At 42.0% G+C, this 230,686-nt stretch carries 216 protein-coding genes, 1 tRNA gene, 1 other RNA gene, 1 riboswitch and 5 other annotated features (2 of these 224 cut by a window edge); of the genes, 194 read left to right on the forward strand and 24 right to left on the reverse strand.

The features are described 5' to 3' along the window. From MKY20_RS08535 to MKY20_RS08565, 7 genes are all read left to right on the forward strand, one after another. On the forward strand, positions 1-515 hold the 3' portion of the coding sequence (locus tag MKY20_RS08535; protein ID WP_009333286.1) for a DUF2953 domain-containing protein. It extends 181 nt beyond the left edge of the window; the window shows 515 of its 696 coding nt (coding positions 182-696); its start codon lies off the left edge, out of view; it ends in the stop codon at positions 513-515. Positions 516-532: 17 nt separating this feature from the next. Next, positions 533-997 carry a GerW family sporulation protein gene (gene ytfJ / locus MKY20_RS08540; protein ID WP_009333284.1) on the forward strand — a complete coding sequence of 155 codons (465 nt, stop codon included), beginning with the start codon at positions 533-535 and terminating at the stop codon, positions 995-997. Positions 998-1,124: 127 nt separating this feature from the next. Next, entirely contained in the window at positions 1,125-1,625 is a 501-nt protein-coding gene (gene tpx, locus MKY20_RS08545; RefSeq protein ID WP_341000871.1) for a thiol peroxidase, read from the forward strand. Positions 1,626-1,754: 129 nt separating this feature from the next. Then, positions 1,755-2,738, forward strand: a complete 984-nt coding sequence (locus MKY20_RS08550) for a class I SAM-dependent methyltransferase (RefSeq protein WP_341000872.1) — start codon at positions 1,755-1,757, stop codon at positions 2,736-2,738. A gap of 530 nt (positions 2,739-3,268) precedes the next feature. Beyond that, the gene (locus tag MKY20_RS08555; protein ID WP_251266954.1) at positions 3,269-4,456 is read left to right on the forward strand and encodes an acetate kinase; all 1,188 of its coding nucleotides are present in this window, start codon (positions 3,269-3,271) and stop codon (positions 4,454-4,456) included. Positions 4,457-4,594: 138 nt separating this feature from the next. Further along, the gene (locus tag MKY20_RS08560) at positions 4,595-5,434 is read left to right on the forward strand and encodes an EcsC family protein (protein WP_009333276.1); all 840 of its coding nucleotides are present in this window, start codon (positions 4,595-4,597) and stop codon (positions 5,432-5,434) included. Between the two features lie 41 nt (positions 5,435-5,475). Then, positions 5,476-5,988 (forward strand): MogA/MoaB family molybdenum cofactor biosynthesis protein, encoded by a 513-nt coding sequence (locus tag MKY20_RS08565; protein WP_019383064.1) that lies wholly within the window; start codon positions 5,476-5,478, stop codon positions 5,986-5,988. A 237-nt stretch (positions 5,989-6,225) separates the two neighbouring features. Here the strand turns inward: MKY20_RS08565 and MKY20_RS08570 are convergent, their stop codons facing one another. Continuing rightward, on the reverse strand, positions 6,226-6,540 hold the full coding sequence (locus MKY20_RS08570; RefSeq protein WP_009333272.1) for a hypothetical protein: 315 nt from the start codon (positions 6,538-6,540) through the stop codon (positions 6,226-6,228). Between the two features lie 240 nt (positions 6,541-6,780). Here MKY20_RS08570 and pbp4b point away from each other — a divergent pair, with 240 nt between their 5' ends. The 3 genes from pbp4b (at position 6,781) to argH (ending at position 10,961) form a co-directional block, all read left to right on the forward strand. After that, a complete protein-coding gene (pbp4b, locus tag MKY20_RS08575) occupies positions 6,781-8,172 on the forward strand; it encodes a penicillin binding protein PBP4B (protein WP_071156152.1) in 1,392 nt (463 codons plus the stop codon). 189 nt (positions 8,173-8,361) lie between these two features. Next, positions 8,362-9,570, forward strand: a complete 1,209-nt coding sequence (locus MKY20_RS08580; protein ID WP_009333268.1) for an argininosuccinate synthase — start codon at positions 8,362-8,364, stop codon at positions 9,568-9,570. Next, entirely contained in the window at positions 9,567-10,961 is a 1,395-nt protein-coding gene (gene argH / locus MKY20_RS08585) for an argininosuccinate lyase (protein ID WP_009333266.1), read from the forward strand. Before MKY20_RS08580 ends, argH begins: the two co-directional genes overlap by 4 nt. A 39-nt stretch (positions 10,962-11,000) precedes the next feature. Here the strand turns inward: argH and MKY20_RS08590 are convergent, their stop codons facing one another. Beyond that, positions 11,001-11,456, reverse strand: a complete 456-nt coding sequence (locus MKY20_RS08590; protein ID WP_009333264.1) for a universal stress protein — start codon at positions 11,454-11,456, stop codon at positions 11,001-11,003. Between the two features lie 109 nt (positions 11,457-11,565). Between MKY20_RS08590 and MKY20_RS08595 the strand changes: the two genes are divergently transcribed. Together MKY20_RS08595 and ald are read left to right on the forward strand one after the other, a co-directional pair. Then, positions 11,566-11,733, forward strand: coding sequence for a hypothetical protein (locus MKY20_RS08595; protein WP_009333262.1), 168 nt, complete (start codon positions 11,566-11,568; stop codon positions 11,731-11,733). A gap of 157 nt (positions 11,734-11,890) precedes the next feature. Beyond that, positions 11,891-13,012: an alanine dehydrogenase gene (ald, locus tag MKY20_RS08600; protein ID WP_251266953.1), complete on the forward strand. Its 1,122-nt coding sequence runs from the start codon at positions 11,891-11,893 to the stop codon at positions 13,010-13,012. A 132-nt stretch (positions 13,013-13,144) separates the two neighbouring features. Here the strand turns inward: ald and MKY20_RS08605 are convergent, their stop codons facing one another. Beyond that, positions 13,145-14,242 carry a M24 family metallopeptidase gene (locus MKY20_RS08605; RefSeq protein ID WP_251266952.1) on the reverse strand — a complete coding sequence of 366 codons (1,098 nt, stop codon included), beginning with the start codon at positions 14,240-14,242 and terminating at the stop codon, positions 13,145-13,147. 161 nt (positions 14,243-14,403) lie between these two features. On the opposite strand from MKY20_RS08605, the gene MKY20_RS08610 reads away from it, so the two are divergent. From MKY20_RS08610 to MKY20_RS08620, 3 genes are all read left to right on the forward strand, one after another. Further along, a complete protein-coding gene (locus MKY20_RS08610) occupies positions 14,404-15,084 on the forward strand; it encodes a metal-dependent hydrolase (protein ID WP_009333256.1) in 681 nt (226 codons plus the stop codon). A gap of 301 nt (positions 15,085-15,385) precedes the next feature. Beyond that, complete coding sequence (locus MKY20_RS08615) at positions 15,386-15,634, forward strand: hypothetical protein (RefSeq protein ID WP_251266951.1); 249 nt, start codon at positions 15,386-15,388, stop codon at positions 15,632-15,634. Positions 15,635-15,947: 313 nt separating this feature from the next. After that, complete coding sequence (locus MKY20_RS08620) at positions 15,948-17,267, forward strand: CBS domain-containing protein (protein ID WP_009333252.1); 1,320 nt, start codon at positions 15,948-15,950, stop codon at positions 17,265-17,267. Between the two features lie 260 nt (positions 17,268-17,527). Here MKY20_RS08620 and MKY20_RS08625 read toward each other — a convergent pair whose 3' ends face one another. Beyond that, a complete protein-coding gene (locus tag MKY20_RS08625) occupies positions 17,528-17,833 on the reverse strand; it encodes a YtpI family protein (RefSeq protein ID WP_019383070.1) in 306 nt (101 codons plus the stop codon). A 140-nt stretch (positions 17,834-17,973) separates the two neighbouring features. Between MKY20_RS08625 and MKY20_RS08630 the strand changes: the two genes are divergently transcribed. Then, a complete protein-coding gene (locus MKY20_RS08630) occupies positions 17,974-18,912 on the forward strand; it encodes a DHH family phosphoesterase (protein WP_019383071.1) in 939 nt (312 codons plus the stop codon). A 27-nt stretch (positions 18,913-18,939) separates the two neighbouring features. Here MKY20_RS08630 and ytrI read toward each other — a convergent pair whose 3' ends face one another. Together ytrI and MKY20_RS08640 are read right to left on the reverse strand one after the other, a co-directional pair. Continuing rightward, positions 18,940-19,440 carry a sporulation membrane protein YtrI gene (gene ytrI / locus MKY20_RS08635; protein WP_009333249.1) on the reverse strand — a complete coding sequence of 167 codons (501 nt, stop codon included), beginning with the start codon at positions 19,438-19,440 and terminating at the stop codon, positions 18,940-18,942. Further along, positions 19,437-19,832: a YtrH family sporulation protein gene (locus MKY20_RS08640; RefSeq protein ID WP_019383072.1), complete on the reverse strand. Its 396-nt coding sequence runs from the start codon at positions 19,830-19,832 to the stop codon at positions 19,437-19,439. The genes ytrI and MKY20_RS08640 overlap by 4 nt, the downstream gene beginning before the upstream one ends. A 115-nt stretch (positions 19,833-19,947) precedes the next feature. On the opposite strand from MKY20_RS08640, the gene dnaE reads away from it, so the two are divergent. The 8 genes from dnaE to MKY20_RS08680 all read left to right on the forward strand — a co-directional run bounded on the left by dnaE (position 19,948) and on the right by MKY20_RS08680 (position 31,071). Beyond that, entirely contained in the window at positions 19,948-23,307 is a 3,360-nt protein-coding gene (gene dnaE, locus MKY20_RS08645; RefSeq protein WP_251266950.1) for a DNA polymerase III subunit alpha, read from the forward strand. A 180-nt stretch (positions 23,308-23,487) separates the two neighbouring features. Continuing rightward, positions 23,488-24,726, forward strand: coding sequence for an NAD(P)-dependent malic enzyme (locus MKY20_RS08650; RefSeq protein WP_071156162.1), 1,239 nt, complete (start codon positions 23,488-23,490; stop codon positions 24,724-24,726). Positions 24,727-24,794: 68 nt separating this feature from the next. After that, a complete protein-coding gene (locus tag MKY20_RS08655; RefSeq protein WP_050807810.1) occupies positions 24,795-25,358 on the forward strand; it encodes a FadR/GntR family transcriptional regulator in 564 nt (187 codons plus the stop codon). A gap of 162 nt (positions 25,359-25,520) precedes the next feature. Beyond that, entirely contained in the window at positions 25,521-26,399 is an 879-nt protein-coding gene (gene accD / locus MKY20_RS08660) for an acetyl-CoA carboxylase, carboxyltransferase subunit beta (protein WP_009333243.1), read from the forward strand. Beyond that, entirely contained in the window at positions 26,384-27,361 is a 978-nt protein-coding gene (gene accA / locus MKY20_RS08665; RefSeq protein ID WP_009333242.1) for an acetyl-CoA carboxylase carboxyl transferase subunit alpha, read from the forward strand. The genes accD and accA overlap by 16 nt, the downstream gene beginning before the upstream one ends. Before the next feature lie 392 nt (positions 27,362-27,753). After that, positions 27,754-28,713, forward strand: coding sequence for a 6-phosphofructokinase (pfkA, locus tag MKY20_RS08670; protein WP_009333241.1), 960 nt, complete (start codon positions 27,754-27,756; stop codon positions 28,711-28,713). Positions 28,714-28,797: 84 nt separating this feature from the next. Then, on the forward strand, positions 28,798-30,558 hold the full coding sequence (gene pyk, locus MKY20_RS08675) for a pyruvate kinase (protein WP_009333240.1): 1,761 nt from the start codon (positions 28,798-28,800) through the stop codon (positions 30,556-30,558). 126 nt (positions 30,559-30,684) lie between these two features. After that, on the forward strand, positions 30,685-31,071 hold the full coding sequence (locus tag MKY20_RS08680) for an FxsA family protein (protein ID WP_009333239.1): 387 nt from the start codon (positions 30,685-30,687) through the stop codon (positions 31,069-31,071). Between the two features lie 166 nt (positions 31,072-31,237). Here the strand turns inward: MKY20_RS08680 and ytvI are convergent, their stop codons facing one another. Beyond that, positions 31,238-32,359: a sporulation integral membrane protein YtvI gene (gene ytvI, locus MKY20_RS08685; RefSeq protein ID WP_009333238.1), complete on the reverse strand. Its 1,122-nt coding sequence runs from the start codon at positions 32,357-32,359 to the stop codon at positions 31,238-31,240. Between the two features lie 225 nt (positions 32,360-32,584). Here ytvI and MKY20_RS08690 point away from each other — a divergent pair, with 225 nt between their 5' ends. The 26 genes from MKY20_RS08690 to MKY20_RS08815 all read left to right on the forward strand — a co-directional run bounded on the left by MKY20_RS08690 (position 32,585) and on the right by MKY20_RS08815 (position 60,656). Beyond that, positions 32,585-33,046 carry a DUF441 domain-containing protein gene (locus MKY20_RS08690; protein WP_009333237.1) on the forward strand — a complete coding sequence of 154 codons (462 nt, stop codon included), beginning with the start codon at positions 32,585-32,587 and terminating at the stop codon, positions 33,044-33,046. A gap of 555 nt (positions 33,047-33,601) precedes the next feature. Continuing rightward, positions 33,602-34,723 (forward strand): citrate synthase, encoded by a 1,122-nt coding sequence (citZ, locus tag MKY20_RS08695; RefSeq protein ID WP_251156454.1) that lies wholly within the window; start codon positions 33,602-33,604, stop codon positions 34,721-34,723. 205 nt (positions 34,724-34,928) lie between these two features. Further along, positions 34,929-36,197 (forward strand): NADP-dependent isocitrate dehydrogenase, encoded by a 1,269-nt coding sequence (icd, locus tag MKY20_RS08700; RefSeq protein ID WP_009333235.1) that lies wholly within the window; start codon positions 34,929-34,931, stop codon positions 36,195-36,197. 220 nt (positions 36,198-36,417) lie between these two features. Beyond that, the gene (gene mdh, locus MKY20_RS08705) at positions 36,418-37,359 is read left to right on the forward strand and encodes a malate dehydrogenase (protein WP_341000873.1); all 942 of its coding nucleotides are present in this window, start codon (positions 36,418-36,420) and stop codon (positions 37,357-37,359) included. Positions 37,360-37,738: 379 nt separating this feature from the next. Next, positions 37,739-38,215 (forward strand): MaoC/PaaZ C-terminal domain-containing protein, encoded by a 477-nt coding sequence (locus MKY20_RS08710; RefSeq protein WP_009333233.1) that lies wholly within the window; start codon positions 37,739-37,741, stop codon positions 38,213-38,215. 226 nt (positions 38,216-38,441) lie between these two features. After that, complete coding sequence (locus tag MKY20_RS08715) at positions 38,442-39,158, forward strand: response regulator transcription factor (protein ID WP_009333232.1); 717 nt, start codon at positions 38,442-38,444, stop codon at positions 39,156-39,158. Next, on the forward strand, positions 39,155-40,930 hold the full coding sequence (gene pnpS / locus MKY20_RS08720) for a two-component system histidine kinase PnpS (RefSeq protein WP_009333231.1): 1,776 nt from the start codon (positions 39,155-39,157) through the stop codon (positions 40,928-40,930). The genes MKY20_RS08715 and pnpS overlap by 4 nt, the downstream gene beginning before the upstream one ends. Positions 40,931-41,182: 252 nt before the next feature. After that, a complete protein-coding gene (gene hflK, locus MKY20_RS08725) occupies positions 41,183-42,148 on the forward strand; it encodes an FtsH protease activity modulator HflK (protein WP_009333230.1) in 966 nt (321 codons plus the stop codon). Continuing rightward, complete coding sequence (hflC, locus tag MKY20_RS08730; RefSeq protein WP_251266948.1) at positions 42,141-43,073, forward strand: protease modulator HflC; 933 nt, start codon at positions 42,141-42,143, stop codon at positions 43,071-43,073. The genes hflK and hflC overlap by 8 nt, the downstream gene beginning before the upstream one ends. Before the next feature lie 377 nt (positions 43,074-43,450). Continuing rightward, positions 43,451-46,084 carry a DNA polymerase I gene (polA, locus tag MKY20_RS08735; RefSeq protein ID WP_251266947.1) on the forward strand — a complete coding sequence of 878 codons (2,634 nt, stop codon included), beginning with the start codon at positions 43,451-43,453 and terminating at the stop codon, positions 46,082-46,084. Positions 46,085-46,378: 294 nt separating this feature from the next. Then, complete coding sequence (gene mutM, locus MKY20_RS08740; RefSeq protein ID WP_009333227.1) at positions 46,379-47,206, forward strand: DNA-formamidopyrimidine glycosylase; 828 nt, start codon at positions 46,379-46,381, stop codon at positions 47,204-47,206. 94 nt (positions 47,207-47,300) lie between these two features. After that, positions 47,301-47,936: a sporulation membrane protein YtaF gene (ytaF, locus tag MKY20_RS08745; RefSeq protein ID WP_009333226.1), complete on the forward strand. Its 636-nt coding sequence runs from the start codon at positions 47,301-47,303 to the stop codon at positions 47,934-47,936. Positions 47,937-47,960: 24 nt separating this feature from the next. Beyond that, positions 47,961-48,560 (forward strand): dephospho-CoA kinase, encoded by a 600-nt coding sequence (coaE, locus tag MKY20_RS08750; RefSeq protein WP_009333225.1) that lies wholly within the window; start codon positions 47,961-47,963, stop codon positions 48,558-48,560. 245 nt (positions 48,561-48,805) lie between these two features. Further along, positions 48,806-49,837 carry a glyceraldehyde-3-phosphate dehydrogenase gene (locus tag MKY20_RS08755; RefSeq protein ID WP_009333224.1) on the forward strand — a complete coding sequence of 344 codons (1,032 nt, stop codon included), beginning with the start codon at positions 48,806-48,808 and terminating at the stop codon, positions 49,835-49,837. A gap of 324 nt (positions 49,838-50,161) precedes the next feature. Next, positions 50,162-50,536, forward strand: coding sequence for an adenosylmethionine decarboxylase (speD, locus tag MKY20_RS08760; RefSeq protein ID WP_009333223.1), 375 nt, complete (start codon positions 50,162-50,164; stop codon positions 50,534-50,536). Between the two features lie 138 nt (positions 50,537-50,674). Continuing rightward, positions 50,675-51,115: a hypothetical protein gene (locus MKY20_RS08765; RefSeq protein WP_341000874.1), complete on the forward strand. Its 441-nt coding sequence runs from the start codon at positions 50,675-50,677 to the stop codon at positions 51,113-51,115. A 77-nt stretch (positions 51,116-51,192) separates the two neighbouring features. Next, positions 51,193-51,654, forward strand: a complete 462-nt coding sequence (gene nrdR, locus MKY20_RS08770) for a transcriptional regulator NrdR (protein WP_217025958.1) — start codon at positions 51,193-51,195, stop codon at positions 51,652-51,654. Between the two features lie 141 nt (positions 51,655-51,795). After that, positions 51,796-53,232 (forward strand): replication initiation and membrane attachment family protein, encoded by a 1,437-nt coding sequence (locus tag MKY20_RS08775; RefSeq protein ID WP_009333220.1) that lies wholly within the window; start codon positions 51,796-51,798, stop codon positions 53,230-53,232. Beyond that, entirely contained in the window at positions 53,232-54,161 is a 930-nt protein-coding gene (dnaI, locus tag MKY20_RS08780) for a primosomal protein DnaI (RefSeq protein ID WP_217025984.1), read from the forward strand. The genes MKY20_RS08775 and dnaI overlap by 1 nt, the downstream gene beginning before the upstream one ends. 276 nt (positions 54,162-54,437) lie before the next feature. Next, positions 54,438-55,322 (forward strand): putative sporulation protein YtxC, encoded by an 885-nt coding sequence (gene ytxC / locus MKY20_RS08785; RefSeq protein ID WP_019383088.1) that lies wholly within the window; start codon positions 54,438-54,440, stop codon positions 55,320-55,322. 715 nt (positions 55,323-56,037) lie between these two features. Then, complete coding sequence (thrS, locus tag MKY20_RS08790) at positions 56,038-57,969, forward strand: threonine--tRNA ligase (RefSeq protein ID WP_009333217.1); 1,932 nt, start codon at positions 56,038-56,040, stop codon at positions 57,967-57,969. Positions 57,970-58,219: 250 nt separating this feature from the next. Next, positions 58,220-58,343: a sequence feature (ribosomal protein L20 leader region), on the forward strand. A 177-nt stretch (positions 58,344-58,520) separates the two neighbouring features. Then, positions 58,521-59,024, forward strand: a complete 504-nt coding sequence (infC, locus tag MKY20_RS08795; RefSeq protein ID WP_009333216.1) for a translation initiation factor IF-3 — start codon at positions 58,521-58,523, stop codon at positions 59,022-59,024. Positions 59,025-59,039: 15 nt separating this feature from the next. After that, positions 59,040-59,240 carry a 50S ribosomal protein L35 gene (gene rpmI / locus MKY20_RS08800; protein WP_009333215.1) on the forward strand — a complete coding sequence of 67 codons (201 nt, stop codon included), beginning with the start codon at positions 59,040-59,042 and terminating at the stop codon, positions 59,238-59,240. Between the two features lie 26 nt (positions 59,241-59,266). Next, positions 59,267-59,626: a 50S ribosomal protein L20 gene (rplT, locus tag MKY20_RS08805; protein ID WP_009333214.1), complete on the forward strand. Its 360-nt coding sequence runs from the start codon at positions 59,267-59,269 to the stop codon at positions 59,624-59,626. Positions 59,627-59,750: 124 nt separating this feature from the next. Next, positions 59,751-60,023 carry a DUF1294 domain-containing protein gene (locus tag MKY20_RS08810; protein WP_019383089.1) on the forward strand — a complete coding sequence of 91 codons (273 nt, stop codon included), beginning with the start codon at positions 59,751-59,753 and terminating at the stop codon, positions 60,021-60,023. Positions 60,024-60,086: 63 nt separating this feature from the next. Continuing rightward, positions 60,087-60,656 (forward strand): TVP38/TMEM64 family protein, encoded by a 570-nt coding sequence (locus MKY20_RS08815; RefSeq protein ID WP_019383090.1) that lies wholly within the window; start codon positions 60,087-60,089, stop codon positions 60,654-60,656. A 31-nt stretch (positions 60,657-60,687) separates the two neighbouring features. On the opposite strand, the gene MKY20_RS08820 is transcribed toward MKY20_RS08815, so the two are convergent. Further along, on the reverse strand, positions 60,688-61,101 hold the full coding sequence (locus MKY20_RS08820) for a hypothetical protein (protein ID WP_009333211.1): 414 nt from the start codon (positions 61,099-61,101) through the stop codon (positions 60,688-60,690). Positions 61,102-61,242: 141 nt separating this feature from the next. Between MKY20_RS08820 and MKY20_RS08825 the strand changes: the two genes are divergently transcribed. Together MKY20_RS08825 and MKY20_RS08830 are read left to right on the forward strand one after the other, a co-directional pair. Beyond that, positions 61,243-61,734: a dUTP diphosphatase gene (locus tag MKY20_RS08825; RefSeq protein WP_009333210.1), complete on the forward strand. Its 492-nt coding sequence runs from the start codon at positions 61,243-61,245 to the stop codon at positions 61,732-61,734. Between the two features lie 108 nt (positions 61,735-61,842). Then, complete coding sequence (locus MKY20_RS08830) at positions 61,843-62,928, forward strand: M42 family metallopeptidase (RefSeq protein WP_019383092.1); 1,086 nt, start codon at positions 61,843-61,845, stop codon at positions 62,926-62,928. Between the two features lie 123 nt (positions 62,929-63,051). Here the strand turns inward: MKY20_RS08830 and sspI are convergent, their stop codons facing one another. After that, the gene (sspI, locus tag MKY20_RS08835) at positions 63,052-63,258 is read right to left on the reverse strand and encodes a small acid-soluble spore protein SspI (protein WP_009333207.1); all 207 of its coding nucleotides are present in this window, start codon (positions 63,256-63,258) and stop codon (positions 63,052-63,054) included. A 141-nt stretch (positions 63,259-63,399) separates the two neighbouring features. Here sspI and MKY20_RS08840 point away from each other — a divergent pair, with 141 nt between their 5' ends. The 3 genes from MKY20_RS08840 (at position 63,400) to pheT (ending at position 68,254) form a co-directional block, all read left to right on the forward strand. Then, positions 63,400-64,149 carry a TrmH family RNA methyltransferase gene (locus MKY20_RS08840; protein ID WP_019383093.1) on the forward strand — a complete coding sequence of 250 codons (750 nt, stop codon included), beginning with the start codon at positions 63,400-63,402 and terminating at the stop codon, positions 64,147-64,149. Positions 64,150-64,657: 508 nt separating this feature from the next. Next, positions 64,658-65,695, forward strand: coding sequence for a phenylalanine--tRNA ligase subunit alpha (gene pheS, locus MKY20_RS08845; protein ID WP_009333205.1), 1,038 nt, complete (start codon positions 64,658-64,660; stop codon positions 65,693-65,695). Between the two features lie 144 nt (positions 65,696-65,839). Continuing rightward, entirely contained in the window at positions 65,840-68,254 is a 2,415-nt protein-coding gene (pheT, locus tag MKY20_RS08850) for a phenylalanine--tRNA ligase subunit beta (protein ID WP_217025952.1), read from the forward strand. 189 nt (positions 68,255-68,443) lie between these two features. On the opposite strand, the gene rnhC is transcribed toward pheT, so the two are convergent. Further along, entirely contained in the window at positions 68,444-69,382 is a 939-nt protein-coding gene (rnhC, locus tag MKY20_RS08855; RefSeq protein ID WP_217032730.1) for a ribonuclease HIII, read from the reverse strand. A gap of 159 nt (positions 69,383-69,541) precedes the next feature. On the opposite strand from rnhC, the gene zapA reads away from it, so the two are divergent. The 13 genes from zapA (at position 69,542) to MKY20_RS08920 (ending at position 85,681) form a co-directional block, all read left to right on the forward strand. Beyond that, positions 69,542-69,808, forward strand: coding sequence for a cell division protein ZapA (gene zapA / locus MKY20_RS08860; protein ID WP_009333202.1), 267 nt, complete (start codon positions 69,542-69,544; stop codon positions 69,806-69,808). Between the two features lie 2 nt (positions 69,809-69,810). After that, positions 69,811-70,353 carry a CvpA family protein gene (locus MKY20_RS08865; protein WP_217025951.1) on the forward strand — a complete coding sequence of 181 codons (543 nt, stop codon included), beginning with the start codon at positions 69,811-69,813 and terminating at the stop codon, positions 70,351-70,353. A 393-nt stretch (positions 70,354-70,746) separates the two neighbouring features. Next, positions 70,747-72,465 carry a DNA polymerase/3'-5' exonuclease PolX gene (polX, locus tag MKY20_RS08870; protein ID WP_217025950.1) on the forward strand — a complete coding sequence of 573 codons (1,719 nt, stop codon included), beginning with the start codon at positions 70,747-70,749 and terminating at the stop codon, positions 72,463-72,465. 29 nt (positions 72,466-72,494) lie between these two features. After that, the gene (locus tag MKY20_RS08875) at positions 72,495-74,852 is read left to right on the forward strand and encodes an endonuclease MutS2 (RefSeq protein ID WP_009333199.1); all 2,358 of its coding nucleotides are present in this window, start codon (positions 72,495-72,497) and stop codon (positions 74,850-74,852) included. Positions 74,853-74,924: 72 nt separating this feature from the next. Continuing rightward, positions 74,925-75,332: a DUF350 domain-containing protein gene (locus tag MKY20_RS08880; RefSeq protein WP_009333198.1), complete on the forward strand. Its 408-nt coding sequence runs from the start codon at positions 74,925-74,927 to the stop codon at positions 75,330-75,332. Positions 75,333-75,962: 630 nt separating this feature from the next. Continuing rightward, complete coding sequence (locus MKY20_RS08885; RefSeq protein WP_251266945.1) at positions 75,963-77,666, forward strand: long-chain-fatty-acid--CoA ligase; 1,704 nt, start codon at positions 75,963-75,965, stop codon at positions 77,664-77,666. Positions 77,667-77,954: 288 nt separating this feature from the next. Beyond that, positions 77,955-78,539 carry a TetR/AcrR family transcriptional regulator gene (locus MKY20_RS08890; RefSeq protein ID WP_009333196.1) on the forward strand — a complete coding sequence of 195 codons (585 nt, stop codon included), beginning with the start codon at positions 77,955-77,957 and terminating at the stop codon, positions 78,537-78,539. A 40-nt stretch (positions 78,540-78,579) separates the two neighbouring features. Then, positions 78,580-79,353 (forward strand): enoyl-CoA hydratase, encoded by a 774-nt coding sequence (locus MKY20_RS08895; RefSeq protein ID WP_009333195.1) that lies wholly within the window; start codon positions 78,580-78,582, stop codon positions 79,351-79,353. A 263-nt stretch (positions 79,354-79,616) separates the two neighbouring features. Next, positions 79,617-80,390, forward strand: a complete 774-nt coding sequence (locus MKY20_RS08900; RefSeq protein WP_009333194.1) for an electron transfer flavoprotein subunit beta/FixA family protein — start codon at positions 79,617-79,619, stop codon at positions 80,388-80,390. Between the two features lie 40 nt (positions 80,391-80,430). Beyond that, positions 80,431-81,408, forward strand: a complete 978-nt coding sequence (locus MKY20_RS08905) for an electron transfer flavoprotein subunit alpha/FixB family protein (RefSeq protein WP_009333193.1) — start codon at positions 80,431-80,433, stop codon at positions 81,406-81,408. A gap of 178 nt (positions 81,409-81,586) precedes the next feature. Beyond that, a complete protein-coding gene (gene trxA / locus MKY20_RS08910; RefSeq protein WP_009333192.1) occupies positions 81,587-81,901 on the forward strand; it encodes a thioredoxin in 315 nt (104 codons plus the stop codon). 258 nt (positions 81,902-82,159) lie between these two features. After that, the gene (gene uvrC / locus MKY20_RS08915; RefSeq protein ID WP_009333191.1) at positions 82,160-83,953 is read left to right on the forward strand and encodes an excinuclease ABC subunit UvrC; all 1,794 of its coding nucleotides are present in this window, start codon (positions 82,160-82,162) and stop codon (positions 83,951-83,953) included. A gap of 128 nt (positions 83,954-84,081) precedes the next feature. Then, positions 84,082-84,261: riboswitch (Lysine riboswitch) on the forward strand. Positions 84,262-84,451: 190 nt separating this feature from the next. Then, positions 84,452-85,681 carry an aspartate kinase gene (locus MKY20_RS08920; RefSeq protein WP_251174730.1) on the forward strand — a complete coding sequence of 410 codons (1,230 nt, stop codon included), beginning with the start codon at positions 84,452-84,454 and terminating at the stop codon, positions 85,679-85,681. Between the two features lie 61 nt (positions 85,682-85,742). Here MKY20_RS08920 and MKY20_RS08925 read toward each other — a convergent pair whose 3' ends face one another. Then, positions 85,743-86,195 (reverse strand): YslB family protein, encoded by a 453-nt coding sequence (locus tag MKY20_RS08925; protein WP_009333189.1) that lies wholly within the window; start codon positions 86,193-86,195, stop codon positions 85,743-85,745. 349 nt (positions 86,196-86,544) lie between these two features. On the opposite strand from MKY20_RS08925, the gene MKY20_RS08930 reads away from it, so the two are divergent. The 29 genes from MKY20_RS08930 to MKY20_RS09070 all read left to right on the forward strand — a co-directional run bounded on the left by MKY20_RS08930 (position 86,545) and on the right by MKY20_RS09070 (position 119,734). Then, complete coding sequence (locus MKY20_RS08930; protein WP_009333188.1) at positions 86,545-87,153, forward strand: succinate dehydrogenase cytochrome b558 subunit; 609 nt, start codon at positions 86,545-86,547, stop codon at positions 87,151-87,153. Between the two features lie 141 nt (positions 87,154-87,294). Beyond that, positions 87,295-89,055 (forward strand): succinate dehydrogenase flavoprotein subunit, encoded by a 1,761-nt coding sequence (gene sdhA, locus MKY20_RS08935; protein ID WP_009333187.1) that lies wholly within the window; start codon positions 87,295-87,297, stop codon positions 89,053-89,055. Between the two features lie 3 nt (positions 89,056-89,058). Then, entirely contained in the window at positions 89,059-89,826 is a 768-nt protein-coding gene (sdhB, locus tag MKY20_RS08940) for a succinate dehydrogenase iron-sulfur subunit (RefSeq protein WP_009333186.1), read from the forward strand. Positions 89,827-90,222: 396 nt separating this feature from the next. Then, on the forward strand, positions 90,223-90,687 hold the full coding sequence (locus MKY20_RS08945; protein WP_251266944.1) for an acyl-CoA thioesterase: 465 nt from the start codon (positions 90,223-90,225) through the stop codon (positions 90,685-90,687). Positions 90,688-90,834: 147 nt separating this feature from the next. Further along, the gene (locus MKY20_RS08950; RefSeq protein WP_009333184.1) at positions 90,835-91,059 is read left to right on the forward strand and encodes a helix-turn-helix domain-containing protein; all 225 of its coding nucleotides are present in this window, start codon (positions 90,835-90,837) and stop codon (positions 91,057-91,059) included. Between the two features lie 158 nt (positions 91,060-91,217). After that, the gene (locus MKY20_RS08955; RefSeq protein WP_009333183.1) at positions 91,218-91,676 is read left to right on the forward strand and encodes a MarR family winged helix-turn-helix transcriptional regulator; all 459 of its coding nucleotides are present in this window, start codon (positions 91,218-91,220) and stop codon (positions 91,674-91,676) included. A 10-nt stretch (positions 91,677-91,686) separates the two neighbouring features. Beyond that, positions 91,687-92,481 (forward strand): glutamate racemase, encoded by a 795-nt coding sequence (gene racE / locus MKY20_RS08960; protein ID WP_019383254.1) that lies wholly within the window; start codon positions 91,687-91,689, stop codon positions 92,479-92,481. A 281-nt stretch (positions 92,482-92,762) separates the two neighbouring features. Then, positions 92,763-94,904 carry a DNA helicase RecQ gene (recQ, locus tag MKY20_RS08965; protein WP_251174731.1) on the forward strand — a complete coding sequence of 714 codons (2,142 nt, stop codon included), beginning with the start codon at positions 92,763-92,765 and terminating at the stop codon, positions 94,902-94,904. 170 nt (positions 94,905-95,074) lie between these two features. After that, positions 95,075-96,142 (forward strand): GerMN domain-containing protein, encoded by a 1,068-nt coding sequence (locus tag MKY20_RS08970; RefSeq protein WP_009333180.1) that lies wholly within the window; start codon positions 95,075-95,077, stop codon positions 96,140-96,142. A 175-nt stretch (positions 96,143-96,317) separates the two neighbouring features. Further along, a complete protein-coding gene (rph, locus tag MKY20_RS08975) occupies positions 96,318-97,088 on the forward strand; it encodes a ribonuclease PH (protein ID WP_009333179.1) in 771 nt (256 codons plus the stop codon). A gap of 1 nt (position 97,089) precedes the next feature. Beyond that, entirely contained in the window at positions 97,090-97,701 is a 612-nt protein-coding gene (locus MKY20_RS08980; protein ID WP_019383251.1) for an XTP/dITP diphosphatase, read from the forward strand. Further along, positions 97,698-98,216 (forward strand): metallophosphoesterase, encoded by a 519-nt coding sequence (locus MKY20_RS08985; RefSeq protein ID WP_019383250.1) that lies wholly within the window; start codon positions 97,698-97,700, stop codon positions 98,214-98,216. The genes MKY20_RS08980 and MKY20_RS08985 overlap by 4 nt, the downstream gene beginning before the upstream one ends. A 144-nt stretch (positions 98,217-98,360) precedes the next feature. Further along, positions 98,361-98,437, forward strand: a tRNA-Arg gene (locus MKY20_RS08990). A gap of 467 nt (positions 98,438-98,904) precedes the next feature. Beyond that, positions 98,905-99,160: a binding site (T-box leader), on the forward strand. A gap of 80 nt (positions 99,161-99,240) precedes the next feature. Then, positions 99,241-100,962 (forward strand): acetolactate synthase large subunit, encoded by a 1,722-nt coding sequence (ilvB, locus tag MKY20_RS08995; protein ID WP_217032755.1) that lies wholly within the window; start codon positions 99,241-99,243, stop codon positions 100,960-100,962. Further along, on the forward strand, positions 100,959-101,477 hold the full coding sequence (gene ilvN / locus MKY20_RS09000) for an acetolactate synthase small subunit (RefSeq protein WP_009333175.1): 519 nt from the start codon (positions 100,959-100,961) through the stop codon (positions 101,475-101,477). Before ilvB ends, ilvN begins: the two co-directional genes overlap by 4 nt. Before the next feature lie 204 nt (positions 101,478-101,681). Continuing rightward, complete coding sequence (gene ilvC, locus MKY20_RS09005; protein WP_009333174.1) at positions 101,682-102,704, forward strand: ketol-acid reductoisomerase; 1,023 nt, start codon at positions 101,682-101,684, stop codon at positions 102,702-102,704. Beyond that, positions 102,691-104,235 (forward strand): 2-isopropylmalate synthase, encoded by a 1,545-nt coding sequence (locus MKY20_RS09010; RefSeq protein ID WP_009333173.1) that lies wholly within the window; start codon positions 102,691-102,693, stop codon positions 104,233-104,235. The genes ilvC and MKY20_RS09010 overlap by 14 nt, the downstream gene beginning before the upstream one ends. A 110-nt stretch (positions 104,236-104,345) precedes the next feature. Then, positions 104,346-105,458, forward strand: a complete 1,113-nt coding sequence (leuB, locus tag MKY20_RS09015; protein WP_251266942.1) for a 3-isopropylmalate dehydrogenase — start codon at positions 104,346-104,348, stop codon at positions 105,456-105,458. 96 nt (positions 105,459-105,554) lie between these two features. Next, complete coding sequence (leuC, locus tag MKY20_RS09020; RefSeq protein ID WP_009333171.1) at positions 105,555-106,970, forward strand: 3-isopropylmalate dehydratase large subunit; 1,416 nt, start codon at positions 105,555-105,557, stop codon at positions 106,968-106,970. A 16-nt stretch (positions 106,971-106,986) separates the two neighbouring features. After that, complete coding sequence (gene leuD / locus MKY20_RS09025) at positions 106,987-107,580, forward strand: 3-isopropylmalate dehydratase small subunit (protein ID WP_251156184.1); 594 nt, start codon at positions 106,987-106,989, stop codon at positions 107,578-107,580. Positions 107,581-107,681: 101 nt separating this feature from the next. Next, on the forward strand, positions 107,682-108,710 hold the full coding sequence (locus tag MKY20_RS09030) for a tetratricopeptide repeat protein (RefSeq protein WP_251174732.1): 1,029 nt from the start codon (positions 107,682-107,684) through the stop codon (positions 108,708-108,710). A gap of 161 nt (positions 108,711-108,871) precedes the next feature. Next, positions 108,872-110,158 carry a trigger factor gene (tig, locus tag MKY20_RS09035; RefSeq protein ID WP_009333168.1) on the forward strand — a complete coding sequence of 429 codons (1,287 nt, stop codon included), beginning with the start codon at positions 108,872-108,874 and terminating at the stop codon, positions 110,156-110,158. Positions 110,159-110,732: 574 nt separating this feature from the next. Continuing rightward, the gene (gene clpX, locus MKY20_RS09040; protein ID WP_009333167.1) at positions 110,733-111,998 is read left to right on the forward strand and encodes an ATP-dependent protease ATP-binding subunit ClpX; all 1,266 of its coding nucleotides are present in this window, start codon (positions 110,733-110,735) and stop codon (positions 111,996-111,998) included. Between the two features lie 281 nt (positions 111,999-112,279). Further along, positions 112,280-113,947, forward strand: a complete 1,668-nt coding sequence (lonB, locus tag MKY20_RS09045; RefSeq protein WP_251174733.1) for an ATP-dependent protease LonB — start codon at positions 112,280-112,282, stop codon at positions 113,945-113,947. A 285-nt stretch (positions 113,948-114,232) separates the two neighbouring features. Then, a complete protein-coding gene (lon, locus tag MKY20_RS09050; RefSeq protein ID WP_009333165.1) occupies positions 114,233-116,560 on the forward strand; it encodes an endopeptidase La in 2,328 nt (775 codons plus the stop codon). Next, the gene (gene yihA, locus MKY20_RS09055; protein WP_009333164.1) at positions 116,557-117,138 is read left to right on the forward strand and encodes a ribosome biogenesis GTP-binding protein YihA/YsxC; all 582 of its coding nucleotides are present in this window, start codon (positions 116,557-116,559) and stop codon (positions 117,136-117,138) included. The genes lon and yihA overlap by 4 nt, the downstream gene beginning before the upstream one ends. A 329-nt stretch (positions 117,139-117,467) precedes the next feature. Next, on the forward strand, positions 117,468-118,253 hold the full coding sequence (locus MKY20_RS09060; protein ID WP_009333163.1) for a transporter substrate-binding domain-containing protein: 786 nt from the start codon (positions 117,468-117,470) through the stop codon (positions 118,251-118,253). 102 nt (positions 118,254-118,355) lie between these two features. Beyond that, positions 118,356-118,982 (forward strand): amino acid ABC transporter permease, encoded by a 627-nt coding sequence (locus MKY20_RS09065; protein ID WP_175502145.1) that lies wholly within the window; start codon positions 118,356-118,358, stop codon positions 118,980-118,982. A 14-nt stretch (positions 118,983-118,996) separates the two neighbouring features. Further along, on the forward strand, positions 118,997-119,734 hold the full coding sequence (locus tag MKY20_RS09070; RefSeq protein ID WP_284521627.1) for an amino acid ABC transporter ATP-binding protein: 738 nt from the start codon (positions 118,997-118,999) through the stop codon (positions 119,732-119,734). A gap of 472 nt (positions 119,735-120,206) precedes the next feature. Here MKY20_RS09070 and MKY20_RS09075 read toward each other — a convergent pair whose 3' ends face one another. Next, complete coding sequence (locus MKY20_RS09075; protein ID WP_009333160.1) at positions 120,207-120,692, reverse strand: LiaI-LiaF-like domain-containing protein; 486 nt, start codon at positions 120,690-120,692, stop codon at positions 120,207-120,209. A 228-nt stretch (positions 120,693-120,920) separates the two neighbouring features. On the opposite strand from MKY20_RS09075, the gene hemA reads away from it, so the two are divergent. From hemA to ysxE, 8 genes are all read left to right on the forward strand, one after another. Further along, positions 120,921-122,270, forward strand: coding sequence for a glutamyl-tRNA reductase (gene hemA / locus MKY20_RS09080; protein WP_009333158.1), 1,350 nt, complete (start codon positions 120,921-120,923; stop codon positions 122,268-122,270). A 14-nt stretch (positions 122,271-122,284) separates the two neighbouring features. Continuing rightward, positions 122,285-123,118, forward strand: a complete 834-nt coding sequence (locus tag MKY20_RS09085) for a cytochrome c biogenesis protein (RefSeq protein ID WP_009333156.1) — start codon at positions 122,285-122,287, stop codon at positions 123,116-123,118. Between the two features lie 183 nt (positions 123,119-123,301). Then, complete coding sequence (hemC, locus tag MKY20_RS09090; protein WP_251175111.1) at positions 123,302-124,237, forward strand: hydroxymethylbilane synthase; 936 nt, start codon at positions 123,302-123,304, stop codon at positions 124,235-124,237. Continuing rightward, on the forward strand, positions 124,234-125,016 hold the full coding sequence (locus MKY20_RS09095) for a uroporphyrinogen-III synthase (RefSeq protein ID WP_251175112.1): 783 nt from the start codon (positions 124,234-124,236) through the stop codon (positions 125,014-125,016). Before hemC ends, MKY20_RS09095 begins: the two co-directional genes overlap by 4 nt. Continuing rightward, positions 125,016-125,996: a porphobilinogen synthase gene (gene hemB, locus MKY20_RS09100; protein ID WP_009333151.1), complete on the forward strand. Its 981-nt coding sequence runs from the start codon at positions 125,016-125,018 to the stop codon at positions 125,994-125,996. The genes MKY20_RS09095 and hemB overlap by 1 nt, the downstream gene beginning before the upstream one ends. Positions 125,997-126,060: 64 nt before the next feature. Next, positions 126,061-127,347: a glutamate-1-semialdehyde 2,1-aminomutase gene (gene hemL, locus MKY20_RS09105; protein ID WP_251175113.1), complete on the forward strand. Its 1,287-nt coding sequence runs from the start codon at positions 126,061-126,063 to the stop codon at positions 127,345-127,347. A gap of 504 nt (positions 127,348-127,851) precedes the next feature. Beyond that, entirely contained in the window at positions 127,852-129,123 is a 1,272-nt protein-coding gene (gene spoVID / locus MKY20_RS09110; RefSeq protein ID WP_251266941.1) for a stage VI sporulation protein D, read from the forward strand. Positions 129,124-129,232: 109 nt separating this feature from the next. Beyond that, the gene (ysxE, locus tag MKY20_RS09115) at positions 129,233-130,291 is read left to right on the forward strand and encodes a spore coat protein YsxE (protein WP_009333146.1); all 1,059 of its coding nucleotides are present in this window, start codon (positions 129,233-129,235) and stop codon (positions 130,289-130,291) included. A gap of 13 nt (positions 130,292-130,304) precedes the next feature. Here ysxE and MKY20_RS09120 read toward each other — a convergent pair whose 3' ends face one another. Further along, positions 130,305-130,496, reverse strand: a complete 192-nt coding sequence (locus tag MKY20_RS09120) for a hypothetical protein (protein WP_019380294.1) — start codon at positions 130,494-130,496, stop codon at positions 130,305-130,307. A gap of 239 nt (positions 130,497-130,735) precedes the next feature. After that, positions 130,736-130,992 (forward strand) — a binding site (T-box leader). A 55-nt stretch (positions 130,993-131,047) separates the two neighbouring features. Between MKY20_RS09120 and MKY20_RS09125 the strand changes: the two genes are divergently transcribed. The 22 genes from MKY20_RS09125 (at position 131,048) to pheA (ending at position 153,482) form a co-directional block, all read left to right on the forward strand. Beyond that, a complete protein-coding gene (locus MKY20_RS09125) occupies positions 131,048-133,693 on the forward strand; it encodes a valine--tRNA ligase (RefSeq protein WP_019380296.1) in 2,646 nt (881 codons plus the stop codon). Positions 133,694-133,765: 72 nt separating this feature from the next. Next, positions 133,766-135,085 (forward strand): bifunctional folylpolyglutamate synthase/dihydrofolate synthase, encoded by a 1,320-nt coding sequence (locus tag MKY20_RS09130; protein ID WP_251175114.1) that lies wholly within the window; start codon positions 133,766-133,768, stop codon positions 135,083-135,085. Between the two features lie 141 nt (positions 135,086-135,226). Beyond that, positions 135,227-136,876 (forward strand): sensor domain-containing diguanylate cyclase, encoded by a 1,650-nt coding sequence (locus MKY20_RS09135; RefSeq protein WP_251175115.1) that lies wholly within the window; start codon positions 135,227-135,229, stop codon positions 136,874-136,876. Positions 136,877-137,157: 281 nt separating this feature from the next. Then, positions 137,158-137,910, forward strand: coding sequence for a prepilin peptidase (locus MKY20_RS09140; RefSeq protein WP_251266940.1), 753 nt, complete (start codon positions 137,158-137,160; stop codon positions 137,908-137,910). Positions 137,911-138,103: 193 nt separating this feature from the next. Continuing rightward, complete coding sequence (locus tag MKY20_RS09145) at positions 138,104-139,183, forward strand: SPOR domain-containing protein (RefSeq protein ID WP_251266939.1); 1,080 nt, start codon at positions 138,104-138,106, stop codon at positions 139,181-139,183. Positions 139,184-139,415: 232 nt separating this feature from the next. Further along, positions 139,416-139,985, forward strand: a complete 570-nt coding sequence (locus MKY20_RS09150) for a Maf family protein (protein WP_019380302.1) — start codon at positions 139,416-139,418, stop codon at positions 139,983-139,985. A gap of 51 nt (positions 139,986-140,036) precedes the next feature. Next, entirely contained in the window at positions 140,037-140,726 is a 690-nt protein-coding gene (gene radC / locus MKY20_RS09155; RefSeq protein WP_009333132.1) for a RadC family protein, read from the forward strand. 160 nt (positions 140,727-140,886) lie between these two features. Further along, positions 140,887-141,909, forward strand: coding sequence for a rod shape-determining protein (locus tag MKY20_RS09160; RefSeq protein WP_009333129.1), 1,023 nt, complete (start codon positions 140,887-140,889; stop codon positions 141,907-141,909). A 178-nt stretch (positions 141,910-142,087) separates the two neighbouring features. Beyond that, complete coding sequence (gene mreC, locus MKY20_RS09165; protein ID WP_019380303.1) at positions 142,088-142,972, forward strand: rod shape-determining protein MreC; 885 nt, start codon at positions 142,088-142,090, stop codon at positions 142,970-142,972. Beyond that, positions 142,969-143,484 (forward strand): rod shape-determining protein MreD, encoded by a 516-nt coding sequence (gene mreD / locus MKY20_RS09170; RefSeq protein WP_019380304.1) that lies wholly within the window; start codon positions 142,969-142,971, stop codon positions 143,482-143,484. The genes mreC and mreD overlap by 4 nt, the downstream gene beginning before the upstream one ends. A 273-nt stretch (positions 143,485-143,757) precedes the next feature. Next, entirely contained in the window at positions 143,758-144,435 is a 678-nt protein-coding gene (gene minC, locus MKY20_RS09175) for a septum site-determining protein MinC (RefSeq protein ID WP_009333124.1), read from the forward strand. Between the two features lies 1 nt (position 144,436). Then, the gene (gene minD / locus MKY20_RS09180; protein WP_019380305.1) at positions 144,437-145,240 is read left to right on the forward strand and encodes a septum site-determining protein MinD; all 804 of its coding nucleotides are present in this window, start codon (positions 144,437-144,439) and stop codon (positions 145,238-145,240) included. A 137-nt stretch (positions 145,241-145,377) separates the two neighbouring features. Beyond that, a complete protein-coding gene (locus MKY20_RS09185) occupies positions 145,378-146,154 on the forward strand; it encodes a M23 family metallopeptidase (RefSeq protein ID WP_009333122.1) in 777 nt (258 codons plus the stop codon). Then, positions 146,147-147,013, forward strand: coding sequence for a M50 family metallopeptidase (locus tag MKY20_RS09190; RefSeq protein WP_009333121.1), 867 nt, complete (start codon positions 146,147-146,149; stop codon positions 147,011-147,013). Before MKY20_RS09185 ends, MKY20_RS09190 begins: the two co-directional genes overlap by 8 nt. Positions 147,014-147,073: 60 nt before the next feature. Then, positions 147,074-148,522: an Rne/Rng family ribonuclease gene (locus tag MKY20_RS09195; RefSeq protein WP_217033304.1), complete on the forward strand. Its 1,449-nt coding sequence runs from the start codon at positions 147,074-147,076 to the stop codon at positions 148,520-148,522. Positions 148,523-148,720: 198 nt separating this feature from the next. After that, positions 148,721-148,799, forward strand: a sequence feature (ribosomal protein L21 leader region). 13 nt (positions 148,800-148,812) lie between these two features. Continuing rightward, positions 148,813-149,121: a 50S ribosomal protein L21 gene (gene rplU / locus MKY20_RS09200; RefSeq protein WP_009333117.1), complete on the forward strand. Its 309-nt coding sequence runs from the start codon at positions 148,813-148,815 to the stop codon at positions 149,119-149,121. Between the two features lie 13 nt (positions 149,122-149,134). Next, positions 149,135-149,473, forward strand: a complete 339-nt coding sequence (locus tag MKY20_RS09205) for a ribosomal-processing cysteine protease Prp (protein WP_217032807.1) — start codon at positions 149,135-149,137, stop codon at positions 149,471-149,473. Then, entirely contained in the window at positions 149,474-149,767 is a 294-nt protein-coding gene (gene rpmA / locus MKY20_RS09210) for a 50S ribosomal protein L27 (RefSeq protein WP_009333115.1), read from the forward strand. A gap of 238 nt (positions 149,768-150,005) precedes the next feature. Continuing rightward, positions 150,006-150,557: a sporulation initiation phosphotransferase B gene (locus MKY20_RS09215; RefSeq protein ID WP_009333114.1), complete on the forward strand. Its 552-nt coding sequence runs from the start codon at positions 150,006-150,008 to the stop codon at positions 150,555-150,557. Between the two features lie 141 nt (positions 150,558-150,698). Beyond that, positions 150,699-151,991 (forward strand): GTPase ObgE, encoded by a 1,293-nt coding sequence (gene obgE / locus MKY20_RS09220; protein ID WP_009333113.1) that lies wholly within the window; start codon positions 150,699-150,701, stop codon positions 151,989-151,991. A gap of 25 nt (positions 151,992-152,016) precedes the next feature. Further along, a complete protein-coding gene (locus tag MKY20_RS09225) occupies positions 152,017-152,472 on the forward strand; it encodes an ACT domain-containing protein (protein WP_009333112.1) in 456 nt (151 codons plus the stop codon). A 131-nt stretch (positions 152,473-152,603) separates the two neighbouring features. Then, positions 152,604-153,482 carry a prephenate dehydratase gene (gene pheA, locus MKY20_RS09230; protein ID WP_071156202.1) on the forward strand — a complete coding sequence of 293 codons (879 nt, stop codon included), beginning with the start codon at positions 152,604-152,606 and terminating at the stop codon, positions 153,480-153,482. 67 nt (positions 153,483-153,549) lie between these two features. Here pheA and MKY20_RS09235 read toward each other — a convergent pair whose 3' ends face one another. Both MKY20_RS09235 and MKY20_RS09240 read right to left on the reverse strand, forming a co-directional pair. Continuing rightward, positions 153,550-154,092 (reverse strand): transcription repressor NadR, encoded by a 543-nt coding sequence (locus tag MKY20_RS09235; RefSeq protein WP_009333110.1) that lies wholly within the window; start codon positions 154,090-154,092, stop codon positions 153,550-153,552. 65 nt (positions 154,093-154,157) lie between these two features. After that, positions 154,158-155,300, reverse strand: coding sequence for an IscS subfamily cysteine desulfurase (locus MKY20_RS09240; protein WP_019380308.1), 1,143 nt, complete (start codon positions 155,298-155,300; stop codon positions 154,158-154,160). 141 nt (positions 155,301-155,441) lie between these two features. Here MKY20_RS09240 and nadB point away from each other — a divergent pair, with 141 nt between their 5' ends. The 14 genes from nadB (at position 155,442) to yajC (ending at position 169,703) form a co-directional block, all read left to right on the forward strand. Further along, on the forward strand, positions 155,442-157,025 hold the full coding sequence (gene nadB, locus MKY20_RS09245; RefSeq protein WP_251266938.1) for an L-aspartate oxidase: 1,584 nt from the start codon (positions 155,442-155,444) through the stop codon (positions 157,023-157,025). Beyond that, positions 156,994-157,830 (forward strand): carboxylating nicotinate-nucleotide diphosphorylase, encoded by an 837-nt coding sequence (gene nadC, locus MKY20_RS09250; protein WP_217025910.1) that lies wholly within the window; start codon positions 156,994-156,996, stop codon positions 157,828-157,830. Before nadB ends, nadC begins: the two co-directional genes overlap by 32 nt. A gap of 310 nt (positions 157,831-158,140) precedes the next feature. Continuing rightward, entirely contained in the window at positions 158,141-159,247 is a 1,107-nt protein-coding gene (gene nadA, locus MKY20_RS09255; RefSeq protein ID WP_009333106.1) for a quinolinate synthase NadA, read from the forward strand. A gap of 420 nt (positions 159,248-159,667) precedes the next feature. After that, a complete protein-coding gene (safA, locus tag MKY20_RS09260; RefSeq protein ID WP_341000875.1) occupies positions 159,668-161,680 on the forward strand; it encodes a SafA/ExsA family spore coat assembly protein in 2,013 nt (670 codons plus the stop codon). Beyond that, positions 161,634-162,656 carry a phosphotransferase gene (locus MKY20_RS09265; protein WP_341000876.1) on the forward strand — a complete coding sequence of 341 codons (1,023 nt, stop codon included), beginning with the start codon at positions 161,634-161,636 and terminating at the stop codon, positions 162,654-162,656. Before safA ends, MKY20_RS09265 begins: the two co-directional genes overlap by 47 nt. Before the next feature lie 110 nt (positions 162,657-162,766). Beyond that, entirely contained in the window at positions 162,767-163,510 is a 744-nt protein-coding gene (locus MKY20_RS09270) for a YhcN/YlaJ family sporulation lipoprotein (RefSeq protein ID WP_009333102.1), read from the forward strand. Positions 163,511-163,673: 163 nt separating this feature from the next. Next, positions 163,674-164,222, forward strand: a complete 549-nt coding sequence (locus MKY20_RS09275) for an intercompartmental signaling factor BofC (RefSeq protein ID WP_019382921.1) — start codon at positions 163,674-163,676, stop codon at positions 164,220-164,222. A gap of 239 nt (positions 164,223-164,461) precedes the next feature. Continuing rightward, positions 164,462-165,025, forward strand: a complete 564-nt coding sequence (locus MKY20_RS09280; protein ID WP_251266936.1) for a tyrosine-type recombinase/integrase — start codon at positions 164,462-164,464, stop codon at positions 165,023-165,025. A 162-nt stretch (positions 165,026-165,187) separates the two neighbouring features. Beyond that, positions 165,188-165,799: a Holliday junction branch migration protein RuvA gene (gene ruvA, locus MKY20_RS09285; RefSeq protein ID WP_019382919.1), complete on the forward strand. Its 612-nt coding sequence runs from the start codon at positions 165,188-165,190 to the stop codon at positions 165,797-165,799. Positions 165,800-165,852: 53 nt separating this feature from the next. Beyond that, positions 165,853-166,854, forward strand: coding sequence for a Holliday junction branch migration DNA helicase RuvB (gene ruvB, locus MKY20_RS09290; RefSeq protein ID WP_019382918.1), 1,002 nt, complete (start codon positions 165,853-165,855; stop codon positions 166,852-166,854). Then, a complete protein-coding gene (locus MKY20_RS09295) occupies positions 166,851-167,057 on the forward strand; it encodes a DUF2905 domain-containing protein (RefSeq protein ID WP_009333097.1) in 207 nt (68 codons plus the stop codon). The genes ruvB and MKY20_RS09295 overlap by 4 nt, the downstream gene beginning before the upstream one ends. Positions 167,058-167,084: 27 nt before the next feature. Beyond that, positions 167,085-168,113 carry a tRNA preQ1(34) S-adenosylmethionine ribosyltransferase-isomerase QueA gene (queA, locus tag MKY20_RS09300; protein WP_251266935.1) on the forward strand — a complete coding sequence of 343 codons (1,029 nt, stop codon included), beginning with the start codon at positions 167,085-167,087 and terminating at the stop codon, positions 168,111-168,113. Positions 168,114-168,204: 91 nt separating this feature from the next. After that, a complete protein-coding gene (gene tgt, locus MKY20_RS09305) occupies positions 168,205-169,344 on the forward strand; it encodes a tRNA guanosine(34) transglycosylase Tgt (protein WP_009333094.1) in 1,140 nt (379 codons plus the stop codon). A gap of 74 nt (positions 169,345-169,418) precedes the next feature. Then, the gene (yajC, locus tag MKY20_RS09310) at positions 169,419-169,703 is read left to right on the forward strand and encodes a preprotein translocase subunit YajC (protein ID WP_009333093.1); all 285 of its coding nucleotides are present in this window, start codon (positions 169,419-169,421) and stop codon (positions 169,701-169,703) included. A gap of 40 nt (positions 169,704-169,743) precedes the next feature. Here the strand turns inward: yajC and MKY20_RS09315 are convergent, their stop codons facing one another. Then, a complete protein-coding gene (locus MKY20_RS09315) occupies positions 169,744-170,130 on the reverse strand; it encodes a TIGR04086 family membrane protein (protein WP_251266974.1) in 387 nt (128 codons plus the stop codon). A gap of 198 nt (positions 170,131-170,328) precedes the next feature. On the opposite strand from MKY20_RS09315, the gene MKY20_RS09320 reads away from it, so the two are divergent. After that, positions 170,329-170,979, forward strand: a complete 651-nt coding sequence (locus tag MKY20_RS09320; RefSeq protein ID WP_251266934.1) for a DUF421 domain-containing protein — start codon at positions 170,329-170,331, stop codon at positions 170,977-170,979. A gap of 56 nt (positions 170,980-171,035) precedes the next feature. On the opposite strand, the gene spoVB is transcribed toward MKY20_RS09320, so the two are convergent. Beyond that, positions 171,036-172,601, reverse strand: coding sequence for a stage V sporulation protein B (gene spoVB / locus MKY20_RS09325; RefSeq protein WP_251266933.1), 1,566 nt, complete (start codon positions 172,599-172,601; stop codon positions 171,036-171,038). 122 nt (positions 172,602-172,723) lie between these two features. Between spoVB and MKY20_RS09330 the strand changes: the two genes are divergently transcribed. From MKY20_RS09330 to dtd, 8 genes are all read left to right on the forward strand, one after another. Further along, positions 172,724-173,020 carry a post-transcriptional regulator gene (locus tag MKY20_RS09330; RefSeq protein ID WP_019382914.1) on the forward strand — a complete coding sequence of 99 codons (297 nt, stop codon included), beginning with the start codon at positions 172,724-172,726 and terminating at the stop codon, positions 173,018-173,020. 305 nt (positions 173,021-173,325) lie between these two features. Then, complete coding sequence (gene secDF / locus MKY20_RS09335; RefSeq protein ID WP_251263979.1) at positions 173,326-175,590, forward strand: protein translocase subunit SecDF; 2,265 nt, start codon at positions 173,326-173,328, stop codon at positions 175,588-175,590. Between the two features lie 140 nt (positions 175,591-175,730). Continuing rightward, positions 175,731-176,633 (forward strand): cation diffusion facilitator family transporter, encoded by a 903-nt coding sequence (locus MKY20_RS09340; RefSeq protein WP_341000878.1) that lies wholly within the window; start codon positions 175,731-175,733, stop codon positions 176,631-176,633. Positions 176,634-176,657: 24 nt separating this feature from the next. Continuing rightward, positions 176,658-176,975: a LapA family protein gene (locus tag MKY20_RS09345; RefSeq protein ID WP_019382912.1), complete on the forward strand. Its 318-nt coding sequence runs from the start codon at positions 176,658-176,660 to the stop codon at positions 176,973-176,975. A 162-nt stretch (positions 176,976-177,137) separates the two neighbouring features. After that, a complete protein-coding gene (recJ, locus tag MKY20_RS09350; protein WP_251266932.1) occupies positions 177,138-179,507 on the forward strand; it encodes a single-stranded-DNA-specific exonuclease RecJ in 2,370 nt (789 codons plus the stop codon). Next, entirely contained in the window at positions 179,498-180,010 is a 513-nt protein-coding gene (locus tag MKY20_RS09355) for an adenine phosphoribosyltransferase (protein ID WP_009333085.1), read from the forward strand. The genes recJ and MKY20_RS09355 overlap by 10 nt, the downstream gene beginning before the upstream one ends. 294 nt (positions 180,011-180,304) lie before the next feature. Then, positions 180,305-182,500 carry a RelA/SpoT family protein gene (locus MKY20_RS09360; protein ID WP_019382910.1) on the forward strand — a complete coding sequence of 732 codons (2,196 nt, stop codon included), beginning with the start codon at positions 180,305-180,307 and terminating at the stop codon, positions 182,498-182,500. 14 nt (positions 182,501-182,514) lie between these two features. After that, complete coding sequence (dtd, locus tag MKY20_RS09365; protein ID WP_251175124.1) at positions 182,515-182,955, forward strand: D-aminoacyl-tRNA deacylase; 441 nt, start codon at positions 182,515-182,517, stop codon at positions 182,953-182,955. 63 nt (positions 182,956-183,018) lie between these two features. On the opposite strand, the gene MKY20_RS09370 is transcribed toward dtd, so the two are convergent. Continuing rightward, positions 183,019-184,761, reverse strand: coding sequence for an SH3 domain-containing protein (locus tag MKY20_RS09370; RefSeq protein ID WP_251175125.1), 1,743 nt, complete (start codon positions 184,759-184,761; stop codon positions 183,019-183,021). Positions 184,762-184,990: 229 nt separating this feature from the next. Here MKY20_RS09370 and MKY20_RS09375 point away from each other — a divergent pair, with 229 nt between their 5' ends. From MKY20_RS09375 to MKY20_RS09395, 5 genes are all read left to right on the forward strand, one after another. Further along, positions 184,991-185,167: a hypothetical protein gene (locus tag MKY20_RS09375; protein WP_026041802.1), complete on the forward strand. Its 177-nt coding sequence runs from the start codon at positions 184,991-184,993 to the stop codon at positions 185,165-185,167. 112 nt (positions 185,168-185,279) lie between these two features. Beyond that, positions 185,280-185,519 (forward strand) — a binding site (T-box leader). Between the two features lie 131 nt (positions 185,520-185,650). Further along, a complete protein-coding gene (gene hisS / locus MKY20_RS09380) occupies positions 185,651-186,925 on the forward strand; it encodes a histidine--tRNA ligase (protein WP_071156908.1) in 1,275 nt (424 codons plus the stop codon). Between the two features lie 28 nt (positions 186,926-186,953). Continuing rightward, on the forward strand, positions 186,954-188,729 hold the full coding sequence (gene aspS, locus MKY20_RS09385; protein WP_071156910.1) for an aspartate--tRNA ligase: 1,776 nt from the start codon (positions 186,954-186,956) through the stop codon (positions 188,727-188,729). 187 nt (positions 188,730-188,916) lie between these two features. Further along, positions 188,917-189,104: non-coding RNA, 6S RNA (gene ssrS, locus MKY20_RS09390), on the forward strand. A gap of 288 nt (positions 189,105-189,392) precedes the next feature. After that, positions 189,393-190,154: a tRNA threonylcarbamoyladenosine dehydratase gene (locus MKY20_RS09395; RefSeq protein ID WP_009333078.1), complete on the forward strand. Its 762-nt coding sequence runs from the start codon at positions 189,393-189,395 to the stop codon at positions 190,152-190,154. A gap of 60 nt (positions 190,155-190,214) precedes the next feature. On the opposite strand, the gene MKY20_RS09400 is transcribed toward MKY20_RS09395, so the two are convergent. Continuing rightward, entirely contained in the window at positions 190,215-190,733 is a 519-nt protein-coding gene (locus tag MKY20_RS09400) for a Myb-like DNA-binding domain-containing protein (RefSeq protein ID WP_251175126.1), read from the reverse strand. A gap of 171 nt (positions 190,734-190,904) precedes the next feature. Between MKY20_RS09400 and MKY20_RS09405 the strand changes: the two genes are divergently transcribed. Then, entirely contained in the window at positions 190,905-191,846 is a 942-nt protein-coding gene (locus MKY20_RS09405) for an ABC transporter ATP-binding protein (protein WP_019382904.1), read from the forward strand. Continuing rightward, positions 191,824-192,783 (forward strand): ABC transporter permease, encoded by a 960-nt coding sequence (locus MKY20_RS09410; protein ID WP_019382903.1) that lies wholly within the window; start codon positions 191,824-191,826, stop codon positions 192,781-192,783. Before MKY20_RS09405 ends, MKY20_RS09410 begins: the two co-directional genes overlap by 23 nt. Before the next feature lie 44 nt (positions 192,784-192,827). Here MKY20_RS09410 and MKY20_RS09415 read toward each other — a convergent pair whose 3' ends face one another. Next, positions 192,828-194,093, reverse strand: coding sequence for a replication-associated recombination protein A (locus MKY20_RS09415; protein WP_251175127.1), 1,266 nt, complete (start codon positions 194,091-194,093; stop codon positions 192,828-192,830). A gap of 254 nt (positions 194,094-194,347) precedes the next feature. On the opposite strand from MKY20_RS09415, the gene MKY20_RS09420 reads away from it, so the two are divergent. The 24 genes from MKY20_RS09420 (at position 194,348) to MKY20_RS09535 (ending at position 216,982) form a co-directional block, all read left to right on the forward strand. Further along, entirely contained in the window at positions 194,348-195,034 is a 687-nt protein-coding gene (locus MKY20_RS09420) for a YczE/YyaS/YitT family protein (protein WP_009333073.1), read from the forward strand. Then, on the forward strand, positions 195,034-195,453 hold the full coding sequence (gene cymR, locus MKY20_RS09425; RefSeq protein WP_009333072.1) for a cysteine metabolism transcriptional regulator CymR: 420 nt from the start codon (positions 195,034-195,036) through the stop codon (positions 195,451-195,453). The genes MKY20_RS09420 and cymR overlap by 1 nt, the downstream gene beginning before the upstream one ends. Positions 195,454-195,521: 68 nt before the next feature. Then, a complete protein-coding gene (locus MKY20_RS09430; protein WP_009333071.1) occupies positions 195,522-196,664 on the forward strand; it encodes a cysteine desulfurase family protein in 1,143 nt (380 codons plus the stop codon). Between the two features lie 56 nt (positions 196,665-196,720). Then, positions 196,721-197,836, forward strand: a complete 1,116-nt coding sequence (mnmA, locus tag MKY20_RS09435) for a tRNA 2-thiouridine(34) synthase MnmA (protein ID WP_009333070.1) — start codon at positions 196,721-196,723, stop codon at positions 197,834-197,836. Positions 197,837-197,951: 115 nt separating this feature from the next. Continuing rightward, on the forward strand, positions 197,952-198,617 hold the full coding sequence (locus tag MKY20_RS09440) for a tetratricopeptide repeat protein (RefSeq protein WP_019382898.1): 666 nt from the start codon (positions 197,952-197,954) through the stop codon (positions 198,615-198,617). Between the two features lie 24 nt (positions 198,618-198,641). Then, complete coding sequence (recD2, locus tag MKY20_RS09445; protein ID WP_251266931.1) at positions 198,642-201,068, forward strand: SF1B family DNA helicase RecD2; 2,427 nt, start codon at positions 198,642-198,644, stop codon at positions 201,066-201,068. 63 nt (positions 201,069-201,131) lie between these two features. Then, on the forward strand, positions 201,132-201,293 hold the full coding sequence (locus tag MKY20_RS09450; RefSeq protein ID WP_251266930.1) for a hypothetical protein: 162 nt from the start codon (positions 201,132-201,134) through the stop codon (positions 201,291-201,293). A 37-nt stretch (positions 201,294-201,330) separates the two neighbouring features. Further along, the gene (locus tag MKY20_RS09455) at positions 201,331-201,483 is read left to right on the forward strand and encodes a hypothetical protein (RefSeq protein WP_009333066.1); all 153 of its coding nucleotides are present in this window, start codon (positions 201,331-201,333) and stop codon (positions 201,481-201,483) included. A gap of 101 nt (positions 201,484-201,584) precedes the next feature. Next, complete coding sequence (locus MKY20_RS09460; protein WP_009333065.1) at positions 201,585-202,055, forward strand: PRC-barrel domain-containing protein; 471 nt, start codon at positions 201,585-201,587, stop codon at positions 202,053-202,055. A gap of 15 nt (positions 202,056-202,070) precedes the next feature. Then, positions 202,071-202,262 carry a hypothetical protein gene (locus MKY20_RS09465; RefSeq protein ID WP_009333064.1) on the forward strand — a complete coding sequence of 64 codons (192 nt, stop codon included), beginning with the start codon at positions 202,071-202,073 and terminating at the stop codon, positions 202,260-202,262. 15 nt (positions 202,263-202,277) lie between these two features. Continuing rightward, entirely contained in the window at positions 202,278-202,421 is a 144-nt protein-coding gene (locus tag MKY20_RS09470; RefSeq protein ID WP_251175128.1) for a YrzQ family protein, read from the forward strand. Positions 202,422-202,577: 156 nt separating this feature from the next. Continuing rightward, entirely contained in the window at positions 202,578-203,666 is a 1,089-nt protein-coding gene (locus MKY20_RS09475) for an AI-2E family transporter (protein WP_251266929.1), read from the forward strand. Positions 203,667-204,049: 383 nt separating this feature from the next. Continuing rightward, positions 204,050-206,683: an alanine--tRNA ligase gene (gene alaS, locus MKY20_RS09480; protein ID WP_251266928.1), complete on the forward strand. Its 2,634-nt coding sequence runs from the start codon at positions 204,050-204,052 to the stop codon at positions 206,681-206,683. Between the two features lie 242 nt (positions 206,684-206,925). Then, complete coding sequence (locus MKY20_RS09485; RefSeq protein WP_009333061.1) at positions 206,926-207,192, forward strand: IreB family regulatory phosphoprotein; 267 nt, start codon at positions 206,926-206,928, stop codon at positions 207,190-207,192. 2 nt (positions 207,193-207,194) lie between these two features. Next, a complete protein-coding gene (ruvX, locus tag MKY20_RS09490; protein WP_026041800.1) occupies positions 207,195-207,611 on the forward strand; it encodes a Holliday junction resolvase RuvX in 417 nt (138 codons plus the stop codon). A gap of 14 nt (positions 207,612-207,625) precedes the next feature. Beyond that, the gene (locus tag MKY20_RS09495; RefSeq protein WP_009333059.1) at positions 207,626-207,910 is read left to right on the forward strand and encodes a DUF1292 domain-containing protein; all 285 of its coding nucleotides are present in this window, start codon (positions 207,626-207,628) and stop codon (positions 207,908-207,910) included. Positions 207,911-208,208: 298 nt separating this feature from the next. Beyond that, entirely contained in the window at positions 208,209-209,342 is a 1,134-nt protein-coding gene (mltG, locus tag MKY20_RS09500; RefSeq protein ID WP_019382891.1) for an endolytic transglycosylase MltG, read from the forward strand. 537 nt (positions 209,343-209,879) lie between these two features. After that, a complete protein-coding gene (locus MKY20_RS09505) occupies positions 209,880-210,515 on the forward strand; it encodes an O-methyltransferase (protein WP_009333057.1) in 636 nt (211 codons plus the stop codon). A 5-nt stretch (positions 210,516-210,520) separates the two neighbouring features. Then, entirely contained in the window at positions 210,521-211,450 is a 930-nt protein-coding gene (locus tag MKY20_RS09510; protein WP_019382889.1) for a peptidase U32 family protein, read from the forward strand. Positions 211,451-211,485: 35 nt separating this feature from the next. Beyond that, positions 211,486-212,754, forward strand: coding sequence for a peptidase U32 family protein (locus tag MKY20_RS09515; protein ID WP_009333055.1), 1,269 nt, complete (start codon positions 211,486-211,488; stop codon positions 212,752-212,754). Between the two features lie 3 nt (positions 212,755-212,757). Further along, positions 212,758-213,393 (forward strand): uridine kinase, encoded by a 636-nt coding sequence (gene udk / locus MKY20_RS09520; RefSeq protein WP_009333054.1) that lies wholly within the window; start codon positions 212,758-212,760, stop codon positions 213,391-213,393. Positions 213,394-213,622: 229 nt separating this feature from the next. After that, positions 213,623-214,099 carry a transcription elongation factor GreA gene (greA, locus tag MKY20_RS09525; protein ID WP_009333053.1) on the forward strand — a complete coding sequence of 159 codons (477 nt, stop codon included), beginning with the start codon at positions 213,623-213,625 and terminating at the stop codon, positions 214,097-214,099. Positions 214,100-214,155: 56 nt separating this feature from the next. Continuing rightward, positions 214,156-215,949, forward strand: coding sequence for a peptidoglycan D,D-transpeptidase FtsI family protein (locus MKY20_RS09530; RefSeq protein ID WP_019382888.1), 1,794 nt, complete (start codon positions 214,156-214,158; stop codon positions 215,947-215,949). Positions 215,950-216,313: 364 nt separating this feature from the next. Then, positions 216,314-216,982, forward strand: a complete 669-nt coding sequence (locus tag MKY20_RS09535; RefSeq protein WP_251266927.1) for a YrrS family protein — start codon at positions 216,314-216,316, stop codon at positions 216,980-216,982. A 28-nt stretch (positions 216,983-217,010) separates the two neighbouring features. Here MKY20_RS09535 and MKY20_RS09540 read toward each other — a convergent pair whose 3' ends face one another. Next, on the reverse strand, positions 217,011-217,217 hold the full coding sequence (locus MKY20_RS09540) for a YrzA family protein (protein ID WP_009333050.1): 207 nt from the start codon (positions 217,215-217,217) through the stop codon (positions 217,011-217,013). Between the two features lie 223 nt (positions 217,218-217,440). On the opposite strand from MKY20_RS09540, the gene mtnN reads away from it, so the two are divergent. From mtnN to sigK, 4 genes are all read left to right on the forward strand, one after another. Next, positions 217,441-218,139, forward strand: a complete 699-nt coding sequence (gene mtnN, locus MKY20_RS09545) for a 5'-methylthioadenosine/S-adenosylhomocysteine nucleosidase (RefSeq protein WP_009333049.1) — start codon at positions 217,441-217,443, stop codon at positions 218,137-218,139. 231 nt (positions 218,140-218,370) lie between these two features. After that, complete coding sequence (locus MKY20_RS09550) at positions 218,371-218,631, forward strand: YrhC family protein (RefSeq protein ID WP_009333048.1); 261 nt, start codon at positions 218,371-218,373, stop codon at positions 218,629-218,631. 375 nt (positions 218,632-219,006) lie between these two features. Beyond that, on the forward strand, positions 219,007-219,147 hold the full coding sequence (locus MKY20_RS09555; RefSeq protein ID WP_019382886.1) for a YrzI family small protein: 141 nt from the start codon (positions 219,007-219,009) through the stop codon (positions 219,145-219,147). A gap of 806 nt (positions 219,148-219,953) precedes the next feature. Then, the gene (sigK, locus tag MKY20_RS09560; RefSeq protein WP_009333047.1) at positions 219,954-220,673 is read left to right on the forward strand and encodes an RNA polymerase sporulation sigma factor SigK; all 720 of its coding nucleotides are present in this window, start codon (positions 219,954-219,956) and stop codon (positions 220,671-220,673) included. A gap of 304 nt (positions 220,674-220,977) precedes the next feature. Here sigK and MKY20_RS09565 read toward each other — a convergent pair whose 3' ends face one another. After that, the gene (locus tag MKY20_RS09565; RefSeq protein WP_251266926.1) at positions 220,978-221,943 is read right to left on the reverse strand and encodes a F510_1955 family glycosylhydrolase; all 966 of its coding nucleotides are present in this window, start codon (positions 221,941-221,943) and stop codon (positions 220,978-220,980) included. A 448-nt stretch (positions 221,944-222,391) separates the two neighbouring features. Here MKY20_RS09565 and MKY20_RS09570 point away from each other — a divergent pair, with 448 nt between their 5' ends. Both MKY20_RS09570 and MKY20_RS09575 read left to right on the forward strand, forming a co-directional pair. Further along, positions 222,392-222,547 (forward strand): hypothetical protein, encoded by a 156-nt coding sequence (locus MKY20_RS09570; RefSeq protein ID WP_009333045.1) that lies wholly within the window; start codon positions 222,392-222,394, stop codon positions 222,545-222,547. A 125-nt stretch (positions 222,548-222,672) separates the two neighbouring features. After that, entirely contained in the window at positions 222,673-224,469 is a 1,797-nt protein-coding gene (locus tag MKY20_RS09575) for a M3 family oligoendopeptidase (RefSeq protein ID WP_251175131.1), read from the forward strand. A gap of 41 nt (positions 224,470-224,510) precedes the next feature. On the opposite strand, the gene pssA is transcribed toward MKY20_RS09575, so the two are convergent. After that, positions 224,511-225,050: a CDP-diacylglycerol--serine O-phosphatidyltransferase gene (gene pssA / locus MKY20_RS09580; protein ID WP_019382881.1), complete on the reverse strand. Its 540-nt coding sequence runs from the start codon at positions 225,048-225,050 to the stop codon at positions 224,511-224,513. A gap of 271 nt (positions 225,051-225,321) precedes the next feature. Between pssA and MKY20_RS09585 the strand changes: the two genes are divergently transcribed. After that, positions 225,322-226,098, forward strand: coding sequence for a phosphatidylserine decarboxylase (locus MKY20_RS09585; RefSeq protein ID WP_009333042.1), 777 nt, complete (start codon positions 225,322-225,324; stop codon positions 226,096-226,098). Positions 226,099-226,172: 74 nt separating this feature from the next. Here the strand turns inward: MKY20_RS09585 and MKY20_RS09590 are convergent, their stop codons facing one another. Further along, positions 226,173-226,313 (reverse strand): sporulation histidine kinase inhibitor Sda, encoded by a 141-nt coding sequence (locus MKY20_RS09590; protein WP_009333041.1) that lies wholly within the window; start codon positions 226,311-226,313, stop codon positions 226,173-226,175. 529 nt (positions 226,314-226,842) lie between these two features. Between MKY20_RS09590 and MKY20_RS09595 the strand changes: the two genes are divergently transcribed. The 6 genes in view from MKY20_RS09595 to yqeK are tightly spaced (at most 47 nt apart) and all read left to right on the forward strand, a layout consistent with a single transcriptional unit that may run on beyond the window. Then, the gene (locus tag MKY20_RS09595; protein WP_009333040.1) at positions 226,843-227,358 is read left to right on the forward strand and encodes a YqeG family HAD IIIA-type phosphatase; all 516 of its coding nucleotides are present in this window, start codon (positions 226,843-226,845) and stop codon (positions 227,356-227,358) included. A gap of 3 nt (positions 227,359-227,361) precedes the next feature. After that, a complete protein-coding gene (gene yqeH, locus MKY20_RS09600; protein ID WP_251266925.1) occupies positions 227,362-228,468 on the forward strand; it encodes a ribosome biogenesis GTPase YqeH in 1,107 nt (368 codons plus the stop codon). A gap of 47 nt (positions 228,469-228,515) precedes the next feature. Beyond that, positions 228,516-229,355 carry a shikimate dehydrogenase gene (aroE, locus tag MKY20_RS09605; RefSeq protein ID WP_009333038.1) on the forward strand — a complete coding sequence of 280 codons (840 nt, stop codon included), beginning with the start codon at positions 228,516-228,518 and terminating at the stop codon, positions 229,353-229,355. After that, complete coding sequence (gene yhbY / locus MKY20_RS09610; protein ID WP_009333037.1) at positions 229,349-229,639, forward strand: ribosome assembly RNA-binding protein YhbY; 291 nt, start codon at positions 229,349-229,351, stop codon at positions 229,637-229,639. The genes aroE and yhbY overlap by 7 nt, the downstream gene beginning before the upstream one ends. A 40-nt stretch (positions 229,640-229,679) precedes the next feature. After that, a complete protein-coding gene (locus tag MKY20_RS09615) occupies positions 229,680-230,249 on the forward strand; it encodes a nicotinate-nucleotide adenylyltransferase (RefSeq protein ID WP_217033030.1) in 570 nt (189 codons plus the stop codon). Beyond that, positions 230,239-230,686: the 5' portion of a bis(5'-nucleosyl)-tetraphosphatase (symmetrical) YqeK gene (gene yqeK, locus MKY20_RS09620; protein WP_009333034.1), read on the forward strand. The gene runs 119 nt beyond the window's last position; the window shows 448 of its 567 coding nt (coding positions 1-448); it begins with the start codon at positions 230,239-230,241; the stop codon falls past the right edge of the window. The genes MKY20_RS09615 and yqeK overlap by 11 nt, the downstream gene beginning before the upstream one ends.

The following is a 230,686-nucleotide window of genomic DNA, read 5'->3' on the forward strand; positions in this document are numbered from 1 at the left end:
ATGATAACTCGCCAACTCTTGTTGTTAATGAAAAGACAGCTGCTGGACCACAGGAGGATGCTCCTAAACAGGATACAAAGCAATTCTCCGCAAAAGATCTTATTAATAGTTTGCATGATACGAAATCAATAATAAATCATATCGTGTCTATTCACAAAATAATACGGAAATTTCTAAAGCGTGTGACTATCCGGAATCTTGAATGGCATACATTTGCTGGCCTTGGGGATGCAGCCCATACGGGAATGCTAACTGGAGCTCTCTGGGCGATAAAAGGGAGCATTCTTGGATTAATAAGTCATTATATGAAGCTGAAAACGCCTCCCAGCATCACTGTAACTCCCCATTTCCAATTTTCCGTTTCACAAACAGCCATTTCATGTATGATTCATTTTCGTGTCGGGCATGCTATGTTAGCAGGAATTAAACTGATCAAATATTGGAAAGGCGGACGGCCCGACTTCAGGACAAAGCCGCTTTCTGCCTTATCTGATGATGGTACTAAAACTGTCTAAAAAAGGAGGAGCAATGAATGTCTGACCATCCTATTCAAGGTCTTATGACTACTGCCATGGAAAACCTGAAAGAGATGATTGATGTTAACACCATAATTGGGGATCCAGTAGAAACCCCTGATGGAAGTGTAATTTTAACCGTTTCAAAGGTCGGCTTTGGTTTTGCCGCAGGAGGAAGCGAATTCATGCTTGATGGACAATCAGGCGAGGAAAAGGGCCACCCGTTTGGCGGCGGAAGCGGCGGCGGTGTCTCCATCACTCCAATCGCCTTTTTGATTGTCAATTCTCAAGGGGTGAAAATGGTTCATCTGGATGAAAGCACTCATTTATATGAGAAAATTCTTGACCTTGCTCCACAGGCCGTCGATAAAATTCAGCAAATGTTCAACAAGAAAGACGGAGGAACCGGCAATCAGCAAAGCCAGCCTCAGAGTCAAAACAATGATGAGTACAGCGGCAAGAAACAAGACCTTGATATTTAAGAGAAGGAAGTTAACTTTCCCAGGGAGAGTTAACTTTTTTCTTGGAATGTATCCTTAATAATTGCAAAAAAGATTCTGAAAAGATATGATTTACACTGTACATAAGTGATTAAGGAGGACGATTTAAATGGCATCTATTACGTTCAAAGGAAATCCTGTAACATTGCTGGGCAATGAAGTAAAAGTTGGAGATAAAGCTCCTGAATTCAAGGTGCTGGCAAATGATCTTTCTGAAGTAACACTTGCTGATTCAAAAGGGCAGGTGCGTCTAATCAGCGTAGTTCCTTCTATTGACACGGGAGTTTGTGATGCACAGACACGCCGTTTTAACGAAGAAGCTTCCAAGCTTGACAATGTTAAGATTCTTACTGTAAGTGTGGATCTTCCATTTGCTCAAAAACGCTGGTGTGCAGCAGCAGGCATTGAAAATGTTCAAACCGTTTCTGATTACCGTGACCTTTCTTTCGGAGAAGCTTATGGGGTTGCCATCCAGGAACTTCGCCTATTGGCTCGTGCCGTTTTTGTTGTCGATTCAAATGACACAGTTACATATGCGGAATATGTAAGTGAAGCAACAGATCATCCAAACTATGAAGCGGCCGTGGAAGCTGCTAAGCAGGCGAAATAATCATAGAATATTGAAAGCCCCGGATTTGGTCCGGGGCTTTATTTTTTTACTTCCCTTCAGCACCAAACTTGTGAATGAAACAAAAGCCCGTTAAAATAGGAAAAAGAATAAGGACGGGAGGAATAAGCTGTGAAAATAACTCCGGTTGAGGATTTATTTACCATGTTAAATGAAACGGCTACGATTATGCAGGAAGAACTGCATTCTACATACCTTGAAGCTCTTGCAGAAACAGGAGAGAATTTATTCCATGAAAGCATTCTTCAGGATGAGCTAAGCGAATTAACAGTAAAAAGGCTTAGGAAGAGTTATGAATCAATTAACTTAAGCAGCTACTCAAAAGAAGAGATTAGAAAATCCTTTCAGCTTGCCATATTAAAAGGCATGAAAGAAAATGTACAGCCTAATCATCAAATGACTCCTGATGCAGTGGGCATGCTAATGGGGTATCTAGTCGAAAAATTCATTCAGGAAAAAAGTTTCCGCCTGCTGGATCCTGCAGTAGGAACAGGAAATTTATTGACAACTGTAATGAATCACCAAAAGGATAAAACGGTTGAGGCAACTGGGATTGAGATTGACGACTTATTAATTAAGCTTGCTTATATAAATGCCAATTTACAGGAGCATCCCATTCAATTTTTTAACCAGGATAGCCTTGAGCCCCTGTTTATAGAAGCTGCTGATGCTGTAGTGAGTGATCTGCCTATTGGCTATTATCCGAATGATGTCCGTTCAGCTGAGTATAAGTTAAAAGCAGATGAGGGACATTCCTATTCCCATCACTTATTTATTGAGCAGAGCATGAATCATGTGAAATCTGGAGGTTATTTATTTTTCATCATTCCAAATGGGCTGTTTGAAAGTGAACAGGCACCAAAGCTGCATGAATTCATTAAGGAAACTGCCTATATTCAAGGTTTGGTCCAGCTGCCGCTTACCATGTTCAAAAATGAAAAAGCTGCCAAAAGCATATTTATCCTTCAGAAAAAAGGGGATGGAGTCACTCCACCTAAGCAGGCTCTGCTGGTCAACTTGCCCAGCTTGTCCAAAACAGCAGAAGCTGAAAAAATTCTCAAGAAAATTGATGTCTGGTTTAAAGAAAGCAAATAAGGATAAACGAAAAGAAGCCGTGCATTTGCCGGCTTCTTTTTAAATGTATGGAAAGTATAATTTTTACACATTGATAACTGTCTAGCGCAAGCAGCCTACCCCTCGAGGTCACAAGCCGTTTCCTTTCAGAAGGAAGAGCGCCTTTCTTACAGCAACCGTCATATGCCTATCGTCCCTGGGCAGTTTCCTCCACATTTCGGGGGAATCCTCACAAAAAGGCAAAGGACGCCTTTCCGAGAGGCACGTTTTGTGCATGTCCGGGGTGGGCAAGGCGCTGCCGCTTTTTCTTTAAATATAGGGAAGTATCAGAAAATATTTAATTTATCATGAAAACGATACCATTGCAAGGTGCTTCTTGAAATGTATTGCTTACAGTGTTTAAATGGGAAATTGAGAGATATTAATTGTGGCCGATGCACAGAATAAAGTTGTATTACTTTTAGTGTCGTATCACACATTGTTATATAAAAGTATGGGTTTGGAGAGACAATGAAGTCCCTTTGAACATCTTCTAAAGGAGCGGTAGCTTTATGGCAAAAATCATAGCAATCAATGCCGGCAGTTCTTCGTTAAAATTTCAATTATTTGACATGCCGAGTGAAGAGGTTATTACCAAAGGATTAATCGAGCGTATTGGGCTGGATAATGCAGTCTTCAATATCTCTGTAAATGGAGAAAAAATCAAGGAAGTAACGGATATACCTGATCATGCAGTTGCGGTTAAAATCCTGCTAGATAAATTAACAAATCTTGAGATTATTAAATCTCTTGATGAGATCGAAGGAATTGGCCATCGTGTAGTACACGGCGGTGAGGCATTCAACGATTCTGTAGTCATTACGGATGAAGTGCTTGCGAAAATAGATGAACTTTCTGAACTTGCACCCCTTCATAACCCGGCTAATATTACGGGAATTAAGGCATTCCAGCAGGTTCTTCCAAATGTGCCTGCAGTGGCGGTATTTGATACAGCATTTCATCAGACGATGCCTGAAAGCTCATTCCTATATAGTCTGCCATATGAGTATTATGAAAAGTATGGCATCCGCAAGTATGGATTCCATGGCACTTCACATAAATATGTATCAGAGCGTGCTGCAGAAATGCTTGGCCGACCGCTTGAACAGCTTCGCCTCATCTCCTGCCATTTAGGGAATGGAGCGAGTATTACAGCTATTGAAGGCGGAAAGTCAATCGATACCTCCATGGGGTTCACTCCGTTAGCGGGTGTTACAATGGGTACGCGCTCAGGTAACATTGACCCTGCACTTATTCCATTCATTATGGAAAAGACGGGTAAGAATGCAGATGAAGTTCTTGACGTTCTAAATAAAAAGAGCGGTATGCTGGGTGTTTCCGGATTCTCCAGTGATCTTCGCGATATTGAAGTTCAAGCTGTTGAAGGAAATGAAAGAGCAGAATTGGCTCTTGAAGTATTCGCAAACAGAATCCATAAATATATCGGATCCTATGCATCCCGCATGTATGGCGTAGATGCGATCATCTTCACAGCCGGAATCGGTGAGAATAGTGATGTCATCCGTGATCGTGTTCTTCAGGGGCTGGAATTCATGGGCGTATACTGGGATCCTGCATTAAATAAAGTACGCGGTGAAGAAGCATTCATTAACTACCCTCATTCACCAGTTAAAGTCATGATTATCCCGACAAATGAGGAAGTCATGATTGCACGTGATGTTTTGAGATTGTCTAAATAACATTCATAACAAGGCAAGGGCTAACGCTCTTGTCTTTTTGTTTTTATCGAGATTTAGTCCCCGCCAGGCGGAAGGAGAATTCATCATCTGCTTATGCTATACTGAGTCCAAGAAAAAAATGTTTTGGGAGGAATTGCGATGCCATTGAACGAACGGGAAGAAAGTGTTTTGACCGGTATTCAGGAGTGGGAGAACAAGCTGTTAAATTATGAGCCCAATGATTTGGAAATGGTTTATGATAAATCATTGGAAAGGTCTTTCTCACTACTGCCTGAAGAAGTTCAGCAGCAATTTTTTTCAGCAATGGATAGCTGGCTGTTTCATCTTCATGCGCTTATTCAAGGCTCACAGCTTCAAATGGATGCGAAAGAGCGCATTTTGACAGCAGGCCGTGTTTTTCATTCTGATATTGAAACGATTGAAGACCTTAAGCAATTGACTATCGACCAGCTTCAATACATAGCTCAGCAGCAGATTGCCCGGCATCGCCTTTATTCTTTTGCGCAAGGCGGCATTGCAGGTTCAGGCAGCTCACTCATGCTGGGTACAGATATTCCTGCTATGGCGGTTATTAATCTTCGTGCCGTCCAGCTGATTGCCATGACCTATGGTTTTGAAGTCAATACTCCATTCGAAATGATGAGCTCTCTTAAGGTTTTTCACGCAGCCACACTGCCGCCGCGCATGCAGGGCAGTGCTTGGGAAGAATTAAAGAACGAGCTGAAGAATCAGGAAGAATTCTATTTTTATGAGGGAAAAGAAGAATTGACTGATATAACCTGGGTTGAGCAGCCAATGAAGCAGCTTTTTAAAGCGATGGCTATTTACTTTTTTCGGAGAAAATCCGTTCAAGGAATTCCTTTCATCAGCATGGCCATTGGAGCCGGGACCAATTATCAGCTGACAAGAAAAGTAACAGATTTCGCTCATAAATATTATCAAATGAGATATTTGCATAGAAAAAACAATCAGCAGTAAACTCCCGGATAACTATGATTTATAAGCAAAGGTGATGCCAAATGAGTACATTCGAGCATAAAAAAGAAGCGCCAAAAGAAGTTAGATGCAAAGTGGTCACCGTGAGTGATACGAGAGATAAAGAAACTGATAAAAGCGGAAAGCTGATGATCCGCCTGCTGGAAGAGGCAGGACATGTCATATCTGACTATGAAATCGTCAAGGATGAAGGAAGTCTCATTCGCCAGGCCGTATTAAAAGGTTGTGAAAACCCCGGCATTGATGCTGTACTTACAAATGGAGGCACTGGAATTGCGTTAAGGGACGTGACTATTGAGACAGTAAGACAATTATTTGATAAAGAAATGGACGGATTCGGCGAATTGTTCAGAATGCTAAGCTATACGGAAGATATCGGGTCTGCGGCCATTCTTTCACGAGCTGCTGCAGGCACAGTTCAAAATAAAGCAGTTTTCTCAACACCAGGATCATCAGGGGCAGTTCGCCTTGCGATGAATAAGCTGATTTTGCCTGAACTCGGGCATATCGTCAGGGAACTAAGGAAAGATTTATAAAGGGCAAAAAAACCTTTCCTCCGCGGAAAGGTTTTTTTGAAAAGAGAAGGAAGTATCATTTTGAACTTTGAGAACCGTCTAGCGTAAGCAGCCCTCCCCCCTCGAGTTGACGCAGGACAAGGAAGGCTTCGAAAGGCTTCGGCAGCAAAAACATCGCGACCGAAAGCGGCGGCTTTTGAGAGGACGTGGCGTTCTTAGTCTGCATTTCTTCCTGGGCAAGGCGCTTCCGCTTTTCTATTATGAATGCATTTTCCCTGTAATATCCTGATTCGTTCGATACCATAGCCACAGATCATTTATGACTGATGCCAGTTCTGAAATTTCACTGTTAAGTCTGCATGATCTTTCGAAATTGCCCTCATCTGATAGCTCAGCCTGTTTCCTGTTGATATCCGCTTCAAGCTCTGCGATGCGGTCAGGAATCCTGCCTCTTATTTTTTCCCACTGAAACAGGATCATCTGCTGTGTTTTTGGTGAATATTCATCCCAATCCCGGTCAAAGGCCGGTATAGGAATGCCAAGACGACGATTATGTGAAAAATGCTCTTCCATTATGAATCCCCCAAACGATAATCTTGTTTTTATTTTACTATAAAGGTGTTTATGGTGCATGGATGTTTTAGTATTCAATCTTTTTTGCAGATACTATTATGGGACTAATGTGAAAATAAATGAACTTGGTTCACAAGTACTGATTTAATAGAAAGGCTATGGGATTGGTTTGCAGATTTAATAGAAATCGAATAGTATATTTACTATTAAGAATATTTAATTATTTTAAAGGGGGAGAATATGAAAAGGTTTATAACACGCTTAACAGTTTTAGGCCTGGTGTTGAGTTTGCTTTTGCCTTATCCCATTGCAGCCTTAGGAGTGGAATTGGGCACAACAGATAGCAGCAGTTCAGAAGAGCAAGTCTTTAAACATAAAAAACCATTAGAATATCCAACCTTGTCAAAAGCAAAGCGCCCCGAGGATGCAGGCTTTTCTTCCAAAAGGCTCAAAGAGGTTGATAAGCTGATCGAGGGAGAAATAGAAAATGGTTTTCCAGGAGCAGCTTTAGTCGTAATTAAAGATGGAAAGATTGTTAAAAACTCCGCATATGGTTCAGCCAAAATATTTGATAAAACTGATCCATTAACTCACCCGCAGAAAATGAAGACAAAAACCATGTTTGACTTAGCATCAAACACGAAAATGTATGCCGTTAACTTTTCACTGCAGCATCTTGTCAGTGAAGGTAAGATCAATCTTGAAGAAAAAATTCAGCATTATTTTCCTGCATTTAAAGATTCAGCGGACGATGAAATAAAAGGGAAAGGTGAACTCCGGATAATCGACTTGCTTCATCATACTGCCGGATTTCCTTCAAGCATCCATTATCATAATCCTGAAAGGGCGGGAGAATTGTATTCCCAGGAACGCAGTAAAACGCTTTCCATGATTTTAAAAACTCCCCTTCAGTATGAACCTGGCACCAAACAGGTTTACAGTGACATTGACTATATGCTGCTGGGATTTATTATTGAAAAAATAACGGGAATGCAGCTGGACCATTATACTGAGAATCATATCTATAAGCCCTTAGGGTTAAAGCATACTTTATTTAATCCGCTCCGCAAGGGTTTCAAAGAAAAGGATTTCGCTGCAACTGAATTACACGGCAACACCAGGGATGGGGTCATTTCCTTCCCTAATATCCGGACCTATACTCTCCAGGGAGAGGTTCATGATGAGAAGTCTTTTTATTCAATGGATGGAATATCCGGGCATGCTGGCCTCTTTTCCACAACTTCAGATCTTGCTGTCCTGATGCAGGTGATGCTTAATGATGGAGGCTATGGAAATGTAAAGTTATTTGATAAACGCACAATTGATGAGTTTGTAGAACCATATGATATGAACCCTACATATGGGTTAGGATGGCGTTTGAACGGAGATTCAAGTATGGAGTGGATGTTCAGCCAGTATGCCGGGAAAAAAGTTTTTGGACATACTGGCTGGACAGGAACGGTAACGGTGATAGACAGGGAAAATAATTTAGCTATCGCTCTCCTGACAAATAAAAAACATTCTCCAGTCATCGATCCATTAAAAGATCCGCATAAGTTTCAAGGTGACACATACAGCATCAGTCAATATGGAAGTGTAATTTCAGCGGTTTATGAAGCATTAAATGACTAAACTATTACAGGGCAAAAGCCAAAACGGGGCTTTTGCCTTTTTTGTTGGGAAAATTTTATTTATTTTTATACATTTTTTAGAATAAGTATTGATTTTTAAAAAAAAGGTTGTTAAAGTAAGAGAATAATAAATGAATAAAAACATAATTTAGTTGTATATTTATACGAACAATCTAAGGAGGAAATATAAATGTCACAAAATAAAGTTGTTCTTGCATACTCAGGCGGATTGGATACATCAGTTGCGGTTAAATGGCTGCAGGATCAAGGTTATGCTGTTGTTGCCTGCTGCCTAGACGTTGGTGAAGGGAAAGATCTGAACTTTATCCAGAAAAAAGCTTTAACTGTGGGAGCTGTCCAATCTTATGTGATTGATGCAAAAGAGGAATTTGCTAATGAATATGCATTAATAGCGCTGCAGGCACATGCCTTATATGAAAATAAGTATCCATTAGTCTCTGCACTTTCACGCCCGCTGATCGCCAAAAAGCTTGTTGAAGTAGCAGAAAAAGAAGGTGCAGTAGCAGTCGCGCATGGATGTACCGGCAAAGGAAATGACCAGGTTCGTTTTGAAGTGGCAATTCAGGCCCTTAACCCTGATCTTCAAGTGCTGGCTCCGGTTCGTGAGTGGAGCTGGTCACGTGAGGAAGAAATTGAATATGCAAAACAAAACAATATCCCCATCCCAATTAATCTGGATTCTCCGTACAGCATTGATCAAAACTTATGGGGCAGAAGCAATGAGTGCGGAGTCTTGGAAGATCCATGGGCAGCTCCTCCGGAAGATGCATACGATCTTACTGTTTCTCTTGAAAAAGCACCTGATACACCTGATACGGTTGAAATCGGTTTTGAAAAGGGTGTTCCAGTCAGCTTGAATGGCAAAAGTATGAAGCTTTCCGAGCTTATTGCCGAACTGAATGAGGTTGCAGGCAAGCATGGAGTTGGGCGTATCGATCATGTTGAAAATCGTCTTGTCGGAATCAAATCCCGTGAAGTTTACGAGTGTCCGGGAGCAATGACACTCCTTAAAGCACATAAAGAGCTTGAGGATTTAACGATGGTAAAAGAATTGGCCCACTTTAAACCGGTTATTGAGAAAAAAGTGGCTGAGCTTATATACGAGGGATTGTGGTTCTCGCAGCTTAACAATGCTTTAACGGCTTTCCTGAAAGAGACACAAACCTTTGTTACAGGAACAGTGAGAGTGAAGCTGTTTAAAGGCCATGCGATTGTTGAAGGAAGAAAATCTCCTTATTCCCTATACGATGAAAAGTTAGCAACTTATACTTCTGATGATGAATTTGACCATAATGCGGCAGTAGGCTTTATTAAGCTTTGGGGATTGCCGACAAAGGTGCAGAGCATTGTTCAAAACAGCAAGAAGGTGACAGTGTGAAAAAGTTATGGGGAGGCAGATTCACAAAATCTGCTGAAGAATGGGTAGATGAGTTCGGAGCGTCAATTTCATTTGACCAGGAATTGGTTATGGAAGATATCGAAGGGAGCATGGCCCATGTTGCCATGCTTTCTAAAACAGGAATCATCACAGAGGACGAAGCTCAAAAAATCAAAACAGGCCTTCAGCAGCTTAAAGAGAAAGCTGCTAAGGGTGAACTGGCTTACTCAGTAAAGCTTGAAGATATCCATTTAAATCTTGAGAGTCATTTGACCGAACTGTCTGGGCCTGTCGGAGGTAAACTTCATACCGCAAGAAGCCGAAATGACCAGGTGGCAACAGATATGCATTTATACTTGCGAAAGCAGGTGGAGCAGATTGTTGAATTGATTCAGGAAATGCAGGAAGAGTTAATCATCCAGGCTGAAAATAATGTGGAAACTATCATGCCGGGCTATACTCATCTGCAGCGGGCACAGCCGATCTCTTTCGGCCACCATTTAATGGCCTATTTCTGGATGCTTGAGAGGGACAAAGAGCGTTTTTCTGAAAGCTTAAAGAGAATAAACTTATCTCCTCTTGGAGCAGGGGCTCTGGCTGGCACCACTTTCCCGATTGACCGTGAGTATACAGCTGAACTTCTGGGCTTTGAAGGCATCTATGAGAACAGCCTGGATGCGGTCAGTGACAGAGACTTTATTCTTGAGTTTTTATCCTCAAGCTCAATCCTGATGATGCATCTGTCTCGTTTAAGTGAAGAATTCATCCTTTGGTCAAGCCAGGAGTTTCAATTCATTGAACTGGACGACAGCTTCGCAACTGGCAGCAGTATTATGCCGCAGAAGAAGAATCCGGATATGGCGGAACTCATCCGCGGTAAAACCGGACGTGTATACGGTAACCTTATGGGGCTGCTGACAGTACTGAAGGGCCTGCCGCTAGCCTATAATAAAGATATGCAGGAAGATAAGGAAGGGATGTTTGACACTGTAAAGACAGTCACAGGTTCACTGAAAATCTTTGCAGGGATGATCCGCACCATGAAGGTTAAAACAGAGCAAATGGAAAAAGCGACTAAAAATGATTTTTCCAACGCTACTGAATTGGCGGATTATCTATCTGATAAAGGCATTCCATTCAGAGAAGCACATGAAATTGTCGGGAAACTTGTTCTTGTCTGTGTACAAAAGGGATGCTTCCTTGGAGATTTGCCGCTTGTTGATTTCAAGAACGCCCATTCATTGTTCGATGAAGATATTTATGAAGTGCTGAATCCTTATACAGCTGTCAAAAGAAGAAATAGTGCAGGCGGAACAGGATTCAAACAAGTAAGCATCGCAATTGATAAAGCGAAGGAATCTCTCGGCATTAAAGAGTTTGTCAATAAATAAATGAAAAAATGGCGCTGCGGAAGGCAGCGCCATTTTTTTCTATTCTTCATCTTCTTTATCCGTTCTGACAACGAGGACATCACAGCGGGCATAGCGGGTAATATGTTCAGATACACTGCCGATGATGAAACGTTCAACTGCGTTCATGCCTGTTGCACCGCAAATGATCAGGTCGACGCTGTGCTTTCTGGCAATATCCTTTGGAATTTTCACTTTTGGGGAACCATAATCGACTTCATATGTTACATTATCGATGCCTGCATCCATTGCTGTTCTTTTGTATTTTTCCATTAATTCAGTTGCGAAAAGGTCAGCCCTTTCAGCTATTGTGCGGTCATAGGCTTCAACAGTAGCAAAAGTGCGGGTATCAATGATATGTGCCAAGACAAGAGAAGCATTATTGCGCTTCGCAATTTCAATTGCTTTTTTAAAAGCCCATTCTGCTTCCGTTGAACCATCTACAGCGACTAATATGTTTTTATACTTCATGCCCATTTGTATCTCCTCCTTTACCTATATTATACAGCTGTAAAATCTGAATATCTGTAACAAAAAATCGAACAATAGTAAGGCTGATAAAAATATATTAAAGGAGCAGATGAGGATGGAAAAGCGAGAACCACAAGCAGGATCCGCATATTTTTTTGATGAGCAGGGGACAAATGAAGTTAGCGAACAAATTATGAATGCCTATAACAGCGGTGTTATTGATCAGCCGAATGCCGAGTTTGACATGAAAGCTCACGAACGGAATGAAGGCCATCTCCGATAAGAAAAAGAAGCAAAGCTCTCATTAATCATGAGAGCTTTTTAGCTGAGAATTAAGAATGCCGGAAAAAGTAAAAATGGGCAAAGGTTTTGTATACTTTTCCGTCAAATAGCCATATAAAGTTAATAGGTATTTCACTTAAACTACGGAGGTATGCAGCATGCGTATCGGAGTTCCAAAGGAAGTAAAAAACAATGAAAACAGGGTTGCGATGACCCCTGCTGGGGTTATGAATCTCATTCAATTTGGACATGAAGTCTATATCCAAGCGGATGCCGGGACAGGTTCCGGTTTTTCGGATAACGACTATATAGGTGCTGGTGCACATATTGTTCAAACTGCAGAAGAGGCATGGTCAATGGATATGGTCATGAAGGTTAAAGAGCCGATACAAGGCGAATATGTATATTTTCGGGAAGGGTTAATTCTCTTTACATATCTGCATTTGGCTGCTGAACCTGATTTGACAAGTGCTTTAATTGATAAGAAAGTAGCTGGCATTGCTTATGAAACAGTCCAGCTTCCCAACCGGACTTTGCCTCTATTGACTCCAATGAGTGAAGTTGCCGGAAGAATGGCAGCTCAGGTAGGAGCCCAATTTTTAGAAAAAATACATGGAGGGAAAGGAATCCTGCTATCGGGGGTACCAGGTGTACAGCGTGGAAATGTTACCATAATCGGCGGCGGGGTTGCTGGAACCAATGCGGCAAAAATGGCAATAGGCCTTGGGGCAAAGGTAACAATGATTGACTTGAATCCCGACCGCCTTCGGCAGCTGGATGATATCTTCGGAAAAGAAGTAACAACGCTTATCTCTAACCCTTACAATATCGCTGAAGCTGTTAAGGATTCAGATCTCGTAATTGGAGCCGTACTTATTCCGGGAGCAAAAGCACCGAAGCTTGTCACAGAGGATATGATTAAAACGATGAACCCGGGCTCTGTAATTGTGGACATTGCGATCGATCAGGGTGGAATATTCGAAACAACTGATCGAATTACGACCCATGATAATCCCACATATGAAAAGCATGGCGTAGTTCATTATGCGGTAGCTAATATGCCTGGAGCAGTTCCCAGAACATCCACTCTTGCACTGACCAACGTGACGGTGCCTTATGCAGTTCAAATTGCGAATAAAGGCTACAAGCAGGCATGTCTGGATAATGAGGCTTTATTAAAGGGAGTTAATACGTTAAATGGCTATGTGACTTACAAAGCGGTAGCAGAGGCCCATAGCCTTGACTATTCAGATACGAGTACGCAATTGGAACAGCAATAGGAAAAGCTCCAGGTATCCGCTTATCGGCGCCTGGAGCTTGACACTTATCTCAATTCAGAATTTAAACCCTTATTTCAAAAAAAATCCGGAGCTGAATAGCTCCGGATTTTTTTGTGGAATTTTTTCTAATGTCTATTTAATAACCTGAAGCTCTTTCGGGAACTTGGTTAAAATTTCAACTCCGTCTGCTGTTACAGCAAGGTCATCTTCAATCCGCACTCCGGCAACGCCTGGGACATAGATTCCCGGCTCGATGGTGAAAACCATACCTTCTTCAAGCAAAAGTGAGTTTGTTTCTGTTAGTGAAGGATATTCATGAACGCTCACACCTAGTCCGTGGCCCAATCGATGCGGGAAATATTCGCCGTAGCCGGCTTCTGCTATCAGGTTTCTAGCTGTCAGGTCAATATCTGCGCAAGTGACTCCCGGCTTGCTCGCTTCAACAGCTGCAAGCTGAGCTTTTAAGACGGTATCATAAATTTCTTTTTGTTTATCATTAATATCACCGTAAGCTACAGTTCTAGTAATATCTGAGCAGTAGCCATTCCAGACAACTCCGAGGTCAAATAGGACTAAATCCCCTTTTTGAATCTTCGTCATTCCTGGTGTGCCATGAGGAGAAGCCCCGTTAGCCCCCGTCAGGACCATGGTAGAGAAAGACATTTCGTTAACGCCTTTTTTCTTTAACGCATATTCTACAGCAGCTAGAACATCCAGTTCAGTTTTTCCTTCCTGGATCTCGGCACAGCCTGTTTCAATCGCAAAATCGGCCAGTGCACATGCTTCGCGAATGATTTCCAATTCTTTTTCATCTTTAACCATCCGAAGCTGGCGAAGCTTTTCTTCTGCCGAAGCGAATGAAGCGCCGCTTAACAGAGCAGAGATGGCTTCATACCGCTCTACATTCATATGCTCTTTTTCGATTGCTGCTTTATTTACCTTCCCAATTCTCTTATGTATGGATGTCTGGATGAATTCCCAAGGGTTCTGAATATCGCTGTAGCCAATAAGTTCATGGCTCCAGCCTGCTTTCTTGGCATCTTCTTTTTCCATGGCCGGACATACGAGGAAAGGCTCTTCTTCCTGGAAAACAGCCAGCCCAAGCAAGCGTTCATGTGGGTCGCTTAAAAAGCCGCTTAAATAATAAACATTATCCGGTGATGTTACAAAGGTGACCTGGATATCATTTTCCTTCATCCACTGAGATAGTTTCTGCAATCTATTATTCATAGTGAACCTCCTTATTTACTTATACTTTGAGAGTAGCAACTAAATAAGAAAATGTAAACTTTTTAAAGATTGCCAATCGGGTATATATTAAAAGAAAGCAGGAATAACTTGTTTTTCGTTGAAGTAACTTACATAACCTAAAATTAGAGAGGAGCATAAAATTGAAAGTATCATTTCATGGCCATGCCATAGTGAAGATCGAATCACAGGGAAAAACCATCTTAATAGATCCTTTTATTACCGGGAATGATTTGACAGACTTAAAAGCTGAGGACCAGAAGCCAGACGTCATCATTGTCACCCATGGACATGGTGACCATCTTGGGGACACGATTGAACTGGCAAAGCGCAATGACTCTCTTGTCATTGCCAACTTTGAGCTTGCCACCTATCTGGGCTGGCAGGGAGTTAACGCGCATGGAATGTCGATCGGAGGCGGATATGATTTTGACTTCGGAAGAGTGAAGCTGACACAAGCCTTTCATGGAACTGGCCTCGAGACAGAGAATCAGGAAATCATCTATTTGGGAATGCCAGCCGGTGTTCTCATCACTTTAGAAGGAAAAACGATTTACCATGCAGGGGATACAGGGCTTTTCTCTGACATGAAGTTAATTGGCGACCGGCATCCGATAGATTTGGCATTTCTGCCGATCGGGGACAATTTCACTATGGGTCCGGATGATGCAGCATACGCAGCAGAACTTCTTGGCGCCAAAAAGGTGGTTCCGATTCACTTCAACACGTTCCCGCCAATCAGGCAGGATCCGCATAAATTCATCAGCATGCTGGAAACAGGAGTCGGGCAGGTGCTGGAAGCAGGAGAATCAATCGAATTATAATATGAAAACGCAGCTTCCGATGGAGGCTGCGTTTGTTAATGAGGAATGTATAAATCCTGAAGTTAGATAACTGTCTAGCGCAAGCAGCCTATCCCCTCGAGGTCACAAGCCTGTCTAGTTGCGACTCCTGGGGACAAAAGACTAGTCAATCCCTTCCAGAAGGAAAGAACCCCTTCTTGCAGGGCTCGTCTTATGCTTGTCGGGGGTGGGCAAGGCGCTTACGCTTTTCTTTAAAAACCAATCATTTTCCCAGCCTGTCCGCATACATTTTAGGGAGGATAGGATAAAGGAGGAAGCTAAATTGAATAAAAATCGATATTTGCTATGTTTGCTGCTGTGCGGATTGCTGCTTTATTATGCCGCTCCTAGAATGGGTGTGTTTAATGGAGGGACTGAAGGGATCTTTGCCATCAGCTGGCTGGCCCTTGCCCTTTTTGTCATTGCCGGAAACCTGACTGCATTGTTGTTTGCCCCGAAAAAAGCGGCTGCTTCGGGGAAGCGGGTGCGCAAAATGGCAGTAAGGAAGCGGGTGCGTTCCTTCGGCAGATAAAGTGAAACTTCAATCAGTGTCCCTCATTGTTGTTAGTTGAGGCCCACAGGACAAGGAGGCATCGTCAGCATGAGCATCGCACGACCGAAAGCGGCAGCTTTTGGGAGGACGTGGCGTTCTTAGTCTTTGTTCTTCTATCGGGCCTTTATGGGCAGTTTGACCCCTACCTATCTTCTTGATTGCTCTGAGTCTTGAAGTGGGGGTTATACTGCCCGTTAGCCTGCGATAATTTAAGATTGCCGAAGTCAATTGTATCAAGGTCTCTTTACCCTTATAATGAAAAATAAGGAATAATTTGTAGAGGGTGAAAGTCTTGGCTACTAAGCATGAGCAAATATTACATTACATTGATGAACTGCCAATTGGAGAAAAAATATCGGTCAGACAGATCGCCAAGGCGCTCGCTGTGAGTGAAGGGACTGCTTACAGAGCAATTAAGGATGCTGAAAATAAGGGATATGTCAGTACAATAGAACGTGTTGGGACAATAAGAATCGAGCGGAAAAAGAAAGAAAATATTGAGAAGCTTACTTTTGCCGAAGTTGTTAATATCGTTGACGGCCAGGTACTCGGAGGAAGAGCTGGTCTTCATAAAACACTGAACAAGTTTGTTATTGGAGCGATGAAGCTTGAAGCGATGATGAGATACACGGATGCCGGAAACCTGCTGATTGTCGGAAACCGGACCCAGGCACACGAATTGGCATTGAAGGCTGGGGCTGCTGTGTTAATTACTGGGGGCTTTGATACAGAAGACCATGTCAAAAAACTTGCTGACGATCTGCAGCTTCCTGTGATCTCAAGCAGCTATGACACCTTCACAGTTGCAACTATGATCAATCGGGCTATCTATGACCAGCTTATCAAAAAGGAGATTGTACTTGTTGAAGATATCCTGACTCCTCTGAAAGAAGCGATTTTCCTGAAAACAACCGATACAATTGCAGATTGGCTAACGTACAATCGTGAAACCGGCCATAGCCGATTCCCGGTTGTCGACAGTAATCTAAAAGTGCAGGGAGTTGTCACTTCCAAGGATATTATGGGACATGATAAAGAAACGCTTATTGAAAAAATTATGACCAAAAACCCTATGACGGTTGGCGGAAAAACGAGCGTTGCCTCTTCCTCGCATATGATGGTATGGGAAGGGATTGAATTGCTTCCTGTGGTAGATGAAGCCAATAAACTTGAAGGGATTGTTAGCCGTCAGGATGTGCTGAAGGCGCTGCAGATGATCCAAAGGCAGCCGCAGGTAGGTGAAACAATTGACGATATAGTCACCAACCAGCTGGTTATGACTAGGGGAAAAACCAAAGGGGATGACGTTTATCGCTGTGAGGTTACTCCGCAGATGACCAACCACCTTGGAACGATATCCTATGGGGTCTTTACAACCATTGTTTCGGAAGCTGCAAACAGAGTGTTAAGAAGCTATAAAAAAGGTGATCTCGTAGTTGAAAATATGACGGTCTACTTTATTAAGCCTGTTCAAATCGACAGTATGCTTGAAATCTATCCAAAAGTATTGGAAGTAGGACGGAAGTTCGGAAAAGTGGATGTGGAAGTTTTTAACGAAGGCGTCCTTGTAGGCAAGGCAATGATGATGTGCCAGCTAATTGACAGACATTAATACAAGAAAAGCAGAAGCACCTTGCCCACAAAGGAACGCAGACCAAGAACGCCACGTCCTCCCAAAAGCTGCCGCTTTCGGTCGTGCGATGTTTATGATGACGAAGACTCCCTTGTCCTGAGGGCCTCATCTCGAGGGGGCCGGCTGTTTGCGTTAGACAGTAATAAGTGTTCAAGGATATATTTTCCATCTGATGAAGAAAAAGCCGCTCACATTTTGAACGGCTTTTTTTGCAGGCACTTACGGAAATCCGGTTAAATTTAACTCTTCCTTGCTTCCTCAGCTTCTTTTGCAGCGTGAGGCATGTAAAACTTATATGCTTTCATGCCGCCCCATATGCTTAATACCCCAACAAGGATAAACACAATTCCCACAATAAGAGCTGTTGTTGTATTGTATAAAAACAGCTGATTAAGGCCAAATATGGCGACGAATGATCCAAGCGCAATCCTGGACTTGGCTGATATCCATTGTCTTTCAGCCGGCTGTCTGCTTCTGAAGAATTTCACTTTGTAGAAAATATAGAAAGAAAAAGAGAGAATAATCAGGATAACAAAGATAGGCATTTCATAACCTCCAAGTTTCGACAATCTCTTATTATTTTACCTTCATTAATAAAAAATTGCCATAAGCGTGCTGTGTTTTCTTTTTCTTTTCACGATGATATGGTAAAAATAAAGTAGTATTCAGAAAAAAGGAGCGCGCCATGAAACAAAAGATACTTGATGAAATTAAAAAATATGAAACAATCATTATTCATAGGCATGTCCGTCCTGATCCGGATGCATATGGTTCACAGGGAGGCCTTGCTGAAATCCTGAAGGCTTCATTCCCTGAAAAATCAATCTTCACTGTCGGGAAGGAAGAAGAAACACTTCATTATATGAGAAGGCTGGATGAAGTATCTGATGATGCATATAATGGGGCGCTGGTCATTGTTTGTGATACAGCAAATGCGGAACGGATATGTGATGATAGATATGGAACGGGTAATAAACTGATCAAAATTGACCATCACCCGAATATGGATCCATATGGAGATATGATGTGGGTTGATACGGATGCAAGCTCTACCAGTGAAATGATTTATGAGTTTTATCTTTTCGGCAAAGATCAGGGTCTGAAAATGTCTGATGAAGCTGCTAGATTGTTATTTGCCGGAATAGTAGGGGACACCGGCCGTTTCCTCTATCCAAGCACGACAGAAAAGACGTTTGCATATGCAGGTGAACTGATTCACTATAATTTTTCGCGGCCGGAACTGTTTGATAAGATGTATGAGCTGGACGCAAATATTGTTAAATTGAAAGGCTATGTACTGCAGAACTTTGAAATGAGAGGCAGCGGTGCAGCTGTCATGATCCTGAAAAAAGAACTGCTCGAAGAATTTCAGGCAGTACCTTCTAAAGCTTCCCTGCTTGTAAGTGTTCTAGGCGATGTGAAGGGAATAAAAGCTTGGGTTTTCTTTATCGAGGAGAGCGATCAAATCCGTGTGCGGTTCCGTTCGAAGGGTCCAATTATTAATGAAGTTGCAAGAAAGTATAATGGCGGAGGACATCCTCTTGCTGCCGGAGCTTCCATTTATTCATGGGAAGAGATGGAATCGGTTGTAAGAGATTTGGAGGATGTCTGCAAAGCTAACTAAAATATAATGCCCGGCAAAAGCCGGGCATTAATCCAGCATGATATTTAATTCAATTGAGACGGTTGTATAGATGACCAGTTCTTTAACTTCGACCCGGTATCTCTTTTCATTTACCCGATGTGTTTTATTTTCTATTATTTTCTTGATCAGTTCGCTGCTTTTGTAAACAGTATCGATGTCTTTGGCAACCATCATGCTAATATCCTCTTTTATTTCATCTTCCAGCTGAAAAACACTGAAGGAATCCAATTTATATTTTTCGCTGTTGACAATTTTAATGGATATATCCTGGACAGTCAGTTTTTTCTGGTTTTCTTTATTTAGTTTTTTGAATTCCTCCTGCCAGATTTCCTTATCTTTTTCCAATTCAAAGATAGCATCCTTTTGAAGCTTGATTTCTTTGCTGTATCTCTCCTGCCATTGTCCAAAAACAAATAAAAAAATAAACCAGCTGATGATGCCCCCTAGGGCCATTCCTGCTAAAAAGCGCTGCCAGGATGGCAATCGGTAGTAAGGCGGTATCCTCATGCTGAAATGTTCTCCTGAGTCAGCCAGTTAATAAGCATGGCGCCTGTCTGGGCCCCTCCGAGAGCAGAAAGAATCAGCATGAATTGCTTAAATATATCCTTTGTCTGTCCGTCCATGACACCTCTTTCAAAGCTGTAAACTGTATCAAAGGTTCCTCCGATTGCTGCAATGATAGCCCAGATGCGTATCATATTTGAAATCTGGAAGATTTGATTTAAAGGAGGCTTTCCTGTCAGAAAAGCAGCCATGCCTCCAATGATTGAACCTCCTATCAAAACACCGAAAGCAATAAAATAACTATCAATTAAAGTGGAAAAAAAGGGCTGGGTATTCATATCATCCATCCTCGCTGCAGGAATGGCCCTGCCAGAATTATCTTGATACTTCATCATATGGACAAACTTAGAAAAATATGTTTTTTAGCTGCCATTAAAAAGAGAACATATTTTCTTTTTGGAAACGGGCGTTCTATAATGAAAATACAGAGAAATTAAGGGTGTGAGAAACGTGTCATTTATTCACCTTCATGTATATAGCGCTTATAGCCTGCTATCGAGCACGGCAAGAATAGAACAGCTAGTGTCAGGCGCCAGGGAAAACAGGTTTCCTGCCCTGGCTTTAACGGACCGGAATGTCATGTACGGAGCTGTTGCCTTTTATAAAGAATGTCTTAAGCAGTCCATAAAGCCAATCCTGGGCCTCTCTGTGGATGTATTAAGCGAGATATCCGAAGGGGAAGCTTATCCGATGGTCCTTTTGGCTAAAGACAGGCAGGGTTTTCAGAATCTATTAAAAATCACAAGCACAGTCCAGACAAAATCACCTGAAGGCATCCCTGTTAAATGGCTTAAGCACTATGCAGGAGGATTGTTTGCTTTAACTCCCGGCCTTGACGGGGAAATAGAACACTATCTTGAGGCGGGTGAATACGGCCAGGCAAAAAGAACAGCTGAACTTTTCAGCAGTCTTTTCGAGCCGCATTCATTCTTTTTCGCTATACAGGATCATGGGCTGCGTGAAGAGAAAAAAAACCATGAACTTCTGGTTCAGCTTTCCGGGGAAACCGGGATTGGCCTGGCGGCTTCAAATGGTGTTTGTTACATAAAAAAAGAAGATGCTTTTGCCCATGAGTGCCTGCTGGCCATTAAAAATGGAGAAAAGCTTCAGGATGAAGCGAGAGAGCGGCTGAAGAGCGATGAGTATTATTTAAAGTCATCCGGGGAAATGGCAGAATTGTTATCGGGTTATCCGGATGCTTTGGAGAATACGATTAAGATAGCAGAGCAATGCAATGTTATGCTTGAGCTGGATAAACAGAACCTCCCTAAATACCCTGCTGTAAAAGGGATGAGTGCCGATGAGCTATTGGCAGAAGTTTGCTGGAAGGGTTTTGCTGACAGATATCCGGATGCAGATGGTGAGCATAGGGAGCGTTTGCAGTATGAGCTGAATATAATTAAGAATATGAAATTCAGCGATTATTTTCTAATCGTTTGGGATTTTATGAAGTTTTCGAGAGAAAATGGAATTTTAACCGGTCCGGGGCGGGGATCTGCTGCCGGTTCAATGGTTGCTTATGTCTTATATATTACAGATGTGGATCCAATTGAGCATCAGCTATTATTTGAGCGGTTCCTTAATCCAGAAAGAATTTCCATGCCTGATATTGATATCGATTTCCCGGATCACAGAAGGGATGAGGTGATTCGGTATGTGTCCAGGAAATATGGAGAGTTGCATGTTGCTCAAATTCTTACGTTTGGAACATTGGCAGCTAAGGCGGCACTACGGGATGTCGGCAGGGCATTTGGGCTTAATCCGAAAGAGCTGGACATGCTTTCAAGAAAAGTACCTTCCAAATTGGGCATCAGTCTCAAAGAGGCTTACAAAGAATCAGAGCCTTTAAGAAGATTCACCGAGGAATCCGATTTAAATCGCAGACTTTTTGAAACGGCTATCAAACTGGAAGGTCTCCCAAGGCACACATCCACTCATGCTGCCGGCGTTGTAATCAGCGAGCACCCGCTGGTTGAGGCCATTCCCATTCAAAAGGGACATGAGAATGTTTATTTGACCCAATACTCGATGGAGCATCTTGAGGATGTCGGCCTATTAAAAATGGATTTTCTCGGTCTTAGGAACCTGACACTAATCGAGAATATCTTAAGCTCTATACAGAGAAAGACAGGCACACAGATTGATATAAAAAACATTCCCCTGGATGATGAGGCAGTATACAGTCTTTTGGGAAGAGGAGATACTACAGGCATTTTCCAGCTTGAGTCTGAGGGGATGCGAAGTGTGCTGACAAGGCTCCAGCCAACGCGCTTTGAAGATATTGTGGCTGTCAATGCCCTTTACCGCCCCGGCCCTATGGAAAATATCCCGCTGTTTATTGACAGAAAGCACGGAAGGAAGCCGATTATATTTCCGCATCCTGATTTGAAGCCTATTCTTGAAAATACGTATGGTGTCATCGTGTATCAGGAACAAATTATGCAAATCGCTGCAAAAATGGCAGGATTTTCACTGGGTGAAGCCGATTTGCTTCGGAGAGCGGTCAGCAAGAAGCAAAAAGAAGTGCTTGACCGTGAGCGTGTCCATTTTGTAGGGGGAGCAGTAAAGAAAGGCTATAATGAACAAGCTGCTCATGATATATATGATCTAATTGTCCGGTTTGCAAACTATGGATTTAACCGGAGCCATGCGGTTGCATACAGTTTCATAGCTTATCAGCTGGCATATTTAAAAACTCATTATCCGCTTTACTTCATGGCTTCACTGCTGACTTCAGCAGTAGGCAATGAAGGCAGGATTGCCCAGTATATCGGAGAACTGAGACAGATGGGTTTGGCGCTCAGCCCGCCATCCATAAATAAAAGCGGCTATTCGTTTCTGGTAGAGAAAGATTCAATCAGGTATAGTCTTGCAGCCATAAAAGGCGTAGGTGCTGCAGCTTTAAGGGATATTTTTCAGGCTAGGAAAAATAAGCGCTTTGAAGATCTGTTTGATTTTTGCATAAGGGTTTCAACAAAAGCTGTTAATCGCAAGGTCCTCGAGTCCCTGGTTCATTCAGGAAGCTTTGATGAATTTGGGGAAGATAGAGCAGTTCTGCTTGCCAGCCTGGATGTGGCTGCGGAACATGCCCAGCTTGTTATGCCGGAAGACGATCAAGCTGATTTCTTTGAGGATGATGAATTTTTTCCTAAGCCTAAATATACCGAAGTAGATCCGATCCGTTCCGAGGACAAGCTGAGATTTGAAAAAGATGTGCTGGGCCTGTATTTATCAGATCATCCGGTTTCAATCTACGAATCATCTTTTCACCTGCTGGATGCCAGTCCGCTGATTGAACTCGAAAGAAATGCAAATAAGGCAAAAACAGTTGCATATTTATCCGAAGTGAAAAAGATCCGTACGAAAAAAGGAGAGCCAATGGCATTTCTATCCTTGAGCGATCAGACAGGGGATATGGAGGCAGTTGTTTTTCCAAAGGTGTTTAACCGATTTTCAATGCTGTGCTCCCAGGGAAGCATCGTCTTTGCGGAAGGAAGGATTGAGGAACGGGACGGAAAGAAGCAGCTGATTGTCCAGCATCTGGATGATGTGAAGGAAGCAATTGAAAAACTGCAAAACAAAGATCCAGTTTTATATTTAAGGATTACCGAGGATCGGGAAACATCCGAAAATCTTCGTTTGCTTAAAGAGTTATTTAAGAAAAATGAAGGCCGGGTTCAGGTGGTTTTATATTATGAAAGCTCCCGAAAAACCATTCGCCTGGGTGAAGAAGACCTGATCTCGCCATCAGAAGATTTCCTTCAATTGCTTATGAAAGTGCTTGGGCAGAATAACGTCATTTTAAAGTAATTACCCTTTACAACAATAACAATTATGGTATATTTGTAAGAAGAAAAATAAACTGGTCTGACCACTGAAGCGAAGGATAAGCCCTGCGCCATCTGATAATCAAGCAGAAAGGCAGCAGGTATTTCTTCGTCGATCTATGTTTATATATAAATCCTATCCGGAATATGAGGAGTGAAAATTTTGACCTTACGCGAAGAAGCACTGCATATGCATAGAGCTAATAAAGGGAAATTGGAATCTAAATCAAAAGTACAGGTGCGAAATGCCAAAGACTTAAGCCTTGCTTATTCCCCAGGGGTTGCTGAGCCCTGCAAGGAGATTTATGATAAGCCGGAAACTGTCTATGAATATACGATGAAAGGTAATATGGTTGCGGTTGTTTCCGATGGAACAGCTGTGCTGGGATTAGGAAATATCGGGCCGGAAGCCGCCCTGCCTGTAATGGAAGGTAAAGCTGTACTATTCAAAAGTTTTGCAGGAGTGGATGCATTTCCGATTTGCCTCAATACGACCGATGTTGATAAAATTGTTGAGACTGTAAAACTTCTTGAACCTACATTTGGAGGCGTAAACCTTGAAGATATTGCTGCTCCAAATTGCTTTTATGTAGAAGAGCGACTAAAAAAGGAAACAAATATTCCTGTTTTCCATGATGACCAGCATGGCACTGCCATTGTGACTGTTGCAGGTCTTGTGAATGCCTTGAAGCTTTCAGGAAAGAAAATGAATGAAATTAAGGTTGTGGCAAACGGTGCCGGTGCGGCCGGAATTGCCATCATTAAACTTCTATACAGCTATGGTGTTCGCGATATTATTATGTGTGACACCAAGGGTGCCATCTATGAAGGCCGCCCACAGGGAATGAATGAGATAAAAAATGAAGTAGCGAAGTATACGAATCGTGAAAATGCCAATGGAAGCCTAGCTGATGTTATTAAAGGTGCAGATGTATTCATCGGGGTTTCTGCGGCTGGAGCGTTAACGGCAGAGATGATTGGTGCCATGAATCAGGACCCGATTATTTTCGCTATGGCTAATCCAACTCCTGAAATTATGCCTGAAGAAGCGAAAGCAGCTGGAGCGATGGTAGTTGGAACAGGAAGATCCGATTTTCCAAACCAGGTCAATAATGTGCTGGCTTTCCCGGGAATTTTCAGAGGGGCTCTGGATGTCCGTGCAACTCATATCAATGAGAAAATGAAAGTAGCTGCTGTAGAAGCCATTGCCAATTTGGTTCATCAGGATGAGCTGAATGCGGATTATGTCATCCCTGGGCCATTCGATCCCCGTGTCGCACCTGCAGTTGCGGCTGCAGTGGCAAAGGCAGCAATGGAAACCGGTGTTGCCCGCATTAAAGTGGATCCTGAAGAAGTAAAGGAAAAAACGAAGCAACTTGCTGTCATTGGAAAAGGTGAGTGACTCCATACGTGAATTCACCTCAAAATAACACGAAGGTTTATATCGGCATTGTCAAACAGCTTAGGTCCATGATTGAACATGACGGACTTAAGCCTGGAGATCGATTGCCTTCCGAAAGAGAGCTGTCAGAGCGCCTGGGTGTCGGGCGCTCTTCCGTTCGGGAAGCATTAAGAGCCCTTGAACTTCTTGGTTTAATAGAGACAAGGAGGGGCGAGGGGACTTTTATGAGGGATTTTAGAGGTCATCAGCTCGTACAGCTGCTTAGCACGTTTATTCTTCAGGATAAGAAATCCATCAGAGATGTTAAAGAAACCAAGTTCTTGATCGAACTTGATTGTTTATGGCTAATCATTCAAAAGGCTGGAGAAGATCAGCTTCTTAGGTTCAAAAAGTGGTCTCTTGAAGCAGACTATTCAGATGATGACTTTTTTCTGGAAATCGTCACACTTGCAGATAATCATCTATTCCTCCGCATCTGGATTATCCTTAAAGATTATTATAATTCTTTGGATCTGGAGACAATGATGGTAACCAAGGAACAATATGCAAAGCTGATTGAGACATTGATTTCCAGAAATGAATCCGAAGTTATTCGTGTATATAGAAATCTGAGAAAATTGTCGAAAGGCTAACGACAATTTTTTGCAAATTTTATAGCTGATATCCTCTATATTTAAATAATCAGACAAGCATTAATGGAGCCTAGGAGAGTTAGGCATTCATTTTTAAATCGGTGGTCTGACCACTGTTGAAATTAATGGAATTGATTCAGCGATTATCAGGGAGGTTTCATCTTGCTTAAAGATATTTTCACTAAGACGAAGAAGAAGAAATATGCAACCATTCCATCGGAAACGGCAAAGCAGGATGTGCCGGAAGGAATCATGACAAAGTGTCCGAACTGCAAGAAGATCATGTATACAAAAGAATTGGTTAAGAACCTTAAAGTGTGTTTCCACTGTCAATACCACCACACCATGAATTCAAAAGAGCGTTTGGAAAGCTTTTTGGATGCCAATAGCTTTGATGAAATTAACGCAAACATGATATCTGAAAATCCTCTTAATTTCCCGGATTATATTGAAAAGCTAGAAAAGGATCGGGAAAAAACAAAGATTAATGAAGCGGTAGTGACTGGGACAGGCACTGTAAATGGCCAAAAAATAGCAGTGGCCGTTATGGATTCCACATTCAGAATGGGAAGCATGGGCTCAGTAGTCGGAGAAAAAATTACCCGTGCCATTGAAAAAGCTGATGAACTTGGAGTTCCTTTTATTATATTTACCGCATCAGGCGGAGCAAGAATGCAGGAAGGCGTATTAAGCCTGATGCAAATGGCTAAGACAAGTGTAGCCTTAAAAAGATTCAGTGATAATGGAGGCCTGATTATCTCCATCATGACTCACCCGACAACAGGCGGTGTGTCTGCAAGCTTTGCTTCACTGGGAGATTACAATTTGGCGGAACCAGGTGCATTGATTGGCTTTGCGGGGCGCAGAATCATAGAACAAACGATCCGTGAAGAACTGCCGGAAGACTTCCAGACAGCAGAATTCTTATTAAAACACGGTCAATTGGATGCAGTCATCCCCAGAACAGAGTTAAAGGACAAGATATCAGCCATTTTATCAATACATCAACCAGGAGGTGACTTCCAATGGCAGGAGAATTAGAATTTGAACGTCCGGTTATGGAGCTGAAAAAAAAGATTGCTGAATTAAAAGAGTTCACAAAAACAGCCGATGTAGACCTATCCTCTGAGATAGAGAAGCTGGAAGCGCGCTTGGAGAAATTAGAAGCCGATATATATGAAAATATGAAACCGTGGGATCGTGTGCAGATTGCAAGACATCCCGCAAGGCCTACCACCCAGGACTATATTTCCTTTCTTTTTGAGGATTTTTTCGAGTGTCATGGAGATCGTGCTTTTGGGGATGACGAAGCCATTGTTGGAGGCATTGCAAAGTTTAGGGGCCTTCCGGTTACCGTCATCGGGCATCAGCGCGGAAAAGACACAAAAGAGAATATCCGCAGAAATTTTGGAATGCCGCATCCCGAAGGTTACCGAAAAGCATTAAGACTAATGAAGCAAGCAGATAAATTCCGAAGGCCGATTATTTGTTTCATTGATACAAAGGGCGCCTATCCTGGGAAAGCCGCAGAGGAACGCGGACAGAGTGAGGCGATCGCAAAAAACCTGTTTGAAATGGCCAGTCTTAGGGTGCCTGTTATCTGTATCGTCATCGGTGAAGGCGGAAGCGGCGGAGCGCTGGCTCTCGGTGTGGGAAACCATATTCATATGCTTGAGAACTCCACTTATTCGGTTATTTCTCCAGAAGGAGCTGCTGCTATTCTCTGGAAAGATGCCACGCAGGCCAAAAAGGCTGCAGAATCCATGAGAATTACTGCTCCGGATTTAAAAGAATTAGGTGTTGTGGATGAGATTATCGAAGAGGTAAAGGGCGGAGCCCACAAAGATGTAAAGGTACAGGCTGCAGAAATCGGAGAGGTCCTTTATCGATCATTGAAGGATTTGTTGGATCTTTCTGAAGATCAGCTGATCGATCACCGGTACAACAAGTTCAAATCCATTGGTGAATATTCGTTTTTAAAGGAATTTATTGGGGTAAAATAAAAGCGTGCTTTCGGGCACGCTTTTATTTTTTGCCTATTTCAGTGCACAAGCCATCTACGTCAGCGGGAGGCTTATACAAATACCACTTTCAAAGTAAAAAATGCAGGTTTTTCTATTTAAACCGCTTTCAGTTACCCGACAATTCTGTATTTCCTTGAATTTGCCTGATAAAGTTGAGATGCTCCCTTCTTCATGGTATTTTAGAAATATTCAATAGCGTTTTGTTAAATAATAAGATAAGCAGACTATGCTCTGCTTTACATAAAGAAGAGCCTATATTACATACAAAATTCCTGGGCAGGCGGTGTCCATGATTTATAGGCTGTGAATAAACAGCTCAGCAGACAACACGCTTTCTTATTTTATATAAATATACATTCGGGGTGATTATTGTGAAGAAAATAGGAGTATTAACAAGCGGCGGCGATTCTCCTGGCATGAATGCAGCTGTACGTGCAGTTGTCCGTAAAGCGATTTATCATAATATTGAAGTGTATGGTGTTTATGGCGGATATTCCGGCTTAATGTCAGGGAATATTAAGAAGCTTGACCTTGGTTCGGTTGGTGATATCATCCATCGCGGCGGCACAGTCCTGCATTCGGCAAGAAGCGAAGAGTTCAAAACAAAAGAAGGCCAGCAAAAAGGCATTGAACAGATGAATAAGCACGGTATTGAAGGTCTTGTGGTAATTGGCGGGGACGGTTCATACCGTGGAGCAAAAGCTTTGACAGAGCAGGGATTTCCTTGTGTGGGCGTACCTGGCACCATCGATAATGATATTCCGGGAACCCAATATACTATTGGCTTTGACACAGCTTTAAATACGGTTATTGATGCAATTGATAAAATCCGTGATACGGCTACTTCCCATGAAAGAACATTTATCATTGAAGTAATGGGAAGAGATGCAGGAGACATCGCTTTATGTGCAGGATTAGCAGGCGGTGCGGAAACAATCCTCATTCCTGAAGCAGGCTATAGTATGGATGAAATTGCAGAGAGACTTAAAAAGGGACATGAACGGGGCAAGAAACATAGTATCATTGTGGTTGCAGAAGGAGTCTGCAGCGGAGTGGAATTTGCCAAGCAGATTAAGGATACAACAAACTTTGATACGCGGGTTTCTGTACTTGGCCATATGCAGAGGGGCGGATCCCCAACTGCATTCGACCGGGTGCTGGCAAGCCGCCTTGGAGCACATGCAGTAGAACTTCTCCTTGAAGGCAAAGGCGGACGTGCAGTAGGAATTCAAAATAATAAACTTGTTGACCATGATATAATAGAAATATTGGATAGAGAGCATACACTTGACCTGGACCTATACAAACTTTCGAAAGAGCTGTCTATTTAATCTAATCAGATATAAGCCGGCACAAGCGGCATAAAGCTGTCAGTGCTGGTATTCAAGCTGCATCAAATCAGGAGGTAAATTAAAATGCGTAAAACGAAAATCGTTTGTACTATTGGACCTGCCAGTGAAAGTGTTGAAAAGTTAACACAGCTTATTGAAGCAGGAATGAATGTTGCCCGGTTAAATTTTTCCCATGGTGATTTCCAGGAGCATGGACAGCGAATTCAGAACATCCGTGAAGCTGCGGAAAAGACAGGAAAGACAGTAGCAATCCTCTTAGACACAAAAGGGCCGGAGATCCGCACAAACAATATGCTGGAAGGTGCGATTGAACTGAGAGCTGGGGAAAACATTATTATCTCCATGAACGAGGTTGAAGGAACAGCAGAAAAGTTTTCTGTTACATACGCAGGGCTAATTGAAGATGTACACACAGGAAGCAAAATTCTGCTTGATGACGGTTTAATTGGACTTGAAGTAACAAAAATCGATAAAGCCAACAGTGAAATTCACACAAAAATCTTAAATAGCGGAACACTTAAAAATAAAAAAGGCGTCAACGTTCCGGGTGTATCTGTGAATCTTCCTGGCATAACGGAGAAAGATGCTCAGGACATCATCTTCGGAATCGAACAGGGCGTAGATTTCATTGCCGCTTCTTTTGTCCGCAGAGCGTCTGATGTTTTGGAAATCAGACAGCTGCTTGAGGAGCACAATGCCTCTTATATCAACATCATTCCTAAGATTGAAAATCAGGAAGGTGTAGATAACATTGATGAAATTCTTGAAATTTCCGACGGTCTTATGGTAGCGCGCGGAGACCTTGGTGTCGAAATTCCGGCAGAAGAAGTTCCGCTTGTGCAAAAGAAATTAATTAAAGAGTGCAATGCACAGGGTAAACCTGTTATTACTGCAACACAAATGCTGGATTCCATGCAGCGCAACCCCCGTCCAACACGCGCAGAAGCGAGTGATGTAGCAAATGCCATTTTTGATGGTACTGATGCTATCATGTTATCCGGTGAAACGGCTGCGGGCTCTTATCCTGTCGAGGCTGTGCAGACGATGCACAACATCGCATCAAGAGCAGAATCTGCTTTGGATCATAAAGAAATTCTATCAAACCGAAGCAAAGATAATGAACATAACATTACAGATGCCATTGGACAATCAGTGGCACATACAGCTCTAAACCTGGATGTTAACGCCATTATTACACCGACTGAAAGCGGCCATACAGCAAGGATGATTTCAAAGTACCGTCCGAAAGCTCCTATTGTTGCTGTTACTTCAAACGACTATGTATCACGGCGCTTATCTTTAACATGGGGTGTTTATCCTCAAATTGGCCAAAAAGCGTCAACTACAGACGATATGCTTGATATTGCAGTTGAGGAAAGTGTGAACAGCGGAATTGTCGCATCAGGAGATTTAGTGGTTATTACAGCTGGTGTGCCTGTTGGTGAAGCTGGTACCACCAATTTAATGAAAATTCATGTAGTGGGGGATATCCTGGCTAAGGCACAAGGAATCGGGCGCAAATCAGCCTTTGGAAAAGTCGTTGTGGCAAGAAATGCAGAGGAAGCATTGGCAAAAGTAACAGAAGGCTCTATTCTGGTTACTATCGGTTCTGACCGTGAAATGGTCCCTGCCATTGAAAAATGCAGTGCACTTATTACAGAAGAAGGCGGACTTACAAGCCATGCGGCTGTCGTGGGCCTTAATATTGGCATACCTGTCATTGTAGGGGTTGAAAAAGCAACAACCCTTCTCAAAGATGGGCAGGAAGTAACAGTCGATTCTCAGCGAGGTGTAATTTATAACGGCCACGCAAGCGTGCTGTAATTAGGATTAAAAAAGGAAGGGTTCGCCCTTCTTTTTTTTGGATTCCTGGGACAGACAAATTGTTATATTCTCAGTTTCATGTTTGGTATAATAAAGGTAAGTCTTATACAAAATAGAGGTGGCTTGATGCGCTACATTCTCTTGCTGATGATAATCGTTCCTGCTGCTGAAATTGGTGTTTTACTGCTATCAGGGAACACAATTGGTCTATGGCCTACTCTTGCGGTTATCTTGTTTACAGGCGTTCTCGGTGCTTATCTGGCCAAAAAACAGGGTCTTGAAACAATCAGAAAAATACAGGATCAGCTGCGCTGCGGGCAAATGCCTGGAGATGCCATTCTTGATGGGGCCTGCATCCTTATTGGAGGCACCCTGCTTCTTGCACCGGGATTCATTACAGATGCATTAGGATTTACATTGCTTCTTCCTTCTGCAAGAAAAGTACTTAAAAACATCCTGTATATAGGTCTGAAAAAATGGATGAACAAGGGAACAATCACGATAATCAGGTGAAAAAAGCTATATATAAAGCCGCTCCTTTAAATTGGAGCGGCTTGTTTATTTTATTGGCCATTTTATTTTCGGACGCATTCACACTTTTGATTATGCAAGTGCCAAATAGGCAATCCATTACATAGCCTGATTAAGATTAAGGGATGCCCACATTCAGATCATCATCTTAATCTGCTTCCTCATTGCCTTTTATAAACAACCAGATATCCCTGAATACTCCAGCTTTATGAAGAGTTGTGATGAGTACAAGAGTAACCGGCCCGGCGATTAAGCCCAGAAATCCAATCAGTTTAAAACCGACAAATAAAGCAATCAGGGTAGCTAAAGGATCAAGTCCAATACTTGATGAAAGGATCTTTGGCTCCATAATCTGCCGCTGTACCAATACGATGATATAAAGAATGCCAAGTCCGATTGCCCTGCTCATTTCTCCGCCGATTGCTTCATAGATGATCCATGGCACAAAAACCAGCCCTGTTCCGAGATAGGGTATTATATCGACAAGGCCAGTCACCAGTGCAATTGTAATAGCATAATCGACACGCAAAATCAGCAGTCCGGCAAGTATGATAACAGTCGTGATAGATACTAAGGTAGCCTGTGCCTTGACAAAGCCAAACAAGGCCTTCTGCAGATCGGCAAATACAGTTCTGCCGCTCTTTTTTGCACGGCTGGGCAGTATGCGGCTGAAGAGGCCTGAAAGCCTATGCCAATCCTTGCTGATGAAAAAAGTGGCCAGCAGCGAGAATATCAGGACAGTTGCTGCATTGGGAAACCAGGAAAGGATATTTGGGATTTTCTCGAAGAATGCCTGGATAAAATCTCCCAGAGTGGAGCCAAATTGCTTCCCGACATTTTCTATGTTCGTCATTATGGTATCCTGCTGGCCTGTGCCAAGATTATTAAATAAACTGGCAAGCTGGTTATAAAGAGGAATGATTTGCCCAGCAAAGAACTGCTCAATGAAGTCAATTAAAGTATCGAGGTGCTGCGGTACTACTTTTGCCAAATAATCTGCACCTGATACGATCTCTGCCACCAGCAATGTGATTAATCCAGCAAAAATGGCAAAGATAAGAATCAAAGCAATGAGGACTGCAAGAGCCCTGGGAATTTTCCATTTAACTTCCATCATGTTGACAAAGGGATTAATTAGAAAGGCAATGGCCAGTCCAATAATGAAAGGGTAAGTCACTTTGGATAAATATAAGAAAGCATAGAGACTTAAGATCACTACTCCAATAACAAAGAAAAATCTTACGGTCCGATAGATATATGCCGGGTTCAAGTAATAGCCTCCTTATTTAATTAGAACAGACTAAGTCATTGCAGCTGCCGTTTTTATGTAATGTTATTAGTCATATCATACATCAATTTTGATGAAGCTAAAATAATTAGCTATTGTCTAGTAATACTTATTCTATTTATTAAAATCCGGTAAAGAACTCAGAAATTATTAAAATGAATTAAATTATGTTACGATAATATAGAAAGCTGGCAGGTGAATTAGCAAATGTTTTCCCAATCGCTCATTTTTTTGATTCTATTGCTGGGTATTGGTGTAATAGCAAAAAATCAATCATTGATCATTGCTGTCTTTGTATTGATTGTCCTTAAAGCAGCCGGCCTCGATTCAAAAGCCTTTTCATTCCTGCAGTCCAAAGGGATTAACTGGGGCGTAACCATAATTACAATCGCTGTCCTGGCGCCTATAGCAAGCGGTGAAATCGGCTTCCGGGATTTAGGTGGAGCGTTCAAGTCCCCTTATGCATGGGTTGCCCTTGTCTCAGGGATTGCAGTTGCGCTTTTGGCAAAAGGCGGCATCGTTCTGCTGGCTGAAGACCCTCATATAACAACTGCTCTTGTTCTTGGGACCATACTTGCTGTTTCCCTTTTTAAAGGTGTTGCCGTCGGTCCTCTGATAGGGGCAGGAATTGCGTATATGGCAATGAAAATCTTTGAACTCTTTAAATGAAGGATTCAAAAGGTTTTTCATTGCCCTTGGGCATTATTGTAAATAAACTTTTTTTGGAAAATAATATTTTTTAACATTTTAAGTGCTTTTCATTCACAAAAGTCAGATAATTGTTTATAATAGGACTTGTAAGCGTAACCTATTTCACGGTACCTATTATATTCAGTTAAGCTCTATTAAAATGTTATTAATATATTTTATTTTTTCTATTCAGAAAAAAATGTAAGCATTTTCTTTTTTTTAAAGAGTACCGAGCAACCGCTCGATGGAATGCATGCCAAAAGAAAGTTTATTTCTTCCGTATATCGTGGAGTGCCCTTTCACTAAATGGAAGTTTCACCTTTCATGGTTTTGGTCTGTAGATCGGCTAATACAGCCGACTTTGCAATGGCTCCAGCAGCCCTATAAAAGTGTTCATAGTAAAGATAAAACAGAATGTGGACATGACAAGGAAGCTTTTCTGAAAAATGAAAAATCAGGTTCGGCTTACTTATGTTTAATGTACAGACAAAAATGGGTATGGGGAAATTTTATTATGTAAAGGAGAGATTCGGTATGACAGTAACACGCGGTCTTGAAGGGGTAGTAGCTACTACTTCGTCTATCAGCTCCATCATAGACGATACATTAACCTATGCAGGCTACAATATTGATGATTTGGCTGAAAATGCAAGCTTTGAAGAGGTTATTTATCTTTTATGGCACAGAAAGCTTCCTACTCAATCCGAGCTGGATGAGTTGAAGAGTCAGCTTGCAGCAAACTACTCTCTTCCAGAGGAAGTTCTGAACCATTTTAAAACATATCCAATTGACAAAGTGCATCCAATGGCTGCTCTGCGTTCTGCAGTGTCTCTATTGGGACTTTATGATGAAGAAGCAGACCAGATGGGTGAAGAAGCAAATTATAAAAAAGCAATTCGCCTTCAAGCTAAAATGCCTGCTATCGTAACGGCATTTGCTAGAGTAAGAAAAGGCCTTGAGCCAATTGCTCCTAGAACAGATCTTGGATTTGCAGCCAACTTCCTATACATGCTTACAGGCAAAGAGCCTGAACCAATCGCAATTGAAGCATTTAATAAAGCGCTGGTTCTTCATGCAGACCATGAACTAAATGCTTCCACTTTTACTGCACGTGTATGTGTAGCCACATTGTCAGATATCTATTCCGGAGTTACAGCTGCAATTGGCGCTTTAAAAGGGCCTTTGCATGGCGGTGCCAATGAGGCGGTAATGAAAATGCTTACTGATATCAGCACTCTTGAAAATGTGGAGCCATATATCCGTGAAAAGCTTGAAAAGAAAGAGAAAATCATGGGATTTGGACATCGTGTATACCGTCAGGGCGACCCTCGTGCCAAGCACTTAAGAGAAATGTCCAAAAAGCTTACAGAACTTACCGGGGAACCACACTGGTACGAAATGTCCACGCAAATTGAAGCGATTGTTACCGGAGAGAAAAAACTTCCGCCAAATGTCGACTTCTATTCTGCATCTGTATACCACAGCCTGGGAATCGACCATGATCTGTTCACGCCGATTTTCGCTGTAAGCCGCGTATCCGGCTGGCTGGCCCATATTCTCGAACAATATGAAAATAATCGTCTGATCCGCCCGCGTGCTGACTATACAGGCCCGGGAATGCAAAAATTCGTTCCAGTAGAGCAAAGAGGTCTTTAAAAAGCAGAAAAAGCAGATTAATAGAACTAATTACTACTCAGCATTTTACTTTTTATCAAAAAATTGCTGTAATAGAGAGAGCAGGGAAAAGGTTAGGGGCAAATGCCTTCTAACCTTTGATTCTGATATACTGATGCAGCATCGTGCCGAAACTATATAAAAATAAAGGCTGATGCTCGCACTTTTCAAAATGGAGGGTATAACAATGCAAGGTGAAAAAATCACAGTTACTAATGGTGTATTAAATGTACCAAACAATCCAATCGTTCCTTTTATTGAAGGAGACGGAACAGGTCCTGATATTTGGGCAGCAGCTTCCCGTGTATTGGATGCATCAGTTGAAAAAGCCTATAATGGTGAGCGCAAGCTTGTCTGGAAAGAAGTATTAGCAGGAGAAAAAGCTTTCAATCAGACTGGTGAGTGGCTTCCTTCTGAAACACTTGATGTGATTAATGAATATCTAATTGCGATTAAAGGACCATTAACAACGCCAATCGGCGGCGGCATCCGTTCCCTGAATGTTGCGCTTCGCCAGGAGCTTGACCTATTTGTGTGCCTGCGTCCGGTTCGCTGGTTTGAAGGTGTTCCTTCTCCAGTTAAGCGCCCTCAGGATACTGACATGGTTATTTTCCGTGAAAATACTGAAGATATTTATGCTGGCATTGAGTATGCAAAAGGCTCTGATGAGGTTAAAAAGCTAATTTCATTCCTTCAGGATGAAATGGGCGTTAATAAGATCCGCTTCCCAGAAACTTCAGGCATCGGCATTAAGCCTGTTTCAGAAGAAGGAACTAGCCGTCTTGTACGCGCTGCCATCGAGTATGCAATTAAAGAAGGCCGCAAATCTCTAACACTTGTACATAAAGGCAATATCATGAAATTTACTGAGGGTGCCTTTAAAAACTGGGGTTATGAGCTTGCTGAAAGGGAGTACGGAGAAAAAGTATTCACTTGGGCTCAATATGACCGCATTAAAGATGAGCAGGGTGTTGAAGCAGCGAACAAAGCACAGGCAGATGCAGAAGCTGCTGGCAAAATTATCGTTAAAGATGCGATTGCTGATATTTTCCTTCAGCAGATCCTTACCCGTCCAAAAGAGTTTGATGTTGTTGCGACAATGAACTTGAACGGCGATTATATTTCTGACGCACTTGCTGCACAGGTTGGCGGCATTGGTATTGCTCCAGGAGCAAACATTAACTATGAAACTGGACATGCGATCTTCGAAGCAACTCATGGTACAGCTCCAAAGTATGCTGGCCTTGATAAGGTTAACCCTTCTTCTGTTATTCTTTCAGGTGTATTAATGCTTGAACACCTTGGATGGAACGAAGCTGCAAACATGATCGTTAAATCTATGGAAAAATCTATCGCTTCAAAAGTCGTAACATATGATTTTGCCCGTCTAATGGATGGAGCAACTGAAGTGAAATGCTCAGAGTTTGCAGACGAATTAATTAAAAATATGGAGTAAAAAACAAAAGCGCCTTTAATAAAAGGCGCTTTTGGCTAATATACTATTTCTGCAGTGTTATTTGGATTGCTTCTTGGGGAAACTTCTGCAGCTGGGCAGCTGGCGATTTTTGTAAGTGATGAATGTGTAAAGCTAATAGGATGGCTGTTTTAATAAAACAGCCTCTTACATAAGGAATGCAAATTCCTGATACTTTCATTTCCTAAAGGAGGAACTGCTCATGTCATTGAAACGCAAAAAGATTTCTGTAATCGGTGGGGGATTTACTGGAGCGACAACCGCATTTTTGCTTGCCCAAAAGGAACTTGGAGACGTTGTGCTGGTCGATATTCCGCAAATGGAAAACCCGACAAAGGGTAAAGCTCTTGATATGCTTGAAGCAAGTCCTGTTCAAGGATTCGATGCGAACATCACGGGTACTTCCAGCTATGAAGATACAAAGGACTCTGACATTGTCGTTATTACAGCAGGCATAGCCAGGAAGCCAGGCATGAGCCGGGACGACCTTGTTCAAACGAACCAGAAGATTATGAAAAGCGTAGCTCAGGAGATTGTAAAACATTCCCCAATTAGCTATATTGTTGTCCTGACTAATCCAGTTGATGCGATGACCTATACAGTCTTCAAAGAATCAGGCTTCCCCAAAAACCGTGTAATTGGTCAATCGGGTGTTCTTGATACAGCCCGCTTCCGCACATTTGTGGCCCAGGAACTGAATTTGTCTGTTAAAGACATTACAGGATTCGTACTTGGCGGACACGGTGATGATATGGTTCCGCTAGTCCGCTATTCATATGCAGGCGGCATTCCTTTGGAAACATTAATTTCAAAAGATCGTCTTGATGCCATAGTTGAGCGCACGCGTAAAGGCGGCGGAGAAATCGTCAACTTATTAGGCAACGGAAGTGCATACTATGCTCCGGCTGCTTCCCTTGTGGAAATGTGTGAAGCTATCCTTAAAGATCAGCGACGTGTATTGCCTTCCATTGCTTACCTTGAAGGAGAATATGGCTACGAAGGAATCTATCTGGGTGTGCCTGCAATCCTTGGTGCAAACGGTATTGAAAAAATAATAGAACTTGAACTGACAAGCGAGGAAAAAGCTGCCCTCGATAAATCGGCATATTCAGTTCGCAAGGTAATGGAAGTTTTAGCGTACTAAGGAAAGATGGCTAGTGTTTTCACTGCAGCAGTCTCAGTTTAATCGCTGATTTGATTGGAGCGGAGGTCACTTGAACCTCAATGTCCTGGTGAGACTCCACAGGCGCAGGAGCGGAGAGGCGGCGCACCGCCCGCCCCCAGAAAGCAAGTGACCCGTGCTGAAATCAACGTGCAGAATTCTTAAGCTAGTCAATAACTTTGAAAAATAAATAGTAAAAAAATTCGGGGTCGGCTCTCCGAATTTTTTTACTTGAAGCTCTTTTGGGAAATAGTATAAAATGATATCATATAAAAAATAGACTGAATAATTTAAAATATTTTACAGTCTATTTTTTTACAGCAACTATGTAAACGGTTACAATACTTGGAGGTGCTAAGATATGCTGCTTGGAAAGAAAAGAAAACTGGGAAGAACCATTGATGAAATTTCTGTTGGTGAAAAACTGACGCTTACAGAAAAAATAGAAGATAAGGACCTATTGCTGTACCTGGGCTTAACGAACGATGCAAACCCTTTATATATCCAGCATGACTATGCCTCACAAACACCTTATAAAAAGCCGATTGTGCCAAGTGTTATGCTGAATGGCATCATTAACTCAGCCATATCAAAATATTTGCCGGGGCCAGGAAGCCATGTTTTAAAGCAGGAGATCGAGTATGTGAAGCCTGTCTATCATTATGGCACCGTTCAATTTTTATTCGAGGTAACAGAAGTGAACACGTCAAGTCACACCGTACAAATTAAGGTACAGGGAACAAATGAAGAGGATCAGACGGTTATTAACGGACAGCTCCTTATATGCCCGCCATACAAGCCTCAGCCAATGGATGGGAATGCTCTGGATAATTTCTGATAGTAAAAAGATGTGCAGAAGACGCACATCTTTTTTTATGAATCCAGTCTTATCCAACAATTGATCCGAAAAAAAATCATGAAATATATTATAATAAAGGTATATGGCAAATAGGGGTTTGATAGGCAGGAGGGATACCTGCTTTTATAAAGATCGCTGACACTCCAATGGTGCTGTTTCAGCTGAGGTTTCAAAACAGGGGTAATTCATTCACTCGGAGGATCGTATGGATAAGAAAATTCTAGTTGTAGATGACGAACAATCTATCGTAACTTTACTTCAATATAACCTGCAGCAGGCGGGCTATGAAGTGATCACAGCCATGGATGGCCAGGAGGGAAAAGATTTGGCCATTTCTGAAAAGCCGGATCTAATTGTACTTGATCTTATGCTTCCAAAGCTTGATGGAATTGAAGTATGCAAACAGCTTAGACAGCAGAAAATTGCGACACCTATTTTAATGCTGACTGCCAAGGATGATGAATTTGATAAGGTCCTTGGCCTTGAACTGGGTGCGGATGATTACATGACAAAGCCTTTCAGCCCCCGGGAAGTGGTTGCCAGAGTTAAAGCCATCTTAAGGAGAACTCAATTTGTTCCTGAGGCTGCTGAGGAGAAAACAGAAGATGGCGATTCTTTGCGGATTGGCGGCCTGAAGATATTTCCGCAGCATTATGAAGCTTATTTTGAAGATGAACTCCTTGAATTAACTCCGAAGGAATTTGAATTGCTATTATATCTTGCCAAGAATAAGAGCCGTGTTCTTACAAGGGATCAGCTTCTTAGCGCAGTTTGGAATTATGATTTTGCGGGAGACACAAGAATCGTTGATGTACATATTAGCCATTTAAGAGAGAAGATTGAAACCAACACTAAAAAACCTGTATATATAAAGACCATTCGCGGACTGGGCTACAAATTGGAGGAGCCTAAAGGAGAATGAACACGTTTCGCACCCGCCTGCTATTCGCATTGCTCACTTTAATTCTGGTTGTTTTAATTGCGTTGGGCCTTCTTTTAGGCCAGCTTTTTAAAAGCTATTATTTACAAACATTTGATGCACGTCTGCAAAAAGAGTCTGAACTGGTATCGAGCTATGTTGAGGGCAACGGGGGCATTGGATCCCTAAGTATTGACAAAATCAATGAGTTCGGGGACATTCTTGATTTGCGTGTAACAGTTACGGATGGCCAGGGCAGAATACTATTGGACAGCAGCGTTAAAAGTGAGACAACACAAAGCAGGCATCAGGAAATTATATTAGAAGTACTAAAAAAGGAATCTGCAAATGAATCAGGATTGGAAGTGGCCGGAGGGTTTAACCTGCACTATTATTGGCAGCCTGTCATAATAAATGGCGAGAAGGACGGCTATATCTTCTTAAGCACAAAGATGGCTGAATTCCAAAAGGCTTACCAGCAGATTTGGTGGATTTTGACTATCAGCCTGGGGCTTTCTTTATTTGTGATTATTCTGCTTGGATCAAGAATTACCGCACGGTATACAAAACCTATCGAGTCAGCTACAAAGGTTGCAATTGAACTTACAAAGGGAAACTACCGTGCAAGAACATATGAAGACCAGGAAGACGAAACAGGTATGCTTAGTAAGTCTATCAATGTATTGGCGAGGAATCTTCAGGAAATGGTGAAGTCCCAGGAAATGCAGCAGGACCGGCTTGGGGCTCTCATTGAAAACATGGGAAGCGGCCTGATTCTTATTGACAGCAGAGGCTATATTAATTTAATGAACCGGCCATATAAAGAGGTTTTCAATGTAAATCCTTCCGAATATCTTTATAAACTCTATTATGAAGTGATTGAGCACAAAGGTATTACCGAAATGGTCGAAGAAATTTTCATGACTGAGCAGAAAGTAAAAAAACAGCTTATTATTCCCGTCAATATCGAAAGACGTTACTTTGAAGTATATGGAGTCCCGATTATTGGCACGAATGATGAATGGAAAGGGATTTTACTTGTTTTTCATGATATTACAGAACTGAAAAAGCTTGAGCAGATGAGGAAGGATTTTGTAGCAAACGTTTCCCATGAATTGAAAACACCTATAACTTCGATAAAGGGTTTTTCGGAAACTCTTTTGGATGGTGCGATGGAAGACAAACAGGCTTTAAATGATTTCCTCAGTATCATTTTGAAGGAGAGTGACCGGCTTCAATCTCTTATTCAGGATTTGCTGGATCTATCGAAAATCGAAAAGCAAGGATTCAGCCTTTCCATTCAGCAGCTGGACCTGACTGATGTACTCGAAGATGTGATGGCCATTATGAAAGGGAAAGCAGCAGAAAAGGAAATTGTTTTTAAATATCAGAGAGATGAAAAGCCGGTATATATCGAAGGAGATATTCACCGGCTTAAGCAGGTGTTTATAAATATCATATCCAATGCAATTTCTTATACGCCGAATCAGGGAGTCATCTATATTTCAGCAGCAAAGACCGGCAGCACAGTTTTGACTGAAATAAGGGATACGGGGATTGGAATTGAAGCCAGTGAAATTCCTCGTATTTTTGAACGTTTTTATCGGGTGGATAAAGCTAGAAGCAGGAATTCAGGCGGTACAGGACTGGGCCTTGCCATCGTTAAGCATCTGGTTGAAGCACATAAAGGATCCATCTCAGTAAAAAGTGAGGTCGGCAAAGGTACCTCCTTTATAATTGAACTTCCCAAAATGAATAATGAAAAAAATGGGTGAAGTGGCAGGTTTATCTTTACATTATTTTTACAGCAGATTTATGTCCCCTTTACATTCCGCTGATAAAATCATAATTGTTAAACCCCTTCATCCAAGGAGCCATAGAAAAAGGTGAAAGCTGACCCCGCTTTCGCCTTTTTCATTTTTGCTGATTTTCCTTCTTTCTTGAACTTTTGTCATATTTATGAAACCTTTACGTAAATAAATCGTATGAAAAGTTATAGAAAGAGTGCTAGGGAAGGGGAGAGAGAAATGGTCAGCTTAAAGCGGATTTATACAATCGCAGGGCTAATTCTGGCAATTGTTATTTTAAGTATAGTTGCCTTTACAACATGGTACACCGTCGATGAATCGGATCAGGCAGTCATTTTAACATTTGGGAAAGTGGAGGAAGGCATTACGGAGCCGGGACTTCATTTCAAACTGCCATGGCCTGTCCAAACCGTGGAGAAGCTTTCAAAGGAAACCTTTTCGCTCCAGTTTGGATATGAAGAAAAGGATGGAGAAATAAAGGATTTTCCTGATGAGACAAAGATGATAACCGGTGATGAAAATATCGTTCTGGCAGATCTGGTGGTACAGTGGAAAATTACGGATCCGGAAAAATATCTTTATAATGCTGAAGATCCAGAAGAAATCCTATATGATGCTACTTCCTCATCCTTAAGAAGTATTATAGGGGGATCTAAAATTGATGATGCACTAACTTCAGGAAAAGCAGAAATTGAAGCGGATGTCAGAGAGCTCCTAACCTCTTTAATTGGCAAATATGATATTGGCATATCCGTTCTTGCAGTCAAACTGCAGGATGTGGAACTGCCGAATGATGATGTCAGAAAAGCCTTTACGGATGTAACGGATGCGAGGGAAACCGCCAATACCAAAAAAAATGAAGCAGAAAAATATAAGAACCAGAGAATGAATGAAGCAGAAGGTGAGAAGGAGGCTCTTGCCTCCAAAGCGGAAGGTGAAAAAGCGGCCCGTCTGGAAAGAGCACGTGGAGATGTGGCAGTATTTAATAAATTGTATGGAGAATATAAGAATAATCCTGATATCACAAGAGAGCGGCTTGTCATTGAAACGCTGGAGCAAGTCCTTCCAGGTGCTGAAATTTACATTATGAATGACGATGGAAATACAATGAAATATTTCCCGATCAGGCCGCTTGAGAAAGAACAGGCCAAACCGAAAGAGGAAGCTGGTGAGGATAATGAGTGATCAAAATGTGGTAAATATCAATGAACGGGGCGGGAATTTCCAGTGGAAAAGTTATACCAAACTTGGACTCATCCTTGTGCTTGTCGTTGCCGCACTCGTAATTCTTTTCAGCAACCTTTTTATTGTAAAGGAAGGGGAGTACAGGGTCATCCGTCAATTTGGAGAGGTAGTCCGGATTGAGAGCGAGCCTGGATTAACATACAAAATACCATTTATCCAAAGTGTTACCACGCTCCCTAAATACCAAATGACTTATGACGTGTCCGAAGCTGAAATCAATACAAAGGACAAAAAGGTTATGATTATTGATAATTATGCAGTATGGAAAATTGATGACCCGAAGAAAATGATCTCAAATGCCAGAACATTGGAGGGAGCGGAGGCCAGAATGGAAGAATTCATCTACTCTGTGACCCGCTCCGAATTGGGCCGGCTGAATTATGATGAAATAATTAATGATGAAAAGTCATCAAGGGGATCATTGAATGATCAAATTACTACTAAAGTGAATGAATTGCTTTCTAATGATAACTATGGAATCACAGTAACAGATGTACGAATTAAACGAACAGATTTACCTTCTGAAAACGAACAGTCCGTGTACACCAGAATGATTTCAGAGCGCCAGTCAACAGCCCAGGAATACTTGTCCAAGGGTGATGCCCAGAAGAATATCATCATTGCTGAAACGGACAGGAATGTCAGGGAAATGCTGGCCAAGGCCCAGGCGGATGCTGAAACGATCCGGGCGGAAGGAGAAGCGGGAGCTGCGAAAGTCTACAACGAAGCCTTCTCAAAGGATCCTGAATTTTATTCCTTGTACCGCACGCTAGAATCATATAAAAAGACCATTAATGGTGAAACTGTAATTGTTCTCCCTTCGGACTCACCATATGCCCGACTGCTGATGGGGTATACGGATTAATAATTTTTAACCCAAAGCCGTTATTTTTCTTTCTCTATCTGCTCATGATAGAATAAAGGAAAATAACGGCTTTTTTATTGTGGGCAAGGCGCTTGCGCTTTTCTAGTTAGATAACTGTCTAGCTTCAGGCGCCATCAGCTCTAGGGTCTAGGCCAATCCGTCTAAAAGGTTAAAGAACACCCTTTCAGCCGGCTTGTCATATGCTTGAGGCCCACAGGACATGGAAGGCTTCGTCAGCATAAACATCGCACGACCGAAAGCGATAGCTTTTGGGAGGATGTGGGTTATGCAGACGTTGCCACAGGACGTGGCGTTTTTAGTCTGCGTGCCTTTATTAAGCGGGCGCCTTCCGCTTTTCTGATAGGAGGAGATATTAGTTGGATAAAAAAAAGCTTGTTCTGATTGATGGCAACAGCATAGCTTATCGGGCATTTTTTGCTCTGCCGCTTTTAAACAATGATAAAGGAATACATACAAATGCTGTCTACGGATTTACCATGATGCTGCAAAGGATTCTCGAGGATGAAAAACCAACTCATCTTCTTGTGGCGTTCGATGCCGGAAAAACAACCTTCCGCCATAAAACCTTCAGCGAGTATAAAGGCGGAAGGCAGAAAACACCGCCTGAGCTATCAGAGCAGTTCCCCTATATCAGAGAACTTCTTGATGCTTACGGGATTTCCAGATATGAACTGGAAAACTATGAAGCGGATGATATTATTGGAACACTGTCCCTGCATGCCGAAAAAGATGGCTATGAAGTTAAAGTTATATCTGGGGATAAGGATTTAACACAGTTAAGTTCTGATGCTGTAACAGTCAGCATTACCCGCAAAGGCATTACTGACATTGAAGAATACACACCAGCTCATATAGAAGAGAAATACGGAATCACAGCTGACAGGATTATTGATATGAAAGGCCTAATGGGAGATAGTTCCGATAATATCCCAGGAGTTCCGGGAGTTGGGGAAAAAACAGCCCTTAAATTGCTGAAAGAGTTTGGAACCCTTGAAGAGCTCTTGGATTCTGTTGATAAGGTGAGCGGGAAAAAACTGAAAGAAAAGCTGGAAGAATTCAGGGATCAAGCTTTAATGAGCAAAGAACTTGCCACTATCACCAGAGAAGCCCCTGTTGAAATTAAAATTGAAGATGTTGAATATGAAGGTTTTGATAAAGAAAAAGTTATAAACATCTTTAAAGAATTAGGCTTTAACTCTTTACTGGAAAAGCTGGGCGGTGACACAGAAGCGGTCGAAGAGAAACTTGAAGAAATTGAATTTATCATTGCGGATGAGATTAAGGAAGAGATGTTTACCGATGAAAATGCATTTTATGTTGAGCTTCTAGAAGATAATTACCATTATGCAGACATCATTGGTTTTTCCGTTGCGAATGATAAGGGGAATTTTTTCTTCTCCAAAGAAACGGCCTTAAAGTCAGATGTTTTTAAAACGTGGGCTGAAGATGAAACGAAAAAGAAGACAGTCTATGATGCCAAAAGATCGGAAGTTTCACTCCGGCATCATGGAGTTCATCTAAAAGGTGCCGATTTTGACCTTTATATTGCTTCTTATCTTATTAACCCATCTCAGACTATTGAAGATATGGCCTCTATAGCAAAAAATCATGGCTATAATGCGATTCAATCTGATGAAGCTTTTTACGGAAAAGGAGCAAAAAGGCGGATTCCGGAAGAAAAGGAACTCGCCGGGCATTTGGCAAGGAAAGCAGCGGCCTTGATGACATTGAAGGAAAAATTGGATAGTGAATTGAAGGAAAACCAGCAATCCGAGCTTTTTTATGACCTGGAAATGCCGCTGTCTCTGATTTTGGCTGATATGGAATCAACCGGTATTAAAGTGGATCTTGAGCGCCTGAAAACAATGGGACAAGACCTGCTCTCCAAATTGGATGAAATCGAAAAGCGCATACATGAGCTTGCCGGAGAAGCGTTTAATATCAATTCTCCAAAACAGCTCGGTGTGATCCTTTTTGAAAAATTAGGGCTGCCTGCCATTAAAAAAACAAAAACAGGGTATTCCACATCTGCTGATGTTCTGGAGAAACTAGAGAACAGCCATGAAATTATCCGGGACATTCTGCATTACCGCCAGCTTGGCAAACTTCAATCCACTTATATTGAAGGCCTGCTTAAGGTGGTTAACTATGAAACAGGCAAAGTCCACACCAGATTTAATCAGGCTCTTACACAGACAGGAAGGTTAAGCTCAACAGATCCGAACCTGCAGAATATTCCGATCCGTCTGGAGGAAGGGAGAAAAATCAGGCAGGCATTTGTCCCTTCAGAACCTGGCTGGGCCATCTTTGCAGCAGACTACTCGCAGATTGAACTGAGAGTACTGGCTCATATTGCGAATGATGAAAAGCTGATTGAAGCATTTATTGAAGATATGGATATTCACACGAAAACGGCAATGGAAGTATTCCACGTTAATGCCGATGAAGTTACATCCAATATGAGGCGCCATGCAAAGGCCGTAAACTTTGGAATTGTCTACGGAATCAGTGATTATGGCCTGTCCCAAAGCCTGGGTATCACACGGAAAGAAGCGGGTAAATTTATTGACCGCTATCTGGAAAGTTATCCTGGCGTTAAGCAGTATATGGATGATATTATCCATGATGCTAAACAAAAGGGATATGTCTCGACCCTTCTTCACAGAAGAAGGTATCTGCCTGAAATCACAAGCCGAAACTTCAACCTGCGAAGCTTTGCAGAACGAACCGCCATGAATACACCAATCCAGGGAAGCGCGGCCGATATAATAAAAAAAGCCATGATTGACATGGCTGACCGCCTAAGAAAAGAAGAACTCAAAGCACGCCTTCTGCTGCAGGTTCACGATGAACTGATCTTTGAGGTGCCAGAGGATGAAATAGAAACGCTCAAAAAAATCGTACCGGACGTTATGGAAAATGCAGTAGAATTGAAAGTTCCGCTAAAAGTGGATTATTCCTTTGGGCCAACGTGGTTTGATGCGAAATAAAAGTTGGTCTTGAGGAAATTACTTTGCAAGTAATTCACCTAAAATGATTTTTCTTGTTGTGATATGCTAAGTGCTATTAAAGATCGTGTTAATTGGAGTGGAAGGTGCGGGACTCCTGCGGGAGTGGCGAACCCAGGGAGACCCCACAGGTGCATAGCGCCGAGGAGGCTCCCGGAAGCCCCGCGGAAAGCGAGTGCCTGCAGCGGAAATTAACACCCCGGCAAACAGGATTCAATATATATCATAAAGCAAAGTCCAAAGCATTTTTAACTGATTTACAAAGGAGGGAGGACCATGCCTGAACTTCCTGAAGTTGAAACGGTCAGAAGAACATTGCAGGAATTGGTCATCGGCAAAACCATTGCACATGTTTCGGTTTTCTGGCCCAAAATGGTTAAGCATCCGGAAGAGCTTGTTCAATTCAAGGATGCTTTAGCAGGCCAAATTTTTCAGGACATTGGCAGGAGAGGAAAGTTTCTAATACTCTATACCATTGATTATGCCCTTGTGTCCCATCTGAGAATGGAAGGCAGGTACGGACTTTTTTTAAAAGAAGAGCCTGTTGATAAACATACTCATGTGATTTTTCATTTTACAGATGGCACAGAGCTCAGATATAAGGATGTCCGTAAATTTGGAACGATGCACTTATATGCAAAGGGTGAAGAATTTAAGACTCTTCCGCTGGCACACCTGGGACCGGAACCATTTGGAGAAGAGTTTACGGCAGAAGATCTTGCTGCAAGACTTGCACGGACCACCCGCAATATCAAAACTGCACTTCTCGATCAGAAAACGATCGTAGGGTTAGGAAATATTTATGTCGATGAAGCATTATTCCGTTCACGAATACATCCTGAAAGAGCGGCAAATAGTTTAACAAAAAGCGAATTGGAGACACTTCACAAAGAGATTGCAGATACCCTGAGGGAAGCGGTTGATAAGGGAGGGAGCACCATTCGCTCCTATGTTAATTCCCAGGGGCAAATTGGCATGTTTCAGCTTGAACTTTATGTGTATGGGCGAAAAGGGGAAGATTGCAAAGTCTGCGGAAGCACGCTTGAGCGGATCGTGACAGGAGGCAGAGGGACAGTCTATTGTCCAGCATGCCAGAAAAAATAATAATGCAGAATAGAGCTGAAATGCGTTTCGAATAACATTGGATGGGCTTCTTCCATATACTATCGTAGCGATTGACAGGAAGGAGCTCTATTCTATGGCGCATACATTCTCTCTTTTGATACTTGCTTTTGCTGTCAGTCTTGACAGTTTTAGTGTCGGTTTAACCTATGGCTTAAGGAAAATGAGCATACCATTTAAATCGATCAGTATAATCGCTTGCTGTTCAGCTTTAACATTAATGGCTGCCATGACTATTGGCCATTTTATAGAAGCCTTTTTATCTCCGGCTTTAGCTGAAAGTTTTGGGGGAGTCATACTTATTTTTCTTGGTGCCTGGGTACTTTATCAATTTTTCAGGCCGGAAAAGATTAAGGATGTCCTGCCGCATGAAAAAACGATTGTGAACCTGGAAATCAAATCTCTTGGGCTTGTCATTAATATCCTGAAAAAGCCGATGTCCGCTGATTTTGACAAATCCGGAACCATCACAGGAATTGAAGCACTGATGCTCGGGCTCGCTTTATCCCTTGATGCTTTCGGAGCTGGGATCGGTGCAGCTATGCTTGGGTACTCGCCTTTCTACCTGGCAATGACAGTCGCCGTTATGAGTTCTCTGTTTGTGTTTATGGGAATGCAAGTAGGATCCCTCTTCTCCAAAAGCGGGTGGGTCCATAAGTTCTCATTCATCCCTGGAATTATTTTAATCGTAATCGGGATATTAAAAATCTAGCATTTTATATGAAAGGAACACACTATGTCACTGACTGTAGGTTTGACAGGCGGGATTGCAAGCGGGAAAAGCACCGTTTCATCTCTCCTCATCGAAAAAGGATACACTGTAATCGACGCGGATATAGAAGCCAGATTAGCTGTTGAAAAAGGAGAAGAAGCTTATCAGGAAATTGTCCGTCATTTTGGGGAAAGGGTTCTGCTCAAAGACGGTTCAATTGATCGTGCGGAACTGGGCTCCATTATTTTTCATGATGAAAAAGAGCGGAAAGCCTTAAATAGCATTGTACATCCTGCTGTCCGCAAAAGAATGACAGCCAAAAAGGAACAAGCAATCAGCCGTAATGAACAGATGATTATTTTAGATATACCGCTTTTATTTGAAAGTAAATTACAATACATGTGCGACAAAACATTATTAGTTTATGCAGATGAAGGTATACAGCTGCAGAGGCTGATGCAAAGAAATCAGCTTTCCGAGAAAGAAGCAATGGCAAGAATTCATTCCCAAATGCCTTTAAGAGAAAAGAAGGCATTGGCCGATGCTGTAATCGATAATAATGGCAGGATTGAAGAAACAGAGAAACAATTGTGGGATATTTTAAGAAAATGGAATGCTATCTAAGGGCCTGTCACAGGCTCTTTTTTGTTGCATTTAATACCCAATTAGTATGACAAAAATAAACTATATGTTTCTGATTTTTAGACCATTACCCCATAAAACATGGTGAAAGTAAAGGGTTTATATTTCTGAATTGTTAAACATTAAAAAATCCGCATTTAATTCATCACAAATGATTTTATATATGTTATACTAATTACATCTTAGGGTAACAAAAAGTATAACACTAATGCGGAAGGGGCCGTAACATGAAGGCGAGAATAGCGATTAACGGTTTTGGAAGAATTGGACGTATGGTTTTTAGAAAAGCCATCCTTGATGAAAATCTTGAAGTGGTTGCCATAAATGCAAGTTATCCAGCTGAAACTTTGGCACACTTAATTAAATATGATACAAACCACGGACCATTCGAAGGAAGTGTTGTTCCTGAAGACAATGCTATTGTGGTGAACGGAAAAAGTGTTAAGCTTGTCAGCAGCCGAAATCCTGAAGAGCTTCCGTGGAAAGAATTGAACATCGATATCGTCATTGAAGCAACAGGAAAGTTTAATTCACGTGATAAAGCAGCTCTTCACCTTGAAGCCGGAGCTAAAAAAGTAATTCTGACTGCTCCTGGAAAAAATGAAGATGTGACTATTGTTATGGGCGTAAATGAAAGCGCATTAAAAATTGAAGAACATGATATTATTTCTAATGCTTCATGTACAACAAACTGTCTTGCACCTGTTGCAAAAGTCCTTGATGAACAATTTGGCATTGAAAACGGACTTATGACAACAGTTCATGCATATACAAACGACCAAAAAAATATTGATAACCCGCATAAGGATTTACGCCGGGCGCGTGCTTGCGGACAGTCCATAATCCCGACTTCCACTGGTGCCGCTAAAGCTTTGTCGCTGGTATTGCCTCACTTAAAGGGCAAATTGCATGGAATGGCACTCCGTGTCCCAACGCCTAACGTTTCATTAGTTGACCTCGTAGTGGACTTAAAGCGCGACGTTACATTAGAAGAAGTGAATGCGGCATTTGCAACTGCTTCACAGGGATCGCTGCACGGTATCCTTGATATTACTGACGAACCATTGGTTTCAATTGATTTCAACACAAATGAACACTCTGCCATCATCGATGGATTATCTACAATGGTAATCGGCACCAGCAAAGTAAAAGTACTTGCATGGTACGATAATGAGTGGGGTTATTCCTGCCGTGTTGTAGACTTAACAAAATTTGTTGCACAGGAACTTTTCCAGGCATCTGCAGTAAAAATTGGATAATCGCCAATTTCTCTTAATATAAAACTACCCATACCCTTAAAGCCTGCCATTCCCCGGCAGGCTCCTTTTATTGGACAGAATTAAATCCTGAGAAGGACAAAGCCTTCAGAAATTTTGCCAAAAAAAATGTAAAACAATGTGTTGCAAAAAGAAATTAAACAAAGTATACTAATCCTCGTGAACTTCTCCGAGGTTTTGGTATGGTAGCTACTTAAAGGGTTAGGACCTCTCTGGACTAACTTTCCCCCGTGGTAGTTATGGACCAGTTTAAATCTGGAATTTCATTAATTAATAGCTTAAAAGTTTAAAGGGGGAAATTTGAATATGGAAACTATGGGTCGTCACGTAATCTCAGAACTTTGGGGATGCGATTTTGAAAAGTTAAATGATATGGATTTTATTGAGCAGACATTCGTAAATGCTGCATTAAAATCTGGTGCTGAAATTCGCGAGGTTGCATTTCATAAATTTGCACCACAGGGTGTAAGCGGAGTGGTTATCATCTCTGAATCTCATTTAACTATTCACAGCTTCCCGGAGCATGGCTATGCCAGCATTGATGTGTATACGTGTGGAGATCTTGACCCTAACATCGCTGCAGACTTTATTGCAGAATCGTTAGGAGCTCAAACGCGTGAGAATATCGAAATTCCTCGCGGTATGGGTCCAGTTCAAGTTAAACAAGCTCAAGTACTTTAATAACAGAATGATCTTAGGCAATCCAGAGGTGTATTCAATACACCTCTTTTTATTTTGTTTAATACTCTGCCACTACCTTTAGTATCTTCCTCAAAAATAGTACAATAAGGATACATAATAAATATCGGAGGAAAGAGGATGTCTATTTTCAGGCAGCTTGCCAGCCGCTATAAAAAGCAGTGTGAAACAAATGAAAACCACTCTGATCCTGAGCTCACTACAAGATATTATAGAACCAATACAGCTCAAATGATGCAAACGATTGAAGATTTATTTAAAGCAGACCAGAATGTGAACATTCTCAGCATTTCCAGAGAACGCGGCGAGATAGCAGCAGAAATTAAGAAAAATAAAGCTTGTTTTGCCATTGTCACAGTCGTGACTGTCAGGCCTTTCGAAACGGCTGTAGATATCAATATCTCAACTGAGCAATCCTCCCCGGCAGGTGTCCACCCAATCCTTAAGGGAGAAGTTCTTTCCATTTATGAAAAGGTGAATAAACGGCATGATTTTCTCGGTTCTGCAGAAACGCAGATAAATAGTTGTACTTGTACTGACAACTCCTTTTTTATAAGATAAGAGTATCAAATAAAATTCGGTAATTGATCTAACGCCAGCAAAATAACTTACTTATAAAAGAATTCGGAGCTGATTGTATGAGATGCCCTTCATGCCAAAACAATAATACCCGTGTTCTCGATTCCCGTCCTGTTGATGACAGCAGATCCATTCGGCGCAGAAGGGAATGCGAGAAATGCGGGTACCGGTTTACGACTTTTGAAAAAGTGGAAGAAATTCCTTTAATTGTTGTGAAAAAAGAAGGCACCAGAGAGGAATTCAGCCGGGAAAAAATACTTAGAGGCCTTATTAAGGCATGTGAAAAGAGGCCGGTTGCCCTAAAGGACCTGGAGGAAATTACTTTTGAAGTGGAAAAAGAGCTCCGCAGCAACGGTGTCTCTGAAATAAAAAGTGATGAAATTGGCGAAATGGTCATGGACAGGCTCGCAAATGTGGATGATGTGGCATATGTTCGTTTCGCATCGGTTTACAGGCAATTTAAAGATATCAATGTTTTTATTGATGAACTCAAAGAATTAATCAAAAAAGAACACTCTTAAATCAGGTCAGTTGCCGCTGTCCCTGATTTCGAATGAAATAGTTTGATGGGCTGAAGGATTTCTTTGGCTCTTTTTTTACGGTATATGTTTTTGATATTAATCAATGTGATAAATATTCTTAATAGAAAAAGGTGAAATACCATGGCCCAGCATTGGCAGGAGATGCTCCCCATTGATCGATATACAGTAGCAGCCAGCGGGCTTTTGCATGATTATGACCGAAAAGTGCTGACGCTGTTATACCAGCCGCTCATTGGCTCTGTGTGCTTCAGTTTATATATGACATTATGGGCGGAACTTGAAGAAAATCGGCTATGGTCATCTTCTAATTCACACCATAGTTTAATGAATTTCATGGACATGGGGCTTAAGGATATATATGAAGCCCGCCTTAAGCTTGAAGGGATAGGACTTTTAAAGGTATACGTAAACAAAGATGAAGAGACAAGGTCATTTATTTATGAACTGCTTCCCCCGCTGACACCTGAACAATTTTTCCTTGATGGCATGCTTAATATTTATCTTTATAAGAAATTGGGCAGAAACCAATTTATGAGGCTTAAACGCTTCTTCTCAGAACAGAAGGTGAAGACAGCTACAGGGTATGAGGAAGTAACCAAGGCTTTTCAGGATGTATTTCAATCAGGACACCCTGGTTCTTTTGAGATTGACGATGAAGTGGTGCAGCTGATGAATGAATCAGAGGTGGAAGGGTATATTGGAAGGCAGGAGCAGGAAGGTATTCAAATCGGGAATGAAGATTTTAATTTTGAACTGCTTCAGGCAGGGCTGAATGAATCACTAGTACCGAAAAAGGCCATTACAGTTAAAGTAAAGGAATCTATCAGCAATCTTGCCTTTTTGTACGGAATCGACCCCATTCAAATGAAAAATATCGTCATCAGCGCAGTAAATGAAGATAATGAGATAAACATTGATGAGTTGAGAAAATCTGCACGGGACTGGTATCAATTCCAAAACCAGGACCAGCTGCCATCCCTGATTGACAGGGTTCAGCCTGCCATCCATCAGACTCATAAAAAACAGCCTGAAACGCAGGAAGAAGAGTTGATCCGTTATTTGGAAATCACCTCACCAAGGCAGCTATTAAAAGATATATCAGGAGGGGCAGAGCCATCAAAAGGCGATATGCAGATCATTGAAGATGTCATGTTTCAGCAAAAGCTTTTGCCAGGGGTAATTAATGTACTGATTCAATATGTTATGCTCAAAACAGATATGAAATTGACCAAAGGCTACGTAGAAAAAATAGCTGGCCACTGGGCTAGAAAGAAAATAAAAACACCCCAGGAAGCTATTGCTTTAGCTAAGAAAGAACACCGTCAATACCTGGATTGGGCGGAAGGAAAGAAAACAGCCAGCACAACCGGTAACAAAAAGAAGCCAATCAGGACAGAGATGCTTCCGGACTGGTTTGATGAAAAAAGCAGTTCATCAGCCAAAAAGAAAGAGCCCCAGCAGCAAATAAGCGAAAAGGATCAGTATGAGCTGGAAATGAAGAAAAAGGAGCTTCATGAAAAATTAAAAAAACTGCGTTCACAGGAGGTGACTGATTGATGGAGAAAATTAATGAAACATTAAGGCGCCTTGCGGGCAATGAAGGTTTTCAAAAAAGGTATGAAAGGATGAGAAACCAAACGCTTAATCACCCTGAAGTGAAGGCTTTTATCCAAACTCATCAAGATGAATTGACATCTGAGATGGTTGAAAAGAGCCTTAGCAAACTCTTTGAGTATACACAGCAGAGCAAGGAGTGCAATAAATGTTCAAGCTTGGAGGGCTGTGTGAACTTTATGCAGGGCTATCATCCGGAACTTGTGATTCAAAGAGGATCGGTCGATCTGAAATATGATAAGTGCCCGCGCAAGGTCATGCACGATGAGAAGCGGAGAAATGAAAAATTAATTCAGAGCTTATATGTACCATCTGATATCCTTCATGCCACTTTTGATTCCATATATGATGATGACGATCGTATTGAGGCCGTTGATAAGGCGGCATCTTTTGTTATGGACTACCAGCCGGGATCCAAGGGAAAAGGAATTTATTTTTATGGGAAATTCGGTGTAGGAAAATCTTATTTGCTTGGTGCTATCGCCAATAAGCTTGCAAGCCAGAAAGTATCCTCCATGATTGTCTACGTTCCTGAACTATTCAGGGAATTGAAAAATTCAATTGGAGATCAAACTCTTAACAGCAAAATTGAAACCATTAAAAAAGCACCGGTTTTAATGTTTGATGACATTGGTGCAGAAACCATGTCCAGCTGGACAAGGGATGAGATTTTAGGGCCGATTCTGCAGTTCCGCATGCAGGAAAGCCTGCCAACTTTCTTTACTTCCAATTTCGACCTGCAGGGTCTTGAACATCATCTCTCCTACAGCCAGCGCGGAGAGGAAGAGAAAATGAAGGCAAGGAGAATCATGGAGCGCATTAAATACCTTGCTGAACCAGTGCTTGTAGAAGGACCGAACAGAAGAGTATAATCTGAAAGCTGCCGATAAAGTATCCGGCAGCTTTTGTTATAAAGTAAGAAATCATTCCTTTGAACTTTGATACTGTCTAGCTTCGGCAGCGTATACATCGCACGATCGAAAGCATTAGCTTTTGGGAGGACGTGGCGTTTTTAGTCTGCGTTCCTTCATGGGCAAGGCGCTTCCGCTTTTCTTATAGTTTAATGCACTAAAAGGCTAATCCCACTTCTAACTTGGCCAAGTCCGCCATATACATAGAACAGAGATTTGTATAAAGGGGGGATTTGGTTGATCGAAATCATTTTCCAAAGCAGCACGGATGCGAGGAATTTTTATGAGCATCTTTATGTGCAGCTGCAGTCTTTTTGTCAATGTGATAATAATATTCTTCATTTTGAAGATCGACATATAGTCAGAGTCTCTGCTGGAAATAACGGCAATGTCCTGAATATTGTTAAGGAAGTATTTTTTCAATTTATAGTGAACCAGAAGCAGGATGATTGGTTTAAACGGATACTGATGGAGCATTATTATTATGAGGATGAAGGTGAACAGCAGCAGATTCTTGAAATCATTCACTCTATTTTGGAAGGAAGCAGGGAGGATCTTGCTGCGTTTGTCAGTGGCCTGGATGTAAAAGAAAGCTTGAGGAGCGCAATTGATCAGCTGTTTCAGAATAACATTTCCTTTTCTTTTGATTCTTTTGTAAAATTCCGAATGCGGCCGCTTATGAATGAAATGACCAAATACGTTGAAGTTTCCATCGATGAATATAAAATGGAGCAGGAATATCAGATGTTTATTCATACATTGAGGGACTTCCTGTCAGGAAAGCAGCCAAAGATTAATACGATCCATGTCGTGATGGATGAAGGTGTTTATTTTTATGATGAGCACTTGTGCGAAATTAAACGCGGAGAGCTATTAAGAATGATTGACCGCAAGCTATTATCCAATCATCCTGTATACGTGGATTCTGTTACGATTGCGCCGCTGCTCTCAATCGCACCTTCAGCCATTTATCTGTATTCAGATGATTTCGAGCAGCCGCTGGTCAGAACAATCCGCAATATTTTTGAAGAAAGACTTGAATTAAGCTCTATTGAAGCCTTTTATAATTATCAAAACGCCCATTCTTATGCCGATGATGAAAAATGTAAAAGATACCCTTGATTTTCCTGAAATAACAAACTATAATAACGTACATATTATAAAAATCGAGCAAAAGTTGCGATGAGGATATGGGTATTCTGATACGGTTTAAAGAGAGGGAAGGCAGGGCTGAAACCTTCCTAACACGATTCGAATGCTTACCGCCTCTGAACTCCAGCCAGGAAATGGGCTGGCGGGAAAAAAAGACCGTTATCTTACTACAGAGTCGTTTTTCTTCTAAGAGAACGAGAAGTAGGGTGGAACCGCGTGTTAAATACAACTCGTCCCTTTTTTAGGGACGGGTTTTTTTATTTTTTCAAGTGTATAACCCGTTTTAGGAGCAAAATCTGAATCCAGCTCCAGCGCCTAGCCCCTCGAGGTCACAAGTTTGTCTAGTTGCGGCTCCAGGGGACGAAAGACTAACCCATCCCTTTCAGAAGGAGAAAACGCCTTCTTGCAGGGCTTGTCTTCGTCCCTGGGCAGTCGCCTCCACATTTCGGGGATCCTTCAAAAAAGGAAAGAACGCCTTTTTATGAGGCCCGCCTTGTGCTTGTCGGGGCTGATCAAGGCGCTTGCGCTTTATCGCAGTCTAACGGACAGTATATACCCATGCAAGTTGGTTACACTCGATAAGTATGTATGGATAACTGCCCGTAAGGCCCGATAAGTTCAACTAACAATCAGGAGAAAATGACTCCTGATTGGAGTTTCACTTTATAAATAAGGAGGAAATATCATGTCAGAAGTTGTTAAAGTTTCGTTTCCAGATGGAGCTGTAAAGGAGTACCCTAAGGGAACGACAACAGAAGATATTGCAGCTTCGATCAGCCCGGGCCTGAAGAAAAAGGCAATTGCCGGCAAGCTGGATGGAGAAATGTATGATCTTCGCCGTCCAATCGAAAAGGATGGAGCTATTGAAATTGTAACACCGGACTCAAACGATGCGCTGGAGGTTCTTCGCCACAGTACTGCCCATCTAATGGCGCAGGCAATCAAGCGTTTATATAAAAATGTAAAGCTTGGGGTAGGTCCTGTCATTGAAGGCGGATTTTATTATGACATCGACCTCGAAGAATCACTTTCACCAGAAGACCTTCCTGTGATAGAAAAAGAAATGAAGAAAATCATTAATGAAAACCTTGACGTTGTCCGCAAGGAAGTCAGCCGTAATGAGGCGGTTCAGATGTACAAGGAAATTGGTGATGAATACAAGCTTGAACTGATTGAAGCCATTCCTGAAGATGAAACAGTGACAATCTATGAGCAGGGCGAATTCTTTGATCTCTGCCGCGGAGTCCACGTTCCATCGACCGGCAAACTAAAAGAGTTTAAATTATTAAGTATTGCTGGCGCCTACTGGAGAGGCGACAGTGACAATAAGATGCTTCAGCGCATTTATGGAACAGCTTTCTTTAAGAAAGAAGACCTGGCCGAGCATTTGCGTCTCCTTGAGGAAGCGAAAGAGCGTGATCATCGTAAAATCGGCAAAGAGCTTAACTTGTTCATGAATTCGCAAAAAGTCGGACAGGGCTTGCCTATGTGGCTTCCAAAAGGGGCAACAATCCGCCGCAATATCGAGCGCTATATCGTTGATAAGGAAGAAAGACTGGGCTATGACCATGTATATACTCCGATCATGGGAAGTGTAGATCTTTATAAAACATCCGGGCACTGGGATCATTATCAGGAAGATATGTTCCCTGTAATGGAAATGGATAACGAACAGCTTGTTCTTCGTCCAATGAATTGCCCGCATCATATGATGATCTATAAGAATGGCATCCACAGCTACCGTGAACTGCCAATCCGTATTGCTGAGCTTGGAACAATGCACCGCTATGAAATGTCAGGAGCACTATCCGGCCTTCAGCGTGTACGCGGCATGACTCTGAACGATGCTCATATTTTTGTCCGCCCTGACCAGATTAAGGAAGAGTTTAAGCGCGTAGTACACCTGATTCTTGAAGTATATAAAGACTTCGATATCAATGACTACTCATTCCGTCTTTCCTACAGAGATCCACAGGATACTGAGAAGTACTTTGATGACGATGAAATGTGGGAAAAAGCACAGGCAATGCTTAAAGAAGCCATGGATGAAATCGGCCTTGATTATTTTGAGGCAGAAGGTGAAGCAGCTTTCTACGGTCCGAAGTTGGATGTTCAAGTTAAAACTGCTCTTGGAAAGGATGAGACATTATCCACTGTCCAGCTGGACTTCTTGCTTCCTGAACGCTTTGACCTGACTTATGTAGCCGAAGATGGAAAGCCTCATCGTCCGGTCGTTATCCACCGCGGTGTCGTTTCCACTATGGAGCGTTTTGTGGCATTCCTGATTGAAGAGTATAAGGGAGCATTTCCAACATGGCTTGCCCCGGTTCAAGTTCAGGTCATTCCGGTTTCTCCTGATATTCACTTTGATTATGCAAAACAAGTCCGGGAGCAGCTTCAGGCAGAGGGCTTCCGCGTAGAGCTGGATGACCGCAATGAAAAAATCGGCTATAAGATCCGTGAAGCTCAAATGCAAAAGACTCCATACATGCTTGTTGTGGGGGACAATGAAGTAGCTGAAAAAGCTGTCAATGTCCGTAAATATGGAGAGCAAAAATCAGAAACAGTTTCATTTGAAGACTTCATCTCAGCATTAAAAGCAGAAGTTAAACGATAATTATGAAAAAGTGCTGCACGAGCTGCAGCCCTTTTTTGTGAAGTTTTTGTGACAGCCGCAGAATCTGTAATACCCAAGTCAGCTGTGCAAACCAGAAAGTTGGCATTAAATTCATTTTGAAAAAATGTTGAAATCATATTGCCAAAAGCGATTAATTTTGTTATGCTTTTCTTCGTTGTGATAAAAGTTATTCGTTTGACACGAAATCATACTTTGTGATATAGTAGCTAAGGTAAATTGAATACAGTTTGAGGAAAAGAAGAAGCACCCGCTTCTCACCTGATTGACGCAAAGTGCAGTTGGCAGGTTTTACGTGAACATTTTCTGTTTATATACGTAAGTGTGGGTGTTTTCATCCGCACTTTTTTATTTGGTTAAAAACAGCTCTGCTTCCGCTCCGGAAGAGAAATGTTGCATAACTTGCGATTCAGCTTTGGTCCGGTGCAGCTGGCAGCTTAAAAGTTGTCTGCTCCAGCAGGCGCTTGCGCTTTTCTTGACCCAAACGTTGTGTTCGCATTAAACCTTGGAGGTGTCTAGCTATTAGCAAAGATATGTTGTTAAACGAGGGCATTCGCGCCCGCGAAGTCCGTCTTATTGACCAAAACGGCGAGCAGTTAGGTATTAAATCAAAATTCGACGCACTTGAAATTGCTTCTCGTGCCAATCTGGATCTTGTTCTGGTTGCACCGAATGCGAAACCTCCGGTAGCCCGTATCATGGACTACGGAAAGTTCAAATTCGAGCAGCAGAAGAAAGATAAAGAAGCTCGCAAAAACCAGAAGATTATCAGTATTAAAGAAGTTCGTCTTAGCCCGACTATTGAAGAGCATGACTTTAATACAAAGCTTCGCAATGCTATTAAATTCCTTGAAAAAGGCGATAAAGTAAAAGCATCGATCCGATTTAAAGGTCGTGCCATTACGCATAAGGAAATTGGCCAGCGTGTTTTAATCCGGTTTGCACAAGCATGCAATGAAGTTGCAGTAGTGGAATCGCATCCAAAAATGGATGGCCGAAGCATGTTTATGGTCTTAGCACCGAAAAACGACAAGTAAGAGGAGGAATTCCCAATGCCAAAAATGAAAACTCACCGCGGCGCTGCTAAGCGTTTCAAAAGAACAGGTTCTGGTAAACTGAAGCGTTCTCATGCTTACAGAAGCCATATGTTCGCTAACAAATCTCAAAAGCAAAAGCGTAAGCTTCGCAAAGGAACTCTTGTTTCTTCAGGCGATTACAAGCGCATCCGTAACTTACTAGTAAATCTTAAGTAATATCTCGAAATTAGGAGGGAAATAATATGCCACGTGTAAAAGGCGGTACAGTTACTCGCAAACGTCGTAAAAAAGTCATCAAATTAGCTAAAGGTTATTTCGGTTCAAAACATACATTATACAAAGTTGCTAACCAGCAGGTTATGAAATCCCTAATGTATGCATACCGCGACCGTCGCCAGAAAAAGCGCGACTTCCGCAAACTTTGGGTTACTCGCATCAACGCAGCAGCTCGCATGAACGGTCTTTCTTACAGCCGTTTAATGCATGGTTTAAAGCTTGCTGGCATCGAAGTTAACCGCAAAATGCTTGCTGAATTAGCAATCGCTGACGAAAAAGCATTTGCTGAATTAGCATCAGTTGCAAAGCAGCAGCTTAGCAAGTAATAATTATTCATAAAATAGCCATTCCCTTAAATGTGGGAATGGTTTTTATTTTGCTTTAAATGGACAGAAGCTTTTGTTTCATTTAAGCTCAATACAGACTTAATACATATAAAGGAGAAAGCTCATGGTCAAGACAATTGCTCTTATCTATCTGATTATGAATGTGGCTGGTTTTTATCTGATGAAGCTTGATAAGGAGAAGGCGAAACGGAATCAGTATCGAATCAGCGAAAAAAATCTCTGGATCACAGCCATTTTGAGCGGGGCTGCGGGAATGACTCTTGGAATGAAGGCTTTCAGGCATAAAACAAAGCATGTGCAGTTTAAATGGGGACTGCCTATTCTGGCGATGCTTGAAGCAGGCTTACTTGTGTACCTGATTATTCTCTTGTCATAAACAATCAGGGCTATCCATAAGCTTTAGGGAACAGCAGGAATGACATCGGGGAGAGGTGAAGGCATGAATGATCAATTGACTCTATTGTTTGCCATGGCAGAGACTGCTGGAATTCTTGCTCCCATTGCTTTTATCTTTTTTCATATCATCAGGCAGTTTCTATTCATTCCGGTACCGCTTGTCTGCATAACTGGAGGAGTTCTGTTTGGAAGTTTTTTTGGTTCTGTTTTCTCCATTGCAGGACTGATGATCAGCAGCATTCTTTTTTATTTCTTGATCACAAAAATGCCGAGGACACATGAAAAGCTTTCATTACTAAGAAAGCGGTGGTTCGGGGAATACCGGAATTTGACTGTCGGTCAGGTTGCGGTTTTAAGGCTCATCCCTTTTATTCATTACCATTTATTGAACTTTTGTCTTATGGAGAGGAATAAGGGTTTTGATCAATATTTGAAAAATTCTTGGATCACCAATTTGCCGCTGGCTGTTTTTTATACCGTTTTCGGAGAATTCATCAGCCGATTCACTCCTTCAATGGTTATTCTGATTTTGCTTTCCCTTTCTGTTTTAGTATTTGTGCTGAGGGAAAAGGTGACTGTCATTAAATGGAAGGAATTCTTTAAAGCAGCATAAAAAAAACGTTCGGGGCTGCCGAACGTTTTTTTTATAAATGGTTTTTAATTTCATCTCCTGGTGAAGCTGTTTTATGCATAAATTCCTTCACAGGGCTTTTCCAGTCAATTTTTGCAGTGGGATAGGCCTCGGTTATCTTTCTTTCTATAAAAAGAAAATCCTCCCTTACCATCCCTTTAAGGGCCGATGTATTGTGCGGCCAGATGAAAATGGAGACCACATCAAAGGCATTGTCCGTGGTTCCCAGATATTTTTCGCCCTCAAATAAAACCCCTTTATACGTAATCAGGAAGTTCTTCCTGACATTTTCCTGGTCATCCCAAAAATAATATCGTTTCTGTTCGTGGGCAAGCTCGAGCTTTCTCTTAGAATTCAGCAGATATTTTACCGCGGTGTATATAAGAAAAAGAATCAGAGCAAACAATAGCATACGCAGGAGCCACATATTAACCAGCCCTCCATTATTATTTTCCTTACTTTACGGATGAGATTAAAAAAAGTTTCAACCTTTTTGCGATTTGTTATAATTTTTTTGATAGGCAATGTTTTGTATGTTAATCATTTATTTCTTATAGGATGGTGGAAAATGAATTATCAGCTATTATTTCAAATGCAAAAAGGGCTGGACAGCCATATAGAATCAAATCATGGTTTAGAGGAAGAAGATTTATTTGAACGTAAGGTGCTTGCGCTGCTGGTTGAATTGGGAGAGCTTGCAAATGAGACAAGATGCTTCAAGTTTTGGAGCCTTAAGCCATCCTCCCCTCAGGAAACAGTATTGGAAGAGTTTGTAGACGGTATACATTTCATTTTATCACTTGGAATTGAATGCGGATTTGATGCTGAAAAGGAATATGCTGTTCCTTTGGAAAAGGCAGAGTCAGTGAATGGCCAGTTTTTGTCTGTATATGATGAAATCGGACAGTTTCGGACTAGCCGTTCCCTAGCCGATTATAAAGAGCTTATTGCTGCCTATTTGCAGCTAGGGGAAATGCTTGGTTTTAACTCTTCAGATATAGAAAAAGCATATATAGATAAAAATGAAGTAAATTATAAAAGGCAGGCTGAAGGATACTAATCCTGCAGGTCCGCCTGCAGCCGGAGTAAATATCCGTCTGATAATTCTTTATATTAAATCGCATGTTCGGTATAATAGGGTTGAATAAATATTAAGGGAGTCGAAATGATGGCTAAATTAGATGAAACGTTAACCATGCTTAAAGACTTAACGGATGCGAAAGGAATTCCGGGAAATGAGCGCGAACCGCGCGAGGTTATGAAAAAATACATAGCAGCATATGCTGATGAAGTGACAACAGATGGACTGGGAAGCCTGATTGCTAAAAAAACCGGAAAAGAAGGCGGCCCTAAGATCATGGTGGCTGGCCACTTAGATGAAGTTGGATTTATGGTAACAAACATTGATGATAAAGGTTTCATCCGCTTCCAGACAGTTGGGGGCTGGTGGTCACAGGTTATGCTTGCACAGCGTGTGACGATTGTAACGTCCAAGGGAGATATCACCGGGGTAATTGGTTCTAAGCCTCCGCATATCTTATCCCCGGATGCGCGCAAAAAGCCTGTTGAAATTAAAGACATGTTCATTGATATTGGTGCTTCAAGCCGTGAAGAAGCGAAAGAATGGGGAGTAAAACCTGGTGACATGGTGGTTCCATATTTTGAGTTTACGGTTATGAATAATGAAAAGATGCTATTGGCAAAGGCTTGGGATAACCGCATCGGCTGTGCAATTGCCATTGATGTGCTTAAGCAATTGAAAGATGCTGATCATCCAAATGAAGTATATGGTGTAGGAACGGTTCAGGAAGAGGTTGGACTTCGCGGAGCCCGCACTTCGGCTCAAAAAATCGAGCCGGATATCGCATTTGGTGTAGATGTGGGAATCGCAGGTGACACGCCAGGGATTTCTGAAAAAGAAGCCATGAGCAAAATGGGCAAAGGGCCGCAAATCATCCTTTATGATGCATCAATGGTCTCGCACAAAGGTCTTCGTGATCTAGTAACAGACACTGCGGATGAATTGAATATCCCATATCAATTTGATGCCATCGCTGGCGGCGGAACAGATTCAGGAGCCATTCATGTTACTCATAATGGAGTTCCATCACTTTCCATCACCATTGCAACTCGCTATATCCATTCCCATGCAGCAATGCTTCACCGCGATGACTATGAAAATGCCGTTAAGCTTATTGCTGAAGTGATTAAGAAGCTTGACCAGGAAACAGTGGATAGGATTACTTTTGAATAAGAAAAGCTGAAGGCCCGCTGCTTTGACCCGAGAGCTGATGGCGCTGGACAGTTATCTAAGTTTTACCCTTTGTTATTTAGCAGAATTAAAAAAACTCCGGAGCTATACCGGAGTTTTTTCATTTTATTTAAGGCCGCTCTCCAATGTTTGAAGCATTTCCAGCTTGTCTTCCTCTGAAGAATTTTTCCAAATTACTTCAAACAAAACACCTAATCCAGGCAGCATTTTCTCTTCCCCATTTTGAATGGCATCTACGATCGTATCTTTAAGTTCGTCTTGAGAGTTGCCTGAAACATTGTGTAAAATGGCATTGCGCAGGTTTAAATTCACCTTGATGCACTCCTTCCAGATTTAATTCGTTATTATCTTCTCTAATTTCGCTTTTATTATGTATTTCAAATAGGCTATAATGAAAAAACTGTATAAAGAAATTCCGGTTGTGCGGGATTTTCTATAAAAGGAGAGACCGTGTTGAAGCATATACAATCTGCAAAAAATCCAAAAATTAAAGAATGGAAGAAACTTTTGACCAAAAAAGAGCGGGACAAAACAGAAACCTTTTTGGTTGAAGGCTTTCATTTAGTGGAAGAAGCACTGAAAGCCAATCAAATAGCTGAAATAATCATTAGTGAAAATAAAGACATGCCTCCTGGATGGGATTATGGCGACATCCCTGTAACAATGGTTACAGAAGAAATCATCGGGCAGCTGGCGGATACGGAAACGCCGCAGGGAATCTTTGCTGTCTGCAGTCAGGAACCATCTTCCGAGGAAGTAAAAGGAAAACGGTTTTTATTAATTGATGCCGTCCAGGATCCCGGCAATCTGGGTACGATGATCAGGACGGCAGATGCTGCTGGTATCGATGCCGTTATTGTGGGTGAAGGAAGCGTTGACGCATATAACCCAAAGGTGCTCCGCTCTGCACAGGGCAGTCACTTCCATTTGCCGGTTTTAAGAGGGAATCTGTCTGACTGGATTGGCAGACTGAAAGAAAGTAAAGTTCCTGTCTATGGAACTGCTTTGGAAAATGCCCGGGAATACACAAAGTATGAGTCCTCTGATTCCTTCGCGCTGCTCGTTGGAAATGAAGGAAATGGGGTGAATAAAGAGCTTCTGGCTAATACAGCAGCAAACCTTTATATACCGATATTCGGGAAAAGCGAATCACTTAATGTGGCGGTGGCTGCCGGAATTCTTCTTTATCACTTAAGAAAATAGAAAATGGGCGGCCATTTTTTGAAAACCGTTTGAAACAGCCTCAAGAATGTAATATAATTAACAGCAAAATTATAATAACAAAACGATGACGGAGACCAATACCTTGCAGTCAGCCTTTTCAGGGAGAAAATGCCTAAGACTGAAAGCATTTTTACAGGAAATGCAAGGGAACATTCACCTCCTGAGTTGGCATCGGGACCATTGAAAAGTAAGCGAGAAAGAATAGATAACTGTCTAGCTCCGGCTCCTAGGGGCTAGAGGTCATAAGCCAATCTGTCATGAAGGTAAAGTTCAACCTTAATGCCATCTTGTCTTATGCTTGTCGCCTCCGCTTTTCGATGTAAAGATGTACCGGCATAAGCCGTTATCCCAATGAAGTGAACACGTGCATGAAGTACATATATGTGTTAAAAAGGGTGGTACCGCGAAACCTCGTCCCTTTATGGGGATAGAGGTTTTTTATTTTGGCCAAAAAAGTAAAAGTATTAATTTCAAGGAGGATATTTAGATGCAAGAACGTTTAAAGGAACTGCAAACTGAAGCGTTGGAAAAAATCAGCACTGCTGCTGATTTAAAAGAATTAAATGACATCCGTGTTTCTTACCTGGGCAAAAAGGGTCCAATAACTGAAGTTCTAAAAGGAATGGGGAAACTGTCTGCGGAAGAGCGCCCTAAAATGGGGGCACTTGCTAACGAAGTAAGAGACAGTATTGCTGCAGGAATTGAAGAAAAGCAGAAGCATCTTGAGGAAGCGGCAGTACAGGAAAAGCTGTCTGCTGAAAAGATAGATGTTACTCTTCCTGGACGTCCTGTCAAATCAGGAAACCATCATCCGCTGACACGCATTATTGAAGAAATTGAAGATTTGTTTATTGGAATGGGCTATACAGTAGCTGAAGGCCCTGAAGTTGAAAAAGATTATTATAATTTTGAAGCCTTGAACCTCCCTAAAGGCCACCCTGCCCGCGATATGCAGGATTCCTTCTATATTACAGAAGAGATTCTTCTTCGTACCCATACTTCGCCGGTACAGGCAAGAACAATGGAGAAGCATGAAGGCAAAGGGCCGGTTAAAATCATCTGTCCGGGAAAAGTGTATCGCCGTGACAATGATGATGCTACACACTCCCACCAGTTCATGCAAATAGAAGGACTTGTTGTAGATGAAAACATCCGAATGACCGATTTGAAAGGAACACTGGAAGTGTTTGCGAAGAAAATGTTCGGAGATGACAGGGAAATCCGTCTTCGCCCAAGTTTCTTCCCATTTACAGAACCATCTGTGGAAATGGATATTTCCTGTAAAATCTGCGGCGGAAAAGGCTGCAGCGTATGTAAAGGCACTGGCTGGATTGAAATTCTTGGCGCCGGAATGGTTCATCCCAATGTTCTTGAGATGGCAGGCTTCGACTCTAAGAAATACACAGGCTTTGCATTCGGAATGGGACCTGAGCGAATTGCCATGCTGAAGTATGGTGTGGATGATATTCGCCACTTCTATACAAATGATGTTCGTTTCTTAAAGCAATTTTCAATTCATGAGTAATTAGAAAAGCGGAGGCGACTGTTCAACCCCGACATGCATAAGGCAAGCTGCCATGAAGGTTGTTCTTTAACCTTCATGGCAGAATGACTTATAACCTCGAGGGGGCAGAAGCAGGAGCTGGACAATAAAAGAGGAGGATCATAAATGTTCGTTTCATATAAATGGCTGCAGGAATATGTTGATTTATCAGGCGTTACACCTGCAGAGCTTGCAGAAAAGATTACAAAAAGCGGTATCGAAGTTGAAGGTGTAGAAGTTTTGAATGAAGGCATCAAAGGTGTTGTAGTAGGGCATGTCCTTGAAAGAGAACAGCACCCAAATGCTGATAAGCTGAATAAATGCTTAGTTGATACAGGAGCTGGTGAGCCTGTACAAATCATATGCGGTGCCCCAAATGTGGATAAAGGGCAGAAAGTGGCTGTGGCTACCGTTGGAGCTGTGCTTCCAGGCAATTTCAAAATTAAGCGCGCGAAGCTGCGAGGCGAAGAATCAAATGGAATGATCTGTTCACTTCAAGAGCTGGGCATTGAAAGCAAGCTGATTGCAAAGGAATATGCTGAAGGCATTTATGTTTTCCCTAATGATACAGAAGTTGGCCAGGATGCTCTTGAGCAGCTTAATCGTGACGACCAGATTCTTGAGCTTGGGCTGACTCCGAACCGTTCTGACTGCTTAAGCATGCTGGGTGTTGCTTATGAAGTAGCTGCTATTTTAGGAAGAGGAGTAAAGCTTCCTGAGCCGCAGGCTGAGACTTCATCTGAAAAGGCTTCTGATTATATTGAAGTTCAGGTGGAAGCAAAAGAAGATAATCCTCTTTACGTTGCGAAGGTTGTAAAAAATGCAAAAATAGGTCCATCTCCTGTATGGATGCAGGCTCGTTTAATGGCGGCGGGCATTCGCCCTCACAATAACGTGGTGGACATCACAAACTACATTCTGCTTGAATACGGCCAGCCGCTTCATGCTTTTGATTATGACCGGCTGGGATCAAAGCAAATCCTTGTCCGCAAAGCAAGAGATGGTGAAGTGATTGTTACTCTTGATGATGCCAAGCGTGAGTTAACCTCAGATCACCTTTTAATAACAAATGGGTCTGAACCCATTGCACTTGCCGGCGTCATGGGCGGGGCAAATTCTGAAGTACAGTCGGACACTAAAAATGTACTTATCGAATCAGCTTATTTTAAAGGGGCAACGGTTAGAAAAGCTTCAAAAGATCATGGCTTAAGAAGCGAAGCAAGTGCCCGTTTTGAAAAAGGTGTGGATCCAAACAGAGTTAGAGCTGCTGCAGAAAGAGCTGTTCAATTGCTTGCACAATATGCGGGCGGGGAAGTGCTTGAAGGTTCCGTGGAAGCAGATGCACTGCAAGTGGAACCCGCTGTGGTGTCTGTAACGCTTGAAAAAATCAATCGTGTGCTTGGCACGGAACTATCCATGAAAGAAGTAGAGGATATATTTGCCCGTCTTCAATTTGAAACAAATACTGATAACGATACGATTACTGTTACAGTTCCAACACGCAGAGGCGACATTACGATTGAAGAAGACCTTATTGAAGAAGTTGGCCGCTTATTTGGCTACGACAATCTGGCATCCACTTTGCCTGTTGGGTCCTCTACACCAGGGCATCTATCTGAATACCAGAACAAACGCAGAATGGTCCGCCGTTACCTTGAAGGTGCAGGACTTTACCAGGCAGTAACCTATTCATTAACAAATGAAGCAAAAGCGTCTCAATATGCACTGGAAGAGCGCAAACCTGTGCAGCTGGCAATGCCTATGAGTGAAGATCGCAGCCTGCTCCGATTAAGTATTGTTCCGCAGCTTCTAGAAGTATTAAAATATAACTCTGCACGCCAGAACGACAGCCTGGCTGTTTATGAAACAGGAGCGGTCTTCCTCTCCAATGGAGAAGAGGATCTGCCTGAAGAGCGTGAGCACCTTGCTGGAGCGGTTACTGGCTTATGGCACAGCCACCCATGGCAGGGAGAAAAGAAGCCGGTTGATTTTTACGCTGTAAAAGGAGTTCTTGAGGGCTTATTTGATAAGCTGGGACTATCCGATAAGGCTGAATTCCGTCAGGCACAAAAGGATGGGATGCACCCTGGAAGAACAGCAGAAATATTGCTTTCCGGGAAATCAGTGGGATTTGTCGGCCAAATCCATCCTACTGTGGAAAAAGAGCTTGATTTGAAAGAAACATATGCGTTTGAGCTTTCCTTAAAAGCGATCCTGGATGAAGAAGTTTCACCTTTGCAGTATGAAGCTATCCCGCGTTTCCCTTCCATCACAAGGGATATTGCCCTTGTGGCAGATAAGGGAACAGCAGCAGGCGAGCTTGAAGGAATCATTAAAGAAGCCGGCGGCAAGCTATTAAAAGACGTTCATGTTTTTGACCTGTACGAAGGCGAACGGATGGAGCCAGGCAAAAAATCAATTGCTTTCTCCCTTAAATACTTCGACCCTGAACGTACACTAACGGATGAAGATGTAACAAAAGCACATGATAAAGTATTGGATGCTGTGAAGGAAAAAGCCGGAGCAGTATTGAGAGGATAAAATAATGAGGAAGGCAGCCCGAAGGCTGCCTTTTCTTTAATTGGCCGTTAAAACAGCTCATTTGGCCGATAAACCTCTCATTTTGGCCGATAAACCTCTGCTTTTGGCCGATAAATATTTATTCCAAAGAGTTATGGTCCTCTTAAACAGGAAAAAGCAGCCAATCTCCTTAAATTGGCTGCTTCATTATCAATTATACTTCCTGCTGTAAAGCTTCATCGCTTTTTCAGTATTCGCAAAGTGCAGTTTTACAAAAGAAGGCAATGCCTCACGCCCTTTATCTCTGATCAGCCGGGCTGCTGCTTCATCAACCTTCGGACCGGCGCCTTTAGTGAGCCGGAAACCGGCCTTTGTGCTAAGATTTTCAAAGTGGCGCACAAACGCATAGCGGGCCAGGATGGATGCTGCTGCAACTGCGAGGTGGATTCCTTCTGCTTTTGTGCTGAAAAAGACCCGTTCCCTTTGAATGGTCTGCTGGTTTTTCAAATAGTTGAAGTAAACCTCTTCCTTTGCAAACTGGTCAATCAAAATGGCTTCAGGCTTTTCAGGAGCAATTTTCCCTAAAACATGCCCGATTGCCTGATTGTGCAGCAATGCTTTGATTTTCCCCTGTGACATCCCTGATTGCTGAAGCTTATTGTATTTTTCATTATGCAGGGTTAACAGGCTGTGGGGAACGATATCTTTTATCTGTTTTGCGATTTCAATGATTTTTTCATCTCCCAGATTCTTGGAGTCCTTTACTCCAAGCTCCTTCAGCAAAGGGATTTGATCTTTTTTTACGTAAGCTGCAACAACCGTGATGGGGCCAAAATAATCACCGGTACCCACTTCGTCTGATCCTATGACAGAAAGGGAACTGATATTTTCCGGCAAGTTGGCCGCTGCAGGGCTGGTTTTTTTGCTCGGCTGTGCACTGCGTGCGGTATCTCCCCATTTTTTTGCCTCTGTTTCACTTCCGCTGCCCTGAAAGAGTACTTTCCCCGATTTATAGGCAGTGATCGAACACCCTGGCACCTTTGCAGCAAATACGCTTCCGGGAGGCAGCTTGTCATTTAGCCTGCCTGAATAATAGGCCTTCATTTCTGAGATTTCATTTGCTTTTTTTAAAAGTACTACTTGGCTCATATTAATTCTCCTCATCTTTGTTAACTGTTTGAATCTGCTGCCTCTATTTGGAAAAAGATTTACATGAACTGAGCTCTTTTGACATGCTTTGACTTCCCACCAATATACGTTCATGTTATGATATTGATTAGGATTCTTTAAAAAAGGAGGGCATGGGCGTTGTCAGAGATACAAAGAAATCGCACAAGTGTAGATATTTATGGACAGCAATATGTAATAGTAGGCTCAGAGAGCTCCAGCCATGTTCGCCTTGTCGCTTCGCTGGTTGACGATAAAATGCGTGAGATCAGTTCGAAGAATCCTTCACTCGACATTAGTAAGTTAGCCGTGCTAACCGCAGTCAATGCTGTTAATGATTATATAAAGCTAACAGACCGTCTGGAACGGCTGGAAAACGAATTAAATAGAGTAAAGGACGGAAAGTAGTCATGCTGGATCTTGCAATTATCATTATTTTGGTTTTTGGCTTTTTTATAGGCTTGAAAAGAGGATTTATCCTTCAATTAATTCATTTGACTGGATTCATTATTGCTTTCATTGTAGCCCGTATGTATTACGGCGAGCTAGCACCTAAGCTGACTTTATGGGTGCCATATCCCAGCTTTAGCAGTGACTCGGCGATTCAGACGTTATTTGAGAATGCAGATCTTGAAGATGCTTACTATCGCGCCATTGCATTTGTCGTGATTTTTTTTGCGGTAAGAATATTACTGCAGATTATTGGAAGCATGCTTGATTTTGTTGCCCATCTTCCTATTCTAAAACAGCTGAATGTTTGGGCTGGCGGCATTCTCGGATTTATCGAAGTCTATCTTATCATGTTTATTCTATTATACATAGCCGCACTGGTTCCAATAGAAGTGCTGCAGGGGCCGATCAATAATTCCTTTATGGCAGAATTAATGGTTAAGAATACGCCTGTTCTCTCTAACCAGCTCAAAGAAATGTGGGTTGAATATATGGCTGCGTAACTTCTCTTTTTCTAGAGAAGTTTTCTTTTTGAAAGGCTGTTAATATAAGTTTTGTGGATTTACTACAATCTAGCTAAATCCACTGAGTTGGTTGGAGCGGAGGACGCTTGATCCTCGAGAATGCGTTCGCATTTTCTTCGTGCGGTATTGCTCAGGGAGGTTATTCAATGTCCTGCGGGAGGAGAGGGAGCGGGAGACCCCACAGGCGAAGCCGAGGAGGCTCCCGTACCTCCCCGCGGAAAGCAAGTGTCCGCAGTGGAAACCAACGGGCAATATTAAAAGGTAAAACCTCACTTATTAAGTAAGAGGCTTTAGAGATAGCCATGATTTGAAGTTCAAACACAAAATAAGAGATAATACGAATACGAATACAGTTACAGGCAGGTGGTTTTCGTGAGTATAAATAAAAAAGATGTTGTGAGGCTTTTAGAAACAATTGCTGTTTATATGGAATTAAAAGGAGAAAATCCTTTCAAAACAGCTGCGTTCCGAAAAGCGGCACTGGCACTTGAATCAAATGATGAAAGCTTGACTGAAATAAAAGACTTTACAAAGCTATCCGGCATCGGGAAAGGAACCGCTGCTGTTATTGAGGAGTACATAAAAGAAGGAAAGTCTTCTGTTCTGGATGAATTAAAAGAAGAAGTGCCTTCAGGATTAATTCCTCTTCTTCAGCTCCCTGGACTGGGCGGCAAGAAAATTGCCAAGCTATATAAAGAGCTGGGCGTCGAAAATGCCGCAGATCTTGAGGATGCCTGCCGCAATAAGAAGGTCCGCGTACTTGCAGGCTTTGGGGAAAAATCGGAAGAAAAGATACTCGCTGCCCTTGAAAATGCAGGAACCAGACCGGAACGGCTGCCGCTTGCATATATGCTGCCAATAGCGGTAGGCATAGAAGCCGCCCTGGAGGAAATGAAGGATATCGAAAAATACTCAAGGGCAGGAAGCTTAAGGAGAATGAGGGAAACAATCAAAGACCTCGACTTTATTATAGCTACAGACAATCCTGCTTCAGTCAAAGAGCAGTTATTAAGTTTATCCGGGATTAAAGAAGTGATTGCCGCAGGAGATACAAAGGTTTCCGTTGTTTTTGAACATTCCTATGATATATCGGCTGATTTCCGTATAGTTCTGCCGCATGAATTTGCCACTACACTCCATCATTTTACTGGATCGAAGGATCATAATGTCAGAATGCGCCAGCTTGCAAAAGAGCGCGGGGAAAAAATCAGTGAATACGGAGTTGAAAACACTGAAACAGGTGAAATCCTTACCTTTAAGGATGAAGAGGAATTTTACGCCCATTTCGGACTTCCATTCTTTCCTCCTGAAATCAGAGAAGATGGGAAAGAAGTGGATGAATATACGCAAGACATGGAATTAATATCTCTTGAAGATATTAAGGGTGACCTTCATATGCACTCAACCTGGAGTGATGGCGCCTATTCCATTGAAGAAATGATTGAAGCATGCCGGGCCCGCGGCTATAAATATATGGCAATAACAGACCATTCTCAGTACTTGAAAGTGGCGAACGGTTTGACTGCTGAAAGACTTCGCAGTCAAAAAGAAGAAATAAAGCGGCTTAATGAGCAATTCGATGATTTCACGATTCTGTCAGGAGTGGAAATGGATATTCTGCCCGATGGATCGCTTGATTATGATGATGAACTTCTAGAGGAATTGGACATTGTCATTGCTTCTATTCATTCTTCTTTCTCACAGCCGAAGGAGAAAATCATGGCTCGCTTGAAAACGGCGCTGCAGAATGCCCATGTCGACATTATTGCCCACCCTACGGGAAGATTGATCGGCCGCAGGGAAGGCTATGAAGTAGACATGGAAATGCTCATCGAGCTTGCAAAAGAAACAAATACAGCCCTTGAGCTGAATGCAAATCCGAACAGGCTGGACCTTGCTTCCGAGCATATCAGACAAGCTCAGGAAGCTGGTGTGAAAATAGTGATTAATACTGATGCACATAAAATAGACACTTTAAATCACATGGAAATCGGAGTTTCTGCGGCAAAGAAGGGATGGATCAAGAAGGAATCCGTTTTAAATGCCATGGAAACAGAAGATTTGCTCAAATTTCTGAAAGAACGCCAGTAGGAAATTGGGCATGAAAGGGGAAAATCCTCATGCAAGAAAGAGTCTTGAAGATACTTGAGTTCAATAAAGTGAAGGAACAGCTGCTTGAGCACGTTTCTTCATCCTTGGGAAGAAAAAAGGCCATAAATATTCGTCCTTCCACTGACTATGAAGAAGTTATCCGCAGGCAGGAAGAGACAGATGAAGCCGTGACAGTACTTAGAATTAAGGGAAATGTACCGCTTGGAGGCATTTTTGATATTCGTCCTCATGTGAAGAGAGCGGTCATTGGAGGGATGCTTAGTCCCCAGGAACTTAACCAGATATCCAGCACGATTCATGCAAGCAGGCAGATGAAGAGGTTCATCGAGGAATTTGCCGAGGAAGAAAGCAGCCTGCCGATCCTGCTGGGATATACAGATAAAATTATTGTACTGGCTGACCTGGAAACGTCTATCCGCAATGCGGTTGACGACAATGGAGAAGTGCTTGACAGTGCAAGCGAGACTCTCCGTTCTCTTCGAAATCAGCTGCGCACGAAAGAATCACGTGTAAGAGAGCGTCTGGAGAGCATGATTCGCTCCACCAGTGCCCAAAAGATGCTTTCTGATGCGATTATTACAATCCGCAATGACCGTTTTGTCATACCTGTAAAGCAGGAGTACCGGGGACATTACGGCGGTATTATCCATGACCAAAGCTCCTCTGGCCAGACATTATTTATTGAGCCCGCGTCCATTGTCCAGCTGAACAATGAATTGCAGGGCATCAGGGTAAAAGAACAGCAGGAGATTGAACGGATTCTCATCGCACTGTCAGTACAGGCCGCTGAAAACAGCAGTGAACTGGAAACCATTGTAGAGGTGCTTGGGGAAATCGATTTTATGTTTGCTAAAGCCAGGTACAGTAAACGCATAAAGGCCTCCAAGCCGAAAATTAATAATGAAGGGATAATTTCATTATTCAAAGCCCGTCATCCGCTTATTCCTATTGATGAGGTAGTGGCAAATGATATTAAGCTCGGAGCTGAATATTCGACCATTGTCATTACGGGACCAAATACCGGCGGTAAAACAGTTACATTAAAAACAGTGGGGCTTTGTACATTGATGGCTCAGGCCGGTCTGCAGATCCCAGCGCTTGATGGTTCTGAAACGGCTGTTTTCGGAAATGTTTATGCTGATATCGGGGATGAACAGTCAATTGAACAAAGCTTGAGTACTTTCTCTTCGCATATGGTTAATATCGTGGATATTCTTGACCAGGTTGACTTCAATAGTCTGGTATTATTCGATGAGCTTGGTGCAGGTACAGATCCGCAGGAAGGTGCTGCCCTGGCGATTTCTATTCTTGACGAAGTATACAAGCGGGGGGCAAGAGTTATCGCCACAACTCATTATCCTGAACTGAAAGCCTATGGCTATAACAGAGAAGGAGTTATCAACGCCAGTGTTGAATTTGATATTGAAACGCTTAGTCCAACCTATAAGCTGCTGATTGGGGTTCCGGGCCGAAGCAATGCTTTTGAAATATCAAAACGGCTTGGGCTCAAGGATCAAGTGATTGAGACCGCAAGATCCTATATAGGAGCAGATACAAATCAGGTTGAAAATATGATTGCATCCCTTGAAGAAAGCCGCAGACAAGCAGAGGCTGACATGGAAGAAGCCAATGACTTTTTGAAAAGTGCAGAAAAACTTCATAAAGATCTGCAAAAGCAAATGGCTGAATTTTATGAGGAAAAAGATGCAATGCATGAGAAAGCAGCAGAAAGAGCCGAGGATATCGTTGAGAAAGCCAAGGCAGAAGCAGAAGAAATTATCCGCGATTTAAGAAAAATGCGCATGGAGAAACATGCTGAAGTGAAGGAACATGAGCTGATAGAAGCAAAGAAACGCCTGTCCGAAGCTGCACCGCAGATGAGCTCAGCAAAGAATAAATTAAAGCCAAAGAATAATAAACATGTGTTTGAAGCAGGCGATGAGGTAAAAGTTCTGAGTTTTGGACAAAAAGGGCATTTGCTTGAAAAGGTGTCTGACAATGAATGGCAGGTTCAAATCGGCATCTTAAAAATGAAAGTAGCCGAAAGGGATTTAGAATATGTCAAGAGTCCAAAACCTGTTGAAACAAAACCAGTAGCAACAGTAAAAGGCAAAGATTTTCATGTGAGCCTTGAACTTGATTTACGGGGCGAACGATATGAAAACGCACTTTTAAGAGTGGAGAAATATATAGATGATGCCCTTTTAGCTGGATATCCCCGTGTCTCCATCATTCATGGTAAAGGGACTGGTGCTTTGAGGCAGGGTGTTCAGGAATATCTGAAAAATCACAGGTCAGTTAAAAAAATTCGATTTGGTGAAGCAGGAGAAGGCGGCACAGGGGTTACAGTCGTTGAATTTAAATAAGCTTTGCCACCCGCTCTCCTTTTGTTTTTTATTAGGGGGGAGGGTACTTAAATTCCAGCGGGGAGAATGGAAATGAAAGAATTTTGGGAAAATGAATTTATTCAGACAGCTGCTTATTATAGTGTAGTCATTTTATGTATGATTGTTTTTTTAGCTGTTTTTGAATTAGTTACCAAGTATCGCAATTGGGAAGAAATCAAAAATGGAAATGTCGCTGTAGCGATGGCGACCGGCGGGAAAATTTTTGGGATTGCCAATATCTTCAGACATTCCATCATGCATAATGATACCTTGCTGACAATGATTACGTGGGGAATTTTTGGATTTTTTCTTTTGTTGATCGGCTATTTCATTTTTGAATTTTTAACACCTAAGTTTAGAATTGACGAAGAAATTGAAAATAATAACAAAGCAGTCGGTTTTATTTCCATGGTGCTGTCAATCGGATTGTCTTATGTCATTGGTGCAGGTTTATCATAAGGAGAGAATTAACATTGGAAAAGTTAGCAAAGGTTCTGCTGGTTCTTAGCGGAGTGTTTCTTCTTATAGGGGCCATTTATATATTTTTCATAACATAATATTTTTGTGAAATAAGGATATGGGAAAATCGCCATTATATATGGCGATTTTTTTTATGTCCATTAAAAAGAATATCCACGATAGGCTGGACAGCCCTCTGAAAAAAATATCTTCCTGATTGTAAGGTCGTATTCTAATTGTCATAGAACCAGCATTATATTATAATAAGGTCGAACAGTTAGAATGTTCTAAAAGTTCAGAAGGTGTCCATCGTTTTTCTAAAAGTTTAGCAAGTGAAACTTTGAACTTCAATAACTGTCTAGCGCAAGCAGCCTACCCCCTCGAGGTCACAAGCTTGTCTAGTTGCGGCTCATAGGGACTCGGGGTCATAAGCCGTTTCCTTTCAGAAGGAAAAACGCCTTCTTACAGGAACTGTCTTATGCCTGTCGTCCCTGGGCAGTCGCCTTCACATTTCGGGCAATCCTCCCAAAAGGCAAAGAACGCCTTTCCGTGAGGCTCGTCTTGTGCTTGTCGGGGGTGGGTAAGGGCGCTTGCGCTTTTCTGATGGGCATGAAGCAAAGGAGGGACAAAATGGCAGTAGCAAAACCATGGCTTAAGCAATATCCGGCAGAAATCCCCTCAACCTTGTCATATCCCAAACAGCCGGTACAAGATTATTTGAAAAATGCTGCAGATGAATTTCCGGAGAAAATAGCCATCCACTTTATGGGAAAGGAATTCACATATAAATATATATATGAATCTTCCCTGAAGCTTGCCGCCCATTTACAGAATCTTGGAATTGAAAAGGGAGACCGCGTCGCGATTATGCTTCCGAATACTCCTCAGTCCGTTATCAGCTATTATGGAATTCTGATGGCTGGCGGGGTTGTTGTCCAGACAAATCCGCTGTATATGGAACGGGAATTGGAATACCAAATGAAAGATTCAGGAGCAAAAGCAATTATTACAATGGATATCTTATTTCCGAAAGTGAGCAAAGTGGTGCCGCAGACAGAATTGAAGCATATAGTTGTAACCGCTGTCAAAGATGCTCTTCCATTCCCTAAAAATCTAATATATCCTTTTATCCAGAAAAAACAGTATGGCATTGTCGTAAATGTAAAACATGAAGGGCATAACCATTTGCTGACGGAGATTTTAAAGAGGCCGGCTGAACCGATGAAAATCCATGACTTCGATTTTGAAGAAGACTTGGCATTACTGCAATATACAGGCGGCACAACCGGTTTTCCAAAGGGTGTCATGCTTACGCACAGCAATCTGGTATCCAATACAGCCATGTGTAAAGCCTGGCTCTATAAGTGCAGACGCGGTGAGGAAACAGTGCTGGGCATACTTCCGTTCTTTCACGTGTATGGAATGACAACCGTTATGATCTTATCTGTTATGGATGCTCAAAAAATGGTCCTCCTTCCGAAATTTGATCCGGAAACGACCCTGAAAACTATTCATAAAGAGAGGCCGACCTTATTCCCTGGTGCCCCAACGATTTACATTGGGTTATTGAACCATCCGGATATAAAAAAATATGATTTATCTTCCATAGACTCTTGCATCAGCGGATCTGCTGCCCTGCCCGTTGAAGTCCAGCAGAAATTTGAAGAAATAACAGGAGGAAAGCTTGTCGAGGGGTATGGTTTGACGGAATCTTCACCTGTTACACATGCTAATTTCTTATGGGATCGCCCCCGTGTCAAAGGCAGTATAGGTGTCCCTTGGCCTGATACAGATGCAGCGATTTTTTCACTGGAAACGGGAGAAGCGCTTCCGGCAGGAGAAGTGGGCGAAATTGCAGTTAAAGGTCCTCAGGTAATGAAAGGCTATTGGAACCGCCCGGAAGAAACAGCACAGACTTTAAGAGATGGCTGGCTGCTTACAGGTGACCTGGGCTATATGGATGAGAATGGATACTTCTATGTAGTGGACCGGAAGAAAGATATGATTATTGCAGGGGGATTCAATATTTATCCCCGTGAAATAGAGGAAGTGCTATACGAGCATCCAGCCGTGCAGGAAGTGATTGCTGCAGGTATACCTGACCCATATCGCGGAGAAACAGTAAAAGCATATATTGTGCTGAAAGAGGGCAAAGAAGCAACGGAAGAAGAGCTGAATGAGTTTGCAAGAAAGCATCTTGCAGCATATAAGGTTCCAAGGCAATATGAATTCCGCAAGGAGCTTCCTAAGACAGCTGTTGGAAAAATACTGAGAAGGGCATTAGTAGATGAAGAAAAAAAGAAATTTAAAGAAGAAGAGGAAAAGCGGGCTTAACTTCAGAGACCGATTTTCGATCGGCTCTTTATTTTTGCGCCATTAAGCTTGTCCAGACATAAAAGAAATGTAATAATAAAATATATTTCTAGGGATAATTTCTTGACACGAATGAATTGTCCTACTATTATAAAAATATGAATGATGATTCATTCATTTTAGATCGTTTTTTAAATTCAAAAATAAACGAAGCTGATTGGCCAATCCCGGCAGCAGGTATGGCATTACTCCAGCCCTGCTGCTCCTTAAAAATCTATGCACCTGTTTATTCTGAAAGGAGGGAACCTATTGAAAAAAACAAAGCCTAAATACCGGCAAATTATTGATGCGGCTGTAGTCGTGATCGCTGAAAATGGATATCACCAGGCCCAGGTATCAAAAATTGCCAAACAGGCTGGTGTCGCTGATGGCACCATATACTTATATTTCAAAAACAAAGAAGATATATTAATATCCCTCTTTCAGGATAAAATGGGCTACTTTGTTGAGAAAATTGAAGAAAAAATTGCAGGAAAAGAAAAAGCTGCAGAGAAACTATTAATGATGGTAGAATCACACTTTAGAATGCTCTCGGAAGACAGGCACCTGGCAATTGTAACCCAGCTCGAATTGAGGCAGTCCAATAAAGACCTTCGCCATAAAATTAATGAGGTGCTCAAAGGATATCTTGCTTTAGTGGAAAGGATTCTTGCTGATGGCAGGGAGAGCGGTGAGTTTCCAGCTGATCTGGACATTAGGCTGGCGCGCCAGATGATTTTTGGCACCATGGATGAAACAGTGACCACATGGGTAATGAATGAGCAAAAATATGATCTTACTGCATTGGCAGAGCCTGTTCATAAACTTTTGATCGGCGGGTGCGGAAAACTTTGAGGCAGATAAAGTGCTCTATAATATAGTCAGGAGGGATAAGATGGAATATCTAAAATGGTCCCATCAGGACTTTGTGGCGACGATTACTATTGAACGTCCGCCTGCGAATGCTCTTTCATCAGGTCTATTGAAAGAGCTTTCAGCTGTCCTGGATGAAGTTGAAAATAATGAGGAAATTAGGGTAATCCTTATTCATGGGGAGGGCAGATTCTTCTCAGCAGGCGCTGATATTAAAGAATTTACAACCATTGAAAGCGGTGAAGATTTTTCAAGCTTGGCGACTTATGGACAGGATCTCTTTGAGAGAATGGAAAAATTCCCTAAGCCAATTATTGCAGCGATTCATGGAGCGGCATTGGGCGGCGGTTTGGAGCTTGCCATGGGCTGTCATTTCCGTCTCGTAGCTGAAAACGCAAAGCTGGGTCTTCCAGAGCTTCAGCTTGGATTAATTCCTGGTTTTGCCGGAACTCAGAGGCTTCCCCGATATGTAGGTGCAGCGCGTGCAGCAGAAATGCTTTTCACTAGTGACCCAATTACCGGGCTTGAGGCAGTGCAATATGGTCTGGCTAACCATGCCTATCCTGAGGAGCAGCTGTTGGACAATGCTTATAGTATGGCGAAGAAAATTGCCAAGAAGAGCCCTGGTTCGATCAAGGCGGCCATTGAGCTCTTAAACTACGGAAAGACGGGGCAATTCTACGAAGGTGTTAAAAAAGAAGCAGAATTGTTTGGGGAAGTATTTGTTTCTGAAGATGGCAAGGAAGGCATATCTGCGTTTATTGAAAAGCGTGAACCAAGCTTTACCGGAAAATAGTGTTTTAAAAGATTTGTACTGAAAGATTACATTCATCCTCATAATCTATTATAATAGACTTGTATGCGGATGATCTAATCTTCAGAAGATTCAATGGTTATATTATGGTCTGTGAGCGAGCGCCCGCTCAATTCTAAAAGCGGGCAGTTCCAAGCAGATAAGCCTTTCTGTATGCGTTAAATATTTTCAATCTTTCGAAGTGAAGAAATGTTTTAATTAATGGCTTTGTTTTATGACAATGCTTAATTACTAGGAGGGAAATCATGAACATCTACGTATTAATGAAGAGAACATTTGATACTGAGGAAAAAATTACCATCTCCGGCGGCAAAATCAATGAAGATGGCGCTGAATTTATCATTAATCCATATGATGAATATGCAATTGAAGAAGCAATCCAGGTTCGGGATGCGAATGGCGGAGAAGTGACGGTTGTTTCCGTAGGAACAGAAGAAGCTGAAAAGCAGCTCCGTACCGCTCTTGCGATGGGTGCCGATAAAGCTGTATTAATAAATACAGAAGATGATCTTGAAGGTGGAGATCAATACACGACTGCAAAAATCTTATCCGAATACTTGAAAGACAAAGATGCTGACTTAATCATTGCAGGAAATGTAGCAATTGATGGGGGTTCGGGACAGGTTGGACCTCGTGTAGCAGAAATTTTGGGCATTTCTTATGTAACAACTATTACAAAGCTTGATATCAATGGCAGCTCTGCGACAGTAGTGCGCGATGTTGAAGGGGATTCAGAAGTAATTGAGACATCACTTCCATTATTGGTCACAGCTCAGCAGGGGTTAAATGAGCCGCGCTATCCATCTTTGCCGGGAATTATGAAGGCAAAAAAGAAGCCACTTGATGAGCTTGAGCTTGATGATCTTGATCTTGATGAGGACGATGTTGAAGCCAAAACAAAAACAATTGAAATCTATTTGCCTCCTAAGAAGGAAGCAGGAAAAGTTCTTGAAGGTGAGCTGGAAGATCAAGTTAAGGAACTTGTGAAACTTCTTCATACTGAAGCCAAAGTTGTCTGATCATCAATAACTGATAATAATAACGCAGGGGGTAAAACATATGGCTAGAAAAGTATTAGTGTTAGGTGAAGTCCGTGACGGTTCATTGCGTAATGTATCCTTCGAAGCTGTTGCAGCTGGTAAGACTGCGTCAGAAGGCGGAGAGGTTGTAGGTGTTTTAATTGGTGATTCTGTAAGCGCTTTAGCTAATGAAATGATTCACTATGGTGCTGACCGTGTTGTAACTGTTGAAGATGAAAAGCTGAAGCAGTATACTCCTGACGGCTTTTCACAGGCTTTAATGGCTGTGATTGATTCCGAAAGTCCGGAAGGCCTGATTTTTGGACATACAGCATTAGGGAAAGATCTCGCTCCTAAAATTGCTGCCAAGCTGGAGTCAGGTTTAATCTCTGACGTAACGAGCCTTGAAGAGGCAGGCGGCAACCTGGTGTTCACACGCCCGATTTATTCAGGTAAAGCTTTTGAAAAGAAAATTGTTACAGATGGCCTCCTCTTTGCAACAATTCGTCCAAACAACATAGCTCCATTGGAGAAAGATGAATCAAGATCAGGAGATATTGCTTCTGTTGCAGCAGAAATCAAAGATCTTCGCACGATCATTAAGGAAGTTGTCCGCAAAGCAAGTGAAGGCGTTGATTTATCCGAAGCTAAGGTTATCATTGCCGGCGGCCGCGGCGTTAAGAGCGAGGAAGGCTTTGAGCCATTAAAAGAACTTGCTTCGGTTCTAAATGGAGCAGTGGGTGCATCACGCGGAGCTTGTGATGCTGATTATTGTGACTACTCGCTGCAAATTGGCCAAACCGGTAAGGTTGTAACACCAGATCTATATATTGCTTGCGGCATCTCCGGTGCTATTCAGCATTTAGCTGGGATGTCCAACTCAAAAGTAATCGTAGCCATTAACAAAGATCCGGAAGCCAATATCTTTAAAGTAGCTGATTATGGTATTGTTGGAGATCTGTTTGAGGTTGTTCCACTGTTAACTGAAGAATTCAAAAAGCTTAAAGTAAATGCATAAGATAGTATATCGAATGGGCGGCTGATGGCCGCCCATTATACATAGTGCCAATAGGGAAAGAAAGAGAATAATCTGTTCCAAATAGGGTAAATTACGATCGAGCAGATTGTTCGCAACATATAATAAACGATGGTATACTGTCGTTAGTATTTGAGTTAAATTTTAGGAGGCATATCAAATGGCTATTTCACATGCAACTGACCAAAACTTCACTGCTGAGACTGGTTCGGGATTAGTATTGGCAGATTTCTGGGCTCCTTGGTGCGGCCCTTGTAAAATGATCGCTCCTGTTTTAGAAGAGCTTGATTCTGAAATGGGCGATAAAGTAAAAATTGTAAAAATCGATGTTGACGAAAACCAGGAAACTGCTGGAAAGTTTGGCGTAATGAGCATTCCGACATTAATCGTTCTAAAAGACGGTGAAGTTGTAGATAAAGTGGTTGGTTTCCAGCCGAAAGAGGCTCTCGCTGAATTACTTTCAAAACATGCGTAATTTATAAGGAATTTTCCCGGTGTCCCATAAGGACATCGGGATTTTTTTGTCATATGGGTTTTGTTGTTATGCTGCAGGTTTCCAGGCTGATATAATAAGATGGTAATAATGTGCCATCTGCATATTAGCGGCTAAATAATATTGGTTTGCTGCCAGCGCAAACAAAGTATTATACTAGCTTTCACCCCAAAATGATTATGCCAAACAATGAATAAATTGAACTTCAATAAAAAGTTTTAACCGGGGAGGTGTAGTGCCATGAATGATACGATAAAAAATAAACTGATGCTGCTTCCTGCCCAGCCGGGATGTTATTTGATGAAAGACAGGCAGGGTACCATCATATACGTGGGGAAGGCAAAAATCCTGAAAAACCGTGTAAGATCCTATTTCACAGGCTCACATGACGGAAAAACATTAAGACTTGTTAATGAGATCGTAGATTTTGAGTACATTGTCACTTCTTCAGATATGGAAGCACTGATCCTTGAGATGAATCTGATCAAGAAATATGATCCGAAATATAATGTAATGCTGAAGGACGATAAAAGTTACCCTTTTATCAAATTGACGGCCGAACGCCATCCCCGTCTAATTACAACCAGAAAAGTAAAAAAAGACAGGGGAAAATACTTCGGACCATATCCCAATGTGCAGGCTGCCAATGAAACAAAAAAGCTGCTCGACCGAATTTATCCTCTCCGCAAATGTTCAACTCTTCCGGACAGAGTTTGCCTTTATTATCATTTAGGCCAATGTCTTGCGCCATGCGTGAAGGCCGTAGGTGAAGACCAATATAAGCAAATGACAGACGAGATTGCAAAATTCTTGAATGGCGGATACAAAGAGATTAAAAAAGACCTGACTGCAAAAATGACAGCAGCTGCTGAAGAATTGGACTTTGAAAGGGCAAAGGAGCTTAGGGATAAAATTGCCCATATAGATGCAACAATGGAAAAGCAAAAAATGACAATGACAGACTTTACCGACCGGGATGTATTTGGATATGCGGTTGATAAAGGATGGATGTGTGTTCAGGTATTCTTCATCAGACAGGGTAAACTCATTGAAAGAGATGTATCAATGTTCCCTATTTATAATGAGCCGGAAGAAGAAATCTTAACTTTCCTCGGCCAGTTTTATACAAAAGCAAACCACTTTAAACCGCGAGAAATATTGGCACCGGATTCGGTTGATGCTGAAATGGCAGAACAGCTTCTGGATGTTAAGGTGCTAAAACCGCAGCGAGGGCAAAAAAAGGACCTGGTGAAGCTTGCTTATAAAAATGCAAAAATTGCTCTCCAGGAGAAGTTTTCTTTAATTGAGCGTGATGAAGAACGGACAATTAAGGCTGTAGAAAATCTGGGGGATCAGCTTGGAATATATACGCCTCACCGGATAGAAGCATTTGATAATTCAAATATCCAGGGAACGGACCCTGTTTCAGCCATGATCGTCTTTATTGATGGCAAACCAGAGAAAAGAGAATACCGTAAATATAAGATTAAGTCTGTTAAAGGCCCTGATGACTATGAATCCATGAGAGAAGTAGTCCGGCGCAGATATACAAGGGTACTGAAAGAAGAGCTGCCGCTTCCGGACTTAATCATGATTGATGGGGGAAAAGGGCATGTTGAAGCTGTACGGGATGTGCTTGAAAATGAGCTCGGTCTGGATATTCCGATTTCTGGCCTGGTGAAGGATGAAAAGCACAGGACTTCTCAGCTCTTATATGGTAATCCGCTTCAAATTATTCCACTTGCAAGGAACAGCCAGGAATTTTATCTGCTTCAGAGAATTCAGGACGAGGTTCATCGTTTTGCGATTACTTTTCATCGCCAGCTTCGCGGGAAAAATGCCTTTCAGTCTATTCTTGATGATATTCCCGGCATAGGAGAAAAACGAAAGAAACAGCTGCTGAAAGCCTTTGGATCTGTAAAGAAAATGAAAGAAGCACCAATAGAGGAGTATAGGAAAATAGGCATTCCTGAGAATGTTGCCGAGGAATTGAAGTTGAGGCTCGAGGAACAAAATGGAAATCCTAAGTCATAAATGGATATAGACAGAAAATTTCAGATATGTTATACTAATTCAAACTTTATATCAATATCACTTTATAGCGATAAAGCGTATGTTCATTTAGTTCAAACAAAGTTTTGGGACTATGAACCGAATCGTTAAGTGAAGGTAGAGGTGCGAACTTCATCAGTAAAAGCTTGGAGAAGAATGAGCTTCCATGAAAAGCTTTGAAAGGGTACGTTCGCCGAAGTGGAGAAAATCTCATCATTTTTTCTGCTGGTTCTGCATTGAATAAATGCAGGATTGTCAGGACAATGCCGTCCTGGAGAGCTATCTCACTGTGTTTGCTCATTTTTATACTTTGGCTGCACAGCAATGGGATAGTAAACTATTCCATTGCTTTTTTTATTGCCCAAAAGGGTATTTTAGAGTTAAGGCCATTGTCAAATACAGCAGAGTGAACTGATATGCTTCACTTACATAGGACGGCAAATCACAAAATTACTATTTCTTTAGAAAGAAGGGAAAGCTGTGGGAATCATTGTGCAGAAATTCGGGGGCACCTCCGTGGGGACTGTAGACAGAATTCAAAATGTTGCCAATCGGGTAATTGAAGAAAAAAATCGGGGAAATGATGTTGTTGTAGTTGTTTCGGCAATGGGCAAAACAACTGATCAGCTGGTTGGCATGGCAAGGGAGATTTCCCCCTCACCTGATAAAAGGGAAATGGACATGCTGCTTACAACCGGCGAACAGGTGACCATCTCTTTATTGGCAATGGCTTTAAATGCGAAAGGGCATCCCGCCGTTTCTTTTACAGGGTGGCAGGCAGGCATTAAAACAGAAGCAGTCCATGGCAATGCGAGGATAGTGAATATTGATCCAGGTACCATTAAGGGTGAATTAAACCAGGGGAAAATTGTAATTGTGGCAGGCTTCCAGGGGATGACTGAAGATGGTTCCATCACCACACTTGGCCGGGGCGGATCTGATACAACGGCTGTTGCACTGGCTGCAGCACTTAAAGCTGATAAATGTGATATTTATACTGATGTAACCGGGGTATTTACATCAGATCCCCGCTTTATAAAGAATGCCAGAAAATTATATTCTGTTTCCTATGATGAAATGCTTGAACTGGCCAATTTGGGGGCAGGTGTGCTCCATCCAAGAGCAGTCGAATTTGCGAAAAATTATGGACTTCCCCTTGAAGTGCGTTCAAGCCTTGAGAAGGAAGCCGGAACAATCATTGAGGAGGAAGTAAAAATGGAACAAAACTTAGTCGTGCGCGGTGTGGCATTTGAGGATGATATAACAAGGGTGACGATTCTTGGTCTTCCTAATTCAATGACTGGATTGTCTACTATTTTCTCGGCGCTTGCCAAAAATCGCATTAACGTTGATATCATTATCCAGAGCATGACAGAGGCTCAGACGACAAACCTTTCATTTTCAATAAAGAATGAAGATCTCACAGATACAGTAAAAGTGCTGGAAAAGCATAGAGAACAATTAAATTATGACAGAATTGAATGGGAATCGGGCCTTGCTAAGGTTTCGATTGTTGGCTCAGGCATGATTTCCAATCCGGGTGTGGCTGCAGAAATGTTCGAAGTGCTTTCCGCGAATGAAATAACGGTGAAAATGGTAAGCACATCAGAAATTAAAGTATCGGCGGTTGTTGAAAACAGCAAAATGATTGATGCAGTTGATGCTTTGCATGATGCATTCAATCTGTCGGTTTCTCCGGTTAAGGCTTAATTCCAGGAATATCAAACAATAAGCTATCAAAATTGATAGCTTATTGTTTGTACATATGATATTACTCAGCAGGATCCTTTTTATCCCACTTCACTGTAATAAGGATTTTGCCAGTTTTTTTGCGGGGATGTTCGAATGCCTCACAAATGACTTCTTTTTGAAGTTCAATCTGCTGGGCTATAAATCCGGCCTCAAGCTGAAAGGTGCAGTTATGATTTTTTTTGCAGCGGTCTGTAATCAGCTGGCTGGATAATTCCATTTCAATTTCATTTTTCGATTCGTTTGCGATGGAAAGATTTCCCCAGCCGGCGTTTATAAAAAACTCGGCAATCTGGCCGGCTGTTTCCAGAGGATACATGCGTGCGATCCTTTTGCCTGCCCAATATAAAATTTCCGGTGCTTCATTTCCCAAAAGGTCATGCAGCAGCACTTCCCGGATTAGTTCATAGCCAAAAACCGGAACTGACTGTATGTGATCTTCATTAGTGGATTTCGCAGATGCTAATTCGCTCAATAGTCTCCCCTCTTTCTATGATTCTATTATATACAATATGCTGAGAGAGTTAATATCAATTCGGGAAAAAATAGAACGATTTGCATAGAAATAATTACTATTCCAGTATACTGGAGAGCAGCAACTGGGTCATATTGAACTGCAGAATAATATATGTTTTTTAGCCGCTAATATTTTTTAAAAATTTTATTAATATGGAACATTTTATGTATCCGTTTTCTTGACGCTCTATTATCTTGGGAGTAAAATGGACATGTCACATAATTGTAAGAAAATGAATAACATTTTCGAGATGATGTCCTGAGCGGGGGCTCAGCATCATTTTTTTAAAATCAGGGGGGGAAAGTTTATGGCAGGTAATCGTGAGTTTTTTAATCGCAGATTGCATTCATTACTTGGGGTTATACCGGTTGGTTTGTTTTTGGTGCAGCACCTTGTAGTGAACCATTTTGCAACAGGGGGAGAGGAATCTTTTAATAATGCAGCGCATTTCATGGAAAGTCTTCCATTCAGAATATTCCTTGAAACGTTTGTAATCTATCTACCTTTGCTGTTCCACGCAATCTATGGACTTTATATTGCTTTTACTGCAAAAAATAACGCAAGCAGGTATGGATACTTCCGAAACTGGATGTTTATGCTGCAGCGTGTTTCAGGTGTCATTACACTGGTTTTTGTTGCATGGCATGTTTGGGAAACACGTGTACAGGCTGCCTTTGGAGCAGATGTTAACTTTCAGATGATGGAGAACATCCTATCTAATCCATTTATGTTCTGGTTCTATATTATTGGAGTCATTTCTGCAATTTTCCACTTTGCTAATGGGCTTTGGTCATTCCTTGTCAGCTGGGGAATTACAGTATCTCCTCGTTCACAGGTTATTTCCACGTATGTAACGATCGGAATATTCATTGCACTATCTATTGTTGGTGTACGTGCTCTAACAGCATTCATTTAAAAGACAATAAAAGACTATTAGACTTCGGATTTATAACGTGCCAATAATATTGCAGCTTTGAGAAGCAGTCTGGCTTTAAGCGCGATAGGCAGGCGCTCTGCGCTTTTCTAAGTTGTACTAGTAATTAGGGAGTGAGTCACTATGGGTAAAGGAAAGGTTATAGTTGTCGGCGGCGGATTAGCCGGTTTAATGGCGACAATTAAAGTTGCAGAATCAGGGACTCCGGTTGAATTATTTTCTTTAGTGCCGGTTAAACGTTCTCACTCTGTTTGTGCCCAGGGCGGCATCAACGGAGCAGTAAATACAAAAGGGGAAGGCGATTCTCCTTGGATTCATTTTGACGATACAATTTATGGCGGAGACTTCCTGGCAAACCAGCCGCCTGTTAAAGCGATGGCAGAGGCAGCACCAGGAATTATTCACTTATTTGACCGTATGGGTGTTATGTTCAACCGTACCCCTGAAGGGCTGCTTGACTTCCGCCGCTTTGGCGGTACACAGCATCACCGTACAGCATTCGCTGGTGCTACGACAGGTCAGCAGCTTCTTTACGCGATGGACGAGCAGGTCCGCCGCCATGAAGTTGCAGGCTTAGTAACAAAGTACGAAGGCTGGGAATTCCTAGGGGTAGTAATCGACGATGATGGAGCTTGTAAGGGTGTCGTTGCCCAGAACCTGACTTCTATGGAGATCAAGTCTTTTGCTGCTGACGCCGTTATTATGGCATCCGGCGGACCTGGAATTATCTTCGGGAAATCCACTAACTCTGTTATTAACACAGGCTCAGCTGCCTCGATTGTTTATCAGCAGGGTGCTTATTATGCAAATGGAGAATTTATTCAAATTCATCCAACCGCTATTCCGGGAGACGATAAGCTTCGTCTAATGAGTGAATCTGCGCGTGGTGAAGGCGGACGAGTTTGGACATATAAAGATGGCAAACCATGGTATTTCCTTGAAGAGAAATATCCTGCTTATGGAAACCTGGTGCCTCGTGATATTGCAACCCGTGAAATTTTTGACGTGTGTGTTAACCAGAAGCTTGGCATTAATGGGGAAAACATGGTCTATCTTGATCTTTCCCATAAAGATCCTAAAGAGCTTGATATTAAGCTTGGCGGAATTATTGAAATCTATGAAAAATTCCAGGGTGAAGACCCGCGTAAAGTGCCAATGAAAATCTTCCCTGCTGTCCACTATTCAATGGGCGGACTATGGGTGGACTATGATCAGATGACGAATATTCCTGGCCTATTTGCTGCAGGTGAATGTGATTATTCACAGCATGGTGCCAACCGTCTGGGTGCAAACTCCCTTCTATCAGCCATTTACGGCGGTATGGTAGCAGGTCCGAATGCTGTCAAATATATCAGCGGCCTTGATAAGAGTGCTGAAGATCTGCCATCATCATTATTTGACCGCCACGTAAAACAGGAAGAAGAAAAATGGAATAATATTATGTCTCTTGATGGCACAGAGAATGCATATGTCCTTCATAAAGAGCTTGGTGAATGGATGACAGATAATGTAACGGTTGTACGCCACAATGACAGGCTTTTGAAAACAGATGAAAAAATTGTTGAACTTATGGAGCGCTATAAAAACATCAATATTAATGACACTGCGAAGTGGAGCAATCAGGGTGCAAGCTTTACCCGCCAATTGCAGAATATGCTTCAATTGGCTCGTGTTATTACAATTGGTGCATACAACCGTAATGAAAGCCGCGGTGCACACTATAAGCCGGATTTCCCAGAGCGTAACGATGAGGAATTCATGAAAACAACAATGGCGAAGTTTGTTGATGCAAATTCCGCTCCTGCATTCCATTACGAAGACATTGATGTAAGCTTAATAAAACCGCGTAAGCGTGACTATTCTAAAAAGAAAGGGGAGAATTAATCCATGCAAGAAACAAAAACTAAAACAGTCCGTTTTGTAATCAGCCGCCAGGATACTCCTGATTCAGCCCCTTATCAGGAAGAGTTTGAAATAGATTACCGTCCAAATATGAATGTTATTTCTGCCCTTATGGAAATTCGCCGTAATCCGGTCAACGTGAAGGGTGAACATACTACTCCAATCGCATGGGATATGAACTGTCTTGAAGAAGTCTGCGGTGCATGTTCAATGATTATTAATGGAAAGCCCCGCCAGTCCTGCACGGCTCTTGTAGATCAGCTGGAACAGCCGATCCGTCTTGAGCCGATGCGCACGTTCCCTGTAGTCCGTGACCTGCAGGTAGACAGAAGCCGTATGTTTGACTCCTTGAAAAAGGTTAAAGCGTGGATTCCAATCGATGGTACTTATGATTTGGGACCAGGACCGCGTATGCCTGAGAGAAAGCGCCAATGGGCATATGAATTGTCAAAGTGCATGACATGCGGTGTTTGTCTGGAAGCATGCCCGAATGTAAACAGCAAATCTGACTTTATTGGGCCAGCTCCTTTATCACAGGTTCGTTTGTTCAATGCTCACCCAACTGGTGAAATGAATAAAGCAGAACGCCTGGAGCAAATTATGGGTGATGGCGGACTAGCCAACTGCGGAAACTCTCAAAACTGCGTACAGTCCTGCCCGAAAGGCATTCCTTTAACAACATCCATTGCGGCACTTAACCGCGATACAACATTCCAGTCTTTCAAAAACTTCTTTGGAAGCGATCAGATCTAAACATCTTAAAACCCCTTTCCTTTTTGGAGAGGGGTTTTTTTAGGTTTCTTTGAGCAGCTAATTAAATTTAACCACTGAGCTGAGTGGAGTGGAAGGCGCGAGATCCTCGAAAATGCATGGCATTTTCTTCATGCGGTGTGGATTCAAGGAAGTTTATTCAACGTCCTTCGCAAGTAGCGTACCATGGGAGGGCCGCAGACGCGAAGCGTCGGCAGCCCCGTGGGAAAGCTTGATTACCAGCAACGGAAAATCAACGGGCAGAATTAATTTTCCATAAATTTGATTAGAGGCACAATATTTTAACACATGCTGAAAGGTTTTCAAATAATTCCAAAAATACTATAATGAAATATAACAGAGTGAGCGCTCATTCATTAATAGCCGGGAGGAACTGCCATGAAAAAATTGAGCTATATTGACGATTTTAAAAAATGGGAAGAAGAATTCATTTTCTTCCATCCAGTAAAAGTCAGATTTTCTGAAACAGATATGTTTGGACATTTGAACAATACCGTTCCATTCACATATTATGAAGAAGCACGGATAGAATTTTTCAAAAGCAAAGGCTTTATGCAGGACTGGGTAAAACATAATAATGAAACCATACCAGTCGTAGCAGACCTCCAATGCGATTTTATCTGCCAGCTTTTCTTTGATGAAGAGATACAAATTTATGTAAAAGCTGCTTCGATAGGTAATTCTTCTGTTGATCTTCATTATATGGGCAAGAAATCAGACGGTTCAGTTTGCTTCACCGGCAGGGGCACGATGGTGCAGATATCAAAGGTGACAGGCAAGGGTGTGCCTTGGACCGCAGAGATGAAAGAAATGCTGAAAAGCGGGGTTAAAGTACGAGCCTAGCGGCACAAATGGCACATTTTTGAAAATAACTTTCTCCTTTCACTAAATATAGTCACTTCGGCTGTTTTGCTGACATATGATATGGTGACTAAATATATACCCATCCCGCGGTTCATAGCTGGCGAAAGGCAAGGAGGGTTACAATACTTGAAGGAGAATGAATATACTCACAAGCCGTTACTCACCAAACGAGAAAGAGAAGTATTCGAATTGTTAGTACAAGATAAAACAACAAGGGAAATCGCTGGTGAATTGTTTATAAGTGAAAAAACGGTTCGGAACCACATTTCCAATGCCATGCAAAAGCTTGGTGTAAAGGGGCGATCACAAGCTGTTGTAGAGCTCCTTCGAATGGGAGAGCTAGAACTTTAATTTAGACCGGCTATCCTTCTGGGAAGCCGGTTATCACATTTATAAAGGGGTTTTTCATTATTGGTTTTATTTCTATCTTGAAATTTATACGGAAAAAGGTGAAAATAAATGCACAAGGGCAGAAAACGTCGTATAAGCTTAAATGGGAGTGTTTAAGAATGAAGCTTGAAGATCCTAAAACAAATGAAATAAATGATGTTGTAGCTGAAATTGAGAAAGACTTAAGATACATATCCGGCATTATCAAGCAGAAGGGAAGGGAAATTCTAAGTGATTTCACCATTACCCCTCCTCAGTTTGTTGCATTGCAATGGCTTTTTGAAGAAGGCGATATGACCATCGGTGAGCTATCAAACAAAATGTATCTTGCATGCAGCACGACAACAGATCTTGTTGACCGAATGGAGAAAAACACCCTTGTGAAGAGGGTTAAAGACCCAAATGACCGAAGAGTGGTCAGGATCCACCTGCTTGAAGAAGGAGAACGGATTATTGAAGAAGTTATAAAAAAACGCCAGGATTATCTAAAAGAAGTTTTAAAAAATTCTTCACATAATGAGGTCTTGTTCCTAAAAGATAACTTAATGAAATTACACCATGATATGCGAGGAGAATGAGGCGGTACTTGTGAAACAACCTATAGGAATTATTGACTCCGGAGTCGGAGGCTTAACAGTCGCAAAAGAAATCATGCGGCAGCTGCCAAATGAAGATATTGTTTACCTTGGAGATACAGCCCGATGCCCCTATGGCCCCCGGCCTGGTGACGAGGTAAAATCTTTTACCTGGCAAATGACGAAATACTTGCTTGAAAGAAATATTAAAATGCTGATCATTGCCTGTAATACTGCTACTGCTGTAGCCCTTGAAGAAATACGCAGGGAACTCACGATACCGGTTATCGGTGTCATTTTCCCTGGGGCCAGAACAGCTATAAAAGTAACAAAAAATCATAAAATTGGTGTCATTGGCACAGAAGGCACAGTCAGAAGCAAGGCATATGAAAATGCGCTGATTCAGTTAAACAGGAGATCTGATGTGCATAGTCTGGCATGCCCTAAATTCGTTCCTCTTGTAGAGAGCGGGGAGTATGAAGGCTCTGTTGCCAAAAAAATCGTGGCTGAGACTCTTCAGCCTATTAAAGGCAAAGGAATGGATACACTCATTCTCGGGTGTACCCATTATCCTTTATTAGAACCAATTATAAAAAATGTAATGGGAAAAGACGTAAATGTCATCAGTTCCGGTGAGGAAACAGCAAGGGAAGCAAGTACCATTCTGCATCACTATGGAATGCTAAAAGCTGTTGCTGAGAACCCTGAATATAAATTCTGCACAACGGGCTCAACAGCCATTTTTTCTAAAATTGCTTCAAAATGGCTGGGGTCTCCCGTAAATACCGTAGAAAAAATATCGCTTTAATAAATGCAGACATCTTCTGAACTTTTTCAGAAGGTGTTTTTTTAAGATAAGTATAAAATTTTGAACGCGGATAACTGTCTAGCTCCAGCGCCTTGCCCAGCCCCTCGAGGTGAGGCCCCCAGGATGGGGGTCATGCAGACGTTGCCACAGGACGTGGCGTTCTTAGTCTGCGTTCCTTCGCGGGCAAGGCGCTTCCGCTTTTCTTTTAGGATTACATTTTAAAAAAGCTTTGGTATCATGAGAATGATAGACAAATTATATTAGTTGAGTTGGTGATCAATTTGCTGGCACAAGCCGAAAACTATCTGAAAAAATATTTTGGATATACCTCTTTCCGCCCTGGCCAACAGGATATTATTCAAAATATCCTTTCTCAAAACAATACTCTTGGCATTCTCCCAACTGGAGGCGGAAAGTCAATCTGCTTCCAAATACCCGCTCTTGTACTCCCCGGAACGGCCATTGTGATCTCTCCCTTAATTTCCCTGATGAAAGATCAAGTAGATGCTCTTAGCCTTGCCGGCATCCCGGCTGCTTTTATCAACAGCACGCTGTCTTCAGCTGAGTATCAGCATGTTATGGCCGGAATACGCAATGGTGAATATAAGCTCGTGTATGTGGCGCCGGAACGATTTGGTTCCATGGCCTTTTTGGAATTATTAAACGATATTTCAATTAGTGCTATCGTCTTTGATGAGGCGCACTGCATCTCTCAATGGGGACATGATTTCAGACCAAGTTATCGTTCCGTTGTCGAAGAGCTAAACAGCCTGTACCAGAAACCTGTAATCGCTGCTTTGACAGCAACAGCAACACGTGACGTCGCAGAGGATATTCGCAGGCTTTTAAACATAGGAGAGGAACATACGTTTATTACCGGTTTTGCAAGGGAGAATTTATCTTTCCACGTTTTGAAAGGTGTTAACAAAAGGGACTTTATATTGCAGACCATAAAGAAACATAAAAACGAAGCGGGAATTATATATACTTCAAGCCGCAAGGAAACGGACCAGCTGTACCAATTTTTAAAAAGCAAGAACTGCTCAGCTGCCAAGTATCATGCAGGCTTAAAGGAAGAAGAACGAAAAGAAGCACAGAATTCCTTTGTATACGATGAATCAGACATTATGATCGCCACGAATGCTTTTGGAATGGGGATTGATAAATCCAATGTCAGATTTGTCATCCACTATAATCTTCCGCGGAACATTGAAGCCTATTATCAGGAAGCGGGGAGGGCTGGCAGAGATGGCGTGGATAGTACATGCTACCTGCTGTTTGCCCCTCAGGATATCCAGCTGCAGAAGTTTTTGATAGAGGAGAGCAGTCTGAATCAACAAAAAATGGAGCAGGAATACAGCAAGCTAAAGGATATGGTGAATTACTGCCATACAGAAAAATGTCTCCAGTCCTATATCATTGAATATTTTGATGAAAATGCCGATCCTATTCGATGCGGCAAATGCAGCAGCTGTCTGGATGAACGGACAAGCATGGATATTACTCAGGAAGCATTAATGATTTTCTCATGCATTAAGCGGATGGGAGAAAGATTTGGCATTACTTTGACAGCCCAGGTTTTAAAAGGCTCCAATAATAAGAGAATCCGCGAAATGAATTTTAATAAACTTTCAACATTTGGATTGCTGAAAAACCGCAAAGAAAAAGAGATTGCTGATATGATAAACTATCTTCTGGCCGAGGACTATCTGGCTTTAACAGATGGGAAATATCCAACAGTAAGGCTGTCAGCCAGTGCGGTTCCCGTGTTGAAGGGGCAGAAAAGATTATTTATGAAAATAAGCGAACCGGTGCCTGTTCAGGAAACAGATGAAAACATTGAGCTCTTCGAGATGCTGAGAAAGCTCAGGAAAAAGTTTGCAGATGAGGAAAATGTCCCTCCTTTCGTAGTATTTGCTGATGCATCATTAAAAGAAATGAGCCGGTATTTTCCAGTCAGCAAGGAAATGATGTTAAATATTAAAGGTGTAGGGCAAATGAAGTATGAAAAGTATGGGGAAGACTTTATCCAGGCTATCAGAGAGTTTGCCGAAGAACATAATATTTCGCCTAATCCGGCTGCAGAAGCACCTTCAAAAACAGAGGAACCAATAGATGATCGCCCAAGCTACCTGATTTCCTTTGACTATTACAAGGATGGAGATTCAATAAGAGAAATAGCCAAAAAGCGAAATTTCTCACCGATAACAATTCAAGAGCATATATTTCGCTCTGTCAGAGAAGGCAATGTAATTGACTGGTCAGAAATATTCAATGAAACTGAAGAAAAGCTCGTTTTACAGGCTGCTGAAAAAGCTGGAAGAGACAAACTTAAACCAATCAAAGAAGAACTTCCGGAAGAAATAGATTATTTTAAAATCAAAGCCGTCCTGGTAAAAGATGAACTGCAGAAACAAATATGACAAAGAAGCTCCTTATGGGGGCTTCTTTTTTAATGGATGCCATTTCAAACCTTTCTTTCGGTTTGTCCAAATTTGTCAAAAATCTATTAACACTTTTATCCCAAAAGCCGGTCTAAATTTCAGATAGGCTCGTATACATGTAGTACAAACTGTCTCAGGGGGGATTATGTATGTCTATAAATAAAAAAACGTCTATAGTGTCAGCTGTGCTGGTATCATCTGTTCTATTATCAGGATGCGGATTGTTCGGAAGCCAGGGGAAGGAAAAGGTCGATCCGCCAAAAGCAGTATCTTATACCGATGAAGGCGAGAGTGTAGCCGAAGAAACAGCTGGAAAAGAAACAGCCGAAAATGAAGAGGGTGTTACGGCAAATCTTAAAACAGAGCTTTACTTGATTGATAAGAACGGGTATGTCGTTCCCCAGACTATTGACTTGCCAAAAACTAATTCAGTTGCTACACAGGCGTTAGAATACCTGGTAGAAAACGGTCCTGTTACAGAATTTCTTCCTAATGATTTCCGTGCAGTCCTTCCGGCTGATACAAAAGTTTCGGTAAATATTAAAGATAAAGTTGCAACCGTCGATTTTTCAAAAGAATTTAAGGAATATGCTAAGGAGGATGAAAAGAAAATTCTCCAATCAGTAACCTGGACACTTACACAATTTGATTCCATTGATAAAGTTAAGCTGACATTAAACGGACATGAATTAAAGGAGATGCCTGTGAATGGCACTCCGGTCAGTTCGGCGTTAAGCAGAGCCAATGGAATAAACATGGATACAACGGAAGTAGTGGATATCACGAATACGAAGCCGGTTACCGTTTATTATCTGGGCGGGGATGAAGAAAACTATTATTACGTGCCTGTCACCAAGCGTGTCAGCAATGATATGGACAATAAAGTTGAAGCGGTTGTATCCGAACTGATAAAGGGGCCGAACTATGCTTCCAATCTGGTGACAGACTTCCTTCCGGATGTAGAGCTGCTTGAGGCTCCAAAAGTTGAAGAAGGAAAAGTCACATTAAACTTCAATGAGAATGTTTTCAGCAGCTTCGAAGAGAAAATGATTTCCAAGCACTTGCTGAATACACTTGTCCTTTCACTGACCGAACAAAAGGGCATCGAAAGCGTGGCTGTCACAGTCGATGGCAAAGCAGAGATTGTCAATGAGGATGGCCAAAAACTATCTGAGCCTGTAACCCGTCCTGAAAATGTGAATACAGGAAGTTTTTAATAGAGCAGATTTTGTTATACTATATAATAACAGGAAAAAGAGGTTGGCATTTAATGCCGCCTCTTCTTTGTTGGTAAAATGAAGGCATGCCAATGTACCTGGACAAAAACATACTTAGGGCGATGCTCTGGATAAATTATTTTTTTACATATGGAAAAGAAGGGGGAATCAGCTTATGCGTGCAGATGGACGTGAACCGAAGCAGCTTAGGCCTATACATATTGAATCAGATTACTTAAAGCATCCTGAGGGCTCTGTGCTTATAACTGTGGGAGACACGAAGGTGATTTGCACAGCAAGTATCGATGAGAGGGTCCCTCCTTTTATGAGGGGACAGGGGAAAGGCTGGATAACAGCTGAATATTCCATGCTTCCAAGAGCAACCGAACAGAGAAACATCAGGGAATCGGCAAAAGGGAAAATCTCAGGTAGAACAATGGAAATCCAGCGTCTGATCGGCCGTGCTCTCCGCGCAGTGGTGGATCTTGATGCGCTTGGCGAAAGAACGGTTTGGCTTGATTGCGACGTAATCCAGGCGGATGGAGGGACCCGGACAGCATCTATTACAGGAGCCTTTGTCGCTATGTCACAGGCGATGGATAAACTGTACAGCAGCAAGAAGCTTGCTCACTACCCAATCAATGATTTCCTTGCTGCCACAAGCGTGGGAATTCTTAAAAATAAGCAGGCTGCAGTGGATTTGAATTATATTGAAGACTCCTCAGCGGAAGTAGATATGAATGTCGTTATGACTGGCAGCGGTGAGTTTGTGGAGCTTCAGGGAACGGGAGAAGAAGCGACTTTTTCTTATACCCAGCTGCAGGAAATGCTGGGTGCTGCACAGGAAGGGATATCAGAGCTGTTTGAGTTTCAAAAGGCTGCGCTTGGAGAGAAAATCACAGAAAGTATTCTAAGTAAAAGAGAAAAGCTGGAGGGGAGGTCATAGCATGCAGGAAGTGATTATCGCTACTAAAAATGCAGGCAAAGCCAGAGAGTTTGAACGGATGTTCAAACCTCTTGGGTATGAAGTTAAAACGCTGCTGGATTATCCTGATTTTCACGATGTAGAGGAAACAGGAAGCACGTTTGAAGAGAATGCCATTCTGAAAGCGGAAGCCGTTTCTGAAGCTTTTGGAAGAATGGTAATTGCCGATGATTCAGGATTGATCATTGATGCGCTTGGAGGAAAGCCAGGCATCTATTCAGCCCGCTATGCAGGAGAAGAAAAAAACGACCAGAAAAACATGGAAAAGGTTCTGGATGAGCTCGAAAGTATTCCGGATCATAAGCGGCAGGCGCGGTTCTATTGTGCTCTTGCAATCGCTGCACCCGGAAAAACTACTGTAACAGTTGCAGGAACTTGTGAAGGCCATATCTTAAGAGAAAAAAGAGGGACTAATGGATTTGGCTATGATCCTATTTTCTTTACAGAAGAAAAAAACAAAGCAATGGCTGAATTAATGCCGGAGGAAAAAAGCCAGATCAGCCATAGGGCGAATGCTCTCAAAAAGCTGGAGGAGCTGCTTCCTTCTTTTGTGACCGGAGCTGAGAACTCATGAAGGTTCTGATAGTCAGTGATAGCCATGGGTTAACCTCTGAACTCAGCCAAATCCGCGAAATGCATCCTGATATGGATTTGATGATTCATTGCGGAGATTCTGAGCTTCAGGCAGATCATGACTCATTAAGAGGCTACGCTGCTGTAAGAGGAAATTGTGACTTTGAGGCAGCGTTCCCGGAGGATAGAGTAGAAGAAGCTGGGGGACTCCGCTTTTTCGTCACACACGGCCACAGATATTCCGTTAAGTCTACCTTAATGAATCTATCATACAAGGCACGTGAAATGGAAGCAGATATCGTATGCTTTGGCCATTCACACGGTCTGGGAGCTGAAATGTCCGATGGGATATTATTTATTAACCCCGGAAGCATATGGCTGCCCAGAGGAAGAAAGGAAAAAACATATGTCATACTGGAAGCCAGGGGAAAGGATGTTACACTGGATGTGTATGACTTATCTAATGGGAAAATTCCTGAACTGACACAAAATTTTTCACTGGTAAAAAGCGAGTAATTTGAATATAATAACTGAGGGAAGCCAGTCTTCCCTCAATAATAAAAAAATATCTTACAAAGTGTTGACTTCTTAACATTTGTTTAATATAATAAATCTTGTCGTTGAGTTAATTAATCTCAATCAAGAAAAAATATTCAATACGTCCCAGTAGCTCAGCTGGATAGAGCAACGGCCTTCTAAGCCGTCGGTCGGGAGTTCGAATCTCTCCTGGGACGCCATTTACACATCTGGCAGCACTACATATCTTACCGAATTCTTACTCACCTTTTTGGTGAGTTTTTTTATTTTTAATTTAGTTTTAATAACAGTAGTCTGCCAGTGGAACCTTCAGTACTTAAGCCATTTTAAAACCTCTTAAATTTAAACCAATTTCAGCTGTTATACCCCTTCATAAAAAAATTATCTAAAATTTTTTTGTCCCAGAGAATGTGAATATATCAACAATGTAAGCGGATACACAAAAACAGACTAATCGAAATTATCAAATAATTCATAAAAAGGGTGTTGACGGCTGATAAAAATGGGCGTAAGATAGTCCTCAATATAAGAAATTCACACCTTTAAGTTAAATAGAATTATAACCTTCATCTTAGTGAAAACATTCTTGTAATAAGCTTCTTGGGTTTTTTTTATTTAATAATTCAACGGTTTAAAGCGTTAGTGTAATGAGGTTGAAATCAGAATATGAAAAGCGTAGAAGAGGATAAGTAGTTTTATGACAGGCATTCACAGAGAGCCGGACCTGCTGAAAACCGGTAATGCCCTCTTAAAATGAACTCACCTCTGAGCGCAGTCCTGAAAGATGATCGATTAGGGGCTGCCGGGTGTTCTTCACCCGTTATCAAAACGGACAGCATTTGGCTGTTCATGAGTGCACGCACTATAAGCGTGAATCAGGGTGGTACCGTGGAACAGGTTATCAAAGCCTTTTCATCCCTTATACCTACAATCGATAGGTGTCTTTAGGGGTGGAAGGGCTTTTTATATTGGAATTATATAAACATGAGGAGGTTATCAACAAATGCTGCAGGAAGCTGCCTTAACAGAAACAAAAACGGAGACACATCCTGTCACCGGTGCTGATCTGTTATTAAGAGCCTTGGAGAAAGAAAATGTTGAAGTGATTTTTGGTTATCCTGGAGGAGCTGTTCTTCCACTCTACGACAAACTGTATCATTCAGAGATTCTTCATGTGCTGCCGCGTCATGAACAGGGAGGAATTCATGCTGCTGAAGGGTATGCCCGGATATCTGGAAAGCCGGGCGTTGTAATTGCCACTTCAGGCCCAGGAGCCACTAATATTGTTACCGGGCTTGCGGACGCAATGATGGATTCACTTCCGCTGATTGTTTTTACAGGCCAGGTGGCAACGGGAGTCATTGGATCAGACGCCTTTCAGGAGGCAGATATCCTGGGGATAACCACTCCAATTACAAAATACAATTATCAGGTCCGCAGCATTGAAGATATCCCGAGAATTGTTAAAGAAGCTTTTTATATAGCTTCAACCGGCAGGCCAGGACCAGTACTGATCGATATACCTAAAGACATCGCTGCGGGAGTTTCAGATCAGCCTGAGGAAGAAAAGGAAGTGAATCTGCCGGGATATCAGCCGACATTAAAACCAAATTACCTGCAAATAAGGAAATTAACTGAAGCGGTCAGCCGATCGAAAAAGCCTGTCATCCTGGCTGGTGCGGGCGTGCTTCATGGAAGAGCATCCAAAGAATTAAAAGAGTATGCGGAGCAGCAGCAAATTCCTATAATTCACACACTCCTGGGCCTCGGCGGGTTCCCGGCAGATCATCCATTATTTATCGGAATGGCAGGGATGCATGGCTGTTATGCAGCCAATATGGGACTTACAGAATGTGACTTGCTGATAAATATTGGAGCCCGATTTGATGACAGATTAACTGGAAACTTACAGCATTTTGCACCACATGCAACAGTCGCCCATATTGATATTGATCCTGCTGAAATCGGCAAGAACGTTCCGACTTCCATTCCGATTGTCGCAGATGCAAAAGAAGCTCTAGAGCAGCTGATTCTGCAGGATGGAAAACCGCCGGCCCATAAAGAATGGATGGAAACCATCATGGGGTGGCAGGAGGAATATCCATATTTCTATGATAAAGAGTCTGGACGATTGAAGCCCCAGAAAGTCATGGAAATGCTTCATTCAAAAACGGAAGGGAATGCCATCGTCGTAACAGACGTAGGACAGCATCAAATGTGGGCAGCCCAATACTACCGCTTTAATAAGGCAGACAGGTGGGTGACATCAGGAGGGCTTGGTACAATGGGATTTGGTTTCCCTGCCAGCATCGGAGCTCAGCTGGCCGACCCGGAAGCATGCGTACTCGCTATTTGCGGAGATGGAGGGTTCCAAATGTCAACGCAGGAGCTTGCCATTATACAGGAAATGAACCTGCCGGTGAAAATTATCATTTTTAATAATATGGCCCTTGGCATGGTCCGGCAATGGCAGGAGATATTTTATGAATCCCGTTTCTCTCACAGCAAAATTCCAGTACAGCCATCATTCGTAAAATTGGCAGAAGCCTACGGAATAAAAGGATATGTCATTCAATCTGAAGAAGAAGCTGAAGAGTTATTGGATGAAGTGCTTCATAACCGCGAACCAGTACTTATCGACTTCCGGGTGGATCCGGATGAAAACGTGTATCCGATGATTGCGCCTGGAAAAGGACTTCATGAAATGGCAGGTGTAAAACCATGAAAAGAGTCATATGCCTGACTGTTATGAATCGGCCGGGTGTGCTAAACAGAATCACGAATTTATTTTCCAAAAGAAACTTTAATATCGAAAGCATTTCAGTTGGGCTGTCTGAACATGAAGGGATGTCGCGCATCACTTGTGTGGTCCATGTTGAGGACTCCAGTGCCAGTGAACAAATTACGAAACAGCTAAACAAGCAAATCGATGTGATAAAAGTGACTGATATCACGGATCAGTCGATAGTGGCAAGGGAGCTCGCCCTCATAAAAGTTCAGGCGGTCCCTTATACAAGAAATGAAATATACTCTTTGATTGAACCTTTTAGAGCTTCTGTCATAGATGTCAGCAAGGATAGCATGACTGTTCAGATTACAGGTGAATCTGATAAAGTAGAAGCTTTCATTGAACTTATTAAACCTTATGGAATCAAAGAGCTTGCCCGGACGGGAACAACGGCATTCCCAAGAGGAACACAGCGTACTTCCCAGCAGTCCAAATCATATTCAATTGTTTAATTATTAATTACTGAGTTGATTGTAGCGGAAGGTGCGAGACTCCTGCAGGAGTAGCGGGACAGGTGAGACCCCGCAGACGCGCAGCGTCGAGGAGGCTCACCGCCCGCCCCGCGGAAAGAGAGCAGCCTGGAGCGGAAATCAACGGACAGCATTGATAAAAGAAACACTACAATAATAAATTTTAATAGGAGAGGGAGATAAAACATGGCAAAAATGTACTATAACGGAGATGCAAATGCAGCTTATTTAAACGGAAAGAAAGTAGCGGTTATCGGATATGGTTCTCAGGGACATGCGCATGCGTTAAACATGAGGGACAGCGGAGTTGAAGTTGTAATCGGCCTTAGAAAAGGGAAGTCTTGGGAAAAAGCAGAAGAAGACGGCTTCCAGGTATATTCGGTCGCTGAGGCTGCTGCACAGTCTGATGTAGTGATGATCTTATTGCCGGATGAACTCCAGCCAAAAGTATACAAGGAAGAAATTGAACCGAATCTATCAAGCCAGGCATTAATGTTTGCTCATGGATTTAATATTCATTTTAATCAGATCGTGCCTCCAAAAGAGTGTGATGTACTGCTTGTAGCACCTAAGGGACCAGGCCATTTGGTCAGAAGAACATATGAACAGGATGCAGGTGTCCCAGCACTGTTTGCAGTCCATCAGGACGTAACGGGAGAAGCGAAGGAACTGGCCCTTGCTTACGCTAAAGCCATTGGATCTCTTCGCGCAGGTGCATTAGAAACAACGTTTAAAGAAGAAACCGAGACAGATCTATTTGGCGAACAGGCAGTGCTATGCGGCGGGTTGACTTCTTTGGTGAAAGCAGGATTTGAAACTCTTACAGAAGCTGGGTATCAGCCGGAACTGGCATACTTTGAATGTCTCCATGAGCTAAAACTCATCGTTGACCTTATGTATGAAGGCGGTTTGGAAGGAATGCGCTATTCCATCTCAGATACTGCTCAATGGGGAGATTTTGTCAGCGGCCCGCGGGTAGTAGATGCAAGAGTGAAAGAAGAAATGAAGGCAGTTTTGAAAGATATCCAGGAAGGCAATTTTGCTAAAGGCTGGATTTTGGAAAACCAGGCAAATAGACCGGTATTCAATGCCGTAAATCAGAGAGAAAATGAGCATCCGATCGAGCAGGTTGGAAGAGAGCTTCGCAAGATGATGCCGTTTGTCAATAGCAGCAAGAAGAAAGAAGTGGTCGTAAGTGCGAACAATTAAGATATTTGACACAACCTTAAGAGATGGCGAACAATCGGCCGGTGTAAACCTTAACTTTTCCGAAAAGTTAGAAATTGCCAGACAGCTGGAGCGCTTGAATGTTGATATTATTGAAGCTGGTTTTCCTGCAGCGTCAAAAGGTGATTTTGCTTCTGTTCAGAAAATTGCCCAGACTATTAATAATTGCTCGGTCACAGGCCTGGCGAGAGCAGTTATCTCTGATATAGATGCCGCATGGGGAGCATTAAAGGACGGGGCTGAGCCAAGGATACATACATTCCTGGCAACCTCTCCGATTCACAGACAATATAAGTTAAAGAAAACGAAAGAAGAAGTGGTTGAAACAGCAGTTGAAACAGTTAAGTATGCTGCTTCAAAGTTCCCGATCGTCCAGTGGTCTGCGGAGGATGCTACCAGGACGGAATTGCCTTTTCTTGCTGAAATAATTGAAAAGGTCATCCAGGCTGGGGCGACGATCATTAATATACCGGATACTGTGGGATACACAACACCGCAGGAATATGGAGAGATTTTTCAATATTTAAGAAATCATGTTCCTTCTATTGATAAAGTATCCTTATCAGCTCATTGCCATGATGACTTGGGAATGGCCATAGCTAATTCCCTTTCAGCTATAGAAAATGGAGCAACACAGATTGAGGGCACTATCAACGGGATTGGTGAAAGAGCAGGAAATGCGGCATTGGAGGAACTGGCGGTAGCCCTTTACATCCGAAATAATCATTATCAGGCTTCCACCCGTCTGAATCTTCAGGAAATCAGCAGAACGAGCAGCCTGATCAGCAAGCTGACAGGCATGGTGGTACCAGCCAATAAAGCGATTGTCGGAAGAAATGCTTTTGCACATGAATCAGGAATACACCAGGATGGGGTACTGAAGGAAAAAACAACTTATGAAATTATTTCCCCTGATCTAGTCGGATTCCAATCCAATTCCATGGTGCTTGGAAAACACTCTGGACGCCATGCCTTTAAAAATCGTCTGAGTGAACTGGGGCTTGAAGTAGCAGATGAAGAAGCAAACCGGCTATTCACAGTTTTCAAGGATTTGGCTGACCGCAAAAAAGAGATGACAGACGATGACCTTGCAGCCATTGTACTTGAAGAGAAGCTCTCCAAGGAACAACGATTCTATGATTTGATCGGAATCCAAATTCAATATGGCACGAACTCTGTTCCAACGGCAACTGTTACTCTGTCAGGATCAAATAACGAAGTGATCCAGGAAGCCGGTACTGGAGCAGGAAGCATAGAAGCTCTGTATAACACATTGGAAAAATGCTTGAATGGAACAGCTAACCTTCTTGATTACCGCATTCAATCCGTAGGGGCAGGTAGAGACGCTTTAGCTCAGGTTTATGTAAAGCTGAACTACGAAGGAGTGGAAACCAGCGGCCGCGGATTGGCTCAGGATGTGCTCGAAGCTTCCTCAAAGGCTTACTTGAACGCTGTTAATAGAGTGATATATATGAAAGAAAAAGCACAGGCGCAAGCGGTAGAGGCGAATTAATAGAAGCTCCTGTTCCTCCCCGCGGGTTTGCTATAGTGCCCCGTGCTGAAATCAATAACCAAAACAATAATCTATAAGAATAAACAAAAAAACAGACGGAGGGATTAAAAATGAAAAAACGTATCGCAGTACTTCCAGGAGATGGGATCGGCAAAGAAGTGGTGAAGGGAGCAATTGAAGTCCTGCAGGCCGTTGGAGAACGGTTCGGACATCAATTCCAATTTTTATATGGCAAAATTGGCGGTTCTGCTATTGATGCAGCCGGAACTCCACTGCCTGATGAAACGCTGGAGCTTTGCAAAGAAAGCGATGCGGTCATGCTGGGAGCGGTTGGAGGGCCTAAATGGGACCGGCAGCCTCCCCACCTTCGTCCTGAAAAGGGTCTCTTGAAGATCCGAAAGGAATTGAATCTCTATGCAAATCTGCGGCCAACTCAATATTATTCCAGCCTTTCTGATACTTCTCCATTAAAAAATGAAGTAATTGAAGGTGTGGATATGCTGATGGTCAGAGAATTAACTGGCGGCCTGTATTTCGGAAAGCCAAGCGAGAGGACCCAGCAAAACGGAAAAGATGCTGTGGTAGATACATTGTTTTATCAAAAAGAAGAAATGCGGCGAGTCATTAAACTGGCCTTTGAACTTGCCGGAAGCCGCCGTGGCAAGGTGACTTCTGTTGACAAGGCAAATGTTCTGGAATCAAGCCGAATGTGGAGAGAGGTAGCGGAGGAAATTGCAAAGCAATATCCGGAAGTGGCATTGGAGCATATGCTTGTTGACAATGCAGCGATGCAAATGATTAAAAATCCGAAGCAATTCGATGTTGTAGTAACGGAAAATATGTTTGGTGATATTTTGAGCGATGAAGCTTCTGTATTGACTGGCTCTTTAGGGATGCTTCCTTCTGCCAGTATCTCGGAAAATGGGCCATATTTATACGAACCAATCCATGGTTCAGCACCGGATATTCAAGGGAAGAATGCAGCCAATCCTATTGCCATGATTTTATCAGCAGCGATGATGCTTCGATTATCTTTCGGAATGGAAGAGGAAGCTGAAGCGGTTGAAAATGCTGTTAATCAAGTACTTGAAGCTGGCTATCGTACAAGAGATATTGTTTCATTTGGAAAAAAGGTGGTAACTACTTCTGAAATGATTGAAGAGGTGAAGGCTACCCTTTTGGATAACGAAGCAATTCTAAATATCATGGGGGCTTATGCATAAAGCTGAAATGATGGCTGGACACAGTTTCAGCTGATTTTAAAAAATGAGACACGGCCTTCATCGGCCGTGTTTCTTTTAAAAAGGGAGTGGAACAGAATGGGAAAATCAATAATAGATAAGATTTGGGAAAAGCATGTAGTCCACAGGGAAGAGGGGAAGCCGGATTTGATGTACATAGACCTCCACTTAGTGCACGAGGTTACATCCCCTCAGGCTTTTTCAGGTTTAAGAATGAAAAACAGAAAAGTCAGAAGGCCTGATAAAACGTTTGCTACAGTTGACCATAATATTCCTACTGATAACCGAAAAGTCATCAATGACCCTGTTGCACTGAACCAAATGACTACTTTGGAAAAAAACTGTCTGGAATTCGGCATCCCTCTTGCAGGCCTGGATAGTCCTGAACAGGGGATAGTCCATGTTATCGGGCCGGAGCTGGGGCTTACTCAGCCAGGCATGACAATTGTTTGCGGTGACAGCCATACATCGACTCATGGTGCTTTTGGATCAATAGCATTTGGCATTGGAACAAGTGAAGTGGAGCATGTCATGGCTACCCAGACTTTATGGCAAAGCAAGCCTAAAACATTAAAACTGGAGATAAATGGCGAGTTGAAAAAAGGGGTTACCGCTAAAGATGTCATACTTTATATTATTGCCAAAAACGGAATTGGCTTTGGTACGGGCCATATTATTGAATATTGCGGGGATGCCATTGCGAAAATGTCAATGGAAGAAAGAATGACGATTTGTAATATGTCCATTGAAGGAGGAGCAAGGGCAGGGCTTGTCAGTCCTGATGGAACGACGTTTGCGTATCTGCAAGGACGGAAGTATGCACCAAAAGGAGCTGAATTTGCGCAGGCGGTAGAGAATTGGAAAGAGCTTGTATCCGATCCTGATGCGGCATACGATAAAACCATTCAAATTGATGCAGCAGATATTGCGCCAATGGTCAGCTGGGGGACAAATCCTTCTATGACTTCCAAAGTGAATGAACAGCTTCCAAAACTTGAGGAATGCAAAAACGAGCTTGAACAAAAATCACTTTCTAGAGCTTTAGATTATATGGGGCTGCAGGAAGGGCAGAAAATTGAAGACATTCAGATTCAGCATGTATTCATCGGGTCCTGTACAAATTCCCGGCTGGAAGACTTAAAACAGGCCGCGGAAATAATTAGAGGGAAGAAAGTTCATCCTCAAGTCCGTGCACTTGTTGTTCCGGGGTCACAGCAGGTCAAAAAGCAGGCGGAGGCTGAAGGACTGGATCTTATCTTTAAGCAGGCTGGTTTTGAATGGAGGGAATCAGGCTGCAGCATGTGTTTGAGCATGAATAATGATATTGTGCCAAGCGGCGAGCATTGTGCATCAACATCAAACCGAAATTTTGAAGGACGCCAGGGATCAGGGGCCAGAACACATCTTGTCAGTCCATTAATGGCGGCTGCGGCAGCTTTGTACGGACATTTTGTGGACGTAGGTGCTTTGCTTAGCGCAGAAACAGTTCAATAAAAAGGAGGAGAACAAAATGAGCGGATTTAAAACACTGCAAGGGAAAGCTGCTGCTTTAGATAGAGCAAATGTGGATACTGATCAGATTATCCCCAAGCAATTTCTTAAGAGAATTGAAAAAACGGGGTTTGGACAGTATCTGTTCTATGACTGGAGATTTACAAAAGATGGTTTGCCTAATCCTGAGTTTGAGTTGAATAAGGAAGAAAACCAGGGTGCCCCTATCCTCATTGCAAATGAAAACTTCGGCTGCGGTTCTTCGAGGGAGCATGCACCATGGGCTTTAGGAGATTATGGCTTTAAAGTCATCATTGCCCCTTCATTTGCTGATATTTTTCATCAAAATTGCTTAAAAAATGGACTTTTGCCAATCACTCTTCCGGCTGAAACAGTCGAATATCTGCTCAAGCGTGCTAAAAGCCAGCCATACGAATTAAAGGTTGATTTGCAGAATCAAGTAATTGAAGATGAACATAGTTTTTCAGCATCATTCTCTATTAATGATTACTGGAAAAAAATGCTGATTAATGGATGGGATGAAATAGAGATTACCCTTCAATTAGAAAAAAGCATTTCAAATTTTGAAGAAAAAAAGTTAGCGGTACAGTAGGAATATATGAAAGATTCATGGCGGGAAACCATGAATCTTTTTGTTTTTCTGCTGATTCATGCTACACTATCTTCAAAAATATAAGTTGAGGCGGTACTAGCATGGGAAAGCGGGAACGGAAAAATCAAAACAATAAAATCATTCTATTTCCCGGCCTTGAGAAAAGACTGCTGGAAAAGGGGCTTGAGTCCTTTCAGCAGAAAAGGTATCAGGAATCGATCCTGTTCTTTGAAGAAGCAATGGAGATGGAGCCTGAGAATACCGATGTACATATCGGGCTTGTTCTGGCATATTATGAAGCGGGAGAGTTGGAAAAAGCGAAAGAACTGGCTAATAAAATGCTCCAAACAGGCATTGGGGATTACATACAGGTAATGGATCTTTATTTAATGATCCTTGTGCAGCTGCACCAATACAGCGAGATTGCAGCAATGATTGAAGTTCTCCTTGAAGAGAGGGAGATCCCGAAGGAGAAGTTTGAGCATTTCAGCAGAATGCTTGAGTTCAGCAGAAAGATGGCGGCTTCACCGTCTGAAGCCGAGATTGAAGCACCTGAAATGGAGGAATTCAAGAACAGGAAGTTAAATCTGTTCTCCTACCAGGATCAGCATGACCAAGTGCAGATCGCTGCACAGCTGGCAGAGCATAATATCAGGCCATATATAGAAGATATTAAAGCATATCTTGAAGCGCATGACGGTAATCCTTTCTTTAAAACGATGCTGTTAAATGTGCTTACCGAGCATGGTTATGATAAATATGTACCGATTCGGAAATTTAATAAGAGTGTACGAGTTATTCCTGCTGATCTCCCCCCGGTACATCAGCAGCCGATGCTGTTAAAAATAGTCAATAAACTGGAGATTCAGCTCGAGCAGGAAGATCCGGTATTATATGAAAATACAAAAAGCCTTGCAGAAAGGCACTTTTTCCTGCTATATCCGCTTGAGGCTTCACCGGATAACGCTGCGTCCTGGGCGGCGGCATACCATATGCTTTCATATGAGTACCATGGCTTAACCAGTTCTTTCAGCAAACTGGGAGATATTTATGAAGCTCCTGAAGAGGAAATTGAACAGGCTCTTGCCTTTATAAGAAAGATAGAAGAAATTTCTTATCCCAATATTTAGCCTTCAATGTTGAAAGACAGGGAGTGTATGTTATAATATAATGGTTGTATTATGTGTATATATACATTTTTATTAAATGGATATGGCTTGAAAAACAAGAGATATTCATAACATTCTGTGTTGAATGAAATGATAATAGATTTTTGGAGGGAAATGATTGTATGTCTGCTAAATTTGAAAAGTTAGAAGGGAACCGCGGGGTTCTTACAATTGAAGTAGATGCAGAGAAAGTGAATGAAGGCTTAGACGCTGCATTTAAAAAAGTAGTTAAGCAAGTAAACGTACCAGGATTCCGTAAAGGAAAAATGCCTCGCGGAATGTTTGAAAAGCGTTTCGGAGTTGAATCTTTATACCAGGATGCAGTAGATTATCTTCTTCCAGAAGCTTATGCTAATGCAATTGATGAAACAGGCATTGAGCCGGTAGATCGTCCTGAAATCGATGTTGAGCAAATCGAACAAGGAAAAAACCTTATCTTCAAAGCTACAGTTACTGTTAAGCCTGAAGTAAAGCTTGGCGAATACAAAGGCCTTGAAGTCAAGCCACTTGAAACAAACGTTACAGATGAAGATGTTAACAGCGAGCTAACTTCACTTCAGGAAAGACAAGCTGAACTTGCCGTTAAAGAAGAAGGAAAAGCTGAAACTGGCGATACAGTTGTTATGGACTTTGAAGGATTCGTTGATGGCGAAGCTTTCGAAGGCGGAAAAGCTGAGAATTACTCACTTGAACTTGGTTCAGGACAGTTCATCCCTGGCTTTGAAGACCAATTGACTGGAACCGCGGCTGGAGAATCCAAGGAAGTTGAAGTTACTTTCCCAGAGGAATACCATGCTGCCGAGCTAGCTGGAAAGCCTGCAACATTCAAAGTAACTGTACATGAAATCAAAACAAAACAGCTTCCTGAGCTTGATGATGAGTTTGCTAAAGATGCAGACGAAGAAGTTGAAACTTTGGATGCATTAAAAGAAAAAATCAAAACTCGCTTAGAAGAAAGCAAGAAGCATGAAGCTGAGCACCATGTCCGTGATACTGTTGTTGAAGCAGCAGCAGCTAATGCTGAAATGGAAATTCCAGCAGCAATGGTTGACACAGAAGTTAACCGCATGATGCAGGAGTTCGAACAGCGTCTGCAAATGCAAGGCATGAACCTTGAACTATACTTCCAGTTCTCCGGACAGGATGAAGCTGCACTGCGCGAGCAAATGAAAGAGGAAGCTGAAAAGCGCGTACGCGTTAACCTGACTCTTGAAGCAATCGCAAAAGCAGAAAACATCGAAGTAAGTGATGAAGAAGTTACAGAAGAACTTAACAAAATGGCAGAAATGTACAACATGTCTGCTGACCAGATCACACAAGCTCTTGGAAGCCTTGAAGGCCTAAAAGCAGATCTTCAAATTAAAAAAGCAGTAGATTTCCTTGTGGAAAATAGTAAAACTGTTGCATAATAAAAGAAAAGCGGAGTCGGAGCTAGACAGTGGTCTAACTTCGAAAGCAGAAATTTTCTCCCTTTTAATAAGAAACAAGGCGCGAGTTTATCGTGCCTTGTTTTATACCATCAAGACAATACATAATTAAAATCTCCCTTGTATCTTTTGCCTGGTGAAAGTTTTACGGCATATTGAACATGGACAGGAATACAAATACATATATAGATAATTTAATTATCGGTCCAAGGGGCCGACTTAATTTAGCCATTTTTGGTTAAGCTTATGAAAGTACATATAATATTCAGCCTGTTTTTTCTTTGCGAAATCCCATCACATGCATGCATACATAATTGAAATGTTTTAAGAGTTATCATTTCCTGTCCACTGTAAAAATGTGTTACAATGCAATACATAACTGCTGAAGGTTTTGATTTTTAAGAAAGTGTGAATTATTAAAGAGGGCATGTTTGCACGTATATTTCAAAGAGCCCGCCATAATTCCCAACCTTTCTATGGCTGAATAAAGAACTATTTGCATGTGATCTCGCAAGCTTAATATATCGTTTTGAAGTTTTTTCAAGGGGTGAAGGATTTGTTTAAATTTAATGATGAAAAAGGGCAATTGAAATGTTCTTTCTGTGGCAAGACACAGGATCAGGTCCGCAAACTTGTTGCTGGGCCAGGAGTATATATATGTGATGAATGCATTGAACTTTGCACTGAAATTGTGGAGGAAGAGCTGGGTACAGAAGAAGAAGTGGAATTCAAAGATGTGCCAAAGCCAGCTGAAATCCGCGATATTCTGGATGAGTACGTAATTGGCCAGGATCAGGCGAAAAAATCGTTATCTGTTGCGGTATATAATCACTATAAGCGCATCAATTCCAACAGCAAGATAGATGAAGTTGAACTATCAAAAAGTAATATTGCCATGATCGGTCCGACTGGTAGCGGTAAAACCTTGCTTGCTCAGACATTGGCCCGTATTCTTAATGTTCCGTTTGCAATTGCAGACGCAACATCATTGACTGAAGCCGGATATGTCGGGGAAGATGTTGAAAATATTCTCCTAAAGCTTATTCAGGCAGCAGATTATGATGTGGAAAAGGCAGAAAAAGGAATCATTTATATTGATGAGATTGATAAAGTTGCACGTAAGTCAGAAAATCCATCAATTACTCGTGATGTATCGGGTGAAGGTGTGCAGCAGGCTCTATTGAAAATTCTGGAGGGAACAGTTGCGAGCGTACCGCCACAAGGCGGCCGCAAACATCCTCATCAGGAATTTATCCAGATTGACACGACCAATATCCTGTTTATTTGCGGCGGTGCATTTGATGGCATTGAGCAAATTATTAAACGCCGCTTAGGCCAGAAGGTAATTGGCTTTGGATCCGACCAGAATCAAAAAGAAATCGAGCCAAAGGATCTTCTTGCAAAAGTGCTTCCTGAAGACCTGCTGAAATTCGGTTTAATCCCTGAATTTATTGGACGTCTTCCAGTTATTGCAAGCCTTTCCCAGCTTGATGAAGCTGCATTGATTGAGATTTTAACTAAACCTAAAAATGCACTTGTCAAACAATACCAGAAAATGCTTGAACTTGATGATGTTGAGCTTGATTTTGAAGAAGGCGCACTTGAAGAAATTGCTAAAAAAGCAATTGAAAGAAAAACAGGTGCCCGAGGACTGCGCTCCATTATTGAAGGAATCATGCTGGATGTAATGTTTGATCTTCCATCACGCGAAGATATTAAAAAATGCATTATTACGAAAGAAACGGTTATTGATAATGGTTCGCCAAAACTTGTTTTGGAGGACGGAACAGTCGTAGAAGAAGAGCGTAAGACGTCAGCATAATAAAAAGTGGCCAGCCTTGAGGCATGGCCATTTTTTATGCTCTTAAATATTTATTCTTGATGCCCCCAAGGATGGGGTCATGCGGACATTGCCACAGGACAAGGAAAGCTGTGGTAACGATACATCGCAGGACCGAAAGCGGCACTTTAATCTGTGTTCCTTCGTGAGCAAGACGCTTCCGCTTTCCATGCTTACTTTTAAATGAATTCCTTGTTTATTCCAACTCAGTCAGGGAGATACTAGCATTATCAACGAGAACAAATAATGCAGGAGGGAACACAATGAGTTGGACGGGGATCGCTTTATTTATCCAATTGTTTTTTGGAATTGTCATTGGGCTTTACTTTTGGAATTTGCTTAGGAGCCAGCGGACACAAAAGGTTTCTATCGACCGTGAATCAAGGAAGGAAATGGATGTATTGAAAAAGATGCGTTCCATTTCATTAACTGAACCTTTATCAGAAAAAGTTCGTCCAGCCAGTTTTGCAGACATTGTAGGGCAGGAGGATGGAATTAAATCTCTGAAAGCGGCATTGTGCGGACCCAATCCTCAACATGTAATTATTTATGGTCCTCCCGGCGTGGGAAAAACGGCTGCTGCCAGATTGGTACTGGAAGAGGCCAAGAAAAATGCAAAGTCCCCTTTTGAAGCAGCTTCTGTTTTTATAGAACTGGATGCTACTACGGCGAGATTCGATGAGAGGGGTATTGCAGATCCTCTAATAGGTTCTGTTCATGATCCAATTTATCAGGGAGCCGGGGCAATGGGCCAGGCGGGAATCCCGCAGCCTAAACAGGGGGCTGTTACAAATGCACATGGTGGGGTGCTTTTTATTGACGAAATCGGTGAGCTTCACCCCATTCAGATGAACAAGCTTCTGAAAGTGCTTGAAGACCGGAAAGTATTTCTGGAGAGTGCTTATTATAATGAAGAAAATACTCAAATACCAACCCATATTCATGATATCTTTAAAAATGGCCTGCCGGCGGACTTTCGCCTGATTGGAGCAACTACCAGGACCCCGAATGAAATACCGCCTGCCATTCGTTCCAGATGCATGGAGGTATTTTTCAGAGAGTTAGCTGAAGAAGAGATTTCAGCTGTAGCCAAAAAGGCTTCGGAAAAGGTCAATCTCACTATTAGTGAAAATGCTCTAGGCATTCTCGCCAATTATGCAAGAAATGGACGAGAAGCGGTTAATATGATTCAAATTTCTGCAGGGTTAGCGATTACTGAAGATCGTGATTACATAAAAGATGAAGATATTGAATGGGTTGTGCAATCGAGTCAGCTTTCACCGAGAATGGAAAGGAAAATCAATTCTCATTCTGCTGTTGGTCTTGTAAATGGTCTGGCCGTATATGGACCGAACACAGGTGCTTTGCTTGACATTGAAGTTACTGTGATTCCTGCAAAAGAAAAGGGCAGTATTAATATAACAGGCATAGTAGAAGAAGAAAGCATTGGCGGCCAAGGAAAGTCAATCCGCAGAAAAAGTATGGCCAAGGGTTCAATTGAAAATGTTATTACTGTTTTGAGATCAATGGGCGTACCGGCTGACGAATATGATATTCATGTCAACTTCCCCGGCGGAGTTCCAATTGACGGCCCTTCTGCGGGCATTGCCATGGCAACAGGGATTTATTCTGCCATTTATAAACGGCCAGTGGACAATACGGTAGCCATGACCGGGGAAATCAGCATTCACGGGTATGTCAAGCCAATTGGAGGCGTATATCCAAAGGTGAAGGCTGCTAAAAAAGCAGGAGCACAGACAGTTATTATCCCAAAAGAAAATATGCAATCCATCTTAAAGGAGATAACAGGCATTAAGATTATCCCTGTAACCCATTTGAATGAAGTATTTGATGCAGCGCTGCATAAAGAGTATCTCAAAGAGCAAGCCATAACCGCTTCAATCGAATTAAAGAAAAAAGAGAGCATATGATGTGTGGCCCAGTAACCCATTCAGGGTTTGTCAGTTATTGAAAACTCGCTGTACAAACGCCTCCCGCTAATCGCGGTCAGAAACTTCGGTTTGCAGTTTAGGCTACAAACCGAAGTTTTATTTGCGTAAAGAAGGATAAAGTGTAATTATAAATGAATATCTTTTTAATACAGGCTTTCAGCAATTTCTCTTTAATAGACACTGCTATTTAAATACGATAGAATTGTACAAAGAAATTATTAGCAATAATGGGGTTAAAAAGATGCATTTTGGAGGTGCAAAGGAATGGCGAAAAAGAAAGAAATCATCGTCCCCCTCCTGCCGCTTCGAGGCTTGCTTGTTTATCCGACCATGGTTCTGCATTTGGATGTAGGCCGTGAGAAATCGGTTCAGGCCCTTGAAAAAGCAATGGTAGATGACCATTTAATTTTCTTAACAACACAAAAGGATATATCTATAGATGAACCATCAGAAGATGATCTATATAGAATGGGTACGCTAACACGTGTAAAGCAGATGCTCAAGCTTCCAAACGGTACCATCCGAGTTCTTGTTGAAGGGCTTAAGAGAGCGGAAATTATTGATTTTCAGGATGAAGCCGAACATTATTCTGTTAGTGTAAAGGTTTTTGAGGATCCTGAGACTAAGGACGTAGAAGATCAGGCATTGATGAGGACCATGCTTGAATATTTTGAGCAATACATAAAGGTATCGAAGAAGATTTCAGCCGAAACGTACTCCTCTGTAGCAGATATAGAAGAGCCGGGGCGCATGGCAGATATCATTTCTTCCCATTTGCCTTTAAAGCTTAAAGAAAAACAGGAAATTCTTGAAACCATAGATGTAAAAGAGCGGATGAACCAGGTTATTGAAATCATCCATAATGAAAAAGAAGTTCTGAACCTTGAAAAAAAGATTGGCCAGCGTGTGAAAAAATCGATGGAGAGAACGCAAAAGGAATATTATTTGCGTGAACAGATGAAGGCAATCCAAAAAGAGCTGGGGGATAAGGAAGGCAAGACAGGAGAAATAGCTGAGCTGACGGAAAAGATTGAAAATGCCGGCATGCCTGAGCATGTCGAGCTGACAGCTTTAAAAGAACTGGACCGCTATGAAAAAGTTCCATCCAGTTCAGCTGAAAGTGCAGTTATCCGCAACTATATCGAATGGCTTGTCACATTGCCATGGTCAAAGGCAACAGATGATGACCTGGATATCCTGAAGGCGGAAAGAATTCTGAATGAAGACCATCATGGCCTGGAAAAAGTTAAGGAACGGGTTCTGGAATACCTTGCAGTGCAAAAGCTGACGAATTCCCTTAAAGGGCCGATTCTTTGTCTTGCAGGCCCTCCTGGTGTCGGCAAAACAAGCCTTGCCCGTTCTATCGCGACATCGCTTAACCGCAATTTTGTCCGTGTATCACTCGGCGGAGTTCGGGACGAGTCTGAGATTCGCGGACATAGAAGAACTTATGTAGGTGCAATGCCTGGCCGCATCATTCAGGGCATGAAAAAGGCAGGTACGATTAACCCTGTGTTCCTGCTTGATGAAATCGACAAAATGTCTTCTGACTTCCGCGGGGATCCTTCATCTGCGATGCTGGAGGTTTTAGACCCCGAGCAGAACCATAATTTTAGTGATCATTACATTGAAGAAACATATGATCTTTCAAAGGTCATGTTTATAGCCACAGCCAACAATCTCGGGACGATTCCTGGTCCGCTGCTGGACAGAATGGAAGTTATCACGATTGCAGGCTATACAGAGCAGGAAAAGATTCATATAGCAAAAGACCACCTGCTGCCTAAACAAATTAAAGAACATGGTCTTTCCAAATCTCAGCTTCAGATTCGTGAAGATGGCCTTCAGAAGGTAGTCCGCTATTATACTCGTGAGGCAGGAGTCCGGGGCTTGGAGCGTCAGCTGGCTACTATCTGCAGGAAAACGGCTAAAATTATCGTATCCGGCGAAAAGAAGAAAGTGATTGTGAATGGTAAAAATACTGAGGAGTTTCTTGGAAAGCCAAAATACCGCTACGGTCAGGCTGAGCTTGAAGACCAGGTTGGTGTTGCTACAGGGCTGGCCTATACAACAGTTGGCGGCGACACCCTTCAGATAGAAGTATCCCTCTCTCCTGGAAAAGGGAAGCTTGTTCTTACAGGTAAACTTGGGGATGTCATGAAAGAGTCTGCTCAAGCGGCATTCAGTTATGTTCGTTCTAAAGCAAAGGAACTGGGAATTGATGAGAATTTCCATGAAAAGCATGACATTCACATTCATGTTCCAGAAGGTGCAGTCCCAAAAGATGGTCCATCTGCAGGGATTACTATTACAACCGCACTGGTTTCTGCGCTGTCTGGAAAGCCAATCCGTAAAGAAGTGGGAATGACAGGGGAAATCACTTTAAGAGGCCGAGTGCTTCCTATTGGCGGTTTGAAAGAAAAGTCTTTGAGCGCCCATCGGGCAGGATTGACTAAGATCATCCTCCCTAAAGATAATGAAAAAGACATAGAAGATATCCCTGAAAGCATCAGGGAAGAGCTTGATTTTGTTTTGGTATCACATGTGGACGAAGTCTTAAAACATGCCCTGAATGGCGGTGTCGAAGCATGAAAGTAACCAGCTCAGAAATCGTCATCAGTGCTGTTAAGCCTGATCAATACCCTGAAAGTGAATTGCCGGAATTCGCCCTTGCCGGCCGTTCCAACGTCGGCAAATCTTCATTCATTAATAAAATGCTTAATCGAAGGGGACTTGCAAGAATATCCTCTAAACCGGGGAAGACACAAACCCTGAATTTTTACCTTATTAACGAAATTCTTCACTTTGTTGATGTTCCAGGCTATGGATATGCTAAGGTATCCAAAAAGGAACGTGAAGCTTGGGGAAAGATGATAGAAACATACTTAACCAGCAGAGAGCAGTTAAAAGCAGTTGTGCTGATAGTTGATTTGCGCCATCCCCCTTCAAGTGACGATGTCATGATGTACGACTTTTTAAAGCATTATGATATTCCCTGTGTAGTGATTGCTACAAAAGCGGATAAAATACCTAAGTCCAAGTGGCAAAAACATATGAAAATCACGAAAGAAACCTTGGATATCGATCCGAATGATCAGATCATTATGTTTTCCTCCGAAACGGGTTATGGAAAAGACAAGGCCTGGTCTGCATTGAAAAGCTTTATGTAATTCAAAAAATCCCGCTGCATTGTGCAGCGGGATTTTTTGTGATTTCTCCATTTGGGTCTTTCGTCATAGAGAAGCTTTCAGTGCGATATTTTGCAGGGTGAAAGAATGGGATAATATGGATAATATTTTTGTCGAAGGGTGAGGAATCTGCAGAATACTGGAGGATAAGGAGTCATGTTGGAGTTCAAAGAGGGTAAGTTAATGAGAACAGCTTAAATTCTGTAATATCATTAATTATCATAAAATATGAATTTTGAGAATATTTTAAAATCATGATAGAGTTAAAGGGCATTTATAAAAGAGAGATACTGAAGGGGGAATTTAGACTAGTGAGACATTGGTTAAAAGGAATTATAGCAGCTGCTTTTGTATTGGTCCTGGCGGCATGCGGCGGATCAGAGGAAGCGTCTAAAAGCGGAATGGATCTAGTAAACGATGACAAATTTACGTATGCAGCTTCAGGAGAGTTCAAACCTTTTAGTTATACAAATGATGATGGAAGCATGAGCGGATTTGATATTGATGTGGCCGAAGCTGTAGCAAAAGAACTCGGGCTTGAGCCGGTTCAGAATAAATTTAAGTTTGGCGGTATTGTCGAAGGTGTGAAATCCGGCCGTTTTGATGCAGCGGTAGCCAGCCATACCATTACGGAAGAACGTTTGAAGGCAGTCAATTTTTCGACGCCATATTACTATTCTGGCCCGCAAATTTATGTGCGTCCAGACAGCAGCGTTGAAACGCTTGCTGACCTCAAAGGCATGGAAATAGCAGTATCGAAGGGTTCTACATATACTTCAAATGCAGAGGAGGCTACAGATAATATCCAGTTCTATGATAGTGATGTTGTAGCCCTGGAGGCCTTGAGCAAGGGAAAACATGATGCGGTCATCACAGACTTTGTAACAGGTAAAGAAGCGATTGGCGCCGGAATGAAAATCGAAGGCAAAGAGCTGCTGGGCCGCAGTGAGCAGGCAATTGCTGTTGCAAAGGATAATAAAGAGCTGCTCGAAAAAGTGAATGAAGCTCTTGAAACACTTCGAGAGAATGGAACACTCACAGAAATCAGCAAAAAATATATCGGTGAAGATATAACAGTTGATCCTGAGAAGGAATAACATTGCGGGCGGATGTGTGTCAAACATTCGCCTGTTTTGTTTTTTACACAAACTGAAATAGCCAACTGAAGGGGGATTTTTGTGGATTTGCTTACAAAGTTTATGGATACATATCCCGTATTTTTAAAGGGAATGCTCTTAACCTTTCAATTAACCATTGTAGCGGTGTTTATTGCTATTTTTATAGGATTGTTTTTTGCCTTTTTAAAGATTTCGAGAATTAAAGTTCTGGAATGGATTGCGGACATCTATATTTTCCTTGTAAGGGGAACGCCGCTTGTTGTTCAGATTTTCATCTTCTATTTCGGTTTGACAGCATTGGATATTTCACAGTTTTGGTCAGTTGTCCTTGGACTTGCTTTTCACAATGGTGCCTATATAGCCGAAATTTTCAGGGGCTCCATTCAATCCATCGACAAAGGACAAATGGAAGCAGGGCGTTCGCTGGGTATGACTGCTGGCCTTGCAATGAGAAGGATCATTCTGCCTCAGGCTTTCCGCCGGGCTATGCCGCCTCTTGGCAATCAATTTATCATTGCTTTGAAGGATTCATCACTTGCTTCCTTTATCGGCATGTACGAGCTCTTTAATGTGGCCACGACTTACGGTTCCAATGAATATGACTACATGAGTTATCTGCTGATCGTAGCTGTTTACTATTTAGTACTTGTACTTATTTTCTCTATCCTTGTAAATATGATTGAGAAAAGAATGGCAAGCAGTGATTAAGGGGGAATGAAGGCATGAGTGAATCGTATATGATTAAGGTGGAAAAATTGAACAAATCATTCGGGGATCTGCACGTACTAAAGGACATTGACATAACAGTAAAAGAAAGTGATGTTGTTTGCCTGATCGGTGCAAGCGGGTCCGGTAAAAGCACACTTCTCCGCTGCTTGAACTTTCTAGAATTAAAGGACAGCGGCAATATCATTTTTGAGGGCGAAAAGGTTGAAAAAGAAACACATGATCTAAATAAAGTAAGAGAAAAAGTAGGAATGGTTTTTCAGCATTTCCATTTATTTCCTCATATGACTGTTCTCGAAAATGTGATGGAAGCACCATTACATGTGAAAAGGCTTCCAAAGGATCAAGTAAAAAAAGATGCCCAGGACCTATTAAAAAAAGTAGGGCTTTCTGACAAGGAGAATGTATATCCATCAAAACTTTCGGGCGGACAAAAACAGCGTGTAGCCATTGCAAGAGCGCTGGCAATGAAACCCGATATCATGCTTTTTGATGAGCCGACATCGGCACTTGATCCGGAGCTTGTAGGGGAAGTGCTTTCCACAATGAAAGAGCTCGCCCTTGAAGGGATGACAATGGTCGTTGTCACCCATGAAATGGGCTTTGCAAGAGAAGTAGCAGACTGGGCTGTCTATATGCATGACGGTAGAATTGTAGAAGTGGGGCATCCGGAGGATTTGTTTAACAATCCAAAAGAACAAAGAACCAAAAATTTTCTCGATTCAGTACTCTAACCAGTTTGAATATAAAAAGACAGGGAAAAGTTTACTATCCCTGTCTTTATTTTTTTGCCCCAGCGCCTGCCCCCTCGAGGTCATAAGCCTGTCTAGTTGCGGCTCCCAGGGACGAAAGACTAGCCAAACCCTTCCAGACGGAAAGAACACTTCCGGCAGGGCTCGTCTTATGCTTGTCATCCCTGTGCAGTTGCCTTCACATTTTCGGTTTGTCTAGTTGCGGCTCCTAGGAACTCGGGGTCATAAGCCGTTTCCTTCCGGCAGGAAAAACGCCTTCTTACAGGAACCGTCTTATGCCTGTCGTCCCTGGGCAGTCGCCTCCACATTTCAAGCAATCCTCCCCAAAAGGCAAAGAATGCCTTTCCGTGAGTCTCGTCTTGTGCTTGCAGGGGGTGAGCAGTAAGGGAAAGCTTCCTTGGATGTTCTTCGCAGGAACAGGCGCTTTTGGCTTGCTCCGAAGATGCTTACGCTTTTACTTTTTCTTCACTAATAAAAAATATAATCCAATTAGCATTAAAAGAATTGGCCATAGCTGCCAAACATCAGAAACACCATTTTCCAGGAGCCCCATCCACTCTGCAACCCTGTCATAAAAAAGAAGCAATGCGGCAAGAATTAAAAATAAGATGCCCTGGAACAATCCTGCCCCTGTTTTCTGATGACGAAGGAGGAAGCCGAGAGCAATTATCAGAATAAATGTTCCGATATGATCCGGCCAAATTTCCAGGCGGTTCACCACATGAAAGTGAAGGCCAAATCCTGTTAAAATGACACCTGGCAATATGGAATCATAATCCCTTGCTCCATATCCCTGAATTAAAAAGGCTGCTCCGACGATAATGAGAAGGGTCGGCCAGGAATAGAACGGCTGTAAGGCAGTAAATCCGCTCTGCTGAAGGAAAAAGTAGGCTCCAAATCCGAGTAAAATAATTCCTGGAAAAACACGCTGATTTTTCATAAAAAACACCACTTCCAATAAGGTATACTTGAATCCGGCAAGTTTTTTTGTTACTGTACATAAGGGAGTATTTGTCTATTTAAGGATACCTATGACCAGGCTCCTGTTTAAAAAATATAGTACCATATGTGTTCAATATCTGTTCACATTTAAGCATTAATTGAAAAAATAGAAATGATATAATTAATATTAATGAACAAGGCAATAATTCTGGGGGTGTCAATTTCAATGCATATCTTGGTCGTCGGTCTAAACTATAAAACTGCCCCTGTTGAAATCCGTGAACGTCTAACCTTTAATCCTTCACAATTGGGCGAGGCAATGAAGACATTAAATGACAAAAAAAGCATTTTAGAGAATGTCATTCTGTCTACATGCAATCGGACCGAAATTTATGCAGTTGTGGACCAGCTTCATACTGGCCGCTATTATATAAAGGAATTTTTGGCAGAACATTTCAAAATGGATCAGAGTGAATTTTCTCCATTCCTATTTATTTATGAAGAGGATGGGGCCATTGAGCATCTATTCAAGGTAGCATGCGGCCTTAACTCCATGATCCTTGGCGAAACACAGATTTTAGGACAGGTAAGGACAAGTTTTCTGGAGGCTCAATCAGAAAATACAACCGGAACAGTTTTTAACCACTTGTTTAAGCAGGCAGTAACGCTCGCTAAGCGGGCACACTCTGAAACGGAGATAGGGGCAAATGCAGTTTCTGTCAGTTATGCAGCAGTGGAACTGGCTAAGAAGATTTTCGGATCCCTCCAAAATAAACATGTTCTTATTTTAGGAGCCGGTAAAATGGGGGAGCTGGCAATCCAAAACCTTCATGCCAACGGAGCCAGTAAAGTAACAGTTATTAACCGTACATTCGAAAAAGCGCAGGATCTCGCAAGCCGCTATGCGGGCCAGGCAAAAACATTGCATGAGCTTCAATGTGCCCTTGTTGAAGCAGATATTTTAATTAGTTCTACTGGGGCAAAAGAGTTTGTTGTCACGAAGGAAATGATGGCTTACGCAGAAAAAATGCGCAAAGGCAAGCCTCTATTTATGGTGGATATTGCTGTCCCAAGAGATCTGGATCCGAAACTGGCTGATCTGGACAGCGTTTTCCTATATGATATTGATGATCTTGAAGGCATTGTTGAAGCAAACCTTCAGGAGCGTAAAAAGGCAGCCGAGAAGATTCAGCTTATGATTGAAGGGGATATTGTTGAATTCAAGCAATGGCTGAACTTGCTTGGTGTTGTTCCGGTAATTTCCGCTTTGCGTGAGAAAGCACTGGCTATACAGAGTGAAACCATGACAAGCATTGAAAGAAAGCTGCCGCATTTGAGTGATCGTGATAAAAAAGTGCTGAACAAGCATACAAAGAGCATCATCAATCAGCTATTAAAAGATCCTATTTTACAAGCTAAAGAAATGGCTGGACAGAAAGATTCGGAACAGGCATTAGACTTATTTGTAAAAATCTTTAATATAGAAGAACTTGTTTCAGATCAGCAGAACGTGCCCGCAGCAGCCAAACCAAAGCACGCATTCGCTCAATCACCGCAGACTTCCTTTCAATCATAAAAGGGGTCCTGTCCATGTCTGACATCTATATGACACGGCTGCACGAATTAACGGTGGTTCTGTATGCCCTATGTGTCTTATTATATTTTATTGATTTTCTTCATCATAACCGGAAGGCGAATAGGATTGCCTTCTGGTTACTTGCATTTGTATGGGTGCTTCAAACGGTGTTCCTGATACTTTATATGATTAATACAGGAAGGTTTCCTGTATTGACCATTTTTGAGGGCCTATACTTTTATGCCTGGGTGCTTATCACTCTTTCTTTGGGAATTAACAGGCTGCTCAGAGTCGATTTTATCGTCTTTTTTACAAATGTTCTCGGCTTTATCATAATGGCGATCCATACATTCGCACCTGTGCAGATTGATTCGGCTGTCAAAGCACAGCAGCTCATATCAGAACTTCTGCTGATTCATATAACGGTTGCAATCCTTTCATATGGAGCGTTCTCGCTATCCTTCGTTTTTTCATTGCTTTATCTGATTCAATACGATTTGCTGAAAAGGAAAAAATGGGGAACGAGGCTGCTCCGGATAACAGATTTGTCAAAGCTTGAACATATGTCGTATGTATTAAATGTAATCGGTGTACCTATGCTGATGATAAGTTTAATTTTAGGTATCCAGTGGGCCTACATTAAATTGCCCCATATGGTCTGGTATGACTCAAAGGTGATCGGTTCTTTCATTGTCCTTGCTTTATATAGTATTTATCTCTATATGAAAGTTGGAAAGGGCCTATATGGAAAATCTTTAGCCCTCTGGAATTTGGCATCATTTTTAATTGTATTAATCAACTTCTTTTTATTTGGTAAACTTTCATCTTTCCATTTTTGGTATTCATAGAAAAGCGGAGGCGACTGTTCAGCCCCGACAAGCATAAGATGGGCTGTGGCGCGGCGCAGTTTGCCGCAGAGCAGACCAGCTTATGACCTCGAGGGGCTAGGAGCCGCAGCTGGACATAGTAAAGAAAAGCGGAGGCGACTGTTCAGCAGGAGCCATAGCTAGACATATTTGCAGGAGGCAGTCATGAGAAAAATTATCGTAGGTTCAAGACGAAGCAAGCTGGCACTAACTCAGACAAATTGGGTGATCAGCCAATTGAAAAGCATTGATCCATCCTTTGAGTTCGAGGTGAAGGAAATTGTCACTAAGGGTGATAAAATTCTTGATGTTACCCTTTCAAAGGTCGGAGGAAAAGGGTTGTTCGTAAAGGAAATAGAGCAGGCCATGCTTGATGAAGAAATAGATATGGCTGTACATAGCATGAAGGATATGCCCGCTGTTCTTCCGGCAGGGCTGACAATTGGCAGCATTCCTGAAAGAGAAGACCATCGGGATGCCCTTATCTCAAAAGGGCATATAAAACTGAATGACTTAAGGGAAGGATCTATTGTAGGAACAAGCAGCCTGCGCAGAGGGGCACAATTGCTGGCACAGCGTCCGGATCTGGAGATTAAGTGGATCAGAGGAAACATTGATACCAGATTATCTAAACTGGAAACGGAAGAATATGATGCGATTATTCTTGCAGCAGCAGGTCTCTCCCGAATGGGCTGGGCGGCTGATGTTGTTACAGAATTCCTGGAGCCGGAAGTTTGTGTGCCGGCTGTTGGCCAGGGGGCACTATCCATTGAGTGCCGTGAAAGTGATAAGGAGCTTCGTGCATTGCTGGATAAATTTACATGCTCTGAGACGAATCAGACTGTACGTGCAGAGCGTGCGTTCCTTCATAAAATGGAAGGCGGCTGCCAGGTTCCGATTGCAGGGTTTGCCACAATTAATGAAACGGGTGAAATGGAGTTAACCGGACTTGTAGGTTCCCCTGATGGAAAAGTGATTTATAAGGAGACCCTAGCAGGTTCTGATCCGGAAGAACTTGGTGTTAAGATGGCTGACATGCTAACCGAACAAGGGGCCAAAGAGCTGATTGACAGAGTGAAAGAGGAGCTTGACGGGCAATGAAACAGACTTCCCCTTTAGAAGGCATGACTGTTTTAGTGCCAAGAGGGAAAAAACAGGCTCACTCCTTTTCGGCTCTTATCCAAAGCTATGGGGGGATACCTGTTGAGATCCCCTTGATTGCTTTCGAGCCATTGCAGGATAAGGAAACTTTATATAAAACACATAAGCGGATTCAAACTTATGATTGGGTGATTTTCACAAGCGCGACAGCTGTGGACGCTTTTTTTGAAAATCTGAGTCAGGGCGGGCCTTTCCCTAACATAGCGGTTATCGGAGAGAAGACTAAGAAATTGCTTATGGATAAGGGATTAAAAGTGCAATTTATGCCTCGGGATTATGTTGCTGAAGGGTTTGTTGAGGATTTTTTGCCATTAGTAGAAGAAGGGATGAAAGTATTAATCCCCAAAGGGAATCTGGCGCGTGACTATATCGCAGCCTCCCTTTCGGAAAATGGTGCAGACGTTGATGAAATCATTGTTTATGAGACAACTTTTCCACGTGAAAGCATCGGTCTGTTAAAAAAACAGCTTTCAGGAAAAGGGTTAGATATTCTTGCTTTTACCAGCCCTTCCACAGTAGATCATTTTATAGGGGCTTTAAAGGAGCTTGGATATGAGAATGCTGTTAAAGACAGTGTGGTGGGCTGCATCGGGCCTGTGACTAGAGAACGCGCAAAGGCTTATGGGCTGCAGGTTCATGCGGTTCCTGAAGAATATACAGTACATAACATGCTTAAGAGCATTATTAGCTACTTGGCAGAAATCAGGAGGGAAAATTAATGGATCTTCAATTTAATAGACATAGACGCCTTCGCAAAAGTCCGAATATGAGAGCGCTTATCCGTGAGAACTTCTTGCGTACAGAGGATTTAATTTATCCAATTTTCGTGGCAGAAGGAGACGATATTAAAAGAGAAATCCCTTCGATGCCGGGAATATACAATTTGTCGCTTGATCACCTCGAAGAGGAAATGAATGAAGTTGTTTCTCTTGGAATAAAATCGGTGCTCTTATTTGGAATACCTAAAGAGAAAGATGCATGCGGGGAGCAGGCTTATCATGATCATGGGATCGTGCAGGAAGCTACAAGATTTATAAAAGCTAAATATCCGGAAATTATCGTAATTGCTGATACATGCCTTTGCGAGTATACCGATCATGGCCATTGCGGATTAATTGAAAATGGAGAAGTGCTGAACGATGCATCCCTTGAACTGCTTGTGCAGACAGCTGTCAGCCAGGCTAAAGCAGGAGCAGACATAATTGCCCCGTCAAATATGATGGATGGATTTACAGCAGCTATCCGGGCAGGTCTTGATGAAGCCGGATTTGAAGATATCCCGGTTATGTCTTATGCGGTTAAATATGCATCTGCATTCTATGGTCCTTTCCGTGATGCAGCTGACAGCACGCCGCAATTTGGCGACCGAAAAGCATATCAGATGGATCCTTCCAACCGCATGGAAGCCATGCGAGAAGCAGAATCTGACTTAATGGAAGGGGCAGACTTCCTGATTGTTAAACCGGGAATGCCTTATCTGGATATTGTTCGGGATGTGAAAAACAACATCAACCTGCCGATTGTGATTTATAATGTGAGCGGTGAATATTCAATGGTTAAAGCTGCTGCACAGAACGGCTGGATCGATGAACAGAAAATCGTCATGGAAATGCTCACAGGCATGAAGCGTGCAGGAAGTGATTTAATTATTACTTACCATGCGAAAGATGCGGCAAGGTGGATTAAGGAACAGGACTAATAATATGATGTCTTAGTAAGTCTTAGTAATTGAAAACTTCTTATTAAACGAAAAGAGGGATGACATGCGCTCTTACGAAAAATCTAACAAGGCTTTTAAAGAGGCAAGCGAATTGATGCCTGGGGGAGTAAACTCTCCTGTACGTGCATTTAAATCAGTTAATATGGACCCCATTTTTATGGAACGCGGACGAGGCTCTAAAATCTACGATATCGATGGAAATGAATATATCGATTATGTTTTGTCCTGGGGCCCATTAATCCTGGGACATACTAATGAACGTGTGGTCGAGGGTATTAAGAAAGTAGCTGAAATGGGGACAAGCTTTGGCGCTCCTACCGAAATCGAGAACGATCTTGCCAAGCTGGTCATTGAACGTGTGCCTTCCATTGAAGTAGTGCGAATGGTTTCTTCCGGAACAGAAGCTACTATGAGTGCCCTGAGGCTTGCTCGAGGATATACCGGCCGAAATAAAATCATGAAATTTGAAGGCTGCTATCATGGCCACGGCGATTCCCTTTTAATTAAAGCTGGTTCTGGTGTAGCAACTCTGGGGCTGCCTGACAGTCCGGGGGTTCCTGAAGGAGTTGCCAAAAATACAATTACCGTTCCTTACAATGACCTTGAAAGCGTAAGATATGCCTTTGAGCAATTCGGAGACGATATCGCAGGTGTGATTGTGGAACCGGTAGCTGGAAATATGGGTGTCGTTCCTCCTCAGCCAGGTTTCCTTGAAGGCTTAAGAGAAATTACAGAACAAAACGGCTCTCTGCTTATTTTTGATGAAGTAATGACTGGTTTCCGCGTCGGCTATAATTGTGCGCAGGGTTACTTTGGAGTGACACCGGATATTACATGTCTTGGAAAAGTTATTGGCGGTGGGCTCCCAGTCGGTGCATATGGCGGAAAAGCGGAAATTATGAAGCAGATTGCACCAAGCGGTCCAATTTACCAGGCAGGAACACTATCCGGAAACCCTCTTGCCATGACAGCAGGTTACGAGACATTAAGCCAGCTGACTCCACATTCCTACAAAGAATTCGAAAGAAAAGCAGACAGACTGGAAGAAGGGCTTAAAGCAGCTGCAGAAAAATATTATATCCCGCACACCATTAACCGTGCAGGTTCAATGATCGGTATATTCTTTACAAATGAAGATGTTATTAACTATGAAAAAGCCAAAACATCCAATCTGGAGTTCTTTGCAGAATACTACAGGGAAATGGCAAACCAGGGAGTCTTCCTGCCGCCATCCCAATTCGAAGGACTCTTCCTCTCAACTGCACACACTGATGAAGATATTGAAAAGACTATCCAGGCAGCGGAAAAGGCATTTTCAAAATTAAAATAAGCAAGACCTGACACTCATCGATTGATGGGTGTTTTTTTATGCCCTTGGAAATATAGTTATTAGAGCTTTTATCCATCGTTTGGGAGAAACCCCTTTCCTGTGGCTGGATTCAATAGACTGTGAAAATGCAAAATTTTTATTTTGCACGGTGTTGATTGGAGTGGAAGGCGCTAATCCCGCGAAAATGTATCCGCATTTTATTCGTGCGGTGTTGATTCAAGGAAGCTTATTTATTGTCCTGCGGGAGTAGCGTACAGGGAGACCCCACAGACGCATAGCGCCGAGGAGGCTCCCGGCAGCCCCGCAGGGAAGCTTGAGTGCCTGCAGCGGAAATCAACACTCATAGCAAACAGCCGCTAAAAAAGTCTTATCTAAGGAACTTTTTCTAAATTAATCTAAGATTCCCTTAGAGCGCTATTTTTCTAATCATAAAGTATCCTAATCCTTCATAGGATTGTTAATGACATAGTGATTAAACGTAAAGATTCGAAGGGAGGAGTCGCTTTGTCTCAGGGGAATCCATCGTGCTTACGATTTTCTTTAGAAGAATCAGTATGGTTTCAAAAAGGACAGGAAGTATCGGACCTGATTACCATCTCGTTAGACCCCAATATAACAATTCAGGAAAGCGATCAATATGTAACAATCCAGGGAGCACTTGAACTGGCAGGTGAGTATAGACGCAGCGATGAAGAAGCATCCGAGGAAGATCAAGAGGGTTTGGCAGTCACCAAATTCGTTCAGACAGTTGAAGAAAGAGGAGAAGGAGTTTGTGAATTCAAACACTATTTTCCTGTCGATATAACCATTCCGAATAATAGAATCCAAAGCATCTACGATATTGATGTTGCGGTAGAGTCCTTCGATTATGTTCTGCCGGAAAGAAGCTGTATGAAATTGACAGCTAATTTAACCATTACCGGATTATATGGTGATCAGCAGCATATTCCTGTTCAAGAATGGGAGGAAGAAGCGGAAGCTGAAACTGAAACGGAAGAATTAGAGATTCAGTACAGATCTTCTGAGGTGGCAGAGGAGACAGAGGAAGAAGAAATTATACAGCAGGAATGGCCGTCATATCAGCAAGAAGAACAGGACCTAGAGGAAGAGGAAGAAAGAGAGGAAGAAAGAGAGGAACAGGTATACTCGAGCGCCGAGGAAGATGTACGGGAAGAGGATCCGCAGGAAGAGCAGTCAGAAACCGATGAGGTTTTTATTCCATTTGAGGCAGAAGCAAGAAAGCAGCCTGAAGTGGAAGAGCAGGCCGTCATTAGACCTTCAGTGCCGGCGGCGCTCGAATTAAAACAAGAGCAGCCAGAAGAAGAAGAACAGACTCCGAAAACTGCACCGGAAATATCTTTTTCTTCTCAGCGCAATGAGGAGGAAGCACCGCCAACCGCACAGGAAATCTATCAAATGACGGAAGCATCCGAATCAGATAGTCCTTCCTTTGAAAAGAAGCCTGTTCAAGCGGCTGCACAGGAAACCCATGAGGAAACAGAGGAATCCTCATCCTCTTCAGAACAGGAGGCTAAGAAGAAGAAACTCTCCAAGAAGAAAAGCATGTCGTTAACAGAGTTCTTTGCCCGGAAGGAAGAGACAGAGGAACATGTTAAGCTCAAGGTTTGCATTGTGCAGAACGGCGACACAATTGATGCCATTGCTGAAAGGTATGATATACCAGCCCAGCAGCTATTACGGGTGAATCACCTTGAAATCAATCAGGATATTTATGAAGGGCAAGTGCTGTACATTCCTGTTGCGGTAGCCCATTAAATGGTTAAAAGGCTGAGCAGGTATTAATAACCCGCTCAGCTATTTTCGTTTAACCAATATATTTTAGAATAACATCATTTTTTCTCATTCTGGAAAGTGAGTGGTTAAGGTGGAAGAAAAAAATCGGCTGCGGAAAGTCTCCCCTATTTTAAATCATTATTCAATAGAGCCGCATTTTGTAGAGGAGTTTGGGAGAGTTCAGAAGGTATACAGCAGCAAAGGTGTATTTGCCTTGAAGAAAATAAAGCCTCAGCATGGAGCAGATTTTATAAGGCATGTACAAACCCTCTTTCAAAAAGGCTATAACAGAATTGTCCCTATTTACCCGACGGTGGATGGAAGATATGGGGTGCTCCATCAGAATGAATTATATTATTTAATGCCATGGATGCCTAATGAAGAAAAAGAGGATAGATTTGAGAGGCATCAGCAGATGCTGAGGGAATTGGCAAGACTGCATACATTGTCCTCGAGGGAAGTTCCTATAAACAAGGAAGACAGAACCGAACATTATGAAAAAACTTTGCAGGAATGGGAGAAAGAAAAGGAGTTCTTGGAGGGATTTATCGAAGCCTGTGAAAGAAAAGAGTATATGTCTCCTTTTGAGCTAATGTTTTCCCTATATTATCACGACGTCAGCCAGGGACTAAAATTCTCCACAAACAAATTTAAAGATTGGTATGAAAAAACAAAAGAAAGCGACAAAGCACGAACGGTAATCGTCCATGGGAAAGTTTCAACCGAGCATTTTCTTTACGATGATAGGGGATATGGGTACTTCACGAATTTCGAAAATGCAAGACAGGGGTCGCCGCTCCATGATATATTGCCGTTTTTATCAAGGACTCTGAAAACTTATCCAAAAAGATCAGAAGAATGTGTAGAGTGGATTTACACCTATATGAAATACTTTCCATTCAGAGACGATGAGATGCTGCTGTTTCAAAGCTACTTTGCTCATCCGGGTCCTATTATCAGGGCGGCCGAACAATATTATAAAGGGGAGAGTAAAAGGGGAGAAAGAAAGGCTGTCCAGCATTTGCAAAGGCAGTATTGGCTCTTGAAAAATATTGAATATGCTGTAATGAGAATCGATGAGATCGAGAGGCAAAAACAAGAAGCAAAAGCAGCTGCCGAAGCTCAAGCACAAGAAGGAGCCCAAAGCTAAAAGATGCGGGCTCCTAAACCAATTGAAGATGGAAAGCAATAGCAATCAGAATGAACAGCGATAGCAGCAGTACATCAAAGGTGGTAGGCAGCAAAATTGTTCTTATGCCTTGAAAAACACAGAACGGGATTATGAACTGTGCACATACATTCCTGAAAGTTCTTAACCAGGGAGGCAGTGTGTAAGGATTATATTTTCTTCTCATTGTCGCATGCCCCTTTCCCGAATGTTCATATGTATATTCTATGATTCATTTTTCGGTAAAGTGCCTATTTTCGTTTCTTTCCTGTATAACAGTATTTTAAAACTCCCCTAAAGAAGTCTTTTTCGGGCAAAATCATCATCACTTCGGTAGAAATAATGAATAATATATAAAAAACTCGGGTATCCTTATTGACTATAACAGTCTTTTTTCGGTAGTATATTTTATATATAAAATTGTATATCGATGCTAAGACAGGGAAGAGTACAATGGCGATTTGCCTTTTAGAGAGGAAAACCAGCAGCTGAAAGGTTATCCAGGCAAAACTGTTGGAAGGTCGCCCTAGAGCATCTTTTGCGAAAGGCTGCAGCCAAGTAGTAAAAGACGGGAAATCCGTTATCTGTTTAAGTGTCAATCTCTATAAGAATGTCTTTCCCTGATTTTCTTTAGTGATTGAAAAAAAGGTGGTACCGCGAAGCAAACTCCATTCGTCCTTTTATGGCGAATGGAGTTTTTTATTTTTTTGGATTGCTTTCAGAAAGGAAGAATGACACATGGATAATAATGAATTATCAATGCCGACGAAATATGATCCGCAGGCGATTGAAAAAGGACGATATGACTGGTGGCTGGAAGGTAAATTCTTTGAAGCAAAAGACGATGAAACAAAGCAGCCATATACAATTGTGATTCCGCCTCCGAATGTAACAGGAAAGCTTCATCTCGGTCATGCATGGGATACAACTCTTCAGGATATCCTTACTCGAATGAAGCGAATGCAGGGATACGATGTTCTATGGCTTCCAGGAATGGACCATGCGGGCATCGCCACTCAGGCAAAGGTTGAAGAAAAGCTTCGCAATGACGGCAAAAGCCGCTATGATTTAGGCCGTGAAAAATTTGTAGAAGAAACATGGAAGTGGAAAGAGGAGTATGCCAGCCATATCCGCCAGCAATGGTCAAAGCTTGGATTGGGACTTGATTACAGCCGCGAACGTTTTACACTGGATGAAGGCCTTTCAAAAGCTGTAAGAGAAGTTTTCGTTTCACTTTATAATAAAGGATTGATTTATCGCGGCGAGTATATTATTAACTGGGATCCGTCTACAAAAACGGCTCTTTCTGATATCGAAGTTATTTATAAGGATGTTCAGGGTGCCTTCTACCATATGAGATATCCTTTAACGGATGGTTCAGGACATATCGAAATTGCCACTACACGCCCTGAAACGATGCTTGGCGATACAGCTGTAGCAGTACATCCGGAAGATGACCGCTATAAGCATTTAATCGGCAAAACGGTTAAACTGCCGATCACAGGACGCGAAATTCCGATTGTTGCAGATGATTATGTAGAAATGGATTTCGGATCCGGCGCAGTAAAAATTACGCCGGCTCATGACCCAAATGATTTTGAAATAGGAAACCGCCACAATCTTGAAAGAATTCTTGTAATGAATGAAGACGGCACAATGAACAGCCGAGCCGGTAAATACCAAGGTATGGACCGCTTTGAATGCCGCAAGCAGATCGTGAAGGATCTTCAGGACGAAGGAGTGCTTTTCAAAATTGAAGAGCATATGCATTCTGTGGGCCATTCAGAGCGCAGCGGCGCAGTTGTTGAACCTTACCTTTCAACACAATGGTTTGTAAAGATGCAGCCTCTTGCTGATGAAGCCATCGCTCTTCAAACTAAAGAGGAAAAAGTAAACTTTGTTCCAGAGCGATTTGAAAAAACGTATTTGCGCTGGATGGAAAATATTCGTGACTGGTGTATTTCACGCCAGCTTTGGTGGGGGCATCGGATCCCGGCCTGGTACCACAAAGAGACAGGTGAGGTTTTCGTAGGGCACGAAGCACCAGAAGATATTGAAAACTGGGAACAGGACAAAGATGTTTTGGATACCTGGTTCAGTTCAGCTCTATGGCCATTTTCAACAATGGGCTGGCCGGATACAGACTCAAGCGATTTCAAGAGATACTATCCGACTGCTGCTTTGGTGACTGGCTATGACATCATTTTCTTCTGGGTATCACGAATGATCTTCCAAGGTCTCGAATTTACAGGGGAGCGTCCATTCCAGGATGTATTAATTCATGGTCTTGTTCGTGACTCACAGGGACGCAAGATGAGTAAGTCCCTTGGAAATGGCGTTGATCCAATGGATGTAATTGATCAGTATGGTGCTGATTCACTCCGCTATTTCCTTTCTACAGGAAGCTCGCCGGGACAGGATCTGCGCTTCAGTATGGAAAAGGTTGAGGCAACATGGAACTTTGCCAATAAAATCTGGAATGCATCCCGATTTGCATTAATGAACATGGATGGATTAACATATGAAGAAATTGATTTAAGCGGTGAAAAGTCTGTTGCTGATAAATGGATATTAACCCGTTTGAATGAAACTATTGAGACGGTTACAAGATTATCTGACCGCTATGAGTTTGGCGAGGTTGGCCGAGTGCTGTATAACTTCATTTGGGATGACTTCTGTGATTGGTATATCGAAATGGCAAAGCTTCCGCTGTACGGAGAAGATGAAGCTGCCAAGAAAACCACCCGTTCCATCCTGGCATATGTTCTGGACAATACAATGCGTCTGCTGCATCCATTTATGCCATTTATCACGGAAGAAATTTGGCAGAACCTTCCTCATTCAGGTGAATCCATTACGGCTGCACAATGGCCGGCAGTTAACAATGAATACACTGATAACCAGGCTGCAAATGAAATGAAGCTGCTTGTAGAAATTATTCGCTCTGTCCGCAACAGCCGTGCTGAAGTAAACACGCCTATGAGCAAGAAGATTAAAATGATGGTAAAAGCTAAGGATGAGGAAATTCTGGGCACACTGGAAAATAACCGTGCCTATATTGAACGATTCTGTAACCCAGAAGAACTAGTGCTGGCTCTGAATGTTGAGACGCCTGATAAGGCGATGACAGCAGTTGTGACTGGTGCAGAAATCATCCTTCCGCTTGAAGGCCTGATTAACATTGAAGAAGAAGTTGCCCGCCTTCAGAAAGAGTGGGATAAATTAAATAAAGAAGTTGAAAGAGTCCAGAAGAAACTTTCAAACGAAGGCTTTATTAAAAAAGCGCCTGAAAAGGTAATTGAAGAAGAGAAAGCAAAAGAACAAGACTACAGCGAGAAGAGAGCTGCTGTAGAAGCTCGCATTAAAGAGCTAAAAGGAGAATAATTAATAGTTGCGGAAGGCGGGTCCATATGAAGGATTCGTCTTCCTTCCTGTATAACGGAGGTGCATTTATATATGTTTTCTACTTATGAGGAAGCACTGGAATGGATTCATTCAAGGCTAAGACTTGGGATGAAGCCGGGACTGCAAAGGATGGAATGGATGATGGAAAAACTCGGGCATCCCGAAAGAAGAATTAAGTCCATCCATATTGGCGGAACGAATGGTAAAGGCTCAACTGTAACGTTTCTAAGATCCATTCTTCAGGAGGCGGGTTATTCTGTCGGAACTTTTACATCGCCATATTTTGAGAAATTTAATGAACGGATTTCTCTGAACGGAATTCCAATTAACGATGAAGATCTTGTTCGGCTTGCTAATGATATATATCCGCTTGCGATTGAATTGGAACAGACGGAACTCGGCGGTCCAACCGAGTTTGAAATCATTACCGCCATGGCTTTCCAATATTTTGGCCATGTACAGCCGGTGGATCTCGTTTTGTTTGAAGTGGGCCTTGGCGGAAGGTATGACTCTACGAACATCATCTATCCTATATTATCAATCATTACAAGCATCGGACTCGACCATACAGCTATCCTTGGGAATACATACGAGGAAATCGCTTTTGAAAAAGCGGGAATCATTAAACCTGGAGTCAGTGTGATTACAGCTGTTAAACAAGAAGAAGCGCTCGCTGTTATTCAAGATAAAGCTTTAAGCATGAAGTCACCAGTTTATCAGCTGGGGAATGAGTTTGCTATTTCTGATCATAAATCCCTGGACCTGGGAGAATTCTTCTCCCTTAAGACAGTCTTTCAGAACTTCCCTGATCTTGAGACAGGAATGAGCGGAAAACACCAGACTGAAAATGCTTCCCTTGCTGTAATGGCAGCAGAGCTATTGAATAAATTTTATTCTTTCCTTATAGAGGTAAATCATATTAGAGCGGGATTGAAAAAAGCTTTCTGGCCCGGGCGATTTGAAATTCTATCTGAAGACCCGCTGGTAGTAATAGATGGAGCGCATAATGAAGAAGGGATAGCTGCCTTAACTGCTGAGCTGAACAACCGTTTTGAGGATAAAAGCAAAAATATTGTATTCGCTGCACTTGCTGATAAAAAGCTTGATAAAATGATCGGTAAGCTTGATTCTGCTGCAGATCGCATCACCTTTACCGAATTTGAGTTTCCGAGAGCAGCAGCAGCTGAAGATTTATATAATCTCAGTAAAAACAGCAGGAGACAGTTTCATACGGACTGGAAGGAGCTATTGGAGGCTGAACTTCGTGAAGCAGGAAAAAACAGCGTACTGGTTATTACCGGATCACTTTACTTCCTCTCAGAAGTGAAGCCTATTCTTTTGAATCTTTTGAAAAAAATAAATGAAATATGACAAAAGTTAGAAAATTTGATAAAATGTTCGTGTTATCCGACTATTTTCCTGAATAAATTGGAGGAGGGGGAAAAGATCGTTAGTTCACAAGCCAAAAAAATAATATGGTTATTATGGATATTAATATTTCCTGCAGGTTCCATGCTAACCTATCATTTTTACCCTCCAGATTTTTCAGGACAGGGAATCAGTTTGTTTGCCTTTTTCATATTGATGTTTTTCGTTTCTTCCATGCCGATGGTAATCAATAATACACCAATCTTTTTAATTCAATGGGTTACGATGGCAGTGTTTTTAACCTTTGGGCTCTTTGCTGAAATGATAATGGTACAATTGGGGATCCTGGTACTTCTATTAAGGCTGAAAATACAAAAGGATCAGCTGTTTCGTCTGCCGCTTAACTCACTTTTGTTCTTTACATTATCTTTATTGAGCGGGCTGGCTTACTTTGCAATGGGTGGCAAAATAGGCGTAGATCTAATAGAAAATCCCCAATATTTCTGGATTGCTGCAGCATACCCGATAATCCATTTTACTTTAAATCAGGTATTAATCAGTGTAATTCAGGCTGCATTGTATGGCAGGAAAATATCCTTTCTGGAAAAAGACCTTATATGGGAAACTGTTACCTCTCTCATAACATTCCCGATTGGCCTTATCCTTTACATTTTATATTCTGAAGTGGGAATTCTTGCACTGCTGTTTGTAGGGGTCCCATTTGTAAGTCTTTCTATCATTCTTCATCTTTATTACTCAAGTGAAAAGGTTATTGAATACCTTCAAAAAGCCGCAGATATAGGGCATCAAATGGCAGAGCGCCTTGATGTGAATGAGGTTATGGAGCTTTTTATTTTGAAATTGAGCGAAATGTTGCCTGTTGACTATGCCTATATTCTTGATATTAAGGATAACGATGAACTTCACTCCATTTACCGAATTGAGCATGGACAAATAAAGCCGAATGACCTTAAGCCTACCAAAAAAAGTGAGGGAATCAGCGGATTGGTTTTGGGTACCCGAAAATCTGCCCTTTTCCATTCGCGGAAGAAATGGAAAAGCATTGCTAAGGAATTCTTGCCTGAAGATGCCGAAAGCCTTATTTGTGTTCCAATAGTCAGGAGCAATGAAGTATTGGGGATACTGCTGCTTTCTTCAGCAAAAAAGAGGTCCTATGAAAAGTCACAGCTCATGATTGTCGATATTTTATGTTCGCACTTTGCAATAGCAATAGAGAATGCAAAGCACTATGAGGAAACAAAAGCCAAAAGCGAGCGCTGCGCGTTAACGAAACTATTCAATTATAGATATATGGAAGCTAAATTAAATGAAGAATTCAGCAGATTGCAAAATGGTGAAAGAGAATTCCTTTCACTCATCATCCTTGACATCGATCATTTTAAAAAAGTGAACGATACTTATGGGCACCAAAGCGGAAATGAAATTCTCTGCGAACTGGCAGGCAGGCTGGCAAATTTAATAGATGAAGCAGGAATTGCTGCCAGATATGGCGGAGAAGAATTTGTTGTCTTAATGCCGGATACAAGCAAAGAAGATACGCTTGCCTGGGCAGAGCTTATCAGGCAGACCATAGCTAACCGTCCATTCATACTCAAACAGAACATCGATGGAAGCAGCAGCAGCACAAAAGTTTATATAACTGCCTCCATTGGGGTAGCTGCTGCACCTGAAGATGCTGATGATTCACTGGCCCTTATACGCCATGCTGACAGGGCATTATATGTTGGAGCGAAGCGGGCAGGGAGAAATAGGGTTGCGGAATATGTGAAGTAAAAATCCTTTTGTTTGTCAAAAGGATTTTTTTGTGAAAATAAACCTTTTTACCTATTAATATATTGGTCCTATAGTGTATTGGTGTAATGTTAGTGATATACATCATTGAAGTTCATAAAGAATACACATATACTGTCCAAGTATATTTATATTTTTTTGGTTTTACAAATTTTGGAGGAGGAAACAAGCTGCGGGCATATCACAATATTGAGGACCTCTATATAAAATAGGACACTGAGGAAATCCAGCTTTCTTGTGCCTGCGCCGGCGCGTTGATATTTATGGTAAATCTCTTAATAATATTATTTTTATTCGGTACCATATTAGGTTCTTTCTACAATGTAGTTGGCCTAAGAGTTCCTGAAAATCAATCAATAGTAAAGCCGAGATCTCATTGTAAACACTGTAAGCATACTTTATCATATTTGGAGCTTATCCCAATTCTGTCTTATGTATTTCTAGGTGGAAAATGCAGGCGCTGTAAGGTGTCAATTTCAGCCTTATATCCGGCTGCAGAGCTTTCGACAGGTACTTTGTTTGCTGCTGCTCCATTAATTTTAGGGTGGACTTCCGAGGTGATTGTTGCCTGGACACTAGTTTCCCTTATGGTCATTATATTTGTATCTGACTATAAATATATGATCATTCCAAATAAAGTTCTCTTAGTTTTTGGTGTGATCCTAACAGCAGAACGTATTCTTATTCCTCTTTCTCCTTGGTGGGACAGTTTAGCAGGTGGGATACTTGGTTTTTTACTCCTTTTATTTATAGCTGTAATCAGTAAAGGCGGCATGGGTGGAGGTGATATAAAACTATACTCAGTTATTGGTATTGCTTTAGGTGTGAAGCTTGTGTTGCTTTCGTTTTTTCTAGCCACTTTGTTTGGTGCATTTCTAGGTGGTACAGGCATGCTTATAGGAGTTGTGAAAAAGGGAAAACCAATTCCATTCGGTCCTTTTATTGGTTTGGGAACAATAATTGCTTACTTTTATGGCAATGAATTGATTGAATGGTACTTTCACGCAGTCCTGTGAGTATAAATCTGTAATTTTTCTATTCTGATGGCAATGAAGGAATACCTATAAATAAATTAGATCTAACTGAAAATCAAAATGAAAAATTTGACGAAATCCTTCCGTAGCAAGACGACAAAAGTCTTGTTATTTTTTTTTTTTCTTATGTTAGGATGAAAACAATTCAGGAAACGGCACGGAAGGAGGATGAGATATGGACAAGCCTAAAAGCGAGAAAACGATCACGATTAAGATAAATGGCAAGGACCGTCCGTTTCAGGAGAAAAAGGAAGAAATGCAGGAAAAAGCATGGGATCCGAGACAGCTGGATAGACAGAAAAAACAGGAACAAACTGAATTTTTCGCATCCATACAAACAGCGGCTGGCAAAGAGGCGGATGACAGCTTTGACTGGATTCTGCCTGAGGAAACGGAAGATGCGGATATAAAGGAATATAAAATAGCAGCCCCTCCTAAATCACCAGCTAAAAATGGTTTGAGTACACTGGCTAACAAATTCCAGGGAAGAAATAAGCAAGGATTCTTAACATCCATTTTTCTGGCTGTCTTTTTTGCTGTTCTGCTTGGGACTGGCTTCGGATTCATCATGCTGAAGCTGGTATTTACCGATCAGGCAGCCGAAACTGTAGCGCCTCCAATTAAAGAAACTCCGGCAGCATCAAATCAGCAGTCTCCCGCTGCAGCCGCAGAATTAGAAACATTAACAGCATACGTAGTTCAAGGCGGCGTATGGTCAAACAGTGAGGCAGCACAGCAAGTCCAGGAAGCGAACTCGCAAAAAGGAGTCTATAGCCAATCATTAAAAATGGGAGAGCAGACTTTTCTTTTTTTAGGGGTATCCGGGAGTCTTGATCAGGCGAAGGAAATAGGTGCCGATCTAAAAAGCAAAGGAATTGATGTATTTGCAAAAGAAGTTGCCTTTGAAGGTAAAGTAATTGAAGGGCTGAATGCTGAAGAGAAAAAGCTGGCTGACATTGCACCTGCTTTATATCAAAGCCTCTCAGAAGGCGCTGCCAGTGCCTCTCTCGGCAGCTCCATAGCGCCAGAGACGGCTCAGGAAATAAAAAATCATAGCAACGCAGTGAATGAACTGCAGGCAGATCAAATTCAAAATAAAAGCCTGACATCTATAAAAGAGGAACTTTTGGATGCCTCGAAGCAAATAGAAACTTACCAGCAGGCAGGGGATTCTGCATCAGCCGGTAAAATTCAGGAGCACCTGCTGGCATTTCTTGCCGCTTATCAGTCTCTGCTCCAGTCAGACGGGCAGTAAGGACCCGGCATATTGTGCCATAATTTTATCCGATTCGAATATTTTCTGGGAAATATCACATATTAAATGGAGTCTGTTCGGGAAATTTAGACAGACTCTTTCTTTTTGCCACATTTCGATAATTTATGATAAAAATATCTACAAATTACCTCTTAAAAATTGTTTGTCTGGCAATTTTTTGATACGATTAATCTGTATCTCCCAATATGATACATAAAGGTAAGGTGATTACATGCAAAACCTCATTTTAGCCTCTTCTTCCCCGCGGCGAAAAGAACTTCTTGAAAATCTTCATTTGCAATTTGAAGTCTCCAGCAGTGATGTCGATGAAAGTTTTGATCCAGTGCTGAAACCAGGAGAGATCGTGAAGGAGCTTGCCCATAGAAAGGCACAGGCTGTATTTAATAAACACCCTGATTCATATGTAATTGGCTCAGATACAGTTGTAGTTAAAGACGGCAATGTTTTAGGAAAGCCAGGCAGCAGCAAGGAAGCCTTCACTATGCTCAAAAGTCTGTCTGGAACCACCCATTCTGTTTACACAGGTGTATCCATCGTGACGCCTGAAAATGTAATTACATTTTATGAAAAAACCGATGTGGTGTTCTGGGAGTTAACAGATGAAGAAATTGACTCTTATATCGGCACCGGTGAACCATTTGACAAGGCAGGTGCATATGGGATACAAGGCATTGGCAGCATGCTTGTAAAAAGCATAAATGGAGATTATTTCTCTGTTGTCGGCCTTCCTGTCTCCAGAACGGTTCGTGAACTAAGGAAAGCAGGATATTCGCTTCCTTAATATACTTTTTTTCATCCTCAGCTCCTGGCCCCAGAGTTTAGGGAGGAAAATATGCAAACGGATACTCTATTGATTAAAGATTTCCCTCAGGATGAACGCCCTCGTGAGCGCTTTGTCCTAAATGGTCCGCAAAGCTTATCCAATCACGAACTGATAGCGATATTACTCAGAACAGGCACGAAAGATGAATCTGTCCTCCAATTAGCGAACAGGCTTATTACCCATTTTGAAGGACTCCGGCTATTAAAGGATGCATCCCTGGATGAAATAACGGCCATTAAAGGAATAGGATCGGCAAAGGCAATACAGCTGCTGGCAGCAGTTGAAATTGGCCGGAGGATTTCAACTCTCACATATGACGACAGATATACTATCCGTTCTCCTGAGGATGGAGCAAATTATGTCATGCATGATATGCGATTCCTGTCTCAGGAACATTTTGTATGCCTTTATTTAAATACAAAAAATCAGGTGCTTCATAAGAAGACCATCTTTATTGGAAGCCTGAATGCTTCAATTGTTCATCCGAGAGAGGTTTTTAAAGAGGCCTTTCGCAGATCGGCTGCGTCGATTATCTGCATTCATAATCATCCGAGCGGTGATCCGACTCCAAGCCGGGAAGATATTGAAGTAACCAAGAGACTTGCAGAGTCCGGGAAAATAATCGGCATTGAAGTGCTGGACCATCTTATCATCGGTGAAAATAAATTTGTCAGTTTAAAGGAAAAAGGGTATTTATAACACTATGTTTTTATTTGACGTTACGCTATAATATTGGTTATGATTTTTGAGATGCCTCGCATTTTGGAGGCTCATTGTACTAGAAAAATTAAAGAAAATTCCATTAAAATACCTTACTTAGGAAAATGAGCAATTTGTATCAGAAAGGGAGATACCATTTATGTTTGGAATCGGTACTAGAGACCTTGGAATAGATTTAGGAACAGCTAATACACTTGTCTATGTTAAAGGAAAAGGAATTGTTGTCAGAGAGCCGTCAGTAGTAGCACTGCAGACAGATACTAAAAATATTGTAGCTGTCGGCAATGATGCAAAAAATATGATCGGCCGTACACCTGGCAATATTGTTGCGCTCCGTCCAATGAAGGATGGCGTTATTGCGGATTATGAAACAACCGCTGTCATGATGAAATATTATATTAAACAAGCCAATAAAAATAAGGGCTTCTTTGCAGGCAAGCCATATGTAATGGTTTGTGTACCATCCGGCATTACAGCTGTTGAAGAACGTGCTGTTGTCGATGCAACCCGCCAGGCAGGGGCACGCGATGCTTATACCATCGAAGAGCCGTTTGCCGCTGCAATCGGGGCTAATCTTCCTGTTTGGGAACCGACAGGAAGCATGGTGGTTGATATCGGGGGAGGAACTACCGAAGTTGCCATCATCTCCTTGGGCGGAATTGTTACGAGCCAATCCATCCGCATTGCCGGTGATGAAATGGATGACGCGATCATCAATTATATCCGCAAAACTTACAACTTAATGATTGGTGACCGTACAGCAGAAACCGTTAAAGTAGAGGTTGGCTCTGCAGGAGATCCTGAAGGTGTTGAAAACATGGAAATCCGCGGACGTGACCTGCTGACAGGCCTGCCAAAAACAATTGAAATTACTGCTGAAGAAATTTCAAAAGCATTGAATGATACTGTATATGCGATTGTGGATGCAGTAAAAAATACTCTTGAAAAAACTCCTCCTGAACTGGCAGCAGATATTATGGACCGAGGTATTGTACTGACTGGAGGGGGGGCGCTTCTTCGCAACCTCGACAAGGTGATCAGCGAAGAAACAAAAATGCCTGTCCTTATTGCAGAAAACCCATTGGACTGTGTCGCAATTGGTACTGGAAAAGCTCTTGACCATATCGATTTATTCAAAACAAAAGCAAAAGAATCCAGATAAATTGAAGCCTGAATAAGAAAATGATAAAGCCCATTCACTTCTTAAAAAGTGCATGGGCTCAAATTTGGTTTTTTTCTTGAACCATAAATGATAATTTTGCAGATATATGTTATATTTTGTTGAGCAGTGCCTGAATGGCGCAATCTTTTCTGAAAAAATACTAATCGAGGTGTAACGGATGCCACAGTTCTTTTTGAACAAACGCCTGATTATTTTGCTTGTCAGCATTATTATTCTCGTGGCATTGATTGGATTTTCTTTAAAAGATAGAGAAAATTTGACCTGGCCTGAACAATTTTTAAAAGATACTACCGGGTTTATACAAAATGCTGTTTCCAGCCCAGTGAATTATGTGGCAGGATTCTTTGAAAATGTCGAAGACTTGCAAAATACATACAAAGAAAATAAAGAGCTAAAGACAAGGCTGGATGAGCTTGCACGCCTTGAGTCTGAGGTTCAGCGACTGAAAAAGGATAATACAGAACTTCGTGAGATTCTGGATAAGAAAGACTCTTTAAGTGAATTTGAGCCAAAGCAGGCAACTGTTATAGGAAGAAATCCCGACAGATGGCATGAATTGCTTATCATTAATAAGGGAAAAAATGCTGGCATTGAACCGAACATGGCTGTTATTACGTCTAAAGGCCTGATCGGCAAAGTGAAAAGCAGCAATACCTTTACTTCAACAGTTCAGCTTCTTAGTTCAATGGACCCGACAAATCGCATCTCTGCAAAAATTCAGGCGGGCGATAATAACTTTTTCGGTCTGATAGAAGGCTATGATAAAGAAAAAGGTCTTCTTTTGCTTAAGCGAATTCCTTATGATGCAAAGGTAAAAAAGGATCAAAACGTTATTACTTCAGGTCTGGGCGGTGTTTTTCCTGAGAGCCTTCCGATTGGGAAGGTTGTAGATGTTGTTCCTGATGAATTTGGTCTCACTCAAACCGCCTATGTTAAGCCGGGGGCAGATTTCTACGATATTGGACATGTAATGGTCGTCAAAAGAGGTGCTTTACAGCCTGAGCTAATGGAAATGGTTGATGAGAAGGAGGAGGAACTGTGAGAAGATTCCTTCTTCCTCTCATACTCCTGGCCTTATTTATCGGTGAAAGCATATTTGTTCAAATAACTCCGCATGATTTGTTAGGCAGCGGAAAAATAGCTGTTCCCCGTTTCCTGCTGGCCGGCTTGCTTTTTTTGACCATCTTTGGCTCAAAAAAACACGGAATTCTTTACGGCTTATTATTCGGCTTGCTTTTTGATATTGTATATGTTGAAATTATCGGCATTTACCTGTTTCTATTTCCAGTCATTGCTTTTATTACAACTAAACTAATGAAAATTCTTCAGACAAATATGGCTATGGCTTCCATCATTGTGCTTTTAGGCATCACTCTCCTTGAGGCCGGTGTCTACCAGATGAACTTATTAATTCACCATACTGATATGGTTTTTGCAGCTTTTCTATCGTCACGCCTCGTGCCAACTCTGATTTTAAATGCCATTTTCATTATTTTAGCTGTTTATCCATTTAAAAGACTTTCTGAAAAATTTTCAGATAGCTTAAACGACTAATTGTTTGAAGTGATATAATTTCACAGTTCATTTAAAAGAAACCGGATTAATCCGGTTTCTTTTAAATGAATAATTTTTAGTAAAAAAGGAATTTAGAAGGTTTCTGTCGAATTCTACCTTTATGGGCAAATTGGATAGGGATAATTGACATAATTTATTTTTAAAAGAATGGCCCTGCGAGGCTGATTGAAAATATAGCAGTTCATGGACTGCTTTAAAATAGAGTGCCACCAGCACTTATGTGTTTCTTATCATTGAGGTGAACATCTTGAAATGAAAAAAAACCAAAACGTTACAATAAAAGGGACGAAAGATGGTCTGACACTGCATCTCGATGATTCCTGTTCATATGGAGAGCTGAAGAAAGAACTTGATAGAAAGCTTTCAGAAAACTCGAGATCGGTTGAAGACCGGCTTCTTTCAGTGAGGGTACAAGTCGGCAATCGTTATCTCACAGAAGAGCAGCAGGAAGAATTGAAGGAGTTAATAAGGCAAAAGAAGAACCTGATCGTTGAGTCTATAAGCTCGAATGTCATTACCAAAGAAGAAGCTGAAAAACAGAAGGAAGAAAATGAAATTGTATCTGTTGCGAAGGTGATTCGTTCCGGGCAGGTTCTCGAAGTGGCGGGAGATCTGCTTCTTATCGGAGATGTAAACCCCGGAGGCACTGTCATGGCAGGTGGAAACATCTTTATAATGGGGGCGCTAAAAGGCATAGCCCATGCCGGATGCCATGGGAATAAGGAAGCTGTGATCGTTGCTTCGCTTATGAAACCATCCCAATTAAGGATCAGCAATTGTATTAACCGGGCTCCAGACAAGGATCAGGATGACGAAAAAAGAGAAATGGAATGTGCTTACATAGATGAAAATGATCAAATAACTGTAGATAGATTACAAGTATTAATGCATCTGAGACCTAATATAACTAGATTGCAAGGGGGAAGCTAGGATGGGAGAAGCGATTGTCATTACGTCCGGAAAAGGCGGAGTCGGAAAAACGACTACTTCCGCAAATGTAGGTACTGCTCTTGCCCTTCAGGGGAAAAGAGTGTGCCTGGTGGATACAGACATTGGCCTTCGAAATCTTGATGTGGTGATGGGATTGGAAAACCGCATTATTTATGATCTGGTCGATGTAGTCGAAGGCCGGTGCAAAATACATCAGGCTGTGGTTAAAGACAAACGGTTTGATGATTTGCTGTATTTGCTTCCTGCTGCTCAAACAAGTGATAAGACGGCTGTTACTCCAGAGCAGATGAAAAAGCTGGTCGATGAATTAAAGCAGGATTATGACTATATTGTCATAGACTGCCCTGCTGGAATTGAGCAGGGGTACAAAAATGCTGTTGCCGGTGCTGATAAAGCAATTGTTGTTACCACTCCGGAAGTTTCAGCCGTACGTGATGCTGACCGGATTATCGGCTTGCTTGAAAAAGAGGAAAATGTAGAGGCTCCAAAACTGATAATAAATAGAATTAGAAGCCATATGATGAAAAATGGCGACATGCTCGATGTAGATGAAATTACCGCACATTTGTCGATTGATTTAATTGGAATTGTGGCAGATGATGATGAAGTAATCAAGGCATCCAATCATGGTGAGCCTATTGCATTAAACCCTAACAGTAAGGCTTCTGTTGCTTACCGTAATATCGCCCGCCGCATACTTGGTGAAGCTGTTCCGCTTCAGCCTCTTGAAGAAGAGAATAAAGGTGTATTCTCAAAACTAAAAAAGTTTTTTGGTGTTAAATAATTATAATTTATCGAACAAAAGCCGGGGAGACTTCTTCGGTTTATTTTTTTATCTCAGACACCCACTTCAAGTCATACTCTATTTGGACAACTCATAAACTTGTACAAATAGAGCTATATAGAAATGGTGGGGATATTATGAATTCAAGAGCGGATGAAATACGCAAGAGAATTGAGCGGAGAAAAAAAGAGAAAGAAAGATTCTCAAATAAGAAAGATTCAACAGTTCTTTGGACAGAAGATGAAGAGCGGTATGGGTTTAGTAAGCTGCCTTCATACGAGAGCAAACTCGATGAGGGGAACCACCCTTTATTTCGAAAGGAACTATTTCTATTCAAGCTGCTAGCTTCTGCCTGTATTTTTTTATTCGCTGCTATTCTTTTTAAAAACCAGGCTGCGACATTTGATCCTGCTAGAGATTTTGTAAAGGCAGCCATGGAGAAGGATTTTCAATTCGCCGCAGTTTCCGGCTGGTATGAAGAACAATTCGGAAAACCACTGGCACTGCTGCCATTTTCAGATGGCAAAAAAGATGAGAAGAACGTTGAAGAAAACAGTGAGTATGCATTGCCTGCTTCTGCAAAAATCCTGGAAGACTTTAATGATAATGGACAGAGAATAACAATCGAAACAGGTAAAGAAGCATCCATCGAAGCAATGAGTGAAGGGCTTGTGCGGTTTGCTGGAAAGAAAGATGGTTTCGGAAATACGGTTATTATTCAGCATGGTGATAAAAGTGAGTCCTGGTATGGCAATTTGGCTGAAATTAATGTGAATTTATATCAATATGTTGAAAAAGGAACCGGTATTGGCACTGCAGGTGACACCGGTGATGGAGAAAAAGGGTCTTTCTATTTCGCGATTAAAAAAGATGATGATTTTATAGATCCGATCCAGGTGATCCCATTTGAATAAAATAACAGGATTAATTAAATATATTCATATACATCCTTTGTTATGGGCCATTATCGGACTATCTGTCGCAACTGCTCATTTTATGGAATTATGCATGCTGCTCCTGATTATCTTCGTTCATGAAATGGGTCATGCAGCTGCAGCATCCCTTTATTCCTGGAGAATAAAAAAGATCGCCCTTTTGCCATTTGGCGGTGTAGCGGAAATGGATGAACACGGAAACCGGCCGCTGAAAGAGGAAATCGTAGTCATTATAGCAGGGCCGCTTCAGCATATTTGGATGATGGGGGCGGCGCTGTTATTTTATGAGCTCTCTTTTGTATCTGCTGATATTTTTCACCTGTTTATTCAGTTCAATTTAATGATCCTGATTTTTAATCTGCTACCTGTATGGCCATTAGATGGAGGAAAGCTTGTTTTTTTATGGCTTTCTCTTAATAAGGCATTTCCGGAAGCGCATAGAAAAACACTTTTCATTTCGGCTGCGGGTCTATTCAGTTTCATAATATTAACTTTGCTGACCTCTCCTGTAAACCTGAATATATGGGTAGTCCTCGCTTTTTTGGTGTTTTCGCTATATCATGAATGGAAGCAGAGCCGATTCATATTTATCCGTTTTCTCCTCGAAAGATACTATGGGAAGCACAGCGACTTCCGGACATTAAAACCTATCGTTGTAAGAGAGGAAGAATTGGTTATTGACGTTCTGGAAAGATTTCAGCGAGGATGCAAACACCCAATCATAGTTGAAAAGGACGGGAAAGAGAAGGGTGCTTTAGATGAAAATGAATTGCTGCATGCGTGCTTTGCAGAAAAAGTGCTGACTGCTAAAATTGGAGATTTGCTTTATGTTTACTGAAGAGCGAGTTTTTATTGAAATGAATAAATAATGGTTTAAAGTGAGGAAATAGTTTTGGACATGTTAGTTGTAAATTATGCATCAAGAGAGCGCCGGTTTGCACATTTAAAAGATAAGAGGGTCGAGAAGCTATTTATCGATCAGCCGAAGCAGCGTTCATCAGTAGGGGATATTTACTTGGGCACCGTTGCAAAAGTAATGCCTGGATTGAATGCAGCTTTTGTAGAGATTGGGGAAGATCAAAGCGGATTTATACACCGGGACAAACTGGCAGCCTATGTTTGTTCTGCCGAAGAATCTCAAGTAAAGGAAAAACGGAGCATCTCTTCTTTTGTCCATCAGGGAGAAAGAATACTTGTTCAAGTTGAAAAGGACGCTGCCGGAACTAAAGGACCGAGATTGTCAGGGGTGCTTGAGTTTTCAGGAGATTCGCTGATATATATGCCAAATGGCCGTTATGTTGCTGTATCCAAGAAAATTGAGGATAGTGAAGCAAGAGAAAACTGGCGCCAATTTGGCTATCGTGCTAAGAAAGAGAATGAAGGGCTGATTTTCAGAACATCCTGTGATAACAAGAAAGAAATTGAACTCATAGATGAACTTGAAAGGCTAAGACTGGAGTACAGGGACCTTTTAAGGGCAGCAGAAGTAAAGAAAAAACCGGGAAAAGTTTACGAAGCGAATTCTTTTATTGAGAAAATTAAAGAAGAAGCAAAGAAACTGGCCGATGGAGAAATCGCAGTGGACGACTTAACACTGAAGAGTGTGCTCCAGAAACACACCAGCCTGCCAATTCGGCTGCATTCTGGCAAGGAAAATATCTTCTCCGCTTTTAATGTTGAATCTGAAATTGATAAAGCGCTGAAACGGATTGTATGGCTTGAAACTGGCGCATATCTTATTTTTGATGAAACCGAAGCTTTAACAGTCATCGATGTAAATACCGGAAAGTTCGCCGGTAAGCAGGACCGCAGGGAAACTGTGTTAAAAACGAACCAGCAGGCGGCCGAAGAAGCTGCAAGACAGATCAGGCTCCGCGATATAGGCGGCATGATCCTAATCGATTTTATCGACATGAAAGAAGCATCTGACCGCAACCATATCCTCTCCACCATGGAAAATGCGCTGAAAAAGGATGAAAGACGCACTAAACTTGTTGGATTCACCCCGCTTGGAATCCTCCAGATGACCCGAAAAAAAACGAAACCGGCCATTTCAGAATCACTTACCGAAAGGTGTCAAGTATGTGAAGGCACCGGAAGAGTGCTGAGTGCTGAAACCATTGCCTTCAGGCTGGAAAGAGAACTGTGGGAACATCGAGGCAATGACCATGAAGCTGTCTTAATCGAAACCACCCCAGACACAGCAGCGGTATTCTCAGGGGAAAATGATGCCCATAAAAAGAGAATCGAAGACAGCATTGGACTAAAAATCATGTTTTCCTATAAGGAAAAGTGCAAGCCATTTTATGAAATCAGAAAGTTTGGCAGTGCCAATGAGCTAGGTTAGTTCAAAGCAGGCGGATTTAACCACCCCGCCTGCTTTTTTAGTGCAGTATTTCCCACTTCCCTAATAACCCCATTAGCATTATAATTGTATAGGCACGCAAAAAAGTCACTTTTAGGTGCAAACAAAGAGAATCATATAATTCTTATTGACATGATTAATCATTATATGATAGGATTTTTATGTTATGTTTGTAGCGCACCCGTGCTACAACCGCACAGAACAGGTACATAAGCCCGCTTTCGTGTCGGCGCCTGGGATGGCGAGTCTTAGTCTAAGAGGAGGTGCAGTTCATGTACGCGATTATCGAAACTGGCGGTAAGCAATTACGTGTAGAAGAAGGTCAAGCTATCTACATCGAAAAGCTTAGCGCTGAAGCAGGCGAAACAGTTACATTTGAAAAGGTTCTTTTCGTTGGCGGAGACAGCGTAAAAGTAGGAAGCCCTGTAGTTGAAGGTGCTACTGTTACAGCTAAAGTTGAAAAACAAGGCCGTCAAAAGAAAATCACTGTATTCAAGTACAAAGCAAAGAAAAACTATCGTAAGAAGCAAGGTCATCGTCAGCCTTACACTAAAGTTGTGATTGAAAAAATCAACGCTTAATCAGGCGATTCAGATGATTGAAGTAACGATTATTCGTAAAGATTCCGGAAAAATTCATTCGTTTGAAATAAGCGGTCATGCATTCTTCGCAAACAGAGGCAAGGATATCGTCTGTGCAGGCGTATCTGCCGTTTCCATCGGTGCCATTAATGCTGTCCATGCCCTAACCGGCGTGACACCAGAAATCAGCCATGGAGATGGCTTTCTCCGCTGTGTTCTTCCTGATCTTCAGGATGACATGAATGAGAAAGTGCAGCTTCTTCTTGAAGGCATGGTTGTTTCATTGCAGACGATTGAAGAAGACTACGGAACGTATATAAAGATTACCTTCAAAAAGCAGGAGGTGGAATAAATGCTATTAAAATTAGATCTTCAGTTGTTCGCTTCTAAAAAGGGAGTAGGTTCTACAAAGAACGGCCGTGACTCAATCTCTAAGCGTCTTGGCGCTAAGCGTGCGGACGGACAATTCGTAACTGGCGGCTCAATCCTGTACCGTCAGCGCGGTACTAAGATCTACCCAGGTGTAAACGTGGGTAAAGGCGGCGATGACACACTATTCGCGAAAGTTGACGGTGTTGTTAAGTTCGAACGTCTTGGACGTGACCGCAAGCAAGTGAGCGTATATCCTGCAGCTCAAGAGGCGTAAGCCTTTTCGAGAAAACCCTAGCCCACAAGGTTAGGGTTTTCTTTTTTTGGCAAAAAAATCCGCCAGTGCACTTCACATTTTATCTGATGAATTTATAGCTCCAGAAGACAGCAGCTCTTCTTCGCATAAGCAATATTTTCTTATTTAACATAAATTTGCTTACTGTACTTATGTTTTTTGATATACTTACAGCAAGCACAGTCTTCTGTCAGCCTAATAACCATACAGGAGTGCATATATGGAAAAAGACTGGAATATGATTGAAGTGCTGCGTCATGCCCGGCATGACTGGCTGAATAAAATACAATTAATTAAAGGCAACCTTTCCCTTAACAAGGTAGACAGAGCTAAGGAAATCATAGATGAAATCGTGGTGGAAGCACAGCAGGAAGCAAGACTTTCGAACTTAAACCTTCCTGAGTTTGCTTCGCTTTTATTGACTTATAATTGGGAAAACCACTACTTTCAGCTTGAATATGAGGTGCTTGATGATACCATTTCCGGCCGATTGGATGACATTATCCTTTCTGAGTGGACAGGCTCTTTTTTTGCCATTTTGGACTCATCAGTAAAGCCTTACCATGATAATCATTTATCTGTATCCATCAGGCATGAAAAAGAAGGGGCTCGTTTCTTTTTTGATTTTAGCGGAATACTAACAGATATCGATAAATTGGATCAGTTCTTCAAAAAGAAGAACGATGACATAACGGCTGCTGTTCAGGTATTAGCTGAAGAGGAGCTTGCACTGGAGTTATTTGTGCCATTCATTGCGAATGGCAGAGAGTGATTTCCGCCGCAAAAAGCAATACTAAGTGTGAAACTCTGCAGGCTGGAGCATTTCTTAAGTGTAAGAGTGGATCCAGTCAGTGCCTGTAATTTGGCTGAATGCCAGACAATTGGGACATACTGCAGACGGGAGGAATAATATATGTTTGTCGATCAAGTCAAAGTTTATGTTAAAGGCGGAGACGGGGGCAACGGAATGGTTGCTTTCCGCCGAGAAAAATATGTGCCGAACGGAGGCCCAGCCGGCGGAGATGGCGGTAAGGGTGCCAATGTTGTTTTTGAAGTGAATGAGGGATTACGCACGTTAATGGATTTCCGTTATCAGCGCCATTTTAAAGCTCCCCGCGGTGAGCATGGCATGTCTAAAAATCAGCATGGAAGAAATGCAAAAGACATGATTGTTAAAGTCCCGCCGGGAACAGTCGTAACTGATGCCGAGTCAGGGGAAGTAATCGCAGATTTGACTGAGCACGGGCAAAAAGCTGTCATAGCCCGCGGGGGCCGCGGAGGCAGAGGGAATACCCGTTTTGCCACACCGGCTAATCCTGCTCCAGAATTGTCCGAACATGGCGAACCGGGCCAGGAAAGAGATGTTGTGCTGGAGCTCAAGCTTTTAGCTGATGTTGGTTTAGTCGGTTTTCCGAGCGTCGGAAAATCCACGCTGCTATCGGTTGTATCATCGGCAAGGCCGAAGATTGCGGAATACCACTTTACGACGATTGTTCCCAATCTGGGAATGGTTGAGACTGAAGACGGCCGCAGCTTTGTCATGGCAGACTTGCCTGGATTAATTGAAGGCGCCCATTCGGGAGTAGGCCTTGGTCATCAATTTTTACGGCATATTGAGAGAACCAGAGTTATTGTCCATGTTATCGATATGGCTGCTGTTGAGGGCAGGGATCCATTTGAAGACTATCTAACCATCAATAAAGAATTAAAAGAGTATAACCTTCGTCTCACTGAAAGGCCTCAAGTCATTGTGGCTAATAAAATGGACATGCCTGATGCAGAGGAAAATCTTAAGAAATTCAAAGAACAGCTTGAAGAAGAGTATCCGATTTTTCCGATCTCCGCTTTAACAAGACAAGGGTTAAGGGATTTATTATTTGCCGTTGCGGATAAGCTTGAAGAAACGCCTGAATTCCCGCTGTCACATGAAGAAGAAGAAGACACAGGTGTGCACCGCGTTCTTTATAAGCATGAAGCTGACCAGACGGAGTTTGTCATTACGAGAGACCCTGCAGGAGTGTTCGTCGTATCTGGCGATGCTATTGAGAAGCTCTTTAAGATGACTGATTTCTCAAGAGATGAATCTGTCCGCAGGTTTGCAAGACAGCTGCGCGGAATGGGTGTGGATGATGCTCTTCGTGAAAAAGGAGCAAAAGACGGTGATACAGTTAAGCTGCTTGATTATGAATTCGAGTTTATTGACTAACCTTCACGATTGACGGGGTGGAGAAATGAGAAAAGATAGATTCGATAAGAAATTTTATTTGGTTCGCGAAGATGTTTTGCCTGAAGCAATGAAGAAAACTTTGGATGCGAAGGAAATGATCGAAAGGGGAAAAGCCGAATCGGTTTGGGATGCTGTCCAAAAAGTTGATTTGAGCAGAAGTGCTTTTTATAAATATAGAGACACTGTGTTTCCTTTCCATACTGTTGTCAAAGAACGGCTGATCACTTTATTCTTTCATTTGGAAGACAGATCGGGGACTTTATCACATTTATTGGGCGTTGTGGCTTCATCGGGGTGCAATGTCCTAACCATACACCAGACCATTCCGCTCCAGGGAAGGGCAAATGTCACGCTTTCCCTGAATGTAACTGAAATGGGCATCGAGATTGAGGAGCTCTTGGGTAGGCTTCGAAAATTGGAGTTTGTAGAAAAAGTAGAGGTGCTGGGGACGGGTGCGTAAGAAAATGCGCTCTGTACCCTGCCCTTTTTTAGTTTTTTATTTTGCAAATTACATACATATGTTAAAGTAGTAAAGTATAAAGAAAATTTTCAGTGATTTATGATAAGTCTGACGAAAAGGAGGTAATTACCGTGAAGATAGGATTTTTGGGCCCAAAAGCCACCTTTACAGATATTGCTGCAAGGAGTTTATTTCCGAATGAGACAGCCGTTGCCTACCCAACGATACCTGCCTGTTTTGATGCATTAAATGAGAATGAAATAGAACTGGCGGTAGTTCCTCTTGAAAACGCATTGGAAGGCTCAGTGAATATTACATTGGATTATTTAATCCATGAAGTGGATTTTCCAATTATCGGCGAACTGACAGCCCCGATTCGCCAGCATTTTATGGTCCATCCTGATCATGTGAACGAATGGGATAAAACTGATGCAGTCTATAGCCATTCCCATGCTATTGCACAATGCCATAAATTTCTGCATAAAGAGCTGAAAGGCATCCCTTGCGAAAGCACTACTTCAACTGCAGCAGCAGCTCAATATGTAAAAGAAAATCCAGATTTGCGGGCCGGCGCCATCGCTAATGAATTAGCGGCAGAAGTATATGGACTGGCGATCGTTAAAGAGGATATCCATGATTTTGATTTTAACCATACAAAGTTCATAGTATTATCCAGTAAAGAACTGTCAATCAATGAAGACCGCAAAGAGTTTGCCGGGCACAAGACGACTGTTATGGTGACGCTGCCGGCTGATAGGTCAGGGGCACTTCATCAAGTGCTTTCGGCATTTGCCTGGAGGAAGCTCAATTTGACTAAGATTGAATCAAGGCCGATGAAAACAGGATTGGGAAATTATTTCTTTATCATTGACGTGGATATGAAGCAGGACGATGTCCTTATCCCCGGAGCAGTTGCCGAATTGGAGGCACTGGGCTGCAGCGTTAAGATTTTGGGTAGCTATCCATATTTTCAGCTTCGCAATAAAAATACAAAAGTTCTTCAGGATTAAAGCTAAAGAAAAGGATCCGGTATACATATCCGGATCCTTTCTTATTTAAAAATAATAAGGATTAACGCTATTCCTGGTCAATAAGAAATCCTGCTTCCTTTAATAATTTCTCAGCTTCATCGAGTTTCCGTTCTGAGGCTGCAGAAAGAGTATGAAGATGAATGCCATCTGTCAGTTCTGATAAGAAGGAAGCTTTTGTGGCTTTAATTTTATCCATGAATTGCTTGACTTCCTGACGGGTTGAAACCATAACCGAGGCAGTTAAGTCACCATAAACAGGATGTTCAATCCTTACATCTTTTACTGTAACCCCATGATCGACAAGCAGATTCAATTCTTCTTCAGTCCTCGCGGGGTCATGATGGCAGGCAATGACCCGCTCAGCTGAAGAGGCAGGAGAAGCCTGATGAAGATACATATAACCTTGGCTCGTAGCAATGATTGGCTCTTTTCTTGCCTTTAGAAGGGTGATATCCCCAACAATTACCTGTCTGCTTACATTTGTTTTTGCTGCAAGGTCGCCTCCTGTAATGGGCTGTCCGCTTTCTTTAAGAAGCTGAAGCAGAAAGGTCCTTCGCTCCTCTCCGAGCACCTTTTTTTGTTCCTTCATTTTTCCTCACCCTTATAATCCGATAATGTCTCATTCTAACATAAGAACCGGCAGAATATAAAAGATTAGAGCGGTCCGAGTTCCCGGGCCATTTCTGCCAGCTTTTCCCCCAGTGACTTTGCCTCCTCAACAGCAGTATTCCACCCGAAAGAAATCCGGAAAAATTCCTTTCCTTTTTTTTCTGTAACCCCTAGGGCCATCATCGTTTTAGAAACAGTTTTCATGCCTGTGCTGCATGCGCTTCCTGTAGATATGGCATATCCATGTCTGTTGCATTCAAGCATGATATATTGCCCTTCGACCCCTTTTAACCGAAGTCCCAATGTAGAAGGAAGCTGGTAAGAGCCTGCAAAATCGTATAACACAAATTTCTCCTGTGAAGACTCAAGCTCCTTCAGCAGTGCTTCACGCAGTGTTTGGAAATGGCTGTTATGTCTGTTTAAATTTACATAAGCTTTCTGTGCAGCTACTGTCATTCCGGCAATTCCTGGAAGGTTCACAGTGCCTGGCCTGAAACCTTTTTCATGTGATACGCCTGGTAAGAAGGAGCTCCACCGCCTGCCAGGTTTGAGGTAAACCCCGCCCACCCCTTTTGGCCCGTAAAATTTATGGGCAGAAAAGGACAGGCTATCAACAAAGCTGGCGACTTCTTTTAAATCTGATTTTCCAAAAGTATGGACACAATCACTATGCAGCAATATCTTCCTTTGCCTGCAAAGCTGGCTGATCTCAGGGACAGGCTGCAATGTGCCAATTTCAGGATTGCCATGCTGTATGGTAATTAAGACGGTATCATCCCTGATGGCCGAACTTAATTTTTTTAGGTCAATACGGCCATCCGCCCCAAAAGGGATTTCTGTAATTTCATAGCCATTATCAAGGCTTAATTTCTCTAGGACACTATGAATAGAGGAATGTTCAGCCATTCCCGCTATAATATGTTTTCCTGATTTTTCAGAGGCAGACAGCAAGGCTAATATAGCGAGTAAATTGCTTTCTGTACCTCCACTGGTAAAGTAGATTCCTTCACTCTCAACTCCCAAAAGGATGGCTAATTCTCTCCGGCAGTTTTCAAGAAGCCCTTCTGCTGCGCTCCCGGTATCATGAAGGCTGAGGGAGTTGCCAAAGTATTCAGTTGAGGCTTTAATATAGGCATCTGCCGCTTCCGGATCAAGCGGACAAGATGCTGCATAATCGAAATATTTCATGTTCTCACCTGCTCTCTCTCTTTAAATAAAGCCTTCGAAAAGCAAGAAGTTCCTCTTAAACTATGAAAACCTCTTGTCATAATTCTAAATCTGTGTAAATATAGGTGTCAAGACACCTGTATAAACAGGAGGTATAAAATAATGAATGCCGACGTTTTGATTATTGGAAGCGGGGTAGCCGCTTTGCAGTTGGCAAAGAAGCTGCGACAGGACTTAAATGTGATTATTCTCACAAAGTCAACTGTAAAAAATGGAAACTCATATATGGCGCAGGGCGGCATTGCGGCTGCCCTGGGAGTAAATGATCACCCATCCAAGCACTACATGGATACACTCGAAGCAGGAAGGTTTCATAATGATTCTGATGCAGTGCTGTCCCTGACCAGTGAGGCACCCTCCCTGATAAAAGAGCTTAATCAAGAGGGATGCCTGTTTGATATGGATTCTGAAGGAGCATTTGCGTTAGGCATGGAAGGGGCTCATTCAGAAAGCAGAATTGTTCATGGAGGCGGGGACAGCACTGGAAAAACAGTCATTGATTTTATGCTGTCAAATAAAAATCAAAACGTTCGAATCATGGAAAATGTTCTTGTGTTTCAATTGCTGATAAATGAAACGGAAGGCAGTTGTATAGGGGTAAAAGGAAAAGATTCCAATGGTGTAATTCATCGTTTCATTTCATCTCATGTTGTGCTTGCAACAGGGGGCTGCGGCCAGCTATATGAATATACATCCAATGCCGATTCCGTAACCGGAGATGGTATTGCCTTAGCGTACAGAGCAGGTGCGGAGATAGCGGATATGGAGTTCATCCAATTTCATCCCACACTTCTATATAAAGACGGTAAAGCATTAGGGCTAATCTCGGAAGCTGTCAGGGGAGAGGGCGGCAGGCTCGTTACAGAAGACGGAAGACCAGTAATGGCAGGACTTCATCCACTGGGAGATTTAGCGCCAAGACATGTTGTGTCACAAGCAATTTTTCATTCTTTAGAGAAAGGGAAATCCGTGTTCCTGGATATCTCCTCAATTGAAAACTTTAAATCCAGGTTTCCGACAATAACAAAAATCTGTGAACAAAACGGAGTAGATCTAAGCATTGGGAAAATTCCAGTTTCACCCGGAAGCCACTTTTTAATGGGAGGAATTAAAACAGATTTATTGGGCCGCACCAGCATTCCTGGCCTGTATGCGATTGGTGAAGCTGCATGCACAGGCGTACATGGCGCTAACCGGCTTGCAAGTAACTCCCTTCTGGAAGGTTTATATTTGGGCAAAAGGCTTGCGGAGTGGATTAATGAACAGCCATCAAGTGATCCTGCTAAAGGACTGACATTTCCCGAGACAGCATTAAGATGTCAAGTCAAAGAAAGTTTACCTTCAGTTGAAGAAATTAAATTGAGAATGATGAAAAATGCAGGGATTATCAAAACAAAAGAAGGGCTTTTAGATCAGCTTGCCTGGCTTAAAGGCTGCAAAATTGAAGAATGGATTAAAGCAGAACTTGATGATCTTTCAATAGAGGAAGCAACACGGGCTTTCATGCTTATCGCAGCTTATCTGATAACAGACGCTGCAGTAAGGAGGACAGAGAGCCGGGGAGGCCATTTCCGGCAGGATTATCCCTTCGAAAGTCATGAATGGCTTGGAAAAAGAATCATTCAATCCCGAAAATCTGAAAAGGGTGGTAAATATGAACAAATTAAAGCTGCGATTGCAACTTGAACAGTTTTTTCTCGAGGATATCGGTGACCGCGACCTGACAAGCGGACTTATTTTTGGAGAAGATCAGACTGGAATGGTCGTTTTCCTTGCAAAGGACAATGGCATTTTTTGCGGAGAAGAAATAATCAGGTCAGGATATAAGATGCTAAATCCAGCCGCTGAAGTCAATATAAAAGTAAAGGATGGAGAATGGATTGAGAAAGGTCAAGTCCTTGCTGAAGCTGCAGGGCCTGTATCCGATTTATTAAAAGGAGAAAGAGTGGTCTTAAATCTGCTCCAAAGAATGAGCGGAATTGCAACAAAAACAAGTGAGGCTGTCCGGGTATTAAATAGTTCACATACGAAAATCTGCGATACAAGAAAAACTACACCTGGCCTTAGAATGCTTGAAAAATATGCAGTCAGATGCGGAGGGGGATTTAACCATCGATATGGCCTCTATGATGCAGTCATGATTAAAGACAACCATATTTCTTTTGCAGGATCAATTTCGAAAGCTGTGGAAGAAGTACGGTCAAAAGTTGGGCATATGGTAAAAGTTGAAGTCGAAACGGAAACAAAAGAACAGGTTCTTGAAGCAGTTGAGTCAGGGGCAGATGTTATCATGTTTGACAACAGGAGCCCTGAAGAGATTAAAGAGTGGATCAGCAGCGTGCCGAAGGGGATCCTGACAGAAGCATCCGGCGGAATCACGTTGGATAACCTGTCAGCTTACAGCGATACAGGGGTTGATTTTATTTCATTGGGTTTTCTTACTCATTCCGTGAAATCGCTTGATATAAGTGTGAAGGTTACTGTGGAATAAAAGCGGAAGCGCCTTGCCCACAAAAGAACGCAGACTAGGAACGCCACGTCCTGTGGCAACGTCTGCATGACCCCCATCCTAGGGGCCTCAACCCACAAGACGAGCCTCCCAGGAAGGTGTTCTTGCCTTTTTGGAGGATTGGCGCTTGTTACCTCGAGGTGGGAGACGCTTCTCTAATGAGCTAACGCTTTTAGTCGTGCGATGAATACGCTGTCGAAGCGTTCCATGTGGAGCTGGACTGTTACCGACGTTCAAAGGATATAAATTCCTAAAAAAATAAATGCATAATTGGCAAAGGGGTATGGAGGAAATGAATATTTTTCAGACAGCAGAAAAACAAACAACTATTCTTCCGGAAAAATATCGAATGATGACTATAAAGGAACTGGAGGATCGAGCAAGAGAAATAAAAGATAAGCTTGGGAATAAGCTGTTTATTCCGGGTCATCATTATCAGAAGGATGAGGTCATCCAGTTTGCGGACGCTACCGGTGATTCACTAAAGCTTGCCCAGCTTTCACAGGAAAATGCAGAGGCAGAATATATTGTGTTTTGCGGAGTTCACTTTATGGCTGAAACGGCAGATATATTAACAGATTCTAGTCAAAAGGTACTATTGCCTGATATGCGCGCAGGCTGCTCTATGGCCGATATGGCTGATATCAGCCAAACAGAAAGAGCCTGGACGAAGCTGCAGAATATGTTTGGCGATACAATGCTTCCTTTAACATACGTAAACTCTACTGCGGGCATCAAGGCTTTTGTAGGCCGCCATGGAGGAGCAACTGTTACTTCTTCGAATGCTGAAAAAATGGTGAGCTGGGCGTTTGAGCAGAAGCCGAGAATTGTATTTCTGCCTGACCAGCATCTTGGAAGAAATACGGCTTATAACCTCGGAATTGGGCTTGAGGAAATGGCTGTATGGAACCCCATTACGGATCAGCTGGAATATGAAGGGCCGCTTGAGGACATTAAAGTAATTCTTTGGAAGGGCCATTGTTCAGTTCATGAAAACTTTACTGTTGAAAATGTCAAAGAAGTTCGGGAACAATATCCGGCAATGAAGATCATTGTCCATCCGGAATGCAGAAGGGAAGTTGTGGAACTTTCCGACATGGCCGGGTCGACCAATTATATAATAGATGCAATAGAACATTCAGAACCTGGGTCTTCATGGGCGATCGGTACAGAGATGAATTTGGTTAAAAGGATTATCACACAGCATTCAGATAAAAAAATCATCTCACTTAACCCTCATATGTGTCCTTGCCTGACCATGAACCGAATCGATTTACCGCACCTTGTTTGGTGCCTTGAAGCAATTGAGCAGGGGGAAAGCCAAAATCTAATTCAGGTTGAAGAACAAACAGCAGCATTTGCTAAATTGGCATTAGATAGGATGCTCGAACGTCCATAAGCGTTTGCAAAAGGTTAGCCGGTCATTAAATCAGCGGAAATTACACAGAAATACTCTTCGTAAATTTAGGCAATAAAAAATTCTCCCCGCCCGGGAGGATTTTTTTATTGCCTTGCTGCCCTTTGCTGTTAATAGGATTAGAAGAAACGATGAAGCATAAATCCTGGGAAAAATGCATATCTTTTTGTGTAGATTGTTAGCAATTTGCCCATTTCTTCATACACTATATGGACTCATCGCGATTAACGGGCACTAATCTGCAATTTTCAAATAAATGGATGAAATGCCCGTAAATGCTGATTAGGAACACAGACTAGGAACGCCACGTCCTGTGGCAACGTCTGTGTGACCCACATCGTGTGGGCCTATACTAACCATCATTGATGGAAGTATCACCTTACGCATAGGAGGGAATTCAGAGTGAAAATCCATATCGTACAGAAAGGGGATACTCTTTGGAAGATTGCAAAAAAGTACGGCGTGAATTTTGAAGAGCTGAAAAAGATGAATACACAGCTCAGCAACCCTGATATGATTATGCCCGGTATGAAAATAAAAGTTCCTGCAAGCGGGGGCTCAATAAAAAAAGAGGCTCCTATTGGAGGAAAACCGGAAGCAAAAATAAATATGGGTGCCAAAAAGGAAATGCCAAAAGCAGAACAACCTTTTGCCAAAGAGAAACCTATTACCATGCCATCAGCTGAAGCACCTAAGGAGAAGCCGGTAAAAGAAGCACCGAAAAAGGAAATGCCAAAAGTAACGGCGCCAAAGGTTGAAATTCCGAAAGAAGTGCCAAAACCTGCACCAAAAGAAGTTCCCAAAAAACCTTATACGCCAAAAATGCCAAAGCCTATTATGCCTGAAATTGATATAAATAATTATTATATGATGAATATTCAGCAGCCGGCTCCGCAGCAAAAGCCGCTTCCAGCAAAAGAGATTAAACCGCAGCAGCAAAAGCCGCTTCCAGCAAAAGAGGTTAAACCGCAGCAGCAGAAACCGCTTCCGGCTAAAGAGGTTAAAGTGAAGGAAAAACCAGTGAAGCCTGCAGAAACAAAACCACAGCAAAAACCACTGCCTATATCAGAATCCAAGCCACAGCCCCAGCTCCCGCCTAAACCAGTCAATATCCTTCCGCAGGTAAAGCCGGCTCCAAATCAAGAAAGTCCTGAATCGCCGGAAAGCGAATCTTCTTTATATACACATCAAGGAGGTCAATATCAGCCAATGTTTCCTTTTAATCCATGTTACCCGCAAATGCCTTATCCTCAAGTACAGGGAGCAATGATGCCGCAGATGCCGCATCAGATGCCGCATCAGGTGCAGGGAGCAATGATGCCGCAGATGCCGCATCAGATGCCACACCAGGTGCAGGGAGCGATGATGCCGCAGATGCCGCATCAGATGCCACATCAGGTGCAGGGAGCGATGATGCCGCAGATGCCGCATCAGATGCCACACCAGGTGCAGGGAGCGATGATGCCGCAGATGCCGCATCAGATGCCACACCAGGTGCAGGGAGCGATGATGCCGCAGATGCCACACCAGATGCCACAGGTACAGGGAGCGATGATGCCGGAGCATCAAATGCCGCATATGGGTATGATGGCTGGAGTTGAAAGTCCGGATTATGATGAATCTTCGCCGTTCATGCCAATGGCTCAAATGCCATCAGGTGTGATGGGGGCAGAAGATATGGGACAACAGATGCCACATCAAGTGCAAGGGGCGATGATGCCGCAGATGCCGCATCAGATGCCACATCAGGTGCAGGGAGCGATGATGCCGCAGATGCCGCATCAGATGCCACATCAGGTGCAGGGAGCGATGATGCCGCAGATGCCGCATCAGATGCCACATCAGGTGCAGGGAGCGATGATGCCGCAGATGCCGCATCAGATGCCACACCAGGTGCAGGGAGCAATGATGCCGCAGATGCCGCATCAAATGCCATCGGGAGTGATGGGTGCAGAAGATATGGGAATGCAAATGCCGCACCAAATGCCATCGGGTGTAATGGGTGCAGAAGACGTGGGAATGCAAATGCCGCATCAGATGCCGCATCAAGTGCAAGGAGCAATGATGCCGCAAATGCCGCATCAAATGCCATCAGGTGTAATGGGTGCAGAAGACATGGGAATGCAAATGCCACACATGCCGCAGGTGCAGGGAATGGAAGAATCTCCGGGTATGTCTCAAAAGCCATTAATGCCTGGTTCAGTGATGGGTGCTTCTAATGATTGCGGATGCGGAGGACCGAAATTTGCTCCGGGAGGATACGGTCCGGGACCAGGATTCGGTCCAGGGCCGGCATATGGTCCGGGATTTGGCTATGGCCCAGGACCAGCATTCGGTCAAGGTTTTGGCCAAATGGGCGGAGAGGCATTTGGAATGCCAAGAAGCTTTGACGAAAGCAGTGAATACGACGGTTAATAATGGAGGAGACGATTTAGTTAAAAATCGTCTCCTCTCCTATTTGCAAGATCAGCTGCCCTTTAAAATTGAAGAGTTAAAGCCGATTAGAAAGAAGGTTTATTTACTGAGGACACAGGAACGGGCCTTTGTATTGAAAGGATTTTCATCCTATCACCGGCTAAAGCTTCAGGAGGCATTTACTTCATCATTAATGAATGAAGGATTTGCAAAAACATATATTTTTTATGAGGTTGCCAAAGAACCGCCATTGTTTTTTGACCGGACATATTTTGGGTGTCTGGAGTATATCCCGCCTTCTGAAGAAGTGTTCACCTATTTTTTGAAGAGCGATCGTTTGGAAGGGCTAAATTTGCTGAAAAATTTCCACGATACTACAGAGAAGCTTGTAAGCCGTTACCAAACGGTTGTGCCGGCATATCGGCAGGCAGACAAGTGGAGAGAGAGAGCGACCCTTTTCCTTAATAATCTCCCAGTAATAAGATATTTTGTCCAAAAAGAAATTATTAATGAATTATTAGCCTGGGCAGATTGGGCCTTGAAAGGAATTGAAGAGGACGCCTGGCTTTTTCAATCCGGGAGGAAGGTTATTCTGCATGGTGATGTAGCACATCATAATTTTCTCAGAGCTAAAGATCAATCTTTATATTTGCTTGATTTTGACCTGATAGCAGTAGGTACTCCACATTCCGATTACCTGCAGTATGCGAACCGCATCCTCCCCTTTATGAAATGGTCATTTGACGATTTGGGAAAATATTCAATATTTAAATCCAATCTTGAAGAAAAGTGCTTTCTTCATGCATTGGCATTTCCAACTGATATATTTAGGGAATGGAATCGTGTAATAAGGGATAGAACATATCTTGATTCTGTAAAGATTCGTCCTGTTTTGGATTTAACTGTTGGTCAGTTTGCTGAGAGACAGCGTTTTATTAAAGCTCTTAAATATGCCGTTAATGAGATAAACAAATAATGTACAAAAAAATGGACGTAAATGGACAGAATGAAAGCCTCCTTTCGCTCACAAGCTAAGAAAGAGCAGCAATGCTCAGGGCTTGTAATATTAGCGAGGGGGTTTTTCGCTTGCACAAGAAATTAATTGCAGTACCGATGGCTGCCATCATGACAATGGGATTGGCAGGATGCGGAACGAACGAAGATGCATCTGTTGATCGAAAGAATGAAATTGGTCAGCCCATGGGATATTATTCAAATGAAAATCACGGAAACCGCGGTGGAAATGTCCGGGTTGAAGATGGTACAGATAATGATGGGCCTCTGACAGAAATGATGGATCATACTCTGGGTGCAGAGGGAAAAAATAATGGCTCCAACAGAGTGGAAAATAATGCAAGAAGAGTCAGGAATGAAAATACCGGAAACCCAACTGTTCCTCTTGCTGACAGGGACCGCAGCTTTTTGCAGAGAGATAATCGTTTTAGCCATAGCGATGCAAATTATCATGGCCATCTCGATGACAATACACGACAAGCCAAAAATTCTTATTATCAGGCTTATGAAGGTGAGCTTGCTGAAAAAATTGGCAACGTTGCAGCTTCTGTTCCTAACGTTGAGGATGTCCGTTCCGTGACCTATGGAAGCGATGTTTTGATTGCTGTGGATTTGAATGATTATGATAAGGAAGAACAGACGAAAGAAGCGATTCATGAAGCTGTTCAGCCATATTTACGCGGAAGATCTGCTACGGTGGTAACGGACGAAGGAACGTTTAGCCGTTTAAGAAATATTGATAACAATCTTCGTGATGGCGGCCCGCGAGAGCAAATTGATTGGGATTTAAAAAGTTTATTCCGCAGGGAAAAATAATGATTCAGCAAAGAGGGCAAAGCTGCTGGGCTTTGCCCCTTTTTACATAATTAATTTTTTTCAGGATAAACATGAAAATGTTGGTCACACTAAGCATAAAGATCTGGGAAAACAGGCTCAGGCGGATGCTGCAGAAGTTACTATTTAATCGAGGTGATCGATCATGAGAACCATATGGGGCTTGCTAATAATAGGAGCTGCTTCCTTTTATCCCTTCTTCCAGACGGATGCATTCAACTTTTTATCTGAGGGTACTTCTGTATATGCTGAGGCAGCAGGAAAACACATTGAAGGGCCGCTTAAGATGGATGTCATTTTGGAGAGAGAATATCTGGATGGGGAAGTAAGCCAGGAAACCATAGAGGAAATCATATGGACCCTTGAAGATTTCTGGGCTAAATATGATCAATGGCAGCTTGTTGATATGGATATGGATTATATAGTGTTCCGCCGGAAAATGGATGATATATCGCCATTATTAAAAGCAAATGGGTACTTCGGTGTAACCGAGGACGGCACATTAACCATTTTCAATGGAAGGCCGAAAAAAACAAATATTATTCAGTCTTTCTTTCAAATCGATTTAGGGAAATTAGAAAGCACGAAATGTGAAGAATTAAAAAAAGGAATCCCCATTGTAACAAAAGATCGATATGTGGAAGTTCTGGAGACCTTTAAAAGCTATACTGCCGGTGAAAAGCAAGCGAATTGAAAAGCAGTAAAACATGCAAGGGAATGGGATTCTCTTGCATGTTTCTGTTTTTTTAAACAATAAGAAAATAATTATTTTGAACGTTGATAATCTGACTAGGTCCAGCGTCTTCCTGCTTAAGATGTCGGGGGAGAGCAAGGCGCTTCCGCTTTTCTTATGAACTGCATTCAATCATTTGTAATGTTACTTATTTTTTGATAGCTTATACTTATGTAACATTAGTTGCAGGAGGGAATCTTGTGGAATATGTTGATCCTATCAAGGACATCAAAAGCATAAATAAAATTAAAGAGATTTTAAGACCGCAGTCACAGCGGGATCTTTTGCTTTTTGTATTAGGTATAAATACGGGCATAAGGGTGAGTGATTTGCTATCTCTGAAAATTAGTGATGTTTGCGATGGGAAGGAGATAAAAGAGTTTATTTATTTAAACGATCTCAATAGTGATGAAAATAAAGCATTTTACTTAAATAACAGCGTGAAAAAAGAACTGAAAAAGTATTTTACTCAGCATGATTTCTCTGAATGTGATTATCTCTTCAAATCCAAGAAGAATAACCAGCCAATTACCCGCCAGCAAGCCTATCGGATCATAAATAATGCAGCAAAGGAAGCTGGAATTCCAGGGAAGATCGGAACACATACACTTCGAAAAACATTTGGCTATCATGCCTATAGAAAAGGGATTGCCATTTCAATCATTATGTCCATCTATAATCACCATTCTTCCGCTGAAACTTTGCGCTATCTGGGTATTGAAAGAGGCGGGAAGCAATTAATAAAAGTGGACGTTAATCTATAAAATGAGTTTAATGCATTGGCTGATATAAAGCGTCTTGTGTACCATAAGGATTTTCGTCCATAAGCAATGTATCTTGCCCCATTCTGTTCAGCATTTTATTCTTCGTGCCTAAAATATAATATGGTACAATGAGGTACAGTTAAACTAGAGGAGAGAAAGGCATTGTATGAATTCGTAAGAGGCAAGCTGGATTTTATCGGGCCGGAATATGTGGTTATTGAAAACAATGGTATTGGCTATCAGATTTTAACGCCAAATCCATTTAGTTATACCCCGGAGTTCGGGCAGGAAGTAAGGATATACACGTATCATTATGTACGGGAAGATATTATGGCACTGTACGGTTTTCAGACTCGGGAGGAGAAGACCCTTTTTACCAAGCTGCTGAATGTTACCGGAATTGGGCCGAAGGGAGCTCTTGCAATTCTTGCTTCAGGTGAACCGGAACAGGTGGTGCAGGCAATTGAAAATGAAGATGAAGCGTTCCTCGTTAAGTTTCCTGGAGTCGGAAAGAAAACAGCGAGGCAGATGATTCTTGATCTGAAAGGGAAGCTGCCGGATATTGTACCTGACTTTTTCCCTAATCTGTTTTCTGCGGATAAACTTCAGGCTGAAAGCGGACCTTCAGGGGACCTGGAGGAAGCATTGCTTGCATTAAAGGCGCTGGGCTATTCAGATAAGGAACTGAAAAAGATTACACCGGAAATGAAGAAGGAAAAGCTTACAACGGACCAATACATAAAGAAAGCTCTGCAAAAGCTTTTAAAACTATAATGTATTGGAACGGGTCCGATTCATTTAAGCTGATATTAAGTAGGTGATTATGTATGGAAGAGCGGATAATATCCGGTGAAGCTGATCTTCAGGATCTTTCATTCGAACAGAGTCTGCGACCGCAGACACTAAAGCAGTATATTGGACAGGATAAAGTAAAGCAGAACCTCGAGATCTTTATCAAAGCTGCCAGAATACGCGAGGAGACCTTAGATCATGTCCTTCTATATGGGCCGCCTGGATTGGGGAAAACCACACTGGCTGCCATTATAGCCAATGAAATGGGAGTAAATATCAGAACCACTGCAGGCCCCGCCATTGAAAGGCCTGGTGATTTGGCTGCGATCCTGACTGCATTGGAACCTGGTGACGTCCTGTTTATTGATGAAATTCATCGCTTGCCGCGTTCTATAGAAGAAGTTCTATATCCGGCAATGGAGGACTTTTGTCTTGATATTGTCATCGGAAAAGGGCCAAGTGCCAGATCAGTCAGATTGGACTTACCGCCTTTTACACTGGTTGGCGCGACTACAAGGGCGGGGTCGTTATCGGCTCCGTTAAGGGACCGTTTTGGTGTGCTTAGCAGGCTTGAATACTATTCAGAAGAGCAGCTGACTGATATTGTTGTCCGTACAGCTGAGGTCCTTGATACAGGTATAGATCTAAAAGCCGCCATTGAGGTTGCCAGAAGGTCAAGAGGCACGCCTAGAATTGCAAACAGGCTCCTCCGGAGAGTCCGGGATTTTGCCCAGGTCAAATCAGATGGCCAGGTTGATGAAACACTGGCAAAGGAAGCTTTGGAGCTTTTGCAGGTTGACCGTTTAGGCCTTGACCATATTGACCATAAATTATTAAGAGGGATTATAGAGAAATTCCGCGGCGGTCCTGTTGGCCTTGAAACAATTGCAGCGACCATTGGGGAAGAAGCACACACGATTGAAGATGTTTATGAACCATATTTATTGCAGATTGGGTTTCTTCAGCGGACGCCAAGAGGAAGAATTGTAACGGACCTGGTGTACCGCCATTTTCAGATGGAGGTGCCTGCTGATTGAGCGGCATATCAAAGTGGCTGATGGTCATTGGTGCCATCATTTTTGCTATCGGATTTATAAGCCAGTTTATTAATATTGGCAAGCTGCCGGGGGATATAGTGATCAAGAAAGGCAATACGACATTTTATTTTCCAGTCGTTACATCGATTTTGATCAGTGTTATCCTTTCTGCCATCTTTTATTTTATAGGAAGGCTTCGGTAGTCTATATGAATAACAGAGGGTGACATCATGAAAGTAGATTGGTTTGATTTTCATTTGCCTGAGGAATTAATTGCACAAACGCCTTTGGCTGATCGGACTGGCAGCAGGCTAATGGTCCTTGATAAAATAACCGGAGATCTTCAGCATAGTGTATTTAAAAATATTAAACATTATCTCAAAGCTGGAGATTGTCTTGTGCTGAACGACACAAAGGTCCTTCCTGCCAGGCTGTTTGGAGAAAAAACAGGCACTGGTGCGAAAATAGAGGTGCTTCTTCTAAAACAGCTTGAAGGGGATTCCTGGGAAACGCTGGTCAAGCCAGCCAAGAGAGTGAAAGAAGGAACTGAGATAACGTTTGGAAACGGCAATTTGACTGCTGTTTGCACTGGAACTTCAGATCATGGCGGCAGGGTACTGGAGTTTAAGTATGACGGGATATTCTATGAGGTGCTGGAGGAATTGGGAGAAATGCCATTGCCGCCTTATATTAAGGAGCAGCTTGATGATCGTGACCGTTATCAGACTGTATTTGCCCGTGAACGCGGTTCTGCTGCAGCCCCTACAGCAGGCCTTCATTTTACTGAGCAGCTTCTTGAAGAGATTAAGGAAATGGGTGTGCATATTGCTTTTATTACTCTGCACGTTGGTCTGGGAACTTTCAGGCCGGTTAGTGTGGATGATTTGAATGAGCATGAAATGCACGCTGAATTTTACCAGGTAACAGAAGGGACTGCACGGCTGTTGAATGAAGTGCGTGAGCAGGGAGGAAGAATTATCAGTGTGGGGACTACATCCACAAGGACTTTAGAAACCATTGCTTCCATGCATAATGGCCGTTTTGAAGAAGCAAGCGGCTGGACAGATATTTTCATTTATCCCGGCTATGAATTTAAAGCGATTGATGGCATGATTACAAATTTTCATCTGCCTAAATCGACCTTGATTATGCTTGTAAGTGCACTGGCTGGCCGTGACAACGTTCTGAATGCCTATAATCAGGCCGTGGAGGAGCATTATCGTTTCTTCAGCTTTGGAGATGCTATGCTCATTATTTAATAAATAGGTTATCTCTGTACTTCGATAACTGTCTAGCTCCTAGCGCCGATAAGCAGGCGCTAGGAGCTTTAAATGGAAGGAGAACTGTAAGTTGACTGCAATTCGTTATGAATTAATTAAAACATGTAAGCAAACCGGTGCCCGTCTGGGACGGGTCCATACGCCGCATGGATCTTTTGAAACTCCTGTGTTCATGCCTGTGGGAACACTTGCTACAGTAAAAACCATGTCCCCTGAAGAATTAGTGGAAATGGGTGCGGGCATTATTCTGAGCAATACTTACCACCTGTGGCTTCGACCGGGTCAGGAAATTGTGGAAGAAGCAGGCGGCCTGCATAAGTTTATGAATTGGGACCGGGCCATTCTGACAGATTCCGGCGGGTTTCAGGTGTTCAGTCTTAGTGAATTCCGTAAGATTGAAGAAGAAGGCGTTCATTTCAGGAACCACCTGAATGGAGACAAGCTGTTTTTATCACCTGAAAAAGCAATGGACATTCAAAATTCCCTTGGTTCAGATATTATGATGGCGTTTGATGAATGCCCACCTTACCCAGCATCCTTCGAATATATGAAGAAGTCAGTAGAGCGGACTTCCCGCTGGGCTGAGCGATGCTTACAAGCACATAAACGCCCGAATGATCAGGGACTCTTCGGAATTATTCAGGGTGGAGAATATGAGGAGCTGCGTAAACAAAGCGCGAAAGACTTAACATCTCTTGATTTCCCGGGGTATGCTGTTGGCGGTTTATCTGTAGGCGAGCCTAAAGATGTAATGAACCGTGTACTTGAGTTCACAACACCGCTTTTGCCGTCTGATAAGCCAAGATACCTTATGGGAGTAGGATCCCCTGATTCCCTGATTGATGGTTCAATCAGAGGGATTGATATGTTTGACTGTGTTCTCCCTACAAGGATTGCCAGAAACGGAACATTGATGACAAGTAATGGCAGACTGGTTGTTAAGAATGCAAAATTTGCAAGAGATTTTGGCCCAATTGACGAGAATTGCGATTGCTACACATGCCGTAATTACAGCCGTGCTTACATCAGGCATTTGATCCGCTGTGACGAAACATTTGGAATCAGGCTTACAACTTACCATAATCTCTATTTTCTGCTAAAATTAATGGAGCAGGTAAGACAGGCGATTAGAGATGATCGCTTGGGTGATTTTAGAGAAGAGTTTTTCGAAAGGTATGGATTCAATAAGCCTAACGCGAAGAACTTTTAATAATAAAAATTGAGAGTTCGTTTAAGGAGCAGCTTTTCCTTAAATCGGGACAATCTTTGAAAGGGGGGAAAACTATGGAGCTTTTAGGAACATTAGGACCATTATTGCTGATGTTTGTTTTATTCTATTTCCTGTTAATTCGTCCGCAGCAGAAACGCCAAAAGGCAGTTCAGCAAATGCAAAGTGATTTAAAAAAGGGAGATAAGGTTGTTACAATCGGCGGTCTTCATGGATTCGTTGATGCCATCGACGAAGACAAAGTGGTTATTAAATGTGGTGACGGAAGCCGTCTTACATACGATCGTGCAGCGATCCGCGAAGTAACGCAGGCAACTGGCGATGCATTAGCAAAATCTTAATATCAAAAAAAGAAGGTCCTGAATTTCAGGACCTTCTTTTTTAAGCTGTTCTTTTAGTGTTGAGATTAACTCCCAATATACCGCCCATCATTGCAGTCAGCGTAAAACAGGTGTGGTATATCATTTGCTCCATATCAAATAAACTGTCATGTCCCAAATATTGAAATAGAAAAATAACGATTGAGTAAATAAGGCCTGTCAAGCCTCCAAGCAGCCATCCTTTTTGCTTCCCTTTACCTCCGGATATGAACCCGCCCACAAAAAGAGAAACAAATGAAACAGCAGAAATAATATACTGCAGGGAAGACTCCTGCAGCGAGGTGAACCGCAGAAGCAGTGAAAAAACGAGACTGCTCGCTACAGCAATGGCAAAAATGGCGATAATTCCATAAAGTACAGCGCTTCCGAAGTTCTTTGACTCTTCTATATTGACCCTCTCCCTTCTGAATCAGTAAATAGGAACAGCTTTTACCCCAGAGGCTATTCAGCTTAATCCTTAGTACAAGCATATTCACACAATGAAAAAATAGAATCTAAAATGTTCAAAGAAAAAGCCAGATAAAATCATAAAAGTTTTAATATGCGGAAGGATATAAAGGATTGCATCAAAAGGAGTGCTGTAGAAGTGGAAGAATATCTAATCATTGTAGGAAGAACATTATTTCTCTATGCAGTCATTCTTCTCATTTTTAGACTAATGGGCAAAAGAGAAATTGGTGAACTAAGCATCCTGGATTTAGTCGTCTATATCATGATTGCTGAACTTGCAGTAGTGGCGATTGAAACTCCGGATTCAGAAATCCTGAAAAATGTGCTGCCAATGCTCCTTTTGATGGTTGTGCAGATTGTGCTGGCCATACTTTCCCTGAAGAGCAAAACGTTCAGGGATGTCGTTGATGGCAAACCGACCATTATTATTAATAAAGGAAAAATTGATGAAAATGCCATGAGGAAACAAAGGTATAACTTTGATGACCTGCTTTTGCAGTTAAGAGAAAAAGATATTTCCAAAATCTCAGATGTGGAATTTGCCATCCTTGAATCTTCCGGTACTTTGTCAGTGTTTGAAAAAAAGGACAGCAAAGAGGGGGGAATTACAATCCCTTTAATCATAGATGGGACAATTCAGAAAACTAATCTGGAAACGATAAACAAAAGTGACTTTTGGCTTCGTCAGGAGCTTAGAAAAGAGGGGTATAAAGAGATATCAAATATATCATTCTGCAGCTATGAAAATGGCCAATTTTATGTAGATCTGCTTGACGATAGGAAATAAATCGAGGGCCAGCTCAAGATAGGCAAAATTGAGCTGACCCTGCTGATATAGGCAGATTATCTAAATGCAAACCTTGATAATAATCTGCCAACCCATGGAATCCGAATCAGATCACTCTTTTTAATCAGCTTGAAGAATAATAAGAAAATTATATATACAGAAGTGATGGCGGAAGAAATCACAATTACCCTCACTGCTGTATTTAAGTCAGGGGAAAGTAAATCTTTGAGCATCCAGAAGCCAATGCCCCCTGACAAAAACATGGCAATAAACGTCATTAGATAGTCCCTGATGAAAAAAGTAAACGAAATAGCTTTCAGTACTGTTGCAAAGTGAAGCATTGTCACCAGGACTGTGCCGGTCAGAATTCCCATCGCAACACCATTGATGCCAAATGCAGGCTGGCTGGCAAGTAGAAAGATGACTGCCGTTTTAACGGCAGCGCCAATCAGACTGTTGATCATTGCGGCACGGGCCAGATTTAATGCCTGTAAAGTTGCCTGAAGAGGTCCCTGATAATAATAAAACAGAAAAAATGGCGCCATCAATTTAATAAAATGAGAACCGCTTGAGGAGCCGTACATTACTTCCATCAATTGATCGGAAAGGACATAAAGAACCACCACTGCCAGGCCGCCAGTAATAAATGCAAACCGAAGTGCCTGCTGAAGCCGGTATTCGATCAGACGCATATTATTCTGGGAATTTGCTTCGCTGATAGCCGGAACAAGAGATGTTGACAAAGAATAAGTAATAAACGATGGAAGCATCAGAAGAGGCATGGCAAAGCCGGTAAGAGCACCATATTGCTTCGTAGCCGCAGCGGCCGCCACCCCTGCAAGTGCAAGACTCTGTGCTACCACAATCGGTTCAAAAAACCAGGCGACTGAACCGATCATTTTGCTGCCTGTCGTTGGAAGAGCGACGGTCATCAATTCGTTAAATGTACTTTTTCCGGAAGACACAAATTTAAAGAATTGTTTCCTGACTCTGAATTTCTTTTTAAGCTTAAATGTGGTCATTAAATAGAGCAATGATGCAAGCTCCCCAATGACTGCTGCCAGCATGGCTCCCGCTGCCGCATACTCAATTCCGTATGGCAGAAATGCCTTAGTCATCAAAGCAATCAGGCTTATTCGGACTATCTGTTCAATCATCTGGGAATAGGCAGCAGGCTTCATGTTCTGTCTGCCCTGAAAATAACCCCGAATGACAGAAGAAATTGCAATGATCGGCACGATAGGGGCGATCGCCATCAAAGGAAGCTGTGTGCGTTCATCGGTAAAGAGTGTATCTGATAATAATGGAGCAAGCAAAATTAAAGCAGGAGTGAAAACAATTGAAAGTGAGATAGTCGTCGCTAAGGAAACAACTAATATTTTCTTGATTTTTGCTGTATCGCCCTTTGCCTCCGCTTCGGCCACATTCTTAGAAATAGCAACCGGCAGCCCAAGCTGTGTGATAGTGACGACTAGAATCATGGTGGGAAAAGCCATCATATAAAGGCCAACGCCTTCTTCTCCAATAAACCGGGCAATGACAATTCTGTTTATAAAGCCCAGGACCCTGGTCACCAGGCCTGCAGCGAGCAGGATCATGGTACCTTTCAGAAATTTGGACATTCAACTCCCTGCCTTCTCAAAATGGGTATTATCATATACAATTATCTATATGCAAGGAAGAGGACAAAGCATGACAAGCTATCATAATTTCCATGTGAATAATGGCGGGGAGGCGGCTGAAAGTGAAAATCGGCCATGAATATGATTATTTTCGCACTACGGTAAAACCTGCATTGGAAAGCAAATTAGATGAATTTCGGCTGCTGGGATATAAAAAAGTGACTGAACAGGAGCTCTGGGAATTCCTCACAAAGAAGAAGTGGAAAAACACAAAAGAAAATGTCAGGCTATTTGAAATTGTAGAAGAAATCATGGAGGTAAAAGTGAGTGAATACATTCACTATGCTACCATCGAGGCTTTTAAAGAGGCTGACTTTGTTTTTGATAGTGAAGAAGAGAGAAGGGAACTGTTAAAATAGTCACCTTTCTACTTTTTACAAAAATTAACATGGTATATGACAAATTGACAGGTTTTACAATCTATCTCATAATGAAAAGCGGAGTAAACGGTATTATTTCATGTCAGTTTTCATACATAGAATGAAATTCAAGAACGGATAGTAAAGCCAGCTAGGGTTCAAACAAAGTCATAATACTGGGGGCTGCATTGAAAAGATATGCAGCTTTCCGACGCAAGACTGTATGGTTAATGATGCATCACAGAGGTTGAAGTGATGCTTGTGATTTCAATAAGCGGGCGATAGCTAAGGAGGATTTATTCATAATGGTAAAGCGCAGCCGTATCGTTGCCTTTTTCCTGATTGTTGTATTATTGGGAAGCCTGGCAGGGGCAACGACAAACAACATTTTAAAAAATATTAAGCTTGGCCTTGATTTGCAGGGCGGATTTGAAGTCCTCTATGAGGTAACGCCAAAAGATGGGCAGAAGGTTGATAAAGCCGTCCTTGCAAGTACTGCCGAAGCACTGGATAGGCGGATCAATGTTCTTGGAGTCAGTGAGCCGAATATCCAGATTGAGGGAGATAAGAGGATCCGCGTTCAGCTTGCTGGTGTAACAGATCAGAATAAGGCAAGGGAAATTCTATCCACAGAAGCTAATCTATCATTTAGAGATGTTAATGATCAATTGATGATGGATGGTTCAGACCTTGCTGAAAATGGGGCAAAGCAGACATTCGATGAAAACGGAAAGCCAAGTGTTTCATTGAAGCTGAAGAGTGCAAGCAAATTTAAAGATGTAACTCAAAAAATTGTCAATATGGGAGCGCCAAATAACCTGCTTGTCATTTGGCTTGATTTTGAAGAAGGCCAGGATTCATTCCAGGCTGAGTCAGCAAAAGAAGATCCAAAATACTTATCTGCTCCACAGGTAAGCCAGATCTTTAATCAGGATACCGTGTCCATTGTTGGGAATTTTACGATTGAAGAAGCAAAGACACTGTCGGATTTGTTGAATGCCGGTTCCCTGCCAGTACAGCTCGATGAAGTTTATTCGACATCGGTAGGTGCGAAATTCGGTGAGCAGGCAATGGAAACGACTATTCTTGCCGGTATTATTGGAATTGCCATTATATTTATCTACATGATTGCGGTATATCGTTTCCCTGGGTTTATAGCAACAATTACATTATCTTTCTATATTTATCTGATTTTACTCGTATTTGACTGGATGAATGGCGTATTGACGCTGCCTGGTATTGCTGCGCTCATTCTGGGGGTCGGTATGGCTGTTGATGCGAATATTATTACCTATGAGAGAATCCGCGAAGAAATAAAAGTGGGCAGAACAATCAAATCAGCTTTCCAGGCTGGTGAGAAAAACTCCCTTTCGACGATATTTGATGCAAATATCACAACCATTTTAGCAGCAGCCGTTTTATTCATGTATGGGACAAGTTCTGTAAAAGGATTTGCTACCATGCTTATTATAAGCATCCTGGCAAGCTTTATTACTGCGGTTTATGGCACAAGGCTGCTAATGGGGCTTTGGGTCCATAGTAAAGCACTGAATAAAAAGCCAGGCTGGTTTGGTGTTAAGAAAAGTGAAATCAAAAACATTGCTGAAAATTACGATACTCTGGATTTGCCGACCAAGTTCGATAAATTTGATTTTGTAGGGAACCGCAAGAAGTTCTTCATCCTTTCTGCTGTATTAATTGCAGTGGGAATCATTGTTGTTTCTATTTTCCGCTTAAATCTAGGAATCGATTTTGTCAGCGGTACCCGCATCGAGCAGCAGGCAAGTGAACCTTTAACAAAAGAAAAATTTCAAGCTGAATTATCAGCGCTTGGAATCGAGACAGATGATATTGTCATCTCGGGCGATAATAAAGAAATCGGTGTTGCTAGATTTAAAGATGTTTTAACTAAAGATGAAATAGCAGAGGTTAAAACTCATTTTCATGAAGAATTCGGTCAAGATCCGAATGTCAGCACAGTTTCACCAACTGTAGGAAAAGAGCTCGCTAAAAATGCACTAAAAGCTCTTGCCATAGCCTCTGTAGGCATTATCATCTATGTAACCATTCGCTTTGAGATCAAGATGGCTATTCCAGCAGTTCTTGCGCTTCTGCATGATGCCTTCTTTATAATCGCTGTATTTAGCTTTACGCGTCTTGAGGTGGACATTACCTTCATTGCAGCAGTACTGACGGTAGTAGGTTATTCGATCAACGATACAATCGTAACGTTCGACCGGATGCGTGAGAATATGCAGAAAAAGAAAAAGCTCAAATCATTCGAAGATATTGCTGATGTTGTAAACAAAAGTCTTCGCCAAACGCTTGGCCGCTCTGTGAATACTGTTTTAACTGTTGTATTTACTGTCGTTGCGCTCCTGGTGTTTGGAAGTGAGTCAATCAGAAATTTCTCGTTTGCGCTTCTGATCGGTTTAATTGCAGGTACCTATTCATCGATTTTCCTTGCTGCGCAGATTTGGGCAGTATGGAAAGGCAAAGAACTGAAAGAAAAAGGCGTTATTAATACCGTAAAAGAAAAACGCAAAGTCAGTGACGAACCTCAAGTATAATACTTTCAAAGACTCAGGCGAATGCCTGAGTTTTTTTGTTAATCTGGAAAACTGGATGCCGTCTATTTTACAAAAAAGGTTAATGATTCCGGGAAATAGGATAAACTAAAAACAAGTTCAGGGAGGAAGGAAGTATCGCTTTGGAAAATAACGATCGTTTTAAGAAAGCTGAATTTGCAGCCATTATTGGCATCGTGGGCAATATTATTCTTGCTGCCATCAAATGGGGAATAGGCATTTATTCAGGAAGTAAAGCGCTCGTGGCAGATGCGGTCCATTCTGCTTCAGATGTAACCGGATCCTTTGCTGTATATTTAGGGCTGAGAGCTGCAAAACAGCCGCCGGATAAGGATCACCCATATGGTCATGGAAAAGCTGAAATGATTGCAGCCATTATTGTTGCGGTTTTGCTGTTCCTCGTGGGAATTGAAATCGGCAAATCATCATTTGAGTCATTTTTTTCGCCAATTGAACCTCCAAAAGCAATTGCAATAGCTGCAGTGCTGGTTTCTATCATTGTGAAAGAAGCGATGTTTCGTTATAAGTATAATTTGGGAAAGAAACTAAACAGTGATGCTTTAATTGTAAATGCCTATGAACACCGTTCAGATGTCTATTCATCAATTGCAGCTTTAATAGGCATTGGATGTGCAATAATTGGCGGAAGAATGGGGATCGAATGGCTTGAGTATGCAGATCCTGTTGCTGGTCTCATTGTTTCCCTTATGATTCTCAAGATGGCATGGAGGCTGGGGAAAGAATCCATTCATAGCACACTTGATCATGTGCTTCATGAAGAAGATACACTTGAGATGCGCAAAACTGCTGAATCCGTTGATCTGGTTAAAAGGATTGATGAACTGCACGCAAGGGAACACGGACATTATGTTATTGTAGATATTAAAGTTTCAGTGGATCCCAATATGACTGTTGAGGATGGCCACCGGGTGGGCAAAGAAGTGAAACGCAAGCTGCTTGGATTGGAAAATGTTCAAAATGTATTTGTGCACATTAATCCTTATAGTGAAGAGCGCATAAATTAGAGAAAATATTGGGGAGAGGATTGCATGAAATTTCAATGGGCTTTATTATTTGGTTTTTTATTTGCACTAATAGTCGCTGTTTTTGCAGTAATCAATGTTGATAATGTAACGGTAAACTACTTGTTTGGGGAAAGCCAGTGGCCGCTGATTCTAGTGATTTTAGGATCAGTCCTTATGGGAGGAATGATTGTCGGGTCTGTGGGCCTTGTCCGTATTTACTCACTTCAAAGGAAAGTGAAAATACTAAAAAAGGAAAATGAAAAGCTGCATGCGGGACATGCGGTAAAGGATAATGCCAATAATGAAGAGTTTGAAAAAGAGCTGGATAGGGATATTCATTAAAATAAAACAGGCTTGGGCTTTTGCCCAAGTTTTTCTCTTGTCCGCAAAAAAGTGGCCTGCAATTCATATCTTTCTTTCTAAATCTGTATGGAATATCCCTATTTTAACTTATTGAAACACATGTCCCCCTCTTGTATAATTAATAAGCTGAGGGGTGAACGTATGTTACATTCAAGAACGCGATGGATTGTTCGGCAAACACAGGAGGATAAGGTGCAGCAGCTTTCAAAGGAATTGAATATTTCTCCACTGGCCGCATCGCTGTTAATTAATCGCGGAATGGATACCGTTGATTCAGCACGGTATTTTTTATTGGATAAAGACCAGGAATTTCATGATCCTTTTTTAATGACAGATATGGCAAAAGCTGTTTCCAGAATAAAAGAAGCAATAGAAAAACAGGAACCTATCTTAATTTTTGGTGATTATGATGCGGATGGAGTGACAAGCACTTCTGTCATGATGATGGCACTTAGAGATCTCGGTGCTGACGTCCAATTCTACATACCGAATCGATTTACTGAAGGTTATGGACCAAATATCCCGGCTTTTGAACAAGCCGCTGATACTGGCATCCGTTTAATTATTACCGTAGATACAGGGATATCGGCTGTAAACGAAGCAAAGGCTGCAAAAGAGCTTGGAATGGATTTGATTATTACAGATCACCATGAGCCTGGCCATGAGCTTCCTGAAGCATGGGCAATTGTGCATCCTAAGCATCCGGATAGCAGATACCCATTCCGGGAACTGGCCGGAGTTGGAGTAGCATTTAAACTTGCACATGCGCTATATGGTGAAATGCCTGATCACCTTTTGGAAATAGCTGCAATCGGCACAATTGCCGACCTTGTTTCTTTAACGGGAGAGAACAGGCTTATTGCCAAGCGCGGGATTCAAAAGCTGAAATCAACTAAGAATACAGGTTTGAAAGCCTTGTTTAAAGCGGCTGGAATTGAACTTCCATCCATTAATGAAGAAACAATCGGCTTTACAATCGGGCCTCGCCTCAATGCAGCCGGCAGGCTTGAAAGTGCGGATCCAGCAGTGGATTTGCTTCTGACAAATGATCCTTATGAAGCACAAGCCATTGCTGAAGAAATTGAAATGTTAAATAAAGAGAGGCAAGCTATTGTCAATGACATTGCAGCACAAGCGGTTAAAGAGGTTGAAACTAATTTTCCAATCAGTGAGAATTCAGTAATTGTTGTAGGCAAAGAAGGCTGGAATGCCGGTGTAATTGGAATAGTAGCTTCGAAGCTTGTTGAAAAGTTTTACCGCCCAGCTATTGTTCTCAGTTATGACAGTGATAAAGGGCTGGCAAAGGGATCAGCAAGAAGTATTAAAGGTTTTGATCTGTTCAAAAATCTTTCTGAATGCCGGGATATCCTTCCCCACTTTGGGGGCCATCCAATGGCGGCAGGAATGACCTTGTCAATTGAATCGGTCGATGACCTCAGGGATAGACTGAATACTCTTGCAAATGAACAGCTGACCGAGGAAGATTTTATTCCAGTAACCAGCATTGATGGCGTCTTCCATCTAAAGGATATCAGCCTCTCTTCTATTGAAGAAATGCAGCTGCTTGCCCCATTTGGGATGGGAAATCCAAAACCTAAAGTCTTGATAAAAGAGGCCAATATTGCCGCTATGAGAAAAATCGGATCTGATCAAACTCATATAAAGGTCACCATCGAAAATGATGGATCTTCCCTTGATGGAATCGGCTTTGGCCTCGGACATTTGCATGAGCATATTTCACCATATTCCAAGCTATCGGTTATTGGCGAATTATCCATTAATGAATGGAATAATATTAAAAAACCGCAAATCTTCCTGCAGGATATGGCAGTGAACTCCTGGCAGCTATTTGATATCCGGAGTTTAAAGCGGCTCGAAAGGCTCCAAAGCGTCATTCCTGAGGTAAATACTACTTGGATATTCTTTAATGAGGAACATATATCCAAATTCAGGACATATGCAGGGGAAAGTATGGTGAAAATATCATCTGAAGAGGATGCAGAAGCATTAAAACTAGATGGCTCAAACATCGTGCTTGCTGATATGCCGCCTTCAAAGGAAATGCTTGCTCATGTATTCTCCGGAAAAAACCCTGCCAGAATTTATGCTCATTTTTATAAAGAGGACAGTGACTATTTCAGCACTATTCCAACAAGAGATCATTTTAAGTGGTATTTTGCCCTGCTTGCTAAAAAAGGCTCGGTCGATATCAGGCGTCATGGGAATGATATAGCGAAGCATAAGGGATGGAGCAGGGAAACGGTAGATTTTATGTCTCAAGTGTTTTTTGAATTGGATTTTGTTAAAATAAATAATGGTGTCATTTCGTTAAACAATACATCAATTAAACGTGATTTAGCTGATTCGCGAACCTATCAGCTTAAACAGGCACAATACACTCTTGAGAGCGATTTGCTCTATTCATCCTTTCAGCAGCTCAAAGACTGGTTTGATGAAGTTATGCAAGGGGCTGTAAAACTTGAGGAGGCAAAGGAAGAAAAATGGACTTAAAACAGTATATAACAATTGTTGAAGATTGGCCGAAGCCAGGCATAAAATTTAAAGATATTACAACACTTATGGACAACGGTGAAGCGTATAAATATGCGACTGACCAAATTGTTGAATATGCCCGTGAAAAGAAAATTGATCTGGTTGTTGGCCCGGAAGCCCGCGGATTCATCATCGGCTGCCCTGTTGCTTATTCATTAGGTGTAGGTTTTGCCCCTGTCCGCAAAGAAGGAAAACTTCCCCGTGAAACAGTCAAGGTTAATTATGGCTTAGAATATGGCAAGGATATATTAACCATTCATAAAGATGCCATCAAACCTGGGCAAAGAGTTCTGATCACTGACGATCTCCTTGCGACAGGCGGAACAATTGATGCAACCATCCAGCTGGTTGAAGAACTTGGCGGAGTAGTGGCTGGCATTGCATTCCTTATCGAATTAACATACCTTGATGGCCGTAAAAAGCTTGACGATTACGATATTCTGACATTGATGCAATATTAATTTTTTCATACCAAGAGAGCGCCATACGAAATGGTGCTCTTTTTAATTTATCTGTCAAAATAGGTATATAAAGTGCTTCCAAAACCAATTATGGAAAAACAATAAAGAAATTCGGACAAAAAACGACAAAATTTTTGTTATTCCCATAAAAATAACAGTCTATCCCTTTACATCTTCACTTTTTTTTTCGATAATAGTAGCAATATTAATTTTTTTTATAACTTGTTATAAATCCAATTACAAAATTATTACATTATGCAAATGCATAAAATTCAGGGAGATAAAGGTGATTCCATGGCGAACGATCAAGTTCTGACCGCCGAGCAAGTCATCAACAGAGCAAAAGAATATTTAAACGATGAGCATGCAGAGCTTGTAAAAAAAGCGTACGAGTTTGCCAAGCATGCCCACCGTGAACAATATAGGAAGTCCGGTGAACCATACATTATCCATCCAATTCAAGTGGCAGGCATCCTTGCTGATCTGGAGATGGATCCATCAACGGTTGCTGCCGGCTTTCTTCACGATGTGGTTGAAGACACCGAAATCTCATTGGAGAATATCGAAGAAGCCTTCAATTCAGAAGTGGCAATGCTTGTCGATGGTGTAACAAAACTGGGGAAAATTAAATATAAATCACAGGAAGAGCAGCAGGCTGAAAATCATCGGAAAATGTTCGTGGCAATGGCCCAGGACATCCGTGTAATCTTAATTAAGCTTGCTGACCGTCTTCATAATATGCGGACACTTAAGCATCTGCCAGCTGAAAAGCAGCGCCGCATTTCGAACGAAACGCTTGAAATTTTTGCACCTCTTGCGCATAGGCTTGGAATTTCAAAGATTAAGTGGGAGCTTGAAGATACGGCTCTAAGGTACCTAAATCCGCAGCAATATTATCGGATTGTAAACCTGATGAAGAAAAAAAGAGCGGAACGGGAAGAGTACCTGGATGATGTTATCAATGTCATGCGGGGCAGGCTGTCAGAGGTTTCAATTAAATCAGAGATATCCGGCCGCCCTAAGCATATATACAGCATCTATCGAAAAATGGCGCTTCAAAACAAGCAATTCAATGAGATATATGATCTTCTTGCTGTACGCATTGTTGTAAGCAGCATTAAAGATTGCTATGCAGTTCTCGGGATTATTCATACATGCTGGAAGCCGATGCCCGGCCGTTTTAAAGATTACATTGCCATGCCTAAACAGAATATGTATCAATCTCTTCATACCACGGTTATCGGGCCAAAAGGTGACCCGCTGGAAGTCCAGATCCGTACCATGGATATGCATAGAATTGCAGAGTTTGGTATTGCTGCCCATTGGGCTTATAAAGAAGGAAAAAGAGTGAATGAGGGCTCTTCATTTGAGGAGAAGCTGACCTGGTTCCGTGAAATCCTGGAGTTTCAGGATGATGCTGCAAATGCTGAAGAGTTCATGGAATCACTGAAGATCGATTTGTTTTCCGATATGGTGTTTGTTTTTACTCCTAAAGGGGATGTCATCGAACTTCCTTCCGGCTCCGTTCCCATTGACTTTGCTTACCGAATTCACTCGGAAATTGGAAACAAGACAATCGGTGCCAAAGTCAACGGAAAAATGGTCACGCTGGATTACAAATTGAAGACCGGCGATATTATTGAAATCCTGACATCCAAGCATTCATATGGACCGAGCAAAGATTGGCTGAAGCTTGCTCAGACTTCACAGGCTAAAAATAGAATACGAACCTTTTTCAAAAAGCAGAGAAAAGAAGAAAATGTGGAAAAAGGAAAAGAGCTTGTTGAGCGGGAGATTCGCAATATGGATTTCGACCTGAAGGAAATTTTGACATCTGATAATGTAAAAAGGGTCGCAGAGAAATTCAATTTTGCCACAGAGGAAGATATGTATGCTGCTGTTGGCTATAACGGAGTAACGGCACTTCAGGTTGCCAACAGGCTGACAGAAAAATGGCGCAAGAAACGCGATCTTGAACAAACCTCCGATATTACAAATGCTGTTTCGGAACTGAAGACTTTTCCATCTGCCAAAAAACGCGAATCCGGTGTCCGGGTTTCAGGCATTGATAACCTGCTGATTCGCCTTTCCCGCTGCTGTAATCCTGTCCCCGGAGATGAAATCGTCGGGTTTATTACAAAGGGCAGAGGAGTTTCTGTACACCGTGATGATTGTCCTAATATTGAAACGGATGATGCAAAACAAAGGCTCATCCCGGTTGAGTGGGAAACAGCCTTAAATGACCGGAAAGAATACAATGTTGAAATTGAAATTACCGGTTATGACCGCAGGGGATTATTAAATGAGGTCCTTCAGGCTGTTAATGAAACGAAAACCAACATTTCAGCTGTATCAGGACGATCAGACCGCAATAAATCAGCAACGATTAATATGTCCATTGCCATACACAATGTCAGCCATCTGCAAAAGGTTGTGGATCGGATTAAACAAATCCCTGATATTTATGCAGTAAGAAGGATTATGAACTAAAGGGAGCAGATAGAATGCGTGTTGTAGTGCAGCGAAGCAAAGAAGCCAGCGTAACGGTGGACGGCAAAACCGTCGGAAGCATCAAAAAGGGGTTTGTTTTGCTCGTTGGAGTCACCCATGAAGATAAGGAAGAGGACGCAGCTTTTCTGGCTGATAAAATTGCCAATCTTCGCGTCTTCGAAGATGAAAATGGCAAAATGAATTTTTCCCTGCTGGATCAGGAAGGTGAAATTCTTTCGGTTTCCCAGTTTACTTTATATGGAGACTGCCGGAAGGGCAGACGGCCCAATTTCATGGAAGCGGCTATCCCGGCGCATGCCGTAAATATCTATGATGCTTTTAACCGGTATTTAGAAGCTAAAGGCCTGAAAGTAGAAACAGGTGTATTCGGGGCCATGATGGATGTTCAGTTAACCAACGATGGACCCGTTACGTTAATTTTAGAAAGCAAGTAAGTTAATTTATAACGAAACGCAAAAAAGCCCCGGCACCCAAAGTAGGATGCCGGGGCTTTTTTGCTAATTTTTGAAATAGCGGGCAAGTCCCTGATAAATTCCTGCTGTTGCTGATTGCTGATACTGTGCAGAAGAAATCAGGGCCTCTTCAGCCGGATTGCTCAGATATCCAAGCTCGATGAGAACTGCATTGCGTTTATTCTCTCTTATCACATGATAATCTCCAGCTCTATAGCCCCGATCTCTCAGGTTTGTCATGGCTATTACATTGGAGTGGATATTGGCTGCAAGTTCCTGTTGAAAAGGATGATAATAATAAGTAGTCGCTCCTCTTGCAGTGCGATCTGGCGTGCTGTCATAATGAATGCTGATGAAAGCATCTGCATTATGATAATGTGAAATGCCTACTCTGGAAGGAAGCGGCAAATAGGTATCTCCGCTTCTGGTAAGAATAACATTTGCACCTGCAGATCTTAATTTGTCTGCGAGCAATTGAGCGGTCCTGATTGTAATATCTTTTTCACGAGTCCCTCGTGCCCCTGTTGTCCCGTTATCACGGCCACCATGGCCGGGATCAAGGACGATTGTTTTATTTTCCAGGTGCTGTTCTGCTCCCGGTTTTGTTACTGCAGGTGCAGATCCTTCAACCTTGACGATCCATCCTGCTACAAAACCCGTCCCGCCGTTTGGAAGGCGGACTTCATACCAATCATCATTCAGGCTGATAATTTCAAAGCTGTCCCCTTTATTTGCCCTGTGAATGACAGATGACTGGCTGCTGGCTTTTTTTCTAATATTTGATCCGTTATGTAATATAATTGCAGAACTGCCGTTTACACTCTGCTGGGAAGAGCCGGAATTTTTCTCGGCTGTTATGTCTATGAACCAGCTTGCTACCCATCCATAAGAACCAGTCTGATATTCAATTTTTGCCCAATTATCAGCTTGCTCAAGAATAGGAAAGGTTTGGCCTTTTGTAACAGAACCAATCGGTTTCCCATTTAACGATCCTTTATTCCTAACGGTTAAAGAAGTTGCCGTAACAGTGCCGGTTTTCCCGGACGCCGACTGTTTTGGCTTGCTTTCTGATTGTGAGGATTGAACCGCAATATATTGGCTGCTGATCCATCCGGCATTGCCCGAGAAAGAGATTTCTGTCCAGCTGTCATTTTGAGAAATAACAGCTACTGTCTCCCCCGAATTTAGTTTGCCGATGACGTCACTATTAAGCGATGGCCTGTTTCTTACATTCAAGGAGTTTGCCGTGATTTTCCCGGTTTGGCTGCTGCTTGATGAATTTTTCTTTTGGCTGCCGCTGTATTGGACGAATTCATTTGCGACCCATCCATCTCCATAAGGTGTTTGGATCTTAACCCAGCTTCCTTCTGTGCTCATGACCTTATAGGCTGTTCCTTTCTGTATAGTTCCCAGGACACCGTAACTTGTGCCAGGTCCCTTTCTCACCCTCAGGCCATCTGTTGTGATGATTGCCTGGGAATTTGAACTGGCTGCTTTTTCTCCTCTCTGACTGGTGGTCATATCGGAAACAAGCCAGCTGGCCACATAGCCGTTTTCCCCCTGGAAATTAATTTTAATCCAATCTCCTTCACGGGAAAGAGCGTTAAATTGATCTCCTTTCTGGGCTTGTCCCAGAATGGGGTAGCTTAAGCCTGGGCCTTGACGGACGTTAAGATTATTTGTGGGGATTGTTACAGAACTGTTTTCAGCTTTAACCTGTGTTTCCGCCTGTGTTATGCCAGCCAAAAGCATAAGACATATCACGAGAATAAGTGGTTTTTTCTTCAACAGGCCGCCTCCTTTCATAATTAAAATCCTTATTAAAAGAAAAACAAACAAGGTGCTGGCAGTCAAGATAACTTTGGTCCTAGAATACTTCTGCATCTTGTGCAATTTCCCTTCTATTATCGGTTTATCAGCAATCATTTTTAGCTGGGAATTAAATTTGTCCTGTTATGAAACATTTCATCTGAAAATGGAAAGAATAGAACAGACTATAAAAAAAAGGGTGAGCACTATGAGATTTGGTGAAAAAGGGATGTCTGCACAATCTGGTGAAAATCAGCTGTTCGGGGTGGATTTTCATGATTTTATACAAAGAGAACAAAACTCAAACATGATTGAACTCGCATCAGAGTTTGGACTATCTCTCAAGGATGTCAGGAAACTGAAAAAAAAGCTGGAACGATCATAACATGTTTTTAGTCTTGACATTGATGAAAATGCTCCGTATTATAATATAAATAAAATGACAATTACAATTAAATGTCTAGCTGCAGCGCCTGACCAAGGCGTTTCTGCTTTTCGATAAACCATTGATGGAGAAGAGTAGTTAAACCCCACATGAAAAGAGAGAGAGTGCCGCCCGGCTGAAAGCATTCTCACATGATGATTTAACGAAAGAACACTTCGTAGGTTTCTCTCTGAAAAAGGCGTGATCTTTAGTAGGAGCTGAACGTTAACAGGCGTTAACTGTAAAAGAGGAAGTCTATATATTGGCTTCAACTAGGGTGGCACCACGGGAAAACCAAACTCTCGTCCCTTGTATTTAATATACAAGGAGGCGGGAGTTTTTTTTATTTTGTCGATGCTTTCGATTATGGCCTATTTATTAGCTAAAGCGTAAAGGGTCAATAAATTATACATAGTTATCATTTTGCATTAGGAGGTAATTTTCATGTCTATCCGAATACCGAGGGGAACGCAGGACATTTTGCCGGGGGAAGTTGAAAAATGGCAATTGATAGAAAAAAAGGCAAGGGAACTTTGTGAGAAATTTCAATATCGTGAAATCAGAACACCTATATTTGAACATACGGAATTATTTCTGCGCAGTGTTGGAGACACGACAGATATTGTTCAAAAAGAAATGTACACGTTTGAAGACCGCGGCGGACGAAGCCTGACACTTCGTCCTGAAGGAACGGCTTCTGCTGTAAGGTCATTCGTTGAACATAAAATGTACGGTGATGCGAGCCAGCCTGTAAAGCTTTATTATATGGGACCAATGTTCCGTTATGAACGCCCCCAGGCAGGACGTTTTCGCCAGTTTGTCCAATTCGGCGTCGAAGCGATCGGCAGCGCGGATCCGGCAATTGATGCGGAAGTTATCGCACTGGCAATGTCACTTTATAGAAGCATGGGCCTGCAAAAGCTTAAATTGATTGTGAACAGCCTGGGAGATAAAGAAAGCCGATCTGCACACAGAGAGGCTCTGGTCAATCACTTCAAGCCGCGGATCGGGGAGTTTTGCCAGGATTGCCAGAATCGCCTTGAAAAAAATCCAATGCGCATCCTGGACTGTAAACAGGACCGTGAACATGAACTTATGAAATCTGCTCCATCCATCATTGATTATTTAAATGATGATTCAAAAACCTACTTTGAGAAGGTTCAAAAGTATTTAAAGAACCTGGATATTGACTTTATTGTTGATCCAAATCTTGTTCGCGGCCTGGATTATTACAATCATACGGCCTTTGAAATTATGAGTGATTCCGAAGGTTTCGGAGCAATTACCACTCTTTGCGGCGGCGGACGATACAATGGCCTCACTGAGGAAATTGGCGGTCCTGAAGCGCCGGGAATAGGTTTTGCTTTAAGTATCGAGCGATTCATTGCTGCTCTTGAAGCAGAGAAGGTGGATCTGCCTCTTAATAAGGACATTGATTGCTACCTTGTATCCCTTGGAGAGGAAGCAAAGGATTACACAGTCGGCCTTCTTCAAAAACTTCGAATGGCAGGATATTCTGCTGAAAGAGATTATCTTGACAGAAAAATTAAAGCCCAGTTTAAAGCGGCAGACCGGTCGAATGCAAAGTTTGTTGCTGTCTTGGGTGAAGATGAACTTAAAGCGAACAAAATTAATGTAAAATCAATGGAATCGGGAGAACAAACAGAGCTTAGTCTTGATTCTTTCATAGAAAAATTTACAGAGCTTTATCAATCATAAATCAGTTTTATATTTGGGAGGAATTAGAATGTTTGGGCGAACGTATTTTTGCGGGGAAGTAACGGAAAAAGCTATAGGAGAAAAAGTAAGCTTAAAAGGCTGGGTACAAAAGCGCCGGGATTTAGGCGGGCTGATCTTTGTGGATCTTCGTGACCGCACTGGCATTGTTCAGGTGGTATTCAATCCGGAAGTTTCCCCTGAAGCTCTTGCAGCAGCTGAAAAGATCCGCAATGAATTTGTTCTTGATATAGAGGGAGAAGTAATTGCGCGTGAAGAAGGCACCATCAATGAGAACCTGAAAACAGGGCGCATTGAGATTAAAGCAGAGAAAGTGACTATCATCAATGAAGCAAAAACACCTCCTTTTGTCATTGATGATAAAGCGGATGTTTCCGAAGATGTCCGCCTTAAATACCGCTATTTGGATTTGAGACGCCCTATTATGTTTGATACCTTTAAGATGCGTCATCAAGTAACAAAAGCAATGAGGGATTATCTGGACAGCGAAGGATTTCTTGATGTTGAAACACCAATCTTAACGAAGAGCACACCGGAAGGAGCCCGTGACTATTTAGTTCCAAGCCGTGTGCATCCGGGTGAATTCTATGCTCTTCCACAATCTCCTCAAATCTTTAAGCAGTTATTAATGGTAGGCGGATTTGAACGCTATTACCAAATAGCACGATGCTTCCGTGATGAAGACCTGCGTGCAGATCGCCAGCCTGAATTTACTCAGGTCGACATCGAAATGAGTTTTATGAGCCAGGAAGACATCATCGGCCTAATGGAAAACATGATGAAAAAGATCATGAAAGAAGTGAAAGGCCTGGATGTCCAGCTTCCATTCCCGCGCATGACCTATCAGGAAGCGATGGACCGTTTTGGATCTGATAAGCCGGATACACGCTTTGGGATGGAATTGACGGATTTATCCGAAATAGTAAAAGAGTCAAGCTTCAAAGTATTTGCCGGAGCAGTAGCTTCCGGGGGACAGGTTAAGGCCATTAATGTAAAAAATGGTGCAGGAAAGTATTCACGAAAAGATATTGATGCCCTAACAGAGTTTGCTGCTGTTTATGGTGCAAAAGGGCTTGCATGGTTTAAAGCGGAAGAAGACGGTTTAAAAGGTCCGATTGCCAAGTTTGTGACTGAGGATGAGCAAAAAGCATTCTATGCTGCTCTGTCAGTAGAACCAGGAGACTTGCTCCTCTTTGTGGCTGATAAGAAAAATGTTGTGGCAGATGCACTCGGCGCTCTGCGATTAAAGCTTGGAAAAGAGCTTGATCTGATTGATCAAAGCAAGTTTAACTTCCTTTGGGTTACAGACTGGCCGCTTCTGGAATACGATGAGGAAGAAGGCCGCTATTATGCAGCCCATCATCCTTTTACAATGCCTGCCAGAGAAGATTTAGATCTTCTTGATAAAGATCCTGCTCAAGTCCGTGCACAAGCATATGACCTTGTATTAAACGGCTACGAGCTTGGCGGCGGATCATTGCGTATTTTCGAAAGAGACGTTCAAGAAAAAATGTTCAGTGTGCTTGGCTTCTCAAAAGAGGAAGCTGTTGAACAGTTTGGATTCCTGCTTGAAGCATTTGAATATGGCACTCCTCCGCATGGCGGAATTGCCCTTGGATTAGACAGACTTGTAATGCTGCTTGCTGGCAGAACAAATCTAAGGGATACGATTGCCTTCCCTAAAACAGCCAGTGCGAGCTGTGTGCTAACAGAAGCTCCTGGTGAAGTTAGCCAGTCCCAGCTTAATGATTTGCACTTAGCGCTTAATTTGAAAAAAAGTGAGTAATTTCCTATATAATGATTAAATGGTGAAAAAAACACATTTTTCAGAAAAATAAACTGGGAAGTAACTCCTGATTTTAAGGCAGGTTCCATAACTTCAAGGAAGAAAGTGGATAAAAATGTTCAAATTAGCTCCATTTCATCAGCTTGAAAAAGAAGAAACCGTGTGATATGATCATATCAATAAATAAAGAGTCCTGATGTGTTCGTTGTAAAACCTGAAATTTTGACCAACATTATTCCTTCGGGAGTCCGGAGTTTTCCCGCAGCGTAAAAGCCTCATGGATGAGGACTTACAAACGCAGGAAACAGGACACCCACCTGCTGAGTGCGGGTTCAAAACGAGGGCATCAATAGCGACGGCACGATTGGGACTCTTTAGTACATACGATTGTAAAAATCCATGCTCGTGAGCATGGATTTTTTGTTTGTCCTGCTCTTTATGTTCGTACTTGAACTGAGCTATTGCTGATATGATGATAAGGATTAAATATGATAGCGCAGTTAACACTATTGGATAGAAAGTTTCGATTTAATTATTGCTTAAAATGTTAATGTCATTAATCCTATAGAACTACTTGCTTTAAAGTTCAAGTATGATATATTCATTATCGGGTATAAGATAATACATGCTTTTTAAATAACATCTGATGGAGTTGATTTATATATGCTTCACCAATTTTCCAGGAATGAATTGGCTATTGGCAAAGAAGGCCTTGAAAAAATGAAAAATAGTACCGTGGCAGTACTGGGCATCGGCGGAGTTGGTTCCTTTGCAGCGGAAGCACTGGCGCGTTCCGGTGTTGGACGGCTTGTTCTGGTTGATAAAGACGATGTTGATATTACAAATGTGAACAGGCAGGTCATCGCTTTATTATCCACTGTCGGGAAACCAAAGGTGGATTTAATGAAAGAAAGAATCAAGGATATCAATCCTGACTGTGAAGTTATTGCTTTAAAAATGTTTTATACAGAAGAAACCTATGAGCAATTCTTTGATTATGGACTCGACTTTGTAGTTGATGCTTCCGATACGATTTCTTATAAAATTCATCTAATGAAAGAATGCCTGAACAGAGGGATTCCAATGATCTCAAGCATGGGTGCTGCAAATAAAATGGATCCGACCAGGTTCCAGATTGCTGATATCTTCAAAACTCATACTGACCCGATTGCTAAGGTTATCCGCACACGCCTGAGAAAAGAAGGAATCAGAAAAGGCGTTCCGGTTGTATTCTCCGATGAAAGCCCGATCGTTATCCGGGAAGATGTCCGCAAAACAGTTGGAAAAGATGATGCTGAAATAAGAAAGGCCAAAATGCCGCCTTCTTCCAACGCATTTGTTCCTTCTGTTGCAGGTTTAATCATGGCTAGCTACGTAACTAGAGAACTACTAAGCGATATTAAAATTGCACGTGTAAATGACTGAAAAGAGACCGGCTTTCTGCAGGCCGGTCTTTGCGCATATTAATGTTTTGGAATCCTCGAATCAATGAACAGCTCTTTTCTCTTCATTGCTTTCATGCTTTAGAAGCTGGTCGGCTTCTTTCAGGATGCTTGCCATTTCCTCATATTGCATAAGCTGATGTTTAAATTCCGCTTCTTTTTCCTTCAACCTTCTAATTAACTGCTGATTTTGAAGTTTTAAGTGCATTTGTTCTTCATGCAGACGTTTATTTTCCTTCATTTGCTCTGAAATAGGCTGTGTTTTCGCAAAGTTCCTTAGGAAGCGTATAACTTGAGCCAGATTTTCAGGGGGAACAGAGTCAGGATTTTCATGGGTTTGACAGGCTGCATTATTGCTTGAGATTTCTTGGGTTCTATAATCTGTCCTTTTTGTTATGACTGTGTTCCAGCGGTATTGGCAGGCTGAAACTGTACGGCCGAGTTCAGTACTTGCCTTCTTAAAAGCTGATGCTTTTGAATCCCCATTTGATGTGTATTCAAGTACTATCTCTTCGAGTAATTGATCCTCTTCCGGTTTCCATAAATCTTTCCGTTCCTTCATTCCTTTAACCACCTCGGAAAATACGATTGTTAGGCTTATCGTCACCCTAATAGATGAAAATATTCCATTCTCAGTTGTTGAAAGGTAAAATAGTGTAAGTCAAATAATAATCCCGACTTTAAAGGCGTCTGCAAAGAACCGGACTTTAAAAGATGGGAGGAGGTTGCCTAAATGGATACTCTTGTAGAAATACAGGACGTTACAAAAGTAATAAAAGGAAGAACGATTATTGATTCTGTCAGCTTTGAGGTGAAAAAGGGGGAGGTATTCGGTTTCCTTGGCCCAAACGGTGCGGGGAAGACCACCACTATTCGAATGCTGGTGGGCTTGATCGGCATTACTTCCGGGGACATTAAAATTCTTGGCAGCAGCATCAAAACAGATTTTGAAAAGGCGGTTTCCCATATTGGAGCCATTGTGGAAAATCCTGAGATGTATAAGTTTTTGTCAGGCTATCAAAATCTGGTTCATTATGCACGAATGTCAAAAGGTATAACTAGAGAAAAAATTGATGAAACGGTTGAGCTTGTAGGACTGGCGGATCGGATTCATGATAAAGTCAGAACATACTCGCTAGGCATGAGGCAGAGGCTTGGTCTGGCACAGTGTCTTTTGCATGATCCCAAAATCCTCATTCTGGATGAACCTACGAATGGGCTTGACCCTGCCGGCATCAGGGAGATTCGGGATCACCTGAGGATGCTTGCAAGAGAAAGAGAAATGGCTGTCATTGTTTCCAGCCATTTACTATCTGAAATGGAAATGATGTGTGACAGAATCGGCATTATTCAAAACGGGAAGTTGATTGATGTTCAGCACATCAGTGATTTTGTACAGGGGAAAGAAAAAGTTTACGAAGTAGAAGTGGATGATCCTGGAAAAGCAAACGGAATTTTACAAGGGGCACATCCTGGTTTGCCTGTACAGCTTACAGAAACTAGTGTGATACTTTCGCTTGTCCGGGAAGATATACCTGAAATGATAAAAGTGTTTGTCCAGGAAGATATGAAAATATTTGCTGTTCGTGAAGTGACCAAAACATTGGAAGACCGTTTTCTGGAAGTAACAGAGTACAAAGGGGGTGCAGGTGATGCTCGGACTGATTCAAAATGAATGGATGAAAATTTTTAGGCGGCCGGGCACATACGTCATGATCGGACTTCTTTTAATTATGACGACTGTTGCAGGCGCCTTTATAAAATATCAGGAAAGCGGAGGGACAGTCCCGGATAATTCGGAATGGAAAAAGGGACTGCAGACTCAAAACGAAAGCTATAAAAAACAGCTTGAAGAGATGGGGGAAATGGCTCCCAGAGATATGAAGGAACAGTATCAGAGGGAGATTGCCATAAACGAATACAGAATTAAGAATGATATTTCACCGAATCAGGAATACTCTGTCTGGGGATTTGTATCTGACACCTCACAGCTGATTGAATTTGCCGGCCTGTTTACGATTATTATTGCCGGGGGAATCGTGGCGAGTGAGTTTACATGGGGAACCATCAAACTACTTTTGATTAGGCCTATTAAAAGAGTTAAAATCCTGGGAGCAAAGTATATTACCGTGATTTTATTCGGTCTGCTGGTGCTGGCCGTCCTCTTCGGATATTCAGCACTGCTGGGCGGACTCCTCTTTGGATTTCCTGCAGAAGCATTTCCTTATTTATATTATTACAATGGAACAGTGATAGAACAAAGCATGGGACTTCATCTGATAGCTTATTATGGTCTTAAATCCATTAATATGCTTATGCTTGCAACCATGGCTTTTATGATTTCAGCTGTTTTCAGGAATAGCTCGCTGGCGATAGGACTTTCCCTGTTTCTGATGTTTATGGGAGGACAGGTCACAAGGCTGATTGCAATGAAATATGATTGGGCCAAGTACAGCCTTTTTGCCAATACAGACCTCCTTCAATATTTTGAAGGAATGCCAATGGTTCACGGGATGACGATTGGATTTTCCATCATGATGATATTTATATATTTTCTGCTTTTCCAGGTACTTGCATTTTATGTGTTTAATAAAAGGGATGTTTCTGCTTAAAAGCCCAAATAGCAAAAGGTCTGGCATTGCTGCCAGACCTTTTGCTATTTAAGAAGTTTTTCATAGACAGATGCTAATGCCTGTTCGAATTTGCCTGTTTTCTTAGGCTGATAATATACCTTGTTTTTAATTCTGTCAGGCAAGTACTGCTGTTTGACCCAGCCTGTTTCATAATCGTGAGGGTATAAATAGCCGATGCCCCTGCCAAGCTCTTTTGCTCCTTTGTAGTGGGCGTCCTTCAAGTGATCAGGGACTTCACCGCTTTTGCCTGCGCGGATATCCGCTATTGCGGAATCCAATGCTGTGTATGCTGAATTGGATTTTGGAGAGAGGCAGAGCTCAATAACCGCATTTGCAAGCGGAATCCTTGCTTCCGGGAATCCAATCCTTTCAGCTGTTTCTATAGCTGCAAGGGTTCTGGCTCCGGCTTGCGGCGATGCCAGTCCAATATCTTCATAGGCAATAACCAAAAGTCTTCTGCTTATGCTTTGCAGGTCGCCTGCTTCAATTAATCTTCCTAAATAGTGCAATGCCGCATTTACATCGCTTCCGCGAATGGACTTTTGAAAACCGGATAAGACATCGTAATGGGCATCTCCATCTTTATCGTGTGTAAAGCTTTTGCGCTGAATGCATTCCTCGGCAACAGACAAATCAATCTTAATGATTCCTTCTTCATCTTCTTTAGTTGAAAGGACGGCCAATTCCAATGCATTTAGCGAGCTTCTGACATCACCATTTGAAGCGGTGGCAAGATGTGTAAGTGCATCATCGGTAACTTCAGTTTGTCTATTGCCAAGGCCTCGTTCCTTATCCAGTAAAGCCCTTGTCAGTGCTTTTTTTATATCATCAGCAGACAGCGGCTTTAGTTCGAAAATTTGGCATCGGCTTCTAATAGCCGGGTTAATTGCATGATATGGATTGCTGGTTGTGGCGCCAATTAAAGTGATGCTGCCATTTTCAAGATAGGGCAGCAGGAAATCTTGTTTGCCTTTATCAAGTCTATGGACTTCATCCAGCAGCAGAATCACCTTTCCGGACATTTTGGCCTCTGCCGCTACCACTTCCATATCTTTTTTATTGTTAGTCACAGCATTTAAAGTACGGAAAGCGTATTTGGTGCTCCCTGCAATGGCACTTGCAATCGAAGTTTTGCCTATACCTGGGGGGCCGTACAGAATCATCGATGACAGCTGCTTAGCCTGCACCATGCGGTGGATAATTTTTCCTTCTGAAACAAGGTGCTCCTGGCCAATGATTTCATCAATCGTTCTAGGCCTCATCCGGAATGCAAGAGGTTTAATGTTCAAAGTTATCACTCCAGCCTTTTGCTGGCAGCCTTCAGTCTGCCTATCAATTTTCAGCAAAGTTTTCGCTTTCTATTTAAGATACCATAACATTTCCTGCTGCGAAATCAATTAGGCCACAGCCGGTATTGAACTGAGTCCAATCCCGGCCCGCCCCTTTTCCTCCTAAAATATGCTATAATGTCAAAAGTCTATAATATTACTAAGGATTTAAACTTCATATATATTTGCAGGTCTTGCGGGGAGCGTTGGGGCACATGATACTGAAAAATAAAGGGCAAATCGGTTCCAGGTTTTTGATTTATCTAATAGGGCTGCTTGTCATGAGCCTGGGGATTGTTTTGTTAATTACAGCTGATTTAGGGGCAACCCCCTGGGATGTTCTGCATGTAGGACTCTACTACCAGCTGGGCCTGACGATAGGCAGCTGGTCCATTATTGTTGGGATATTCATATTAGCTGCTGCAGCCCTTATTTCAAAGGAACTTCCACAAGTCGGTGCTTTCTTGAATATGGTCCTGATCGGACTGTTTATTGACGCTTATCTGCTTTTGCCATTTATGCAGACCCCTGATGGGCTGGCGGGAAAATTGGCCATGTTTGGTTTTGGCATAGTTGTTTATTGCTATGGAATGGGGCTGTATATTTCGGCTCAGCTCGGAGCTGGGCCAAGGGATAGCCTGATGATTGCATTAACAGCAAAAACCGGCTGGAAAGTCAGAAATGTCAGAGCTTTAATGGAAATTGCTGTACTGACTGTTGGATGGCAGCTTGGGGGCCCTGTATTCTGGGGCACAATTGTGCTAAGTCTTGCAGTCGGGCCAATTGTCGGTGCTGCTTTGCCGCAGTGTCAGGCTTTAACTGACCGATTTTTGGCAAAACTTAGAGAAAAGGATATCTATGCGAATCAAATGCTTAAAGAAAAGGATAGAGGTGCAAGCTGATGAAAATATCTACTAAAGGACGTTATGGGTTAACTATAATGATTGAATTAGCCAAAAAGCATGGGGAGGGTCCCACTTCGTTAAAATCGATTGCCCAGACGAATGACCTGTCTGAGCACTATCTCGAGCAGCTTATAGCGCCGCTTCGGAACGCAGGGCTTGTTAAAAGCATCCGAGGTGCATACGGCGGATATATTTTAGGGAAAGAGCCTACAAAAATTACTGCCGGGGATATCATCAGAGTTCTGGAAGGGCCGATCAGTCCAGTGGAAGGAATTGAAGATGAAGAGCCTGCAAAGAGAGAACTATGGATGCGTATTCGTGATGCTGTGAAAGATGTGCTTGATAACACAACGCTTGAAGATCTTGCCAGCCATACAGATACCGGCGAATCAGATGCTTATATGTTTTATATTTAGTCCTTAATCAGGGAATAATTCAGGTGGAAAATACAAGCAGCAGGACGAAATGAAGTAGGTGAGATAAATTGGAAAGAATATACCTTGATCATGCAGCAACTTCGCCAATGCATCCGGAAGTGATTGAACGGATGACTGAAGTCATGAAATCTGAATATGGAAATCCTTCCAGCATTCATTATTTCGGGCGGAGTGCACGCCATATTGTCGATGAAGCAAGGTCTGCTTTAGCAAACAGTATTGGTGCTAAAGCCAATGACATTATTTTTACAAGCGGCGGTACAGAAGCTGATAATCATGCGATTTTTGGAACAGCTGAATCCTGCCGCGATAGGGGCAAACACATCATCACAACCCAAATTGAACATCATGCGGTTTTGCATGCGTGTGAGGAGCTTGAAAAACAGGGCTTTGAGGTAACGTATTTGCCTGTTGATCCAAATGGGCGTGTTTCGGTAAAGGAAGTAGAAGATGCTTTGCGGGAGGATACCATTCTTGTAACCATTATGTACGGAAATAATGAAATAGGGACCCTTCAGCCGATTAAGGAAATAGGCGAGTTATTGGCGGAGCATCCTGCTAAATTCCATACCGATGCTGTTCAGGCTTACGGGCTTGAAAAAATTGATGTGCAGGACTTGAAAGTGGATTTGCTTTCCGTCTCCGCCCATAAAATTAATGGCCCAAAAGGGATCGGCTTTTTATACGCCCATCCTGATGTGAAACTTTCTTCACGGCTTTTTGGCGGTGAACAAGAAAGGAAGCGCAGGGCAGGAACTGAAAATGTTCCATCTATTGCAGGCTTCGAGGAGGCTGTTCGGATCACTCAGAAGGAGATGGAAACTAAGCGGGAAGAGCTGCATTCTTTAAGGAAGCTGTTCATGAATAAACTGAAGCAGGAAGGTGCTGTTTTTGAACTGAACGGATCACTTGATTATTCCCTGCCTCATGTTTTAAACTTAAGCTTTCCCGGAACAAATGTTGAAGCCATGCTAGTTAATCTTGATTTGGCTGGAATAGCAGCATCAAGCGGATCGGCCTGTACTGCAGGCTCCATCGATCCATCCCACGTCCTTGTCAGTATGTTTGGAAAAGGATCAGACAAACTGCAAAATTCCATCCGTTTCAGCTTCGGCCTCTTTAATACAAAGGAACAAGCTGAAAGTGCTGCAGAACAGACTGCTAAAATCGTGAAGCGGCTGGCTAAATAGATAGGATATTTGAAAAAAGTGCAAGTCTAAGCGTTTAGAATTGAGGTGAAATAGAGATGAAAAAAGATCCAAAGGATACCCGCGTAGTGGTCGGAATGTCCGGAGGCGTTGATTCTTCTGTTGCAGCCCTTCTTCTGAAGGAACAGGGGTACGATGTGATCGGGATTTTTATGAAAAACTGGGATGACACCGACGAGAACGGTGTTTGTACCGCCACAGAGGATTACAATGATGTCATCCGGGTATGCAACCAAATCGGAATTCCTTATTATGCAGTAAACTTTGAAAAGCAATATTGGGATAAAGTGTTTACCTACTTCCTTGAAGAATACAAGGCAGGACGAACACCCAATCCTGATGTCATGTGCAATAAGGAAATAAAATTTAAGGCTTTCCTTGAACACGCTATGAGCCTTGGCGCAGACTACCTGGCTACTGGCCACTATGCACGCGTGGAATTCAGGGATGGCGAATACAAAATGCTAAGAGGCCTTGATGATAATAAGGATCAAACGTATTTCCTGAATCAGTTAACACAGGATCAACTCGAAAAAGTTATGTTTCCTATTGGCGACATTGAAAAATCAAAAGTGAGAGAACTGGCAAAGGATGCCGGTTTGGCAACTGCAGCAAAGAAAGACAGCACGGGCATCTGTTTTATTGGTGAACGCAACTTCAAGGAGTTCCTTGGAAATTACCTTCCCGCTCAGCCAGGGAACATGGAAACCATGGACGGAAAGATTGTCGGCAAGCATGATGGTCTGATGTATTATACCATTGGGCAGCGACATGGACTTGGCATTGGCGGAGCAGGTGAACCATGGTTTGCAATCGGTAAAGACCTGAAGCGGAATGTCTTGTATGTTGGACAAGGCTTCCACAATGAAATGCTCTATTCAGACTCCATTATTGCTGTTAATGCAAGCTGGGTTACCCATTCAGAACAGCCGCAGGAATTTGAATGTACGGCTAAGTTCAGATACCGCCAGGCTGATAGCAGAGTAAAGGTTCAGATTCTTGGAGATGGAAAAGTACAAGTTATTTTTGACGAGCCAATCCGAGCTGTTACCCCGGGGCAGGCTGTTGTTTTTTATAATGGAGACGAGTGTCTTGGCGGCGGAACAATTGATAAAATATTCAAAGATGGCAAACAGCTGGATTATGTGGGTTAAGAAAAGACGGGCCCCCGATTCTTACATAGAATCGGGGTTTTATTATGGAAATAGCGGACAGCGGAAAATGAAAATTCAAATATGCTATACTTTGATTTGAATGGAGTGATGAATAATGGATAAGAACCAAATGGGTATTCAATATATGCAAGAAGGAAAATGGGAAGAAGCAGCGAAGGTTTTTATGGAAGCAATTGAAGAAAATCCTTCTGATCCTGTTTCCTATATTAACTTTGGAAATGTGCTATCAGCTGTAGGGGAAAACGAAAAAGCGCTGAAGTTGTATGAAAAAGCAATAGGACTTGATGAAAACGCGGCAGCTGCGTATTACAGTGCGGGAAACTTATATTATGAATTGCAGCATTTTGACGAAGCCAAAAAGATGTTTGAAACAGCATTGAAAAAAGGCCTGGAAACTGGAGATAACTTCTTCATGCTCGGTATGTCCCTAACAGCACTTGACCAGGGTAAACTGGCTTTGCCTTATTTGCAGCGCAGTGTGGAGCTGAATGAAAACGATGCCGAAGCACATTTTCAATATGGATTATGCCTTGCGCAGCTCGATTATATTGATGAAGCAATCCAGCAGATGAAAAAGTGCATTGAAATTGAGCCGGAGCATGCAGATGCCTATTACAACCTTGGAGTAGCTTATGGATTTAAAGAACAGGAAAATGAAGCACTCTCTTACTTTAATAGGGCACTGGAAATTCAGCCGGACCATATGCTTGCCGGGTATGGAAAAAAGCTGATTGAAAAAGGCGGCAGTGACTTGAGCTAAATGTATTATGGGGAGGATAAGGAAATGGAGAAACAGGATTCCATGGATCTTTTTGCCGAACAGGGAAAGTTCATAAAAGGCAGACATCTTGTCACAATCTTTCATAATGAGCAAAACTTATATACGGTTGTGCGAATCCGGGTTGATGAAACGAATGACTCTTATGATGAAAAAGAAGCGGTCATTACAGGTTATCTGCCAAAGATGCATGAGCAGGAAACGTATATTTTCTACGGTGAATTCAAGGATCACCCTAAGTTCGGTGTCCAATTCCACGCAAGCCATTACCGGAAAGATCTTCCCCAGACCAAACAAGGTGTAGCCAATTATTTATCAAGCGAATTATTTAAAGGGATTGGAAAGAAAACCGCCGAGCAAATCGTTGAAACACTTGGCGAAGATGCGATTACACGCATTCTGAATCAGCCGTCTCTTCTCGATAAGGTTCCAAAACTGTCACCTGAAAAAGCAAAATTGCTTTACGACACGCTTATGGAACATCAAGGCCTTGAGCAAGCCATGATTGCGCTAAATCAATATGGTTTTGGTCCGCAGCTTTCCATGAGAATTTATCAAGTATATAAAGAAATGACGATTGAAGTCGTCCAAAGCAATCCGTATAAGCTGGTTGAGGATATAGAAGGAGTCGGCTTTGGCCGTGCAGATGAACTGGGATATCAAATCGGCATATCAGGTAATCATCCTGATCGTATTAAAGCAGCCTGCCTCTACATACTTGAAATGGAAAGCATGCAGGCAGGCCATGTTTATACTGAAGCAAAACCTCTTCTGCAAAGTGTGAAGAAGCTTTTAGAAGAAAATAAGCGTGATAGCATTGAATACAGGGATATATCCAATGAACTGATTAAGCTTGAAGAGGAAGGGAAAATCATGGCTGAAGGCCAAAAAATATACCTTCCATCCCTTTACTTTTCTGAAAAGGGACTTGTAACCAATATTAAACGGATCCTTAAGCAAACACAATATGATGAACAGTTTCCGGAGTCGGAATTTCTTTTGGCCCTTGGCAATCTGGAGGAACGTCTGGGTGTTCAGTACGCCCCGACCCAAAAAGAAGCCATTCAAACAGCTCTTATGTCTCCTATGCTGATACTGACTGGCGGCCCTGGTACAGGAAAAACAACCGTTATTAAAGGAATTGTTGAGTTATATGCCGAACTGCATGGCTGCTCCCTGGAGCCAAAAGACTATAAAAAGGAAGAGCCTTTTCCCTTCCTGCTGGCTGCGCCTACAGGAAGGGCTGCAAAACGGATGGCCGAGTCAACAGGGCTGCCTGCGGTAACCATTCACCGCCTGCTTGGCTGGAATGGGACCGAAGGGTTTGACCGGCATGAAGAGAGTCCATTGGAAGGCAGGATTTTAATTGTAGATGAGACATCAATGGTTGATGTTTGGCTTGCTAATCAGCTTTTCAAGGCTCTCCCTGAAAATATGCAGGTGATCCTTGTGGGGGATGAAGATCAGCTGCCCTCAGTGGGGCCAGGCCAGGTTTTAAAAGATCTTTTGCGTTCAGAACGTATTCCTACCGTTCGTTTAACAGATATATACAGGCAGGCTGAAGGATCCTCAATCATTGAATTGGCTCATGAAATGAAAAAAGGCAAACTTCCGGCGAACATTTCTGCACAGCAGACAGATCGTTCCTTTATCAAATGCCAGCCGGGCCAAATTGCGGATGTTGTTGAAAAAGTTGTTCTGAATGCCAAGAAGAAAGGTTATTCTTCAAAAGATATTCAGGTGCTTGCCCCTATGTACCGCGGACCTGCAGGAATTGACAGGCTAAACGAAATATTGCAGGAAATACTAAATCCAAATCCTGATGGAACGAGAAAAGAGCTGTCCTTCGGTGATGTGAAATACAGAATCGGCGATAAAGTCCTTCAGCTTGTCAATCAGCCTGAGAATAATGTGTTTAATGGGGATATGGGTGAGATTGTTTCTATTTTTTACGCAAAGGAAAATACGGAAAAACAGGATATGATTGTCGTATCCTTCGATGGTGCAGAAGCTACTTATACAAGGCAGGATCTTAATCAGATCACACATGCCTACTGCTGTTCAGTCCATAAATCCCAGGGAAGTGAATTCCCTATCGTCATTTTGCCAATTGTTAAAAGCTATTACAGGATGCTTAGGAGAAATCTTCTTTATACCGCCATTACCCGCAGCAGACAGTTTTTGATACTGTGCGGTGAAGAAGATGCGTTGAAAATCGGTGTGGAACGTGCGGATGAACAGGCCCGACTGACAACTCTTTCAGAAAAGCTTAGAGATGCCATTCCATTAAATGGTGAAACAATACAGGAAGAGACAGCAGAGTTATCCCTGCCTGAAACCTTAACCCTTGAAGAAAGGCTTCTCCAAGCCGATCCAATGATAGGAATGGGAAATATAACACCGTATGATTTTATGGAAAAAGAATATAGCTAAAAAGAACAGTCTTAATAACAGACTGTTCTTTTTGTATACCATCAGATTTCGAGGGGGGATTTCATGGGAAAGTGGAATGAAGAAGCTGCACCAAACAACGATATGGCTTCAGAAGAGCTGTCAGCCTCCAATCTAACCTCCAGCGCTGACCTGGTTAAAGGGGATACTAAGAAAGATTCAGCCAAAGGGGAATTAAATAATCCTGGCAATAGAAGCACTGTGTAGTCGTTTGATTATAAATTTATATATAGGAGCAGTGAACATGAATAATAAAAGCAGAACCTCTCTTCTCAATCTCCATGGTGTGAAACGGCGTAAAAAGCCGCAGCAGCCGGATTATGAATTTTCAGAGGAACTTTCGGATGGTGGAGAGCGTAATGAGCGCTTTAATAAGCCGAGATATACTGGCAAGTAAAAGGGAAAGAAAAAATTTTTTGGCTCCCATGGCAAAGGTTTTTCGTCATGTTTTTTAAGGGACAGTGAAAACTAAAAATGTTCGGGAAGGCGGGATTCTCTTTGCGGACATTTTCTTTATTAAAGGGTTTGCCGGTTTTTGAATTGAAAACCGGCAATAAAGCAGGCGATATTTGTGATTTATCCATCACAGGCACCGGTAAAGTACAGGGATTACTGCTGCGAAAGGGCGCTCTTCTGAAAAAGACATATATCATCAATATTGAGGACGTAACATCTTTTGGCTGGGATGGAGTAATGATTGAAGATTCCTCTGTTCTGCAAGCAATTCCAAAACATGAGGATTATACATGTGAGACCCATAACCGGTTAACAGGCAAAATGATTATGAGCCAGGAAGGTGAACGGCTGGGCTTACTTGAGGATGTATACTTCAGGGAAGAATTGGGCACGATTGTAGGGTACGAACTGTCGGATGGCTTCTTTTCAGATGTGCTGGAAGGAAAACGTGTCATAAAAACCGATGACCCGCCTGCAATAGGAAAAGACGCCATAATTGTAAATGTAAAATAGTGAGGTGTCTTTTCCGTGCTGAAATGTCCAAATTGCCAGAGCAAAGATATTGGAAAAATTGGAATTAACCAATATTACTGCTGGAATTGCTTTATAGAACTTTCCTTGGCCAAGGGGGTTATTAATACCCATCAGGTAGAGGAAGATGGTACACTTAGCTCCCTTGATGATTTATTTGAAGAAGATGAGCGCCGGTATCTTTCGTAATTTTGGACGAAAGAGGTGAGCAGATTGAACAAAATATTAACCTCTGCAATGATGCTTGGTGCAGGTATGGCGGCTTATAATTACGCCCAAAAAAATAATATGATATCAGGCCGAAAAATGAAACGCATGCAAAAAAAAATAACGAAAGCTTTATTCTAAAAATGATTTTGGGGCTGGTTCTTAAAAAGGGCCAGCTTTTTTGTGTAATGGAATGGCTGATTTCCTCTCATGAACAAATGTCTTGCGCTTATCTTATTAAGCACATGTATAAATCCCCAGGAACCTATCACAATAAAAACAAGGAGGCGGGCCATATTGAATATTCAAATGAAATGGTACTACCGGCTTGGATTTCTGCTTCTCTTGTTTATTGTGATTTTAGTCTTCCTAAAGCTTCAGGCATTATGGATGCCTGTTCTGGAAATCTTATTTGCGGTATTCATACCGTTTGTTATTGGAGCATTTATTACATATCTCCTTCACCCGATTGTGGAGAAATTGCATGAAACTGGCCTTCATAGGGGGCTTGCCGTTTTTATTATATATTTTTTATTTTTCGGAGGAATCGGCCTTGCTTTATATAAAGGGATTCCGGCTTTTATTCACCAATTGCGTGATCTTGCGGAAAATGCTCCTCAATTTGCCAATCAGTACCGGGGATGGATAGACCTTATTCAGAGTAAAACATCAACATTGCCTGATGGCCTGCAAACCAGGATAGATGATTTCATTGCAGCGGTGGAGAAACGGTTGAATAATCTTTTATCAAAGGTAATCACATTTTTTCTTAATGTATTGAATTATGCTGTGATTATCGCTGTTATTCCCTTCATTTCTTTTTATCTACTTAAAGATTTTTCGATTATGAAAAAGGCTGCCTGGTATTTGACGCCAAGGAAATGGAGAAAGGAAGGCGTCTTATTCTTAAGAGATGTAGATAAGTCCCTGGGAAGCTATATTAGAGGACAGCTTTTGGTATGTGCGGCCATCGGGGCCATTTCTTCTCTGCTTTTCTGGATCTTTGATATGCGCTACCCTCTTTTGCTTGGCACTATAATAGGGGTCACTAATGTAATCCCTTATTTTGGCCCAATTATTGGAGCGGTACCGGCTGTTATCATTGCCTCTGCTTTATCGGTCAAGATGATCGTGATTACGGTTGGCATCATTATTGTTCTTCAGTTTCTTGAGGGGAATATCCTATCACCCCTCATTGTTGGAAAAAGCCTTCATATGCATCCGCTTCTTATTATGCTGGCCTTGCTGGCTGGCGGGGAAGCAGCAGGGATATTGGGATTAATCATTGCAGTTCCAATTTTAGCTGTCATTAAAGTAAGCATCATACATGCGAAAAAACACTTTTCAAAAAATAAACAGCCAAAAATCACTGGAACATCATCATGATGTTGACAACAATAAAGATAAATCGCTATAATTCGTCTATAAAGCTATATTAAACATGTTGAAGGAATAAGTATGTTATAGGCCATCTGCGTGAAATGCTACTATTGCATTCACATAAGAGAGGGAGTTCCATGGCTGAAAGAACTCCTAGATGAAGGATAACAGAAAGCTAATCCCGAGTGCAGCTAATCCCTGCCGTTTATCCGCGTTAAGGATCTGAGAGATGGGAGATTTCCTAATGAACTGGATAAAGGTCTGGTCATTGGTTCATAAACTTCCATAATCAGGGTGGTACCGCGAGCAAGCTCTCGTCCCTGTCCAGGGATGAGGGCTTTTTTTGTTGTTTTTAAAAGCTTTTACATAATTTTAGGAGGCTGGTTAGTATGAAACAATTATCAGGTGCAGAAATACGCCGAATGTTTTTAGACTTCTTCAAGGAGAAAGGACACGCTGTTGAACCCAGCGCTTCCCTAGTTCCGCACGAAGACCCTTCTCTGCTTTGGATTAATAGTGGTGTTGCCACTCTAAAAAAATATTTTGACGGCCGTGTCATCCCAGAGAATCCAAGGATTACAAATGCCCAAAAATCCATCCGCACCAACGATATCGAAAATGTAGGCAAAACAGCAAGGCACCATACATTTTTTGAAATGCTTGGCAATTTCTCAATTGGTGATTACTTTAAAGAAGAAGCCATCATTTGGGCCTGGGAGTTTTTGACTGATAAAAAATGGATTGGGTTTGAAGATGAAAAGCTATCTGTTACGATTCATCCCGAAGATGACGAAGCTTTTAAAATCTGGCGGGAAAAAGTGGGGGTTCCGGAAGAAAGAATTATCCGCCTCGAAGGAAACTTCTGGGATATTGGAGAAGGCCCAAGCGGCCCAAATACAGAAATTTTCTATGATCGCGGACCCGAATATGGAAATGACCCGGAAGATCCTGAACTATACCCAGGCGGTGAAAATGATCGCTATTTAGAAGTTTGGAACCTTGTGTTTTCTGAATTCAATCATAATCCGGATGGCACCTATACACCTCTTCCAAAGAAAAATATTGATACCGGTATGGGTCTTGAACGGATGGCATCTGTCGTACAAAATGTGCCTACAAACTTTGATACAGATTTATTTATGCCGATTATCCGAGGAACAGAAGAAATCTCGGGCAAGAAATATGGAGCTTCTAAAGAAACCGATGTTGCATTTAAAGTTATTGCTGATCATATCCGCACAGTAGCATTCGCAGTGGGGGATGGTGCACTGCCTTCCAATGAAGGACGGGGTTATGTTTTGAGAAGATTGCTTCGCCGTGCAGTCAGATATGCCAAGCAAATCAATATAAATGAGCCATTCATGTATGATTTGGTGCCGGTAGTAGGGGAAATAATGCATGACTTCTATCCGGAAGTAAAAGAAAAAACAGAATTTATTCAAAAAGTCATCAAAAATGAAGAAGAACGTTTCCATGAAACACTTCATGAAGGTCTGGCCATCCTGTCATCTGTAATTAAGAAAGAAAAGGAAAAAGGCAGTGTTACGATTCAGGGGGCAGATGTCTTCCGACTTTATGATACGTATGGATTCCCCGTAGAATTAACTGAGGAATATGCGGAAGAAGAAGGAATGAAAGTGGATCATGCCGGGTTTGAAAAGGAAATGGAAGGTCAGCGTGAGCGTGCACGTTCAGCGCGCCAGGATGTAGATTCCATGCAGGTCCAAGGCGGCGTATTAGGTGAGCTGAAAATTGAAAGCGAATTTGTTGGATATGATAAGCTTCAGACAGCAGCTAAAGTAGCAGCCATCGTAAAAGACGGGCAGCTAATTGATGAAGCCCATGCTGGTGAAGAAGTCCAGCTGATTCTGAATGAAACACCATTTTACGCAGAGAGCGGCGGACAGATTGCGGACCAGGGAACTCTTAAAGCAGAGGGTTTAAAGGTTTCCATTAAGGATGTTCAAAAAGCGCCAAATGGACAAAACCTTCATAGAGCTGTCATTGAAGAAGGGACGCTGAAGGCTGAAGCATCTGTATTGGCTTCGGTAGATGAGCAAATACGTTCTAAGGTAATCAAGAATCACACAGCAACTCACTTGCTTCATCAGGCTTTAAAAGATGTATTGGGAAGCCATGTCAACCAGGCTGGATCTCTGGTAGGCCCTGATCGCCTGCGCTTTGACTTCTCTCATTTCGGTCAAATTACCTCTGAAGAACTGGAGAAGATTGAGGCTATTGTCAACGAACAAATTTGGGAAAGCCTTGATGTTGATATCAATTTCAAAGATATTGACGAGGCAAAGGCAATGGGGGCTATGGCACTATTTGGAGAGAAATATGGAAAAATCGTCCGTGTTGTTCAGGTTGGAGATTATAGTCTTGAGCTTTGCGGCGGGTGCCATGTTCCGAACACTTCTTCGATCGGATTGTTTAAGATTCAATCGGAAAGCGGAATTGGGGCAGGAACTCGCAGAATTGAAGCTGTAACCGGCGAGGCTGCATACAAGCTGATGAATGACCAGATTCATGTTTTAAAAGAAGCTTCAGGCAAATTAAAAACCAATCCAAAAGATTTATCTTCAAGAATTGATGTGCTGCTTGGAGAAATGAAGCAGCTGCAGCGAGAAAACGAATCTTTAGCTGCGAAATTGGGCAATATTGAAGCAGGGAGCCTGGTATCAAAGGCAAAAGAAATCAACGGCATTACTGTTCTTGCTGAGAAGGTCCAGGCGTCAGACATGAATAACCTGCGCAATATGGCCGACGATTTAAAACAAAAGCTCGGATCTGGAGTTGTTGTATTAGGCAGTGTAAATGAGGGTAAAGTGAATATTATAGCTGGGGTAACAGATGACCTTATCAAAAAAGGTTTCCATGCGGGCAAAGCGGTCAAAGAAGTCGCTGCAAAATGCGGCGGCGGAGGAGGCGGCCGTCCGGACATGGCCCAGGCTGGCGGAAAAGACCCGGAAAAACTTGAAAGTGCTCTGCAATTTGTGGAAGAATGGGTTAAATCCGTTTGATATCCCTGAGAAGTAGTGTAAAATGAAGGTAACCAAGAGAAATTGTTCATCATCAGGAAGAAACAGCTTGTTCTTCACCATGTTTTCCTGTCACGAACAAGATCATTTATTGATCGCTCTGTATATTCAGGCGGCAGGCCAAACCGTTATGAAGAGCAGGACAAGCTGGCTGTTCACCGGATTTCAGTTCCGGCACATTTAAGCTATCCTCATCCTTCATACAGAAAAGCGAGGTGTAAGATATGAGCTCATTTGATAAAACAATGAGGTTCAATTTTCCTGAGGAACCAATCGAACAAGATGTGAATGAAGTTCTTTTTCAAGTTTATGGGGCCCTCCAGGAAAAAGGGTATAACCCTATTAACCAAATTGTCGGTTATCTGCTGTCCGGGGATCCAGCTTACATTCCCCGCCATAAGGATGCCCGCAATATCATCCGTAAACTTGAACGGGATGAGATCATCGAAGAATTGGTTAAATCATACTTAAAACAGCAGCGTGAGGGGTAAACATGCGGACTATGGGACTGGATGTCGGCTCTAAGACAGTCGGCGTCGCTCTAAGTGATGCGTTTGGATGGACAGCGCAGGGCTTGGAAACCATCAAAATCAGCGAGGAAGAAAAAGAGTTTGGTTTTGAAAGAATTAGTGAAATAATAAAAGAGCATGAAGTCAGTAAAATTGTTGTCGGCTTGCCTAAAAATATGAATGGAACCATTGGCCCCCGCGGAGAAGCAAGCCAGTTCTATGCTTCAGAGCTGGAAAAGCTATTTGGTCTTCCAGTCGTATTATGGGACGAACGTCTCTCTACAATGGCAGCTGAAAGAGTTTTGCTTGAAGCGGATGTCAGCCGCAAGAAACGGAAAAAGGTCATTGATAAAATGGCAGCCGTCATGATTTTACAAGGCTTTTTAAATAGCCAAATTTAATGAGGTGAACAGAAATGAACCATGGAGATAACAACATTACTGTAATTGACGAGGAAGGCAACGAGCAGCTTTGCGAAGTATTGTTCACGTTCGATTCCGAAGAATTCGGCAAATCATATGTCCTGTACTACCCAGTGGGGGCAGATGAAAATGATGATGAAGAAATTGAAATTCATGCATCGGCATTCAGCCCAAGCGAAGACAGCAAGGACGGCGAACTGCAGCCAATCGAAACAGAAGAGGAATGGGATTTAATTGAAGAAATGCTTAACACATTCCTTGATGAGCAGGAAGATTAATAAAACTGGCCCCCGGGCCAGTTTTTTTATTTTCTCTGGATTTCTGATATTAGTTCAGATGGACCATAATTAATAAAATCAGGAGTGAAAAATGTGGAAAAAATTGGCGAATCTTTTTGGTTTTTGTAATATCCTGCGACTTCCAAAAGAAAATATAGTATAATAAGCCGAGATGTATCAGGAATTATTCTTAGGCCTGTTGGCAAGCAAGCATACTGGTTAATTTACAGGATAACATCATGATTTAGCCTGTCTTTTGCAAAAGAAGCCAACGTCTTTGGAACGGAGGGGATATGTGATGTCGGCAGACGATAAAAAAGGGAAAAAAGAAATAATGCGCGAAAAAATGATTGAGCGCCAAGGGGAAGCGAAAGTAGTCCGGAAAATTGTAATGATTGTTGCAATCATATTATTAATCTCAGCTGCTGCAGTGATTGGCGGCGGATATTTTTATATTAATTCAGCTTTAAAGCCTGTTGATCCCGACAATGATAAGCCAAAGAAAGTAGAAATACCAATCGGTTCATCTGTTACAGGAATCGGCACTGTTCTTGAAGAAAATGGAATCATCAGGGATGCACGTGTATTTAAATATTATGTGAAATTTAAAAATGAAGCTGGATTCATGGCAGGAGAATATGAATTAAAGCCTTCCATGAATATGAAGGAAATCCTGGATAGCTTGAAAACAGGTAAAGTTATGGAAGAAATGGCTTTCAAGATCACCATTCCTGAGGGAAAACAGCTTGAGCAAATTGCAGGAATTATTGCCGAAAAGACTGATAAAAAACCTGAAGACGTTTTAAAGAAACTCAATGATAAAGCGTTTATTGAGTCGTTAATGGCAGAATATCCCAAATTGCTGACAAAGGAAATCCTTGCACAAAATATTAAGTATCCCCTTGAAGGATACTTATTTCCGGCAACCTATCCTTTTTACAAAGAAGATCCGACTATAGAGGAAATTGTCAAAGTTATGCTTGATAAAACGGCATCAGTTATTAATGAATATAGAGGTGACATGGAGCAGCGGGAATACACCCCGCACAAATTATTGACAATGGCATCGCTCATTGAGGAAGAAGCAACGGCGAAAGTAGACCGTGATCAGATTGCCAGTGTTTTCTACAATCGGATAGACACAGGAATGCCGCTTCAGACAGATCCAACTGTCCTGTATGCACATGGAGAGCATAAATCAAGGGTCCTATATAAAGACCTGGAGATCGACTCGCCATACAACACTTATAAGTATCCTGGACTGACGCCAGGACCAATTGCCAATGCCGGCGTTTCATCGATTGAAGCAGCATTGGTGCCTGCAGAGACAGATTACCTGTATTTCCTGGCTACCTCTACAGGAGAAGTGCTTTTCTCAAAAACTCTGGATGAGCATAATCAAAAGAAAGCACAGCATATAACAAATAATTGAACAGCAAAAAGGGGAATGTGCAGATATAGCATTCCCCTTTTAATTATGGTAAAATAGATCAGGTGTTTTATTACAGTGAAACTTCAATTAGTGGGGGCCTTATCCCCGCTAATTGTTAGTTGAGGCCCACAGGATGTGGGTCACAAAGACATTGCCACTGGACAAGGAAAGCTACGGCAGCGATACATCGCACGACCGAAAGCGCAGCTTTTGGAAGGACGTGGCGATCTTAGTCTTTGTTCTTCTTTCGTACCTTTACGGACAGTTTGACCTCACATATACTTCTTTGATTTTCATTCAGTCTTGGAGTGGGGTCTTATTGTCCGTTAGACTGCGATATAGCTTTGCAATAGCGTAAATCACGGACAAGCATGGATACAGGCTCACCTAAGCCGGAATGCCGCACAGCGCATTTTCACATCCTATCTGTGAACGCTATTTTTTCATGTCTAAATAGAAAAGCGGCTGAGACCTGTGAGTCCCTGGGAGCCGCAGCTTGACAATAAAATTCCGTCTGAACGAGGTGATGCCAGCTTGATGAACGATAAGCTGCATGCATATATAGAGGAAATAATACCTGAAAGACCCCAGTTACTGGACAAAATGGAGCAATTCGCCAGGGAACATAATGTACCGATCATGGAACTGGCAGGGATCGAGGCAATGCTTCAGCTTTTGCGCATCCAAAGGCCTAAAACGATTTTGGAAGTAGGCACAGCAATTGGCTATTCTGCTCTCAGAATGGCATTTGCAGTTCCTGAAGCGAAAATTGTAACAATTGAACGCGATGTTGAACGTTATCAGCTTGCCGAGCAATATATAGATGAAGCCCGGAAAAAGGAGCAAATCCTTATTATAAAGGGAGATGCTCTGGAAGTTGAGGAGGATGTCAAAAAACATGGACCCTATGATGCTATATTTATCGATGCAGCAAAGGGACAATATCAGCGTTTTTTTGAATTATATTCCCGCTATCTCTCTTCTGATGGCGTAATCATTACAGACAATGTTCTTTTTAAAGGTCTTGTGTGCGAACCTGATATAGAAAATAAACGTATCCGGAATCTGGTTAAAAAAATTGATGTTTTTAATAAATGGTTAATGAGTCATCCTGAATACCACACAGTTATTTTGCCTGTTGGGGATGGCGTGGCAATTAGTAAAAAGAGGTGATCATAATGAAAAAACCTGAACTCTTAGTAACACCCGCAAGAGTTGAAGATATCGAGCAGCTTGTGTCAGCTGGTGCAGATGCCTTTGTTGTAGGTGAACAGCGTTTTGGACTGAGGCTTGCAGGAGAATTTACAAGGGAAGATGTGCAAAAAACGGTGGAAATTGCCCACGAGCATGGGAAAAAAGTGTATGTAGCGATGAATGCTTTATTTCATAATGATAAAGTGCCTGAACTCGAGGGCTATATCAGTTTCTTAAAAGAAATAAATGCAGATGCTATCATCTTTGGGGATCCTGCTGTATTGATGGCAGCCCGCTCGGCTGCACCTGATATGAAACTTCATTGGAATACTGAAACTACTGCAACAAACTGGTATACATGCAATTACTGGGGCAGAAAAGGTGCTAAACGCGCAGTCCTGGCAAGAGAGATTAATATGGATGCCATCATTGAAATAAAAGAAAATGCTGAAGTGGAAATTGAAGTGCAGGTTCATGGCATGACTGCAATGTTCCAATCTAAGCGCTCCTTGCTTGGCAATTATTATGAATACCAGGGAAAAGCTCTGGAAGTTGAAAACCGCAAACAGGAAAGAAATATGTTCCTTCACGATAAGGAACGGGAAAACAAATACCCGATCTTTGAAGATGAAAATGGCACCCATATCATGAGCCCTAATGACATCTGCATTATTGATGAACTGCAGGAAATGATTGAAGCTGGCGTTGATTCATTTAAAATTGACGGGGTATTAAAAAGTCCTGAATATATTATCGAAGTCACTAAGCTCTACAGAAAAGCTATTGATCTATGTGTTGAAGACCCGGACCAATACGATGAAATAAAAGAGGATCTACTCGCTGAAATTGAAGAAATTCAGCCAGCAAACCGTAAGCTTGATACAGGATTCTTCTTTAAAGAAACCGTCTACTGATTTGACTAAATTAAAAAGAAAGAGGAGGAAGCTTTATGGCAGCGGTAAAAGAGAAAATTTCCGAAATTGTCAACGGCAAAAGGGTTATTGTAAAGAAGCCTGAATTGCTTGCTCCGGCAGGAAACCTTGAAAAGCTGAAGATTGCCGTCCACTATGGTGCAGACGCCGTGTTTATTGGCGGACAGGAATATGGCCTTCGTTCGAACGCAGGCAACTTCACTTTTGAAGAAATGAAAGAGGGCGTGGAATTCGCCAAAAAATACGGAGCTAAGATTTATGTTACAACCAATATTTTCGCGCATAACGAAAATATTGATGGTCTTGAGGAGTATTTGCTGGGTCTTAAAGAAGCAGGAGTAGCTGGAATCATTGTAGCAGATCCGCTTATCATTGAAACCTGCCGCCGTGTTGCACCTGAGATAGAAGTCCATTTAAGCACGCAGCAGTCCCTGTCTAACTGGAAAGCAGTGGAGTTCTGGAAAGAAGAAGGATTGGAGCGTGTCGTCCTTGCGCGTGAAACAAGTGCGGAGGAAATCAAAGAAATGAAGGAGAAGGTAGACATTGAAATTGAAACCTTCATCCACGGGGCTATGTGCATTGCTTACTCCGGACGCTGTACACTCAGCAATCATATGACAGCCCGTGATTCCAACAGAGGCGGCTGCTGTCAATCCTGCCGCTGGGATTATGATTTATACCAGCTTGAAGGCGAGAATGAAGTTCCTTTATACAGCGAAGGAGATGCTCCTTTTGCCATGAGTCCGAAAGATCTTAAGCTGATTGAATCAATTCCCCGTATGATTGAACTGGGAATCGACAGCTTAAAAATAGAAGGACGCATGAAATCCATTCATTACATTGCAACAGTAGTCAGCGTGTACCGTAAAGTGATTGATGCCTATTGTGCAGATCCAGATAACTTCAAGATTAAGCAGGAATGGCTTGTAGAGCTCGATAAATGTGCTAATCGCGAAACAGCTCCCGCTTTCTTTGAAGGGGTTCCTGGGTATAAAGAGCAAATGTTTGGAAATCATAGCAAAAAGACGAATATCGATTTCGTTGGGCTTGTACTGGAATACAATCCGGATACACAGGTTGTTACCCTTCAGCAGAGAAACAAATTTCAGCCTGGAGAAGAAGTGGAATTCTTTGGTCCGGAAATTGACAATTTTACACAAGTCATCGATAAAATATGGGATGAAAAAGGCAATGAGCTGGATGCAGCGCGCCATCCGCTTCAAATTGTTCAATTTAAGGTTGATAAGCCGGTATACCCTAACAACATGATGCGAAAGGAGCTCTAATCAATGAAACGCAAACCCGTTGTAATTGGGGTGGCCGGCGGTTCCGGCTCAGGAAAAACGAGCGTAACCAAAGCGATCTATGATCGTTTCAAAGGGCATTCAATCCTTATGATCGAACAGGACTATTATTATAAGGATCAGACTCATCTGCCTTTTGAAGAAAGATTGAAAACGAATTATGACCATCCGCTTGCATTTGATAACGACCTGCTAATTGAACATATTGAAAACCTGCTGAGATATGAACCGATTAACAAGCCTGTATATGATTATGCCATGCATACAAGGTCCGAAGAGGTAATTGAAGTCGAACCAAAGGATGTCATCATTTTAGAAGGCATTCTGATCCTTGAGGATGAGAGGCTCCGTAATCTGATGGACATGAAATTATATGTAGATACGGATGCCGACCTGCGTATTATCCGCCGCTTATTCAGGGATATAAAAGAACGGGGACGCACCATGGATTCAGTTATAGAACAATATGTAAATGTGGTACGGCCGATGCATAATCAATTTATAGAGCCGACCAAAAGATATGCTGACATCATTATTCCTGAAGGCGGGCATAATTATGTTGCCATCGATTTAATGGTCACAAAAATTCAAACAATTCTTGAACAAAAGTCATTTTTATGAAACAATAGCATTGAAAATGTTCAATAGGACTTATCCTTTTACCGAATGGCTATGTTGCTTGCGATCAGCATTTTAAAATTATCAGAGCCAGTGAACATAAAAAGATGATCTGCGCGCCCTTTAACAAAGGACGCGCTCCTGTTCATTTTCCTAAAAATATGATAAAAAGAAGTACATACATTATAGAACACATACTTTTAAAGATGTGTAATTCGAAGGAGTGAAGGTTTTGGCTACAGAAAAGGTTTTCCCAATGACACAAGCAGGTAAAGAAAAACTTGAGCAGGAACTTGAATATTTAAAATCGGTTAAACGCAAAGAAGTGGTTGAACGTATAAAAATCGCAAGAAGCTTCGGGGATCTTTCCGAGAACTCAGAATATGATTCAGCGAAAGAAGAGCAGGCATTTGTTGAAGGCAGGATTACCACACTTGAAAATATGATCCGCAATGCAAAGATCATCCAAGAAGAAGAAATGGCCGGAGATATTGTGGGACTTGGCCGTTCCGTTACTTTCGTAGAGCTTCCAGATGGAGACGAAGAAACTTACACTATCGTGGGAAGTGCTGAGGCGGATCCATTTGAAGGGAAAATCTCAAATGATTCGCCAATTGCCAAAAGCCTGATTGGCCGTACAGTTGGAGATGAAGTGACTGTTCAGACTCCGGGTGGAGAAATGAACGTACGTATTGTTTCCATTAAATAAGAATAGCTGGTTTGAAATCAGAAAACCTCGTCAAGACTTTTGACGAGGTGTTTTTTATGTGGAGAAAAAGAGCAGTAGGCTGGCTAATCGTTAGTTTCATGGTCCTTGGTTTTCTTATGGGCAGACTGATACAGCTGCAGCTTGTTTCAACAGAGCATTTTACAGACAGAGAAATTAATTTATTGGAATCGAGTGTCCGCCAGCGTTCCCAGGAAATGATTATTGATGCAGGAAGAGGGAATTTCCTGGATCGCAGCGGAAACCCAATGACATTTGAAAATAAATCTGTTCTTATATTATTCCCCTTCCTTGCAAGAATGGAATGGGATATAAATAAGATATCTAAGATTACAGGTGCTTCGGAGTATTCCTTGCGACATTCAGTTGAGAATGCAAAGGAGCCTTTTGCTTTTGGAACCCCAGAGCCAATTCAGCTGTCATTCGAGCAGATGGAGGACATCAATGCATTGAAAATTCCGGGTGTCTTTGCTGTTGAGAAGAAATACAGCCGTTCCGAAAAACCTGCAGCCCAGCTTATTGGAATTACTGGACAAAATCAGAACGTTTTAAATGAAAGATATCCGAGCAAAGATCTGTCTTCTGACACAATGATCGGCATTACCGGCATGGAGAAAAGTTTTGATGAGTTTCTGCTTCCTGAAGGAGCATCAAAACTTGTTTATCATGTGGACGGGACAGGCGGCCCGCTGTTTGGGATTGATGTAAAATATGTTGAGCCGGCAAATCCCTTTTATCCGGTCAATATTAAAACAACCTTGGACTACGATTTGCAGATGATGACCGAAAAATTGGCTGATCAGCATGGGATTAAAAAAGGGGGAGTTGTCCTCCTTGATATAGAGACTAATTCAGTTTTGGCTATGGTGTCACGTCCATCCATTAACAAAGATAATCCTTTTGATGAAGAAAGCAGCGGAACAGTAAATCATATGATTAAACAGCAAATTATGGGATCAGTTTTTAAAACAGTGGTGGCAGCTGCGGCAATTGATCAAGGTCTGGACGATCCGAAAAGGCAATTTGACTGCAGCAGGAAAATAAACGGGGAGCCTGATCTTAAATACCAGCATGGGATGCTGAATTTTAATGATAGCTTTGCCAGAAGCTGCAATAATACATTTGCTTCCATTGCTAAGGAGCTAAAAGATATTAACCCGGATCTCCTTGAGGAGTATGCAGATAAACTTTCATTAATGGGTCCTGTGAGCTGGCAGGGGGATATTTATCATTTTAATGATTTCAAACAGCTTCAAGACGAAGAAAAAGGACGAGTGTTTCTGTCAGAAGATGCAAAAAAAGACAGTAATTTTGCAGGCTTGACAGGGATCGGACAGCATGAAGTGAGAGCCACTCCACTTGCTGTTGCCAACATGATGGCAACTATAGCAAGAGGAGGAGATAAAGAAATGGTCCGGGTTGCTTCTAAAATAGAATATAAAAACAGTACATCTCTTATAGAATTCAAGGAGCAGAAGCTGGAGGGAGATAAAATTGCCCCTTTTACCGCTATGAAGCTTCAAAGGCTGCTTAGGGAAGTAGTATTAAATGAAGAAGGGACCGGCCGCTGGTTTAAAGAACTTCCATACGAGGTTGCAGGCAAATCGGGCACTGCAGAAACAGGTATTATGGCAGATGGGCAACAGCTTCACAATAAATGGTTTGCGGGTTATTTTCCTTATAAAAACCCAAAATATGCCCTTGTAGCTGTAAACCTGGAAGTTACTGAAGACACAGGAGGAGTAAATCCGCTTTTTTCTGATATTGTGAAAGAAATCTATAACAATAATCATAATGAAGAAAATCCTCCATCTGGCTCTGCAGACTCTTAAACAAATATGGTATAGTGTAACTTTCCTCATGCTGCCGTCGTCCATATAACTGCTGGCAGTGCCTGAGTCCATAGGTTATTCCTTTTAAGATAACCTGTTTCCATGTTAGAATGTTGACAGCCGCTGTTTAGGTTTTAATATTGATTCTATCAACGTATGTAGATTTTATGCATATGCACTGAGTTGATTGGAGCGGAGGGCGCTTTACTCCTGCGGGAAGCTCGCAGCACTCCCCGCGGGTTCGCTGCGGCCTGTAGCGGAAATTAACGGACTGATTTATAAGTAAAAATATATTATATTAGTGTATCAAACAGCACCTTTAGATATTTACTTGTAATCTTGACAGATTTGGGAGGAGAAAGCCTTGAAAGGGAATAGCAGAGAATCCCGTTTTGGAAAACGGGAAAAAAGAAAAAAAACCAATATCATTTTAAATAGTCTTATTGCATTTGTTATCGTCCTAATTATTGTTGTATCAGCCAAAATATTCCTCAGCGGAAATAATGACCAGGCAGTTCCTGCTGATGAACAGACAGCATCTGAATCGAAACAAAATGAGAGCAGCCAGGAAGACCAGGACAATGACATAGAGCAGGATAAGAGTAAAGACAAAGAGAAAGCAGATAAAGAATCTGATAAAGAAGAAAAAGAGGCTGAAGAGAATGAAGCTGAAGATGAGTCTGAGGAAGATAAAGAACAAGTCGTAACAGAAGGCGGAAGCGGGCCTGATGTTGAAAAAACGATTGAAAATCCAGCATGGAAACCAGTCGGCACATCTCAGTCCGGAGAACATACTGCTGTCTACGATCAAAATCATGTGGATTGGCAGGAAATGCTCAGTGCCATTTCATATGCTACAGGTATCGAACAGGGCAATATGACTGTTTGGTTCCTTGGCAATAATGGGCCAAACAGCTCTGTTGGGACAATTTCCACAAAAGATCAAAGCGAAAAGTACCGAGTCTATATTGACTGGGTTGACGGAGAAGGCTGGAAGCCATCCAAAGTGGAAGTTTTAAATGCAATAAATTAATTAGGTAATAAGGACGCCAGCGGCGTCCTTATTTTTTTGCCTTAAAGTGCACCACTGCCGAGTAATACGTTCTCCCATTCTCATCGAGATGCATTTGATGGGAAACGTGATGGACGGTTAAAAGAATTGCTTTATTATGCTCAATTTGTGCATTTATCTTCTTTTCAAGATCTTTTAAAGCAAGAGCCTCAAAGAACTCAACCTTATCTTCTATCAAATCAAACTGAAAATTCATTGTGATTCGCCTTCCCTTCCATACTGTTTTCACTATTTATTTTATGGGGTGCATTTAAGTCTGGCAACTTTCAATTCTGGATAGGTGGCTGTATGGATAGATTATCGAATATGGCAAACATCCCGTCTATGATGGTAGAATAGACTTTGGATATTGCATATGGGCATTCTATTACTGATGAATGCAATCAAAAGCTTAGAAAAATGAGAAAGAGGTTTTATTTATGAAAATAGCTATTATTGGAGCAATGGAAGAGGAAGTAACATTACTTAGAGATAAAATAGAAGAAAAGAGCCAGGAAACGATCGCCGGGTGCGAGTATACAGCAGGGAAAATGAATGGCGCGGAAGTGGTGCTTCTCCGTTCAGGCATAGGCAAAGTAAACGCAGCCATGTCCACAGCTATTCTTTTGGAGAGATATAAGCCGGATTATGTAATTAATACCGGTTCTGCTGGAGGCTTTAATCCTGAACTGAATGTGGGAGATACGGTAATCTCCACGGAAGTTAGGCATCATGATGTAGACGTTACTGCTTTTGGCTACGAATATGGCCAGGTGCCCCAATTGCCGCCTGCTTTTGAAGCAGACAGCAATCTGGTGCAGATCGCTGAAGCGTGTGCAAAGGAAATCGGGGATATCCAGGTTGTCAGAGGGTTAATTGCAACAGGTGATTCCTTCATGAATGATCCTGCAAGAGTTGACTATATCCGTGATAAATTTACAGACTTGCAGGCAGTAGAAATGGAAGCAGCGGCGGTGGCACAGGTTGCCCATCAATTTCAGATTCCTTTTGTTGTCATTCGTGCACTTTCTGATATTGCTGGAAAAGAATCCGATGTTTCATTTGAGCAATTTTTGGAGAAGGCGGCACTTCATTCCGCTACGCTGGTAATGAAGATTGTCGATTCTCTAAAGCAATAATAAAGGATAACGGCGTTTTGGCGGCTTTTCATCATGGGAAGCCGTCTTTTCGTAATATCAGCACCTATATGTTTGCACTTCGATAACTGTCTAGCTTCAGGCGCCTTCTGCTTTTCTAATTTAGATGTTTTTCCCTCGCTTACAATATTTACATCACCTTCACAACTGCCATATATGTTAAAGTAGGATTATAGTCTTTTATAAGATCTATTCCATAGAAGGTGATAATAAATGAAAAATGAAGCAAAGCATTTATTTGAAAAAATGGTGGATTTCAAGCGTTTTGCAATTTCTATGCTTGCTGTCGGATCATTTTTTTACATTGGTTTGATTATCCCTGACACTGCAAACACAGTTTCTGATTTATATATAATGGCTGGATCTTCCTCAGCTTTCCTGTTTGGCTCAATCCTTTTCTTTATCCTTTCAAAACGTTGCCGAAGTAAATTGAATGAAACGGATGAAGGACAGGAATACCTAATGAGGAAATAAATAAAATGAACGTCCGGATTTCCGGGCGTTTTTTTTATTTAATAAAAAAATTAATAAAAATAATCAAAAAAGGTTTACAAACCATATAACTGTGGATATAATTACCAATATAAGTGAAAATATTCTAAAAAGGAGGTCGAATGAAATGATGTTAAAAGCAATTGTATTAGAAGCACAGCTAAATAAATATTTTACAAATTCGACCTACATGGAATGGATCGCTTAGATTTGCTTAATTGACATTACATATCCATGCCGCAGGGAGAATTGTGCCCTGCGGTTTTTTATGCCTTATGGCCAGGCCGCTGGGAGTGTATCTCTTTGCGGCTTTTTTGTGCCTTCAGGCTGGATATGAATAAGGAGGTGGAATATCTAATGACACTAAATATATTATTTTTGACAGTCACAATAAAAAAACGTCAATTATCAGCAGAAGATGTTGTACGCGAACAATTGGCTAAAAAAATTATCGATCAAAACCGAGATCGTCAATTCTCTATTTACCGTCCATTTTAATTTAAGTATAAAAAATTAGGAAAGGTGGTTTGCTAAATGTTTTACATTTTACAAGGACGTCAGGCAATTTTCTGGGTGGAGAAAGATTCCACCTAACAAAGCTGTAACCGGTTAGGAGGTATGGTGCATGTCTTTGCATATTTTAATTTTAACCCTGAAATTCCGTAAAAAAAGGAACTGATCCACTTGATCCGGATTAACAGAATGTTCATATTCCTCTCCTTTTCTGAAGCAGAAACCATGTTACATTAAAGAAAATAAGGAATTTAATAGGGGTGTGAAAGATGTTTTGGATCGTAATGGGATTGGTTGTATGCGGCACTATCGGCTGCATCATATCGGCTGAGGTGAGCGTAGCCGAGTAACTTGGAATAAAAGAAAAAGGACTGACTTTGGGATTGAAAAGTCAGTCCTTTTTGTTTGGGAAAATCCAGAGAAATAATACGATTCCAGAAACTCCAAGCAATATCAGCAAGGTCTTTAAAGAAAAACCTTCGAAAATAAATTTGGCTAGGCTGTCAAGCAGAACAATAAAAAAAACGAGAGCTAAAATGATTCTCTGGGCATTCAAATATCAAGACCTCTTTCTTCCAAAGCTATGTATTGGGAATACCAGCCAAAATTATTTATTACATGAATGATTATATCCTATTACTGTGACGGATAGCTTGTCTAATTGCAGAGAAAATGAAGAATAAAATATTTTCTGAAGAAAATATCTCGATTGGACAGACAAAAACAACTCCATCCATACATAGGAATTAGTTATAGACGTTTTTGAACGCATTCAAAGCGGGGGTGGAACGATGTCCGGTATTTTAACTGCACTCGGGTTTTTGGTTAAGGAGATTGTGTTTCTTGTATCTTATGTAAAAAATAATGCATTTCCTCAACCGCTGTCTCCTGCAGATGAAAAGAAATACCTGCGATTGATGGCTGCAGGCGATGCACATGCCCGTAATATGCTTATTGAACATAATCTAAGGCTGGTCGCCCATATTGTAAAGAAATTCGAAAACACAGGCGAGGATTCTGAAGATCTGATATCAATAGGGACAATCGGACTGATAAAGGCCATTGAGAGCTATTCAGAAGGTAAAGGCACAAAACTTGCCACCTATGCAGCCCGCTGTATTGAAAATGAGATACTGATGCACTTGCGGGCATTGAAGAAGACGAAGAAAGATGTATCCCTTCATGATCCCATCGGGCAGGACAAAGAAGGAAACGAAATATCCCTTATTGACGTTCTTAAGTCGGAATCTGAGGATGTTATTAATACCATACAGTTAAATATGGAGCTGGAAAAAGTGAAGGAGTATATTGATGTTTTAGATGACAGGGAAAAAGAAGTAATTGTGGGTAGGTTCGGGCTTGACCTGCAAAAAGAAAAAACACAAAGAGAAATTGCCAAAGAGCTTGGCATCTCTAGAAGTTACGTCTCCCGTATTGAAAAGAGGGCACTGATGAAAATGTTTCATGAGTTTTATCGGGCGGAAAAAGAAAAAAGGAAAAATAACAGCTAAAGGGACAGTTCAACTGTCCCTTTGGTTTTTGTATAGGAACTATAAAATGGAGCGTTGTGAATAAATCCGCGAAATGTTGTCTGCATCCAGCTCCAGCGCCCGGGTCATAAGCCAAATCACTCCAGAAATCAGGCAAGGAACGCTTCGGCAGAGATGCTTCGCCCGACCACAGCTTGCTTTGGGAGGTTTCCTGCGTGAAGTCTTATGCCTGTTGGACTTGCACAGGATGTACAGACTGCAGCGTTCGCCATTGAACGTGGCGGTTTTAGGTGAAGTTCCTATGATCAAGTAGCTTTCGTTTTGGTTATTCTATTCTTCCGTTTTTTAACAAAAGCTGCCAATTTTCACCGCTGTCTGCTGATTCATATAAATCTTTGAGATACGTTGAAACTGCAAGTGTTCCGCTAGATTTATTATCGGCAGCAATGTATGTAATAGGGTTGTCATAGCTGAGAAAAGGGATTTTAATATGTGAGTTTTCCATCGTTTCAAGATCGATTTTACTCATTTGCACCTTTTCCTGATCTGCATACGCATAGTACAAGCTATTTTCCGTGAAGGTGAGTGCTGTAGCCATGATTGGATCAGATACTAATTTTACATTTTCACCTCTATCCTCTGAGAAGAAGATGCCGCTTCTTGTGGACATAGCCATGATTTCCGGATCAGTTGGATGTGCCGCGATCATACCAAGTGTGTCACCCTCAAGCCCATTTAAGCTGACTGGCTCCCATGTTTTGCCTGCGTCCTGAGAGCGGTAAACACCTGCCTCAAGCTCTTCGGTTTTTTCCTGGTTGATCATGTAGATTATATTTGTATCATAGCCGGCAGCTAAAAAAGGAAAGGAACTTGTTCCGCTAAAAGCCAGGTCTTTAAAAGAAGCTCCTTTATCAGTGCTTTTCACAATACCAAGAGGGTTTTTTATGACGGAGTTCTTATCAGGCTGGCCGCTGACAATAAATCCATCTTTGACTGCCTGAAAACCCATGTAGTCATGGTTAAGGGAAGTGGCCTCATGCCAAGTGCCATCTTTATAAAACTTTAAGCCATCGCTGGACGATAGGTAGAGTGCAGTATCATTTCCCGGGTATCCAATTCCTTGAATATGCTCGATTTGCTGAGCTGATGCCTCAATAATAGTATAGTCAGCCTCATCTGAAGTTTTACTTGATGGTTCATCAGCAGTTTTTTTACTTTGCTCTTTCTCAGCAGAACAGCCAGCTGCGAACAATAACAGGAGAACTGCCAAAATCATTCTGCCTTGTTTCATTGATTTCACTCCAATTCATATCAGTTTAACGGATATTATGATTATCGATGTCATTATATAGTATTTCAGCGTAAAATAAAAAACCCTTGCCTATGGAAGGGTTCAGATAAATAGCTCCCTATAAAGAGTGAAGAAAAAACTTATTCCGTTCCTCTTTTTTAAAATCGGAAAGGTGCTTAGTTACTTTGCCGGATCCTTTGCAGACAGGGCAGGTTTTCTTTATGAATTTATATGCTGTAATATTGCCTGTACCTTTGCATTTTTTACAGATTGAGATAATTTTCATTTAACACTCCTCCCATAAAATTCCTTCTAGTATATCCTATGAACCATTCTAAGAGAGGTGCTGGGAACATACCGATTTTCACCGGGATTTTAGTGTAAAAGCCTAATCGCTGGTCCATAAATTACATATCTTAGTAATAGAAGGCGAAGGGAGGTAAAGGTTATGCCTTATGGTTATGGCGGTTATCCCGTTCCCCCTCCTTATCCATGCGGTTATTATGGAGGCGGAGGATTCTGGCTGGCCCTCGTAGTTGTACTGCTGATCCTGCTGCTTGTTTTTGGAGGATTTGCATACTATGGCGGCGGCTATTTCAGGTAGAGATATAACCAGAAGTTGGCTCATACCAATGGTATGGGCTTCTTTTATATAGGATATTTTATAGAAATTTCGGAAAAATCGCGGTATAATATTTCTGTAATCGAAATTTTTTATGGGGGGATCATATGACTGTAACAGCCTATTCGTCAGTTTGGGATTTGGATGTCTTTTTTAAGGGTGGAAGCGACTCAGCAGAATTTGATCAGCATTTACTGGAAACAAGAAAGCATATTGATTCATTTTTTAATCAAATACATAACTGGGAGCCTGCTAATTCAGCTGCAGATTCAGCTGCAATAAGTGAAATCATTGAGCTTTTCCAGCAGACGGCAAGAAAAGTGCGTCAGGCTGGTGCTTTTGTGAGCTGTCTTCAGGCCCAAAATACCGAGGATAAGAAAGCGAAAGATCTTAGAGGGACAACTACGGAACTTAGTGCAGCTTTTCAAAACGCTTTAACGGCATTTGATCAGAAGCTTGCAAGTTTAGATCAAAGTTCATGGGAGCAAATTATAAATGATAAGGATTTAATTGAGCTTTCATTTGTATTAAACGAACGCCGCGAAAATGCCTCAGAAAAACTTTCGCAAGAGGAAGAAACGGTCATTAATGCCCTTGCAGTTGATGGTTACCACGGTTGGGGACAGATGTATGACGTAATAGTAGGAAATATAAAAATTCCTTACACTGAAAATGGCGAGATAAAGCAGCTTTCAGTTGGACAGGCTGCTAATAAGTTTTCAAGTCCTGACAGAAAATTGCGCAAGGAAGTTTTTGATAATTGGGAAAAATCATGGAACAGCCAGTCTGATTATTTATCTAAAACCTTAAATCATTTAGCCGGTTTTAGATTAAATATATATAAACTAAGAGGCTGGAGCGACTTCCTCAAAGAACCTCTGGACTTAAACAGAATGAAAAAAGAAACCCTGGATACCATGTGGAATGTCATTTCAAGAAATAAAGCACCTCTTATTAAATATTTGGAGAGAAAAGCAAAGCTTTTAGGCTTAGAGAAATTAAGCTGGTATGACCTGGATGCCCCGCTCTCCAAGTCAGAAACAAAATTAACTTATCAGCAGGGTGCAGATTTTATTCTTGAGCAGTTTGCTCACTTTGGAGAAGAAATGACAGCCTTTTCTAAAAAAGCGTTTGAAGAAAAATGGATTGAAGCAGAGGATCGTCCAGGAAAGGCGCCAGGCGGTTTCCATACTTACTTCCCTGAAAGCAGTCAATCAAGGATCTTTATGACATACTCAGGGACACCATCCAATGTTTCAACCCTGGCACATGAACTGGGGCATGGATTTCATACATATGCAATGAGGGACCTTCATTTGCTGAATCGAAATTATGCCATGAATGTTGCTGAGACAGCTTCTACTTTCGCAGAAATGATTGTCTCTGATGCAGCAGTGAAAAATGCTGGATCAGAAGAAGAGAAACTGGCGCTTTTAGAAGATAAAGTGCAAAGGTCTGTTGCGCTGCTAATGAATATCCATGCACGATTCCTGTTTGAAACACGATTCTATGAAGAAAGAAAACGAGGAGTTGTAAGTGCGGACCGTCTGAATGAAATCATGACGGATGCCCAAAAAGAAGCTTATGGAAACGCACTTGATGAGTATCATCCATCTTTCTGGGCTTCAAAGCTCCATTTCTTTATTACTGGCGTGCCATTTTATAATTTCCCATATACTTTTGGATATTTGTTCTCGCTGGGAATCTATGCACAGGCTCTTAAAGAAGGAAAAGGGTATGAAGAAAAATATATAGCATTATTAAAGGATACTGCATCGATGACAGTCGAAGATTTAGCTATGAAGCATTTAAATGCAGATTTAACAAAACCTGAGTTCTGGGAAAGTGCCGTTCAATTATGCATGGACGATGTGGAAGAATTCCTGGCATTAACAGAAAATTAATAAAAGCAGAAGCCGCGCTCTTATTATGAGCACGGCTTTTTTTACATTTTTTTCAGCCTGAAAGGACTTATCATTAGAATGGAAAGTGTCAGCATTATAAAGAGAAATAAAGGTGAAGGCCAATATGGAATTGCCAGAAAGCATAAAGTGGCCAGGCAGCCGGCAGCCGTTATCGGCAAGCCTGTAAAATAGCCATTATTGTCACTGATGTTAAAACGGGCTAGCCGCAAAGCTCCACAGCCGATATATAGAGCAGTTAAGAAAGCTCCTGGTGCCCCAAAATCATAAAGGACTCCCATGTATAGGAGCAGTGCAGGAGCAACTCCAAAAGAAATAATATCACTCATGGAATCCAGCTGCTTTCCTAGATCCGATTCAATATTCATTTTTCTCGCTGCCATCCCATCAAAACGGTCAGCAAGAGCTGCGATAAAGATCAGCAGCATACTCAATTTCAAATTATCATTAATAGAAAATAAAATAGCAAAGCACCCTAAGAACAGGTTAGACAGAGTTAAGATATTGGCTGTCTGTGCCTTTAGCTTCTTGATGGTTAAATCAAGAACATCCTGTAAAAACATGTCAAACACTCCTTGCACCTGGGAATCACAGCCTGCAGACTATAAGAAGTTTTTTCTTATGGGCAATGTGTTAAAGTGTACGTTAATTGGGAAAAATCTGGAAGGATAAAAAGAAGCAATCCACAGTATTTCAAGAAAGCCAAAAATAAAAAAAGTGTCAAATCTGAGGAAGTCTATGGCAAACTTAGTTTTATATGTTATATAATAATATTTTATTCTATGCTTTTTATGCCTGTTCGTAAAGAACATATTTTTTTAGGGGGCATGTCGTTTGTTAAAACCTGTATATCGCCTGCTGATTGAATTGACAAATGGAAGATGGACATCCGGGATACTGCAGAAATTTGCAAAATCAAATTTGAGCAGGCGGGTCATTCCGTCATTTTCAAGGGTTTATAATATAAATGAAAGTGAAATGGAAAAAAGCCTGAATGAATATCCAACACTGCATGATTTTTTCATTAGAAGGCTTAAAGAAGGTGCAAGAGTTACAGATCTGAGCCCTAACTCGGCAGTCAGTCCTGTAGATGCTGTTATCGAAGATGTTGGTAGTATCCGGAAGGACCGTGTTATTACAGTAAAAGGAAAAAACTATTCCATCTCTGAGATGCTGGGTGAAGATAAAGCAGGAAAATATGCAGGCGGCACTTATATGATCTTTTATTTAAGTCCGAGCCACTATCATAGGATACACAGCCCGGTCACTGGAAAAGTAGCAGATCAATGGATTCTTGGGCTGAAGTCTTATCCGGTCAACAAATGGGGATTAAAATATGGTAGAGATACACTTTCCAAAAATTATCGGAGCATAACTGAGGTGAGGCATGGAGATGCAGCAATCGCGATTGTGAAGGTTGGCGCTATGTTTGTAAATTCCATTGAACTTATACATGAAGGGGATCAGCTTGAAAAAGGAAAGGAAATGGCCTATTTTACGTTTGGCTCTACTGTCATTCTCCTGTTTGAGCAAGGGAAATTCGAACTTGAAAAGTCAATCAGGACTCCTGCTCACATTAAAGTAGGGGAGCGGATTGGGACGCTATTGTGAATGTTTGGGCCGCTTATTTCAGTTTTTAATGAATATGGAGAATAAAAAAAGCCCTATTAAGGGCTTGTCCATTTTTAAGAAGTAACTTTTATTCTGTTTGATAGTGAGCGACGGTGGATTTCTGTTTCGATTAAACGAATGAAGTCTTTGCTAAGCTGCAGTTCCTTTGCTTTATAATATGATTCGATTAGTAAATCATCTGACAGTTTACGCATTCCTGTCCCACCTCCAGGCACTTGATATTTCAGTTCTAAAAGAATTATTTTATACATATAATGTAAGATTTTATGTTGTACCCCTACTCTAGCAAAATTAAACGATTAGAACAACTGTTCTCTTATCCACAGGAAACAGTGGATAACCTGTGATTATTTTGTTTATAAAAAGGGAAAAAGTATAAAAATCATATTGGATTATGTGCATAAAGTTATCCACAGGGTTGAAGGGCAGTTGTTTTTTGTCGAAAAATTTTTATTATAAGGATAAATAATATCTATTCCATGGAAATTTACTGAGCTTTGAGTGTCTTTCCCCATTTTGTGGAATCGTATAAAATAGAACAGCTGGATTGTATCCTCCGGTTTTTATTTTGAAAGAGCAGATGAAATTGGGTATGATGAAATCGGTGTTTTTCAATAGTGAAAACACTGCTGAAACTAATTATTATTAAAGCCCGAGCGGTATTTGAGGATTCAGAAACAATATTGTTGGACCATAAGAATTTATGATTGAGGTGTAAATATAGTGTTAAAGCATTTTTTGCCTGATCAGCATGTTAAAAGTATATTTGAAATTACTCCCCACAGTTTACAGGAAAAAGGAGTTAAAGGAATTATCACGGACCTGGATAATACACTAGTCGAATGGGACAGGCCAAATGCAACACCGAAGCTGATTAGCTGGTTTGAAGAAATGAAGCAAAGTAACATCAAGGTTACCATTGTCTCAAATAATAATGAAAATCGGGTTAAGGCTTTTTCCCACCCCCTCGATATTCCATTTATCTACCAGGCAAGAAAGCCAATGGGCAGGGCCTTCCGAAGAGCCCTATCAGAGATGGGGCTGAGAAAAGAAGAAACAGTTGTGATTGGTGATCAATTGCTGACTGACGTCCTGGGGGGAAACAGAAGCGGCTTCCATACTATTTTGGTCGTGCCTGTCGCTCAGACTGACGGATTTTTTACAAAATTTAACCGGCTTGTGGAAAGACGAATATTAAATTGGTTCAGAAAAAAGGGAATGATTCAGTGGGAGGATTAAGAAGTGAGTGAAGAACAATTTGTTTGCATAGGCTGTGGAGTAAAAGTTCAAACAGAAAATCCTGATGAGCTGGGCTATGCTCCTCATTCAGCTCTGCAGAAGGAAACGATTATTTGCCAGCGCTGTTTTAGGCTGAAACATTATAATGAAGTTCAGGATGTAAGCTTGACGGATGATGATTTTCTTAAGATCCTGAATGAAATTGGACAAAGTGATGCACTTATCGTGAAGATTGTGGACATCTTTGATTTTAACGGGAGCTGGCTTCCTGGGCTCCACCGTTTTGTAGGCAACAATAAAATCCTGCTTGTAGGAAACAAAGTTGACCTTCTTCCAAAGTCGGTGAAAACAAACAAGCTGATTAACTGGATGAAGCAGGAATCAAAACAGTTGGGACTGAAACCGGAAGAAGTCTATCTGGCAAGTGCTGCGAAAGGGTATTCCATTAACGAGATTGCAGCAGCTATCGACCATTACCGGGAAGGAAAAGACGTGTATGTAGTAGGGTGTACAAATGTAGGTAAATCCACATTCATCAATCGTATATTAAAGGAAGTAACAGGTGAGGGCGATGTCATCACAACTTCCCACTTTCCTGGCACAACCCTTGATATTATCGAAATACCTTTATCTGACGGAAAAGCTTTAGTAGATACGCCAGGTATAATAAACCATCATCAAATGGCCCATTATGTAGATAAAAGGGACTTAAAGGTTATAACACCTAAAAAGGAAATAAAGACTAAGGTTTACCAGCTGAACGAAGCGCAGACCCTGTTCTTTGGCGGACTGGCAAGATTTGATTACATTGCCGGGGGCCGACGTTCATTTGTTTGCCATTTCTCCAATGAACTAACTATTCACCGCACCAAAACTGAAAAGGCCGATGAGCTGTATCGGAATCATGCGGGAGAGATGCTCACACCGCCAAGGGAAGAACAAATGGAAACCTTCCCGGAGCTTGTGAAACATGAATTCACAATAAAAGAACCAAAAACAGATATAGTATTTTCAGGGCTTGGCTGGATTACAGTAAATGAAGGCGGGGCCAAGGTAGCTGCATATGTTCCTAAAGGTGTCCATGCCATGATAAGGAAGTCTTTAATTTAGGCTGTGAACCTGCAGCTGCTTACGCTTTTCAAAAGGGGTGAGGAATTTTGAAAAAGCTGTTTGGGGTGATTGGGGATCCGATTTCCCATTCAATGTCCCCCGCTATGCACAATGATCTATTTGCCGCTTACAGTCTTGATGCACATTATCAGGCATTCCATATATCAAGGGAAAATCTGACGGATGCTATTATAGGGTTCAGGGCAATGGGCATTGCGGGATTTAATGTTACAGTACCGCATAAGGAGGCTATCATCCCTCTTTTAGATGAACTGGATCCCCTGGCAGAGGCTATTGGAGCAGTTAATACAGTAGTCAATCAGACCGGAAAGCTAATAGGCTATAATACGGATGGGAGCGGGTATGTAAAAGGCCTGCTGAATCAAAAACAATCAATTAAAGACAAAAAAGTGCTCATAGTGGGGGCGGGCGGAGCTGCAAGAGCCATTTATTTTACAATTGCCAAAGAAGGTCCTGAGCTTCTGGATATTTGCAATCGGACTCCAAAGAGGGCGGAACAAATTATAAATGATTGCCCTTTCCGTGTCCCGGCGCGAGTGCTGAGCAGACCGGACGCAGAGGGAAGCCTCGAGACATACGATCTAATAGTTCAGACTACATCGATAGGGATGCATCCGGAAATTGGCCAAAGCCCGCTTTCAGTACATAAGCTTAAGCCTGGAGCCTTTGTCAGTGATATCATATACAACCCGCTCGAAACAAAGCTTCTGACTGAGGCTGCTGAAAAGGGTGCGGGAATTCAGAATGGAATCGATATGTTTGTATATCAGGGTGCACTTGCTTTCGAGATGTGGACTGGTATTGGACCTGACATTGAAAGAATGAGACATAAAGTTTTAAATCAGCTGGGAGGATTATCATGCTAACAGGAAAGCAAAAACGTTTTTTACGATCAAAAGCCCACCATTTAAACCCGATTTTCCAAGTAGGAAAGGGCGGGGTAAATGAAAATATGATTAAACAAGTTGGAGAAGCACTGGAAGCCCGTGAATTATTAAAGGTTTCAGTCCTTCAAAACTGTGAAGAAGACAGGGATACGGTGGCGCAGCAGCTGTCAAAAGGTACAAAGGCTGATGTTGTACAAATCATCGGGAATATAATTGTTTTATATAAAGAATCGAAAGAAAACAAACAAATCGACTTGCCGTAAATTTCTTCAGCATAAAACTGGAAAGCATGGAGGAGTGTAAATGGAAAAGGTAGGCATACTTGGAGGGACCTTTAATCCGCCTCATTTAGGCCATCTCATTATCGCGAATGAGGTAATGTCTTCTCATGGTTTGGATGAAATCTGGTTTATGCCGAACCATGAACCTCCCCATAAAAAGCGGTCTGATAATGTAAGCAGCGGTGATCGTACAGAAATGCTGAAACTGGCATTGCAGAGCCATCCCGGCTTTAAATTGCAATTGATTGAGCTGGAGCGCGATGGTCCTTCATTTACCTACGATACAATCAGGATTTTGAAGGAAAACTATCCTCAAAAGCAATTTTATTTTATTATTGGAGCTGACATGGTTGAGTATCTGCCCAAGTGGCATAACATTGACAAACTTCTTGAATTGATTACCTTTATAGGAGTGAGGCGGCCATCTTACAATCTGCAGACTCCGTATCCGATTCTTTATGCTGACGTTCCTGAAATGGGGATATCCTCGAGTATGATCAGAAGCCGTGTAAAGGAAGGCGGAACTATTCGCTATCTGGTACCGGATGCTATACGGAGTTATATAAAGGAGAATCATTTATATGAATCGTGAACAGGCTCTTGCAATTGTAAAGGAACAGCTGACTGAACATCGCTACCTTCATACAGTAGGAGTGATGGAAACAGCCATTAACCTTGCAGCGAAATATGGTGCTGATACAAAGAAAGCGGAACTGGCGGCTATTTTTCATGATTATGCTAAGTTTCGTCCTAAGGAAGAGATGAGGGAAATTATCATTAAGGAAGGAATGCCAAGTGAGCTTTTGGAGTACAATAGTGAACTTTGGCATGCTCCCGTCGGTGCTTTTCTGACGGAGAAGGAAGCAGGAATTAATGATAAAGAGGTTTTGGATGCTATAAGGTACCATACTTCCGGCAGGCCGGGAATGGTGCTTCTTGAAAAGATCATATATCTTGCGGATTATATTGAACCTGGAAGGCACTTTCCAGGTGTTGGTGAAGTGCGTGATTTAGCGGAGACAAATCTGA

Source organism: Cytobacillus sp. FSL W8-0315, from assembly GCF_038002905.1.
GTDB classification, from domain to species: domain Bacteria; phylum Bacillota; class Bacilli; order Bacillales; family Cytobacillaceae; genus Cytobacillus; species Cytobacillus pseudoceanisediminis.

Coding starts and splice junctions, on each gene's coding strand:
- hisS (WP_071156908.1), top strand. CDS start 185,651: ATGTCTATCCGAATACCGAGGGGAACGCAGGACATTTTGCCGGGGGAA.
- MKY20_RS09195 (WP_217033304.1), top strand. CDS start 147,074: ATGTTAGTTGTAAATTATGCATCAAGAGAGCGCCGGTTTGCACATTTA.
- ilvB (WP_217032755.1), top strand. CDS start 99,241: ATGCTGCAGGAAGCTGCCTTAACAGAAACAAAAACGGAGACACATCCT.
- leuC (WP_009333171.1), top strand. CDS start 105,555: ATGGGAAAATCAATAATAGATAAGATTTGGGAAAAGCATGTAGTCCAC.
- rplU (WP_009333117.1), top strand. CDS start 148,813: ATGTACGCGATTATCGAAACTGGCGGTAAGCAATTACGTGTAGAAGAA.
- MKY20_RS08820 (WP_009333211.1), bottom strand. CDS start 61,101: ATGTGGCTCCTGCGTATGCTATTGTTTGCTCTGATTCTTTTTCTTATA.
- MKY20_RS09160 (WP_009333129.1), top strand. CDS start 140,887: ATGTTTGGAATCGGTACTAGAGACCTTGGAATAGATTTAGGAACAGCT.
- rph (WP_009333179.1), top strand. CDS start 96,318: ATGCGTGCAGATGGACGTGAACCGAAGCAGCTTAGGCCTATACATATT.
- MKY20_RS09235 (WP_009333110.1), bottom strand. CDS start 154,092: ATGAAGGAACAAAAAAAGGTGCTCGGAGAGGAGCGAAGGACCTTTCTG.
- trxA (WP_009333192.1), top strand. CDS start 81,587: ATGGCTATTTCACATGCAACTGACCAAAACTTCACTGCTGAGACTGGT.
- dtd (WP_251175124.1), top strand. CDS start 182,515: ATGCGTGTTGTAGTGCAGCGAAGCAAAGAAGCCAGCGTAACGGTGGAC.
- sigK (WP_009333047.1), top strand. CDS start 219,954: ATGTCCGGTATTTTAACTGCACTCGGGTTTTTGGTTAAGGAGATTGTG.
- dnaI (WP_217025984.1), top strand. CDS start 53,232: ATGGAGAAAATTAATGAAACATTAAGGCGCCTTGCGGGCAATGAAGGT.
- hemB (WP_009333151.1), top strand. CDS start 125,016: ATGGATCTTCAATTTAATAGACATAGACGCCTTCGCAAAAGTCCGAAT.
- hflC (WP_251266948.1), top strand. CDS start 42,141: ATGAGTGATCAAAATGTGGTAAATATCAATGAACGGGGCGGGAATTTC.
- hflK (WP_009333230.1), top strand. CDS start 41,183: ATGGTCAGCTTAAAGCGGATTTATACAATCGCAGGGCTAATTCTGGCA.
- MKY20_RS08970 (WP_009333180.1), top strand. CDS start 95,075: ATGTCTATAAATAAAAAAACGTCTATAGTGTCAGCTGTGCTGGTATCA.
- tig (WP_009333168.1), top strand. CDS start 108,872: ATGTCTGCTAAATTTGAAAAGTTAGAAGGGAACCGCGGGGTTCTTACA.
- MKY20_RS08625 (WP_019383070.1), bottom strand. CDS start 17,833: ATGCCTATCTTTGTTATCCTGATTATTCTCTCTTTTTCTTTCTATATT.
- MKY20_RS09405 (WP_019382904.1), top strand. CDS start 190,905: ATGGATACTCTTGTAGAAATACAGGACGTTACAAAAGTAATAAAAGGA.
- mdh (WP_341000873.1), top strand. CDS start 36,418: ATGTCATTGAAACGCAAAAAGATTTCTGTAATCGGTGGGGGATTTACT.
- mreC (WP_019380303.1), top strand. CDS start 142,088: ATGCCACAGTTCTTTTTGAACAAACGCCTGATTATTTTGCTTGTCAGC.
- MKY20_RS09095 (WP_251175112.1), top strand. CDS start 124,234: ATGAAACAGACTTCCCCTTTAGAAGGCATGACTGTTTTAGTGCCAAGA.
- alaS (WP_251266928.1), top strand. CDS start 204,050: ATGAAACAATTATCAGGTGCAGAAATACGCCGAATGTTTTTAGACTTC.
- ytaF (WP_009333226.1), top strand. CDS start 47,301: ATGGCGCATACATTCTCTCTTTTGATACTTGCTTTTGCTGTCAGTCTT.
- lonB (WP_251174733.1), top strand. CDS start 112,280: ATGAGTTGGACGGGGATCGCTTTATTTATCCAATTGTTTTTTGGAATT.
- nrdR (WP_217025958.1), top strand. CDS start 51,193: ATGAGATGCCCTTCATGCCAAAACAATAATACCCGTGTTCTCGATTCC.
- MKY20_RS09400 (WP_251175126.1), bottom strand. CDS start 190,733: ATGAAGGAACGGAAAGATTTATGGAAACCGGAAGAGGATCAATTACTC.
- MKY20_RS09555 (WP_019382886.1), top strand. CDS start 219,007: ATGACACTAAATATATTATTTTTGACAGTCACAATAAAAAAACGTCAA.
- MKY20_RS09085 (WP_009333156.1), top strand. CDS start 122,285: ATGTCTGACATCTATATGACACGGCTGCACGAATTAACGGTGGTTCTG.
- nadC (WP_217025910.1), top strand. CDS start 156,994: ATGAACAAATTAAAGCTGCGATTGCAACTTGAACAGTTTTTTCTCGAG.
- MKY20_RS08580 (WP_009333268.1), top strand. CDS start 8,362: ATGTCACAAAATAAAGTTGTTCTTGCATACTCAGGCGGATTGGATACA.
- MKY20_RS09565 (WP_251266926.1), bottom strand. CDS start 221,943: ATGAAACAAGGCAGAATGATTTTGGCAGTTCTCCTGTTATTGTTCGCA.
- MKY20_RS08895 (WP_009333195.1), top strand. CDS start 78,580: ATGGAATATCTAAAATGGTCCCATCAGGACTTTGTGGCGACGATTACT.
- MKY20_RS09120 (WP_019380294.1), bottom strand. CDS start 130,496: ATGAGAAGAAAATATAATCCTTACACACTGCCTCCCTGGTTAAGAACT.
- MKY20_RS09145 (WP_251266939.1), top strand. CDS start 138,104: ATGGACAAGCCTAAAAGCGAGAAAACGATCACGATTAAGATAAATGGC.
- MKY20_RS09450 (WP_251266930.1), top strand. CDS start 201,132: ATGGGAAAGTGGAATGAAGAAGCTGCACCAAACAACGATATGGCTTCA.
- MKY20_RS09030 (WP_251174732.1), top strand. CDS start 107,682: ATGGGAAAGCGGGAACGGAAAAATCAAAACAATAAAATCATTCTATTT.
- MKY20_RS09540 (WP_009333050.1), bottom strand. CDS start 217,217: ATGAATTTTCAGTTTGATTTGATAGAAGATAAGGTTGAGTTCTTTGAG.
- lon (WP_009333165.1), top strand. CDS start 114,233: ATGGCGAAAAAGAAAGAAATCATCGTCCCCCTCCTGCCGCTTCGAGGC.
- MKY20_RS09590 (WP_009333041.1), bottom strand. CDS start 226,313: ATGCGTAAACTGTCAGATGATTTACTAATCGAATCATATTATAAAGCA.
- MKY20_RS09395 (WP_009333078.1), top strand. CDS start 189,393: ATGCTTCACCAATTTTCCAGGAATGAATTGGCTATTGGCAAAGAAGGC.
- sdhB (WP_009333186.1), top strand. CDS start 89,059: ATGCAAGAAACAAAAACTAAAACAGTCCGTTTTGTAATCAGCCGCCAG.
- udk (WP_009333054.1), top strand. CDS start 212,758: ATGAAACGCAAACCCGTTGTAATTGGGGTGGCCGGCGGTTCCGGCTCA.
- MKY20_RS09375 (WP_026041802.1), top strand. CDS start 184,991: ATGAGATTTGGTGAAAAAGGGATGTCTGCACAATCTGGTGAAAATCAG.
- MKY20_RS09125 (WP_019380296.1), top strand. CDS start 131,048: ATGGATAATAATGAATTATCAATGCCGACGAAATATGATCCGCAGGCG.
- pbp4b (WP_071156152.1), top strand. CDS start 6,781: ATGAAAAGGTTTATAACACGCTTAACAGTTTTAGGCCTGGTGTTGAGT.
- MKY20_RS09065 (WP_175502145.1), top strand. CDS start 118,356: ATGGATACATATCCCGTATTTTTAAAGGGAATGCTCTTAACCTTTCAA.
- leuD (WP_251156184.1), top strand. CDS start 106,987: ATGAGCGGATTTAAAACACTGCAAGGGAAAGCTGCTGCTTTAGATAGA.
- MKY20_RS08830 (WP_019383092.1), top strand. CDS start 61,843: ATGGCTAAATTAGATGAAACGTTAACCATGCTTAAAGACTTAACGGAT.
- MKY20_RS08570 (WP_009333272.1), bottom strand. CDS start 6,540: ATGGAAGAGCATTTTTCACATAATCGTCGTCTTGGCATTCCTATACCG.
- MKY20_RS09575 (WP_251175131.1), top strand. CDS start 222,673: ATGACTGTAACAGCCTATTCGTCAGTTTGGGATTTGGATGTCTTTTTT.
- cymR (WP_009333072.1), top strand. CDS start 195,034: ATGAAAATATCTACTAAAGGACGTTATGGGTTAACTATAATGATTGAA.
- MKY20_RS08715 (WP_009333232.1), top strand. CDS start 38,442: ATGGATAAGAAAATTCTAGTTGTAGATGACGAACAATCTATCGTAACT.
- obgE (WP_009333113.1), top strand. CDS start 150,699: ATGTTTGTCGATCAAGTCAAAGTTTATGTTAAAGGCGGAGACGGGGGC.
- minD (WP_019380305.1), top strand. CDS start 144,437: ATGGGAGAAGCGATTGTCATTACGTCCGGAAAAGGCGGAGTCGGAAAA.
- pheS (WP_009333205.1), top strand. CDS start 64,658: ATGCAAGAACGTTTAAAGGAACTGCAAACTGAAGCGTTGGAAAAAATC.
- MKY20_RS08880 (WP_009333198.1), top strand. CDS start 74,925: ATGAAAGAATTTTGGGAAAATGAATTTATTCAGACAGCTGCTTATTAT.
- MKY20_RS08900 (WP_009333194.1), top strand. CDS start 79,617: ATGAACATCTACGTATTAATGAAGAGAACATTTGATACTGAGGAAAAA.
- MKY20_RS08605 (WP_251266952.1), bottom strand. CDS start 14,242: ATGAATAATAGATTGCAGAAACTATCTCAGTGGATGAAGGAAAATGAT.
- MKY20_RS08690 (WP_009333237.1), top strand. CDS start 32,585: ATGTTTTCCCAATCGCTCATTTTTTTGATTCTATTGCTGGGTATTGGT.
- MKY20_RS09530 (WP_019382888.1), top strand. CDS start 214,156: ATGTGGAGAAAAAGAGCAGTAGGCTGGCTAATCGTTAGTTTCATGGTC.
- MKY20_RS08885 (WP_251266945.1), top strand. CDS start 75,963: ATGGCAGTAGCAAAACCATGGCTTAAGCAATATCCGGCAGAAATCCCC.
- aspS (WP_071156910.1), top strand. CDS start 186,954: ATGTTTGGGCGAACGTATTTTTGCGGGGAAGTAACGGAAAAAGCTATA.
- ruvX (WP_026041800.1), top strand. CDS start 207,195: ATGCGGACTATGGGACTGGATGTCGGCTCTAAGACAGTCGGCGTCGCT.
- MKY20_RS09510 (WP_019382889.1), top strand. CDS start 210,521: ATGAAAAAACCTGAACTCTTAGTAACACCCGCAAGAGTTGAAGATATC.
- MKY20_RS08810 (WP_019383089.1), top strand. CDS start 59,751: ATGGTCAAGACAATTGCTCTTATCTATCTGATTATGAATGTGGCTGGT.
- MKY20_RS09150 (WP_019380302.1), top strand. CDS start 139,416: ATGCAAAACCTCATTTTAGCCTCTTCTTCCCCGCGGCGAAAAGAACTT.
- queA (WP_251266935.1), top strand. CDS start 167,085: ATGAAAGTAGATTGGTTTGATTTTCATTTGCCTGAGGAATTAATTGCA.
- MKY20_RS08775 (WP_009333220.1), top strand. CDS start 51,796: ATGGCCCAGCATTGGCAGGAGATGCTCCCCATTGATCGATATACAGTA.
- MKY20_RS08565 (WP_019383064.1), top strand. CDS start 5,476: ATGAGTACATTCGAGCATAAAAAAGAAGCGCCAAAAGAAGTTAGATGC.
- MKY20_RS08985 (WP_019383250.1), top strand. CDS start 97,698: ATGAAGGTTCTGATAGTCAGTGATAGCCATGGGTTAACCTCTGAACTC.
- MKY20_RS09570 (WP_009333045.1), top strand. CDS start 222,392: ATGCCTTATGGTTATGGCGGTTATCCCGTTCCCCCTCCTTATCCATGC.
- MKY20_RS09345 (WP_019382912.1), top strand. CDS start 176,658: ATGAAATTTCAATGGGCTTTATTATTTGGTTTTTTATTTGCACTAATA.
- MKY20_RS08765 (WP_341000874.1), top strand. CDS start 50,675: ATGTCTATTTTCAGGCAGCTTGCCAGCCGCTATAAAAAGCAGTGTGAA.
- infC (WP_009333216.1), top strand. CDS start 58,521: ATGTTGTTAAACGAGGGCATTCGCGCCCGCGAAGTCCGTCTTATTGAC.
- rplT (WP_009333214.1), top strand. CDS start 59,267: ATGCCACGTGTAAAAGGCGGTACAGTTACTCGCAAACGTCGTAAAAAA.
- rpmI (WP_009333215.1), top strand. CDS start 59,040: ATGCCAAAAATGAAAACTCACCGCGGCGCTGCTAAGCGTTTCAAAAGA.
- MKY20_RS09275 (WP_019382921.1), top strand. CDS start 163,674: ATGAGAACCATATGGGGCTTGCTAATAATAGGAGCTGCTTCCTTTTAT.
- ilvC (WP_009333174.1), top strand. CDS start 101,682: ATGGCAAAAATGTACTATAACGGAGATGCAAATGCAGCTTATTTAAAC.
- MKY20_RS08595 (WP_009333262.1), top strand. CDS start 11,566: ATGGAAAAGCGAGAACCACAAGCAGGATCCGCATATTTTTTTGATGAG.
- MKY20_RS08955 (WP_009333183.1), top strand. CDS start 91,218: ATGAAGCTTGAAGATCCTAAAACAAATGAAATAAATGATGTTGTAGCT.
- MKY20_RS09485 (WP_009333061.1), top strand. CDS start 206,926: ATGAGCTCATTTGATAAAACAATGAGGTTCAATTTTCCTGAGGAACCA.
- yhbY (WP_009333037.1), top strand. CDS start 229,349: ATGCTAACAGGAAAGCAAAAACGTTTTTTACGATCAAAAGCCCACCAT.
- nadB (WP_251266938.1), top strand. CDS start 155,442: ATGAATGCCGACGTTTTGATTATTGGAAGCGGGGTAGCCGCTTTGCAG.
- icd (WP_009333235.1), top strand. CDS start 34,929: ATGCAAGGTGAAAAAATCACAGTTACTAATGGTGTATTAAATGTACCA.
- MKY20_RS09185 (WP_009333122.1), top strand. CDS start 145,378: ATGAATTCAAGAGCGGATGAAATACGCAAGAGAATTGAGCGGAGAAAA.
- recJ (WP_251266932.1), top strand. CDS start 177,138: ATGTTACATTCAAGAACGCGATGGATTGTTCGGCAAACACAGGAGGAT.
- yihA (WP_009333164.1), top strand. CDS start 116,557: ATGAAAGTAACCAGCTCAGAAATCGTCATCAGTGCTGTTAAGCCTGAT.
- MKY20_RS08710 (WP_009333233.1), top strand. CDS start 37,739: ATGCTGCTTGGAAAGAAAAGAAAACTGGGAAGAACCATTGATGAAATT.
- MKY20_RS08640 (WP_019383072.1), bottom strand. CDS start 19,832: ATGATGAAGTATCAAGATAATTCTGGCAGGGCCATTCCTGCAGCGAGG.
- hemA (WP_009333158.1), top strand. CDS start 120,921: ATGCATATCTTGGTCGTCGGTCTAAACTATAAAACTGCCCCTGTTGAA.
- ytfJ (WP_009333284.1), top strand. CDS start 533: ATGTCTGACCATCCTATTCAAGGTCTTATGACTACTGCCATGGAAAAC.
- minC (WP_009333124.1), top strand. CDS start 143,758: ATGAAAAAAAACCAAAACGTTACAATAAAAGGGACGAAAGATGGTCTG.
- leuB (WP_251266942.1), top strand. CDS start 104,346: ATGAAAAAACGTATCGCAGTACTTCCAGGAGATGGGATCGGCAAAGAA.
- MKY20_RS09140 (WP_251266940.1), top strand. CDS start 137,158: ATGGTAAATCTCTTAATAATATTATTTTTATTCGGTACCATATTAGGT.
- MKY20_RS09075 (WP_009333160.1), bottom strand. CDS start 120,692: ATGAAAAATCAGCGTGTTTTTCCAGGAATTATTTTACTCGGATTTGGA.
- tpx (WP_341000871.1), top strand. CDS start 1,125: ATGGCATCTATTACGTTCAAAGGAAATCCTGTAACATTGCTGGGCAAT.
- hemC (WP_251175111.1), top strand. CDS start 123,302: ATGAGAAAAATTATCGTAGGTTCAAGACGAAGCAAGCTGGCACTAACT.
- MKY20_RS08945 (WP_251266944.1), top strand. CDS start 90,223: ATGAAAAAATTGAGCTATATTGACGATTTTAAAAAATGGGAAGAAGAA.
- mutM (WP_009333227.1), top strand. CDS start 46,379: ATGCCTGAACTTCCTGAAGTTGAAACGGTCAGAAGAACATTGCAGGAA.
- MKY20_RS08980 (WP_019383251.1), top strand. CDS start 97,090: ATGCAGGAAGTGATTATCGCTACTAAAAATGCAGGCAAAGCCAGAGAG.
- MKY20_RS08680 (WP_009333239.1), top strand. CDS start 30,685: ATGCGCTACATTCTCTTGCTGATGATAATCGTTCCTGCTGCTGAAATT.
- MKY20_RS09410 (WP_019382903.1), top strand. CDS start 191,824: ATGCTCGGACTGATTCAAAATGAATGGATGAAAATTTTTAGGCGGCCG.
- MKY20_RS09495 (WP_009333059.1), top strand. CDS start 207,626: ATGAACCATGGAGATAACAACATTACTGTAATTGACGAGGAAGGCAAC.
- MKY20_RS08825 (WP_009333210.1), top strand. CDS start 61,243: ATGAATTATCAGCTATTATTTCAAATGCAAAAAGGGCTGGACAGCCAT.
- pheT (WP_217025952.1), top strand. CDS start 65,840: ATGTTCGTTTCATATAAATGGCTGCAGGAATATGTTGATTTATCAGGC.
- MKY20_RS08865 (WP_217025951.1), top strand. CDS start 69,811: ATGCTGGATCTTGCAATTATCATTATTTTGGTTTTTGGCTTTTTTATA.
- nadA (WP_009333106.1), top strand. CDS start 158,141: ATGAATATTTTTCAGACAGCAGAAAAACAAACAACTATTCTTCCGGAA.
- spoVB (WP_251266933.1), bottom strand. CDS start 172,601: ATGTCCAAATTTCTGAAAGGTACCATGATCCTGCTCGCTGCAGGCCTG.
- yajC (WP_009333093.1), top strand. CDS start 169,419: ATGGAGCTTTTAGGAACATTAGGACCATTATTGCTGATGTTTGTTTTA.
- mltG (WP_019382891.1), top strand. CDS start 208,209: ATGTCGGCAGACGATAAAAAAGGGAAAAAAGAAATAATGCGCGAAAAA.
- MKY20_RS08555 (WP_251266954.1), top strand. CDS start 3,269: ATGGCAAAAATCATAGCAATCAATGCCGGCAGTTCTTCGTTAAAATTT.
- MKY20_RS09440 (WP_019382898.1), top strand. CDS start 197,952: ATGGATAAGAACCAAATGGGTATTCAATATATGCAAGAAGGAAAATGG.
- ruvB (WP_019382918.1), top strand. CDS start 165,853: ATGGAAGAGCGGATAATATCCGGTGAAGCTGATCTTCAGGATCTTTCA.
- MKY20_RS08560 (WP_009333276.1), top strand. CDS start 4,595: ATGCCATTGAACGAACGGGAAGAAAGTGTTTTGACCGGTATTCAGGAG.
- ald (WP_251266953.1), top strand. CDS start 11,891: ATGCGTATCGGAGTTCCAAAGGAAGTAAAAAACAATGAAAACAGGGTT.
- radC (WP_009333132.1), top strand. CDS start 140,037: ATGCAAACGGATACTCTATTGATTAAAGATTTCCCTCAGGATGAACGC.
- MKY20_RS08815 (WP_019383090.1), top strand. CDS start 60,087: ATGAATGATCAATTGACTCTATTGTTTGCCATGGCAGAGACTGCTGGA.
- MKY20_RS09360 (WP_019382910.1), top strand. CDS start 180,305: ATGGCGAACGATCAAGTTCTGACCGCCGAGCAAGTCATCAACAGAGCA.
- coaE (WP_009333225.1), top strand. CDS start 47,961: ATGTCACTGACTGTAGGTTTGACAGGCGGGATTGCAAGCGGGAAAAGC.
- MKY20_RS08655 (WP_050807810.1), top strand. CDS start 24,795: ATGATTGAACATGACGGACTTAAGCCTGGAGATCGATTGCCTTCCGAA.
- MKY20_RS08590 (WP_009333264.1), bottom strand. CDS start 11,456: ATGGGCATGAAGTATAAAAACATATTAGTCGCTGTAGATGGTTCAACG.
- MKY20_RS09205 (WP_217032807.1), top strand. CDS start 149,135: ATGATTGAAGTAACGATTATTCGTAAAGATTCCGGAAAAATTCATTCG.
- ytrI (WP_009333249.1), bottom strand. CDS start 19,440: ATGAGGATACCGCCTTACTACCGATTGCCATCCTGGCAGCGCTTTTTA.
- MKY20_RS09135 (WP_251175115.1), top strand. CDS start 135,227: ATGCTAACCTATCATTTTTACCCTCCAGATTTTTCAGGACAGGGAATC.
- MKY20_RS09615 (WP_217033030.1), top strand. CDS start 229,680: ATGGAAAAGGTAGGCATACTTGGAGGGACCTTTAATCCGCCTCATTTA.
- MKY20_RS09225 (WP_009333112.1), top strand. CDS start 152,017: ATGAGAAAAGATAGATTCGATAAGAAATTTTATTTGGTTCGCGAAGAT.
- MKY20_RS08630 (WP_019383071.1), top strand. CDS start 17,974: ATGAAACAAAAGATACTTGATGAAATTAAAAAATATGAAACAATCATT.
- MKY20_RS09215 (WP_009333114.1), top strand. CDS start 150,006: ATGGAAAAAGACTGGAATATGATTGAAGTGCTGCGTCATGCCCGGCAT.
- MKY20_RS09550 (WP_009333048.1), top strand. CDS start 218,371: ATGAAAAATGAAGCAAAGCATTTATTTGAAAAAATGGTGGATTTCAAG.
- speD (WP_009333223.1), top strand. CDS start 50,162: ATGGAAACTATGGGTCGTCACGTAATCTCAGAACTTTGGGGATGCGAT.
- MKY20_RS09420 (WP_009333073.1), top strand. CDS start 194,348: ATGATACTGAAAAATAAAGGGCAAATCGGTTCCAGGTTTTTGATTTAT.
- MKY20_RS09240 (WP_019380308.1), bottom strand. CDS start 155,300: ATGAAATATTTCGATTATGCAGCATCTTGTCCGCTTGATCCGGAAGCG.
- MKY20_RS08755 (WP_009333224.1), top strand. CDS start 48,806: ATGAAGGCGAGAATAGCGATTAACGGTTTTGGAAGAATTGGACGTATG.
- uvrC (WP_009333191.1), top strand. CDS start 82,160: ATGAATGATACGATAAAAAATAAACTGATGCTGCTTCCTGCCCAGCCG.
- citZ (WP_251156454.1), top strand. CDS start 33,602: ATGACAGTAACACGCGGTCTTGAAGGGGTAGTAGCTACTACTTCGTCT.
- MKY20_RS08875 (WP_009333199.1), top strand. CDS start 72,495: ATGCAAGAAAGAGTCTTGAAGATACTTGAGTTCAATAAAGTGAAGGAA.
- MKY20_RS09455 (WP_009333066.1), top strand. CDS start 201,331: ATGAATAATAAAAGCAGAACCTCTCTTCTCAATCTCCATGGTGTGAAA.
- rpmA (WP_009333115.1), top strand. CDS start 149,474: ATGCTATTAAAATTAGATCTTCAGTTGTTCGCTTCTAAAAAGGGAGTA.
- MKY20_RS09130 (WP_251175114.1), top strand. CDS start 133,766: ATGTTTTCTACTTATGAGGAAGCACTGGAATGGATTCATTCAAGGCTA.
- MKY20_RS09070 (WP_284521627.1), top strand. CDS start 118,997: ATGAGTGAATCGTATATGATTAAGGTGGAAAAATTGAACAAATCATTC.
- MKY20_RS09355 (WP_009333085.1), top strand. CDS start 179,498: ATGGACTTAAAACAGTATATAACAATTGTTGAAGATTGGCCGAAGCCA.
- MKY20_RS09505 (WP_009333057.1), top strand. CDS start 209,880: ATGAACGATAAGCTGCATGCATATATAGAGGAAATAATACCTGAAAGA.
- recD2 (WP_251266931.1), top strand. CDS start 198,642: ATGGAGAAACAGGATTCCATGGATCTTTTTGCCGAACAGGGAAAGTTC.
- accA (WP_009333242.1), top strand. CDS start 26,384: ATGGCAGGAGAATTAGAATTTGAACGTCCGGTTATGGAGCTGAAAAAA.
- rnhC (WP_217032730.1), bottom strand. CDS start 69,382: ATGAGCCAAGTAGTACTTTTAAAAAAAGCAAATGAAATCTCAGAAATG.
- mnmA (WP_009333070.1), top strand. CDS start 196,721: ATGAAAAAAGATCCAAAGGATACCCGCGTAGTGGTCGGAATGTCCGGA.
- pssA (WP_019382881.1), bottom strand. CDS start 225,050: ATGTTTTTACAGGATGTTCTTGATTTAACCATCAAGAAGCTAAAGGCA.
- secDF (WP_251263979.1), top strand. CDS start 173,326: ATGGTAAAGCGCAGCCGTATCGTTGCCTTTTTCCTGATTGTTGTATTA.
- MKY20_RS09515 (WP_009333055.1), top strand. CDS start 211,486: ATGGCAGCGGTAAAAGAGAAAATTTCCGAAATTGTCAACGGCAAAAGG.
- pyk (WP_009333240.1), top strand. CDS start 28,798: ATGCGTAAAACGAAAATCGTTTGTACTATTGGACCTGCCAGTGAAAGT.
- ilvN (WP_009333175.1), top strand. CDS start 100,959: ATGAAAAGAGTCATATGCCTGACTGTTATGAATCGGCCGGGTGTGCTA.
- MKY20_RS08905 (WP_009333193.1), top strand. CDS start 80,431: ATGGCTAGAAAAGTATTAGTGTTAGGTGAAGTCCGTGACGGTTCATTG.
- mtnN (WP_009333049.1), top strand. CDS start 217,441: ATGAAAATAGCTATTATTGGAGCAATGGAAGAGGAAGTAACATTACTT.
- hemL (WP_251175113.1), top strand. CDS start 126,061: ATGCGCTCTTACGAAAAATCTAACAAGGCTTTTAAAGAGGCAAGCGAA.
- thrS (WP_009333217.1), top strand. CDS start 56,038: ATGTCAGAAGTTGTTAAAGTTTCGTTTCCAGATGGAGCTGTAAAGGAG.
- sdhA (WP_009333187.1), top strand. CDS start 87,295: ATGGGTAAAGGAAAGGTTATAGTTGTCGGCGGCGGATTAGCCGGTTTA.
- pnpS (WP_009333231.1), top strand. CDS start 39,155: ATGAACACGTTTCGCACCCGCCTGCTATTCGCATTGCTCACTTTAATT.
- MKY20_RS08930 (WP_009333188.1), top strand. CDS start 86,545: ATGGCAGGTAATCGTGAGTTTTTTAATCGCAGATTGCATTCATTACTT.